Below are 230,686 nucleotides of genomic sequence, written 5' to 3' on the forward strand. Positions count from 1 at the left end.
GTATTCGGTCACTTCATCTTTGGAAAAATAATTAAACACTTCTACAGCATCTTCCTGTCTTAATTGTCTCAGCGTGATTCGTTCAGTTTCAAGGACTGGGAATGGTTTCATTAACGCTTCTCCTTCGACTGATCATCCTTCTTTCCTGTGAGAAATAAAATGATCTTCTTGTTATTTTTCAATGATAGATTCGATCCTGCCTTTGGCAATAGTCCTATTCGTCTTTAACGAAAACGTATTGCCGGGTTCCAGCAGATGATGAGGCACCTCTGTAGAGTCATGGAATAAATAATACAGCTCACCTTGAGCTTGTCTGAGTTCACTCGGTTTACAATGTAACTTCACGACGACACTCCAAAGTCCGAATCTCAAATCCTGATCTACATCAAAAACAACAGGGGTTGAAAAATCCTCTGTAATTAGCCCCTTCTGTCCTCCCTCGGCCTCGGTCAAAAAATACAAACTCACTCCTGCTATTTTTTTCACGCAGCACCACTTCCAATATGATTGATATAATTTGACGTATTAGAAGTCTTGATCGTTTTATCCGCAAATGGTGATGGTTCCGTTGTCCAAATCAGCGTATCGCTGTAATGTACGACATCAAACTCATATCCCCCACAACCGAATTCGGCCGAACACAGACAGATCAATGTCCGAAATCCCAGCCTAAATAGATTTCTTTAATCCCTTCGATCAGAAACTCCTGTAATAGATCATGAGTGGTTCTGGGGAAAGTATACTTTCTCAGTCTATGATCTGTCTGCATTAATGAACGTTTGATTTCATTTATGGACAGCCATTCTATTCCAATCTGCCCGATGTCGGCCTGCAAGTATTCTGGGGCCATATGTGAGTCAGGGATACATCTATAGATAAAATCTAAAGCGTGCACCTCTTTCATAATCAATGAATACTCATAATTTCTGGATATGTACTCTCTAATACACAACAGCTTACAATCTATCATTTTTAATCCTAGTTCTTCCAAGCACTCGCGTTGAAGAGACTGCTCTAGTGTTTCATCAGGCTCTTGAGCCCCACCGGGTAATACGTAATAAATTCCTGCATCCGGAAGACTTTTTTTAATAAAAAGCATCTTATCGTCTTCAACAATCCATGCTCTAACTGCATTTCTAATCACCTGGATGCACCTCACTCACGAGATTAATACTATAAATGATATTTCTTGGCTGGATTTCAAACTGTGTATTCCCTTATTTCTTGATATCTTCGTTCAAACTTCAATATAGACCTCCTGTTTTTCCTCTTCATCATTGCTTTTCCAAAATTCATACTGCTCCATTCCACGTTGAGTTTTCGCAAATTCCGAAGCAAATTAATTATACATACTTTTGTTAGTAATTCGCGCCGCTAGAATCAGGCAGCAGCATGTTTACTTGAAAATAAGCTCTTTCATATATTTCATGGATACATATATTAGATTTACACCTATGATTAAACATATAAAAATTAAAGCAATTAATATCCAATCCCATTTCATCAAAAAATAGTATAAATTTATCTCATTTTTATCATTTATTTTAATTGCAGCTGATTGCAGCGTGACAATATTCATTATTATAAATACACTATTTAACTTAATTACTCGATATAACGGCCATTTTGCCTTAGCAAACATCCTATTTTTTCTTTCCCACTTGTCGTGTACTCCTTCTTCTGTTAGTGCTTTACGGTAATGATCCCATCTAAAAGCCCCCATGCTGGCAACAAGCGCAGCGATTGAAAGAGAAGAAGTAATGTTAACTTGTACAAGATCTTTAATGAATTCCGGAAGATTCATTTCTCCTGAAATTTGGAGGTACAATAAGAGAACTATAATTAATATTGAAATAACTAGAAAACTATTTTCGAAAATATTACTCTTGATTTTAATTTTGTCGGATCTTTTCATAAGGCTTCCTCTTCTTGATGTATTTGAATTTCTAATTCGTTTTAGTTAATCTTGCTAATACCTCCTCAAGGTTATCCCATTCATAGACTAATTCATTAAGAACTTTCCCTCCAATTTTAACTTGAACTGATTCATATAAGTGAGCACCATAATGTTCATAAAAATAGCGTGTCTTGTTATCCTCTAGAACATTAACAAATATCCTCTGATAACCTAACGCATTCGAATGATGAAATATATGTTTAAGTAATTGCTTTCCCAGACCTATCCCTTGATAAGCTTTAAGTATGTAAATTGAAGTCAGATCAACTGCATCGGTTACCGTATTTGTCTCTCTTTTCCAACAATCTGCAAAACCAACAATCTTCCCTTCTGTGTTCTCAGCCAAAATCACAAAATCGTCTGTTTTACCAATATTTTCAATCCATAATTCTGTTCTTTGTTCATAGGATAGACTATTCAAGAATTTTTCTGGAATGATCTCATGGTATGTAGTTCTCCAACTGTCTACATGAACTTTTGCAATTCCTTCAGCGTCATTCATTACAGCTTCTCTAATCAGCAGCATCATCATCTCCTCATTTGTAGTTATACTTTCACTGCGGCAGTGACACTGCAGGAATACAAGATTATACGGATTCTTTCTCTTCTTGATGTGCTGCAGCCTATTATTCCCCATTTGTTTTATACCAAATCTGATATCTCTCCATGTTTGTTTCCGAATAATCGCTGGCGTTGGATGTCTTGAAATATCTGGCGTAGTAGGCATGTTCAATCGTTTCTTTATCCTCATCCGTATTAATATCAAGATAGATTTTGGAAATTTCCACATCCCATTTGACACTGCGAGCTATCTCATTGATGTTGTCTTCTGTTGAAAATGTCTTGATTTCCCCAAGAATCAATTCCAGTTCCTCTTTACTCGGTTCCTTGTTCATGTCTATTCTGTAAAAAAGGTTGGGACGAGTAAATGTACATTGGACCTTTTCGATCGACGAAGAAAGGGTCTTCAAGTTTTTTGTTAACTCTTTGGTCGAGTCTGTGTTAATACGTTGTGTGGTACTGCAGCCTGTTAACAGTAGAAGGAAGCATATCAATGTAACCAACCATCTAATCATTTTATACTCCGATTCGTGTGTTTTATGTCAGCCTTTATTTCTATCCTACTCTAATTTTCTAATGGAAAATGAGCAATAATATCTCCGTCTTCATTTGTTTTTCCTGTATCTATAAAACCAACGGCTTCGTATAATTTTTTTGCCACTACATTATCCTTTGTATATATTATTTTAGCCACTGATGCTTTTCCTTGTGGTTGACTTTTTAATATCTCAACAGCTGCTGTTAACGCTTGTTTTCCATATCCCTTTTTCTGATACCGTTTATCGATCATAAATCGATATATATCGTAAAAATAGTCGCCGCGAGCATCCCGTTCATAAGACATAGCAATAAAGCCGACCATTGCTTCCTCGTTATATATCGCATATAACATCGGAATAAAATCATTATTTGTTATTGCAACGTAGGCGCCGGCAATGGAATACATGTTGGCTGCGACGTATTTCCACTGTTCGTCTTCAAGATCAAGACGGATGCATTCATCGAAATTCTCATTCGTTATAGTTTTAAGTTGAATCATCACATAACTCTCCTTTGCCTGTATTTACGATCCAGGAGCATCTTTAATATAGCTGTAAAACTCATCTTTGCTTACTTGTGTTTCACTGTTCCGTGAAGGGACATGGGTTCCCAAATAATCTAATAATACTTCTAAGGCACCTTCAATATCGTTACTTGAGTTATGGATACGATATTCATTCGGCAGTTTGTTTCTCCGCCTTATGAGCGAATTCAATTGAATAGATTGTTCCCAATCCGAATAACTATTCCCATTATCCCTGTTCTCAATTCTTTCTCTAATCACTTCATCTTCGTCACAATAGAGAGTTAAAATAATATAGTTAAACCCTTCGAATTGAATAGGAATTTCCCGTATACGTGCGTCATCCAGATCAGTAATGATAATGTTCTTAAACCCATGCTGATTATAGTTCTTAACGACTAACATCAAATTTTCGAATGCTAACTGTTCTTCTTCTTTCTGAGTAATTTGTATGGAAGGGTTTAGAGAACGGAATTCAGGAATCCAACCAAATTCGAAATAAGGAGACGTTAGGTGCTCATGCAGTCTCTTAGACAATGTTGATTTACCAGTTCCTGCTGCGCCATGGAGGATAATGAAGTCTGTATTCATCGCTTTCACCTGCTGCTGATTTTTTATATACATGCTTATATACTAGATCACTACGTTGTTATTTGATTGCTTTGGTGAAACAATAGGATAACCTATCAAATCCTTTAGATTCATAAAATGTATGGGCTTTTGTTCGTTGAAACCCACAATTTAATATGATGTAAGAAAGACCGCTCTTTGAAGCTAAATTTTCTGCATAATGAAGCAGTTTAGACCCTACTCCTTGATGTTGATAATCTGCCTGAACAACAAGACCGTTAATTTGTAAATATCCGACTTCGTATTCCAATGCCATGATTTGTGCCATCGAAATGCAGCCAATGACTTTGTCATCCAATACGGCAACTGCTATTTTGTAGTTCTCACTTGAATTTATTCTCTGAATCCGTGCCGCTGCGTTATCAGGAGTCAGTGTCGGACTTCCTAAATCATGATTCCATAACCGAACTAAATCAGAATGATCCGTATCCTGTATTTCTCGAATTAAAATATCCATAAATGACCTCCACATATCATTTCCTAACTATACTCGCTGCTGTTCTTCCATCCATTTCTCAAGCGTCTCTTGGATTAAAAAACGATCTCTGGAAGAAATACTTTCAATTTCGTTCCAGTTCCCATCAACAAGCTGCAAACAATACTGTCCATTAATATCTGAATCGGGATACCATCCTAGATCAAAAAGCATCGTATCTTCTCTTTCAGGAATGTACCAACTCCCCTTCTTTATTTTCATTTTGCTGATCTGTAATAAGTCTTCTGTGAAAAATGTCCAGTTCTCAATGAAGCAGCTGCCATCTCCACTAAGAGCAGGTTCCACATCATAGAACTTGTTATAAGTTACCGCATAACCTGCTGGAATCTTAAGCTGCATTAGATTCAATTTTCTCACCTGCTTACTGTGTAAAATCTCGACGGGTACGAATTTGTTTCTTCAACAACATGATTTGTCCGACATGATATGCGTTATGTATACTTAGATTAGAAACGACTCCCCACCAAGGAGCATTAAAATATTCCGGGAGCTGTTTGGTAAGCTTGAACTCATCGGTTTCTTCCAAAACAACTCTCCAACTGCTAAACACATGTTCCAGTTTATTTAATGTTTCTTTCCATCCAAGCCCATTCAACTGATCTTGAGTCAAAGCAAATGTTTCATCATTGTTGATGGCGTTATTTAACATAAATTCTCCAGCCTTAAAACGTTCAAGCCACAGTTCATTCCAATAAATAAGATGATTCACTATGGACCATATGGTCTGTTTATTTTCGTCCTCCGTTAGTGCCTCTTCTAGAGTTACATCTTCCAGTATATCTGCAAGCGGAATAAACCAACTCTTATCGTTATAACATGCGGTTAATTGATCAATCAAAATGGATTTATAGGTCATCAGATCATCCTCATCTCTTCATTTTGTAGTGATTTTACCACCTTACTAACTCCCCTGAGTATGATTGCAGCTTTAATATATTCAGAATAACAACTCATACACTTCTTTGGAAAACCAAAACCAAACCATTCCTAATGCGATCATAATCAGTCCTATACTTTTTAATATTCTTTCTATTATCATTGGGATTTCCCTTTTTTCCAAATTATCCTCAAAGTCCCCATTCGACTTTAACCCTCTATATCGAATTTCCAGAAACCATTTATACAGCATATCCGGAAAACTAAAAACAATAATTCCCAATACAAATATCGGTATGGATAAATAACCAAATGTATGTTCCGTCCACTCGAAGTCTATTCCTTCAAAGTTTCCATTATACCCCATTCCTGCTGCCCTCTCTTTTTCCTTTAGCGCCATCTACCTACAAAATTCTATTTAGTATTTCCTCTACTTCTTCTATTAAATCACTTTGCAGCTCATCACTTGTTGGGTGGTCTCTTATTCTTTCTAGTTCTGGTTTAAGTAGTACTATAATATGATTTGGTAGTTTTCGCATTAATGAAGTTAATATCCAGTATTTCCATTCATCATCATCGGTCAGCAGTATAGTCCTTATATGCGGTATGAGATCTTCTTTAAAGTTCAATAAAATATTTTGTATTTCCAGTGCAATTGGCCAATTCATATCCTGCAGCCATGTTAGTAAATCATAGATTATCGGCTTCAACTCTTCGACTTTATAATTTTTTAGCATTTCGACTCTTTCAAAATCATTCTTATGTTCGGGAATTAAAGTTCGAATATCCATATCCATTCACCTATGTCTTTTATTCTTTGCAATTTTGCATAACGCCGTAATATTTACGAATGTCTTGATATGCTGCCATCAGATGTTCCAACTACTTGCGCTGCCTATAATTTTTTTTCGCTTTCAGTAAGCACTCTGTATACAAATTCGCTCTTCCCATCCGTATAAGACTGACGGTTTCCTCTATATTTAGCAGCCAGCTCTTTCTTGAGATTGCCATACTCGACTGCATATCCGGGATTCCTGATCAATGCATCTCTGAAGGATATATGTCTTACTAGTTCCTTACTCTCTTTATTACAAACATATAAATGATGTTCGGTTTTTGGTATTTCCAATATACTATAGGGTACATTTGCATCTTTTCTGGCAAAAGCTTCTCTATCTTCAACACCTAAATTCCCTTCATGAACGTATCCTAAACTTTCTAACCCCTGAATTACATCTGGAAGCAAGTCCATAGAATCAATGACTACATCTATATCTAAAATAGGTTTTGCCGCGAGTCCAGGTACAGCAGTACTCCCAACGTGTTCAATTCTAAGTACTAGATCCCCGAGTCTACGTTCTATGATGGATTTCAGGCCAAAAAACATTTCAGGCCATTTATTGTTGTAATCTTCAATAATTATTGTTTTATCACCCATCTTTGAGATCCCCCATCCATTAAAGTATTTACGAAGATTCCTTATAACGTTCCTTGATCCATGGAGGACACTTCCCTCAGCCCCTAAAAATTTTGGAGCCAGTTTCACTTTTATTTTTATACCTTATCGTTTTCTTGCCTTTATTACAAAAGTTAGAGGAAGCACTTTTGCTCTGTTTGCCATATCGCTGTTGTCATTCTTCGATTGTATAAGTTCTTGATCAGGTTCCTCAATCATAAACTCAATTACAAAACCCGCTTTTGCAAGCGCATTCACATAAGTGGACAGCATACGGTCTGCCAGCAGCAGCTCCCCTTCATCAACTGCTGCCGGAAACCATTCTTCGTTAAAGTAACTTTTATGAATTATATTATTTTATACGACACCAATTTCTTAGTACCTGTGTAATTCAAGTCTACATCCCTTTTCACCTTTGAACTTTCCCTCTTCAAAAACAAAGTCTTTTACTTTTTTAAATCCGTTCTTCTCCAGAACCTTTAACGAGCCTGTATTGCTCACCAAGCAGGCACTTCTGAGAACATGGAGATCTAATTCACTAAATGCAAATGCCGCTGCCTTTTGGGCTGCGGCTGTACCTATGCCCCGGTTCCAAAAAGGAACGGCAATCCAGTAATCCAATTCTGCTGTTCTCTCTTCTAGGTCCACAGCGTTTAAAGACATAACACCCGCGAATCGGTCATCAACTAAAATACTAAATACATAAGATATTCCCTGTTCACGCCTGCCAATGACCATTTTTGCCCATGATTCTCCTGCCCCATCTGGATAAGGATACGGAACGTTACTTGTCTCTGAAATTAGAGGGTTACCTGCATACTCCTGTACAAATGCAGCATCGCTAGGTAATACAAATCGAAGCATAACCTCCATAAGATTAATCTCCTTTGTTATTTAACTTCTTTTAGACTTAAGATAATCAATAGCGTGCCAATGATCATTAAAAACAAATACTTTTTGACCTTCGAATTTTTCCATTTTACATTCATCGCTCTCAATAACATCTGCGATCTGAATGACGAACTCGTTCATATTATTTGCTATTACTAACTTTTCGTTTTCATCTCTTCCGAAATTAATAATTTGACCAACCTCACCCTGTTCATCCGGGTCCAGATCAATTCCAATGTAATTCCCGCCATGATCCTCTGCAATAGGTATCCATAACGGATTGTAACACTGACATTTAATTTTCTTCGGATCAATGGACGTGCATTGTGCATTCAAGTTCAGAACATCTGATTTTGAAAGAGAAGAAAGTAAATCGTTTTGCAGCTTCCACTGTTCATAAACTTTTCCAATAGTAAGAAATTTCATTCCTAATATAGATCCTGCTATAAACTTATCGTTATCTCCGTTACATATAGAATAGAGTTCTCTCAGATCCTCGGGCAGCTTGAACCCAAATTGTGCTTCGTATTGCTGCAGCTCGTTCTCCGAAACTCCTTTATTAAAATTTTTAGAGAATCCTTTGTATTTTTTCTCATAGTTAAGTATTAATCTATCCCAATTTCTTTTCATTTCACTCTTATTAAGCATTAATTAGCCCCCTTAGAAGGATCTTTTCTGCTTCCAGCGTTAACTCAATCCTTCTCTTACCGTTCTTAATAATTCTTCCATGTGGTCTGCGTGACATGCAATGAGATAAGGTTCTTCCTTCATGCCGTTAAAGGGATTTCCTTCAAAATCAATAACCAGTCCCCCCGCTTCCTTAACCATTAAGATTCCTGAATACAAGTCATCACCTTCAGAATTGTATAAAATAATCCCATCGATATCTCCTTTGGCCAACATGCACCATTGAACCGTCGGAGCCCATAATCTTAACATGCGCTTGAATCTAATATCAATGTGTTGTCTTAGTTTTACGGCTTTGGGGTCGTTTTGTACGGCGTGACCTTGAATCCAGCCGATATTTCCTTTGAAAATATTCGGACTGCTCTTCATTTGTATTCGTTGATGATTACAGCTTGTCCCTTCACCGATAACCGATACAAATAAACGTTCTGTTAGCGGTTCGTAGACCACTCCAAGAACAGGCTCTCTTCTGTACATCAAGGTAATGGATATCGAAAAAACAGGTAATCCAATTGCAAAATTATTTGTTCCATCTAAAGGATCAATCAACCATAACCAATCGTCCTTCATTCCAATTAGCCCTGCCTCTTCGCTGTGTATCTGATGATTTGGAAATGTTTTTTGTATTTGTTTAATAATGATTTCTTCACACATATGATCTACTTCAGTAACCACATCCCCAAATTCATCTTTAGATCTCAGTTCGAGAACGTTATCAAACTTCTCTTTACAGATGAGACCTGCTTCTTGAATAACATTTATCGCAATCTCTTTTGCAGCTTGAATAATTTCACGATCCATAACGCACCTCATATCGATTTTGATTTTATCTGATGATTTCATCATTATCCGAAGCTGTCTTTATTGTTCATCTTTTTAACTCTAGATTGTTCATATTGTAGTCTTCTCCCGAGAAATTTAATACTCCTGAAAATCCACTGAATTTCCATTCGCCGTTTTCGTCAGGTATGAAAATATACTCTCTGTTCCATGACTTTAACTTTTCGTCATCACCGACATACTCTTCTTTGATGGTTAGTGTAGTTTCATTGAAAAACTCGTTCTCATATTCGGTCTTGTGAACCACCGCTTTTGTTATCTTGATTCCTTCATGGAAGATGGTTGGGTATAGAATGTTTTTATTGATGTATATATCTGCATTAGGCTCAGCATCCATATTATTGATACATAATATCCCTAAAATATCCTGTGCGCGGTTTCCAAATTCTTTCGTAAAAGACTGTTCCATTTCTTTATACTCCGGTTTGGTTAGCTTTTCTCTCAATGCTGCGTCGACAATCATTTTTTCTTTTGCTTTTACCATTTCCACTGCAGTGTTTATGTCAAAATCAATCGTTTCTTCCGTTATCAATTTGGATTGTTGTGAGGATTGACAAGCTGCCAGGAGAAAAATGACTGTAATACAAATGAATAGTTTTACTTTTTTCATAATCAGATTTCCTCCTTTCATGACGGCGTGTTCAAATTATAATGTGCTTCATATCCGCATCGATATTGGAACAAGTTTTATTCTTGTGTCGGATCTGCTGTGCATCTCATGATTACGTACTATCACGCGAATTTAAGATGTTGGTAAATAAGGTTAGTCACATTATTCGAAATGTCGTCTACGTCCGTGGTCGAAAGATTATTTAAAACGATAATAGAAACCTGATCATCAAGGTATCTTGTTATTTTGTTTTTAAAGCCAACAATTCCACCTCCATGGAAGACAGTTTTACTGGGTCTGTTATGAATCAACTCCTCTTTTACAAACCAACCATAACCGTAACCAAATCCATAATCCGTGAACAGCCGCTGCATTCCGTCACTTGTAACTAACTTGTTAAACGACAACGCACGATCCCATTTATATAAATCTTCTGTGGTAGACAGCAGATCCCCCCCACCAGCTGCAATAGACATATCAATAAAGGCGGAATTTACAAACCTTTTTGTATTGTCCATCTCATAACCGGATGCTCTTTGTGAGATAATCTCCCTATAATTATCCGGCCTTGTACTATTCATTAATAATGGCGAAAATATATTCTTCGTTAGGAATTCTTCATAAGTCTGTCCTGTTACAACCTGAATCAGTTGAGCTAATAGCAAATAACCCGAATTGGAATATTTAAATTGAGTTCCTGGCTGAAAATCTAATGGAAGTTTCATGATTAATGCTGTGGTCAAATTTAGTGGATTAAATTCCTTCATTAATGTATTGAAGTCTTGAAGTTGAGTAATATTAGGTATTCCTGACGTGTGAGTTAACAGATGATGGATGGTTATATGCTCACCATAGATATAGTTCGGGAAAAATTTTGTTAATGTATCCCGCTCATTCAGAATCTTTTGCTCGATCAGCATCATTACAGCCATTGAGGTGAACTGCTTTGTTATTGAACCAATTCGGAATTTAGTCTCGGGGGTGCATTGAATGGAATGCTCTCTGTTCGCTAATCCGACTCCTGCGCTGAATATGATTTCGTTGTTCTTTGTTACCAAGACAGAACCACTGAACTCTTCCTTCTGGAACTTATTCTCCAAGTAGTCTTGTAATGTAGTTGATAGACGATCCAATAGATCACCACTTTCATATATTGTATGTATTTTTATTATGCTCCAGGCGGTTTCGTTCAGCGTTCCCGCAGCATGAGAGCGTTATCAACTGATGCCATTGTTTCTATTGCATGTCACTCCGTCTATTGTGTGCTGAAATGTTTAATATGTCTTTCGTCTGCTCTGTCTTGAAGCAGCTCTAGCAACCCATCTGGTACCAACTTTACTTTCGAATTCCCTTTAAAGTAATTTAGCGGTTTCCATACTGCTTTAAAGGGTTTGATTCCCTCTATTCCATCGATCTCTTTCATATCGTAAAGGGACTTATTCATAAGTTCAGCCTCATAAATAAAATCATTTTCGTGTCCGATTTGATTCTGGTAGTTAAATATATTTTCAATGATACCAATCAACTTAGGTTCTGAAATATCTGCATCAATTTCTTCTTTTACTTCACGAATGACGGTAGTTTTGCTGGGTTCTCCATATTCAACTGTTCCCCCAATAGGTCGATAATACGTTAGGTTGCCAGTCTTATCAAAAAACTCTTCTAACAGTATCTCCTCTCCTCTTCGGATAACACAAAGTGAAACGGTTCTAATCATTAATAATGTCCTCCTTACTTACGGAATGGCACCATGCACTATTTTATGTGGTACGGACCGAGGATGAATGTCCGATGCGTGAATATTATGTTTTCTTATGCGCACTTCTTTAAAATATCCCAATACATTCTTTAATTCTTCTCTTTCAAAAGGGCTTCCCATTCTTCTATTGACAATTTATTGGATATATGCTTCAAATTTTCAGGGACATATACAAAACACATTAATTCTAAACTATTTCCATCTGGATCATTGAAGTAGACCGAGGCATTGCCCTGATTAGGCCTAACAAATGGATCTATTGACCCTCTCTTCCCAAATGGAACAGGCTCTATTTCATTTGTTCGAAGCCATTTCACACTCTCTCGAAGATTTTCATAACTCACTCGAAATGCGATATGCCTTAATGATGGATGATAAGAAGTTTTATGCTCTTCACCCTGCCATAGTCCCAGCCAACTTTTTTCTTTTTCAATCCAGAAGAAAGCTGTATCTTCATCTCTCCAAGCCAGTTCTAGTCCTAACTTAGAGTAAAATTCAATGGATTGATGTAAATTACTCACGGGTAAATGTGCTTCATATAATCCTCGTATCATTTTTTTCTCCTTTCACTTTTGCCAGTTTCAGATAACGCCACTATAGTCATGTACCCGGAAGAGGTTGTCAGTCAAGCTGTCTCTATGGAATCTTGGTCAATACAATAGGCTTGGATGGCCTATCCCTTCTTAAGTCATCGGAATCAAAACCACCTTTGGCGGTCAACCATTGGGTAGGTTGTTACTTTCTCTTGACATCAAAGTATCGCATCTTTTACTATGGCCTCACCTCCTTTCGAAGGAAAACCACGCCTACTTAATATTGAATTGTGTCAATATTTTACCTTTATTTACATCTACGTACAAGCGTTCTTAAGTTTAAACGTTGATTTTAGAAATCTTCTTTAAAATAATTCTCGCAATTTCTTCTATTTCTTTATTATCTGTGTCAATATGTTCTTGAAATTTTATATCTTTAAATGTGATTACACCTGCGTTTGTGTGCTTCCGATACAATTATCAAATTTGTCCCCACGTTTCTCAATTCGTTTTTTGATTGTTTCTTCTGTCGCTAATAAGCAAAAATGAAAAGTATCTTGATCAATACTTCTAAATCCATTGACTATGTAATCAAAATTTTCAGACTTATATATCGTCATTGGAACAATGAGATGTTTCTTATACCTATTCATTAATTCTTGAGCTGTCTGCACAACAAGTATTCTCCATAGTTCTATATCCTGAAAATCATCCGTTCGTTCTTCTTCAAAGTAGATGTCTTCTGTTATCATTTTTCTCAACATATACCCAATTTCTTCAGGATCATAAATCATACTATTAGGTATTAGAGGCTGCAGGTGCTGAGAAGTCGAGGTCTTGCCGGATCCAAATGACCCATTAATCATAATAATCAAGTGATCACTCCTTCTGGCTTAGATTCATATTAGGAACTTAGCCGATAATGCTGATATATTCGCGAATTGAGATGCTTAAAGGAACGTAGAAATTAGTTATTGAATCTAAACACAACACAGATAAGGATATGAAATGACTCGAGAATGGCTTACTTTGTAGTGTCTGACTTCAATAGTGAGTACATAACTAAATCAACAACACCTTTGCCCTTCCAGATATGCCCTTCACGGACTATTCCTTCTTGAGTAAATTTATTGCGCTGTAACACATTTTGGGATTTTATGTTTTCTGGTAATACGAATGCCTGTATACGATTAACACCCACACGGTTGAACAGATAATCTGTCATAGCGTTAACGGTTATTGTGGCTATACCTTGACCCCAAAACTGTTCGTGAAGTCTGTAACCTATAGTTATCATGTTGACATCACTATGATAATCAAACATTTCGGCTACTCCAACGATACTTTCAGGCGAATCACTCTGGGAAATTCCAAGAAAAACCCCTTTGCGTTTATTGAAATCCCTCTCAAAGTGCCCAATCATGTTTTTTACCGTTTCCTTATTTTTTTTCAACATGACAGGAGAATGTTGAAAAAGATTTTCATTGCTGTATATTTCAAACAGACGGTCTAAATCTGTTTCGACAATTTTTCTCAATGTTACTTCTGATGTTTTAATATGAGGAAATTCTTCATATGGGCTTCTATTCACGAAACTCCTCTCCGATCCTATAAATTTTCACATCCTGCAGTATTGAAATCATATTTCTTTGCGTTTTTGTATTCATGACTCAGTGCATGCTTAATAATCGCAATGTGAATATTATCTCAGATGATACAATGCGGTTCCTGAGTAACCTAGAAGATTATGGTTGTTCTTTTATCGGTCCTCCAATGTATACTGTCTTTCCATTCCAATAATCCATTAAATGGTTCCACCATCGTTTTGATTCTGGTTTTAATAATCTTTCGAATTCACTGTATTTTATATTTTTGTCCGGTAACTGGTTCTGAAATGTTTCTAGAATGCCGACTGCAGCAAATTCTCTAACATATGCATCCCCATTCGTATGGAACTGTTCGATCACTTCAAATAAATCATCAAATTCATCCGTCTGTTTACTTTGATAACATTCAATGACATGTTTAACGAAGTCACCTATATCTACATAGATCAATCTCTCTTCTCCAAGTTCATAATTCTCATTGATATACTGCTCATATCTACTCTTATAGGAAGGGACCGCTGTTAATAATTTTTCTAGGATTTGTTCTTTTTCAATCATTATAGTATTCACCTTCCGATTCAATATCCTTGTTCAAGCATCATTGAATATACTAGGGCGTGTCTTGAACCTACTAAAGTGCATCTTTTACAGCCTATTTCGTCAGCCTCGGGCATAATTGCCCGAATTATTTAGGTTCTCATCTCTCTTATATATGGTGTAATTGAAAAACAATCTTCCAGATCGCTCTTATCTAGTGCCCAATAATGAATAGTATTGATATGTAATTCATAGTCTTGAAGTAGATTTTGTTTTATTCTATTCCATAGTTTGTTATTCTCTGTTTCAATTCCTTCGGAAAGGTAATCATCAAAAGAAGAAATAATAACGATCATCAGTGTGAATTTCTCATTTTTGTTTAATTGGTTATTCTCATAATATGTAATGAATTCATCTACTCTCGATGAATCAGCTGACGTATATTCCCAATCCTGCGAATATGGAGTCAGGGGCGGTAAGTTTAACTTCTTTATGAGACTTTCAATGGATTCTTTGTCAGCATACTTAGGAGCACTTTCCTTCATCTGTCCACACCTCACAACTATATGTTAATTACAGCAATTTCATCCAACCCGTTTTTAATATAACTTCTCTTTTTATTTTTTTCCGATTGCTCTTCAGATCCCTTTCTTCACCAGATATTGAGCAGCTATCAATTATCTTGTTCATATCTCATTGCTGAATCCTTAAGTGATCTATCTAGTGTTTTAGAATTCAATCCAAAGAATTGCGAATTGATCCCCTCAATTATAGGAGAATAGAAAGCAATCACATTCATTTCTTTGTTCTCAATATTTAAGCCCTTCGCTTTAAAAAACTTTTCTGAATACCTCTTATCCAATCTATAAGTGGAGTATTTTTCTCCATTCGTTTGCTCGCTCTCTTCAATAGTTACTCGGAAATGTTCTACAAATTCAATTCGATCCTTAATTAAAGTCCACTCGAAAAGGGTGATATCCTGACTATAAGGTGTCAAATAGGCATAACACCCTGTGCCGTCCGCATGAAATTCTAATTGTGTATCCTCAAAAGAATCATAGAAAAATATCTCAGATGACCATGATCCAACAAGATCATTAGCATGTAAAAAATGTATTGATTCACTCATATTTTGTACCTCATTTTATTTATTTCACCGATGCTGCTGACTTTTTATAGAACACGTTTCTTTTGCATTTCATTTAAGGCGTTCTCAAAATAGCTGTATACTTCATCTGCATTTCTCAAAAACTCTTCAACAGGTACATGACGACTATCCAAGTAACAAGCATACAGATATTCAACTAAAGCGGGGTCAATCTCGCAAAAGTTTAATATCGCATTTTTCATCTTAGTTATGTCGTCTTCCCATACCCCTGTATTTTCTATAATCAATGAGTATAATGCACGAAGTAATCTCTTCGAGTAACCTTTAGTATATCTAGTTTTCAGCGCGTCATCACTAGCATTAGAAAGTGATTGATGTACACGATCCACTTCCTCCTTGGTGTCTGTATTTAAGTCTAAGATGAATTCTGGAGAGATGATGATCGGGGGTACTTTTTCACCAATGTCCTCCCCATGTATGCAAACACAAATGATCTTAACCCAAAAACCCCAATCATTCGGTCTACTTAATACATCATCCATCGAGCAAATGATCGTATCCATCTTCGTGACAAATGGGTATTCTTCCAAAAGCTTATCTTTGATATTCGACAATTTTTCGTAATCAATATCTTCGGGATTCGTACATACAATCGTAAAGTCTGCATCTGACTTATAAGGTTGAGCCGTTCCTTTGGGAATTGAGCCACACATATAAATGCTATGAATCTTATCTTTGAATTCGTTCAGGATATGCTCCACGTACGTATCAACCAAATCCTTATATTCACTTTGTATGGTAATTTTCTTTATAACTTTTTCTAATATCATATAAATTCCTCCTAAACTTAAGAACTCTTTCGGCTAACGTTCCTGTATTCGCGACGTTCAAGCAGCTTAGGTCACGGTTGTTTCGTTATGAATTGGATCATTCCTGCACCATAACTTTCATTGGGTCTCTCCATGAATCCAAACCTCTTATAAAAATCCTCTTTGCCTTTTGCTGACATGAGTCCCACTGAACTTCCTGGCGGATAAGTACTTGTAATATACTCCATTAGTTCCGTCATTATTTTATGGCCTAACCCCATCCTCTGATAGGAAGGCAGCACGATAATGTCTTGTATGTAAAAAGTAAAACCACCGTCGCCTACGACTCTTCCATATCCTATGGTCTTCTCCTCAACCTCTACACAGATGGAGTATAACGTGTTCTTTAATCCCAGTTCAACGGCCTCTATATTTTCAGGGCTGCCCCAACCCACGATTTCCCTTAGGTTCATATAATCTTCTACACTAATTTGTTTGTTGACTATTTTTACTTCCACTGAAATCACCTACGTTAAATTTATGGTTAGATTCTCTACAATCCTTTACTGCACTTTAAATTCTTTGGATTCACTCGATAAGCTTAATTTCTTTTGTTTGCCATCATTATTCATCATAAATTCGACATGCGTTTTAACTTTGTAATTGCCTGGCTGGTGGATAACGAATTCATAATATCCCTTACTTCGTTGATCTTGTCCATTGTTTCTATATTCTTCACCTGGCCCAATCTCAACCTGATAGCCAATAGCGTGTTCTAACAGCACGGTTGCGTTTGGAAGGATTTTCTCGCCAGCTTCATTATAAATCTCATAACTGAACATGCCTGAACCATGAGATATCTCCACTGTACGCATTGATGAATTTTTCAAATACCCTACGATTTGAAATTTTTCGTTGACCTTAACATCTTCAATCTCATCTACGTCAACCTGAAAGATGGAGTCAGAAGGATCTTTTTCATTATTGGGCGAACAGGCAGACAAAATTAAAAGTATGATCAAGGTTATGATTTTCATATTTAATTTTATCATTTCAAATGCATAACCTCCGTTAAATCAGCTAAAATCCCTGCAGCTATTACCAATTCACCATAATACTTTGTGATAAGATTCCCTCGCTCACTTCCGAAATTTCTTTACAAACTTTTTAAAGTTGTATTAACGCTTCTCATTCCGCTTTATTAATAGCTTTTCCATTGTATTAAAAATTGCCTTGGTTAAAGTACCGCCGGTTCCCTTATACTCAATACCATCCTCATCAAAAACTATAAATTTAAATCCTGAACCAATGTTTTTTACAAGCCTCATCCCATAACCATTCACATGGATCCAGTCAAATATCTCGTCAATCGTAAATAATTTAACTCCTTGGTTATAGACTTCCTGTGGTGCCAGCAGTAATTCACTGCCTGTAATCTGCCCCCCATGAGACCATTCTTCATCCTTGTGACTGTAGAATTGGTAAGCATAAACCTCTCCTGTTTCATAGGGAGGTCTAAAACCTAATTCTTTGAGTCGTAATACATCTTCTTTCTCCAGGTATACCATCGTCCTCCTGCTAAAAGGTTTTATTTTTGAAATAGTCATTGCGAGGAACCTAGGCTCCAAGGGAGCCGCAGCTTGAATATGATGTTGATGATGTCAGATGTATGACTCTTCATGAATGACCTTCATAATTTTCTTAGGGATATTACCATTCTCATCGGGGTATCCCAAAGAGGCATTTACAAGTCTACATCCTTCAATGATGTAATCTTCTCTTCGATGAACATGCCCAGAACACCAGACTTTTTTATTTAGTTTGGACAACAGCTCTCTCCCGTTAAAATAATAAAAGCTATTGCTAATATCATTGATATCGCTAAGCGGAACTTTAGACCAATCGGGCGAAATATGAGTAACGATTACATCTGAACGATGAAGCACATTCTTAAGTTTTGTTAATTCTTCCGCATACATGGTTTCAACCAATCGTGGTAACCCTTCTATTAAGACAGAATCGTTAGATATTGATTTCCAATGATCATAGATTTTGTCCATGTCTAGATCCAACTGATTTATTCCATATTGAAAGTCGTACCATTTAAGTTTTTCAAGAAAAATCAAATTTTGTTTGTTGTAATGACCTAGATCCCCAGCTATCACTAATACTTCTGAAGGCTCATTAGGAAGAATTAAATCTATGAACTTATCTACTTTTTGATTGTGCTTCCTAAGATTACTTGAGTACTCCACCCAAAAATCTAAATGTATATCAGATATGAGATCGAACTGGATTATGGTTTTCACCTCTGTTGTGATATTTCATCTAATGTTTCTGGATTCATGAACTTGTGCAGAGAAGTTGATCAGACAGTAATAACATCCTGACTTTCCTCTGCTGACCAAGGCGCAGCCACCAAGTGAATACTTTGTTATGTAGTGCTGCCTGCTTAGATTTGCTTTCCAAATCTGTGTTTTAAATAGTACTTTATCCCCGCGCGATCCACATCTGAAAACTGTTTTTGATCTTCTATCATCAATCTATAGACTTCTTCAACAGCTTCCCATCTGATATTTGTAGTTTCATCTCCCGCTTCTAACAGATTGCCATCAGCCTTACATATAAAATACATACCCATAGAATCAACTGGACCCTTTATTGTTTGGTATACACAATAAGGTTCTAAACACTCAACCTCAAACTCGGGGTTAATCCCACGTGTATCTATACGCTTATGACTACCTTCCACCTCTATAACAGTTAAACCTGTTTCTTCAAATACTTCTCGTCTCAGACCATCGAATACGGATTCAAATTCTTCTAATCTTCCACCTGGTAATTCTAATGATTCCTCATTCTTTTTATTTCGGGTCTGTATGATTATTTCGGTATCATCGCTTCCTTTACGTTCGACAATTGCTCTTGCATTAACATAAAACATCAAGCATTCTCCTTTAATTTTTATGTGGTTTCCAATTGTCTGCAGCAGTTTCGCCTAACGTTCCTGTATCCAATAAACCTGGAAGGGTTATCTGCTGAATCCGTTTCCATATAAACATTCTGCAGACCAAGGGTCAGCTTTCTGGCCAGCTGTAGGAATGTTGTAAGTGAAGGAACCGACATCTACGAAATACTAATAGTTACTGCCCTTATTGTTCCATCCAATCTCTTCGTTACTTCTCACCAATCATAAAATACTGCTTGATCTGCTGGTTTTCCGAATTAAATGGTTGTCCTTCATAATCTACGAACCTCACATTCTTAAAACCTGCAGCCTCCATAATTTGGACATGACAATAACTGTTTACATTCTTCGCACCTAATCCTGTCTTATGAATCATCGTATCATTGGGTATATCAAATATTATCTCTTCGTGTTCCGAAACACATGTCGCTCTATTATACTCGTGGCGTACCAAGCGATAAACTCCATCGCGATATGTCCAAGTACGGCAGTCATTATGTCGTTCATCAGTATGGTATTTAAAATAATTCTCATTCCACATCTCATAGATAAAGATACCGGTCGGCTTTAAAGCATTGAACACTCGATTCGTAGATACTCCTGTTAATCCAACAGGATCAGTCCAAATCGCTATATCAAATTCCCTATCAAAACTTAATTCATTAAAATCACATACAACATAACTTGCCTTTTCAAAAGCTCTGTTGTAATCCTTTGAATATTCAATGAACGTATTTGAGATGTCTATGCCTGTAACCTCATAACCTGATTTCAACCATACTTGATGATACCTTGATATTCCACATGCAATATCCAGAATTTTGGTTGAATTCTCGGGAAATACCCTTTGCAGTTTTTCAGCCATGACGATCTGGATTTCAAGATCATCAAAACCCCAATTGATATATTCTTTGTCGTAATCTTGTTCACCGTATCTATTGAACTTTTCTTCTATAATTTTCATTTATCCCCCTCATTTCTTACGATTTACGCTTCTTTCGGATAACGTTTCTGTATTCAGGCCTCAGCGTATGCTGTCTCTTGCGGATCAAGGATCCAGTATGTATAAATGAATTGTTAGATTGAGTAGTATGCCTCTTCGAATTCGCTCCGCTATAAATGAATAAGCCATTGCTCAAGTATTCTTAATGGTTTCAGCGAGTCTTCATACATTTCACTAGTTATGGCAATAACCATACTCAAACTAGGTACTATACATATATATTGACCACCAAAACCCAAAGCAAATATCATTTCTGTCCCGCTTACTTCTATATTGTTCATATTAAGGTGTCTTACCCACCAATGGTAAGCATAATAACCAATAGATTCATAAGTTAAATAATAGGGTTGTGTAGATTTTTTCAACCAGTCTGATGAAACAATACGAGTGTTTTTCCATTTCCCTTGCTGCAAGTATAAAGTACCAATCTTTAACATATCGACAGTGGTCATTGTCAAGCCGTCTCCACCCCGGTTAATCCCTTTACTATCTTCGTACCAATGTACATTCGTGATACCAAGAGGTTTAAACAGATGGAGGTGTGCAAACTCTACAGCTGTCATTCCTGTAGTCTTCTGCAAGATCGCTGTTAACACATGTGAACAACCAGAATTGTAATTCATTTTTTCTCCTCTGTTATTTTCAAGATTTCGTTCAAAAACATACTGTATCATGTCTGAACTAAACAGCATTGGAGTGGAATAATTCCATTCACCGAATTCGGGCCATTCAAACCCCGCCGACATCGTAAGTAAATCTTCAATAGTGATGTCTCGTTTTCTAGGATCATCAAGGATATTCGTTAATTCCGGGAAAAAACTACACACTTGTTCTGCAATACTCTTTATGTATCCCTTATCAAGTGCAATGCCAATAAGTATGGATAAAATACTTTTAGTACACGAATTAATTTTTTGAGGATTGTTTTCTATTTTACGATTTTTATAGTATTCAAACACTAAACTGTCTTCCCTCATGATTAGACAGCTTTTGATCTTTGTCTTTTTTATCGCTCGTGCAAATTCATCAAGCGTCTTCGAATTCATTCTATCATCCTTATCTGCATATTATTTAATCTTACGTTCTCACGTTCCTGAACCCAAAAAAGGCTGTGTGCCGAAAGAAAGACCTCTCCGAAATCCATCCAGCCAGCAAGAGACCGAAAGGAGCCAGAGTATGAATACTATCTTAGAGAGCCCCCGCCCCCTTCACAATTAAATTCTTGTCCATGCTGCTCGGGTATATCCAATTCTCATACCTACTCTTTCCATATTCCGATGGCTTTGCGAGCCATATGAGCACTGACTAACAACGAGATTACAATTTTTGTAGGCATCCTGAATTCGTCTAAGTAATAAACTGGTTTGAAATCCTTTATTTCGATACTCCGGTAGTGTTGTCGCAAATGTTAATGAAGCAGCATTATCCTCGATATACATTACAGCTACTGCAGCTGGACGCCCCTGAGCCAACCCCAAATAATAGTGCCATCCCGGACGGGAGAACAGCACTCGGTTATTTGCAGCTACGTGATCTTTCCCATCAAGAGATAATCCTGTACCTAAACAATGAATTTCTGCATATGTTTCGAACTCATCTTCGTGCAGTTCACGAATTTCCAGGTTGTCATTATCGAACGAATCCTGATTTCTAGGTTCACAAAAAAGCGTTGTATGAAATCCTGATTGATAAAATCCTTTATTATGGAGTTTTTTCATTACTTCTTGATTTATCTTACCGGGGATGACTTGAATCTCAAAATTCCTTTCCCGCTCATTATAAAAGTCTAAGATATCTTCAATCGCATCTTCAGAGATTCTTCCCTTTACATTATTAAAAAGACCCCAAGGCATGGTTTTACTATAAAACGCCGTGCTCTCCCCGAATCGTTTAATCTCAATTCCTTCAGGGTTTCCTTCTCGTTCTCTGATTGCAGTCATTCGATCAACCATATAATTAATTTCAGATTTCTCTAGAATATCTGCTAGTTCCAAATTCAATATCATTAAATTTTATCCCCTTCCTTAAGTAGTATACAAATCACACTTTTCTTTATTAACTGCTCTTTAATTTCATTTACTTTTATTTTCATTCATTTATATATTCCAAAACTTTTGGAAAGTAATCTGCGATTGGTTTCGATGAATCTACTACTATATACTTCTCTCCTTCTGGTTTTTTACTGTTTTTTATAGTCCTATAAAATCCTTCTTCTGATGATGGTCCTTCGATTTGACTCAGAAGTCTTTCTCGATTTTTTAATCGATTTCGTATTATTTCAATGTCTTCTATATAACACTCCACATACTTATATCTCTTTTGGTATTTTCTCGCTAATTCAAGTCCGGTTTCTAATACATTACTGTACAAACAAGGACTATCCATAATGACACTGTGTCCATTCGATAAATAAAAATCCACCAACGACCAATCTACATCATAGGATAGCTGTCCTATTGCTCTGCTCTCCATCGTGTTTCCTTGTAATGATAACGATTTCATAATTGCTGTTTTAGAAATGTCATGATCGACAATCACAGCTCCAACTGCTTGGCTAATCTGTCTTGCCAATGTTGACTTTCCTGATCCCGGGAATCCTGACATCTGTAAAAAGAACATGCTTACACCTCCTATCTTCAAGGTATTGAATTTATATTTCTTTTGCCATTACGATGCTCGTTTCTTTATAACCTAGCTTTTCATATAAATTACGTGCTATTGGATTATGAGCAAAGACGTGAAGTTCTATACTCCTTATGCCAAATTCTCTACCCACTTTTTCTATCTCCTCCATCGCTTGCTTACCAAATCCACGTCCTCGGTAATCTTCCCTAATCTTTATATCGTAGATAACCCCCTTGTTATTTGGTTTTAATGCCAGCCAAATCATTCCAACCTCTTTGCCATCAGAACGAATTGTAAATAATTTGTTATTAGCTGTTTTCTCGTCGTCCGGCAAAAGTTGTGCGTATTGTTCTGCAGCCTTACTGACAGATTCCTGTTCACTCCAATTACCAGATTGAACGTTGCTTTCTGCATAGCTTTTAACTGCTGAATTTAGATACTCCTGGAATTCAGAAGAATTCATTAATTCTAATGTAATCATTTCTTTGTTCCCCCTCTTATAATATTTCGAAATATTTCGCAGTTCCATTGAAAATATCAATATCCTAGTTTACTTCGCAAGACTGCCCTTTAATTCAACAATGAATTTAAGTAGGTTTTGTTTAATAAAATCTTGCGCTGATTTCCTATAACATTCCTGTACCCACAACCCAGCGAATGCCAGACCCAAGGAGTTTGCCCGCTGCTTGAATATGTAGTTATACGGTGTTGGTACCTTCTTGATTACTCATAAGTACTATAAATTAAATTCATCTTTAATTAATCTTGCGACTTCATTTGCACCTAAATTTGTATTATTGATTCTCAGATAGTTCTCTCTAGTAATTTCTCCCTCTTTAGAATTGAGTCTATGTTTTTCCATCGTTTTGATTAAGTCCATTTTAGAATTTTCAATATTTCTTTTTGTTGGTTTTTGATCAAGTCTAAACTCCGTTGTATTTCGTTTTAATCTTTCTTCTATAGTTGACTCTAATTCAACAAAATATATTTCTGCTCCTTTTGTTTCAAACATGTTACATGTTTGCTCCACGAATTCCCAGTCCTCCTTAAGATCAAACCCCCAAACGTAAGTAAAAATAAGTCCGTACTGGCTGCTGCTTGCAAACGATTCAAAAAGTTCTCTCCTTACGATACTTGATAACCTCCAAGTTTCACTACCAAAACCAAAAAAGGGATGAAACAGCTCGATCGACATATGATTGTGAAACAATTTTAATTCCGTTATTTTCGTTAATTCATGACCAACCGTCATCTTTCCGACGGCCTGTGGGCCAAATATCATTATGAACTTAATAGTAATCGCCCCTGTTCGTCCCCGTCGTGTGACTGTTTATATAGAGTACACTTCGTATTCTTTTTCCATTTTGTAACCTAATTTTTCTGCAAGAGCAACTGACTCTAAATTGGCTGCGTCCCAGTTTGGGTGGATATTTCGGCTCAGGCACTCAAGAATCAATCTTGATGCGCAAGCTAGTGCCAAACCTTGGCGCCTGTACAAGGGATGTGTCCCAATTGTAACTTCAATTCCCCCTTCATGATAAGTATAAGAAGAAGCACCGACAATAATCTGATTATCCTTGAGGATAACAAGTCCAATTCCATGCTGCATAAATTCTTCTAAGGAAGAGAAGAAACAACAACAATCTGCCATAAAGGGATCCTGCAGTACCATTGGATAAATATGTTCATCTATGGGTACGATTTTGAAAGCAGTATCTATCATTTTTATGTTCTCTTCTAACTGTTCTAATTGGAAATTCGATTCTTTCTTAAAGGAATACCGATTAAACTTTTGGAATGAATCGGAGTAATGTTGAGATAAAAGGGATATCCAAGAAAACTCATTCGTAATTATGATTTTCCCCCTGCATTCTTCAAGAACAAACCGCAATGGAACATCTACTTCTTTCAAAGCTTCGACACTTCCAAGTAAGAATGCGAAATCTCCTGCAATAATCACGGAGTATGTGGGCTTCTTCTTATTATCAATCCATGTCCTTCCTATCTTCCCTTCTATATTTGCAAAAAGAACTGTATTACTTATACCGCTGCATAAAAAGCGAACAGTCTCGAGCTCATTCTTCGCTAATTCTAACACCAATTATCCCCCCAGATCTAAGTAAGCTGCACTTAAAAAATACTTTTAATTTCTATGAATATGTCTTTAAATATATTTGACTTTCCATTACCTCATGTATCCTTGTTGTTGATTCTACTGACATACTTTTGTGCATCGTCAATAATTTTCAATAATTGTTTCATAGCATTTTCTTTACGCTGCCATATACCCTTCCACCCTAGTACATCAAAAAATGTTACTGCTCCTTCGGCCATTGTATTCATGAACCCTCACTGGCTTAAACACGTAAGCGCGGGTCCGACGGACTTGGCAGTGCAGGGTTGTGCGGCTGTCATCACTTCCCCGAAATTCCTTTGCCGCACCGAGGGGCGGATGCCCGAATGTTGGGCCATCTTTGAGTTAACATAAATAAAGTCTGTCTCCAAATTCCTTCATCTGTGTTCCCATTCTCTGCAAGTCGAATCGGATTTGTAATGGAGTATCACCAAGCCATGCACCCACATGAATATGTGGATTTCTGGAATATCCATTGTTCCCAGCTTTCGCAACTACTTGACCAGTCGTAACGATGTCACCTTCTTTAACGCTTATATCCATTACATGGGCATAAGTAACAAGAACACCATCTTCTCTTTCAAATACTATAGAACTTGCCCTCCCCGGTGTTAAAGTCCCGGGATTATTAGTTATCGGATTTATAAATATAGATTTCACAACTCCATCAAATGGAGCTAGTACATCAGCCCCCCATGTATACCAATCCTCATTGAGCATACCGTCACCATCATACATTCGCATCCATCCATCTTTGAATCTGGTAATCATGCAATCTCTACCTAATGCATCACCTATGTACTGGTACTGCCCTTCAGGATGTTCAATTGTTAGAAATAAATGATTGAATACAGGATGTATAATCACTTCAGAGATATTCAAATCTTTCATCCTTTCTTCATTGATTTGCAAAAAACATTGCCTCAATTGTATATAACGTTCCTGTATTCACGACCCAGCGCATGCCGGGTGTCCGACGTATGTTGGACCAAGGGCGTATCCCCGCAGCGTGAATATTATTTTAGGTGATGTCCTGCTCTTATTTGAATCTTCTCTCATCAGGTCTCAGCTACAAATGTATGGGTCAAAATCAATCTCTGCCCCTAAATCGTAAATGAACTTTATGATGTCTTTATTTAGATACATGGCAGGCTTTAGATTGTTCTCAATATTAATCACAACCTCGAACTTACATTCAAGATTGTTCTGTTCAATTAACTTTACAACTTGATCTTTTTGATCCTGAATCAAAGCTTTAACCTTATCGATTTGATCATTAATATCCAAAGACTCTTCGTAATCAGTCGCTATTCCCCAACACGTTTCTTTACGAACTAGATCTCTTCGTATAGGATCACCTTTAAGCCAAGCTCTTGTAGGATTAATTAATAGTGTGTTTGTAATAATATTGGGGTCAAATTGATCTCCAAATATACTGAATTCGACTTTAACATTTGTTCTTTCCATCTTGAAATTCTCCTCAATTTGTATGTCCGGCAGGATTTCATCTAACGTTCCTGTATTCATGGACCCAGCTTATGATGGGTGTCCGGCGTCGGATCAAGGGCGTATGCCTGCAGCATGAGTATTACGTTATCGGATACTTCTGGCTTCTCTAATCCACTCTCATACTATTGTTGAATTCTGTTAATAATCTTGCTTTTATTCATCTTCAAACTCTTTATTATCCTGTTACATAACTATGTTTCTCCACTCTTCAAATGAATTATGGATCTGAAATCTTGGCCAATGAGGATTATTCTCTTCTCTCCTCTTCCAGGTCGAATGAACTTGCACATATTTGTCGGTTGATTTTAACGTTCCTGTATTCATGAAACCCAACGGGGTTCTCTGCTGAAATTCCTCTTCGAAATCCCCCCCCCCCCCCGCAGACCGAGGCTCCAACGGAGCCGATGCTTGAATATTATGTTATATGATGGAAATACTTCTTCGAGATTGCTTACTAACCTGTTCATTTTATAGCTTTTTTATTTTGATTCATCTTTTTCGATGTGTTATCATATTCTTAAATAAAGACCAAGTGCAGCGAACACTTGGTCAGTACAATTGGCTTGGATGGTCTATTCCCTTCTAAGTCTCAGGTAATAAAAACCCACCTTCGGCGGTCAACCTTTGGGTGGGTTTTTACTTTCTCTTGTTGTTATTGATGTAAGTTAAAAGTGCAAGAATGAATGTTCCGAATAACAGCATTAGAGTCATCGCATCTTTCACTTCCATGGTTTCACCTCCTTTCGAAGGGAAACCATACCCACCCAAGATTCAATTGTATCTATATTTTACCTGTTCTTACATCCCCGTACAAGTGTTCTTATCTACTTTCTTGTATTATTCCTTTATTCTATTATTCTATTTTCAGCCCATCATTTCTATCATATAACGTTCCTGTATTCATGAAACCCGAAGGGGTTCTCTGCCGAAATTCCTTTCCGAAATCCTTCTCACAGACCAAGGCTCCAAAGGAGCCGCTGCTTGAATATTATGTTAGCTGATGTAACTGACTCCTTGAATTACTTACATTATGAGTTTCTTTAAAATATTTATTTCATCTTTTAGACTTGTTTCTAATTTTTCAATCCATTCATTATTTGGATTTCTAATCTGTAACGGAAAGCTACTTTGATTCAAAATATAATATTTTAATTGAAGATAACTACTCATTGGGAAATCTTGAGCATACCATTGCTTTCTATATCCTAATATCCCATGATCCCTCAATAATGCCTCCATAAATTGTACAACTTCTGATATGAATTCATTTAGATTGCATTCCTCACTGAACTCTAATTTCCCTGGAATTGTCTTTATCCCCTCATCATATACCGTAATATTAATTTGTATTTTTTCTTTTGATTTCATTTCAATTTTCCAGTTATGAATAGCAGGCTCCGAATTCCAATCAAAGTAAACTATACTTTTAATTTCATCTTGAGGGGTACATTCAGGTAGTAATAATTCAACTGACCTTACTAAGTCAACTAATGGTTCTGAGAGATAGCTTGGGAAAATATATATTTCTGATTCTCCAATTTGTAGATAAACATCTGCCCAACCAATATTATTTAATGTATAAGTGAACTTCATTTTATCTCACCTTTTTAATGTTTCGGTTATATCAGCTAACGTTCCTGTATTCACGACTCGGCGTACGTCGAGTGTCCGGCGAATGCCCGACCCAGGACGAATGTCCGCAGCGTGAATATTATGTTAGGCGAATTCTAGTTGAATAGCTTAAAAAACTCTTTCAAAATTACAACTGAATATTTAAGTTTATCTACAAAGTTATTCGTATTAGATAATAGCTCTTCACCTTTTTTCAAACTCTCATTGTATTCTGTAAATAGATTTTTACTTTCTATCTTATCTTCATTACTAGGTTCACCTTCAGGATCTTTGGGTTCTAGCATGCTTACATCAGTTCTATCTTCTTGTTTTTCATTTTCTAATTCTGAAAATAAATCTGTATTTATATAATAATCTCTATAAAAATTATGGTTTATCACAGGAAGCTTCTCATACTCGTGAAATATATCTTTTTCTAAAAACTGAATAGCAGTTTTCACTTCTGCATCTACTCTTTCAGCAATTGTTGCAAGCTTTTCAAATCTGTTTTTCTTCGAAAGAAAAATCCTAAAACTAAAGAAATCAACTTGGTTATTACAATGTAAGAATGTTTCAAAGTTTAACGTCAAAAGTCTGTTCCTTAACTCTTCAGGCATACTATAAAACTCAGCTTTCAATTGAATTGAAAGTTCAAAGAGGGTGGGATGTGAAAATTTATATTCATGCTCTTCTCCAAACTCGCCCATCATATACTCGGTTAAAGCTTTAAAGTACTTATCATAAACTGATTGAAAAGAGTTAATGGCATTTATAGATTTGTTTGTCTCCATAATATCACTCCTTGATTTCACCTAACGTTCCTGTATTCACGAACCCCAACGGGGTTGTCTGCTGAAATTCCTCTTCGAAATCCTTCCAGCAGACCAAGGCTCCATCGGAGCCGCTGCTTGAATATTATGTTATTGGACGGTCTTGCCTTCTTCGAATCTACTGCACATTTCTCTTCAATGTTTCTTCATGTATGTGTTTTTTGTTCTTTCATGGTTCTCATTTTTTATGTCATTTCATTTTCACTGGTCTTCGTTCTCAATATGTCCTTGATCCTCAATCTCTTTTGATCTTTTGAATGTTACTTGACCTTTTTTTAATCCGATTTTTAAAATCGCTTTTGTCCTTCAATGTCATTTTATCTCTTCTTTGATCCTTTTTTGTTAATCGATTTTTGACCTTTCAATTCTTTCATCCGATCCATTCAAGGCTTTAATCCATTGCAAGTCTGTTCCAATAACGTTCCAGTATTCATGAACCCCAGAGGGGTTGTCTGCTGAAATCCCCATCGAAATGCATCCAGCAGACCAAGGCTCCAACGGAGCTGCAGACGTGAATATTATGTTATACGACGGAATTACATCTTGAAATTACCTTCACTATTGGTTTTCTTCAGGTACATATACAATTAAATTTGATAATCTGTAGTTAAATTTATCGCATAGCTGAATACAGTTTTCAGCTTTGTTGTTTCTATATTAGTTTTCCTATACAGCTGATTAATTTCAGTCCGACTCACAAATGACAAACTACTCAGTTTTAGCGTAGCTATTCCCATTTACTTCGTAAAGACCTGATAATGTATGCTCCCTTTGAACTCTGAGTTAGACGATGTTGAATTAAATTTATCTCCTAGATTTTAGTTCGATTTGTATCTCATGAGTCTTGAGTTTTCTCTTTCCACCATCAGTTTTTATATAAACTTCATCTTTGCCAGTAGAAAAAAAATATTCAGAAGAATATGGATAAACAGTAACTTCAACAATGTATTTATCCTCTAAAACTTTCATATCTTCATCATATACTTCAACTAATAAAATTGAATAAACTTGACTTGGTACAGGCGGAGATATTTGAGAGAGTTTATTTACCACATCTCTTCTTAATTTATCTCTTTCACTATATGCAAGCTTTACACCCATAACAGTCCTATCATCACTAATTCCCCATAAAACTTTACCGATTATGTTTCTTTTAATATTTAGGTAAGCTACAACATATTGATCTACAGTACTTAGAATCGAATCAATTGAATTTATTCCCTTAACCTCTTTAAATTCCATATCAATATTTTCTTCAAGCTTAATTTTTGAATTCATAACATATTGGACTATCTTATTTTTGGTGATAGGAGAATCCGATGATTGTATCCTGGTGGATAAAATAGAGTCCAAAAAATCATATTTAAATCCACATTTGTTTCTATCGCTGGGGTTTGTTACATGTAGTAATTCAATGGACTTTTTTTCCAATTTTAACGAATGTACATGATAACTACTCATAACTATAATTACTTGTATTTTTCTGGAGATTGAGTCTAATAAACTCATTAGGATTGAAAATGAATTAGAATCAAGATCGCCTCCAAATTCATCAATTAATATTATTTTTCTCTTATCCTCTAGAGCAATCGACAACTGTCCCAACAGTTCTAGAATATATCTCTCTCCTCCAGAATAAATTCGATATGCATTTTTTACTTTTGTTTTTTCAACTCGATTAATTATTTCTAAAAAAAAGTCGATTATATCACTTTCAAGTTTAAGCTGAAAAAGATGTTTTTTTATAATATCTATATCAAACTCCAACGAATTATTCTTATAACTTATAATTATTGGCTCATACTCAACAATATCAATATTTCTTAAATGAGATATTCTATTGCTTGAAAGACAACGTGTGAAATTCTCAAAATAGAATATACCATTTGAATAACTCCTTATCACTTCAATTTGACTATCAGATAACTTGAATTTCAATGAAATATGCATATTATCTATACCTGAAGTACTATTAACTCTAATCGATTCTCTTCCATAAAAAACAGCAGCGATAGCACCTAGTAATTGTGTCTTCCCGGATCCGTTTCTACCAACAATTACTGTAATATCTTTATTGAATTTCATTTCAAATGTTTCAAATGATCCAAAGTTATTTATCATTATCTTTTCTAGCATATGACCTCCAATATTAAATGTCGTCTATCGTTTCTGGATTCATAAACCTGTTAAGTTATCTGCTGAAATTCCTCTCGAAATCCTTCCTGCAGACCACGGCTCCACAAGGAGTCGTTGCTTGAATATTAGGAATCGCTTCTCGACACGGCTCTCACTACTTGTTTTCTTCTGGTACATATTCGATCAAATCAGACAACTTACAATTAAACGTATCACACAACTTGAATAGTGTTTCTAATTTTGTTGTTTCTATATTCGTCTCCCTATATAACTTGTTAATTGAGTTACGACTTAGACCTGATCTCGTCATCAATTCGGTTATATCATCTATTCTATGTTCTGCCATGAGTTCTCGTATATTGCACTTAATTACGTTCATCTTTTCCCCTCCATAGCTCTATCTTATCTTCCACATCCATAATCATCAACGAAAAGCGAAGTTTTAACTCTATAAAGTCAGATATTCACCTTGTAATTAACTTTATGAGGTTATATAATAACTTTGTAGAGTTAATTACAAGGAGGATAATTATATGGTTAATTCAATAGAATCGTTAACAGAACCACTAATAAGAATACGTTTAGAATTACTCTATACTGAGCTTGTGGAATGTCATACCGAATACAATCAGCTTTCTGCGGAGGCAGATCAATACTTTAAAACTCTTCGTGATGCTTTACCTGATCAACTTCAACATACGGTTTTTCTTTACGAAGATGCTCAAATTTCTCTTCAGTCCATCTTAGAAAGAAGTATCTACATACAAGGTTTCAAAGACGCGCTACAACTATTTAGTGAATTACAAAATTGTTGACCTAAACTATGCCCAATAACGTACTTCTTAAAAAATATCCAGGCATTATCCATAACTTCATTTTATTAAACAAATACCAAAATGATATTTTGGTATTTGTTTAATATCAATAATCTCCCCCTCCACCACCATGAGATACAATTCTTGATTCTCTCTGCGTTCTTGCTCCTCTATGCATATTGCTAGATGATACAGGTCTATAATTCATTTCTGATGGACTTGCAGGTTCTAATTGTAGTGTAGAATCGTAAAACTCTATATTTCTGGAAGAAAGTAATGAAAAAAAGTTGTCCGATGATATATAATTTGATCTACTTGTTAAAAAGCCTTTCTTGATTGCTTCGTAGGCAAATATCCAATGCTCTTGATAAAGATGCTCATGTGATAAATAATTATTCCACTCTGATATATTTAATCCAGTAGTTATCAAACCATTACTCCTCATATCAAGTGCTACAATTCTAGAGAAAGAATCTTCGATTGTTGATAGCTCTTTTGCGGCGGCTCTACTAATTTTAATGTTAAGAGATTTCGCGACCCATAGATTCCATGAAACTTCATATCCATGACTATATTTCGAGTGATAACCAATGTTGTTATCAATAGTCTTAGCGATTTTTTTATAATTCAAATTATAACCTTTATCTCTATATGCCAATAAAATTTCTATGACAGTAGGTATAACACTTGGTTCTGCAATCATAGAATTTAAAATGAGAGATTCAAACAATTCCCAATTATCCTTATGAACTAATACATTTTTTATTCTAGCCAATGAATATTTCAGAACATATTCATTAGGGTGTTTTTTGCTATACTCAAAAGCCTTCGAAAAAAAAGTAACCAAGTCTGTTTTCTGTCTTTTAATACTACTATGAAATTCATAATTACGAATTTCTGAGATCCAGTTAAACTCCAGTGGCTCTGGTAATGAATAAATCATCGTTTTTTCAGGATTTATTTCTAATTCGTATCTTTTTACTACTTTATGAATTTTAGTAAGTGCCTCTTCAGCCTCAGATAATGAATTAAAAAAGAAATAATAATCATCAATATAACGCAAACCAGTTACACCAAGTTCTTGATAAATCTCTTGATCCATAACAGATCCTATTAATTCAGAAATCACATAAGAAGAATCTGGACCAATCGGTATTCCAATTGTTTGTTGATCCTGAGTATTTCTCACATTAGTGTCCAGTACATTTCCAAAATGAGCCGGTCCTCTATTCCTCTTCGCAAAAGTCTTTCCATGACAGGCCCATGGAATTGAATGTGTATAGATTGTAGGATAGTATCTTGAAATATCTGTTTTTAATACAAATCTACTGTTAGATGATAGAATAGGTACTATTTGAGGAATCTCACTAAAACTATGTTGTCGATTAATTGCTCTTTGTAGATGTTTATTTACCATTGGCTTAGTAAGAGAATATCTCGACTTTTTAATCTCATTTTTTATTGTTGTCCAATTGTCAATTATAGTCTCAAACACTTTTATTTGATGAAAGGGGTTGGGAATACTTAAGGTTCTACGATGATGTTGAATCTTTGGAATACTATGTATACAACACTTACTACTATGTACCCTTTGTCCGTTAACTATTATTGACATTCCTGGAATTGATGAAGAAATACTATTTATTTGAGTTCCAAGCATTTTTGTTGTAAATCCTGGAACTAGTTCTGCTGGAAAGTATCCTTTTAGTATACAATTCTGTAAAGTAAGTCTTGCTTGTCTCGCCAACTTCATCATCTCCAATATAATTTATTTTTATATTTGTAGCTGTTACCTGCGTGATAAACAAGAATTACAAAATTCTCTAATCCATGTACTTATTTTGATTCATAATCTCTTTTGATTCTGTCGTATAACATCTAATTTATGTACTTCGTAAATACCACACATTCAACGTAATATATGAACTACGTATATGATAACCTATGGGGCGATATATGCGAAGAAAAATATGGTGAATAAGGGAGAAGTTTAAGGTGTTCAATCTCCCATGTCCATCCGATCCAGTGGACTCTGAATACGCTGAATATTTTTCGTGCTCACATGCGTATATCGCTGCGTTGTTTGTGCACTGGTATGACCAAGAAGCTCTTGAATATAGCGCAGGTCTGTTCCGTTTTCCAGCAAATGTGTAGCGAAAGAGTGCCGCAACGCATGAATGCTGCACTTTTTTACAATACCCGCTCGTTGTCTAGCTTCTTCAAAAACCTTTTGTACGCTGCGCTCCGTAAGATGTCGATCTGAAGATTGTCCTGGAAACAACCAACGATCGGTTTTATATTCAGCGATGTACCTCTGTACAATCTCCCAAGCAAGATGAGAGAGAAGAGTTCTCCGATCCTTTTGACCTTTTCCCTGCCTCACAATAATGGTTTGACGCTCAATATCCAAATCACTGTAGCGTAGACGAACGACTTCGCCTACACGAAGTCCAGCTGAGTACGTAAGATACAGAATCGTCTTATGCTTGAGGTTAGTCACAGCTTTCAACAATTGGGTGACTTCTGTTTCAGACATGACATTGGGCAGCTTCGTTTGCTTTTTGGGACGTATATACTGAATTTCAGCAGGATGATGGAGGACATGTTTACAATAGAATCGAATCGCACTGATCGTCTGATTTACACTGGAATGGGAGACTCCTCGCTCAAGTAAACTTAAACAATAGGTTTGGACATGAGACGCGCTGATCCCGTTGTTGATCTGAGGAAGACTGGCCATAAATCGTTCAACCTGATTACAGTATGCTTTCATCGTTTTACGACTGTATCCTCTTAACTTCAAAGCTTGCTGCAATTCTTCTCTCTTCCATTGTGTTTGCTCTCCACTTAACTTCCAGTTCCTTAAAAGCTCACTCTCTACCCACAACTCCGGGGAAATCTCTACATCTAGCGCATCAAAGTGCTGTGTAAACTCCTGAAGAGATGCGTCTGAGTAGGGAATGATCCAGCGTTTCGTATCAGTCTCCCACCTTCTCCCTGTCACCTGACGAATCCGCTGAATATGCACCGTATTATATGGAATTTGCACATATAATGTATCAGCAGAACCTTTGCTTAAAATGATGGCAGCTTCTGTTTTGTTGTTCATACGACATTCTCCTTCAGCTCCATTAATTATATGAGTTCTATTGAATTTGAAAAATAAAAAAAGGAAGATCGTCTTCATCCCTTAAGGGAATCCAATGATCTTCCGATGCTTTCGGAAATATGGTCGCTGCACCTACATGGCAGCGGCTTCTTCTCCCAGCGGCAGCGTGTAATACTGCGCCTGCTGGTCTTCGTGCTGCTGGTATACCACGACCAGCAGCGTCTGGCCTTTCGCGGCAAGCGGGCTGGCGCCAGCAAGCACACGCTCAAGCCGGAACGGAAGCACGTCCAGTACGGCGTGCTTCTGCAGTTCCTTTTCGCCGAGTCCCAGATCGGCGAAAGCCCGGGCACCCATGACCGTCTGTGCGGTCATGGCCGAGGTCATCGGCAGCGCACGCGAAGCGCTGCCATCCCCCATGTCCGCCGCTCCATCCGCGGCGGACCCTACTGCGTCGCGCGCTGCAGGCGGCGCAGCATCCCCGGCATGGCTGCCGATTACACCCGCCGCATCCGCGGCAGTGTGCTCTCCGGCAGCCGCCGAAGTTCCCGCAGCGGCCGCTGCACTCGCGCCGCTGCTTTCCAGCCACGCCGAGCCAGAGGCACCGGCGATACGCGGCAATCGAACGTCCTCTGGACGTTCGGCCAGCATTTTCATATAACCCGCCCACTGGTCTTTCTGGAGCGCATCGTCCCACCAGATTTTACGCGGCTTGTACTTGTGGCCGAGGAAATAATCCAGCTTCATCAGACCAAGCACAATATCCATATGCGGCGTATTGCGCGACTCCAGAAAGCTGTGCAGACGAGTAAACAAATCTTCAAGCTGGTGACCAATCTTCTGCCACCCCTGACCTTCCCAGTAATCGCCAAAGGCCTGAAAGAAATCAAACGGTGAATCAAACTCCTGCTCCATCAAATACTTCAGCGTATGGTCCATCCGGTGTGCATTCCAATATTTCTCCAGCACATCTTCGAGACGCTTCAGACGTACGATGTCGCTGAACGGCAGCACGTCACTGCCCAAAATCTCATACGGCGCGTGATCCATGTACGTATAGTTGTACTTTTCCGCATCCAGACGAAGTCCCGTACCGCGAAGCATTTTGAGAAATCCGAGCTCCGAGCTCTTCCGGTCCCAAAGCAAATACATCGTTAAACGTCTTGCGGAACGTATTGTAATCTTCCTCCGGCAAGCCTGCGATCAGATCCAAATGCTGATCGATCTTGCCGCTGGCTTTCACCTTGTTCACCGTACGGCTCAGCTTGGCAAAGTTCTGACGGCGTTTCACCAGTTCATTCGTCGGATCATTTGTGGACTGTACCCCGATTTCGAAACGGAACGTACCCGGCGGCGCGTTCTCTGCCAAATAGTCGAGCACCTCAGGACGCATAATGTCAGCCGTAATTTCAAACTGAAATACCGTTCCCTGATGATTCTCGATCAAAAATTTAAACATCTCCATCGCATAATCCCGTTTAATGTTAAACGTCCGGTCTACAAACTTAATCAGCTTCGCACCCTTCTCAATCAGGTACAGAATGTCCGACTTCGTTCGCTCGATATCGTAATACCGCACGCCGACCTCAATACTGGATAAACAGAACTGACAGCTAAACGGACAACCCCGGCTGGTCTCAAAATAAACAACCCGCTTCCCGAGATCCGGGATATCCTCTGCAAATCGATGCGGCGAAGGCAGATCATTCAAGTCCGCTTTCGGGCGTCCTGGCATGAGAATAACTTCTTCTCCTTTGCGATACGCCAGTCCATAGACAAAATGAAACTTCTTGCTGCCTTCAAGCTCCGTCAAAAGCTGGTGCAGCGTCTCTTCTCCTTCACCCATGACGATAAAATCGACATTGGGAATCCGGTTCATCCAATACTCGGTGTCGTAGGACACCTCCGGTCCGCCCAGCAAAATTTTCACGTCAGGCATAACCTTTTTCAAATTATCAATGACCTTAATCGTCTCTTCAATGTTCCAGATGTAACACGAAAACCCAATCACATCCGCCCCGCGCTGGTACAGATCCGACACAATATTCATGACCGGGTCTTTGATCGTATACTCCGCCAGCTCAATATCAAAATCCTTCTCACTGTACGCCTTCAAACACCGCAGCGCCAGCGAGGTATGGATGTACTTTGCATTCAAAGTCGATAAAATTACCTTCATGGTTCACAACCTTTGCCTGGACACCCAGACCATATATTTTTGGGAAAAGTAAAGCTCCACAGCCATCCCGCTCCGGATGCTGTTCAGACAAACCTCTACGCAAGTCCGAGCCTTATCTATGGCCCCACTTGCACAAAACCACATGTATAAATCCACATCGACAACCGCACAAGTACACGCGCATCACGCACTAACACACGCGCAGGACCTATTAATAAGATTTATAAACAAGATCTTTCAACTAGTCCGTATGCTAAATCGTCCGCAGCTCATAAACAAATCCCTAATTTGTCTTTCAAAGAGTGGACACCTCTTTTAAAAACACACACACTCTCCGCCCGACTAAAAACAAGATCTATTAACCAGTCCCTATGCTATAACCGTCCATGCATCATAAACAAATCCCCATTTTGTCTTTCAAAGAGTGGACACTTCTTTTAAAAATACATACACTCCCCAACCGACTTAAAACGCAATATATAGACTAAATTACATCAAATCAACTATATATTGTGCCAAAACCCGTTATCCGTTTTTCAAGTCCATGTCCATCCTTTAAAAGACATTTTCGCCTATTTCGTCTACTGTGCAGAGACACATTTCATGAAATACATATCCTAATTTTCGATTACGTTTCTTTTCTGATCTTGGCTCTGATTCTGTTACTGATTCTAATTCTAGCTGCGCCTCTTGTTGTGATCCTTCTTCTAATTGTGCTTCCGATTCTACATCTGCTTCTATCTATATAAGTTAAAAAAGGATGTACACAATCCACTCCGATATGCTCATCAATTCAGGCACATTAGTCAAATATCACCCAGCCGCCATGCTAGTGCAAGTCTGCCACCCTCTACTGCGAGCGCTAACGATCAGGAGAAACCTTATTCCGGCACATTCGGGCTTTGGAAAATTCTAACGATTCACAGAGACGCTATTCTGCTGAAATCAGCTTGATCAGGCTCATTTTTCAGGATTTTGTGTGGAATAAGCTTCCTGGAGATCGTTAGATTTCAAATGTCCCCGATTCGGGGCAAATAAGCTCCTGGGGAATCGTTAGCGTTCCATCTTCTACTTGAGCAGCCTGCCGAGGCTGGCATTCCTGCCTCATTACAGGGCACTTTGACGATCATTGACCGTTAATCAGCATAACGTCGCTTCTTTAGTTCAATTTAAATAGTTTCTGTATCTGCATCTGTCCATATCTCTGTCTGTGTCTAATGACTAGCTCCTAAACTTTAGTCTAATCTCTAATATCTAATATCTAGGTTTTAGGTTCTAGTCTTTAAAGGTAGTCTTTAGGCCCCAGTCACTGATCATAGATCAGATATCACTTTCCATTAACCCCATGACTTATCTCATACCACATATCACTCATACTCATAAAAAGCATCATCGTCCGTGTCCACTTCTTCGCCCGATTGTTTCTGGAAGAATTCCAGGAACGGCAGTCCGTACTTCCGGTACTTGACCTCACCGACCCCTTTGATACTCAGCATGTCACGTTCCGTCTTCGGACATACCACACTCATCTCACGCAGCGTAGCATCATTGAAGATGATGTAGGATGGCACATGTTCTTTCGCGGCCAGATCACGGCGGATCAAGCGCAGCTGTTCGAACACGGTTTCATTCACTGCCGATGGCATCGCGTCACGTCCGCGGCGTCCGCCGTAGTTCGTACCCGAAGCTGTGGCTGCTGTTTTGCGTACGACACGCTGCATGACTTCGCGCTGGCCCTTCAGTACTTCCACCGCCAGCGGCTGCAAACGAACCACTGGATATTGCCCTTCGGACAACATCAGGTAGCCTTCGGATACCATCACGTTGATGATCTCGGCAATTTCCCGCTCTGTACGATTGCCCATGACGCCGTAAGTTGGCAGGGAATCAAAGCCGTAGTCCAGCACCTTTTTGGCACGGGAGCCTTTGAGCACCGAAGCCACGAGAGATACCCCGTAGCGTTCACGCATGCGGTGAATGCAGCTGAATATTTTTTGCGCATCAATGGTCATATCTACCAGTTCGCGATCATCCGTGCAGGAGCTGCAGATACCGCACGGCTTGTCTTCATGTACTTCACCGAAGTAATCCAGCTGTGCACTGCGCAGACAGCGTGTAGTGTAACAGTAATCGACCATCTGCTGCAGCTTGCGGTAATCGTTGGCTTTGCGGTCACCCTCCATCGGGTTCTGCTCGATCAGGAACTTTTGGGTGATGATGTCCTGCGCTCCAAACAGCAAAATGCACTGACTTGGCTCACCGTCCCGTCCCGCACGCCCGGCTTCCTGTACATATGCCTCCATGTTCTTCGGCATGCTGTAGTGCAGTACATAACGCACGTTGGACTTGTCGATCCCCATTCCAAAGGCATTGGTCGCTACCATAACGCGAATATCATCGTACAAAAACTGCTCCTGACTCTGGGCCCGTTCATCGTCCGTCATGCCTGCATGGTAGCGGCCCGCGGGCAAACCTGCCTGCATCAAACGCTGATGCAGATCGTCCACGTCCTTACGGGTCGCGGCGTATACAATACCCGGCTCGCTCGCATGCTCGCGTGCGTAGTTCAAGACAAAATCCTTTTTGCTCTCGCCGCGCAGCACGCTGAACGCGAGATTGTCCCGCCCAAGTCCGGTCACATACGTCTGCGGGTCCTGCAAACGCAGCAGCCGCAGAATATCGCCCATGACCTCGGGCGTCGCCGTTGCCGTAAAGGCCGCAACCACCGGCCGCTCCGGCAAACTGTCCACAAACGGCGCTACCGCCAGGTAGCTTGTCCGAAAATCATGGCCCCACTGTGACACACAGTGGGCCTCATCCACTGCCACGCACGAGATCGGCAGCTGCCCCATCTCATCGCGGAACCAATCCAGCTCCAGTCGCTCCGGCGCGACATAGAGCAGCTTCAGCTCACCGCGCTGCGCCGCGCGGATGCGCTCATTCACTTCTCTGCCGCTTAACGTACTGTTAATATAAGCGGCGGCAATGCCGGCGGTCGTCAGCGCATCGACCTGGTCTTTCATCAATGAAATTAACGGAGAAACCACAAGCGTCAGCCCCGGATATAACAGAGCCGGAATCTGGTAACAGATCGACTTCCCGCCCCCGGTTGGCATAATGCCCAGCGTATCCTCATATTCGAGCAGGCTGGATACAATCTTTTTTTGGCCCTCACGAAAGTCGGGGTAACCGTAATATTTTTGCAGGAGACCCTGCGCTTCTTCTAAAGTAGGTGCTTGCACACTCATGTAAAGACTCCTTACTTGTCACCGGTGCTGCTGCACCAGCTTGGTTCTATCCGATTCTGACATCCAAACGCAGGCATCGTCACCGCGTCCTCGACAACAAAATGGCGTTCTCATGACTTGTCCGTCAAGCAAAACGCCGCTCCCTTTAGTTTAACGGGCCAGCCCCAAATGAGCAACCGCGTTTTCCCGCAAATCGTTGGAAGGGCATACACTTAGACAAAAAAACAACCGTTCATCCAAAATAGGACAAACGGCTGCTTTCCGTTACTCTCCTGAGGCCGCACCTCTGGTATGCATGTGATAGTACAGCCCTTTTTGTGCCATCAGCTGCTCGTGTGTACCATCCTCGGCAATACGTCCCCGCTCCATCACTACAATGCGAGAACACTGCCGGGCAGTCTCCATTCGATGCGTAACCAGCAGCCCTGTTTTCCCCTCCATAAAACGGCGCAGCTCTTTCATCACGTACTGCTCTGTCCGATTATCGAGCGAGGATGTCGGTTCGTCCAGAACATAAACATCCGATGACCTCATCAACAACCGGGCTAAGGACAGCCGCTGCTTCTGCCCACCAGACAGGTTAGCCCCTTTTTCCTGCAGTATCGCATCGTACTGTCCCTCCTGAGCTTCAATAAACTCATGCAAACCTGCCCGTTGCGCTGCTCGCTTCATTTCATGCAGCGCAGCGTTCCTGCCCAGTCGGATATTCTCTCCAATCGTTCCTGTAAAAAAAGCAGGTGTCTGCGGCATATAGGTCACGCGGGATGGATGCCCCCCACCCATAATCTGCGATGTGTCCTCGTTTCCCAGCATTACACGGCCATCATCGGGTTCAATCAGCCCCGCACACACCTGACATAATGTAGATTTACCTGCTCCACTGGTGCCCATCAGCGCAACCAGTTCACCCGGTGCCAAGTGCAGCGTAATCCGATCCAGAATGGTTCGGCCGCTGCTCTCATCCATTACTGTAACCTGTTCGAGTATCAGGATGGGTAATTTGTTTTCCATAATTTCAGCGGACTGCGGGCTGTCTTGTTTGAGATCATCCGCCGCTGCACGCTGCCTCAGGTTAAACCAGGCCGAAATCCTTGCAAATGTGCCAACACTCGCCTGCATTTGACTCCACTGACCGGACAGGCCCAGCACAGGCCATACGACAAGTTCAAACAGCAGACTGCTGGCTACAACTACCCCCGGCGACAAGGCTCCTCTCGCAGCAGCTAAACCGATTACAAACAGCGCCGCCAGCTGGGCCAGACCAAACACGGCCATCGCCACGTTATCTGACATGCTTAGAGTCATCTGCAGCTTTGCCTGAACACGATTCAGTGATTGCTGCTGCGTGCGAAAACGTGTGAGAAACCATGGTGAAGCATTGTACGCCTGAATCACAGCAGCGCCTTCAGCATATTGTTGAATCTGCTGCTGCGACTCTCCTTCCATGGATTCCACTTCATCCGATAATCGTATGATACGCTGATCATATAATCTGGCCGTAAACCAGATCGCTGCCGCGCTCACAAGTGCAATCACTGCTGCCCATGCATCTGCACGGTAAAGGTACACCAGCGACAAGGCAATAATAAATATAACCGTAACCCCTTCTGCCAAAGCTTCCACCACTTCTGCACCATGCTTGGTATCTTCCTTGATTCGAAGCATGATATCTCCTGATTTCTGTCTCCGAACCCAAGCGTAGGGCATCTGATGTAACCGTTTGAGCAGATCCATCGACATATCTCTGTTCATGGATTCTTTGAGCCGTACCAGTACATATCGATGCATGGCGAGTAAAATGATAAACCCGATCAGAACCGCGATCCAAGTTACCGCCGCTGCATTCAGTTTCTCCTGTCCTCCATCCTGGATGGCATCAACGAAAAATCCCTGCACAAAGGCCAGTCCCCAATCAAACACGGCATCCGCTGCTATAAAAAGAAACATAACGACTACCGCCCATCTATACGGCTTCATGTAGCGGAAAATAACGGGCCATACCATTTTTAAAGAGGGTGCCTCTGCAGCCTTATCCCCTTCCTTCTCTTTCTCCTGAACCTCGTCCTGATGCTCTGCCCGATGTTTCTTCAGTTTCTCAGACGGACTCTTCTCTAGATTCCTATCTTCTTCCGCTTCTATTTCCTCTCGTCCCTTTATTTTCTCTAATTCCTCTACTTCGTCATGCGCCTTACTGTTGTCATACTCCATTATGCTTTTATTTCCTGTACTTTTCTGATGACTCTGGGCTTCTTCAGTCATTTCTGTACCCGGTCTGTCTTTCTCTTCACGTCGCATTTCTTTCCCCCACTCTAACTAACTCCAGCTCCAGCTCGAACTTTACTTTTACCCATACTTTTCCTCAAACTCCTGCTCCGCAATATAGTCCCGATATCCAACCCGGCGCTCCAGCAGCTCATCGTGAGTGCCGATATCAACAACCTTTCCGTCCTGCATATAAATCACCTGATCCGCACACTCAATTAGAGACAAGCGATGGGTAACTGCAATGATCGTCGTACCATGCTCCGCAGCTAACCCGGTAAATAACATATTCAGCTGCTGCTCGTGCCACGGGTCCTGTGAAGATGTCGGTTCATCAAGCAGTAAAATATCCGGTTTTCTTACAACCGCTCTCGCAAGACTGATCCGTTGGAGTTCTCCGCCGGACATGGACCCGCCTTGCGGCTGGAGCTCCGTCCCGTATCCATTATTCTGGCGCATGATCGCATCATGTGCATGAGTCATATGAGCGGCAAGCTGTACTTCCTCGCTGGATATCCCTTCAGCACCGAACACAATATTGTCTTCTACGGTTCCTGAGAAAATAAACGGCTGCTGCGGAACATACACTTGGTTGATATCTACGTTTAATCTCTGGGCCTGGAATTTGGAATCAGCCGATTCCGACATATTCCACTGGATTGAACCACCTTCAGGTGTGTATAATCCGCTAATGATGTTCAATAAGGTAGTCTTTCCGCATCCGCTAGGTCCCGTAATTACCGTGAGTTCACCTTTCACTGCAGCGAAGGAAATATCTGATAATACTTCTTCCTGCCCAGTATATTTGTAGGATACCTGCACTGCATGGACACCTTCGGTTTTAAACTTGTACTGCGGTGAGGCAGCAGCTGTTTTCTTTTTTTCCAGATCCAACATTTCGAATACACGAGCGGCATGAGAGGCCGATCCAATGACCTCGTTCCATAAACCCGACAGTGCTTCAATCGGACGTGTCAGCTGACTGCTTGCCACCAGAAAAGCAGCCAAACCGCCCACATCCATCTGTCCCTGCAGCACCTGCTTTCCGCCGATATACAGGATCAGGATCATGCCACCATAAGTAGAGACCCGTCCAGCCGCCTCCGATAGACGCTTCAGTACGGAAACCGACATCATACGTTTGAATACCTTGTCCATGCGTTTGCTGAATTGATGCTGCAGGTAACCCGAAAGCCCATAGCTGCGGATTTCTACAGGAGCTTGAATCATATCCGTAAGCAGTTCATCTCTTGACGCTTCATCTGCATGCAGCCGGTCATGTTCACGCTGCAGTCTTCTTCCAAGCCCTGCCGTCACTAGAGGATAGATTAACGTAAACGCAATGATGGCAAGGGAGAGCTGCAGGTTCACCCAACTGAAATAGGCAAAGGCCAGAACCAGTTGAATAATATTTTTGGCAAGCTCGATACCATGCCGATTGATCCCTTTCTGAGCCGCTGCCGCCGATGTCCACACTCTGGATGTGAGATCTCCTGTATGAACCTTCGCTAATTCCTGCGGGCTGGTGCTCCCAAGGGATTGCAGCAGTCTTGTTTGTAAAGACACGAGTGTCTTTTGCTGAAATAACGTCTCGGCCCATGTCGTGAATGCGGTCACAAAAATCCGAAGTACCACGATGGAAACACCGATGATAAGCCCTGAATAGATTAGTGAAAATTGGGACTCCGAAGCCCCTTTGACCAGTCTTCGAATGGATTCCAGATATCCTACCTCAACCAGCGAAGCGGCCAAGGCGGCCAAGAGCAGCACGATGATGAACATTCGATGCTTTCCGGTTAACGTCCATAATCGTTTCAGCATGGTTAAGGGGTTATACGTTTTTTGGTCTGTAATTCTTTGGGTGGCTAACATGAATGACTGCTCCAATCTTCTCATTAAATTGAGTACCTGGTTATGGTATCATCGTTTATAAGGAAAAAATGAACATTTCTTGCTGTACCCATTAAATCCGGACCAAACAAGGAGATTTTACATGCAACATGATCTGCTGCAGACATTAGACAGGCTGTTTGATTATATCGAAGATCATATTCACAAGAAGCTTACACTTGACCACCTCGCTTCAGTAACCCATATCTCCAAATTCCATCTGCACCGCATGTTCAAGCATGCCAGCGGTCAACTCCCTGGTGAATACATACGCTCTCGTAAATTGGCCCGCAGTCTGGAACAGCTGGTTGATCTGAACTGGAAGATTATCGATATTAGCGGGCATTACTCTTTTGAACATGAACAATCTTATATTCGTGCTTTTAAGCAGGCCTTTGGCATCACACCACTGCAGTATCGCAAACAGGGTGCTGGTGATTTGCAGTTTACGGCCCGTATGACCTCATCGATGATTACCATGCTCCCATTCGGATACATTTTCCAACCAGCCTATGTTCGGAAACCTGCAATGAAGCTCATTGGCCAGCAATCACAGATCCGTTACGAAGACAATGAGACATATTATGAAGCCAATTCGGCGGGCAACCATTTTTATGAAAAATACGTTCATCTCATTCCTAACGTGCTGCACCCCGACGTCTATATTGGACTTACGAATGAAATCAAGGATCACCACAGTACATATCAGCCATCCGTAGAAGTGACAAGCTTGGAACAAATCCCCGAGGGGCTGAGCGGTATTGAAATACCAGCCAATCAATATGCCGTGTTCAAATTTGTTTGTGACTTCCACCCGAGCCTGATCCATATTGACCACCTGGACAGCGTCTGGACATTTATTGACGAGTACTGGCAGAGTCATTCCGGATACGTCAAGAGTGATGCTTATTATTTTGAAAGAATAGACGGCAGTCTCGCGCAGGAGCATTACGGTGAGCTGGACATTTACATTCCGGCCAAACAAATTACACTTTAAGAAAGGTTTATTGTTATGGAAAAAGAGATCACTACGCGTTCGGCTTCATCGTCTGCAGGCAATTCACGTCAATCCTGGATACACAGACATCCGATCGCTTCGGTAATCATCATCCTGTTTGCCTTGTCCGCCGCAGCTTTGATTCTTTTCTTTACGCTTCGTCCCTATCTCTCCACGTTTGATCGTGCCGGTCAGGGCGATCTAAGCTCTTCGATGTCATCACCAAACGGTGAGCACACGGCAGAACTATACGGTGTTCCCTACGGCGGTGCTGCAGGCGGGGTTACGCTGTGGGTGGATGTGAAGAAAACAGGAGATACATCCCTTTCAGGCGCCAAAAGTATCTATCGCGCGGCATTCCACGGCAGCAACCACCTCGAATGGGAGAGTGAACACATGCTGCGCATCGAAAACAGGAACGAGTACAGCAATGAGACAATCACACTGAACATTAATGAGGAAATCTATGACGGGCGGGGCTGGGCCTGCAAAAGCCTGCTGACCAAAGACCAGTATGTACGCTGTCTCGCACCTGAAGGTGAAGGGGGAACAGCGGGAAAGGATGATTAATACCGCCTGCCTCTCGCCTCGGATAAGACTTTAGAAGTGGATGGGACTGAAGTGATTGGGATTGGTTGACTTGATTGGTTTGATTGGTTTGATTGGTTTCGTTTGGCTTGGATTAAGTCGAATTGAATCGGGGAGTCATTCCATTTGGTCGAAGCATTATAACTTGTTCAGACAAAAAGAAATACCCCGTTTACCGTTGCTCACGGTTGAACGGGGTATTTCTGCATCCGTCTCTCTCAAAGAGACCCTGATCTAATACGGCAGGGCAGCCTGTCATGAAAATAGGGCACGAATGTCCGCCACACTGTACAAAATTTTGGCCGTGCTGTACGGTTTTTTCTTTCTGATCACTGCTGCAAACGGATGTAAGCTATCCGACTGTTCCTCTTTATGACAGTGCTTTTCCTTCCTGTTAACCGCGTTAGAGACTTTGGACTCCTGCGTAAGAGACTTCGAGTTCCTGCATTAGAAGCTTCGAGTTCCGAGAAGAGGCTCACTCTTCCCTCTATCTCCTCATCCCTCTTTCTCCGCTTTTCTCCTATCTTACTGCGCTTTCCGCTGCTTGCGAATTACAGCTTCGAGCTTATCCCGATTGCCCAGCAAACCTGGATCCTTCGGCAGATATTCCCGGGCCTTCGTGTTATGCAGCAGAGCCTGCTCCCAGCTGCCGAGGTGAGCATAACAGAGTGAGAGCCGGGCATGCGGCAGCCAGGTCCGGCAGGCTGCCGGGACGGGCCGCAGACCCGGATCGCGACTGCTCACGTCCACCGCCTGCATATACCAATAGATGGCGGTGATTACCTCCTGCCGCTCATGGAAGCAGGAAGCAATTGCGCAGCAGAAATCGGCATGCGGCAGGTCGTACTGGAACGACTGCAGCAGTGCGCCCAGTTTGCGGCCCGGCTCGCCAAGCCGCTCATAACATTCCGCCAGCCTTGCGCAGGCAATGAGCCGGTCCTCGCGGTAACCGCTGGGCTGCTCCAGCAGCTTGGCGTAACCGCGTGCCGCAGCCGCATAGCGCTGGCGGTCATAACATTCGCCTGCATAGTAGAACAGCAGGCGTCCCTGGGCTATGCCCTCTTCGGCGATCCATTTGCGCAGAATGCGCACGTTTCGCGCCGAATGATTGACCGCCTCGCGGCGATGGGTAACGGCAATATCTGCCGTAATGATCTCGCCTTGCGGGAAGTGCAGCTGCTCGTGCAGCCGGCCCTGCCAGCGGCACCCGGCATCCCGCTTGACCAGGCGGAGCCGGCGGTCCGCTACCAGCGGACTGCCTTCCGGTCCCTCGGCCAGCGTATAGCCCATAATCACACCGGCCGTCTTTCCGCCGGACGGCAGCTGCTTCTTCAATACCTCCAGCTTTGCACGTTCCGAAGGCAGCAGCACATCATCTGCATCGAGCCATAGGATGTACTCCTGCGTGGCCCGGGCAAACGACTCGTTGCGCGCTGCGGCGAAGTCCTCATTCCACATATACGTATAGACCTGGTCGGTATACTTCGCAGCGATATCCATCGTTCGATCCGACGACCCCGTATCGACGATGATGATCTCATCTGCAATACCAGCCACCGAGTCAAGACAACGTGCAAGTTTGCGTTCTTCGTTTTTCACAATCATACACAAACTGATGGTGATCACGTTTCAAGCCCCTTCCTGTCGTACCCGTACTAATTCACGCTTCTGCATCACTTTAACTTTAACTTTAACTTTAACTTTACTTACTCGCCTACTTACTCATTCAGCACACAACTACTCATACACACTCTCTCTTACTCACTTACTACTCGCTCTGGTTTACTGACTGACTTATTCACTTACTCACTTACTCACTTACTCACTACTGGCTCACCTACTTACTCCACTTACGCCTGCTGCTGCGGCTAACGATTCCAGATGACGTTATTTTGTTCATTTCAAGCCTTTTGAAAATGTAACGATTCCGAGGAACGCTATTTTCGCGATTCGGGTGTAAATTCAAGGCATTTCGTCCGTTTTACGAGAAATAGCGTCGCTGGAGATCGTTACACTTCTCATCCTGCCTAAATAAACTAAATAAGGTTCCTGCAGATCGTTAGAGTCGTGCGGCGGAACTCACTGTCACAGCACACCGTCTATCTTTCCTCGTTCTCCTGACGGCGAAGGCGTTTCAACTGATCGACAGCACTGTCCAGTGCTTTTTTGCGCTGTTTCATGGACCGCAGATGCTGCTGCTCCACCTCGGTAAAATGCGTATGATCCAGCTTCATCCAGTCCAGTACCTGATTCAAGTCCGGCTTCATATGAAGCTGTGCTTTCTCTCGCTTACGCGCCGTACAACATAGATATTTATGATGCACTTCCAATTTCAGTACTTCAAAATACGGCATCAGACACATTGCCAAATTGCCCGCATAGAACGTCTGTTTATGATCATGGAATGGATGATAGCCATAGGGAACCGTCACAATCAGTGTGCCTTCCTCCTCCAGCAGGCGATGCAAATGCGTCAACAATGTCTCGGGATGTGCAAAATGCTCCAGCACTTCTCCCAGCAGGATTGTGTCAAACTTCGTTCTGGCCTTCCACTGCGTAATATCCAGCATGCGGAAATCCACATTGTTACGCACCGGCTTCGATTCTTTGGCCAGCTCCTGCTGCGCATAAGTGATACTGCCTTCCTCCAGATCGACCCCTGTCACGCGGAAGCCTTCCCTTCCCAGCAAAATGGACGTAATCCCCTGGCTGCATCCGACATCTAGAATACGTCTGCCCGTTGTCTCGCGGCACATCCAGTGCACGCGGGCTCTCGTCGCTTCGTGGGAATCCTCCGAATTGATCTCTCCATAGTAACGTTCGTTCACCCGGTCATGATTGGCCATAGTCATCTCCCGTTTTTCCGTGCGCATTTTCTCCGTCTGGATGAGCCCTGCGAGTCTGAGCGCGGTCACGGTTTTCGTTCGCTTTGTCATTCTCGTCATTTCGAACCGACGCAGTATCTTTGCGCGCTGCATCCGGTATTTTGCTCACTTCTCGCCGCGTTTGGCCTGCTGCCAGGTGTTTATCACCTTTTTCTTGATATTTATCATTTTTTACCGGATGTTCTTGTCTTACTTCTAGAAGTTCCTGCCCCGCTTCTAAACGTTTTCGATTTGCTTCTTTTCCTGTCGGCTGGCCCAGTACAACGATGTTTCCCCCGCGGCATGAAGCAGTCGCATTGCGTGTGTCAAAAATCAGCTGAGCATGATCCGCCATCTCCTGATAATTGAACGCAGAGTGGTCGGTTGTGATTATCACCAGATCAGCCCATGTCCACAATTCCGGCGAAGCGGTCCGAGATTGGAGCATCGTGCCGTCATCCTGCCGGAAGACCGGTACCATCGGGTCGGTGAAAACAACCTCGGCTCCCGCCTCGCGCAGCAGCCGGAATACGTCAAGCGCTGGCGATTCGCGCAGGTCGTCAATGTCTTTTTTGTACGCCATTCCCGCCAGTACAACGCGGGCGCCGCGAATAGAACGGCCGCGCTGCTCCAGCAGAGCTGCTGCACGCCGCACCACATGCTCCGGCATCTGCCTGTTGGTGGCATCTGCAAGCTGGATAAACTGCAGCTCCGATCCTTGACGGCTGGCCGCCCAGGACAGATAGATCGGATCAATCGGGATGCAGTGCCCGCCAATGCCTGGGCCGGGGTAGAACGGCATATAACCAAACGGCTTCGTTGCCGCTGCCTGAAGCACTTCCCAGATGTTAACACCCATCTGCTCACAGGCCGGGGTCAGTTCATTGACCAGCGCAATGTTTACGCTGCGAAACGTATTTTCGAACAGTTTAGCGGTCTCGGCTACAGTCGTTGAACTTACCGGAACCACTTCATTCAGAAACGAGCCGTAAAATTGTGCACCATAACTCAGACAGGCTGGAGTAGAGCCGCCAATGATTTTGGGGGTGTTTTTCACACCATAATGCACACTGCCCGGGTCCACGCGCTCAGGAGAGTAACAGACGTGGAAGTGCTCACCTGCTGTCCAGCCGCGTGCTTCCTCTACCGGCAGCTTCACATGTTCTTCCGTTGTACCCGGATACGTTGTGCTCTCCAGAATGACCAGGCAGCCTTCCTGAAGATGGGGAGTCATGGCGCCAACAGCTGATGATATATAGGATATATCCGGCTGGTGTGCATCCGTCAGCGGGGTTGGCACGCAGATCACGACCACATCTGCCTCAGCAGCTGCTTGGTAATCCGTACCTGCCGAGAACAGTTCTGCTTCGATCAGGGATTGAAGCACAGCATCTTCGATACCGATAATATAGGAACGGCCTGCACGAAGCTTGGCTGTTCTGTCCGCATCAATATCTATGCCGTGCACCCGATAACCGGCCTGTGCCATCTCGACCGCCATCGGCAGACCAACGTAGCCCAGACCAATGACCACAGCCTTGAGGGAGCGGTCATGAATGCGTGCTGCATGTCTCTCGTCTTTTTTCTGTCCTTGTTGTTCGGGATACGGGCTGTGTTCATTCATATCTTCCACCTCCAAACGTTCCGCCTCCCTTCCTTAGTTGATATAGCCTCCTGCCCGTAAAAACGCGGCGATAGCCGGTTTGTTCATCATTTCACTGTCCGAACGGTATTGGGCAAACTGCACACGCGGCAGATGATCATAATGCTTTGTCAATTCCTGGTCAGGATGCTCCGGCAAAATGACATAATACTGCGCATCGTACTGACGTGTACGCGGTGCTTCAAATGGCGAGATCAGCACTTCATGCAGTTTCTCCCCCGGCCGAATCCCTGTCACTTTGTAATCGCCAGACGGGCGGCCGGCCTGGTCCAGCATGACGGAAGCCAGATCGGTCATGCTGCAGGCTTTCATTTTCATCACAAAGGTCTCCCCGCCCACCGCTGCTTCCGCTGCTTTGAGCAGCAGGTGAATGGCCTCGGTACGTGTCAGGAAAAAGCGCGTCATGCCTTCATCTGTGATGGTCAGGTTTTTACCTTCATCAATCTGCCGCCGGAATAGAGGTACCACACTGCCGCTAGTACCCAGCACATTACCACCGCGGATACATACAAAACGCGTTTTCTCGCTCAGCCAGTTGGCACGAATCATCATTTTTTCGCCCAGTGCCTTGGTCATGCCGTACACGTTAATCGGATCAACCGCCTTGTCAGTAGAAACATCGATCACTTTCGGAATCTGCATACGAATGGCTGCACGAATAATATTTTGTGTTCCGATAACATTTGTTTTGAACGCCTCATCGGGCTGGTCTTCACAGACGGGAACATGCTTCAAGGCAGCCAGATGGAAGAGCACATCTACGCCTTTACACGCATCCTCCACCGCCCGGTAATCCCGAATATCTCCAATGATGAAACGCAGGCGCGGATCATGATTGAATTCCCGCTGCATCGCAATCTGTGCATATTCGTTCCGGGAAAGCAGGCGAATCTCCGCCGGGTTCTGCGCCAGCAGCACCTCAGTCAGCTTTTGGCCCCAGGAGCCTGTTCCTCCGGTGACCAGAATCGTTTGTCCTTGAATCATGGATGAATCCCCTCCTGTTTAGTTCATGAATTCGCGTAAAACCTGAGCCATCTCTTCTTGGGTGAGTCGATCTTTAGGCGGTACCTTTTTAACCGATGTGTTGCTGGAATGCACAATGTTCACGTAGTTCCGCGGCGCCAGCAGCTCATGCGGCAGATCGATCACATTGCCGTGCGTACCTCGGCCTGGAAGTTTGACACGGTATCCTGCGGCATATTCCGCCGTCTTGTAGAGATACACATAAAATTGCGGAGAGCGATGGAACGCCGGCGCCATCTCGTTGTTTACACTGTCCCAGAGATAGCCGTTCTGGTTAATCAAGGCCATCGTGCCAGGCTGCGGCTGCACATCGTAGAGCTGCTGTACGAATGTTTTATGATACAAATCGTCCGAATCCAGACGCGCAATATAGATGTCTTCAGCATCTTTGGCAAATTCCAGAATAGCTCTGACACTCTCAATGTGGGTTCCAAAACGAACATTGGATGGCAGCGGCTCCTGGCCCGCCAGTATCTCCTGCATTAACTCCCCGGATTCCTTCGAGAGCTTCACTACCGTAAGGAAATCCTGATTCGTCTGCGCCTTGAGACAGTGCAGTGTGAATGTGCGAAAAATCGTCATGCGGCGCTCCAGCCATTCACGTGTCAGACGCTGCGGGTCCAGCCCGTAATTATTAAAGTTAATTTCAATGACAACTTTCCTGGACATACCCTTCCTCCTCATAACGCTGTAAGCCGGTGTGGGCAAGTACAGACGTTTTCATAGTTTTTTAGCAGCCTCTGTCTACGAAACTCTTTTATTGCGCTGATCGCCTGCTCGTAGATTTCTTCACTGCCAGCACTATATAACGTATGAACTGCTTACCATTCCGGCACCGACATATGTACTGATTTTCCTATAAATAGATTGATATACATCCCAAGTTATCTTCTGCGGGTCGAACGCACAGATCACGGTTTCTCTCGCAACATAGAATAGAGGAGCTTGATTTTCAAAGGAGGCAGGTTTCGAATGAATTCGATTTATCTGGAAATGCAGGAAGTGCTGGACCAGCTCGAAACGGCTTTGCGGGAGCAGCGTCCCTTCTCACTGGTGCGTGTGGGGGATGGCGAGAATATCGTCATGTCACAAGAAACGGTGTGGCCGATGGAACAGGTGCTTCAGGAGCGCTGGGCGGTAAAAGCCAATCTTGGTCAAAAGGGGCTGCGGCTGCCCAATCTGAAGATGCGGGACGAAGTGGCCTCTTCATTGAAGCGTGCCACTATTGTCGGTGTCCTTCCACGCGGAGACAGCATGATCAAAGCTCCGGATTATCTCAAGCGGCCGCTGACCGATATGATATTTGCTCACTACGGCATCTCACCTGCGCTGACCTGTCATGCTTGTGTGAATCGTGAACTTGTGCAGGTGCCGCGGTTCTGGCAGATGCTTGCTGGCAAACGAGTGCTGCTCGTGACACGTGAGCTGGAAGAGTTACAGGCCGCACTAGTTAAGGAGCCTTACCATCTCAACCTTGTAAGCTCACTTCCGTTTGATAACTACGATCAGATGGATGAAACTTTGGAATGGATTCAAGCCCACAAAGATGATTTTGATGTGGCACTTTTCTCCTGCGGCGTTAACGCTGTCATTCTAGCCGAGCGAACAGCAGCACTTACAGGTAAAGTCGCCATCGATTTTGGTAAAGCCAACAACATGATTTTGAAAGGACGCCCCAACTAATCTGTATTCATCCACTTCCCTTTTCCCTCTAACCTGATCCGTTCTCATACGGGACGTGCACAGTACAGCTGTATATGATAATGCAAAACCCCCGCCTGCCGAGGTCGGGGGTTTTGCATATCACCTTAATTGAAACGAAACATGCTGAAGCATGAGCTGTGCGCTGGTCAGATCCAAAGATTGTTTGGCAAAACACGTCGGGTGGTTGTACAATTCTTCCACCCTCCGAGCTGTACCCGAAATCATGCATGCCTTTATTTGATTAGTTTGTCGCAGCAATGCCATAGAACATCTCCGGCCCAGTCCGCACGGCTGTAGACACACCCGAGATGAACGAAGTATATACACTTTCCAGCGCTGGTGGTGCGGCCAGATCCTGAGCTGTAAACGAATGGAACTCGGCACCACCATTCTGGCCGATTGTTCCTTGTGCACGATAGATGATGAAGAACGGATCGTACAGAAAACCGCGTACAATCTCTACAGTAAACGTATCGCCGAGTTCTCCTGTTACACCCACCGTACCGTTCAAGGTAATGATCGGATTAATGACCCCCTGTGTTTGAAGACCAATTGCGCCGAAGGCTTCAGGGGATTCGGATAAGGGAAGCCCTGGCGCTCCTACGTATCCCGAGTTCTCCGAGGTTCTCATATCGAGAAACACGCCCATGAAAGTAACACCTCCAATGCTGTGGGATAACATATTCTATGAAACTGAAAACTCTTCGGATTGGATGGGCTGCAGATTTGAGGAACCTATTTTTAATTCCGTGCGGTTAATGGTATATTGAACTGCATAACGAATTGAACGGATCGTATGCACACAAAGGGTACAGGCTGTTCAGAAGGAGATAGTTATCTATGAATAAACGCAAACGCTCAACGGGCAGTACATCTGCCAAAGGAAAATCATACGGAGGTTCCTCCCAGCCGCGATCCGGCCGCTCCAATGCTTCCTCATCAAAACCTTCTTCCCCTCGCTCGGGGAATGCTGCCAAACAAGCTTCCGCCTCCCATTCGCCTGCGGGTGTTACCAAAAGCGGTGGTAAAGCGGCCAAGCCGGCCGCGGCATCCAAGCGTCCAGGTAGTGCACATTATCGCAAATCCGAACCGCCACGCCAGTACAAAGTAACGGAGCCGGATGAACTGCTGCATTTCCTGCTGAAACATCTGAAGTCAGGACGTAATGCCGTTAAATCCATTTTGGGACGTGGGCAAGTATCCGTGGATGAGAAAGTCGTGACCAAGTTTAACGAGCCGCTGACGCCTGGACAGACTGTGTTCATCAGCAAAGAAGGTGCTGTCGCCGCTCCTTCCCTGACGGGCATTAACATTTTGCATGAAGACGACGATATCATTGTCATTCGCAAGGAAGCCGGCCTGCTGTCTATCGCAGCTGACAAGAGTGATGATCTGACCGCTTATCGCCAGCTGATGGCACATGTCCGTCGTACGAATCCGCTAAACCGGATTTTCGTTGTGCATCGTCTGGACCGGGATACATCCGGTGTGATGATGTTTGCCAAAAGCGAAGAGGTGCAGCAGCAGCTGCAGGACAACTGGAAAGAAAACGTACAGGATCGTGTTTATGTCGCACTAGTTGAGGGCGCCGTAGCTCAAGAAGAAGGCACCATCTCCTCCTGGCTCAAGGAAACCAAAACGCTGAAGATGTACTCCAGTCCTCGTCCGAACGATGGACAGCATGCCATTACTCACTATAAACGTCTGAAGTCGAATCGAGAATTCTCCCTGCTTGAAGTTCGTCTGGAAACGGGCCGCAAAAATCAGATTCGTGTGCATATGGAGGACCTTGGTCATCCGATTGCCGGGGACCGCAAATACGGTGCACGCACGAGAGATCTTGGACGTCTGGGGCTGCATGCACGTGTGCTGTCCTTTATTCATCCGACAACCGGCAAGTTAATGACGTTTGAGACGGATATTCCGAAGCCATTCCTGTATCCGTTCCGCGGAGAGACTGCACCTGAACAATAAGGAGCTCATATGAAGACGGACAGATGCTGCGTGACATCGTTCATACCGTCCGTCTGAAAGGAGGGCATCACGCTGCAAAACCTGTTCATCACCGGGTACCGTGCCCATGAACTGCAGATTTTTGGACAGAAGCACGAAGGCATTCCCTTCATTAAGAAAGCCATCTCTTCCCGCCTTACTCCGCTTGTGGAAGATGGACTCGAATGGGTGCTCACCCCCGGACAATACGGTGTGGACCTATGGGCATGCGAGGTAGTGCTTGAACTGAAACAGAACTATCCGCATCTGAAGCTGTCGATTATCACTGCCTTTCAGAATCCCGAGGAACAGTGGAAAGAAGACAAGCAGGAATACTACCGTTCCATTCTGTCCGGAGTGGATTATTATGGCGCCATCAGCAAACAGCCGTATATCGGACCGTGGCAGTTCACTGCCCGGGATGACCTGCTGCTTCGTAAAAGCGATGGTCTGCTGCTTGTCTATGACGAAGATGCCGGGGAAGGCAGTCCGCGTTTCGTGAAGGAAAAGGCAGTCAAAAAACAGCAGCAGGAGCATTACCCCATCATCACCGTAACCTCGGAAGACATTCAGTCTGTCGCAGAGGAAGAACGCATGAATGATTACGGCTATGATGAAGGCCTGCCCTTTTAACGTTGGATGCCGTGCAGCTGATGCTGTGCGGCATTTTTTCAGCCACATGCCGGATTATGTGACCTGATGAGAAACCTGATTATGACGAATGATGAGCACCTTTTGGGTTTCGGATTACGCAATTTCATGTTTTTTTTCGGGCAAGGTTGGGTATAAGTAGTATTAAAACTGCGATTTTTATGTCGTATGGGACAAAGGGGAACTGCAACCATGACTTTAACGCCAGAGCAGCGCATTCAGCTGCACGGGTTCAACAACCTCACCAAGTCGCTCAGTTTCAATATGTACGATATCTGCTACACCAAGACCAAAGAAGAACGTGAAGCTTACATTGAATATATCGATGAACAATATAACGCAGATCGGCTGACGCATATTTTGAAAAATGTGTCGGACATCATCGGAGCCCACGTCCTGAATGTCGCGCAGCAGGATTACGTGCCGCAGGGCGCCAGTGTAACGATGCTGGTATCCGAAGGTCCGATCGTCGAGATTCCCGAAGAATCCTTCGATGAATCGCCCGGCCCCCTGCCCGATAATGTCGTGATGCAGCTGGATAAAAGCCATATCACCGTGCACACCTATCCCGAATTTCACCCCAGCGAAGGCATCAGCACCTTCCGTGCAGATATCGATGTGTCAACCTGTGGCGAGATTTCACCGCTTAAAGCGCTGCATTACCTGATTCATTCTTTCGATACGGACATTATGATTATGGATTATCGGGTGCGTGGTTTTACGAGGGATACGAGCGGACGCAAGCTGTTTATTGATCACGAGATCAGCTCTATCCAGAACTATATCCCGGACGAGATCAAAAGTGGGTTCGACATGATTGACGTGAACGTATATCAGGAGAACATTTTCCACACCAAATGCAAGCTGAAGGAATTCGATCTGGATAATTATTTGTTCGGATACACCAAGGACAAGCTGAGCAAGGCCGAACAGCAGGAGATTACCGAGTGGCTGAAGCTGGAGATGGACGAAATTTATTACGGCAAAAATATTAACCGCTCTCCTGAATCGAATTGAAGAGAACTTACCAACGACAAAGACGAGTAATGAGGATAATCGGCTTCTTGAATCGGAGTCAGATCGATCATGTGCTTGTCTTTTTTTTGTATGAGAGGCGATGCTTGAATTTGTTCGTTACCTTGACAGTGTGTGGGCAAATTTCTTAAAATAGAGATAACTGCATTTCGATTGCGGTGAAGGAGGATCTCAGCATGATCGAAACCAATACTTCCAAACGGAATGAATCTCTTTTGCAAGCATTGAACGCGCGGCATCAGGCCATCACCAACAACATCGCTAACGCAGATACGCCGAATTACAAGAACACTACCGTTGAGTTTCAGGATGAGCTGCGGCGTATTATCGAGAATGGCAAAACAGGACAGCTTAGAATGCAGCGGACACACGAGAAACATTTCCCCGTGACCAATCCTAACGCATCCATTGTACAGTACCGAGTCATGCAGAACAATGAAACAGCCATGAACAATAACAACAACAACGTGGATATTGACCGGGAGATGGCCATGCTTTCCGAGAACCAACTGCTGTACAATTACATGGCGGATCGGGTTAGCGGACATTATAAAAAAATGAAGAATTTATTGAATAACTTAAAATAATTAGGAAGCAGCAGCCCTCGCGGCTGTTTTTTTGTGCAAAAATCTTTTCTGAATTTCATAAATATCTCGGACGCCAATCTCTTATTCTCGAAAACAAACAATTTAACGGGTATGTTCGGTATTCCTATCGGCTGTAGTATAATGGGATGAACGAAGGATGTTATATCAACCAAAAGAGGTGCGGCATGACTCGTCAATATAATGCTTTTCAAGGCTCCAAGGTCAAACTCACGGCACCCTGCCCTGAAGATCGCATGCAGATCGCATATTTCACGGATAACTATGAATACTTGCGTAACATGGATACAGATATTGCGACCCCACAAACATCGGATGAAGTCGGAACCTCGTCGGTTCGGAACGGTCAGGATTTCGAGTTTGCACTGCGCACTCTCGACGACAACCGATTTATCGGATTTGTAGCCATTTATCGGATTGAATGGAATAACCGCTCTGCACAGCTGGCCATTGGTATCGGTAATGAAAGTGATCGCGGCAGGGGTTACGGCAGTGACGCGCTTGCCTTGATTTTGCGATACGCATTCCATGAATTGAACCTGAATCGGATTGCTCTGGACGTGATTGAATACAACGAAGCCGCTAGACGGGCGTACTTGAAGGTTGGCTTCCGTGAAGAAGGACGCCATCGGGCTGCTGTACTGCGGGACGGCACACAATACGATCTGATCTCCATGAGCATTCTGGCAGCGGATTGGTCCGCCCAGACCGGACACCCGATTGCATTTCAGCCAGTACCTGCTTCTCTCGTCAGCTCCGATCCCCATCAATACCTGCTTTCCGGCAGTTACAATGAGTCAGCAGAAGCTGCCGAGGGCAGCAGTTCTACAGATGCTGCTCCACGAATCGGGGTAGGTGCGGTGATCCTCAACGAACACAGCGAGGTACTGCTTGTTTGGCGTAATCGTGCACCAGAGCAGCATACCTGGAGCATTCCCGGCGGAAAAGTAGATGCGTACGAAACACTGGAAAAGGCTGTGATCCGCGAGATTAAGGAAGAAGTTAATCTGGATATCATCATCGATGGGCTGCTCTGCACTGCGGAGACGATTCGTCCCGAGCTTCAGGAGCACTGGATATCTGTGCTCTACTCCACCAAAGTCCTTGGCGGAACAGCATGTAACCTGGAAGCAGGCGGAGCCATTGGTCAGATTGGCTGGTTCCCGCTGCATAAACTGCCCACTCCCCTTGCCCATTTTGCCATTCCGGCATTAGAAGCCGCGAAGCAGCGTCTCGCTGCAAAACATCTTGGCGAAGATCCGCAATGAACAAAGGGTCTGAACATAAAACGACGCAAAGATCCGTGCCGTTCATCCTGCATGAGTCCAGATCGCAGTTTGATTGGAAAGGACAAGGAGCTCTGTCTCTGAAAACGTTTCGTCATGGAACAACACTGTACGAAGCGGGTCACGGACATTTTACAGTCGGTCAGGAGCGATACCTGCTGCTGAATGCCAGTCAGGAATATCAGCTCCATATCGACTCTCCTGTACCCGTTGAATCTTTCTGTGTCTTCTTCCCTCCGGGATTCGTCGAAGAGGTTAACCGCAGTGTCAGCAGCAATGATCTGAATCTGCTGCATGAGCCTTATGCCTCGTCCACTCCCCTGACATTGGATTGGGTTGAACGCACATATCCTATGGGAGATCACCTGGGTACTGCGATTGAAAGGCTGCGTTCCTCCTATATTTCTCCATTAACAGATCCTTGGGAGCTGGAGGAACAGCTTCATCAGCTTGCACTGCATATGCTCGTTTTACGTCATGAAATCAGGTCCGAAATGCATGCCCTTGATGCGGCGAAATCTTCAACAAGAGAAGAGTTATATCGCAGAGTCTATATTGGACATGAATATATGGCTGCTTACTATGACCAAGCCATAACGCTGACAGAGACTGCCTCGGCGGCACATCTGTCTGTAAATCATTTTCTTCGAAGCTATAAAAAGCTGTTTGGCATTTCGCCGCATCAATTTCTGACAGAACGACGACTGCAAGCCGCGAGGAAGCTGTTAGTGGACACCGACCTGCCTGTCACCGATATCTGTTTAAGCGTCGGCTTCGAGAGTCCAGGCTCATTCAGCTCGCTGTTCACCAAAAGGTTTCATCTCCCTCCTTCTCTGTACCGGAAAAAAGGTGATTTTGAAGAAGCGCTGCCGAATTGAATGGCCTATAATTGCAATATCTCAGCAGGCATCATAACCATTCACAGGACGAGAAAGAGGAGGTTTTGTACAGATGAACGAAGCGAAGCATTATACAGAACAGGTGAATCAGCTGTTTCAAGCTGCACAAGATGGCGAGGCGGCAGGACTGAAGTCTCTGCTTGAGGCGCATCCGGAACTGGCGAATACGGAAAATCAGGACGGCTTAACTCCTCTGGGATATGCCGCACATTATGGACAAGCAGCGAGTGTGCAGCTGTTACTTGAGCATGGAGCAGATGTAAATGCCATCTCCCACTCCCTCATTTCCTTCATTCCCAGCAATACCGCTCTGCACGCCGCACTGGCTGGAGAACGTTCAGTCCAAGTCATCCGTCTACTGCTGGAACATGGCGCATCCACAAATATCGCTGATAGTGATGGACAGCATGCGCTTCATACCGCAGCCTTTCATACGGATCAGACAGCCATTATTGAACTGCTCCTCGAATATGGAGCCGATGCCGAAGCATTAAGCACTTCAGGTGAAACGGCACTGGACATTGCACGGCAGCGAGGCAATGCATCTGCAGCAGCGCGCCTGCAGCAGGCGGTGGAGACGCTCCGCAAATAGAATGGATTCGAGATACGGCCACGAAGGATAAAGGATACACTTATAACCGTCAGACTCTCATGGAGCAGCATGCTTCTAGGAGGTTTGACGGTTATTCGCTGTATAATGCAGAGGAACTTTCTCCAAGCAGCATGAATAATTTTTTTTGAATACAAGAACCGTTTGACCGCTTTCCCTGTCTAATATGAAACAACATCAACAAAGGAGGAGCCTTGTGACCCCTACCGAACTTACGCGCGCTGCACAAAAGGGGGATGCTGCAGCTTTTGCAGCCTTAATGGAAATGCATCAGAGCCGCCTGTACCGGATCGCCTATGCGTATCTGCATAATGAGGGCGATGCTCTGGAAGCGATACAGGAAGCAACCTACCGGGCATACCGCAAACTCAAAAAACTGAAAGAACCCTCTTACTTCAGTACGTGGTTGATCCGCATTCTTCTAAATTACTGTGCAGACGAGCGGAAACGCATAATCCGGTTCAGCCCGGTCACGGAAATCCAGGAATCCGGCCGCTGGGATCGTCCCGAGGACCCGGATCTGGCTGCTGCAGTAGCAGCACTGGAACCGGAATATAAACAAATCATCATTCTAAGTTACTTCGAAGGTTTCTCGCTGACCGAAGTGGCTGATATTCTGGAAATCCCGGCAGGTACGGTAAAATCACGGCTGCACCGCGCCCTTGGAAAGCTCCGGGATCAACTTGAACCGAAAGGAGAACAATCATCATGACCAACGAACATCACCCGTTTGAAGCATTGGAAGAACGTCTGCAGGCTCGGAAGACCGAATATGATGCAATGAGCGTACCGGACGCTGCGGCATCGCGCGCTGTTCGGGCCGGAATCGAGCAAGCTTCCCGTAAACGAAAATCCAGACTGCGCTGGCTTACCAGTTCTATCTCGGCAGCTGCCATCATTTTGTTATTTACTGGCTGTATTCGCGTGTCTCCTGCATTTGCGTCCTTTGTGGAGCAGCTGCCTGGCATGGAAGGTGTCGTCAGTCTGATCCGGCAGGATAAAGGACTCATGATGGCTATTGATCAGTCCCTGCTGCAGAAGGTCGGCATCACCGACGAGCATGATGGGGGCTCTGTAACCGTGGAAGGCATTATTACAGACGAGTCACGAATGGTTATTTTTTATAAGATAAAGAATATGAAAGATACGGAAAAATTCGACTATGACATCGACTTGCTTGATGAAAATGGTAAACATCTTCCGGTTGCCTTTAGTTACTCTTCACCCAAACCTGTATCGGAATCGGAAAGTCCTACCTATGAGGATATTATTGACGTATCATTCAATGAATCTTTACCGCCAGATCAACTGACCGTTGTCTTTAAAAATCGTCTGGAGAAAACAAATAATACGTGGAAAATCACTTTTCCAGTAGATCACACTCTCACCAAAAACATGAAAAAGGTCATCCCCGTTAACCAAACCATCACTCTTGACGGGCAGCGATTTACTGTTGAACAGGCCACTTTATACCCGACAAGGCTTGTGCTGGATATCCAGTATGATGCAAACAATAGCAAAAAGATTTTTGGCATCCGTGATCTGCAGCTGGTCGATGAACAAGGCCGAGCTTGGCGAACGGACGGAGCTTCCATTGGGGGTTACGGGACTTCTGTATTTTTTGAGAGCATGTATTTCTCGATACCTAAGAAACTGACCCTGCAAGCATCTGGACTTTCAGCACTGGATAAGGATAAACTGATGATTAAAGTTGATCCATCTTCTAATAAAATCGAAGGCGGACCGCAAGAATTAACCCTTCTAGACTACAAGACCAAAGGTAAGGATACCATTATGCATTTTTCCGCTGCTGATGCCGAAAATGCGACCTCAGGGCTCTCCTTCACTAATATCAAGGACAGTACCGGAAAAGATTTTGATATGAAAGAATCCGGTTGGAGTCCTTCCGGTGAACACGGCACAGCCGAAGCATGGGTTACCATTTCTAATGGGACAGCAGCAAAAGGAAAACTGAGCATGGAGATTTACTCTTACCCTGTTCAAAGCCGTTCTCCTTTCTCTTTAGAAATACCCGTAAACAAGTAATGCAGTCGCACTTTAAATGAAAGGTGTGTTATGAATGAACCAGCGTTCCATCCGTTACCCAAAGCCACTCGTGAAGGGCGATACCATCGGACTAACCGCACCTTCCAGTGGTGTAAGCCCGTCCATGCATCACTATCTGGAGCACAGCAAAAATCATGTGGAGCGCCTTGGTTTCAAGGTTAAGGAAGGCTCTTCACTGCGCAGCAATTCCAAATGTGTGAGTGCTCCCAAAGAAATTCGCGCCGCAGAACTGAATGCGTTTATGCTTGATCCGGGAATTCAGGCTGTCATTCCTCCATGGGGAGGACAGTTTCTAATGGACATACTGCCCCTGCTGGACTGGGATGCGCTGAAAAAGTCACCTCCCAAATGGATTTTGGGTTACTCGGATACCAGTACGTTCCTGTTTGCTTATACGTTAATAACCGGATCAGCTTCAGCCCACGGCACTAACTTCATAGATCTTCGATTAAGTGAACAGGATTCCGTTACATCCCGCTGGTTGGATGTACTGCAGACCAGTGCTGGAGAAGAAGCTGCACAGATCTCCTCCACACATTATCAATCCGAATGGAATATGGAGCTGCCCGGCTTTAATCTGGATACGCCATCCCGCTGGAAGCAGCTTGGAGCTGCCGAAGATACAGATGCCCCGGTCCGTTTTGCCGGACGATTACTTGGAGGCTGTATGGACACGATCAGCTGCCTGATCGGCACTCCGTTTGCACCGGTAGAAACCTATTTGCAGCAGTACTGCACTGACGAAGGAACGATCTGGTATCTGGAAAGCTGCGAGATGGACGCAAGTGATATCTATCGCCGCCTGTGGCAGATGAGACAAGCCGGATGGTTTGCCGGTACGAATGGTTTCCTGTTTGGGCGACCTGACGGTTATTCCGACACAGATGATTTTACGTTTACCGATGCCCTGTCTTCCGCACTTGGTGATCTGAATGTGCCTATTTTATATGATGTAGATCTGGGTCATATTCCACCTCAGATGACTTTTGTAAATGGCGCACTGGGTCAGGTTAGCTGCGAAAGCGGCCGTGGAGCGCTCAAGATGACCTATGTGTAATCACCTTTTGTAGGCGAATGCATATCTTGAAGTAAGAACGATTTTACTTTGAGGAAGGATTGAGCATCATGTCTGAATCACCATCCACAACATCCGCCCGTGTTGTATATCAGGCCAATCAACCCCTGCTGCAATCCGTGCAGCGTGTACGGGATATGCTTCATCATACCGTTCGGCAGCATGTCGGCAAAAAAGTACAAGTTCAGAACATCGACGGTCAGGTCTGGGAAGGTGTCATTATCAGCGCAGATCGCGGAATTCTGTACCTCCAGGTGACACCGATGCATGGTTATCCTGAACCACGTGCCTTGTTTGGTCCAACGATTCTGCCGTTAGTGCTGTATGAACTGCTTGTCATCACGCTGTTGATGTAAGCTGCAGGCTTCGCCTCTGTCCTTTCGGATTGGGCGAAGCTTTTTTAAATCCCATCCCAAGCTTCACCTGTGACTGCACGCAGCTCACTCCTTGCGGAAAGCCCTTATACCAACGTGTCCCGTGATTATTTGTCGGCGTATGAAATATGATACAATGGTGTCGATGCTGCGCCTTATCACATATGAAACGGAGCCTGATCCGGTTGGAATACATACGTCACGATACACCATCTCCAGTTGAACCCGAACCGGAGATGAATAATAAAGGTCAGCGTGCTGCTGAAACATCGGAGCAATCCCGTGTGATCGCCATCTGTCTGCTCGCTGGCAAAATCATGCTTCAAAGTGGCGGCGAAACCTACCGCGTCGAAGATACGATGAAACGTATGGCAGCTGCGCTGGGTCTGCCTCATTCCCACAGCTATGTTGTGCCCACAGGCATCTTTTTCTCGGTGGATGCTACCGAGCCCGCCAAGCTGATTCGAATCTCCGAACGCACAACAGATCTGGACAAAGTGTCTGAGGTTAATGCCGTCTCGCGCCGTATTGGAGAAGGCCAGCTGACCGTTCAGGAAGCGCACGAACTGCTGCTTGAGATTGAACGAAAACCTTCCGGTTATTCGTACGCTGTTCAGCTGGCCGCGGCCGCGATCTCCAGCGCCTGCTTTACTATTATGTTTGGTGGAGGCTGGGGTGATTTTCTCCCGGCATTGATCTGCGGCGGATGCGGTTATGCAGCGGTCATTCTCTTTCACCGCTGGGTACGTGTCAAATTTTTTGCGGAGCTTACCGCTTCCTTTGTCATCGGTATCCTTGCTTTTTTCCTGGTATATGTGGGGGCAGGATTTGAGCGGGACAAAATTATTATCGGCTCTGTGATGCCGCTGGTGCCGGGGCTGCTGATTACGAATGCCGTACGCGACTTGATGGCCGGACATCTCGTATCCGGCTTATCCAAGGGTGCCGAAGCTTTTCTGACTGCCTTTGCCATTGGCACGGGCATTGCAGTTGTATTTTCACTTTTTATGTAAGACGGAGGGTTGCAGAATAATGCTCCATTTTATTGGACAAGCCTTGACCAGCTTTATCGCGTCAGCTGCGTTTGGCATTATTTTTAATGCCCCAAGACGAATGCTGCTTCACGGTGGATTTGTCGGTATGATCGGCTGGATCATCTATATCGTGCTTGAATATGCAGCAGATGCCGTTCCGGCCACATTGGCGGCCACGATCGCGGTGGGTGTGATCAGTCAGCTGTTTTCCCGCATGTTTCGCGCACCTGTTATTATTTTCAGCGTGGCAGGTATCATTCCACTCGTACCGGGAGGACTTGCATATAATGCGATGCGCAGCTTTGTACAAAACAACTACAGTGCAGCCATGGAGATGGCCGCCAAAGCGCTCATGTTATCCGGTGCCATCGCTGTAGGACTTGTACTGTCGGAGGTATTAAACCAGATGATCCGCAGCTTATCCCGCTCAACCCGCGTCAAATCAGCTCCAAAATGAAACAAGCTTTCGAGAGCGTTGATCTTCTTGCAAAAAAAGCCCATTGTCTCCAAGCTGGAATGCTGCCAAGCACAGCTCTTGTAGACAATGGGTTTTTCATTTTATTTTGCATCCATTCAAACACATGTCTTCCTCATTACTTGATAAACGTATTTTTTACACGAACCGACTTGAGGAGATACGGAATAAAAATACAGCATGTCAGCAGAGAGCGAACGATGAGGTTAAACGCAGGTGTCGCATCCAGCACATGTTCATCTCTTCCCACTTCGCTTTGAGCGATGAGAACCCAAGTCATCACACCGATGATCACATTCACGATGTACTGCATAATCATAAACCGCGTGAACAGCCGCTTACGTCTATATAACAGAACAAGATTCACAATAACAATCGCCAGCAGCAGGATACTGCTGATAAAACCAAACCATAGCAGAGGACGAATGACCTCCGTATACAACTGTGGATCAACTCCGCGAATTGTTTCCCATCGTGCCGGGTCCATAATAACCGTAACACTTGTGATATCCGAGAGTAAAAAAATCAATGAAGCCCAAAGACTAATTTGTATCAAAATTAACCATCCACCCAAACCAGAGATACCCGGAAGTTCAGGCCGCCCCCCTCTTTGGGCTGAAGACAGCTCTGCCTCTCTATCCAACTTGTCATCTCGACTATGCATAAATTCCTCCTTATACGATATGAAGCATCTATTATAACTTAACATCTGTGTGCTGTGGTATAAAAAGGAGAAATAGCCGCTGATCAGCAAATTCTATGAAATTATTTTTATTATCGCTTTGCTCGTTTCATTACCGCCGCGAACAACTCCGCAGCAGTACCACTCCCCGTCTTCAAGTAATGTTCAGCATCCGTATGATCAAAACCCATCCACACAACACTTGTCCATTCCCGCGTATAACCGGCAAACCAGATATCCCGGTTCGCTCCTTTGGGAGCATTCGGAATCGCTGCCTGTGTTGTGCCTGTTTTACCAGCCACTTTATTCTGAGGCAGCTGGGCACGTTTGCCGGTCCCTTGGCTGACAACAAGCTGCAGCATCTGTGTCATCTCTTGTGCTGTTCGCTTCGTTATCACCTGTTTCTGTTCAGCACGATGCCTATATATCAAGCTGCCCTGCGCATCTGTGATTTCACGTATGAAATGTGCCTGATTGTACCTGCCTTCATTGGCAAAAACGGCATAGGCCTGCGCCAGTTTCATTGGCGAAACTCCCTGATGCAGGCCCCCAAGGGCTGTGGACAGGTTCATATCTTCATCACTTAATTCAATCCCTAACTGCTGAGCAAATGCTTTTGCCTGTTTTAATCCCGTTTCATGGAGCAGCCATACCGCCGGAGCATTGATGGACTGCTGCAGCGCCTGGGACAAAGTGACCGAGCCTCTATACCGCCCTCCCACATTGCCAGGCTGATAACTGCCGTAACGTTTGGGCTGGTCGGGCAGCATACTTTCCGGTTGAAATCGTCCTGATTCTAAAGCAGGCCCGTAAGCAATGATCGGTTTGAACACCGACCCTGGCTGCCTTGCATCCATCAGAGCCCGATTCATATCTCCCTTCACAGGATTCCGTCCGCCCATTACCGCCTTCACTTCGCCGTTATGCTGATCAAGGATAACCATACTGCCCTGAACCTGCTGATCCTCCCGATCATCCGGGAACCAAACAGACTCGGCAAATGTTTCTTCAATCGCTCGCTGAGCACCTGCATTTAACCCCGTTTGGATCGTCCAGCCAGCGGAGCGAATCTCGGCCTCACTTTTACCTGTAAGAAGGGAGGCTTCCTGTATTACAGCATCTACTGCCGATGCGTAATCGGGCCCATCGGGACGAGCCGATGTTTGGGCAGATGACAAGTTCCCCTTCTCAGCAAGAGGAGGTCTATACTCAACGGCAGCAGCCTCCTGCATCTGTTTGCTCGTAATCATCCCCTGTTCGTGCATCAGCGACAGGACTACACTGCGCCGTTCTGTGGAGAGAGCCTCGTCATCCACCGGATTGTAAATGGAAGGCCCTTTAGGAATTCCAGCAAGCGTAGCGATCTGCCACAGCTTCAGCTGATTCAGATCCTCCACCCCAAAGTAACGCCAGGCTGCCGCTTTGACTCCGTACTGCTGCCGTCCCATGTAAATATGATTCAGGTACATTTCCAGAATCTCGTCTTTGGAATATTTCTTTTCCATCTCCATTGCAATGGATAACTCATTGAATTTACGAGTGATGGTCTTACTGCCATTCAGGTACAGATTTCTGGCCAGCTGCTGTGTGATCGAACTGCCGCCTTGGCTCCAGTCCATATGGATCATGTTCTGCACTCCTGCCCTGCCAACACCAATAAGGTCAAGTCCGGCATGACGGTAGAAACGGCGATCCTCCACAGCCAAAAAAGCTTTTTTCAACATGTCCGGCATTTCATGCAGGCCTGCATACTCGGAATATCCTCGGTTCGGTGTAACCGTCCTCACAATTTCGCGGCCGGCTACATCCACAATTAATGTAGACGCAACCCGCTGCACGGCTTCCGGTTGATTCCGAATGACACTTTTGCCATACGAAAACAAATAGATATACATAATCACTAGCAGAACGGATGCAATGACAGCGACATCATAGAGTCGGTACATGGCGCGTTTTATTTTCAACCTCAACATTGCACTTCCTCTGACTTACCCTTGATCGAAGAGGTAACCTTATCTGCTTTTCTCTCGGATACCCCCAGCGCATGCTGGAGCAGGGCGGTCTGTTCATATGCTGCTCTCGCCCAGTGGCGCACTTCGGCGTCATGCCTGCCGGGTCCTTTCAGCAGCTCTTCCAAAGCTGACTGCACACCATATAGCGTTAGTTCAATCGGTAAGTCAATGCGTTCACTCCTGCTATGAGCCGGGGCATCCGTTATGTCTTCCACATCATGCTTTTGCAAACGAGATAAATGAACCGCTCTCCCTTCCCGATCCGTGCGAGCTGCAATAGCGTTAATCTGGTCACTTAGCTGCCGAAGCTCACCACTGCTCAAAACGCAAATGGGAGAAAGGCTCTGACCACTTGCAACCTCATGGGTTCCCCGAACAAGTTGTTGAAGATCCTCGGCTATTTTCTGAGAGCGAATCCAGAAAAACAAAACAAACAAACCTCCACCTGCAGCTAAAAGAAACGGCTTCTTCCCTATATGGTTGACGCACCAGTGTACCATCGCTGTAACCCAAACGACTTCATGAAACATCAGACGATAAGCCAAGCTCATGATCTGATAGACAACAAAAAGAAGCACCGTGCTGAGAACCGCACTTGCTCCGCAAATGTATATGTATTTCATTCTAACTGTGTTAAACCTTAAACTCATCATCGGTATCCTCCTCAACCTGCTGACAAAGTGATAGAGGTAGCATACCGAATAGTTCTTAAAGAAGCATTGTTAACTTCTTATCAAATTCTTAATTTATGCCTATGCTGGATGTGAAACAATCATTCTTCAAGAGCAGTAGGAGCAGGAGGAAGGATCATCGGAAAACGGGTAACAAAATCCGTTCGCCCGTTCTCGCTGTATGCAGCGATCCTGCCTTGATGCAGCTCAATCATCGATTTGGCAATTGCTAAACCAAGCCCTGTACCTCCGGTATCGCGGGAACGTGATTTATCCACACGATAGAAGCGCTCAAACAGATGCGGCAAATCCTGGGCCGGGATCGGATCTCCATAATTGCTAATACGTACAACAGCCTCTTCATCCTCAAACGTAAGGCCAATCTCCATGACTTTACCCTTTGCACCATAACGGATAGCGTTGCTGAACAGGTTCTCGTAAGCTCGGACCAGCTCTCCCGCTGCAGCCTGAATCCATAGAGGCTTCTCACGTCCAACAATTCTATAAGTCATACCTGCATCTTCAAGCATCGGAGCAAATTCTTCGGCGAGCTGCATCAGGAACGGGTTCAGATTCAGCGGCGTTAATGATAATGGCAAGCCTCCACCACTCACTCGCGTATACTCAAACAAATCATCAATGAGTTTGCGGAGGGTCAAAGACTTCTCATAGGCGATGCTGACGTAATAACGCATTTCCAGTTCATCCTGATATCGATCCTTTTCAATGTATTCCAGAAATCCAAGAATGGAGGTTAGTGGTGTTCTTAGATCATGCGATATCCCGGTAATCAAATCATTCTTGGCAGCAACCGCACTGCGCTCTTCCTGAAGCGATCGCTGCAGCTTCTCGGCCATCTGATTGATGCTCGCAGCCACGACTCCGAACTCATCCGCGGTTTTCACTTCAATGCGATGTGACAATTCGCCTTTGGCTACTTCCTGAATACCCGCCGTGATCTCGTCCAGCACAACCATCACTTTGCGAGTGAACAGGAAAAAAAACAGCACAAAACAGATAATTCCTACAGCAATCATCAGAGGGACAGAGCCAATGTGATTCACGAGCCAGCGGACCGCTTGTCCCGGAATAGTATAGTTTGGATAGGGCTGGTTGGCCAGAATTGTCTCGCCGAGCTTGCCTGAGCCATACAAAATCACCGCAGTCAAAACGCCGCTTAACAGAAATGCATAAATAAACTTCCACCGGACCGTATTAATCAGTTTCGAATTCATGGTAGAGACTCCCTGCTTATTTCATTCAATCCGCTATACTATTATCTTACATCGGTTTGATCATCTTGTACCCGACACCCCATACCGTCTGAATAAATTTGGGATGTTTACTATCCTGCTCAATCTTCTCACGAAGTTTGCGAATATGCACCATGACCGTATTGTTCGACTCCATGAAATCTTCTTTCCACACTTGGCGGTAGATCTGCTCCATACTCAGGACCGATCCTTGATGACGAGCCAGCAGCTCCAGTACAGCGAATTCGCGAGGAGTCAGATGAATCTTTTCGTTATCTACCCACACTTCATGTGTATCGGTATTAATAACCAGATCATCAATTACCCATTCATGCTCCTTGCTCTCTCTGCTTTCGTTAAACGTGTGGTACCTTCGAAGCTGGGACTTGGCCCGTGCTACTAATTCAAGCGGATTGAATGGCTTGGTTACATAATCATCGGCGCCAATGCTCAGTCCCGTTATTTTGTCAATGTCCGTACTTTTTGCGGACAGCATAATAATCGGCATTTTCTGCTGCTCACGTATTTTCATACAAGCTTCAATTCCGTCCATATTCGGCATCATTACGTCAAGAATGATGAGGTCAATCTTCTCCGTCTTAAGCAGCTGCAGCGCCTGCATCCCGTCATTCGCTGTAACAATTCGATATCCTTCATTAGCAAAATAAATCTCCATCAATTTAATAATGTCCTGCTCATCATCAACAAGCAGTATCGATGCTGGTTGTGCCACGGCTTATTTCCTTTCTTCTTCACAAGTACTGCATGGGCTTAAACATCCACTCCTGCAGCAATCTTATCTGTTCACAGTATACCATCTTGGGATCACACTGCGAAAATCATCATGATCTTCACGCACACGTTCAATCTTCGTCATCATCTGATCCGTCTCGTCCGGCTTCACATTCTGAATCCACACTACAGAGGATACCAGTGCCATAGCCGTGTATAGCGAATACAAGTTCCAGAATTCTTCATCCGGATCATGTCCTTCAAAATAACCCTGTACCTGTCCAATCGAATAAGGAACACTGATCTCTGTGGCAAACAAACCCAGCTTCAGGAACTCATGTACAGGGTCCCCTTGATCTGCACGGTTGAAATCAATCACCCCGGACAATTCTCCCTGATTCACTACCAGATTAGCCGGATGGAAATCATCATGCTGAAAACAATCCGGCCGGCCTTTCATCCACTCCAAATGATCGTCAATAAAATCCAGAATATACTGGTCATTTGCCATAACGACGGGGCATGCCTGGTATCGCTCCACATAACGCTGATGTTTCGTACTCTTGCGGGTGTACCAGGACTCATCCTGCTTCTGTACAGGCAGCTGGTGAATGCGTTTCAACTCCCTACCGGCTTTCATGCCAATATCCCACTGCTGCTGTTCACTCATTAGAGGCAGTACCTCAGAGGCATCTTCCCCTTCCAGATAGCTCAGGATCATATACCCGTTGTTATCGTCCAATCTGCCAATGCCAAGTGGGATTTGACACAGAACTCCCATCTGTCTCAGTTGTTCCAATACTTGAATTTCTTGCCGTTTGGACTCCATTTCAGTGTAAGAATAGATTCGCAGCAGGACATTTCCTTGATCTGGCAGCATAATCTTGAACTTGTGGTCCTTAGAATACCCTTTGGATATCCGTTGAATCTGTACCGCTCCTCGAAGTTCAGGAATCTCTCTCACCCGCTCGATCATTCCGCTCTCGCTTGCAAATGAATTCTGATTATATATATTCCCTTCCAACTTTATCCCTCCGTTGTTAGATGTATACGACGAGTCAGCGAAATTTAAAAGAATACACAGGCGCTGCCCAATCGTATGCCGTTCGATACACCTTATATATAATGTATGTATTATATGTATTATTTGGTTTGCATCAACATGTTTACATCAACACATTAGCTATACAAACATCACCGTTTTGGGTTCTCTGCCTGTCAGTGTTAACATCGTATACAGCTGACCTCTGTGATGATACATATGTCCCATCATCTCAAGCAGCCACTCCAAGCGGCTGTAAGAAGCGCCCCAGTAGGATTTCGTTACATGAAGCAGTTCTTCCGTTGTAAACTGCAGGTATCGCTGATACAGAAAGTTCCGGTTCTCGATGAGTGCCTGCTTAATCTGGTTCAAGGAGCACACGCGGTTCTCTTGATAAAAGAAAGCCATCTCTTCTTCCGATGCACCTTCGGATATGTACAAATCTGCGCGGCAGATCAATGCCAGGTGCCCGAGCAGCTCTCCGACAGATCGTTTCCCCTCAATCGGGGTCAGCTCCAAATCTTCCTCACTTAATTGATTGCAAATATCGACCAAAGATGCAACCGCCGTATCAATATGTTTGAATGCCGACTGAATCAATATAACCACTTCCTTTTCATTCCATTATACAGAACATATGATCCCTTTTCAAGCTAATAACTCCTCAAACTATATAAACATATGGGCAGCTCCATTTAACACAAACGCATAAAAAAAGTCCCTCCTCCCTCTTATAGACGGGACTTGGGCCAATTTGTTACAGCTTTTGAATATTTTTTGCCTAATTTATGGAATGAAGTTCTAATAGGAATAACAATAAATATGGCAATTAACTTGAATAAACCAGGCAGCACGTGTGTTCAAATTGCTCAGCTTCCAGATCAGCACCTCGAATGAAAAATTGCAGTTCACCGCAATCCAGCCACTGAAAACCGATGGCATCGTGTGTATCTATTTTTAAAAGCAGCAGCGTGTCGGACAGCTCTTCCCATGCGCGCTCTTCATCTCCACTATATTGGGCCGTCAGCTTCTTCACACATTCCTGCACATCCCCGCTGTACTCCTCACCCAGCTCAATATAACTTAATGCTTGATGTTCAGCATCGGGGTGCTGCCCTTCCGGGTAACCAAACATGCCTCCCCAGTTGAGCGGGCTGGGATGATTCCAATCCGATTCGAATTCCAGATAGCGGTCAAACAGACTTCCTTCATGAGCAGCCCCTCCTTCACTTTCTGCCGCTGCATCAAGTTCGTTCAACGCCGCGGCGTCTATATATGCATATGTAGGAACCTCAAGGTTAGGTAGAACCGTAACCGCATGAGCTGTCGTGGGTTCTCCGCCCAGTGCAGTAACTCCGTCAGGCTCGCGTTTTACAAGGTTATGTGAAGAGGGTTCATAGATCACTCGATGTTCAATCGGATAAGCAGCATCCACTCCGCCAACGAAAAAGTACAGCATGCCCCGCTCCGGCAGCGTCCCGCGCCCGTCATTGGGCGTATAAGGAGACAAGTCCACCATATTCAGCTGGGCCAGAAAAGTCATCGGCACCCCATCCTTTGTCAGAGGCCAGTCCAGTTCTTCCGGCAGATCAGGATGTCCGCCGACACGCGAATTGCCTGTTCTGCGATATTCATCGGTCGTGGATACATCCAGGCGAATACCCCAGCGTCCAGCATCCAGCACCAGATCGGCAGCAGCTCCGAGACCGTATTCTTCTTCGAGGGTTTTACGCGCTTTTCTAGTCAGACGTTCACATTGTTCCGGCTTAATCATATAGATCCTCCCTTTTTGACGTTACACCTATGCTGAGACTTATTCACGTTCACACCTGTATATTCTTCCGCCTTGTCTTTTTTCCCTGCTTGCTGTGTAAAAAAGAGGCTGACATTCGTCAGCCTTCATCTCTTCTTATCCTATTTATAATCGATTTGAATCAGAGGACTTCTGTTGATATGCAATCATATGCTCCTCACCATCCAGAAATTCATGCGACTGGTGCGCAGCCATCACCCCATGATAACTGATATCCAGACCGAGGTCTTCTTCCTCTTCGGTTGAGCGCACAGGAACCATCCTGCCAATAAGCTTCAGTCCAAACCAGGTCATCGCGAACCCCCAGATGACTAATGCCGTCAGACCCAGCACCTGAACGCCAAGCAGCTTCCAGCCGCCGCCCATGAATAAACCTCCGTCTGTGGCAAACAATCCTACAGCGATGGTACCCCACATCCCCGAAACGGCATGAACCGGGAAAGCGCCTACCGGATCATCAATTCGCATACGATCCAGCCAGTTGGCTGCCGCCATCATCAGCAGACCGGATACTGCCCCGATGAATATGGCTGCCAGATCACCTACAAATGCACAGCCTGCCGTGATGCCTACCAGTCCCGCAAGTGAACCGTTAATCACGGAAGGGGCATCGGAACGATTAAAGCGGAACAAGGTGTACAGAAGCGTCGCTGCACCGCCAGATGCCGCTGATAACATCGTCACGATAGCGATGTGACCGATTCTGACATCTGTGGCACTCAATGTGCTGCCCGCGTTAAATCCAAACCAGCCGAACCACAGCAGGAAAGCACCTACCGACGCCAGCGGCAGATTGCTCGGCAGTGCAATCGCACTTACACCAAGCGGCGTGTACTTCCCTTTACGCGGCCCGATAATAATGGCTGCCGCGAGTGCAGAGAAACCGCCCAGCGCGTGGATGACTGCCGAGCCAGCAAAATCCTGCATGCCCAGCTGGCCGAGCCATCCGCCACCCCATGCCCAGTGTCCGCCAATCGGATAGATGATCGCCGTCATCAGGATGATATAGAGCAAATATGCACGAAAATTGATCCGCTCCGCTACCGCACCGGACACAATAGATATAACTGCAATCGTAAATGCAGCCTGGAACAGCCAGAATGTCTCTAAGGATACCGGCACGTCCAGATGAGAAAGATCACCATGAAGGAAAAATCCGGTTACTCCTATAAAGCCACCTGCATCCGACCCGTACATCAAGCCAAAACCGATGGCATAAAACAATAACGTACCTATAGTAATATCAGCAAACACCTTCATAATGATATTCACACTGTTTTTATAACGTACAAATCCGGCCTCCAGCAGGGCAAATCCGCCCTCCATCAACAAAATCATCGCTGCGCTGAGTACAACCCAGACGGTGTCGATTCCGGAGCTTAATGTTTCCAAAGTCATGCCTGTACATCCTCCGTTTCACTTAGCTGCCTGATTTCGCGAATCGTTTCAGGGGAAAGCACAATCTCTTCCTGCTGGTTATGATCAGCAATTTGTATATGTTCTATAATCAGATCGAGATCACGGATGCGCCTGCGAATCTGCTCCATTTTGCGGAATCGCTCCTTCACCTGCACCATATATTCCACCGCTTGGTGATGGGAAGCCGGACGCCCGGCAAACCATTTGCGAACAGGCGATAGCGACTGATATGCAACTTCCTCGGCTCGTCGTTTTTGTTCAAACTGTTCTATCTTTTGTTTGAGCATTTCGATCTCGTTTTCTTTTTTGACCTTCAACCGTTCGATAAGGTACAATAGATCGGACGATGATATTTGCAATGCTGTATGGTGATACACCTCGTCGATTACTAACATATCATGTCAGGACTCCTTACATATCAAGTGACTTGTTACCGATTATAGTTTGCCGGGGTGCACCCGTCAATCTTTTTTTCGTTTCCTATAGGTTTCTATATGACGCGATATACGATTATGCATACCTCATGAGCGGGTATGTTTTCTTATCCCGCACAAAACTTCTTCTAACAAGGATAATAATATCTGACATTCGCAATTACTCGTTTTATGTTCTATGCTGGTTGAACAAGGCCTCATATGTTCCATTGGACATACACAAACTAGAATAAAGCTAAATATAAACCTGCAGAGAGGATGTTAACAATGTTTGAACGTAATGATGAGATACGAAATCAAATCTGGGAAACCGTTTCGGGACTCGATGAGGAGCAGTTGAACCGAAAACCTTCCCCGGAACAATGGAGTATCATGCAGGTGCTGCGGCACTTGAATCTGATGGAAAATGTGATCACCAAGCAAGCTCGCCTTGCCCTGGAAAAAGAGCAGCAGGTTTCCACCGAAAAAAAACCTTATGAACTGTCTCTGGACCGCAGCAGATCCGTGGAAGCTCCTCCTCATGTGCAGCCCCCGGCTGAGCCGGAGACACTTGCGGAAATTCGCAGCGATCTCGCTGTGTCCCACCAAGCACTGGAACAGTTCGCACGTGAGCATGATGTTGCCCTGTTACAAAGCAAATCGTTCCCTCACCCGGCGTTTGGTGAGATGGACCTTGCGCAATGGATTGATTTTACCAGCTATCACGAGGAACGCCATCTAGCACAGATTCGCGAGATCAAGCAGCAACTGGGACTGTGAATGGGTTCTTCCGGTTTGTAGAATAAGCAAAAAACCTCCGTATTCCACCTTAGTGGGTACGGAGGTTTATCTTTATTTAGAACTGCGCTTCTTTCATGCGGTGATCTGCTCCAATTTTTTTGCCCAAAATGACAAGGTCCCGGTTCACCCCATCCAGCACAGCTACCTCGGGATAGAACCCCCACTGTTCGAAACCGTGCTTGCGGAGCAGCCCCAGGCTCGGTTCGTTATGACCAAATACAAATCCAAGAATTGTCGTAATCCCCAGCGCGGGACAAGCCTCGAAAACCGTCTGCAGCAGCAGCCCGCCGGCCCCAATTCCACGACACTGCCGGTCAACGTATACACTGACTTCCACTGTCCCATTATACGCAGGACGTCCGTAGAACGAACTCAGACTGGCCCACGCCACAACCTGCCCGTTCTGCTTCATCACCCACAGAGGGCGACGATCCGGTGTATGCTCATGGAACCATGGCAGGCGCTGCTCCACCGTCACCGGTTCCAAATCTGCCGTTACCATCCGGCTTTCAATCGTCGAATTATAAATCTCAACAATCCTCGGCAAGTCTTCCAGACGTGCGTAATCGATCTGCACCTTTTCCAACGCCATCCCAATTCCTCCATTAACCTCTATAAGTTGAACTAAAGATTTCACACATTCCACTCCGATGACAAGGCTGTAATTATAGAGGCTATTATAATGGAAAACGGAAGCTGGAGTACAGCATGTAGAATATCCCGACATCCATACAACAAATTATTCTGTACAATGATACCGCATTGCCCTGCTTACTCAGGCAATCCCTGAACCGTATTTCCGCGTATCAACTCCTGACTCTGATCAGCCCAGCGAATATGAAGTGATTGTGATGTGAACAGATCCGGTCCATTCGATACCTGAAAGTGCAGGTGAGCTTCGCTGGAGTTGCCCGAATTACCCAGATCACCAATCCGATCACCCTGCTTGACCTTATCTCCCTTTTTCACCGCCACACTGCCTTTTTTGATATGTGCAGTAATGCTGTATTCCTTATTGCCATGGTCAATCACCACATAGTTCCCTGCCGCTTCATCCGGATTCATAACCCCCGGCACGTTATCCTCAATGTCGTTCTTTATATCAACAACCGTCCCGTCTGCAGCAGCATAGAGCGGTTCACCGAACGCATAATAGTTCGCATTGACCTTCGGGTCTCCCTGGTAACTTGCTCCGTCTTTCGTCCGAACGATGTCCAGGGCATAACGCTGCATTGCATGCTCATAATGGTAGTTCGCCATAACATTCTGACCTCCCCAGAAGACAAACATATCTCCCTTCATCGGAAAATGGAACTCCGTTTGGGTCAGCTTGCTGTCTGTATCGGGATGCGCCTCCAGTGGAACAACGCTCAGACCAGCAATCTGTTGATCTTTTGTATAATAGACGCGAATGCCCTTGGCCCCTGTATCATCCGTCCATGCATATTCGGTTAAACCGTTCATCTCGGCACGATAGGCCTGCTTCCACGACTTCACTCCTTTCAAGAAGCTGTCTGCAGTCGACTTCAAATTCTCCAAGGACACAGCCTGTTTCATTTCAGGAGTAAACTGATTATAGACTGCTTCCTTGGAACCGTTCGTCAAAGTATCAATAAGACGCTCTGGTGATACTTTCTCCTGATCCGCCGACCCAGTTTCCTGTCCATTGCTCGAAGTGTCACGGTTATCCTTTTGTCCAGATCCCTGCTCTGCAGCCCGCTTTTCATTCTGCTCTGCTTCGGTTGACGTAATTTTGTTACTCGTGCAGGCAGACAATATTGTTAACGCTGCCAGTGTTAGTACGAGCAATTTCCATCCACTGCTCCTTTTTTCGTATCTCCTGCCGTTTTCTTTACCTGGTTTTTCGTTTGAACGATTCAAATGCAGCACCCTCTCTGTTTATCTTTACTTCCTTACGTTAAATCTACATCATGAGTCTTATGCTTCGTCTAACCCTTCCTTACATCCAGATAAACTTGTCGCGGTTCCTCAAGTTTCATAATTAAGGTTCTGTTAAGGCAGCATGCCTCCCAAGGGAGCCCAACAATGATATGATGAGCAATATATTTAAAAAGGTACCGCAAGGAGGTAAGTGGTGCACATGGATCATGTCTCACTGCTGCTTGTTGATGATGAACAAGCGATTCTGCATATGCTCAAAACCGTGCTGCTTAAAGAACAATTTCTCGATATCGACACCGTTACGACAGGTGAGGAAGCCCTCGAAGCATGCAGCAATAAAACGTATCACTGCATCGTGCTCGACATTATGCTTCCGGGTAAAAGCGGCTTGGAAATCTGCCCTTTTCTAAGGCAGGTTACAGACGCACCCATTCTGTTTCTGACTGCCAAAACTACAGATTACGATAAGCTTACCGGATTTGCCGTCGGTGGCGATGACTATGTAGTCAAACCGTTCAACCCACTGGAGGTGGTCGCCCGTATTAAATCACTGCTGAACCGATATCTCCCTTCCAAAACAACGACAATGCAGTTAAATACCTGTGAACACGTAAAAACGTCATCACTGCATACTGCGCAAGGAATATATGATTTCGGCAGATTTCAGGTGTCTGAGCTGGCTGGGGAGCTCCGTGTTGAAGGACAGGCCGTAACTTGTCCGGCACTGGTGTTTCAACTGCTGCTCTTTTTCTGCAAACACCCTAACCGGATCTTTACCAAATCGGAGCTGTATGAACGAGTGTGGGGCTCGGAAGCAATCAGTGACGACAACACGGTTATGGTGCATATTCATCGCATACGGGAGCGCATAGAAGCCGATCCTTCCAATCCGGTATTTCTCGTCAATGTGCGAGGCTTGGGATATAAACTGATTCCGCCCGGCAGCGTGCCGCAGATATGAGTATTCGCCGCAAATTATTGACCCGCTTCATCGGCATGCTCACCGGTACCGTCATTCTGATTATTCTGCTGGGGTCCATGGCTGCCTTCTGGGTACTGCATAAAATCAATGAAGTCGAATTGATAGATGACTTTGCAAACAATGGATTGGATCAGCTCATCAATACTGCCGAGATTATGCCGGATAACACGATACGATATGATCCCGATCTATTGAAACAGGTCGATAAAAATCAGGGCTGGCTGCAGGTTCTGGATGAAAAAGGGCATGTCATTGATGATTATCACGTCCCGTCCGATGTACCGAACCACTATAAACCAGGTGAACTGATAGCCTACTGGCAGGCCGATAAACCTTTTCCCTATCAGCTCGCCATGCTGATCCGGGAGAAGGACGGGAAACATTTTACGTTGTTATACGGAGAACGGAACGCGGCCAAGTCATTCCTTGACGAGGTCCGTCCAAAGATTACGTACGCCGGTGGTAAACTGACTGTAAAACCAGCTGAACAGGATGCTTTTCGTAAAACAGATGCCTATATCCAGGTATTGGACCCTTACGGAAAGGAAATAACCTCCTATAATAAACCGGCTGTGGGCGTGCCCGGTCAGTACACCGTTCAGGATCTTGTTCTGCAGGTCCGTTATCCTAACCGTTCGGGGATATCCGTGGCCACGTGGTACGATCTGCAAAATGAAACGACCTGGATGCTGAGTGTGCCGGTTGATCCAACCGCTGTCGAAAAGGACAATCCTTATGCCTTCATTCTTGAACCGGCACTGGTCGTCTTGATTTTGTCCATCATCGTGCTTCTGGTGCTGCTGGCTCTATGGTACGCGAATCGCTTTGGCTCCCCAATGCTGCATATGCTCCAGTGGCTGCAGCGTCTGGAACAGGGAAATTACGAGGAACCGACAGGGGCTCTTGGTCTTCCTCGAAGTCAGCGCCGCAATGGAAAATGGAAGCGTAAATATCAGGTGTATGGTGAAGTGCTTCATTCGATGCAGGCTTTGTCCCAAACACTCAAGCAGGATGAAGAGCAGCGGAAACAGACGGATTCACTGCGTGAGGAATGGATTGCGGGCATTACCCATGATCTCAAAACCCCCCTTTCCTCTATCCAGGGATATGCGCATATGCTGGAAGCCGACAAGTACAGCTGGACAGCAGAGGAAGTCCGGGAATTCGCAGGCATCATGGTTGACAAATCCATGTATATGGACAGGCTTGTAAATGATCTGGCCATGACCTATCGATTGAGAAGTGGAGGTTATCAGCCTGAAGTGGAGCGAACTGACGTAAATACGCTTCTCCGTGATCTCGTGCATCGGGCAGAGCGGAACCCTGCGTTTGGCGAAGGCCGTATCGTATTCCAACCCGCTGATACACCTGTATACGGGATGGTGCATATCCCTTCTTTTGAACGAATCATCGATAATCTTGCGGCTAATGCCCTGCTTCATAATCCGCCTGAATCGATACTCACGGTTCGTGTCCATGCGGGTAAACAGGAGGGTGACTTCACTATTGAGTTTGCCGATAATGGCCAAGGCATGAGCCCGGAAACGGTGTGGAAGCTGTTCGAACGTTATTATCGAGGTACGGACACGGGAACGAGTGACGTTGGATCAGGACTCGGGATGGCCGTAACGAAAGGGTTAATTGAGGCCATGAACGGCCGGATTGAAGTATTATCCACACCTGGGGAAGGGACGACGATTCGATTGATATGGATGCAGCACTCCAAAGAAACGAGCTGACCTGCATTGAAACATTCCGCTTGACCTTTCCATTTCCAGTCTATATAATCGACTCTCAAGTAACACCTGTTCCAACGATTGAATTAAATTGGCACATTACGGGAACAGCTGATCTGAATTGACCTATGTCATTCCGTTCGCTGTACCCATTCATATTTGGCGTTGACCAGAGACATGGCTTTGATTGCGTGCTGCCCAGAGAGAGAAGGGATTGGTGAAACCTTCTTCAGCGAACGGACCGAAGTTACCCCTCTGCAGCCGTGGCCTCGAACCTCCGACGCTGTACAGACAATGCACAGATTATACAACCGATGATCTCACAGCATATCTGCCAGTTCGGTCAGTAGAGTTCACCGCCTGATCCCCGATAACGGATTCCAATGAGGGTTATGATGGTTCCTGTTTGCGGCGGCTGGCCGAAATCGGAATGCAGCATAACCAAATTAGGGTGGAACCACGAGCCAAGCGCACTCGTCCCTTTTCCGGGACGGGTGTTTTTTGCGCTTCCATCACAAACACATTGGAGAGTGGTTCACATGAGTCAAGAGAACAAACACGGGCAGAAAAGTAACAATTCATCTTTGGGCGAGAAACGATCTGCAGCATCTGAATCTTCGATTGAAGTTCGTCTGCAGGGCGGAGCTGTACGCTCGTATAACGCAGGGATCACCGTTGGCGAAGCTGCCTCATCGATCAGCACAAGTCTGGGCAAACAGGCCGTCGGTGGTATCGTGAATGGCCGGAATGTCGACCTGAGCGAGAAACTGGAGCAGGATTGCGAATTGATCATCGTTACGCTGGACAGCGAGGAAGGTCTGCATAGGTATCGCCACAGCACAGCTCATGTGCTGGCTCAGGCACTGAAACGTTTGTACGGTGCAGACCATGTAAAGCTGGGGATTGGACCTGTCATTGAGGACGGATTTTACTATGATGTCGACCTGGATCAATCCCTTTCCATCAGTGACCTCGCAGCGATCGAGCGGGAAATGAACAAGATCATTCAGGAGAATATTCCTATCTGCCGTAAACTCGTCAGCCGTGAGCAGGCGCTTGGTCTCTTTGAAGCGGTTCAAGATCCTTACAAGCTTGAGCTTATCCATGATCTGCCTGAAGATGCTGAACTTTCGATCTATGAGCAGGGTGAGTTTTTCGACTTGTGCCGAGGTCCACACCTTCCTTCGACTGGCCGGATCAAAGCGTTTAAACTGCTGCAGGTTGCCGGCGCATACTGGCGCGGGAATTCAGACAATAAAATGATGCAGCGTATCTACGGCACAGCTTTTGCAAATAAAGCCCAGTTGGATGAACATCTACACATGCTCGAAGAAGCGAAAAAACGGGATCACCGCAAGCTTGGCAAAGAGCTGGAGCTGTTCATGTTCTCTGAAGAAGCCCCCGGCATGCCCTTCTATCTGCCTAAAGGCATGACTGTCCGGACAGAGCTGGAGCAGTTTTCACGGGAGCTGCAGCTGCAGGAGGGATATCAGGAGGTTCGCACTCCGCTGATGATGAACAACCGTCTATGGGAACAATCGGGTCACTGGGAGCATTACAAAGACAACATGTATTTTGCGGACGTGGACGATGCCACTTTTGCCTTAAAGCCGATGAACTGCCCGGGTCACATGCTGATTTTCAAAAATACACTGCATTCCTATCGCGAATTACCCATTCGCATGATGGAATTCGGCCAGGTGCACCGGCATGAATTTTCAGGTGCCCTGAATGGCATGATGCGCGTACGGACGTTCTGTCAGGATGATGCCCACCTCTATGTGATGCCTGAACAGATCGAAGACGAGATCAATCAGGCAATCTCTCTGATTGGACGGATGTACGACATCTTTGGGTTCGAGTATAAAATCGAGCTGTCCACACGCCCGGAAGATTCCATGGGTTCGGAAGAATTATGGGATCAGGCAGAGCAGGCACTGCGCAGTGTGCTGGATGCCCGCGGTGTGGAGTATCATGTTAACGAGGGAGACGGCGCCTTTTACGGACCGAAGATTGACTTCCATATCCTCGATGCACTGAAGCGCAGCTGGCAGTGCGGAACAATCCAGCTTGATTTTCAAATGCCCGAAAAATTCGATCTCACATACATTGGTGAAGACAGCCTGAAACACCGTCCGGTCGTTATTCATAGAGCAATCTACGGCTCAATCGACCGCTTTATCGGCATTTTGACTGAGCATTATGCAGGTGCGTTTCCGCTCTGGCTCGCTCCGGTGCAGGTGAAACTGCTTCCGGTTTCGGATCATTATGCAGACTATGCACTTCAGGTACAGAGCCAGCTGCGGGCAGCCGGCATACGGGTGGAAACAGATCTTCGCAGCGAGAAGCTAGGCTACAAGATTCGTGAAGCCCAGATGGAGAAAGTGCCCTATTCACTTGTACTTGGTGAACAAGAGAAAAATGCCTTGTCTGCCTCTGTCCGAATGTACGGTCAGGGAGATCAAGGCATGCAGCGGATTGATGATTTTATTGAAATCGTTCGGCAGGCTGTGAAGAGTAAAATTTGAGAAAGGCAGCATGGATGAAAATAGCACTTTGTTACGGGACATATGTTAGATGTCTAACATGTCGTTGGCTTACAAGCGATTCATAGACTCTAAGCTATTTCGAAAGGTTCTAACACGCTCGGATTTCTAACAAGTTATAATCTTTCGTCAGGCTGCAGACCAACCTGTTCTTCGCTCCATGTCCATAAACGCTCGGCTGCCTCATCATCCAGGGCATGGTCTTTCAGCCGCTGCTCCTTCTGCTGGTAGAAGTAACGCCCGGTCACTCCGGTGACATCTGGACTTGCTGCCAAGTATATCGCTGTCCGGGCCCCCTCTTCCGGTGTCAGGAAAAACGGGAGCTTGGCTGCAAGCGCCATGATTCGCGTACCAAATCCGGTACTGCGATCCACCCCGATGCTCGTCCCTACCGCACCCGGATGTAAGCAATTGACCGTAACGGAAGTACCGGCGAGTTTACGGGCAAGGGCCCGGGTGAAAAATACGTTTGCCAGTTTGGACTGGGCATAACTTTTGATTGGATTGTATCCTTTACGCAAATGCGGATCATCAAAATGAATTTTCCCGACCTTGTATGCTCCTGACGATACATTGACAATGCGCCCTTGTTTGGCAGTTTTCAGCGATTCAATCAGAAGCAGTGTGAGCAAAAAGTGTCCCAGATGGTTAATGCCAATGCTCTGCTCGAAACCATCTGACGTTTCTTTGCGCTTAACCATCACCACGCCAGCATTATTCACCAGTACGTCCAGATGATCATACCGTTCGCGAAAATGACGTGCAAACTGGCGAATGCTGTCCAGCGATCCGAGATCACACAGCATCAGCTCAATATGGGAAGAGCGCGACTCCCGCAGCGCCTGCTGAAGCGCCTCTTGTCCTCTCTTTTCGCTGCGGCAGGCCATAATGACGTGATAACCCTGCCTTGCAAGTTCAATGGTCGTGGCCAGCCCCATACCTGAGTTGGCTCCCGTAACGATTGCTGTCTGAATGGCCATGAAGTCCTTCCCTTCTGAACCGGAGGTTCTTTGAATTATTTTGACCGAAAGCGCGTGCGGCATTTTGTTCCAGATTATGAGATAATGAAGTGATCATCTGTATCTTCTGATTCAATCGTGTTCCATTCACATCTCGGTACCCATGGGAGGACAAGTCGTATGCTGACCCAAGAGGATTTCAAACACGTGAGAAAGCTTGCCAAGCTTGAGATTAAACTGCTCGAACAGGAATATCGCGATATTCTGAACCATGTCGATTCCTCTATGTACGAAGAATACGAATGGCTGGATGAAGAGCATGCCAATGAACTGACTCGCAAACGCAAAAACCGGAGATACGCTTCGCTAACCTTGGAGTTATGCTCTATTATGGAACAGATGCTGCTGCAGCTTTACAAACGTGCGTATCAGAAAAAGTTTAATTCGACCCAACTCATGAAAACTCCTGCCTACCGGGCACGTTCGAACATGGAGATCCTTGAAGCGGAGCTGGACAAGAAGCATATTACTTTGAAAACGGGCAGGGAACTTTGCAGCACCGCGCTTCATCAGGCTTTCCAGACCCGGAACAAACTGATCCACGAAAACTTCTCGTTCATCGCCATTGTTAAAGACGGCAGTAATGAGGAAGAGACATTTGAAACAATCCTGCATGCGGTGAAAAAATATAGAAAACATCTGACCTATGAGAGTTCAGAGTAAATAATGCATTTCACATGATGTCGAGTTCTTTAAATGAATGCAGAGCGCAGAGTACACGCTGCTTGTACTCACTGATTGAAAAATACAACCACTGCAAGGAGGTGCCCGGATACTCATCCGGATAATTATGAACCAACCTATATCATCCATCACGGTGTTGAACCTTCACATTCCAACGCCAACAGGCAGCAGCCCTATTCATCCGGTCCTGCTTCGTGATGAAGACGGGTACACGCTGGTAGACACAGGTATGATCGGTCAATTTGCCGAGCTTCAATCCGCACTCAAGCAGCTGGACGTAACGCTGGCCGATATCAAACGTGTTATTCTCACCCACCAGGATATTGACCATATCGGTAATCTTGGTGCACTGCTGGATGCGATTCCAGGTCTTGAAGTCTGGGCTCATGCAGCTGAAATCCCCTATCTGACTGGCGCACAACCTTTGATCAAATTCACACCAGAACGCCGGGCCCTGCTCCCCGCCCCTGTGCTGGATTTGGCAGATCAACTGCTCATGCAGCTGCCAGAAATCAACATCAGCAGAATACTCGCGGACAGAGACATCCTCCCGCTCCAGGGCGGTACACAAGTCATCCATACACCAGGACATACGCCTGGTCACCTATGCCTGTATTTTGGCGAGCAGCAGTTCCTGCTTGCCGCCGACGAGCTGCGCATCGTTGAGGATCAACTGGTCGGCCCGGCACCGCCCGCAACACCAGACATGCCCGAAGCACTGCGCAGTTTGAATAAACTGACAAGCTTGAACGTGAGTAAAGTGCTCTGCTACCATGGGGGAGAATATACGCAGGACCCCGAAAAACGCATTGCCGAGCTAGCTGCGAACCCGAAAGCTTGAGCGTTGCATCCTGTAGGGAAAGCACGTGCATGCGGAACGCTTGCGTGCTCCAGTAATCAAGAAAGCTGTCCTGCGTCGAAACATTGGCGAGGACAGCTTTTTTTGAGTGTCAACGTAGGGCGGCGCTGTGCGTAAGTACAGCGATACCGAAGGCACGTCGGAAGCAGGCGGCCTATGGCATTGTATGTCAGACGGCTGCATTGGAGACAGCAGTGTCTTAGAAGCGATGCTTCGGAGGCAGTCACGTCCGAGGCAGCAGCATCCTGCATCGACGCTTCGGTAACTGCCACATCTGGGGGTCTGCTGGATTCAGCTTGGTGAAATCTTAACGATCTCAAGAAGCCTTATTCGGCCTGATCTGACGTCTTTTATTTTCTAACGATCCCCAGACACCTTAATTACTCGAATTACTAATGATTTAGCTCTATTATGCGCATTTTGGATGAAATAGCGTTTCTGGAAATCGTTAGGTTTTCCGAAAGCCGATAAACCTCGAAATAAGGTTCCCTGAAATCGTTAGAATAATAAGGGGCCAGTTACCCTGTCCCAGAAGTGTACGCCCAGCCTTTCTACTCATCCCATACTACTTACTCCACTCTACTTCATGTACTTTTCTACATTTCACTTCATTTTCAGCATTCCATTCGGTCGCCTTCTTCTGTTCCTACTCCAGCCCCTACTCTTGCCCTCCCCTGTAATCCTTCAGACTACGTAACGCCTACTTCTTACTCCCGCGCTTGATCTATCCTTCGGGGGTAAGCACAATCAGCTGATCATCCCCGTCACGCGGTGATCCTCGGCCATCACGATTGTTGGTCAGCACATACAGCTTACCGTTCTCACCAGTGCTTACATTGCGAATACGCCCCCACTCATCTTCGAAAAAAGGGACAACCTGCTCGACCTGAGTACCGTCTTCAGACAAAATAACCCGCAGCAGCTGCTCCCCTCTCAAATTCGCAGCCACCAATGATCCGGCCCATGGTCCTTCTGTGATAAAGGCCGCACCCGAAGGAGCCCAAGTTTCATTACCGCTATGCGCAAGCGGAGCCTGATACCTGCCGTTATCATCGTCGTCGCCCTCTACTTCGGGCCAGCCGTAATTCTTGCCGGCAATAATCCGGTTAATCTCGTCATGATTGCGCTGACCATGCTCGGTCGCATAGAGATACCCGTTATCCGGGTTCCATGCCAGCCCTTGCGCGTTTCGATGTCCCAAGCTGTATACAGGGGAATTCGGCCAAGGGTTATCTGAAGGGATCGACCCGTCGAGACCTATCCGCAGTATTTTTCCACCAAGGCTATCCGGGTTCTGTGCCAGTTCCGGCTCATATCGCTCACCTGTAGTGATGTACAGCAGCTGATCCGGCCCGATTTTGATTCGTCCGCCGTTGTGGTTCACCCCGCCCGGGATGTTGGTCAACAGTTCTTTGTCGATTTTGGCTTTCCCGTCATTGACCTTCAGGCGCAGCACCCGATTTGCAATATCCTGCCCGTCACGATAGGAATGGTACACGTACAAATAGCCATTGCTCTCAAAGTCTGGATCAGCCGTAAGTCCCAGCAGCCCACCTTCTCCCTCTTCATTAAAGGGGGCTTCGAATTCCAGCAGCGGCTCAGCCTCCAGCTTGCCATCGGTAATCACTCGAATAGCTCCGGGACGTTCTGTAACGAACATCTGCCCGTCCTGAGCTGTCACCATCTCCCACGGCGCATTCAGTCCTTCCACCAGCACAGAAGCCCGATACGGAATAACCGCATTTCCCTGCTCCTCATTCTCTCCAGCTTCTGCTTCATTAGAACCTCCATTTGCGGTCTTTCCCTGACCAGCCCCCTCTCCTTGAGAAGACGTCTGCGGCTCGGATGCGGGACTGCCTGGCGCACAAGATGCGGTTAACAAAACCATGCTGAGCAAAGACGCATACAGCGGTACAGTTAATCGATTATTCATAATAGATCGAACTCCCCTTTCGGTCTGATTTCACTTCTTTGCGGCTTTGGTTTACGAATACTCTGTAGATGCGGTTACCCGGTGCTTTTTGAGGAGCTTGCGGCAGGGGGATATCAGCTGCTCTCTATAGTTCATATATGTCTCAACTATTTATGTGTATATATCATGTCTAAACTGTATTCACCACCTACATCCTATGCTGTTAAGCGGTTTCGCACTGTATTACCCCTGCCGTTCTTTACTCAAACGGTAAAAAACGTCTTTTCAGGTTCTTTGCATACGGCCGCCAGTTTAGAATTCCTTCAACATCTTCTATAATAGATAGAGCAAACGTTATATTATTAAGATAACATGATGTATTCAAAGCGAGTACATATTGAAAGGTGGACATATACACTCATGAACCAAACTCCTTTATCCAGACTGGAAGCTGATTTGTCCAAACAAGGGCTCGATGCTGTGCTGATCACCGACCCAAAACATATCTATTACCTGACCGGATATGCGAGCAATCCGCATGAACGTTTTATGGGTTTGATGCTTGCACGCGGCGAAGATCCTTTGCTGATTGTACCTGCCCTGGACGCTGATGCGGCAGCAGCCGCTTCTTCCGTACCTAACATTGCAGCACATACCGACACAGATAACCCTTATGATTTGTTTGATCGCTATCAGGGACGTCTGGGCCGGGTCGGCTTGGAAAAAGAATATGTCACCGTCTCCCGCTTTGAGCAGCTCAGCTCCGCACTTGGCGGTGCAAAATTTGAAGATGTCGGTCCTTCGCTGCGTGCACTGCGCGTCAACAAAACACCGGATGAAGTCGCTCGCATCCGCCACGCCATCGGTCTCATTGAAGAGACGCTGCGTCAAGGTCTAACACATGTACGTGCAGGTGTTACGGAGATTGAACTGGTTGCCGAGATGGAGTATCAGATGAAAAAACTCGGAGCAGACGGCCCCTCCTTTGACACGATGGTACTGACCGGACCGAAAACCGGACTGCCGCACGGCACTCCTGGGGACCGCAAACTGCAGCATGGGGATCTGCTCATGTTTGATATGGGTGTGTACGCAGGGGGATATGCGTCCGATATTACGCGTACCTTTGCATTTGGAGATATTTCATCAGAACTGCGCACCATCTATAACACCGTGCTGGCGGCGAACGAAGCGGCCATTCAAGTCGTTAAACCCGGCATGACCTGTGCATCTGTGGACCATGCGGCGCGGCAGGTGACGATAGATGCCGGATACGGGGAGCGGTTTATGCACCGTGTTGGTCATGGACTCGGCATTGATGTGCACGAATATCCTTCTCTGCACGGGGAGAACATGGATCTGCTTCAAGCTGGAACAGTGTTTACCATTGAGCCGGGGATCTATACCGCATCTGGTGGCGTGCGTATTGAAGATGATGTGCTTGTAACAGAATCCGGTGTCGAAGTGCTCACGACATATCCAAAAGAACTGCAAATCCTGACGGACTAACGCTTACGCCGCCAGGTGAGGCAGCGCGCGGCGAACGCTAAAAATCCCGCAAGCCATGACAGCATGGCTTGCGGGATTTTTAATTAACTGCTGCATGTATCCTGCGTCGTTCTGTGCATATGCAGCGTGCGTGCTCCTGTTGCTGCAGCTCAGATGGCACACCACACCAGGCAGGTCGTCTGCCGAACTCATTTGGTATGCAGTAGATGCCGATGCTCCAGCTCTTCACACTGCCCCAGCCCTATACGTCACATCATCTCATTTCATGCGTAATATCCTGCCAGTCCTCCAGCTGCGGCAGCAGCTGCTTCCCCAGTAATCCAGAAACCATTGAATGACCCTTGTCGTATCTGCTGTCTTATAGCTGTAGTGCCGGAAACCGCTTTCCCCTTCCTGCAAACGGATTTCTGCGACCATCTGTCCCGGTTCATCGAGCGCGGCCGCCTGCATATACATACTTCCCTCCACCAGCTCCGAGGGTTCCAGTACCACATATTCCTGCAATTCTAGATTCGTGAGCAAATCCACGAATACCGAGGCATTAATGCTCTCATTCTTATAGGTTGTGCCATTGCTTTCCAGTGTATAACGCAGTGCAGTATACATGCGCAGTCCCCCTTTTAGGTTGCAAAAAATGATTATTCATCGTTACCAGGAAATATATTCTATATAAATTATCCCCCTGCAGACTCCAAAATGCAAATGGGTTCACAGGGGGATTTCAATATCATTCTATTCTATTATGCCTCATCCTTGAACTTGAAGCTGCGCGCAGCATACAGGAACGGTGTCCCAACCGCAGTCAGCACAAATTTGATCAAATATGTTGTCAGGAAAATCTCCAGCCACACGTCCCATGGATAGATGAACACAAAGGCAACCGTGCAGAATACCAGAGTATCCACAAAAGAACTGATGATCGAGCTTCCGTTTGTCCGAATCCACAGCTGATTACGTCCGGGTGCTATTTTGCGCAGCCAGCTGAACAAACGCACATCCAGAAACTGACTGATAAAATACGCAGATAAACTACCCAGCGCAAGACGCGGCAGCAGACCAAACAATTTTTTCATCGATTCCTGAGCAAAATCTGTCGGTGCCGGATCAAATAAAAGCACCATCTGCATCAGAATGGTTGTCATAATCAATGTGAAAAAACCGAACCAGACGGCCTTCCGCGCTTCCCCCGCCCCATACTTTTCGTTGAGAAGGTCGCTCGTCAGATACATGCTGACATACATCGTGTTGCCCAGCGTCAGGACGATGCCCATAATATCTATCGTTTTGGTTACCTGAATGTTGGCGATCACCGTAGCCACACCGATCCAGGCATACAGACCTTTTTTGCCGAACAAGCGGTAACACAAGAGGAAAAATCCGTACGTCACAAGAACAAATACCGCTCCAAAACCCAAATTAAACATGAATACATACACTGCCTTCCTAGTTTTGATTACGCGGGATGGTTACGAACCGCGGTTTGGCGCAGGGCCAAAACATGAATACTCTATCATATTTCAGACCTCTTGAACAGAACTAATTCCCTCCAGTTTAGAAAAAAAGACCTCCACCGCCCATGCATGCCATGCACGCCCCGGTATAACTTCACACCAAAAAGCCGCCCTTCGAAGTTCTCCGAAGGACGGCTTTTGGAACATGTACTGGCGCAGGCAACTTCATGCCTGAACCGTTTGAACAGCTGATCCGGCTTAGGCGTGAGCGGCAGAATCCAGTTCACGGCTCTGATCGTTAAACGTATCACGATCATTTTCTTTCAAAATCTTGCTGGTCAGCAGTCCAGATGTCATCGAGCCGTTCACATTAAGTGCGGTCCGGCCCATGTCGATCAGCGGCTCAACGGAAATGAGCAGTCCCACCAAAGCCACGGGCAGATTCATCGTGGACAATACGATCAGGGAGGCGAAGGTTGCACCGCCGCCGACGCCAGCCACACCAAACGAACTGATCATGACCACGAGGATCAACGTTACGATAAAGTCCAAGCTCAGCGGGTCGATACCGACCGTAGGAGCAATCATCACCGCCAGCATGGCCGGATACACTCCGGCGCAGCCGTTTTGACCAATGGTAGCCCCAAAGCTTGCAGCCAAGTTTGCAATCCCGTCGGAGACACCCAGTTTCTTCGTCTGTGTCTCTACGTTCAGCGGAATCGCTGCAGCACTTGAACGGGAAGTAAAGGCAAATACCAGTGTAGGCAGCACCTTTTTCAAGTACGTCACCGGATTAAAACCGGATAGGGTAATGATGATCAGGTGAATGATAAACATCACGATAAGAGCGACGTAAGACGCAATAACGAATTTAATGAGTTTCAAAATCTCTTCCGCATTGGTTGTCGCCGCTACCTTCGTAATCAGTGCCAGAATTCCGTAAGGTGTAAGCCTGAGCACAAGCGTAACAATTCGCATCACAACGGCGTACACGGCATTCACCATACCGCGGAACGTTTCCGCCTGCTGTGGTTTTTTACGATCCAGACCCAGAACGGCCACTCCGATAAAGGCTGAGAAAATAACGACAGCGAGTGTAGATGTACGGCGTTCCCCGGTCATATCCGCAAATGGATTGGAAGGAATAAACTCCAGTACCTGCTGTGGAATCGTTTGATCTTTCACGTCAGCCAAACGTTCCTCCACCTTCTGAATCTGGGCGTTCTCCCGATCTCCCCCTTGAATTTCAATGGAAGTCAGGTTGAAGCCGAGGCTTGTAACAATGCTGACTCCGGCAGCGATTGCCGTCGTAATCAACAGAATGGCAATAATGGAAAAACTCATTTTTCCGAGATTTTGCTTGCCCTTCAGATTCATGATCGCCGAGATAATCGACACCATGATGAGTGGAATCACGACCATTTGCAGCAAACGAACATATCCTGAACCGACCAGATTAAACCAATCGACTGATTTTGCAATGACGTCCGAACCCGAAGTATAAATAAGCTGCAGTACAACACCGTACACAACCCCCATACCCAGACCCGCGAATACGCGTTTTGTAAACGAGATGTGCTTCTTCTGCATCCAGTAGAGAACACCGAGCAGTGCCAGCATGACCACTACATTCACAATGATTAGAAATGTATTCATTACTTTGTATCCTCCTCAGACATGTATAACCGGCTTGAACCGATTTTTCTATTTATATGCTGCCTCCAAGTGCGGCAATGAACAATATACCACATATCAAACTATTCTGGTAGGTATTAATTGATATTATGTAATATGCATGTTAACCTTTCAACATTTATGAAAATATTTATGCAGTTTTATGAAAATTTTTCTATTCAACCCGCGGTTAATTTTGTAAAATAGGTATATCCGCTTATTCAAAGGTTTGTTAAAGATAAAAATTAGGTCTTTCTTCGTTAGTAAATAGGCCATAAGAGAACAGAATAAGGGACCGTGTTCATGAAGATGACGTGAAAGGATGATTGTATGTTTCGCAAACGAACCGTTGCCGGTAAAATCAGGGGCACACTGTTCCTTGTGCTGCTGGTTGCTTCTCTGTTGTTCAGTATCAGTTTTTATGCAGTATCTATGAATATTATTCAAAGTTATGTGCTGCCTCAGTTCGACAAAGTTCTGAGTACATCCATTCAGGATATTTACAAAAATACATCCTCTTCCAAAATTTTGCAGGTCCAAAGCGGTGGAGCAGGCTCCGATGGAGCTGCCATGACCGTAGGATCTTACCTGACCGAAAAATCCAAAGAGCACAGCCTCGACGCCGCATATGTCATTGCTTTGCAGGATGGCAAGGCGAGTATCGTTGTGGCTAACACCACCTCGAGCTTAAAAGCAGGTGATCCGATGGACGTTGAACCAGCCATGACTGAAGCAAGCGAGAAAAAACAAGCGGTAATCAGTCCGGTTTTCTCTGATTCATTCGGTGTACATAAAGCCGCATTTATGCCGATTGCCGGAAGCAATATGCTCATGGCTGTCAGCATGGATGCCAAATTCATTCAGGATAAAATTGCCCAAATTTTCTGGCTGTGCCTGGGCATCACAGCATTGGTGTTTGTACTTGGCTGGCTCATTTCTACGAGTATGATCAGAAGAGTCACGAAACCGATCGTAAAACTTGTAGAACACAGCAAGCGAATCTCTCAAGGCGATCTGACAGCTGAGCTCCAGATAAAGGGCAGGGATGAAATCGCCCAGCTGGCCGTAAGCTTCCAGACGATGACCCAAAATCTCAAGGGAATGATCAGCCATGCCCTGTCGACCTCTAATGAGGTCGTTAACGGCTCCAACGATTTGCTTGAACGTGTACAGTCCATGTCTGGCATGGTGCAGCACTCAAGCCAGGCTGCAGAAGAAGCTGGAAAAGGCAGTGTCAGCATTGAATCCAGTGCTTCGGAGAATGCAAGAGCTATGGAAGAGATCACCCAAGGCATCATGCATATTGCCTCTTCTGCAGCAGAAGTTTCCGAGCAGATCAGTGAAGCCGCAACCGAAGCCGTTAACGGTAATCAGCTCGCACAGAACGCAGTTGACCAGATGGAACGTGTTGGACAAACTGCCAGTGAATCACTGCGTTACATTGAGACGATGAACGAACGTTCCGTAGCGATCGGCACCATTGTAAATTCTATTTTTGAAATTACAAAACAGATTAATATGCTGTCGCTTAATGCTTCTATTGAAGCCGCACGTGCCGGTGAACACGGGCGCGGATTCGCAGTTGTGGCCGGTGAGGTCCGCAAGCTGGCGGAACAGTCCAAGACGGCGACAGAAGAAATTGCGGATTATCTCGGTACGATTCGAGAAGACGCCGAACGCTCCGTCAGTGCAATGAATCGGGTAACCCAGGAGATTGGCTCAGGAACATCGGTCGTACAGCAGGCTGGTTCAGCGTTCCAGCAGCTGAATGAACTGATTCAGAACGTTAATCTCACGATTCAGACTGTCTCTTCATCTACACAGCAGGTATCTGCGGGTGCAGAAGAAGTCAGCGCGTCGGTTGAAGAAACGGCACAGATTACGTCCAAGTCCCGTGAAAGCATGCAGCAGATTGCCGCTACCGCAGAACTGCAGCTGGACGAAATGGGCTCCCATACCAACACTGTGCGCCATCTGCATGAACAAGCTGTTGAACTGCAGACAGCCATGAAAAAATTTAAAATCAGCTAAATTGCTGGTTATAAGCACCAATCAAATTCAGCTCAATCGATATATAAACACAACGACGAACAAATATCCTTAACCCCTCATTCATCAGATTAAACAATTAAAAAAGATGGATTCAGAAACACCCCCATAACCGCTGCATTCGTTCAAGATTGAACGCGCTCCGGTCATGGGGGTGCTTTTTTAGATTAATATATATCACACCACACTTGCTCTATCACTATACTGCTGCAATCATTACCTTAGTCCACTTGGTCTGGCTGCTTCATGCCCATGATCTCATACACTCTCTTCATGTCCAGTGACGAACGAAGCGAAGCAGCAACCCGATCAAATTCCATGTCTTTGCGCGCCTGAGCACTGTACGTCTCCTCCAGCGGTGCAAGCCCTTTGGCTTCACGTAAACCGTTCAGCCAGGAACGGCGGAATTGATCGCTCTCAAACAAGCCGTGCAGATACGTTCCCCACACTTTGCCGTCTGCTGTGCCCCAGCCCTCTAGAAAAGTTTGTCCACCCGCGTGGGATATCTCAAACAAGGCTGTAACCTGTTCCGGTTCACGGCATTCCGTCACACCCATATGAATTTCGTATCCGTTAACAGGTACGGATAATCCCCCGTCCAGCTTCCCTTTATATAACCGGATAGGATGATTGGAGTGTACATAACCGGAGGCCCTGACCGTATGTTTATGCTGAAGAAAGGTTGTTGATAACGGCAGCCTGCCCAGGCCTACCGCTTCCTGAGCCTGATCAGCCTCGACAGCGTAGGGATCAGTCAAATGCTCGCCCAGCATCTGATATCCGCCGCATATGCCCACAAGCTGCACATGCTGGCGTTCTGCCTGATAAGCAATCGCTTGTTCCAATCCGGATTCCCGCACGAAATTCAGGTCGCCGATGGTATCCTTCGTGCCTGGTAAAATAACAACATCCGGGCTGCCCAGTTCCTCCGGCGAGGTTACGTAGCGCACATTTACGTCCGGTTCACGGGATAGCGCATCGAAATCCGTAAAATTGGAGATGCGCGGGTAACGGATTACCGCGATATCCAGTTCGCTCTGTTCCCTTTTGCCATGACGCAGGGAGTCCAGCACTACCGAATCCTCTGCCTCGATCTGAATATCTCTTATGTATGGCAGCACACCCAGGACAGGAATGCCCGTCCGCTCTTCAAGCCAGTCCAGACCCGGCTGCAGCAGAGATAGGTCTCCTCTGAACTTGTTGATAATAAATCCCTTAACACGCGCCGCTTCATGGGGTTCCAATAGTTCCAGCGTACCTACGATGGAAGCAAATACACCCCCGCGGTCAATGTCAGAGATCAGAATAACCGGTGCATCGGCCCAGCCTGCCAGATTCATGTTGACGATGTCCCTATCCTTCAGATTAATCTCGGCCGGACTGCCTGCTCCCTCCATTAGTATGATGTCATATGTATCACGCAAACGGTTCAAGGCATCCATGACCGTCTGCTTTGCTTCAGGCAGGAAGTGCTGACGATAATCCGAAGCACTCATCTGGGCAAAAGGTACGCCATGCACCACAATCTGTGAATGCATATCCCGTACGGGTTTGATTAAGATTGGATTCATATCGGTTGTTGCTTCTATACCGCAGGCTTCAGCCTGCGCCCCCTGCGCCCGGCCGATCTCCTTGCCGTCTTCGGTGACATAGGAATTCAGGGCCATGTTCTGTGATTTGAACGGGGCAGGTTGAAATCCATCCTGCTTGAAAATCCGGCAAAGCGCCGTTGTGATTACACTTTTACCAACATCGGAAGCCGTTCCCTGCAGCATAAGTACAGCTGCTGGTTGTTTCCCCTGATCTTTCACGCCTGCTCCCCCTGTCTTTCGTGCGATTAACCTGCTGCATAACAAGAATGCTTAATGAATCACAACTAGAGCCAGAAGAGTCCTTGAAGTACGCTTAACACCGTCAACAGGGCAGCTTCCAGCAGTTCATTCATCGCACCATATGTATCTCCGGTGAGGCCTCCGAGCCTTGCACTAATTCGTACCGCCACGAAACGCCCGATGTAATAACACGCCACAGGCACTAGAATCACCGATGTTACGGGATACAGCCACCATGGCAGTGATCCAAACCCGCTGATCGCAGCATCGGCAATAGCCGTATCGGGCTTGAACATCCATACGGCAGCAATCGTCAAGACCCCTGCAATCAGCGAAAGTCCGGCAGCAGCGCTTCGTGCACGCTGCACTTCTCTCCGCTCGCCAAGCCCTTTGAACAGAACGGCCAGTCCGTCATCCCCGCGTGCATTGGGCCAAGCCGACATGGCATAAACCATGAACCATCGGCTCCAAATCATGGGCAGCAGCAGCAGTGCGCCGTAATACCAGCTGCCGCGCGCAATAAAGTCCGCGATCAATGCGGCCTTCATCATAAGCAGCAGCACACAGGCAATGACACCCATAGCGCCAACCCGGCTGTCCTTCATAATCTCCAGCATTCGCTCACGGCTTCGATAACTGAGCAGCCCGTCTGCCGTATCCATCCATCCGTCAAGATGCAGTCCCCCGGTAAGCCAGACCCACACCGTTAAGGCGAGAACGGCTGCCGGGAAGGCGGGAAGAAGCAAACCGCTCAGCGCCGCTGCAAGCCAGACGCATAGACCGATTGCAGCGCCCACCAGCGGGTAGTACACTACACTTTCGCGCAGCAGCGGTGGTGCAAAATCAAGCTGCATTTTCACAGGAAAACGTGAGAGAAATTGAAAAGCGGCAGCGGCGGCATATTGCTGCTGCGGAACATCTGAGCGTCCTGTGCCTTCCTTCATAAGCGATACTCCTTGCTCTTTAATTCGATTGCGATGCCCACCGTTACAAGAAATACTTCACGGCAGATTGCCGCAATTCGCTGATTAAGTACACCTGCCAAATCACGATAAACCCGGCCCAATTTGTATTCTGGCACAATCCCGTCACCCACTTCATTGGTAACCAGCACAAGCAGACCTGGATACGTTCGAATCGCTTCAACCAGCGCATCCAGATGACCCTGCAGCACATGGCTATCGTCCTGCTCGTGTGCTAACAGAATATTCGTCAGCCATAGTGTCAGACAGTCCACCAGTATCGTAGGTGCAGAAGTACCGGTATGTCCTTCACCCATGCGGTTAATGAGCGCAGGCAGGGCCAGCGGCTCCTCCATCGTACGCCAGAGATAACCGGAGTCTTCACGCTGCTGCTGATGCATAGCAATACGTTCACGCATTTCGTCATCATACGCCTGAGCTGTTGCTACATACCATGCCTCTGAGGAACGCTGCATGCAGAGACGCTCGGCAAACGAACTTTTACCGCTGCGGGCCCCTCCTGTGACCAATACACTCATCGGGAGCCATCTCCCAGCACGGATGACGCCGATGAAACAGCCGGATCGGCAGCAGCTGCTGAAGCCTGATTTGCTCCATCCGAAACCCCTGCGCTGGTGAAGGTAGCCATCTCATTCAGAAGAAGGCATGCGGCATCAATCAGATGCAGGCTGAGCACGCCGCCAGTTCCCTCTCCAAGACGCATGTCCAGGTCCAGCATCGGTTTCAGTTCCAGTTCACGCAGCAGTGCCGCATGCCCATTCTCATGTGAAGTGTGCGACGCGATCATGTATGCCGTGCTCAGAGGAGCAAGCTGTCTCGCAATCAGCGCTGCAGCCGTAGAGATGAAACCATCCACTACAACCGGACAGCGGTGTGCCGCTGATGCAAGAATAACGCCGGTAAGTCCGGCAATCTCCAATCCGCCCACTTTACAGAGTACATCCAATGCATCATCAGGATTTGGTGTGTTTATGCTCAGAGCCTGACTTATAACGGCAGCTTTGCGCAGCACTCCCGCATCATCCAACCCTGTCCCTCTCCCTACAGCAGCAGCGGGTTCAGTCCCTGTGAGCGCACTCATCACTGCAGCGCTCGCAGTGGTATTGCCAATTCCCATCTCTCCAGTCACAAACAGCTGTGTGCCTTTTGCCACCTCTTCCGCAACCACATCCACGCCTGCAAGAATGGCCTGAATCGCCTCATCCCGGGTCATTGCTGCCTCTTGGGCCATATTGGCAGTGCCTTTACGAATTTTGCGAGAGAGCAGGTCTGCGTGTTCAAGGTCAGCATTTACACCAATATCGACACAGATGACTTCTGCTCTGGCGTGACGTGCAAGCACATTAACGGCAGCGCCTCCCGCCAGAAAGTTCATGACCATCTGAGGAGTAACTTCGGCTGGAAAAGCACTTATCCCTTCTGCCACCACACCGTGATCCGCAGCCATCACGACAACCGCTCTGCGATCAAAGCGCGGACGCACACTGCCTGTCATACCCGCCAGTCGAATGACAAGGTCCTCCAGTTTGCCAAGACTGCCTGGCGGTTTCGTCAGCACATCTACATGAGCAGACGTTTCCGCTGCAATGTTTTGGTCAGGAGGTGCAATTTTGTTCAATAGCTGTCCCAACACCTGTTCATTCTTCATACAACGAGCACTTCCTTTTTTAAAATAGAGGTTCTCCTGCCTTATTTAAAGCGTATCCCGCCGCAGCAGCAGTTGAGGTACGGCATGATCCGGATGGGACACCATCGCAGGTTTAACGCGAAAAATCTCTTCTATCTGCTCCCCCGTCATCAAGCTTCGAGGAGCACCCATCCCTGCTATTTCGCCTTCTCTCAAAGCCAGAATCTGATCGCAGAACAAGGCAGCCAGATTTAGATCATGCAGTACGGCAGCAATGGTAATACAGCTCTTCTGCCGCCATGCAGCTAATAACTCCATGAATTGTAATTGATATTTGATGTCCAGAAATGTGGTGGGTTCGTCCAGCAGCAGCAGACGCGGCTCTTGTGCCATAACCTTGGCCAGCGCTACCCGCTGCCTCTGCCCACCGCTTAGGGAATCCAGCGGCCGCTCCGCTAGTTCCATCAGTCCCAGTTCTTCAAGCACCCGGTCCACAACTCGGGCCCCATCTGCCGATTCCCTGCCCAGCCAGTTCTGGTAGGGGTATCGCCCCATCTCTACGACATCACGCACAGAATAGGAAATTGCCGGCAGACCATCCTGCTGCAGAACCGCGATCATACGTGACAGATCCTTGCGGCTGTACGAAGTGATATCTTGGCCGTCAATACGGATCTGACCTTCACTTAGCGATTCCGTTCCAGCTATAAGCTGGAGCAGTGTCGACTTTCCGCTTCCGTTCGGGCCGACAACTCCCCACCATTCTCCTTCTTTAATCTGCCAGTCTACATCATGTAAGGCCCGATGATCACCGTACTTTTTGCCAGCACCTGTAACCGATACCCATGTTTTTGTTTTACCGACAGTCTTTCCGTTATCCCCGGTTAAAGCACGCTGTGCATTACTGCTTAAATCCGATTGAGACAACAACCCCGGAGACGGTTGTTGGCCTTGTTGATTGTGCTTCCACCCTTTACTCACGGGACCATCCCCTTCCGCAGCTTCTTGTTCCGGTGCAGCAGATAAGCGAAGAACGGAGCACCTACAAAAGCCGTCACGACACCCAACGGTATCTCGGTTGGTGCCAGCAGAGAGCGGGCAATCGTGTCCGCCCATACCATAAAGATCGCACCGCCAATTGCAGATAGCGGCACCAGCAGTCGGTAGTCCGGCCCTACCAGCAGCCGAAGCATATGCGGAATGACCAGTCCAACGAAGCCAATGACGCCGGAGACGGAGACTGCCCCGGCTGTGAGCAGCGTACCCACAGCAAGTACAGACAGCTTGAGTCTGTCCACGCCAACCCCGATATGTGCCGCCTGACGTTCACCCAGCGCCAGTACATTTAGGGAACGTGCACGGCTCCACAGAAAGATCAGACCCAGCAGGAAATACGGGAAAAGGATGGCCGTATACGACCACCCGCGCAGTGCCAGACTTCCCATCGTCCAGTATATAATTTCATTGATTGTCTGCTTGGACATGGTCGACAGGAAGGAAACGACCGCACCCAGAAAGCTCTGCATAACAACACCTGCCAGAATCAGGCTGTGTGTCGGTATTTTGCGTCCTTCACGAGCCAGCGTCATGACGAACCACAGCGTCATGGCCCCGGTCAGAAAAGCAACCAGCGGCAGCGTCCAGATTCCGATCAGGGCATACTGCAGTCCGAAGAAAATCAGGAAAGCCGCCCCCACCGAAGCTCCTGAGGATACCCCTAGTGTAAAAGGATCTGCCAGCGGATTGCGCAGCACTCCTTGAAAGCCCGCGCCTGCAATGGCCAGCGAAGCTCCAACGAGCACCGCAAGCAGCACACGTGGAAAGCGCACCTTCCAGATAATCTGTTCGGCAGCCCTGCTCCAATCAGGTGTGATCCAGTCGCCCACCCACGGCATTTTGTGAATGAGAATACCGGCAATGTCCCGGATGGGCAGCGCCACCGAACCAATGCCCGTGCAGATGAGCACGGTAAGCATCAGCAGCCCTATACCTATCGTTCCGTACAGGATCAGCTTTTTGCTCATTTGAACAGATCAGGATAGATCGCTTTGGCTACTTCTTTTAATCCTTGAGTTACACGTGGGCCCGGACGGCTCAGCAAGTTGGCATCCAATCCGACCACATTATTGTTTTTTACGGCTGTGATTTGATCCCAGCCGCTGCGCGATTTGATAATCTGATCCAGCGTTTTGGAGTTTTCGTCAATTACATCGTTTGCGTATAGAATAACATCCGGATTAGCGGCGATTACATTTTCCTCGTTAATCTGATACCAGCTCTCTTTGTCCGCAGCAATATTGGTGCCTCCAGCTGTCGTGATCAGTTCATCCATGAACTCACCTTTACCTACGGTCCAGCCTGGAGAGAACTCAACATATACTTTCTTTTTCTCTTCCGGCTTCACGGCTTTGACCGCTTCTGTTACGTTCGTTACATCCTGCTTCATCTGTGTGATCAGTTTCTGAGCCTGCTCCTGATGATCTGTAATTTTACCAAACGTTTCGATATTGTTCATTACATCGTCGATGGATTTAGGATCGGTTTTGAAAATGGTGATCCCCAAATCACGCAGCTTTTTCACTGCATCTTCACTCAACGAAATACCTCCGAATACGATATCCGCATCAGCGGCAATAACCGACTCTTCATTGGGTTTGTTAATCCCGCCCATTTTCGCTTTTGCTTTCGCCGCTTCCGGGTAGTCATCGTAATCCGATACCCCTATAATCTGCTCGTCCAGGCCAAGCGCAAACAATGACTCCGTTTCAGCCGGAGATACCGAGACAATTTTGGATGGTGCCTTTTCAAAAGTAAAAGACTCACCTGTTGCATCGGTAACCGTCAGCGGATATTGTGTTTTCAGATCGGTTTGCGTTTGTTCCTGTGACTGCTCTTGTGCAGGCTGCTGTGTGCTGCCCGCTCCTTCTTTGGTTGCTGCATTACCGCATCCGGCGAGCGCCAGTGCCAGCATCGCTGCGCTCAACAGTGACGTGAGTGCTTTCCAGTTCTTAATCATTAATTTAAACTCCCCTTCTCTATCTGTACTATTGTTGTTACATAATACCTCAATCTTAATGCTCTACCCCATCTTGGTGTGTTCCGATGAAACGAAAATGAAGATGTGTACACGTTTAACGGAGAGTGCAGAACCAATTTGGAGAAACGAAGTGCTCGCCTGCAGCTTTCTGTAAGAAAGCTGCATCGAAAGCATACGCCTATCACCGGATTTTTCCCTTTGAATAAGGGAATCAAAAAAATCTAGGGATAATAACAATCGGAAAATGGTACTGCACTCGGAGTGGCCCCGTGTAACATACTATTTTTCATCACATCGTGTACAACAAGAAAAATCCCTAATCCTCACATAAGGATCAGGGATGACGTCTCGCATATGGCAGTCTGTATATGTGCAGCAGGAAGCGCTCACGCACAGAATGGCCCGAAACGTTGTCCTTTCCTCGAAGGAACACCGGCTTGTACGTCCAGGGCTGGTAATCTGACTTACAGGATGGCTCCTGTTTCACAGTGGCGGGACCGTGCTGGATTTACACCAGCTTCCCCATTTACCCTTGTGCACATCATGACTTGTCTTTGCTCATCATGAACATCTGCTTCACACGCGGGACCCTTGGTCGTTAATGATGGTTAATCCATGTGACCGATAGATGCAGTTAGCTCCGCACGAATCACATCAGCTCAGGCCTTGCAGCCTATCACACCAATATGCTCGTACCGAGTCACACTTCTGTTGTGATTATAGGGTATATTGCACCGCCTTACAAGCCGATAGACGGAAAATTCACACGGCTGCCAAGCCAGCGGTTCCCCTGCTTTTCAATGTATACCTGAATCGCCTGTCCCGGGATCACATGTGTATCCCAGAATCCAACACCTTCAATAAGACGGGACAGCATGTAACGGATGACTCCGCCATGTGTCACAATCAATGTTCTATGTGAAGTCCGGCCTGACCAGATATGTTCATGCAGAAAAGAATCTATTCGTCCCGCGAATGACGGCCATGCTTCCCCTTCAGGCGGCGCAACCTCCTGCGGTTGATCGATCCAGCGCCGGTAGAGCGGATTATGCTGCAGCTGCTCGTAGGTCAAACCTTCCCATTGTCCAAAATCATTCTCGCGCAGGCGCGCATCCAACTTTGCCTGTGCAGCAGCCTGAGGCGCGGTGTACGCCAAGGTCTGACGACAGCGAAGAAGGTCACTGCAGTATACGGCGTCCCATGTAAGATTGCGGCACTGCCGGCTTAGCAGAGCCAGCTCTTCTTGAGCACCCGGCAGCAGACCAATGTCGGTATGCCCCAGGTATCTTTTTTCCACATTCCACTGGGTTGTTCCATGACGGATCAGTACAATGCTCCGCTTTGACGAAGACTGTTTTGATCCAAACTGTTCTAACTCACCGTGCTGCGATCCATTCTGTTCTGATTCACTAGAGTCTGGATCACTTTGCTCCTGCCCTTCTTTAATTACCACAATAGCGCACCTCCTATTAACCACACACCCATGGTTGCTAAGAAACAAAGGCCCACAAAAGCGCCAGCTGACCAAAACATTAGCCTTGTCGTTCGTACAATATCTTCGGCCTCCATCGGCCGCGCAGCCTCGCCCATATAAGCACGAAACGAGGCAATACCGTGATACACGTTATGTCCGCCCAGCCGAATGCCAAGTGCTCCGGCCACTGCCGATTCGGGAAAACCGCTATTGGGACTGGGATGCAGCCTCGCATCACGGGCAACCATGCGTGCTGCACCTCGGGCATCCAGCCTGAGCACCCGTGCGCCTACAATTAACAGTGCGGCGGTTACGCGCGCAGGAATCCAGTTTGCCCAATCATCCAGACGGGCAGAGGCCCAGCCAAGATGCAGATATTTTTCGTTTTTATAACCAACCATGGAGTCCAGCGTATTGACAGCCCGGTAAGCCATAGCCAGCGGAGCGCCGCCAATGAGCGCATAGAACAGAGGGGACACGATGGCATCAACAATATTTTCCGCGACCGTCTCCACCGTTCCCCGGACCACCTCGGGCTCGTCCAGATGTGCGGTATCACGTCCAACAATCATGCTCAGGGAACGCCGTGCGGCAGGCCAATCCTGCTGTTTCAGATGACGATATACTTCCATTCCTGCGTCTCTTAAACCTTTGGAAGCAATCGTGGTGGCGATCAGAACGATTTCGGCTGCAGCCGCTAAAAGGGGATGAATCTTACCAAGCAGCAGCAAAAGACCCCAGGTGACGGCAAAAGAACCACCTGCAATCAAGATCGGGAACAAGATTCCGGCTTTTTTCAGACCTGCATCTGTGTTCACACGTAATCGAATTACACGCTCCAGAGCCGAGATGGCTTTCCCCATACCGATAACCGGATGCGGAATCCAGCGCGGGTCTCCAATGCATCGGTCTAGTATATACGCCAGAATGATAACCCAAGCCCCCCCCATGCCAATCCAGAACGAGGAAGCCCATAGATGTTCCAATTCCAATGTCATTGCCGTCCTACCCTCTCTTTCCACTGCAGTCCAGCCTGAAGACTTTCGGTCACTGTGTCATACACCAGTCTGCCGATGACCGCCCCCAAAGCCGTTGCTGTACCCGCGTAAGTGTGAAGCGGCTGGATATCGTCCCCGTTCTGACGAACAGCAAGCACAATGGCATCCGTTGTTGTACCTGTGGCAGGCAGTCCGTTCTCCGAATCGGCAATGCCTGCATCCGCAAGCGCTCGAGCTTTGGCCTCCACTGCCGTCTGAACCGCATTGACCATTGCTCCCGAAGTCATCCGGCCGTTGAACCAGAGCATGATATTAATTGTGCCAGGGATATATGGAGCTCTGTTTTGGGTTTGCCCATGGATATCAAAAACAGTTCTCTCCGAACCTGCACGTGCAGCATTCGATACTCCGGCAGTTGTACAGCACAGCAGCCCGAATTCCGAACTTGTAAATTCCTGAATGGAGGTATGCTCCAGCCTAACAGCTGTTAATAATCCGGCACATTGATCGGCCTGTTCCTGCCATTCACGCAGCGCCTGAGCGATATCACGGGGTGGATCATCACAGCGGTAGTGTTTGTCCACATAAATGTTAAAGACGCGATTCAATTCAAGCATCCCGCCGCCATATACTGCGCTGGACAGTGCAGAAGCAGAATGCGGAATCTGTGCTTTGATATGCCGTTCATGCGCAGAGATGTGCAGCCCAGGCCAGGAAGAGGATACATAGACGTTCTCGCCTATTTTTCCATGTGTAAAATAGTTATAAAACGGGAGTGTCATGACCGCTTTCCTCCCTTTCCTTTTTCGGAATGCTGCTTATGGCTCTGCTGACCTGCCTGATCAGAAGATGCCAGACACGCGTCCTGATCCTTGCTCCGCTCAAGCACACTTCCCAACACGTCAAGCAGTCTGTCATTGGCCTGGGCACCTTTGACCGCGAAGCGTACATGTCCTGCACCAAGCCCCGGATACATGGCACAGCTGCGAATCAAAATGCCTCGCTTCCCCAATGCTTCCTGGATGGAAGCCGCCGTCCATGGTTCTGGCACACGCGCCAGAATAAAATTTGCCTCACCCGGCGTTACGCTGCACCCATACATCTCCAGCGATGTAATTAATCGTGCCCGTTCACGCGTAATATGCGATATCGTTTCCTGTTCAAAACGTTCGCCGCTGCGCAGGCAGGCTTCTCCTGCAATTAATGCCAGTCCATTCACACTCCAAGTCACCTGTTTCTCCGTCATCGCCTGTATGTATGCTGCACTCCCCAAGGCATATCCGAGTCGCAGTCCGGGAATAGCGTAGAACTTGGTCATGGAGCGGATAATAATCACATTCGGGTATTTATCCAGATGCGGAGCAAGAGACTGCCGCCGGGAAACTGGAATAAAATCAATAAAGGCTTCGTCAATAACGAGTACCGTATCCTTCTCTTCAGCTTTGCGGGCAAGTCTGTGAAGCACTTCCACCGGATACTGCACACCGTTTGGATTGTTCGGCTGTCCAAGGAAAAGCAGGTCTACCTTCTCCATCAACTGTTCGATATCTTCGGTTCTCGCCTGCCAATTCAATTCTTCCCGGCCTGCTGCATGGATGACCTCCGCACCGAATTGCCGCGCCAAAGTGCTGTACTCCGAAAAGCCCGGTTCCACCGTTCCTACTCTGCGTGGAGCAAGTGCCAGCAGAATCAGAGCCATGCTTTCGGCAGCTCCATTGGCTACGGAAATCTGCTTCTTCGTTACCCCCAAACGCTCACTCAACAGTGCTTTGAATGCCCGATGGCCCGGATCAGGATAACGAAGCACGGAGTGCAGACCTTGCTGCAGTGCTTCGAGCACCTCTCTAGGCGGTCCTAGCGGGTTAATATTGGCGCTGTAATCGAGGAAATCTGCCGCACTGCCTCCAAATCGCGAAGCAGCCGTCTCCACATCTCCGCCATGTCCGAATACTTCGATATAACCGGTCATTCTTCCGTCATCCTCTCTGTCTGTTCTTTTTATTATGGATGGCACATGAGGGACGGGTCAATGCTGTATTACTTTTCAATATCATATACCTGGAAAGGGAGGCTTCAAAATAAAGGGCATCACGTGTTTTCTTTGTGTCCCAACGACAATTCGTTTACAATAGAAGAGGAATTTCAGGAACTTCGGTTTTCTGATTCATGGATACAAGCATCACTACATAAGGGGCTTCGCGCCTCTCACATACATTAATGGAGGAATGACCATGCTGTTTGTAGACAACCAGGGCATTACAGATCCTTCTGTAAACCTCGCGATTGAGGAATACATTCTGAAGCATCTGCCGATGGAGGATGACAGCTACCTGCTGTTTTACATCAACCGTCCGTCCATCATCATTGGCAAGCACCAAAATACGATTGAAGAAATTAATATCGAATACGTTCAGGATAACGGTGTGCAGGTGGTACGCCGTCTTTCCGGGGGCGGCGCAGTGTATCACGATCTGGGCAACCTGAACTTCAGTTTCATCACTGCGGATGACGGTCAATCCTTCCATAACTTCCGCAAGTTCACCCAGCCTGTGGTTGAAGCGCTGCACGAACTTGGCGTCAATGCCGAGTTGACCGGACGCAATGATCTGCAAGTCGGCGAAAAGAAAATTTCGGGCAACGCCCAATTTGCTACCCGCGGACGCATGTTCAGTCACGGCACGCTGATGTTTGATCTGAATCTGGAGCATGTTCAGGCATCCTTGAACGTCAATCCCGAGAAATTCAAATCCAAGAGCACCAAGTCGGTACGCAGCCGGGTTGCCAACATTCGTGATCTGATTGACACCAATCTGACGATTGAAGAGTTCCGTGATGAGCTGCTGCGTCATATTTTCCGCATGGAGCCGCAGGACGTTCCTCAGTACAAGCTGACCGAGAAGGACTGGGACAAAATCAAGGAAATCTCGGCCGAGCGTTATAACAACTGGGACTGGAACTACGGTCTGTCACCAGAAAGCAATGTGAAGCACACCCGCAAATTCCCGGTCGGCATCATTGATCTGCGCATGAACATCAAGGATGGACGCATCGAAGATATTAAAATTTTCGGCGATTTCTTCGGTGTTGGTGATGTGGCAGATATCGAGGACATGCTGCGCGGCAAGCGTTACGATGAGACTGAAGTGCGTTCAGCACTGGAAGGTCTGAATGTGAAGCATTACTTTGGCAACCTGGAGCTGGAAGACTTTATCGGCCTTGTTTTCCTGGAAGAATAACAAAGAAAATATGACATTTAGATGGGTATAGATGGTTTGAACGAATTTTCGATTACACATTTAACGGAAAAGGCAGAACTATTCGTTTACACAATAACGGAGAAGACAGAAAAAAACCGGAGAAGCAAAGCGTTCGCCTGAAAGCTTTCTGCAAGAAAGCTGCATCGGAAGCATACGCTTATCACCGGATTTTCCCCTTTAACAAAAGGGAATCAAAAAATCGGGGGATAACAGCGATCGGAAGGTTATTCTGTCTTCGGAGTGACCGCGTAAATCACCGGTGGTTCAACTTTTAAGTTCTAATAAAAATCCGGTGATGATTAGAGCGATCATAAGATGAATCTACATTTGGAGTGACTCGTGTAATCTATTTATTTCGTTCAATGATATAGAAGCAGATAAAAAAAGGAGAGAAACATCACATGACTTACAAACTCATTGCCATCGACATCGATGACACTCTGATTAACGACAACAAGGAAGTTACACCGGCTACACAAACAGCTCTGGAACAAGCGGTAGCCCATGGAGTTGTTGTTACCCTTGCTACAGGACGCGCTTATGCCTCCGCGCAGGCACTTGCACGTCAAACCAAGCTGAACGTACCGATCATTACGTATCAGGGCGCTTTGGTGAAAAACCTGCTTGATGAAAAAGTGCTTTATGAGCGCTATGTACCGCAGGAGGCTTCCCGCAAACTGTTTGACTACTGTCTGGAGAAAAATCTGCACCTGCAAACGTACATCGACGACAAGCTGTATGCTCGTGAAGAAAACCAGAAACTGCTTGACTATGCCAAGCTGAACGGCACGCAATATTACATCGAGTCTGACTTCATCAAAGTCATCGAACAACCAACACCTAAACTGCTGATCATCGACGAGCCGGACTATCTGGATCAAGTGGCTGTAGAGCTTCGTGAGCTGCTTGGACCAGAAGTGCACATTACCAAATCCAAGCCGTACTTCCTCGAAATTATGCATAAGGAAGGTACGAAAGGCCACGCCCTGACGTTCCTGGCTGAGCATTTCGGTCACGAGCTTAGCGAGTGCATTGCCATCGGTGACTCCTGGAACGATCATGAGATGCTGGAAGTGGCGGGTCTTGGTGTAGCGATGGGTAACGCCATCCCTGCGCTGAAAGATCTGGCAGACTACATTACGGCGAGCAACAACGAAGACGGCGTCAAAGAGGTTATCGAGAAATTTGTACTGAACGCAGAGTAAACAATACGCTGTGAATCAAAAAAACAGCCCGGATACCACGATCAATTGTGGTTCCGGGTTTTGTTTGTAGTTTTATTTTTTATTTTTGGCCAGCAATACTGCGGTTAAAAAAGAAATCTGTAACGACACAGTAATAGCAACCGAAACCATAATATTCGTTGAATCGGATATATGAACGAAAAATAAAACAAGAATGAATACCAGGATAGAAAGAATCACACTGGCTAAGAAATTCAGGAAAACTTTTTTCATCATTTCACACGACTCCTCAAAGTAACAACTCTTACTATCATACTATAGAGGAGATTCTCCCGGTATATTCTAGGAGCCTTGCACAATCACCTTCGTACGTTTCCCTTTCTTCAACCAGCTGCTCACCTTATCATTCATAGCCAGCAGGCCAGAGATCACCAGCACTACACCAACCCAGGTAATCCAGCTGACATGCTCTCCGTAAACAACTGCCCCAAGCCCAACCGCGATCGGTGGAGAGATGTACAGCCACGTTGCCGGGAACAATGGATTTGTGCGCGACATGATCCAGTAGAACAGACTGTGCCCGACCATCGAACCGATTACGGTCAGATATATCACAGATGATACCGCAGGCAGTACATCGAGTGCCGACATGTTCCACGACTCCGTCAACGCTGACAGGATAAATAACAACACGCCGCCATACATCATCTGCACCGCATTAATCGCAACAGGACTCATCGAACTGAATTGATGAATGACTTTTTTGGAATAAAGCGTACCTGCCGAATAACATACTTCCCCTATCAACACAGCGATGCATCCCCACAAAAATAAAGACCCTGCTCCCAGCGATACGCCTGGCAAAACAACAAGCACAACGCCTGTAAAACCAATCAGGCAGCCAACAAGCATGCGAGCCGATGTTTTCTGCCGCAGTAGCGCTGTCTGCATGAGCATAATCATCAGCGGGCCTGTAGCCGATAGGATGGCACCCACGCCAGAGCTGACATGCTGTTCAGCCCAATATAACGTGGCAAACGTGCCGAAGGTCAGACCTGCTCCGGTAATCAGCATTTCTTTGCGCCACAACAAGGACATTTTCACATGCCCCTTCATCCTCATCCATGTAAACATCAATGCTCCTGCTATCACAAACCGCAGTCCCGCTGAGAGGAAAGGCGGCATGCCTGCCTCAACTCCAACCTTAATCGCCAGAAACGTTGTCCCGAAAACAAGACACATTACGGTAAATGCAATCCCCACCATGTTAACCACTCCTTTATCTGTTCTCCATCATAGCTCATGGTCTATAGAACAGAATGAACAAAACAGAACAGTTCCTCCGCTTTAGCTGTTACAATGGAGTTCAAAAGGAGCGTGAATCGGGTGGGCAAAACGTTAATGATGACAGATAACAGCATGAAACGGTACGAGCAGGTCATCCATTATCTCATTGTGCGGATCGAGGCAGGTGAATGGGCTGAAGAGGAAAAACTGCCTTCGGTGCGAAGCCTGTCCGAACTGCTCGGCGTACATCGGCTTACAGTATTCAAAGCGTATCAAGAGTTAAAGCAGCGCGGCATTGTTTATGTCAAAGATAAATCCGGTTATTATGTCAGTCCTGCCAAACCAATAGCGGATGCAGATCAGGCCGATGACCCGTCCGTATCTGCCTGGCTTCATTGGGATACGCTGGATCGCGTCCAATCGCTGGAAGCTGAGTATCAGTTCTCCAAATCCTTGATCGACCCTTCCCTGCTGCCCAACCGATATTGGGGGGAGCTGATGCGTGACTTGCTGGATCAGTATCCTCGCCTGCTGGGCACCTATTCGACGATCCAAGGTGATCTGGAGCTGCGCAGCAGTCTCGCAGATCACCTGACGACGAAGGAACGTTTCTATCTCTCGGCTGATGAGGTGCTGATTACTTCCGGTGCGCAGCAGGCGATTGATGTCATCGCTCGTGCACTGGTCAAGCCTGGGGATCGGGTGTTGATTGAGCGGCCGACTTATGGCCCTGCCATGGAAATTTTTCGTAAACAAGGGGCAAAGCTTGTCTTTACCGATATCCACCCGGAGGGTTACGATCTGGAGCAGATTGAGCATCTGATGAAAACGGAGAAACCTCGCCTCTTTTATATGACACCGACGTTTCAAAATCCAACGGGACTCAGCATTTCTGTGGAGCAGCGCAAACTGCTGCCGGAAATGGCTGAACAATATGGCTGTTATCTGGTGGAGGATGACAGCACCTATGATATTTATTTTAAAGAGAAACCTCCCGCACCCATTTTCACTTACGATACTTCCGGGCATACGTTGTACATCCGCAGCTACAGCAAATACGTAGTTCCCGGGTTGCGAATCGCAGCCATTATGTGCCGTCCACACCTCATGGCAGGGCTGCAGGCGATCAAGGCTTTGACCGACAACGGATCACCGCTGCTGAATCAGAAGCTGTTTCTTCGTTACTTTCAATCGGAACGCATGCAGCAGCATCTGTCCAAATTACGAACTGCGATTCAGCTTCGAATGGAAGTGATGGAGCAGTGTCTGCTGGAAACGAACTGGACTTGGACACGTCCCGAAGGTGGTTTGAACATCTGGGCCGAGCTGCCAGAAGGGATTGATACAGGCAGACTGCTGCACCAAAGCATGGAGAAGTCCGTTGCTTTCGTGCCAGGAACCGTATTTGATCCTTCCCACGATTCGGGGAGCCGCAAAATCCGTCTCTCCTTCTCCTATGCGCGGGAACAGCAGATTCGGGAAGGCATGCACAGATTAATCACAATAGCGGAGAAAAAGTAAAAACGAATAGGCAGCAGCTCCGAGCGCTGATAAAGGCGCGGAGTGCTGGCAATGCCGCGGAGTTCTGATAAAGGCGCAGAGCACTGCCAGAGGCTCGAACAAGATTTCGGGAACCGCAGGCTCGGAAAGCGAAGCAGTACCATTTCCCTGATTGCTGGCTGCTGGACCTAATGGTTTGGAGCGCTAACGATCACCAGAAACCTTATTCAGGCGTTTTTCTCCATCTGAGAAGTCTAACGATTCTCAGTGACGCTATTTTAACCAAACAGTGCGATTTACGCTCATTTTTTGTCCAAAATGCTGAAATAGCGTCTCCTGGAATCGTTACATTTTCAAATCGCTTGAAATGCATCAAATAGAGTCTTCTGGAATCGTTAGCGGTTAAAAACCCGCAGGAACATCAAGTCCACGAGTTCATGAGTCCATGCATCCATGAATCCGATCTGCCTATAGATCCTTTCTCTCGAACAGGCGGATCGTAACCATATACGATAAGAAAAACATTCCTATAACAGCAGTGGAAATCCCTATAATGACCGGTGCTGTAATCAGCCCTTCTTTACCAACCACCTTGAAAATAAATGCAGCAGGCTGAGCCAGAATAACCAGACAGACCAAAAAAATAATATTGATGATCATTGCCCCTTTTTTGCTAAGTGCATAGAAAAGCGGCATGTAAACGGACACCAGCACAAGTACTATACCCATCGAAATGAGGATGTCCAATGGGGAATGATTGGGTTTGTTCAGTTCAGGATAATTCAAATTAATCAGCTTGTGAATTCCGTAGGAAACAAGAACTCCGCACAGGGCAGTGAGAATGGAAGACAGAAATTTGGCCTGCACGATCTGTTTGCGGCTGACCGGAAGCGTGACTAGAAAGTTATGGTTGTGGTTGGTGATGTCAATCATCGTAATAAGCACAGTTGAACCAAAAGCCGTATATATCCCAACGATATACATGGACCATTCCATCTGCGGGATAAAAGCCCAACTGAAAACAACAATATACACAGCAAGAATCCACAAAGCACCTCTCAGCGCGATAAAGTCTTTGCGAAGCAGATTAAGCATGCTTACTTCCCCCTTTTACTGTAAAATAAATGAGGTCTTCCAAAGCGGGTCTATGCAAAAGAGCCTCGTTACCAAACAAGCGCTGTGCTTCTGCTTTGTTATCCGACAATGCCTCAAAGCCAATCGATGTTTCACGAATGCCAACGAATTGACGCCGGGTATCGGCATCCAGCAGCTCCAGATCTCCTTTGACAATAGTGTAGCGTTCCAGCACATCGTCTTTGGTTTCATTGAAAATGAGCCTGCCCCGGTTGACAAACGCGATATAGTCCGAGATACGCTCTAGATCTGTCGTAATGTGTGTCGAGAAAATGATTGATTTGGTCTCGTCCTGAATGATGCCAGCCAGCAGATCAAGCAGCTCCCTCCGAAAAACCGGATCAAGCCCGGATGTCGGTTCATCCATGACAAGCAGATCAGCATTATGTGACAAAGCTGCCGCAAGCGAAAATTTGATCTTCATTCCTTTGGATAAATCCCTAATTTTCTTTTTCGGGGACAATTCGAACTGCTCCAAATAACTCTTGAACAAGGCATGATCCCAGCGGCTGTAAAATGGAGCAACCAGACGTGCCATCTCCCGAATCGTCAGATGCTCATAATAGAAGCATTCATCGGACACAATACCGAGCCGCTGTTTGACAAACGCATCACTGCTGACTCTATCACTCCCCAGGGTCCGTAAAGTTCCCTGATCGGGATGAATGAGTCCCGTAATCATTTTAATCAACGTGCTCTTTCCAGCCCCGTTCGGACCGATAAGTCCTGTGATATATCCCTGCTTCACATCCATCGATATATTATCCACCTTGAATAAAGGGTAGGCTTTTGAAACATTACGCAATTCTATAGCATTCATCTGTTTATTCCTCCTCCAGTAACAAAGTAAGATGATGGATCAAATCCTGCGATTTAATGCCCAGTTCCCTGCTCTCCTGAATGACTTCAAGCATCTTGGCTTCCAATTGTTTCATTCGCCTCTCCCGGATAAATTCCTGATTTGCTCCGGATACGAAGCTTCCCTTGCCAACAACGGAATCAATCAGCTGCTCTTTCTCCAGCTCTTCGTATACACGTTTCGTTGTAATAACGCTGACTTGCAAATCCTTCGCAAGCTGACGGATCGAAGGCAGACTATCTCCTGCTGCAAGTTTTCCGTTCAAAATATGCTGACGGATCTGGGATAAAATCTGGATATAGATGGGGTCGCTTGATGCATTGGATATCCGTATATTCACGTTCATTCACCTCACTGCCGCTGTATGATATAATCAACCAGGCATAGTGTATATATATAATATATACACTATGCCTGGTTGAAGTCAACGCTCTTATTTAACATTTTTACCCGACCTCACAAAAAAAGAGATGACAGTCTCCTGTCATCCCTGAAAACCGGCTGCGTATCCTCACGCACCTGTAATAACCTTATCCACCAGACCATATTCTACTGCTTCAGCCGCAGTGAGGAAGTAATCCCGGTCGGAGTCTTTTTCAATTCGCTCAAGCGGCTGACCTGTGTGGTCTGCAAGCAGCTGATTCAAGCGCTGACGGTGCTGTATAATGCGATTGGCATGAATGAGCATGTCTGATGCCTGACCACGTGTGCCGCCATGCGGCTGATGAATCATAATTTCACTGTTTGGCAGTGCCATTCGTTTCCCCTTGGTACCTCCTACCAGCAGTATGGTGCCGAAACTTGCCGCCATGCCTGTACAGATCGTCGAAACATCCGGCCGCACAAACTGCATCGTATCATAGATCGAGAACCCCGCCGTTACGGATCCCCCGGGACTATTAATGTACATTTGAATATCCTTATCCGGGTCCTCTGCGCTCAAAAACAACAATTGGGCTACGATCGCATTGGCCATCTGATCCTCAATCTCGCCCGACACCATAATGATCCGGTCTTTCAGCAAGCGTGAATAAATATCATAACTCCGCTCACCACGAGCGGTCTGTTCTACCACATAAGGTACTACGTTCATCTATGTCGCCTCCTTGTTATCAGGCAGCCATGTGTACCGAATATCCTTCTCTGTACGACATCCACTTCTTACGAGAAGAAGCATATCCGTATGTCACCGGCTGCACGGATGGAGACGGCAAAGTGTGCTGCAGGATCGTACCCGCTACAGCCATCGGATCATCGGTCCGATTCAGGCACAGGTCAATAAGGCCAGCGGTATCCCCGCGGCGGAAAGCCATCAGATAGCTGCGAAGCTGCTCTTGTTCCAGATGAACAAGCCCTTCGATCGCACTCTTTTCTAACGATGCATCCTTTCCCTCCTGCTCCAGCTCATGCCTCACCTTGCTTATGCCAGTACGGGCACGATTTAATGCTGCTTTTACAGCACCTTCCGTTGTGCCGAGCATCCCTGCAGTCTCTGCCGCCGTATAACCCATCATTTCACGTAATATATATATCACCCGCTGCCATGCGGGCAGTGCGCTGACCAGAAGCTGCACCGCAGACTCCAGCTCTTCAAACGACTCTTCCTCCGCATACCGAGATACGACAGGTTTCAGTCCGTCGAGCAGGGAGCGCAGCTTCTCCTGCTTGCGAATACTGTCAATCCACGTATTGCGTGCCGTACGAATCAGGTATGCCTCCCAGTTGAACTCTCCCGTTCTTCCCGAAGCCTGAACCGCGGCAGACGATAACACCTTGAGACAGGTTTCCTGAACCAGGTCCTCTGTCTCCGTCACCGATTTGGTTAGTGATAAGCCGTACGCATACAGCGAATCCATCAGGTCAGGCAGTATTTGATGCAGGGTCGTGAGCGCCGAGTCTGACAAACTTACCGCCGCAGCATTTCCTTTAACCTCAATATCCTGCGTTTGATCAGCTGCACGGGTTAGAGTCGCTCGATATACTTTATTGCCTTGAAACGTTTCTGCAGTTTTACTTGCTGCGTTCGCTTCATGGCCTCCAGCCGATCTATTTTCGCATGCCGAGCTGTCTCTGCTGCACTCATTTACTTCATCTACTGTATACTCGCTATGCGTGCTGCTCCATTCAAAAAGCATTCTGTTGACTTGATGATCTGCGGACTTCACAAAGGCCATCTTGGGGGCCCCCCTTTGCTGGTTCCTAATTGATGCTATATAAGTTAAACGAACGATTTTACACAGCCCACTCCGATGACAGAATACCCTGAAGAGCAGCTGCTATCCCCTGATTTGTTCAACTTATATAATTTTTAGATGTTCATTATGTAAACGAAGAACCTCCTCTAAAGGATACGCTCTTCTTATAAATTTTTTCTAACGCAGCTTCACCGTCATACCTGCACGTGCTGTTGTAATGCTTTGATCCAGTCCATAGTCCTTCCTTACATCTACATCATGTGACATATGTGTAAAAAAGGTGCGCCCCGGCTGCAGCTCTCGCAAAAGCTCCTGAGCCTCCTGCATATCATACACCGAACGCGTCGAGAACTCCGCCAATTCATGCACAAAGCTCGTGCCCAGTACTAACATATCCAATCCATAGAGCAGCTGCTTCTCATCTTCTTTCAAATCGATAGCATCCGAACAGTATGCCCACGCATACCCCTCACGATCCAGTCGATAAGCATACGAAAATCCGTTATGTCCATGACACACTTTCCAAGAGCGAATCTTCCATCCGCCGAGTTCAATTCCGTTATCCGTTTCGTGAAAATCCATATGACGAACGAGCCAAGGAAACTGTCCCTGAATCGTGACGATCACCTCACGCGGTGCATACAGCTTCCCCTTCACTCCTAACCAGCGGCACGCATCCGCCCACTCCGGCAGACCACCGATATGATCAAAATGCGCATGCGTAATCAGCAGCGTATGCACCATCCTCATTCCCAGATCTTCCATCTGAGAACGCCAGTCTGGTCCGCAGTCGATCATAAATACCTCATCATCTTGCCGATCTCGAACGCCACTCCCCCCGTGAATCAGGACAGATGAACGTTTCCGTCGATTATCACCCGTCAGCCTGGCCTCCGTACATATCTCGCAATCGCAATACACACGTGGAACGCCCATCGAATCTCCTGTGCCCAAAAATGTGAGCTGATTCATTCCGCATTCCCCTCCCGATCCCTGAAGCCGATTCAGCTCAGTCCAAATATTCTATGTAAATTTTAATCTCCTACCTCCGTTTTTGCAAAAAAAAGACTCCCCCGTCCCGGCTCATCACCGCCTTTCGGGAAAGTCTCTCGTCTGACCTGAACACCTCCAGGTCAGATATGATCTTGCCTGATGCACCCGCTCACACCAGCGCGCGCAGCTTCAAAGTCAGTTCCCGTCCTGCAGGAACTTCTTTGGAATCCGTAATAACCCAGTTCCAAGCCAGACGCTTCTCCAGCACCTCTGCCTGTGCTGCAGTCAGCTGCAAACCGGTGACGATACCTTCACCCACCGTAAAATCCTTCTCTGCTTGCAGATTAAATGCTTTCTCCAGCCAAATGCCGAGTCCGCCGCGGGTATTAAATGTGATTCGATACCCGTTCCGCAGCGCCCCTTCCAGATCTTCACCATGCTCATCCGCATAGGAGAAAAATGTATCATACCGATAGTGCTCTTCTGATACGGCATCAAATGCTGCCGCGTCTTTAGCTTGAATGGCCTTTAGAATATCCGCTTCCGGCATGCCCTTGCCCCGAGCCTGCTCCAGTCGAATTGCGGTACTTTGGGATAATTTGATCTCTGTACTCATTCCTGTCACGCCTTTCTCCAATTACGATTATGCCATGATGTGCATTAAGTATACTTCCTATTATACCCTTTTCGCAGTAAAAAACCTCCATCTCGCCATACCGCAAAATGAAGGCTCATATTCCTATATTAGCTGAGCTAATATCCCTTACACAGAACACCCCGATGACAGATTAACCTGGAGAGCAGCGGTTACAGCCCCGCCAGCACCTGATACCAGACTCCCCGTTTGGAGTAGAGTGTCTTACGCACCTCATCCCATCCGCCCAGATAGTTGATATCGAACAGACCTGCTGGTGTCGGAAAGGCATCTTTGGTCTCAGCGAACACATCGGGATCGACAGAACGAAAGCCGTGCTTAGCAAAAATGCGCTGCGCTTCGGGTGTTCGCAGATAAGCGATAAACGCTTCTGCCAGCTCCCGATTCCCATGTTTGTCCGCGTATTTGTCTACCACCACTGCGGGATTTTCGATCAGAATCGTATTTTTCGGCACCACAATGTCATAATCTACCCCTTTTGCAATCCGGGCAAGCAGTTCATTTTCATACGTTACGATGACGTCACCTACACCATACTCAAATGCAGCCATGGAAGAACGGCCGCTCTTATCGAGAGATTCGACGTTCTGGTGTACCTGTTCCAGAAATGCCTTGGCTGCGGCAGGGTCTTTCCTGCCCTCTTTCTCCTCCGACAGCTTCAATCCCGCACCGTAGATGGCATTAATATCCCACTGTGCGCCGCCGGATGTTTTCGGGTTAGGATATAATACCTTAACACCCGGTCTGGTTAAGTCCTCGAAATCCTTGATGCCCTTCGGATTGTCCGCTCTTGTACCCAAAACAACAATTGAACGGGTAATCATGCCCGCATTCGGGGTCTGTTTCCAATCCACAGTGACCAGCTTGGCCTTCACCAGCTTATCAATATCACTTTCCATCGCAAGCAGAGCTACATCCGCTTCAAACCCGCCAACAATCGCTCTGGCCTGTGTTCCTGAAGCCTCATAAGACTCTTGGAAGTTAATCGTCTGCCCCGTCTTTGCCTCCCACTCCTTCTGGAACCTCGGCAGCAGTTCACCTACCGCATCTTTGGCCACACTATACGCACCAATGACCAGTGTTTGGGAAGAATCGCCGGTCGTAACCGAGGCCGGGTCCGCCTGCTTGCTGCTGCATCCGGCAGTCACACAGACGAGCACAAGCATCAGGATCATGTATAAAGGGATCGTTTTCTTTTTAATTTTGCTCGTCTGCATGGCTGCTCCTTCTTTCGTTTCTGCTTTTTCCTTATATAGAATAGGCTCTAGATCATGACCGGCATCGGATCTTCCTTCAGCCGATTCTCCACAACCCAGCTCTCTGAATCGTTAAACAGATAAGCCCGGTGCACAAGCACACGAATCGTTTGACCAATTTCCAGCGTCGTCTTCTCCAGAGAACGATAGGTAATGAGCTTGTGGCCCTCCACCTCTACTTCAACCATCCATTCACTGCCGCGGAAATGAAGATGCTTCACGATCCCTTTTTCCGTAGCAGAGAGCATGGTAAATTCGTTTTTCAATCCGATCTCGATGTACTCCGGTCTGATCAGCGCACGTGTACTGCCACCCTGCACCGCATGTTCAAAGCCTTTCAGCTGAGAAGCATCCTCCACCACCGTAGACTCACCAATAAAGGTCGCTACAAATGGAGTCTGTGGATTTTTGTATATATCCCAAGGGGTTCCCTTCTGCTCTAGGCGACCTTGGCTGATAATCATAATCTCGTCTGCTACTTCAATCGCTTCATCCTGATCATGCGTAACAAAGATGGACGTAATGCCTACACGTTCGATCAGCTCACGCAGCCATGAACGCAGTTCCTGACGAATCTTCGCGTCAATGGCGGCAAATGGTTCATCCAGCAGCAGCAGCTGCGGCTCAGGCGCAAGCGCTCTGGCAAAGGCTACACGCTGGCGCTGGCCGCCTGATAGTTGGTGCGGATAACGCTGTTCAAAACCTTTCAGCCCGGTCAGTTCAACCAGTTCCATCACGCGGTCACGAATCTGGGCTTTGGGTGTTTTTTTTACCTTGAGACCAAACGCAATATTATCAAATACGCTCATATGTTTGAACAGCGCATAGTTTTGAAACACAAACCCGATGCCCCGCTCCTGCGGTGGCAGATGATTTACGACCTTTCCGTGGAAACGGATTTCGCCCGAGCCCGGGCTTTCCAATCCTGCGAGCATACGCAGAATCGACGTTTTCCCGCCCCCACTGGGTCCAAGCAGACCGATCAGATGACCTTTGGCAATATCGAATGAGACATCTTTTACCGCATGAAAATCACCGAAATGTTTGTTCAGATCACGGACTTCTACATGCATCTCAATGCACTTCCTTTCGCTTCTTGGCCCATTCCATCAGGAGCAGCAGTCCCACGGAGAAGGTTACCAGCACCAATGCCACACCGTTCGCTGCCGACACATTGAAGTTTTCTACGTCTTGATATACCAGTGTTGTTGCCGTCTGCGTTTTATTCATAATGTTACCCGATACAACCAATACGGCTCCGAATTCTCCCAGTGAGCGCGCGACCGTCAGTACCAGACCATAGACCACCGCCCAGCGGATGGAAGGCCACGTTACACTCCAGAACGTTCTCCAGCCATAGGCTCCGAGTGTAGAAGCCGCCTCTTCCTGCTGCGAACCCAGCTCCTGCAGGACAGGCATGACCTCCCTCACCATCAGCGGGAATGTAACGAATAACGTGGCAATGACCATGCCCGGGAAAGCATAGACCACATTAAATCCGATACCTTCAAAAAAACCTCCCATGATGCTGTTTGGTCCGAGCAGCAGTACGATCATCAAACCACCAATAACCGGCGATACCGCATAAGGCAGGTCCACAATGCTGTTCAGCAGTCCCTTCACCCGGTCACTCAGCCAGCCCGCACGAACCAGATAGATCGCCATCATGATGCCAAACAGCGTATTCAGAAGCGTAACCGCCAGAACGACCAGCCCTGTCATCATTAGGGCGTGCAGCGCCTCAGGACGCATAATGCCTTCCACAAAGCCTCCTGCGCCGTCCTCAAATGCTCCAATCAGAATACGACCGAGCGGAATAATGAGCAGCAGCGTAAACACTACAAACGTCAGTCCGATTAACCATTTCCTCATCGTTTTCTCCCCCGCATCTGTACCAGATTAATCAGCCAGAGGATCAGGAAGGAGAGTGTCAGCAGCAGTACGGATACCGCCGCCGCCCCGGTCGGGTTATCACTTTCAATCTCACCGTAGATAAAGACAGAAGCGGTCAGCGTTCTGCCCGGAATATTGCCTGCAACAAGTACCACAGCTCCGAATTCAGCAAGTGCCCTGGAAAATGCGAGCATCCCGCCGCTGATCATTCCTGGAGCCATAGAAGGCAGAATAACCTGCATGAAGGTACGAGCTCTGGAAGCTCCCATCGTGTACGATGCTTCTTCTTCGGAAGGATCAATTTCCTCAAGCAGAGGCTGGACGGCCCGAATGACAAAAGGAAACGTGACAAAGGTCATCGCGATGATAATGGCAGGCTGATGAAATACAATCTCGAAGCCCATCGATGCAGCCAGTTTCCCGACAGCACTCACGGGACCAAGCAGCAGCATAATCATCAGACCGCCAACGGCTGTTGGCAGTGCAAAAGGAAGATCAACCAGACTGTTGAGAAATGATCTGCCAAAGAAGCGATATCTCGTTAACACCCAAGCAATCATCGTACCCAGAATTACATTAATGAGCGCCGCCACTACAGCTAGACGGACCGTTAACAGTACTGCCTTCCATGCGATCGGGTCCATGATACTCTCGGCGAAATTGCTCCATCCTTCGGAGAAGGAATTGACGTACACCCCAATAATCGGAAGCACAATAAGTACGATAAAATATAACAATACGGTACTGCGAAATCCCCAAGTCCATCCTTTATGACGAAGAACGGTGTTCATTGCTGTGTTCCCTCCCAGCCTCCGGCTTCGGCTCCGGTCGGCAGTCTACCTGACATCATACGACATTTTCCTAAGTTGGATAAGTTTACTTTATTATTATTCCCATTAGTCTACTTGGTTTTTTTGCTTATCTGATACTTTACCAGTTTACAGTGCTGATCGTCAATGCTTTTATTCGAACTATTTTATGTGCTGATCAAAAAGCCAGATGCATATCAGCAGGCGTATTCGCTGCATTCGATTCATCGAAAATCGGTTCAATCCAGTTAAACATTTGTCTGTCCTCTTCTTTCATTTGACCTGTTTATGCATGCCTGTAATTCACCCGGATTTGTTTCGTTTAATGAAGTTAAGTTACAATCTATAGAGTTAAAGCCGGGAAGCTATTACAACGCCAAGGAGTGAGTAAAGATGTTATTTAAACAAAGCCTGTCCACCTCAGCCAGAGACGAAATGAAAGAAATTACACGGGATGTCAAACAAGTTGTGCTGAGCAGCGGCGTGCAAAACGGTACCGTGCTCATCTACTGTCCCCATACGACAGCCGGAATTGCCATTAATGAAAATGCAGACCCTGATGTAAAACATGATGTATTGTTACGCCTGGACGAGGTCTACCCTTGGGAGCATCCTGAGTATCGTCATGCCGAAGGCAATACAGCTTCTCATCTCAAGTCGATTACCAGCGGCCCCTCACAGACTGTCATCATTCATGAAGGCAGACTGCTGCTGGGACGATGGCAGGGTATTTATTTCTGCGAGTTCGATGGACCGCGTGAACGGGAGTATTTTATCAAGATTATGCAGGGTTAGATGGGATTTAGATAAAACTTCCAAAAAAATGAAAACACAAACAGGCGATCCACCCTGTAACGGGGTTTGGAATCGCCTGTCTTCGTCTTCTGCGTGTAAAGTGAATAACTTTCGCAAGATAACGTTATAAAGAATTAATGTTATGACAAATCACCGCCCTGAAGTGTAGGGGCGCAAGCGAAAGCGGCAGTTACTGCACGCCAGGCTGCTGGCCCAAGTTACGGCACAACACTTTAACATGAGACAGCGCAGAGGATTCGATCTCCGCGAACGTTAAACGGTCTTGAATATAATACGATATGAATCCGTGCATAGCCAGAAACAAAGTGCGCGGCACATGCTGTATATCCTCTTCGGCACAGCCTTCTTCTTTCATGTACTGGCGGATAATTGACGCAAACAGTTCGAAACACCTTCCCTGCTCGGTACGGCAATAGGACAACAATTCCTCGTCCCGAATCATAAACATAATCTCATATTGATACGGGTTCTCCAGACCAAACCGAATAAACTCCATCAAAATATGCTCGACCTTGCTCACGCCGCCTGCAACCGGCCTGACCATAGCCTGCAGCAGCAGATGCCCCAAGTGGTTGAAGTCCTCTACCACAATTGCATAGAACAGCTCTGCTTTTTCCTTGAAATGATAATACAGCGACCCATGACTATAGCCCAGATGCTGGCCGATGCTTCGCATCGATATGGCACGGTATCCTTTGGTAATAAAAAGATGCCTCGCCGCCTCCAGTATCCGCTCCCTCGACAACTCCTGTTCGACTGCTCTTCTAGCCATATATTTTATTCCCCTTCAATAAAATAAAGCCGCTGTCCCTCCGTGATCCGGGATTGCCCTTGCGTCAAATCCGTGATCCAGGCAATAAATGCCTCGGTTTCACTATCCGGCGGAAGACAAGTTAACGTAACCTTATCGGTGAAAGCCGTTTCACCTGTACGCACTTCCCGGCTTCTTAACTCGTTTTCCACTTTCCCAAGCCATGTATAATCCAGCTCTACAAATACTTCACGATGCAGCAGCTTGGTAATGGCTTCTCCTGCTTCAATGGCTGCCACAGCTCCATCCGTATATGCACGGATAAGTCCGCCTGCCCCAAGCATGATTCCCCCAAAGTAACGTGTGACTACAATCGCTACATTCTTTAATTGCTGATTCTTGATCACTTCAAGAATGGGTTTACCCGCGGTACCGCTTGGTTCCCCGTCATCCGACTGCTTCTGAATCTCATCCCGCTCGCCAATCATATACGCAGAGCAGTTATGTGTCGCATTCCAATGTTTTTTCTTGATATCATCAATAAAAGCAATCGCTTCCTGCTCGGTTGTGACCGGCATAATATGACCGATAAAGCGTGACTTTTTGATCACGATCTCCAGCTGTCCCGATCCCCGAACCGTACGGTAACGTTCCATCATGTTTAATCCAACTTTCTGTACATCTTCTGACGCCAACCTTCGTTGTTTCCTTATTTTCCTGAAGCTCAACTATCCGTAAATCATCCATTTTACAAGAAAGCAGTTCCCCGCGTGAAGCGGATGAACTGCCCTGGTTAATGACATCCGGGAAACGAAATCCTGCACAGCAACGATTCCCGGATGGACTTAACAATCTTTATTTAACTATATGAGCAGAGCGTTGAATTATTCGGAAAGTCTCGCTTCAAGCGCTGCTTTCTCTTCTTCAAAGCCTGGTTTGCCCAGCAGTGCAAACATGTTTTTCTTGTATGCTTCCACGCCCGGCTGGTCAAATGGATTCACACCCAGCAGATATCCGCTGATGCCGCATGCTTTTTCAAAGAAGTATACCAGATATCCGAACGAATATGGAGTCATATCTGGAATGTTCACAATCAGATTTGGAACTTGGCCATCGGTATGTGCGAGGAGCGTTCCTTGGAATGCTTTTTTGTTAACAAAATCCATCGTTTTGCCTTCCAGGAAGTTCAGGCCATCCAGATCGTCTGCATCTGCTTCAATGGAGATATGCTCCGATACTTCAGCAACTTGAATAACGGTTTCGAAGATGTTCCGGCTGCCTTCCTGAATGAATTGACCCATAGAGTGCAGGTCTGTGGAGAAATCCACGGATGCAGGATAGATACCTTTGTAATCTTTACCTTCACTTTCACCAAAGAGCTGTTTCCACCACTCGGATACAAAGTGCAGGGACGGCTCGTAGTTTACAAGGATTTCTGTGCCTTTGCCTTTGCGATAAAGTGCGTTACGAACCGCAGCGTATTGATAAGCTTCGTTCTCAGCAACATTCGGGTTGCTGTACTCTTTGGAAGCGTCAGCCGCGCCCTGCATCATCTCTTCGATGTTAATGCCTGCTGTTGCGATTGGCAGCAAACCTACAGCTGTAAGTACGGAATAACGTCCGCCAACATCATCCGGAATGATGAACGATTCATAACCTTCTTCATTCGCCAGTTTTTTGAGTGCTCCGCGCTCTTTGTCTGTTGTTGCATAGATGCGTTTGCGAGCTTCCTCTTTACCGTATTTTTTCTCCAGAGCTGCACGGAAAATACGGAATGCAATAGCCGGTTCCGTTGTTGTACCGGATTTGGAGATGACATTTACGGAGAAGTCTTTTCCTTCTACCAGATCAAGCAAATGTGTTACGTACGTGGAGCTGATGTTGTTACCTGCAAAATAGATCTCAGGTGTTTTGCGTTTGTCTTTTGGCAAATTGTTGTAGAAGGAGTGTGTCAGCATTTCGATTGCGGCGCGTGCACCCAGGTAAGATCCGCCGATACCAATAACGATCAGCACTTCGGAATCGCTTTGGATTTTGGCAGCCGCTTTTTGAATGCGGGCAAATTCTTCTTTATCGTACGCTGTTGGCAGGTCGATCCATCCCAGATAGTCGGAACCTGTTCCTGTACCGTTGTGAAGCTGCTCGTGAGCCAAACGGATTGGTTCAGCGAAATAATCTACTTCGTGCTGATTCACAAATTGCAATGCTGTGCTATAGTCAAATGTCACTTTTTTTGCCATGATCTCAAAAACCTCCTGATATCGGTATAATATTTCCGGTTTCGATACTAAACAACTTAGCCTAAGGATACTTCAAATCCACCGGGCTGACAAGCTCGCAGCACGAACTTCGTCGTTAACAGTCAAGAAGCAAAAAGGGCAAACCGAATCCGCAGGGCCGCGGTTCAGGTTCCCCTTCTTGTGTTATTCCGCCGGGTACGAGCAGACGTAGTCGGTAACGCTGCGTATCTCCAGTTTGAATTTGGATTCGGCAGGCACGTGGAATGTCGCTTGGCCTTGAATCTCCTGCCACTCTTCTTTACCAGGAAGCAGTACTCTCAGGTCTCCAGATAGAATCTCCATGATTTCACGGGAGTCCGTACCGAATTCATAACTCCCTGGAAGCATGATGCCCAGCGTCACTTTGCTGCCATCTCCCAAAATAACTGTTCTGCTGGTTACCTGACCATCATAATAAATGTTGGCCTCTTTCACTACACTGACTTGATCAAATTGTGACATGCGTACCCGCTCCCCTGAAGTTAATGAAAACAATAGGCAATACAGCTTAGGGCGACATGCTGCCCTAATACTGCGGAAATAACAACTGTCATGAGCCTGAACCGCCGTAAGCCGTTCCGCCCATGACAGCATCTGTAAAGCTATACCTTATATGAACTCTTGAAGCACAGCTTTTACAGCAGTGCTTTTACGCGGCTAACTACGTTATCCACAGTAAAGCCATACTCCTGGATTACACGGTCGCCAGGCGCGGAAGCACCAAATGTGCTGATTCCGAGAATGTCGCCTTGATCTCCAACATATTTTTCCCAGCCCATCGGGTGAGCCATTTCGATCGCAAGACGAGCTTTAACATCCGGAAGAAGAACGGACTCTTTGTAAGCTTTGTCTTGTTTCTCGAACAGATCCCAGCTTGGCATGCTGATAACGCGAACTTGAATGCCCTGCTCAGCAAGTGCTGCTTGAGCTTTAACAGCCAGCTGCACTTCAGAACCTGTAGCAATGATTTGTGCTGCCGGTTTGCCGTCTTTGGCATCGGACACCACGTAAGCACCACGTTTTACGTTCTCACGCGCACCTTCTACCGTCCCTTCAAGGATCGGCAAGTTTTGACGAGTCAGCACTAAGGCAACCGGGTTGCTCTTGTTCTCAAGCGCGTAAGCCCAAGCTGCTGAAGTCTCGTTACCGTCAGCCGGACGAATTACCGTCAGATTCGGGATGATGCGCAGGGATGCCAATTGCTCGATTGGTTCGTGCGTAGGTCCATCTTCACCAACAGCGATACTGTCGTGAGTCAGGACATACGTCACTGGCAGGCTCATCAGGGCAGCCAGACGAACAGCTGGGCGCAGGTAGTCGGTAAATACGAAGAACGTACCGCCGAATACTTTCACACCGCTGTGCAGCGCCATACCGTTCATCGCTCCAGCCATACCAAACTCACGGATACCGAAGTAGATGTTACGTCCGGCGTAGTCTTCTGGAGAGAAGTTGGTCAGGTTGTTCAAGTGAGTCATTGTGGAGCTTTCCAGGTCAGCTGAACCACCTGTCAAATGAGGCACGTTGTGCGCCAGACCGTTCAATGCGTTACCGGATGCTACACGCGTAGACAACGCTTTGTCCGCTGCTGCATATTTAGGCAGATCACGATCCCAGCCCTCTGGAAGGTCGCCGTTAATTGCTGTTTCGAACTGAGCAGCCAGTTCAGGGTATGCTTTTTTGTACTCAGCAAACTGCTCGTCCCAAGCTTTGTTTGCAGCGATACCTTTTTCTTTTACTTGAGCAAAGTGATCGCGTACTTCAGCCGGTACGTGGAAGTTTTCTTCGTATACCCATTTATAATATTCTTTGGTCAGTTTAGCTTCTTCTGCACCTAGTGGAGATCCGTGAGTACCGCCGTGGCCGCCTTTACCTTGTTTGTTCGGGCTGCCGTAACCAATAACGGTTTTCACTTCGATCAATGTAGGACGCGATGTGTCCGCTTGACCTTCTTTGATTGCTTTTTCAATTGCAGGCAGATCGTTACCGTCTTCAACGCGCAGCACCTGCCAGCCATATGCGTCAAAGCGTTTTGCAATGCTTTCGGAAGAAGACAGATCCAGTTTGCCATCCAGCGTAATGTCGTTGGAATCAAACAGCATGATCAGTTTGCCAAGGCCCAGACGTCCAGCCAGGGAAGCAGATTCATGGGATACGCCTTCCATCAGGTCTCCATCACCGCAGATTGCATATGTGTAGTGATCAACAACGTTGAATTGATCTTTGTTGTAAGTTGCGCCCAGCTGAGCTTCAGCCATCGCCATACCAACTGCCATTGCAATACCTTGCCCCAGTGGTCCGGTAGTTGCATCAACACCAGCTGTATGTCCGAATTCCGGGTGACCCGGAGTTTTGCTTCCCCATTGACGGAATTGCTTCAATTCTTCCATCGGAAGATCGTAGCCGCTCAGGTGCAGCAAGCTGTACAGAAGCATGGAGCCATGTCCTGCGGACAGCACAAAGCGGTCCCGGTTAATCCAAGTCGGGTGGTCCGGGTTATGAGTCATCGTTTTTGCAAAAAGCTGGTACCCCATTGGAGCAGAGCCCATCGGCATACCCGGGTGTCCGGAGTTTGCCTTCTCAATTGCATCAATCGCCAAAGTACGTACGGTTGTAATCGACAGGTTGTCGATTGTAGTGTTCTCGTCCTTTTGAATCGCTTCGTTCTTGTCAGTCATGGTTTGTCCTCCTCATGTCTTTAGATAAGTCGGGTGCGCAAGCGAGTCCCTCTCATCATACAAGCAAACCGCATAAACAATAAGTGAATCCGCTTGAATGTTTCATTTTGACTTATTCACTTTTGTATTGTATCACTTGGCGTGAAGCTTTTCCATAACCTTCTTTTAGAAAGTTACGGAAAATTGTGCTGATTCCTGGGTGAACCTTGCTAATCCATCGGATGAAGTATAACCTTTAACTCAAAATCCATACCCTTTGCAGCAGGAAAAGCGAAATTTGTACGTGATCCCCACTGCTCGATTCAGAAACAATGCAGGTGGTTTATTTTCAAATAGAATGAAACGCTCAGGGCTTCTTTACGGCTTCTTTCGATTTATAACAGTAAATCAGCCACAGCATACTTTTAACGTTTATTCCCAGGGAGGGCCCCTATTATGTCAGATACAGCGCAGCACCCGTCGAATGCATCAAAATCATCATTACCCTGGTTATCCGGGATCGTAACCGGATTCGTCAGCGGATTTGTTCTGGGCTTCTTTCTCAAAGCTGTACAGGCATTAACCGGTGAAAACGTGTATACCCTGCTGCTTAATATTGATTTTATGCCGGGTCTTCCTCCCCGCCTGCCGGAATGGATCGAATTCGCCCTGCACCTTGCTGTTTCTGCTGCCATCGGTGTTTTTTATATGTGGTGGATTAAACGTTCCGGCCACCCCATCTGCCGGGGAATCATACTCGGTGGCGTTTCCTCCCTTCTGTACATTCCCTTGTCGCCGTTATCTCCGCGTGTTCCAGACCTGAATGACATGGGGGCCATCCTATACTGGGCAGCTGGTCATCTGCTGTTTGGTGCAGTGCTTGGTCTGTGCGGAAAATATGTGCAGGCCAAAAAGCGGCATCCGGTTCATCAGTGAACCAGCGCCGCTTTTTGGGCTTGATTGTTTATCATTCTCTTGCGAGGTTACGGATCAACCTTGCACAGTATTAAAGCGTCAATTTAAAACACAACCGTTTTATTTTCATGAACAAGTACACGGTCCTCTACATGCCATTTCACAGCACGTGCAAGAACAACACGCTCAATGGTACGTCCAATCCGTTTCAATTCCGTCACGTCATCCCCATGGCTTACACGCTGCACGTCCTGCTCGATAATTGGACCTCCATCCAGCTCTTCGGTTACATAATGCGCCGTTGCCCCAATGATCTTCACACCGCGGTTATAGGCCTGAGCGTACGGTTTACCGCCGACAAAAGCAGGCAGGAACGAATGATGAATATTGATAATACGGTTGCGATAATGTTCAATGAACATCGGAGAAATGATCTGCATATAACGTGCGAGAATAATCACATCAACATCACTGCCGATCACTTCAAGCTGACGCTGCTCCGCTTCTTTTTTCGTATCCGCCGTAACCGGAATATGATGGTACGGGATACCAAACGACTCCACATAATCCTTCATGTCCAGATGGTTGCTGACGACAAGCGCAATATCGGCATCCAGATCACCAGCCTGCCACTGCCACAGCAGCTCTACCAGACAGTGATCCTCTTTCGATACAAAGATAGCCAGTCTTTTTTTGCGGCTGACCGCCGAAAGCGACCATTCCATTTTGAATCGCGCTGCGACTTCAGCAAAGTCTGCTTCGAGCTCTGCCAGATTGCTCTCCAGCTGCGGAAGATCAAATTCGATCCGCATAAAGAACATGCCGCCTGCCGGGTCCATTGTATATTGGTCAGACTGTACAATGTTAGCACCGTGCTGGTGCAAAAAGTGCGATACCGCTGCAACAATTCCCGGGCCATCCGGACAGGAAATGAGCATACGTGCTCGATTGGCACGATTCAGATCTTCAGGTCGTTTTTGTTTAGCATGAATCTCCATCAGGTTAATCTTCCTCCTTCAATTTAGGCCAACCAGACTTGCAAGGTATATCAAGCCGGGCCTGCAGGGGTTACCCTGCAAGCCAAGCAATCAAACGGTGATTAATTTGTTCTTCATTCAGATTAGGGAACAGCTCCGCTTCAATGACCATGTCATACAAGCGTTCCAGCGGTTCACGCGGATCGGCTTTTTTGGCTTTGGCATCATTTTTGAGCAGTGTCCATACATCAAGCACATAAGCACGGGAATCCAGTTCCTTCCCTTTGAAGAAGTGCTGCAGCTGTTCCACCTCGTTCAGGAACTCCTGACCGAATCGGCCTTCTACATCCCCACGCAGCAGCGCAATTTCGATTTCATACATTGGACGCTGGGTTTTGGCATCCTTACCAATCCAAGGCGTCTCCAGAATGAATGGACGATCGCTTAATTTTTCATGATTTACAATGCGATTAATCGCTTCGAAACCGATCCAGCCAGAACCAATCGGTGTGTGACGGTCTTTGCGCGCACCTGCAGCGTTTTTACTGTCGTTAATATGCATGACGGCAATACGTTCAAGCCCGACTGTACGATCAAACTGATCCAGTACACCGTCCAGATCATTGACGATATCATAACCCGCATCATGAATGTGACATGTATCCATACACACAGTCAGACGCTCGTTATGTGTTACCTTCTCTATGATCTGTGCAATTTCTTCAAAACTGCGTCCCATTTCGGTCCCTTTACCTGCCATCGTTTCCAGCGCAATGTTCACATCTGTTTCCTGAATGCCATCCAGCACTTCATTTAACCCCTGCGCAATGCGCTCAATACCGTAATGTGCATCCTTGTCCGTAAATGCACCCGGATGCAGCACAATGTTTTTCACACCAATGGCATGTGTACGGCGAATTTCCTCCTGAAGGAAATCCACAGCCAGTCTGTAGGTGCTGTCCTTGTAAGAACCCAGATTAATGATGTAAGGCGCGTGGACGACAATTTCCTCGAATCCGCCTGCCTGCATGGCCAGCTTGCCTTCCTCGATAAACATCGATTCAATAGGCTTGCGGCGTGTATTCTGCGGTGCACCCGTATATATCATAAACGAAGTGGATCCGTACGAGGACGCTTCCTTCGCTGCACTCAATAATCCCTTGTCCGAAAAGGACACGTGGGAGCCAATTTTCAGCATCATTTATCCCCCTTTTTCTGAATTATCCCTTATCATAACGCGATTATCGAAATAAATCTAGAAATGAGCTATAATTCGGATGAGAGGCTTTTTTTGGCAGCTGATTGCCAAACATGGGACGGCATTTTCAGGATGCCGTAAAAATCAATAAACCGAGGTGACTCCGTAATGATTTCTAATGCCTACACCCAGCTTTTAACGAACAGTTCTCCCAGCAACTGGTTTATGAATACGATCGCTTTCTGGACCTTTGTGCTGCTTGGCAGCATGTGTATAGGTGGATTTTTTATGATGCGTAAATTCCTTAAGGTACTCCCTAAGGCCGATGGAAAGTCAAAACTGGATTGGCAGAACTATTGGGTGGAGACGAGCCGTCATCTGTGGACAGATGAAGCCAAGGCTTTCCTCGATCAGCTTGTTGAGCCTGTGCCGGGCCCTTTTCGCGACATTGCCAAACATTCCATTGCTGCCGAGATCGGGAAAATTGCAGTGGAGGATAATGCATCTGAAGTCTCCAGAGATCACTGCATTAAGGGGTATATCATTGCAACACCCAAGCGGGATAACAAATTCCTGGTGAAGTTCCTGGAGAAAAACAAAATCGACTACACTCCCTATCGCCACTTGATGAAATAATCATTCGATGTATTATACAGTATGAACTGGTTGGGAAATAAAACAGTCCAGCTTCGTTAGAAGGGCCACCATTTTGGTTAAATTAAACACATATTAGCTCCGCCTGGTAAGCCTTCTTCGCACATTCAACTTACCCTGCGGGGCTTTTTGACCCATTAGAGAGGATGTTCAATATGAAAATTGCCATTTGCGGAGGAACCGGATTTGTAGGGGGCGCTCTTGTCGATTACTGGCTGCAGGCCGGACATCATGTGAAAGTAATCACTCGTAAACTGCCTGACATGCATAATCCGAGTAAAAACCTTACATATATATCCTGGGAGCAGCTTGAAGAAATGCCGCATGAATTGGAAGGTTTTGATGCGCTGGTGAATCTTGCGGGTGAAACCCTGAATCAGCGCTGGACTACCAAAGCCAAGCTGGAGATTGTCGAATCCAGGGTTACAACAGTGGCGCGGGTTGCCCGGCTGGTGGAAACGCTGAAGCAAAAGCCCGAGGTGGTAGTTCAGGCATCAGCCATGGCGATCTACGGAACTTCCCCTGATGAAACCTTTGATGAGAGCAGTCCGCAAAAATCCATGAATTTCCCTTCCCGGGTTTCGGAACAATGGGAGATTGCCGCTGATGCCATTCAGGATGTAAGACTGGTCAAAATCCGTGTCAGTCTCGTTTTGGGTCATAAAAAAGGCGCATTCCCGTTAATGAAGCTTCCATACATGCTGGGATTCGGCGGTAAAATCGGCAGCGGCAAGCAGTGGACCAGCTGGATTCACATTATGGATATCGTCCGATTAATCGACTTTACCATTCATAACAAAGAAATCTCGGGTCCGGTAAACGCCTCTTCGCCCAATCCGGTAACCAATGATGAATTCGGTCGTACAGTAGGCAAAGTTTATCATCGTCCACACTGGTTCCCTGTACCCGGCTTCCTGATCAAGGCAGTCGTTGGTGAATTGTCGGTTGTCCTGCTTCAAGGGCAGCGCGTTATTCCTCAAAAAGCGCTGGACCACGGCTTTCAATTCACCTTTCCTACGTTGACTCAAGCGCTGGAAGACCTGAAACATCGCGGCTTGTCTGATTAAGCGACTGCACCATCGTGCCATTTTCAATGCCTTCACACCCACACCATTAACAGTGTGAGCGGCACAATACAGTTCATCCTGCTGCCCGATAAATGTAGACTGAATCAGCCAGGATGAACGTATCCCCATCCGTCAATGGATATTCTTTATAAGGTGCCAGCAGTTCGCCCTGAAGCATTGTTCCATTGACTGAGCCCAGATCTTTGATGACATAACCGGACTGGCTTTGGCTCAATTCCACATGAGCTCGGGACACACCTGTCGAGCTGTCTACACACTGAACCATATCTGATGCTCTCCCAATGACAAAGGATGCTCCCTTCACCTCTACACGTTCGCTCCGTTCTCCTTTTTTTAAAGTTCGTTCCAAATAATACTTTGGCTCATGAGCACGTTCATCCTCCAAACCCTTTGCAGCCAGCTGCTGCAGGTTGACTGTTGCTTCTGCAGCAGGACCTGTGTGATCCAGATCAGAAGTCATAACACTCTCCCCACCCTTTTTGCGGGTATGCATTGGATCAGCCCCCTCCTCGCGAGTTGTATTCAATGGCTTTAAGTTTCTAATACCACGGCTGCCAAAATGAGAAGGGGCTGAATCCTTGTATACGGAGCTAACTGTCAAAGACTCCTCGAAATTTTCAATGGTCTTACTCTTGCCTTCTTTAGACTTGCTGTCAGCAGCATTCCAACGCCAGCTCTCCTGATACATTTCCTCGTCAGCTTCAGTCTGCTTATCTCTTTTCCCACCCAAGACCGGTATAGAAAATAATTTATGAACGCCGGATTCATTACGATTACGCGGCCTGCCCGTCCTTTTCCATATCCAGCTCGCCACTGCAATCAGCCCCAGACTTAGCGATACGGACAGAATCAGTTCGTTCTGGCCTGGCTGTTCCATGTAGATGAATCGCCATATTAATGCGATGGCAACCATGCAGCCGAGCCAGACATATGTTGTATGGGAAGAACCGGATGCCGAAATATTTTCTTCTTCATTGCCACCATTTTCCTGCTCCGTATAAACAAACGTAGGGGGCTTTTCCTGTGCAGAGTTTTGTATCAGATTTGCATATCCGGGGCTGCCCAATAAAGATTGTCCCGCTGTTCTCTTTTGTAAAAAGGTATTCGCACGAAGGTCCGTCTCGTCGATCTCGGAATCCAGCTTGATCAATGGTTGACGCTGATTATACTGCAGCTGTTCCGGAACAGCTGTATTTAACTTCAAGCTGACTTCACCTCTCGTTTTCAAATGATCCCCGGCTCCTGAATATACTGCGTTTCCGGCAGATAGCTCCAGCAAAAGTTCATGCAGCTGCTTAATATCCCACTGCTCGTCATTACAAAGCTGCAGCAGACGTTGTATGCCCTCCCCCTGCAGTTCCTGAACATAGGCCATAAGCCTTGTCACCATATTACGGAATAATTGCGGAGTAAGATCCTCCTGCCGTTCATCCATCATGGGCACATAAACCAAACCAAGTTCTCCCTGCTCCATCGTCCCCTGAATGAAAATGTATTCCTCATGCATCCATACATTCCGCGATTCCAGCATGTACGGTCTGCACTCCACAAGAGCATCGACCAATTGGTATAAAAGGTGGTACAGTACCTGCAGACGGATCCGGCCCGACTTTAACGTCTGTGACAGCATCTTGTAACCGGAAATGTCATACTGCAGCGTTACATTCTGATCGATCTCCCTTATGTATAAAGGCAGCATACGAGGAATTGGATTCGAGGATAACATACCAAGCTGTACCCTGCTGAGTTCATCCATACGAAGCCCGTTCACTTTTTCCAAAGTCATAAATGTCCCGCCATTACGTACGAAGTCTCTCGTTAATCCATACATATTTGTTCTCTCCGTTTCTATGTGAACGAGTAATTCAATTAGAACCTCTTTCTGCAAGCCCATAGACAGTTTAAGAAGCCATATAGATCCATGAGCTGACGAATCCAGGCAGCACAGCCAGCATAAAAGGAAACTTTAGTGATTTTTCTTGACTTACGAGTTTAAGAGAACCCATTTTGAAGAAACGGATCAGATTCCATGCCACTGCCCGTATTCGCTTAGCAGCATCTCTGCGAAACAAGAGAATGACTAGTCCGATCACGCCAGCGTACAAGACTGAATACATCATCACATGCAGGCCAAATGTAAATCCAGTCCACGCACCAATCCCCCCGAACAATTTCACATCTCCCGCCCCAACCGCACCGACTGCATACATTAGGAACACCATGCCGAAACCGGCAGCGAATCCGCCTAATGAGAACAGCATGCCTTCCCACCCTCCCCATACAAGATGGGCTGTCACACCCGCACCCGTCACTGGCAGGGTCAACCGATTCGGAATTTTCATAGAGCGTACATCGGTCACGAATGCCGCCAGAAGATATACACCACAGGCCATATAAAACCATCCCACCTATATCATCTCTCCTTATTTTCTGGATGCTGCAGTAAACGAATCTTCCGTCTGAGCACCTTCCGCTGTCTCCACAACAAAAATCCATGACCCTTCCGTTGTTCGCGTACCGACAAACCAGGTCCACTCTATGATTCCCTGTTCATCAGCAACCGCCCAGCCGATGTGCTTCGCGGTACTCTCACCTGACTTGTAAAAAATCGTGAGATTCGCCGAAGCTCCCGGTTCTACCTGAACCTTAATCGATGCATAGTTGCCTATAAAAGCCGGGTCCGGCTTGGACAAAATGACTGCAGCCCTCGGGCTGCTGCCACTCCCGTCCTCACCGCCTGTTCCCTCGCCTGTGTCACCAATCCATATCCGTTCTGCCGCAGCAGCCTGAATCCGCAGAGCTTTCCCGAGAAAAGGAACCTTCACAGGCAGCTCGTAACTCAGCTCAAGTCTGAAATAAGGATTCGTTCTACTCTTCAGGTTGGGAACGGATACTCCGTTAACATGAGTCCGCTCTAAATCCAGCAGCGCCGATTCAACAAATGGCTGCAGCAGCGGCTTGACAACAGGATCAAGCACCGTCTCCACTGCTGAGGATTTAATGTTTTGCAGCGGCTCTTCTCCACTTTTCGCTGCCGCTCGTACCCAGTCACTTAACGGTTCTGGTAATAAAGAGGCGTAATCGTCCGCCCATTCCGTCAGAGATAGCTTGGGCCACTTCCATGCCTGCTCTGAACTCTCGCCTCCGGCAGCATCAGAAGGAGCAAATACAAGCGAGACCGGATATACTTTAGTTGACAGCTGTTTTACGGTTTCCCCTGCTGCACTTTGCAGAGCAGTTGAGATTAATGTCATCTGAACGATGAAGATCAGAAACAGAATAAAGAATAGGAAAACAGGCAGAACCAGCGAAGCCTCCAGCACCATGCTGCCCTGCTCTTTTTTAGCTTCCAACATCTGTTCTCGCATCAGCTTCAAGCGTTCCGCTCTACTGATTCGCAAGATTCGATGCTGTATCCGCACACTTGTCCTTTCATCCTCAACCTGAATTTGTTTATCTACCCTGCCTGCAATCAAATCTCTCCACCTGTTCAATAGGAATAATCCGCCTTCCGTTCAATGAACAACCGTCCATCCTCTACTTGATCCGCACTGCCCATGGCAGCACCTATACTTCGTACAACTCCGGGCAGGAACCACAGCTTGATGCTGCTCCGGATCTGCCCGGAAGCATACGTCTGCTTCTCATCCGGATTCACACCCGTATTCAACCGAATCAATGCCAGCATACGTGACATTTTACGTTCATTACTGCTGTGCATGAGCAGGAATAGTCGAAGATGATCCCTATACGTCAGCTCCACTTTAATATATTTGGATAACTCGACACTGCCGTCTTTAGCCAGTTTGACCATATCTTCTACAGCATGCGTAATTCCATATAGTATTGCCGCAGACAGCACAAGAAGCGGATTCCCCAGCTTACTGTTCTCAACTAAACCTTCGGCTGTACGAATGGCCAGACGTATGCCGAAAACCTCCGCATATGCAGCCGCGATGTTACCTGAAGGATTGTGAAAGCCATAAATGATATATTCCAGCTCCTGATTCTCCAGCTTAAACACATCATTAGCATCTCCACTGCCTTCGGTCCAAGAGAACAACTGACCAAAATCCATCGAGTTAAAGTAGGCGAGTGCATACTCATTCTGAAATAACTCATCTCCAAGATCATCCAGCAGCCCAGACATTCCGCCAAACAGATGATCCATCCCCCTCATAGCCTGACCTCCGGAATCGTAAGGATCACTCGCAACGTCAGCCGTTTCCACATTTCCTTTACTCTTCTCATTCAGCTCCAAATTGTCCTCATAGAATTGTTCCAGCTGCTTGAAGGCCTGCTTCGAACCGGAATTCCCTTTTTCAATTCGGGTAAGTATTCGCTTGACTGCTCTCAATTCCCCTTTGGACTGCTTGTCATTCTCTTTGCGCTGCGCATCCGATCCACGCCCGTTCTCAAGCTCCTGCTTACTTTGCGCAATGAGATTGGAAGGACCTTTTCTCCCGAAGGAATCCATGTATTGTTCCACAGTCTGACCAGCCCGTATAACAGCAGGTTTAATCGGAACCCCACTCCTATGTATTACATCACGAAGCTGTGCGTTTAGTTCAATACTGTCTTTTCGCATGTCAGAAAATGATTCATTTTGCGAATGGACACGGGAACTTAAACGATCAAACAAAACATCCTCCCTCACAAGCTCCGAAGCAAGTGAACGTGTACTTTTGACTTCACTGCCGGAACCGGTAGATGGAGCACTCGTTCCAGGCAGAGCAGCGCTTCCCACGTGCTCATAATCGGCATTCTCGGAACGACTTTCTCCTTCTGCAATGACTCGTTTCATCTCTTCATTTATTTGCCGTGCCTCTTCAATCTTGGCCTGTGCTTCCACAAGCTTGGTCTGATGGGTCTGAAGTGCTGGCTGCAGCAGCATGCTGATCTCTGTCACTACATGATTTACTCCTGTCCGGTAACGCCCCAATTCCAATATGTACTGCTGTTCGTTAAAAGGCAGCCCCTCATCTGCCTGCTTCTTGCTTAAGTAATCGGCATAACGTGCCGCAGTTTCTGCTGCGGTATCCGGGGTTTCTTCAAGCATTTCGTCATAGATCATCTGGGCAGGGGATTTCATAATCAAGACGGGGAGCCTCTTGACCTTCTCTGCAGACGCTGCCTGATTGGATATCGCTTCATCCAGCAGTTTCTCGCGTTTGTCATAGAGCTTTTGTAATTTCTTCAGCAGGTCTACCGTATGTGCCGCTTCTTTCATCTCATCCGAGATTGGCTTGAATCGATTAATCACTTCAATCACAAAGTCAACCGGAGCCCTATACTTCATGTCCTCCTGAATCTGACGATTAAAAATATGATACCTGCCCAGTTCACGCTCCATACGTAGTGATGTCGTATCCCATTGAATATCCAGAATCGGGAACCCATCTTTTACAGATGAAGGTTTTACACTATCATTCAATACCTTAGCCATAATCGCATCTCCGCTGCTGTCGCCATACGCAAACAAACCATACTCCCGAAGTGATGTATCATAAGCTGACATAACCGATCTCATTGCAGCATGTGCCATCCGCTCGGCCTGTACCTTGAAAGCTGCCATTCGTGCATAATCAATAAAGATCGCCACAAACATATACACTCCAGCCAAAATTAAGATTATAAACAGCGTGACAGCACCTGATTCACCATCTCTTTTTCGAAACAGCGCCTCCCTCCTCCTCTACTATTTTTTGCTTTTGCCAAAATACTGTATAACTTGTCCCGCTTCTGCAGATAAAGCCGCTGCCTTCCCGCCTTTACCTTTGAACTTCGCACCGTAATACCTTGCCAAATCGACCATTCGAATGAATTCGACTGGTTCCACAACTGCGGATGAGCCCTGTGTGAGCACACCGCTGCCTGAATTGAATAAAAATGAGGGCAGAGGCAGAAATATGACCTGCTCAAGCCTGGTTGTGACCTTCCGCTGGATCAATGTATTTTGATACATCATTGTGCCTTTCATGGCTGAAGGCATATGACTGGAGGCTTGAATTAACTTTTTTTCTGAAAGATTACCGTCTTCATATCCAGGTACAGGAACACTAATCTCATTATCCGCTCCTGCCCACCCAAACAATGCACCCAATAGCCGATCGTCTGTTATCCGCCAGTACAAAGGATCATGTTCTCCGGCAGTATACTCCCCAGTCAGTGCTTGTTTGCGGCTGTTATCCCAGCTGTAGGCTGCTCGTTCAGACGCTGCATAGGCGTGCTGGTTCAAAAATGTTTTTTGATACATATACATGGTAAAAAAAAGCAGCAGCACCAGAATAAACAGCAGGATCGGAAAGACCAGGGAAGCTTCAACGGTGAAGCTCCCTTCTTCCTTCCTGAGCTTATTTACCCGGGAAAAATTCATTGCTTTTTGTATCCACTTTGGAAAGCAGACTTGTAATCAATCGTGTAATCTGGTCTTTAAAGATGAGCGCAATAATGATAATTACACCGATGATCAGAATCAGTTCCAGCGTACCCAGACCCTCTTCGTCTTTCCACAATGCGGCTGTCTTGTTCTTCATCACTTCGATCGTGCTGCTTCTCGGTACAAACATCCCAATCCCTCCTACATATTCATCATCATAAAAGCAGGCGCACCGATCATGACCACAATTGTAAAAAAGATCAATACCATCGGAAACACCAGTTTGGAAGAAGCCTTCTCTCCCTTGGCCCGGCTGACCGCCTTGCGTTTCTCCCACAAAACATGTGACAGATCCCGCAGCGCCAATACAAAGTCACCTCCCCCACGCCTTAAATTCAGCAGCACGGTCGTTGTAAAAATCGTCACTTCCTGTACACCACAGCGGCGGCTGAACTGCTCGAAGGACTGCTGGAACGAATAACCGTTATTCCAATCCTCTGCTGCCCTTCGCAGCTCGTTATACAATGGATGTTCCCGTTCGCCCTGGTTGTTCACACAATGAACGATCGCACGCTGCACCGTTTCTCCCGCTCCAACCAGAAGCACAATCCGATTAAGCAGTTCAGGCAGCTCTAAGAGGATATCCTGGTCCCTTCGCTTTACTTTGGTGTCAAGATCTTTATACATTGCAAAGGGTACAGCCATTCCAAGAACAAATCCCCCGACTAATCCTCCTGTACCTACTTCCCCGACAAGTGCAAGCAGGCACCCTGCCAGCATCAGCAGCCATGAGTAGGTCAGCATCTCGGCACAATAGAGCAGCGTTTTCTCACCGCTATGCTGCACGCCGTGCATCTTCTGGATCGCATGCTGCATTCGGAACATGAGCACAGGTAGTCTGCGGCTCATCTCCAACTTGTCCATGATGAACAGAAACGGGCCATGCATTTTTTTAAAACGTATCCCTTCCATATGCAGCTTTCGCAAATGTCTATAGGTTTGCCCCCGGGTTCGATCAAGCATGATCCACCCCGTTCCGAGCACGCCTCCAATGATGAGGGACAGCAGCATCCTTTCATCTCCTCACACTTTGATATCCATAATGCGATGAATCCACAAGTAACAGCAGACCAGAACAGCAAGTGCACCTGTAGAGATGAGATATCCAAGCCCGCTGTATAGCGGCTTCATGAAATCACCCGCCGTCCAGTTGAGAAATAGCAGAAAGATAAACGGTGCTGCAAACATCACCTTGGATTCAAATCTTTTCTGGGCCACGGCGACCATAATATCCTGCTGTATATCCAGCTTCTCTCCTATCACTGCAGAGGTACGGCGGACCACTTCCACCAGATCACCCCCCGTTCGTTTGCAGGTAATAAACACGTCTGCAAAATTGGTGATATCTTCAATCTGTGCACGATCCGAAAAATCCTGGAGCGCCTCTTCAATCGGCTGTCCGTATTCCATCCGTGTCCGCAATATGGTGAATTCCCGAATCAAATCCGTATCTGCTTCCGGATTCAACATTCGCAGGTCTTCAACCGATTCCTTAAACCCGTTCTCTACTGATTTTCCGGCCGCCAGCGCGGAAGACAGTGCATAAAGGGCTTGTTTGAAATGCAGACTAAGCGTCATTCTTCTCCGTTCAAGAAGCACCTTTGTCCAAAACCTCGGTACCCATATACACCCTGCAGCCAGAACAGCTCCTGCAAGCCAGTGATGATAAAAAAGCAAACCAACACCAAAGAACAATAGACCGCTGACCAGCATGCACACCAGACGCTGTTTGGAACCAAGTGCATATACGGTATAATCCGTCAAAACCTGCCTCCCTCGCTCCACACTGCACCTCCTCCCCATGATGTCGTTTCGTAAGCGAGATACGGATAACACTATCAACGACTTCAGCCAACGATTTTTCACTCAATACTGTTGTTATAAGATTTCAATTTCATTTTCTTCAACCTCTTGTTCGTTCTGCTGCTTATTATACTGCTCATTCACCTGCGACTCTCGCCCGGCGATTTGTTCCAGATATCCATCAAGCCATTGTCCAAGTCCAGCCATCCGAACTTTATCCACGTTCATTAGTCTCCCCGTTCCGATTAGTCCACCGATAATGCGCCCTTCCCGCTCCTCGTCTTCTTGAAAACGAAACAAAGGGTTCAGCACCACTTCCCCATGCTGCATACCAATCACTTCACTGATTTCCGTCACTCGCCTTGATCGGTCACGAAGGCGGGAAAGATGTACAAAAATATCGATAGCTGAGCCGATCTGCTGCCTCACAACGGTAATTGGAAGTTCCGCACCACTGAGTACCATCGTTTCAAGTCTGCTCATCATGTCCTGGATCGTATTGGCGTGCCCCGTTGACAAGCTTCCATCATGGCCAGTATTCATCGCCTGCAGCATATCCAGTGCCTCAGATCCCCTCACTTCTCCAATAATAATCCGGTTCGGACGCATCCGCAGGGAAGTTCTGATCAAATCCCGGATAGAAATTTGTCCTTTCCCCTCCGTGTTGGCGTTTCGGGTTTCCAACGAGACAAGGTTAGGGACCGTCACAATCTGCAGCTCTGCCGAATCCTCAATCGTAATAATCCGTTCATCAACAGGTATGAATTGGGCTAGAGCATTCAGAAAGGTCGTTTTCCCTGACCCTGTTCCACCTCCGATAAAAATGTTATACCTGCTCCGTACTAACTGTTGCAACAACACGGCAGCTTCCTGGTGCAGAGCCCCTTTCTCAATCAGTTCCGACATGCTCATCGGTTCGTGCGGGAATTTCCGGATTGTCATGGTTGGACCTTTAAGCGCAATGGGCGGCAGGACAATGTTGACCCGCGAACCATCCTTCATGCGCGCATCGACAATAGGAGAAGATTCATTAACAATTCGGTTCACCTGAGATACGACCATCTGTATAATATCCTCCAGCCGTTCTCTGGACTCAAACTGCTGCGGAATCCGCCTGACTTCCCCTTCCTTCTCTACAAAAATTTCCTGATGACTGTTGATCATAATCTCTGTAATATCGGGGTCATCAACCAGAGGCTGCAGCATATCCAGTCCGCGAAAAGAATCAAATAATCGCTGTATCAAAGCATGACGTTCACCCGAAGTCATATCTTTTAGATTCGGATCACCAAGGACCTTCTTCTCGATTCCCTGCCACAGTTCCTCATCGCCAGCCGATGAAGTCAGATCCAGTGATGCACGTATTTCCCTGCGCATGGCTTGAAATTGCTGTTCGCGCTCTCTGATATGCCCGAAACGTGAATGTTCTGTCATAGAACCCACGATCCCTGTTGAGGAGTCTGCCCTGTCTGCCGCCGCTCTTCTCCCTCAGCTCGAAACAGCAGTGCACACAATTTCTTCACTTCACGCTGAAAGATGGGCGAACTCAGCATAACCTCCGCCTGATTGAGCTGCTTCCAGGAAGGAATATAAGGCAGGACTGCATCCACTTGCAGATCAGCCCTTGGTAAAGGATTAAGCACCTGCTCACGATGTTTATTGATTACGAAATACGTACGTTCCAGCATACCTGCCAGCATATCCGGATGGGTTCGTTCAGCATGCTGCAGCCACTGCCCCCATCGGTGCATTGCAGCAATATCATCCTCAATCAGCCAGACGAAGGAATCCGCCGCTTCCATTATGCCTTCACTTCGTCCATTCCAGCCCGAATCTCCGTCCACAATGACTACTTCATAATGTCCACAATCACTCAGGTATCGGATAAGACTCACAGTGTCGGCCTTAGACATCTGCAGCATTTCACTCCGGTTTGCTAACGGCCAGAATATATCCGACTTTAACGCCTCATGTGAAATAACATATTCACCCGGCCCTTTGATTTCCCCACCTTTCCCTGGTGTCGAACTGTGCTCCGGCTCAGGATGTTTCTTCTGAACCTGTCCGTTCGCCATCTCCCTTTTATGAGCCTTTAGTTCGTATAACAGCCGTGATAATCCCGTCTCCGCTTCCCCATGAGGCTGACTGCCCTGCCCCAGTCCGCTCTCCAAAAAAGGAAGCGAACTGTCCAGCGTCTCCAGATTAAGATACAGCACTGCATACCCCGCGAGTCCAAGCTGCTTCGCCATATGCAGGGCTGCGGCTGTTTTACCACTGCCACCTGATGCCGATAATAAACCAACTGTTAACGTCTCTTGACCCGGACGCCGATTTCGCTTGGTCCGCGGCTGCCGGCAGGCGTTCCTGACAGCTTCCAGCAGAACAGGTAGCGGCTGATACTTCATGAGCCGATTTATCTCGCTTCCTTCTTCACTCCCCTCACTAAGCATGAGCCATGGCACGCCTGATTCCCTCCCTCCATTCATCAGCCACGGGTTCAAAAACTCCGGCTCAGCAATGATCACATCAGGCACTTCGCGTTCAGTCTGTTTATCCATATAACTTCTGAAGGCATCCCACTGGGAAAAAGCAGTGAATCGCATGTGGAAGCTTGATGAATGGCCCTGTATATAATCAAGCCAGGCACGAATATAATCTTTATCCCTTGACACCAGTACCGCTTTAAGTACGATCACCTTCTCATTCCCTCCTTGCAAAGAAGCACAAAAAAGCACCGTCCATTACCTGCGTAAAGCTGCAGGATATGGACGGTGCTTCCGTCACGTGCTGTGAATTTATACATAATATAACATACAATTTCTGGACGAGCAAGATATTTATTCTATCCTGCTTATCTAGGAACCATATGGTGCACCAAACTCGATAATATTTCGATCAGGATCGAGAATAAAAATCTGGGCAAATCCAGCCACACTATCAGGTCTGGCCTCATAATCAATGCCCTGCTGCTCCAGCCAGGCAATCGTCTCCGAATAACTGACCACCCATAGTGCAAAGTGTCCGTCTGTCGTATCAATTCCTGCTTCCCGCAAGGTGTGACCATCTGGATGCTGCAGCAGATGAAGCTGCTGACTGCCGATGGCGTACCACGTACCCGTTGAACGAAAAGGTGGACGTTTAATCTCCTGCATACCTAACAAGCCGGAATAAAATTTTTTAGCCTTCTCCAAATCTCGAACAGCCAGACTTACGTGATGAATATGTGCATATCTAATCATCTCAGCGTCCCCTTCCCAGTATGACAATGATGCATAACCTTACACAGCGATGCGGAGCCCCGTGCTTATCATGCTGATTATGTCCATAGTTATAAATAAATCACATATGCCTATACTATACCATTTTGACAGGAGGCAAAAACCAAAAAACACCCTTGACCCTCATTCGGCTACCTGCAGGGTATACCGAAGTCAGATTCAAAGGTGTTTTGTTAGGCTGTCACTTACTTCGCGCTGTCCAGCGCCTCTTGAGGGATCTTGATTTCCGCTACCTTGTCATGGTTGGAGAATGAAGTGTCCATTTTCATGTCCATCGTCATTTTCTGATTGTTTTGCTCCATTTCCATCATCATTTCTACATCGATCTTCTCCATAAGAGACGTCTCTTTGTTAATCAAATATTTCATTTTCATGCTCTTAATATTCATTTGATCAAGCATAGCCTTCATTTGAGCATCTGAACCGTTTTGTTCCATAACGGATTTAGCCAATTCCTTGACATTGTCACCAGACACATCTGCGTTCAGGACATAGTTGTCGCCCTCTTCGGTGATCTTAACGTCTTCTTTTACTTTTTTGAATTGGTCCAGCTCTTTTTCCGGATTCATGCTAGCTTTCAATTGTTCGATGAGTGCCTTCGTTTGATCTTCTGGAATGGCTACCCACTGGTCACCTACTTGGGAGTAAATTTTGTCTGAAGTAATATACTGTTTTACATTTTGCTTCTGTCCAGACATATCCAGTTCCATCTCTTGATAGATCATCATCGGATCTTTAATGATATCCATTTTCAAAGACGTTTTCACCTGCTGATCCTGAGACTGCTCACCTGCATCCAGTTTGATCTTCTGATCGATGTTGGCTTCAGTCGTGAAGCTTTTCAGTGCTTTCGTTGCTTCACCTGTTTTGGCAAGCAATTCATCCAGTGTTGGAACAGCCGCAGTCTGCTCCGCCGTTTTACCGCTCTCGTTTGTTGTCGTTTCGTTTCCTGCTGATGGCGCTGCAGATTTATCTGTATCGTTCCCGCATGCTGCCAAGCTTACTGTTAGTAATGCCCCAATAATCATTGTCGTCCACTTCTTCAAGTTGTTATCCTCCCAATAATGTAAAAATAATTTGACTTATACTATTACCCAATAATTTCCGACATTAAACATCTTACAGGCAATTTCTTTCTTATGGAAGATTATCCTGAAAAACTGCTACTTATATACTTATAGAAATCGGTCTTTAGTCTCAGGTGTAGGCAGCATACATGCTTCTTCTTTCCCGAACCAGCGATATCGATTGCGTGCAACCCAGTTATACACCGCATTACGAATGAATTTGGGCACGATAATAAACATATAGAGCAGCGGATAGGGAAACTTTAAACCTTTAGCCAGCCTTAGCGCCGCAGTTGAACGTGTGTAGTATTTTCCATCTTCAATCAAGACAAACGTATCCATGCTGTCTGTCTTCAGGCCGCCCTTCTCCAGCAGTCCCTTCGCCACCTCAGACTGAAGTGAAGCAAAGTGATATTTCCCCTCCGGGTCACGCTTGATAATCCATTTTGTTAATCCCTGGCAGAAGCTGCATACGCCGTCGACAAGAACAATCGGGTGTCCCTCGTGCTTATCCTTATGAGCTGCTGTCATCGTATAGTGGCCTCCTATTATGGTGCTGTGACAATACTTACCCACTTTGAGCCAACATTTCTCGCCGAATCTGAACTTTATGTCATGCTTTCCGTACCAAAATAGAAAAAAAGCGCAGGCTCATTGCCTACGCTCATATCTGTCCAACAATTACTCAGCCAGTGCTTTTTCCATCCACTCGTCGTCCACCATCTGTTGGTGCAGGTCACCTGACCATTGATCCATACATTTGCAGATGAAATCTTTACGACATACAGGGCAGGGTGTTTTCTGCAGACGGCTGATCGCAGTCATTTTCCAATCCGGAGACTTGGAGTAGAATACACGGCACTGTGTACCATCCACGAGTTTCATCGTAAATTCGTACAATCCGTCTTTTTCGTTTTTGCTGGCTACTTGCAGTTGTGCAATACTTGGTCTATAAGACATGGATATCACCCTGTGAATTCAAATTTGGTTCATGCTGATGACACTGACATTTTTCAGTACTAAGTCATATTAAAGAAATTTCAGGTCAATGTCAACTTACCAATGCCTATCCGCCAAAGAGAATATCCAGAATCGTACCAACCTGTCCCTGTTTTTTACCTTTCAGCACATCCGGGTTAAAGACCTCTACATAACCGCAGGACGTACAGCTTACAAACAAATAATGGTTATGCTGAATATCAAATACTTTGCTGAGTCCCGCGCCTGACATGGAAACTTCTTTGATGCTGCAATCCGTCCCCCGGCATTTGGTGCATACAAATTTTCTCTCAATCATCTCTTCAATACTCATCGCCGTTCCCCCTTATGGAATATGTGGCATGAATGTCTGTACTGTTATGTAAAAGAGTACGCGCTAAGGTCAGGATATTCCTCCCTTCATGTTTAGATATGGAAAACAAAACCCTGCTGAATCGCCAGCAGGGCTTCGTGTTTGAACATGGGGTATCGCTGCATACCCTGCTCTCTATTTCACCAGTGACTCCGGCATAAAGAGCTCGGGTCCGTCTATTTATTAAACTACGTTCAGTACAACGTCGATATTGCCGCGTGTTGCTTTGGAGTAAGGGCAGAAGTCATGAGCCTTGCGGGCCAGATCCTCAGCCTGGCTGTGATCTACGCCCGGCATACTTACATCGAGACGTACTGCCAGTCTAAATCCATCATCTGCAGGATCTTTACCGATGGAGACGTTGCTGGTTACAACGACGTTTTCCAATTTCACTCCTGCTTTGCGGGCTACATTAGCCAAAGCACTTTCGTAACAAGCACCGTATCCGGCTGCAAAAAGCTGCTCAGGGTTGGTTCCTTCTCCTCCGGCTCCACCCAGCTCTTTCGGCATTTTCAGATCATGCTGCAGTACCCCGTCCGAAGAAGCTACCGAACCTGTACGTCCACCTTTTACCGTTGCTGTAGCTGTATATAAAGCTTCCATCAGAAATCTCTCCTTTGCTGCTGTAATTTTAACTGCCTACAATTCATTTTAAACTTCTGGCCCGATTTGAAACGCCAGATTGTCCTCTTTATCAGCATTTACAATTGACTCCATTTCATGCACTCCCTATGTGAGGCTGTTTTTTTCGGCATCATGGGTAAGATATTATAAGATATATTTTGGTATGACTCTTTTTTTGTCCAAGCACATAAAAGTTGCACTAGACAAAAATTATTGTAGGTGTACAATGTAAATGTGAACATAAAATTTTAGATATATCGCTGTCGTTTTTTCCTTTATTGTTAAGCCTATCTTTTTATAGGAAGTATACACTGTAGTATTCGTGCCAGAGCACATACAAAAATTGATCAATCCTCGGCTGCAGGCCGATCACATCTTATTGTAAAGTCAGGTGATCCAAGTATGAGTCATAAAAATCCATTTAATTCTCCAGCCAGCGAAACTGCATCTGCAGCATCAATGGCCCCTTCACTGGGTGAAGCACACAGTTCCATGAAAGTCCCTAAGAATGCAGCATGGTGGAAAAAATTTCTTGCTTTTGTTGGTCCGGGTTATCTCGTAGCTGTCGGTTATATGGACCCTGGGAACTGGGCCACTGATATCGCAGGCGGCTCCCAATTCGGATATACCTTACTATCCGTCATTCTTATTTCAAACATGATGGCCGTAGTGCTTCAGTCCCTCGCAGGCAAACTGGGTATTGCGACCGGGCGGGATTTGGCTCAAGCCTGTCGCGAACGTTTTAGCCCCCCTGTTGTCATGATGTTATGGATTCTATGTGAGCTGGCGATTGCTGCTACCGATCTGGCTGAAGTCATCGGCTCGGCAATTGCTCTCAAGCTTCTATTTAATATCCCTATGCTGTACGGGGTGATCATTACCGCTGTGGACGTGCTTCTCATTCTGGTACTGCAGAACAAAGGCTTCCGTGCACTGGAGACACTCGTCATTGTGCTGATGGCGACCATTGCGCTCTGTTTTGGCATCGACCTGTTTTTGGCAAAACCCGATATGGGCGGTGTTCTTCACGGATTTGTACCCAGCACCGAGATTTTGCAAAACCCGGCCATGCTGTATATTGCGATTGGCATCATCGGCGCTACCGTCATGCCCCATAATCTGTATCTGCACTCTTCCATTGTACAGACCCGCCAGATTGAGCAGACCACTCAGGGCAAAAGAGAAGCCATTCGCTATACTACGCTGGATTCAACCATTGCTTTAACACTCGCACTGTTCATCAACGCCGCCATTCTGATCGTATCTGCGGCTGTATTTCACAGTGCAGGCATGACACAGGTCGCCGAGATTTCAGATGCCTATCATCTGCTGACACCACTGCTCGGCACAACGATTGCCAGTATCCTGTTCGGCGTTGCTTTGCTCGCATCCGGTCAAAACTCCACCCTTACAGGCACACTGGCGGGCCAAATCGTCATGGAAGGTTTCCTGAATATCCGTATCCCGGCATGGCTGCGCAGACTGGTCACCCGTCTGATCGCAATTATCCCAGCTGTCATCGTCACCGCAATTGCGGGTGAACACGGCACAGAAGAACTGCTGATCTTAAGTCAGGTCGTTCTATCTCTGCAATTGCCTTTTGCTGTCATTCCACTTGTCATGTTTACAAGCGACAAAAAAAGCATGGGACCTTTTGTCAACAAACTTTGGCTCAAAATCGTTTCCTGGATCATTGCTGCCATCATCGTTGTGCTGAATGTATATCTCATTATCCAGACCATCATGCTGTTCTAACCTATATAAGGCGAACGCTTCGCTTTTCAGGTTGTTCCTTTCAATCAACGTTTCTGTGTAAAAAGGATTTAGGCTTATATCATTCCAAAATAAAAAAAGGCTGATGTGCCGCAGTACACGGGCGCATCAGCCTTTTGGTGTCTTTGCTTTGTTAAGCCACCCAGACACCTATACCTCGAATCCGATCTCATCGACCAGATCGTTATATAGGTTTACTTGCATCGTCATCAGGTATGAGCAGGGGCAGCAGTTCGTCCAGTGATTCAACAGTCCAGTCCGCCCGCTCATCTTCCGACGTTTCGGGCTGAAACCTTCCGTATCCCTGTAAAATACGGATGGTATGCAGGCCCAGGCTGCGTGCTGGTATGATATCATTATCGATTCGGTCTCCGACCATCACCGCTTCTTCTGGAGCACATCCAGCTTGTTTCAGCGCAACCGCATACAGCTCCGGGTCCGGCTTGGACACGCCTTCTTCCGCTGAACAGGCCAGAACATCGACATACTTCCGAAGTCCGTAACTCTCCAGCCGAGTCTCAGTTCCAGGACTCTGATTGGCTATGATGCCAATACGATAGTAATGTGAGAGCCGTTCCAGCACCTTGGCCGCCGAAGGGAAGGGCCGCTCCAGTTCTTTGCGGAATTTCAGCTTGTCCTGAATCTGCTTGCGGTGATCTTCATCATGAATATATGTACGTATTGCAGCTTTCATTGGCCACTGTTCATAATTACGATAACAGGATGCAAACAGCTCTCGTACCGCTTCAATTTTCACTGGATAGCCATAAGCACAAGCTTCACGAACGAATTGACCGATGATATCGTCTACCGGCTCCCATTCATCCACCAGCGTATCCCCCACATCAAAAAACAACCACTTCAATCCGGCAATATCCGGCACGCCGATTCCTCCTCATAAGCCGCAGGTCACCCCTAGCTTGCATACTGTATCCATAAAAAAAGAAGACCCACGACAAGCATGAGTCTCCTCAAATTCCGTTAGTCTATAGCTGCAATTATAGCAGGCGTCTTACATCGAATCAATCTCAATCATAAGCTGCTGACTTCAGCTTCCTGTTTGCTGCAGCTGTTGAGAAGGAAACCGACTTCTCCGTTCAATGAATACACGATTTTGTCAGCCCCCATCCCCCGATAAATCCCTTTAGGATGGCTCTGCTCTGTGATCACACACAGGGACTTGGATGTCCATGACCGGCAAATCTGCAGATAACGGCAGGTCAAGTTCAGACTATTTTCAAAAATAAATACATTCCCTACACTGCCCTGCGGCAAAAACCATTTTTCAGCCGCTGCCGTATTCATGCGGATCACATGTTCTACGCCAATCTGGCGAAGTTTGCGCTCCTCACCAGCACTATTCGTCAGAACGGCAAAAGGCATTTTTTTGTACATCAGCAATTTCACAAATTTACGTCCAGCTTCATTCGGAGCCGTCACCAAAATCATCTCTTTATCCATTGTTCGTTCCTCCCTTGGCGTGAAAAGACAACAAAAAAGAAGCGTGGGGGACCAAGGCCTCCGAAACGCTTCTTAAATAATCCATGACGAAAACGCCATGAACCAGCGTGCGGTTTGCTGCCTCTCCCTTTAACGCTTACGAGGTTAGCTGACGGATTCGGGCGCGAGAGTCGCCCTATTTCCGGCTGTCACCGGAAAATTCACCCCATGGATGTCTGCTGCTGTAATACAGCCCATCCTGTTGGTTCCCCCGTTTTCCACCCTTAATGAATGGAAACTCAGCGATTAAAACATCGTTCGTACATCTTGAATAAAGAACCGATCGATATTATCGTTTGTTTCGTTTTTCAGGTATAAATTTATTAAAATTCAAATTACGCTATGAATCATACACCTGTGCCATGATGATGTAAAGTGCGGCCAGATCACTGAATCGTCAGATTTCCGGCAATAATCTTCAATAATAACGCTTACAATGAGGTTATACGCTATCCAACTCTTCCAAGCTGTCTAATTCTCTGCCGCACAAAAATGGATCATCACATTTCACAACGATTTCAATCTTACGTCGATCTTACACACCAAGGATGGTCATAACAACGCAGAAGCCAAATAAGTTTTGCATTACTTAATTGCATAAAATATAATGAATGTATCTAGAACAAGATGATGGAGGCGATCCCTATGTCAGTTTATGATTACAAAGTAAACACCCTTCGCGGACAAGAGATTGAGATGTCCGAGTATCGCGGCAAAGTGTTGTTAATAGTAAATACAGCAAGTCAGTGTGGTCTCACACCTCAATTCAAGGGCCTGCAGGAGCTGCAGGATAAATTCCAGGATGCTCCGTTTGAAGTGCTTGGGTTCCCAAGCAATCAGTTTGCGCAGGAGAAAGGTTCCTCCGATGATATTGCCGAGTTCTGTCAGATGAATTACGGTGTCAGCTTCCCTATGTTTGAAAAAATTGACGTCAATGGCTCCAGCGCCCATCCACTTTTCCAACATATTACCAAAGAAGCACCCGGCCTGCTCGGCTCGAAAGCAATCAAATGGAACTTCACCAAATTCCTGGTTGACCAGAACGGGAAAGTAGTGAAACGATATGCTCCGCAGACGATACCAGACAAAATTCAAGAGGATATTGAGGCTTTGTTGAAATAAACTATATTTTATAAAATGAAAAAGCGATCCGAAACCAAAGAGCCAAGGCTCAGGCTTCAGGATGGCTTTTTTTCGCTGTACCCGCTTCAACTAGTTCAGAACGTTCCATTGAGCTGCGGAACTTCAGTTCTGATCAAAGAAAAGAAGCTTTCCATTATGGAAAGCTTCTCAGGTATCTCTTCATATAATGCGGTCGAGAGGACTCGAACCTCCACGGGCATACGCCCACTACCCCCTCAAGATAGCGTGTCTGCCATTCCACCACGACCGCATGTCGTAAATTATCGGCAACAGAATTGATTATACCGGAATCTTATTTAAAAGTAAAGCAATTATCTAGATTTTCTTGTGCAGCCTGAATATAACACTTCTTTTTATACAACTCAGCTTCCTTTCTCCTTTCATTTTTCATTTAACTGCTCAAATTCCATCTAACTGCGCAAATTTTTGTCATAACTCTGAAGTAAGCACATAACATTAATCTGATTGCGAAAAAGAGGCCACACGAAGACGGAGTAAATCCATCCGTTTTCGAAATAGGAACTTTAGAAGAATCAAATTATTTTATCACAAATAAGCTTGTGTAAGTTTATATAACACAAAATACTTACCAGGCCTATACAAACGTCTTTTTTTCTGTTAACTATTGACAAAACACCGATTATTATGTGAAAATATATATCATATAATTCGGATTTACACACAAATTTTCAAAAAAACCTTTATCAAGTTAGGAAAATTTACACAACTGTACACAGGAGGCGAAAGATCTTGAATCGTGGGAATAAGCTTCTCGATTACGCGAAACTGCTTGATCCCTCTGTGCAGGTTGGAGGGTTCTCCCATCTCTTCGGCATGAACACCCATATCAAGGAAGGCTCCATACGTACTGCCGAGGATATCGAATCGTTCATGCGATGCCAGCTTCACCCTAGTCTTGTGCGTCTTGAAGGCATGGCGATCAAAGGCATCTACACCGCAACAGATCATAAGGACACCTGGCGTGTCGCTTTGATCGACAAACTGGTCCATGTACAGCGCACACCCGCTGAACTTCGAGAACAAGCATCAGCTATAGGCAAACGTTTAATCAAACTCTCGCGCGCCCTGCATCCGTGGATTGACTTCAGCCCGCTTGAACAGATCTTCGCAAAATACAATTCCGTTGGCTGCCTCCCTACCGTTCACGCCTGGATTAACCACCACCTTGACATCCCCGTCGAAGAGGCGGTTCTCGGTTACCTGCATTCAGCCATGTATGCTTGTATATCCGAAGCCTCCAAAGTTATCCCTCTAACTGAAGAAGTCACCAAGGAACTGCTGGGTCGTCTGACCACAGACCTAGAGAAGGAATGGACGACCGTGAGCACCTCTTCTCCAGATGGACATATGCCCCCCGCATCCCTGTCTATGAAGCCCTTGTTCCCCAACTTTCACATGCTCGGGGCAGGCCTCCATGCTTACAGAGCATAACTCTCCCCGTTCCACCCTTCTATAAAAATGCATACAAAAAAACACGCCGCAATCCCCTTGCTGGCGTGTTTTTCACTTTTTTGCAAGCTTATAAAAACGTATTTACGTCATATTAATTCAAAAAATACACTTATTTCCGTATTTTTTAATTGTTAGATGACGCAAATACGTATATAATGGAAATCACAGCTCGCATTTCTATATATCTTACACCAATACAAGCTTGCTGAATACTATAATCCATTCAGGAGTGAACCCTTTTGAACAAGAAAAAACCAGTCACTCCGTTCGGATGGGCTATCAAACGACGCCTAACCGAACTGCAGGTCGATCAGAAAACCTTTTGCGAACAGCATGGCATTCCACCCTATCGTCTGTCCAACCTTATCCACGGCACACGCAAAGCAACCAGATTCAGGCATTTGGTCGCTGATATTTTGGACATCCCCGAGGAGCTGCGATAACCATTTTCATCAAAGGAGGATTTCTCTCGTGAGATATGTGACATCAGACCTCGAAAGCTTGTCTTTCCAATCGACCAACCATCAGCTGATTATCGTTGATCAGCATTGGATGATTAGGAGCTGCAACCGAGCCTGGGAACGCGGGTTTCATAGACCTTTTTCGCACACAGCCCGCTGTCACAGGCATTACCTGCATTTGATGGAAGCCTGGGCGGCGCAGCAGAAAGATATTCTTCCGGCTACCACATTTGCACAAGATCTGAGACACAACGTCGTTCCGTTTAAGCAAACCCATACATACGACATCTCTGTGACCACCCCATATAATGAAGAGAGATGGTTTCGTGTAGAGCTCACTCCACTGCATGATGGACCCGCAATGGATACTGCCCTGGCTCTCGTAGCTCACACCGACATTACCGAACAGAAAAAAACAGAGCTTCAGCTAAGGCAAGCCCTGACTGAAGCACGTACATTATTCGGCCTATTGCCCATTTGCGCCGTCTGTAAACATATTAAAGACGAATCGGAGGAATGGAGCTCCGTCGAACATTATTTGGAGAAACACACCTCTGCCGAGTTCACACATGATATCTGCCCTGAATGCATCCGCCGGCTGTATCCGAAATACTCCAACGTACTCGACCAGCCTCATTAAACCTGCACAGCATAGGTCACACCTCCGTACATTCAACACCATTACAGCATGCGCACATTGGAGTCAGGCACGAAACAAACACGGATAGCCCGGACTGCATTATACAGACAGATGATATTCAAACTGCGATATATCCAGCTCATGCGGTGCTCCCTGCAGAGCCATAACCCCTCTGTCCATCACATAAATATAATCCGCGGCACTGCGCACAAAATCAATACTCTGCTCCACCAACAAAATTGAAATATCGCCCTGCATTTTCAGTTTGAGTATTACCTGTCTGATATCCTCAACGATGGAGGGCTGAATACCTTCCGTCGGCTCATCCAGCAGCAGCAGGCCAGGACGGGACGCAAGCGCACGAGCAATGGCAAGCTCGCTCGCTGCCCACCACTCAAGTCACCGCCTTGACGTCCATACATGGAAGCAAGTACCGGAAACAGATCCAACACATCCTCAGGGAACGATTGATTCCCGGAAGCATTCCTTTCCAGTCCAAGCAGCAGGTTCTCTTTCACCGTAAGCTGGGGGAAAATCTCCCTCCCTTGCGGCACATATCCTATTCCCGCCTTTGCCCGTTTAGCCGATTCGAGCGAAGCTAGTTCCTGATGGTTCCATTGAATACTGCCTTTACGCGTCCGAATCAGCCCCATCAAGGTTTTCATCAGCGTCGTTTTCCCCACGCCATTCCTTCCCATCAGACACGTCACTTGACCAGACTGCACTTCCAGATCCACACCACGCAGCACCCGGCTCTCCCCGTACCCTGACTCAACGTTCTGCAGCGTCAGCATTTGCCTTCCCCCTTTGGCCCAAATATACCTCAGCTACCCTTGGATCAGCCTGCACTTCAGCCATCGTGCCTTCCTTGAGCAGCTGTCCTTCGTGCATCACCGTCACCTTCGCTGCAAACTCCCTTACAAACTCCATGTCATGCTCCACAACAACGACCGAACGTTCGGCCGCAATATCCTGCAGCAGTCGTCCCGTCTTATAGGTTTCCTCATCCGTCATACCTGCGGCCGGTTCATCAAGCAGCAGCACCTGCGGCTCCTGAAGCAGCAGCATTCCGATCTCCAGCCACTGCTTCTCTCCATGAGACAGCGCACCTGCCCGCTCGTTGATTCGATCCTGCAGGCCCGTCTGAAGCATGACACGCTCGATTACCTCCCCCCTTTTGCCACGTCTATGGATTCCGATCGTTCGAAGGGGAGAACGCTTCGTCTCCGCCGCCAGCGTCAGATTCTCTTCCACCGTCAGGCTGGGGAATACGGAAGGCGCCTGAAACTTGCGACCCACTCCTTTACGAACAATCTGATGTTCTCTCAGCCTCGTCAGTTCCGTTCCGTCCACCAGCTTTACCGAACCGGATACCGGTTTGGTTTTGCCGCAAATCACATCCAGCATCGTCGTTTTCCCGGCACCATTAGGTCCGATCAAGAAATGCAGATCACGTTCAAACAGCTTCAGATTCATGCCTTTAACTGCAGTAAAACCACCAAAGGTCACCGTGACCTCCTCAGCGGCCAGTATCACCTGAGGCTCCAAAGATTTTCCGTTTTTTCGAAGCAGTCTGGACATGCGAACTCTCCCCTCTCCGACGTACCATATGGACGACATTTCGGTATACACCCACAATGCCATTCGGCATGAACAAAACAACGGTGACAAAAAGCCCACCAACCACGAACAGCCACCCCTCCGGATAAGCCTCACTTATCCCCGTTTTAGCCGCATTCAACATGACAGTACCAATGACCGCGCCAATCAGGGTCCCGCGTCCCCCCAAGGCAACCCACAGCACCATCTCAATGGAAGGTACGATGCCCATCATGGATGGCGAGATAATGCCCACCTGCAGCACAAACAGCATGCCTGCTATTCCCGCAAGTGCACCCGACAAGGCAAAGGCAAGCGTTTTATAACCTGCGGGGTCAAACCCCAGAAATCGAACCCGATTTTCTCCATCACGCGCAGCTTCAAGCACCTGCCCAAAACGGCTGTTCACTATCCGGCGGCAGAACACATATGCGAGCACCAGAACAATAAGAGTGATATAGTACAGCACAATCGTGGTGCCCGCTGCATGAAGCTTAAACCCAAAAATCGTCTGGTAACCCGTTATCCCGTTTGTACCGCCCGTCCATTCCTGTTTGCCTACAAATAACGTCACCGTAATAAGAACAAGAGCTTGAGTCAGGATGGTAAAATACACCCCGGTAATTCGATTACGAAACGTGAACCACGCCAGCACAAAAGCAAGCATAGCGGGAATGGCAATGCCAAGGAAAATCGCTGCCGGGAATGAACGGAACGGCTCCCAGAACCACGGCAATCCACTGAGACCACTCCAGCCCATGAAATCCGGGATCGCTCCACCAGCTTGAAGCTTCAGATACATCGCCATAGCATAGCCGCCAAGACCAAAAAACACCCCGTGTCCAAGACTAAGCACGCCCCCGTATCCCCAGATCAGGTCAAGTCCAATTGCCAGAATGGCCAGCGCCAGAAACTTAGCTAACAAGCTGAGGCGAAATTCTGTAGAGACCAGTGGTGCAAGGCACATCAAAATCAGCACAATCGCCCAGATCACCCTCGTTTTCAAACTTCCCGCTCTAAGTAATGCCGGCATGGTCGAACCCCCTTCTCTTCTTCTGGTTAATCCAAGCTTCGCGTGCGAATAGCAACCAAGCCTCGAGGCTTCCATTGCAAAAATGCGACGATGCATACAAACACAAGCACTTTGCCGATTGATGCCGAAGTATATGTTTCGAAAAGCGTATTAAACATGCCGATGCCAAGTGCACCGCACACTGTACCCACTAATTTCCCCACTCCTCCAAGCACAACAACCATAAAGGCATCCACAATGTAGTATGTGCCCAGCGAAGGGCCAATCGGCCCGATCAGCGTTAAAGCACAGCCCGCAATGCCTGCAATACCTGAACCAATCGCAAACGTCATGCCATCCACCCGGCGCGTGGAGATCCCCAGACAGCCGGCCATGTTCCGATTCTGCATCACCGCCCTCATCCGTCTGCCGGAAGCCGTGCGATAGATGTAGAGGTACATGCACATCAGTACTGCGGCTACAAGCGCAAGGATAAACACTCGCTTATACGGAAAAATAATCCCCTCCGAAATCATCCATCCTCCATTCAGCCAGACAGGGCTGGATACACCCACATTTGGGGCCCCAAATATAGTGCGAGCCAACTGCTGCAGCATCATACCTACTCCCCAGGTGGCGAGCAAACTGTCCAGCGGCCTGCCATACAGATGCCTGATCAAAACCACTTCCAGCAGCCACCCGATCAAAGCGGCTGTACCAAATGCAAGAGGCAGCGCAGCCGCAAAATACATATCGAACCAGGACGCCGGAGCATATGACATAAACAGGTTTTGCGTCACATAAGTCGCATATGCGCCAATCATAATCAATTCGCCATGTGCCATATTGATAACATTCATCAAACCAAATGTGACCGCGAGTCCCAGAGCAATCAACAGCAGAATCGAGCTTATGCTGAGACCGTTGAATATTTGTAGAATAAACATCTCCACTGCAGACCCTCCCTTTGTCATTTTTTCGAATCAACGCTTTACTGTAATGGTGTGCAGGGGTGTACTATCTGCTCCCTTTCACCTCTAAGTCATGCATCCAGCCTTTCTCACACCCACCTACACCACTATTTATCACTCAGAGCAGCTCCCCACTCATATGTTTTCAAATATGGATCAGGCTTCACAGGCGAACCCGAATTCCATAATTCCTTGAATTGACCATCTTCCTGCACTTCACCGATACGCACCGTTTTGTAAATATGCTGATTTTCTCCATCCACCGTGACTTTGCCTTCCGGCGCATCCAGCTCAAGCCCTTTGGCAGCTTCCTTCACTTTCTCAACATCCGTTGATCCTGCCTTCTCTACAGCTGCTTTCCACAGGTAAACAGCCACATACCCAGCCTCAATCGGATCAGCCGTAACTCGGTCCGAACCATATTTCTCTTTATATTTCGCAACAAAATTGTTATTCTCAGGTGTTTCTGTTGTCTGGTAATAGTTCCACGAAGCAAGATGCCCCTTAAGCACGTCTGCTCCGATTCCGCGAATCTCTTCTTCAGCCACACTTACAGACAGCGTTGTAAGCTCATCTGAAGTGATCCCTGCATCCTTCAACTGCTTGAAGAAAGCAGCATTGCTATCCCCGTTTAACGTGTTATAGACGATATCCGGTTTGGCCGCTTTGATTTTACTGATGATTGTACTGTAGTCGGTATGTCCCAGCGGTGTATATTCCTCTCCCACAACTTCGCCACCCTCTGCTGCAAGCTGTGCTTTAATCACCTGATTCGCCGTCCTTGGGAAAACATAATCCGAACCGAGCAAATAAAACGTCCTGCCCCGGTTCTCCAGCAGCCAAGTTACCGACGGAACAATCTGCTGATTGGTCGCTGCACCGGTATAGAAAATATTAGGGGAGGATTCCAAACCTTCATACTGCACAGGGTAAAATAACAGACCCTTGTTTTGCTCAAACACCGGAAGCATCGCTTTTCTACTGGCTGAAGTCCATCCGCCAAATACAGCAGCCACCTTATCCTGCTGCAGCAGTTTCCCTGCCTTCTCGGCAAAAGTAGGCCAATCCGAGGCACCATCTTCAATGACCGGTTCAATGGGTTTGCCCAGAACACCACCCGCAGCGTTAATCTCTTCAATCGCGAGCATCTCTGCATCTTTGACCGAGACTTCACTAATGGCCATCGTACCGCTCAGGGAGTGAAGAATGCCAACCTTGATCGTTTCACCAGCCGCAGCTGCATTCCCCGCACCCTCAGAACCTTTAGCTCCAGGCGGAACAGTACCTTCCACACATGCGGTTACCATCAGACATACACCGAGAAGCATACCCCATAATCGAAACGACCTCTTTTTCAATAGCCAACACTCCCTCTTTATCGTCTATTGACGAACATTAAGGCAAAACATAATTAAAATGTTCGTTGAACCAAATTATGGAGTCAAGTGCTTTAAATGTCAATATACCTTACATAACTTTATCTTGAATATCTAAAACCTATACATACTTCTCTTGAAATCTAAAATAAATTGACTTATAGTCAATTTTTATGTAAGTATATATAACATAAATATGAATTATTTCTGCCTTCAGCACCTTCCTACGCAAAAAAAACCTCCATACTGTTTCCGAAGGGTCGGAACAGAAGAGGTTTTCATCTGCCTTATTTAAAGTAGGATCTCTGACAGTCTTCATAGGGCACCAACAAACAGGGAATTCCTGCTACCGTTCTTGTTGATCCGCATTCTTGTCACCACCATCATCACTGGGTTCAGATGGATAACGATATGCGCTGCCTTCTTTGCTTTCTTTCAATTTACGATAACGAGTGAACTCAATATATTCACTGATAAAAGCCTGTTCCGCAGCCGACAATTCACTTTCCTGGCAATCCAATTGCCGCAGCACGTTAAAAAAATAATCCTCCCGCTTTTCCCGCACAATCGCTTCTTTCGATAAACGCCCAATCATAAGCCAGTCCAGACTCACATCGAAAAACGAAGCAATTTCAATCAATTTATTCGTGCTTGGGATGGATTTCCCCCGCTTCCAGTCACCCAGATTACCTGTGCTGATCTTCAGCTGTTCACAGAATGCTTTCTTTGTCATTCCTTTTTCGGCAATCAGGTGTTCGATTCGCTCATAGATCGACTGCATGTATGAACCGCCTTCCAACCGTAATAATCAACTCATATGTCATATGATAGAATTATAGCATAATCTACACGTCAATAAATCTATCGGAAAATCTCCACTTTTCCCAGCGTATGAAGTGCAGATCGTCTCATGTTCACCTCTGGCCCACTCATGCTGCAGCGCAAAAAAAACTCCGCTCTGTCATCGGAGGAATTCACTACAAATAGGGATCAATACCGTTATCCACAACCCAAACTATAAAACACATTACACGCTCTGCTGTTTCTCACCCTGTCTTATGGAGACATGAACAGAAGCGATGAATACGATCAGCTCTTGTTCCGTTCTGAATTATTCTGTTCTAACTCGTTCTCTTCACCCTGTTCGGATGGATAGCGAAAGCTGCCCTCTTTACTTTCCTTGAATCTGCGATAACGAGTGAACTCAATATATTCACTGATAAAAGACTGTTCTTCAGCCGACAATTCGTTTTCCTGGCAATCCAATTGCCGCAGCACGTCAAAAAAATAATCCTCCCGCTTTTCCCGCACAATCGCTTCTTTCGATAAACGCCCGATCATAAGCCAGTCCAGACTCACATCGAAAAACGAAGCAATTTCAATCAATTTGTTCGTGCTCGGGATGGATTTACCACGCTTCCAGTCACCCAGATTACCTGTGCTGATCTTCAGCTGTTCACAGAATGCTTTCTTTGTCATTCCTTTTTCGGCAATCAGGTGTTCAATTCGCTCATAGATTGACTGCATGCAGGAACCGCCTTCCATCCATAATAATCAACTCATATGTCATATGATAGAATTATAGCATAATATTCCTGAATGCTCAGCCTTTAAAATCCAGAACTCCCCAAGAGAAACCAACTCAGAACAGTCATATCTCAAGCCGAGCCGCGTGCTGTAATGATCAGCAGCTTCAAGACCGGAATCAAACCTTGCGTACTAAACCAGCCACGCTCCATCCTAACCGACGCCTACCTTGTATATAACTTCAACATAAAAAGAAGTATTTAAATTAAATGCTCCGCTCTGGCACCCATAACATCCAAAGATCCATACGTATAAAAAAAATGAACATTCACAATTAATCATGAATGTCCATTTGCCGTTACTGCTGTGATGCGGTCGAGAGGACTCGAACCTCCACGGGTATACACCCACTACCCCCTCAAGATAGCGTGTCTGCCATTCCACCACGACCGCATATTAAATTGTAAATGGTGAGCCATGAAGGACTCGAACCTTCGACACCCTGATTAAAAGTCAGGTGCTCTACCAACTGAGCTAATGGCTCCTAATGTAACTCCACCTGATGTTATGCCATGCTTCATATTGATGTTACAGAGCAGTGACTTTTGAAGAAACTCTTATAAAAAGCGAATCTATACATAGTGAAGAAATAGGTATTGCTATGACCCGTAGGGGATTCGAACCCCTGTTACCTCCGTGAAAGGGAGGTGTCTTAACCCCTTGACCAACGGGCCTTGTAAACAAGTTGTCTTTCTTGGCGACAAGAATGAGTATACCATAGGAAAATAAAATAGTGCAACACTTTTTTTATTTCTTTTTTATATTTCATTTTTTATGTTCCCATCTTTCTCATTTTATCAATCTAAATCACCTTGTCATTATCCTGGCTTAGATCCAGCCTACACCGGCTTATTCCCCTCCTTTTACGATGTTCACTTTAATTCCAAAATCATAACCATGTTATCCACATCCTCTGATTCTGTAAATTAAAGATTAAAAAACTTAAGAAAACTTATTTGCACTTACAATATTGCAGATTGCATTATGATTCCTTATAATTAAATGATAGTACAGCGCACGGTCATCCATAATAAAGGGAGGCTTTACGTTTGTTTCAAGAAGAACGCATGCAGCTCATTATAGAGCACCTACGCAAGCATAATCGCATTTCGGCTGAAGAGATCGTGTCTTTATTCGATGTCTCGCGAGATACTGCACGCAGGGATCTGATTAAACTTGAAGAGCAGGAGGCCATCATTCGCACACGCGGCGGTGCTATTCTCCCCTCTCCACCACAAGAGTTCAAGACTTACCAAGACCGGCTCAAACATATTACTGAGGAAAAACGAGCCATAGGCAAATTGGCCGCTGCTCTCGTCCGTTCAGGTGAAACGATAATTTTGGATTCCTCCACGACAGTACAGAGCTGCGCAGAGAATCTGAACGGGAAATCCTGCACCGTCATTACCAATTCGTTATATTCTGCTGAACTGTTATCCAATCATACTGCAGTCCAGATTCGACTGCTCGGGGGCAAGCTGGATAAAGAGCAGCGTTATGTCTATGGAACACCTGTTATCGAGACACTGTCTCACTACTATGCAGATAAAGCCTTTATTGGGATCGGCGGCCTCACGATGGATGGATTCAGTGCATCCGAAGAGGAAGGCAAGATCAAACATCAAATGATGAAGTCTGCCAAAAGTGTAATTGTACTTGCCGACCATTCCAAGATGGGCAAGCGATACGGTTTTCGTTTTGCAGACTGGTCACTCGTTAATGTGTTAATTACAGATCAATGGCCGGCTCAGGAGTGGCTGGATTTTTTGAAGGAACAAAAGGTTGAAATTCTGATTCCCGAACCAATACAAGACAAGGAGTTGTAAGAATATGAAATTGTTTGCTACCGATCTAGACGGAACATTGTTGAACCGAGACAGTCAGATCAGCCGGGAGAATGCGGAAGCTATTCAGAAGGCTCAAACGTCTGGAATGAAAGTAACGATTGCGACTGGACGTGTATATTCAGATGTTGTGGAGATCAGCCGCCAAGGTGGAATCAAAACCCCGATTATTGGCTCAAACGGCGCCACCATTCATGACGAGAACGGAGAACGGTTATTCCACCTTCCATTCGAACGCGAGACGGCTGCTTCTGTCATGAAGTGGCTGGAAGATCAGCATATTTACTATGAAGCTTCGACTCAGATGGGCATCTATGCCCCAATCAGCAGTCATGAAACCATGCTCGCGGAGTTGGAACGCGTACTTGGCTCAAGACCCGGGGAAGATGTAGAGCGTATGATCCGTTCGATCAAGAAACACTACAGCAAAAAAGATTATCACCGCGTGACCAGCCATCTTGAAATTCCAGCCGATGCCTTCATCTATAACATTATGGCCTTCTCGATGAATCCCGACAAACTCCAACGGGGACGTGAATACTTCTCCTCCAGAACCGATGTCGCGATGGTTGTATCCTTCGAGCATAACTTCGAGATGCAGCACCCGGATGTCTCCAAAGGGAACGCACTCGCCAAACTGGCAGCACATTTCAATATTGCGATGAAAGACACCGCAGCGATCGGAGATAACTTTAATGACGTTTCCATGCTGCAAATGGCAGGGCTGGGTATCGCCATGGGTAATGCCGAACCTGAAATCCGCGCCCTGGCCAAAACGATAACACTTACGAATACGGAGCATGGCGTTGCTCATGCGATTCACAGCTTGCTGGAAGGCAAACCTATCGCTCCTGCGCAGGCCGAAACTACCGTCACCGAAGGGCTGTAAAAAGCCAATATAACGAAAACAAGCACAGTCTCTTCTACCGAGTCTGTGCTTGTTTTGCATACTGAACGAGTTGAACAGTATAATCCTCCATTGGATTCCTCTAACGCTCGGTCCGAAAATTTTCACCCCGTCTTTCCCCAAGTCCGTAATAATGCCGGAAATTATAAATTAACGGATGCCACCGCTCAGGATCAATCCTGTTGATCCCCGAGATCAGACGAGTATGGGCATGTACTTTTATGGCTTTCGCTTCTACAATCGCCATAAACGGGGTATGTTCCGGAATGCGTATATGCTGTACTGCAGCTTCGATCTGAAGCGGACATTCCGTGATTCTATCGGGTGCTGCGAGAACTGAACTTTGGGGCGTTAATCCAGCTGCGGCGAATTTATCACGGCAGAACGTGTAACCCATCTGTTTCTTAGCTTCCGGCACGGGAGAACTGCCCGTTGTCCGTCCTAGTGCCTCAACGTTCTCCCACAGCGAGACATCCGGCAGGTTAATAACACATTCGGAATGACGAAGGAGGTTTTCATAAGCTTTGCCCTGTGCGCCTACACCCAGCACGAGACAATCACCCAGCGCCCAGGATGATGATAGCGGAGAAAGATTCGTGGACCCGTCTTGATTTAATGTGCTGAGGATAATGACGGGTGTACCGTAGTATAAAATACTTGGATTAATCGTTTCGTGTTCATTCGCCTGTGCCCATTCCGAAGTTCGTTTTGACTTGTTCTGCTGCTGTATATGGTTATTCATCTACATCGCCCCTGTTCCGATATTGAATTCCAAACCATTGTAATACATCATTAGTTCAGCTATCATCGAAGTATGAATGCATATCCGAATATCACTGTTATCGCTTCACTTATTGCCGACACAAGCCGCTCTATATTTCTCTCCTCCCTGCTGGATGGACGAGCGTTACCTGCAGGAGAGCTTGCCTATATGGCAGGGGTCAGTCCACAGACAGCAAGTAATCATCTCGCTAAACTCGTGGATGGCGGGCTGCTGCAGGTTGAACAGCAAGGTCGCCATCGCTATTACCGTCTTGCAAACCGGGACATTGCCGATCTGATTGAGAAAATGGCCGCCATTGCTCCACCGGTACAGATTCGCTCATTAAAACAATCCAATCAACTGCAGCAGTTAAGCTATGCTCGTACCTGTTACGATCACCTGGCCGGAAAACTCGGAACTTCCCTCTGTGAAGCGCTGCTCAGAAAAGGGTATCTGGTTGAACCGAAAGAAACCCATAATAAAGATTTTATAATGACAGAGAAAGGGAAGCAGTGGTTTGCCGAATTTGGTATTCAGTGTCAGTTAAAACCAGGGTCACGCCGAGCCGTTGCTCGTAAATGTCTGGATTGGAGCGAACGCCGTCACCACCTTTCCGGTTTGCTTGGTGAACAGTTTGTTCAGCGATTCCTTGCACTGGACTGGATTCGGCAAAAACCGGGTCATCGCTCTATCGAAATAACTGTTGCCGGAAAGGCAGGTTTATACGAAGTGTTGGATATTTCCATCTGAATGGAGTCCGCGCTGAAAAATCAAAAAACCCTCCATATAAAGATGATGAATTCATCCTTGTATGGAGGGTTTAACTGTGTTATTAGAAACGCAAAGAGAGGGATACTCTCACTTCATTATGGACTGCGATGGATCGTTATGGAAGCTTACGCTCCGACGAACCTTTAGGATTCTCATCCCTGGCATTGAAGTATTCTCAGAACGGAGAGAGAGGGATTCGAACCCTCGCACCGCTTACGCAGTCTAACCCCTTAGCAGAGGGTCCCCTTATAGCCACTTGGGTATCTCTCCAAGAAATGGCTCCCCGAACAGGACTCGAACCTGTGACAACTCGATTAACAGTCGAGTGCTCTACCAACTGAGCTATCAGGGAAAATTAACTTGAATAACATTAATTTATCATGATTAATAATTCAAGTCAACCTGCCTTTTATCACTTTCTACGACCGGACGTTTCGTATTTACCTTAGATGCTTTGAAGCGTCAATTTCCCCGAACATCGCCCACAGCGATAACGCTTTGGATCTATTTTCCGTTTACGCAGATACTCCATCCCGCAGCCCTTACATATCAGCTTGTACCGATACGGAAGCGGCTTCCTGCCTTTGTCCCCGGGAAGAGACTGACAGAACCTTGAGCCGCCTACCTTCTGCAAAAGTGCCTTGAATTCCGGGTCCCGATGCTGATATCCCCGTCCTCGAATATGCAGATGATAGTGGCACAGTTCATGTTTTATAATTTTCTCAACCTCATCCTTCCCGTACACTTCCAGCTGATGCGGATTAATTTCAATCCGATGGCTTTTGAGCATATACCGCCCGCCCGTTGTCGTTAAACGACGGTTAAATATCGCTTCATGGGTAAACGGAACTCCGAAATGCTCCAGTGAAACCTGCTCGATCCATTGCTGCAGTTCCTTGTTTTCCATCATTCTCCTCTCTCTCCACCCGCGCAGGTTCGCTATTTTTTGCCGTACAATACTTGAATTTTAACCGTTTCGTAGGCTACACTGTCAAGTAGAATGTATGAGGGGAGATTACTACTCGTTATGCCTACAATGCGCTATGTCATCCTGCAGCAGGAGCAGCAATTGCAGTTTGTGGAAATGCCTGCGGACTATGCTTATCAACTCAGTGCGCTCAATCTGCGTCTGCACAAAGAAATCGATAAACTTACGGCAGCAGATGTACCTGTTCTACCCTGGGCTGTTGCCGAATGCGACCGTCTCGATCTGCTGAACGAAAACTTGTCCATAATCGGCGGCCTTGATTATATCAACGCCCTTGAAGAGCGTTTCGCCGCGCTGCGTGAAAGTAATTATCCGCTGATATCCCTGCTCACCGAAATCCGGGCGCTGCAGGCTCAGTTGGAACAGTGGTATGAAGAAGAGATGGAGTCACTCTGATCCATAGAAACTTACTTCAGTTGAACTTGGTGAATCTCTGCTTGATTCACTTTTCCCAGCAGTATTGTACTTATTCTCCTTAAGATCGGCCGGCTAAAATGTAGAAATTCAAATGAAGAAGCGCGCCACCCGCAAGCCGGGTGATGCGCTTTTTTTCTGACTTTACCCCTGTGAATGTGCCCCTTTAAGCTAACTTCAGGCTAACGATCATCCGTATGGATCTTATTCGCCCCACATTTCGCTCATTTCCATCCTAACGATCAGGAGAAACCTTATTTCGTAAACAATCCGGCCTCTTCTCTGGTTCCAGCTCATTTACACCAAAATAACATCACTAGAGATCGTTAGAATTTCAAAAGGTCGAAAATACAGTATTTAACGTCCTTGAGAATCGCCAGCACTTGGTCCGCCGCAATACGCCCTTAATTCAGACCAGCAGCTTTGGTTAGTCGCCAAAAGAACAGCATCCAATTCGCTCTGGTTCAGCATCCCCCGACCATTTTCGGTTGACTTTGAGTAATCTCGCACAGTCCAGGCTGCTGCAACATATGCTAACGTACAGATGAAATATGCAAAAGGAGGAGATTTCTTTGCCTCAATGGCTCTGCAACCAGCTCATGCGAGCGTTTCACAAAAAGGACAGCCGTCAGATCAAACTGCTGAACGAATGCTGGTACTTTTATCGCAACAAACCTTCCAACGGTTCATCGCGCAGTATAGAGAACGAAATTTAGGCCGTGTATAACGGAATGCAGACGGCCTTCTCCCGATTGGCCTTACTTACCCAAAAATCACCAGCGTACTGCAAACAACAATACTTAACAGCAAACAGCCTTCCCGATCCGGGAAGGCTGTACCCACAACTGCAGTTCTAACCATACAGCCTTACACGTACGAATCTGCACATGCAGGCGCTGACAGCAGCCTCTTTACAGATATATGCTCTACACAAGTCACTTTACAACAGTATGCTGTAACGCGCACATACTCTACACAAGTTACTTTGTACTGTACATAAGCACGCCCTGTCAAACCTAAGCTTCACATCTGGTCATGCAGTCGAGCTGATAATTAGTTAACAGAGGAAGGCTTTTTCATCGTCAGGCCGACACGGCCTTTCTTGGTATCTACATTCATCACCCATACGGTCACATTATCACCAACGGAGACAACATCCATCGGATGTTTGACATACCCGTTACTCAGTTGGGAAATGTGGACAAGCCCGTCACTCTTGATCCCGATGTCCACAAAGGCACCGAAGTCAATAACGTTACGAACCGTACCCTGCAGTTCCATTCCTTCCACCAGATCTTCAATCTTGAGTACATCTGTGCGGAAAATAGGCAGCGGCATCTCTTCGCGCGGGTCACGCCCTGGACGCTGCAAGCTGTCCAGAATGTCGCGCAGTGTCGGCACACCCACATCCAGTTTCACAGCCAGCTGCTCTGTCTGCTGCTCAGACAGAAGGACAGCCAGTTCTTTGCTTCCAAGCTTGTCCAGTTCAACCTGAAGTTCCTTGAACAGCTTATCTACAACCTTATACGATTCAGGGTGAATTGGCGTACGATCCAGCGGATTCTCGCCCTCGGAGATGCGCATAAAACCTACGCATTGTTCATACGTTTTGGCCCCCAGGCGAGGCACCTTCTGCAGCTGACGGCGATTCGTGAAACGCCCATTTTCTTCGCGATATTTAACGATGTTCTTGGCAATGGTGGCATTAACGCCGGCTACATAAGATAACAAGGAAGGCGAAGCCGTATTGACATCCACACCAACATGGTTAACTGCTGATTCCACGACAGCCTTCAGACTCTCTTCCAGTACCTTTTGCGATACGTCATGCTGATATTGGCCGACGCCAATCGCCTTGGGATCAATTTTAACAAGTTCAGCCAGCGGGTCCTGTACCCGGCGAGCTATGGAAGCCGCACTTCGCTCGGCGACATCCAGATCCGGAAACTCTTCCTGAGCAAGCTTGGATGCAGAGTACACACTCGCACCGGCCTCGTTAACAATCAGGTAGACCAGACTCTCGTCTCCATTCTCCTGAATAATTTCGGCTACAAACTGTTCTGTTTCACGTGAACCCGTTCCGTTACCGATAACGATCAATCCGATATCGTACTGCTTGATCATCCGGTGGAATACTTCAGCCGCTTCACGTTTCTTGTTATGTGGAGGTGTCGGGTAAGTTACAGCGACTTCGAGCAGCTTGCCTGTATCGTCGACAACGGCCAGTTTACAGCCTGTACGGTAGGCTGGATCGACACCCAGTACCCGTTTGCCATGAATCGGCGGCTGTAACAGCAGGTTGCGCAGATTCGCAGAGAATACCGAAATCGCCTGAGTTTCCCCTTTTTCCGTCAACTCGGCACGCACTTCACGTTCAATGGACGGGGCAATCAGTCGTTTGTACGCATCTTCAACGACAGAACGCAGAATCTCCTGCACTACAGAAGCGCCTCGAATAATCTGCCCTTCCATATGGCGGTGAGCAGGCTCGGCTTGAACGTCCAGTCCGACCTTGAGAATGCCTTCGCGTTCTCCGCGGTTAATCGCAAGAATACGGTGCGGCGGCATTTTTTTGGCCAACTCACGATAACTGTAATAATTCTCGTACACTGACTCCTGCTCGGTATCCTTGGCTTCTGAAGTCAGCATGCCGTGATCCAGTGTATATCTGCGAATCCAGGCACGAATGGCTGCATCATCAGCAATATTTTCAGCCAGAATATCCTTGGCACCCTGCAGGGCTGACTCTGCATCCTCTACTCCCAGTTCTGCATTAATGTAACGTGCAGCCTCCTGAAGTGCATCCCCCTGTTTCGGCTGTTCCCAGATCCATGCAGCAAGCGGCTCCAGACCTTTCTCCTTGGCCGCACTGGCACGCGTCTTCCGTTTCTGACGATAAGGACGATACAAGTCCTCGACTTCCTGCAGTTTAACCGCCTGGGTAATGGATTTTTCCAGCTCTTTCGTCAGCTTGCCCTGTTCCTCTATAATACGGATAACTTCCAGCTTGCGATCTTCCAGATTGCGCAAATACACAAGACGCTCTTCAATCTGGCGCAGCTGGTTCTCATCCAGTTCTCCAGTCATTTCTTTACGGTAGCGGGCGATAAATGGAATCGTATTGCCTTCGTCCAGAAGCTCCGATGTGGTGCGAATCTGCTTCAAGGACAGTGACAGTTCCTTGGCTACCTGTTTGATGATTCGTTCTTGGCGTTCCGCCTTTAATGTTTCTTCATTGGGTTCCAGAACCGTTTCCTGTTCAGACAAATAAATCCCTCTTTCCTTCCTGAATTGTTCGTGATACTCATTTCAGGGCAGCTGTGCTGCATAATAACAGTATGGTCGATCATCCGAAGTTGATCACTAGCTTTTCGAGCTTTCATAACACTCCACTCTATATTATCACAAAATCACGTTGAAATTTCTATCATTCCTCTGTCATGCTTGCCGCTTGCGTTATTGCACTCCTAAACATCCTTCCCCGTTGGACGAAAAAAAAGACCGAGAACGTCATCATGACATCCTCGCTCTTCTTCATCATACAAATTTAATCCAATTCCTCTAAATAAGTTGAATGTTTCTTTTACACGTTAACGGAGAGGACAGAATAAACCTGGAAAAGCGAAGCATTTGCCTAAAAGCTTTCTGCGAGGAAGCCGCATCGGAAGCATACACTTATCACCGGATTTTCCCCTTTGGAAAAGGGAATCAAAAAATCTGGGGATAACAGCGAATGGAAGGTTATTCTGTCATCGGAGTGGATGGTGTAAAATCCTTAGTTCAACTTATTTACACCCGCTCAAACCGGAACATTTCGCTCAGATAGTCTCCGGACTCGCTGCCTACAGCAATCCCGCCGTACATCAGGGCATCACCTGTAAACGTCTCTGAACCGCCTTTCAGACGATAATCCGCATTGGGATCAAGCCCCTTCAGCTTCAGGCGCTGAAGCGGTGCGTTCGGTTCAGAGAGTACACGGAAGTAAAATACAATCACTTCACTGCCATCTGGCGCAGTGAACATCCATGCCGTCTCGTTGCCCTCGAATGGACTGAGCAGACGGCGGAATGTACCGTACTGCACGGTGCTCCGAATTTCCTTGTACAGCTCGACCTGTGCTTTTACAATCGCATTCTCTTCGTCTGTGAACTTGGTCAGATCCAGCTCATATCCGAAGTTGCCCGACATGGCAACATGGCCGCGGATCTCCAGAGAAGTAATACGGTTCACCTGGTGGTTAGGTACAGCCGAAATATGTGAACCCATTGAACTTACAGGGTACACAAGACTGGTACCATATTGAATACGCAAACGGGAAATCGCATCCGTGTTATCGCTGGTCCATGCCTGAGGCATGTAATACAGCATCCCCGGGTCAAAACGTCCGCCACCACCCGAGCAGCTTTCGAACAAAATATGTGGGAAGGAGGTAACGATGCGCTCCATCACTTCGTATAGTCCAAGCATATAGCGGTGCGCCGTTTCTCGCTGTCTGTCAGCCGGGAGCAGCGCAGAACCAACCTCTGTCATGTTTCGGTTCATATCCCACTTCACGTAAGTAATTGGTGCCGAGCTCAGAACATCAGACAGCATACGAACGATCTCATCACGTACATCCTGACGGGAGAAGTCCAGCACAAGCTGCTGTCTTCCTTCCGTTCGGCGGCGATCCGGTACATGCAGACACCAGTCTGAATGTGCACGATACAGTTCACTATCCGGGGAGATCATCTCCGGTTCGAACCATAATCCAAACTGCATGTCCAGACCTGTGACACGGTTAGCCAAGTCATCCAGTCCCTGCGGCAGTTTGTTTTTGTCCACAATCCAGTCACCCAGAGATGAATTGTCACTATCCCGATGACCGAACCAGCCGTCATCCAGCACAAACAATTCAATGCCCAGCTTCTGCCCGGCGCGAGCAATCTGCTCAATCTTGTCCGCGTTAAAGCCGAAATACGTCGCTTCCCAGTTGTTAACCAGCACAGGACGCTCCGCATTGCGGAATTGTCCGCGCGCCAGACGTTCACGGTACAGCTCATGGTAAGATTGAGACATGCCATCCAGACCTGCATCTGAGTAGACCATAACCGTCTCAGGTGTCTGGAATGACTCCTGCGGCTCCAGCTTCCAGCTGAATTCAAACGGATTGATACCTACCGATACACGCGTCGTATAGAATTGATCCACTTCAGCCTGTGCAGTAAAGCTGCCGCTATATACCAGACTGAATCCATACACTTCTCCTTGATCTTCATCCGTTCCTGGTGTCATGAGCGCAATAAATGGATTCTGCTGATGACTGCTGGAGCCGCGGCGGCTCTCGATGCCCTGCAATCCGGAAGCGAGTGGACGGCGAACGATGTCACGTTCACGTGTCCAGGCACCTGACAGCTGCAGCAGCTCGTAATCCGCATGCGGCAGATCTACTGAAGAGCTGAGGGCACGCAGCACATTTACAACGTTAGCGCTCTCATTAATGATCCGCATGGACCGTGTGATTGCATTAAAAGCTGCAAACGCGGTATAGGTAAGCTCGATTTTTACGCCGGATACCTTATCCTGCATTTCGATCACTAACGTGTCCGCTTCATCCTCGGATTCTACGTACGTTGCCGGGAGGCCAGCTAATCCTTCTTTCCCTTTGACCAATCGATGGCCTATATACGTAAACTCGGATACCGTTGAGCCATTCTCCAGTTCCAGCTGAATGGCGGGGTTGCGGAAATCACTCGTACCATAGACCGGAAGTTCCACTGGCAGAGTGTCGAAAGAGATCGTTCGATCCTCAGGCACCGGATTCGGGCTGAAAGATGCTCTTTCGGTCCGAACATGAAGCCAGCTCAGGTCGGTATCACGCAGTTTTTTGCCATAATACAAATGCACCAAATATCCCGAAGGCAGCACTTGAAACACATAACTCGCCTCGCGGGTCTGTAAATGAAACTGAAGTTTCTCTTGATTGATGTAAATGCTCATATGTCTCCTCCATCTATCTATATAGGTCTAGCGGGTAAACGGTTTCTCAGGTTTCATTATAGCGAAAAGATCAACATTGTTCTACGCTTTCACCAAGTCTTAATCAAAAGAGCGCACAATACCTTCAAAGGTATCGCACGCTCTCCTGATTACATTCTGAAATTGTGTGTTCCTTACAGGAACGACCGTTGTCAACGAACAGGCAGATAAACACAAACTTGCTGTTCCTGCTGCCTTAAAAATCGATTAAGCCCAGGCTGATCTGCAAGGCTTCGTTGACCAGTTTCATGGTCTCCTCATCCAAATGGGTAATCTTGTCTGTCAGCCTCTGCTTATCAATCGTCCGAATCTGTTCGAGCAAAATCACCGAGTCCCTGTCAAAGCCGTGCGCAGCCGCATCAATCTCGACATGCGTCGGCAGCTTTGCCTTCTGAATCTGGGCGGTAATGGCCGCCACAATACAGGTTGGACTGAACCGGTTGCCGATATCGTTCTGAATCACCAGAACCGGCCTGACTCCACCTTGCTCGGAACCGACAACGGGAGAAAGATCCGCAAAAAAAACGTCACCACGTTTTACGATCACTGTCTACACCCCGCTAACTAAGCGGTCCAGAGTGCTGTCCGCATCTTCCTCCGCGTGAAAGGCTTCGGATGCCATGGTCAGATTGATTTTCGCCATCTCCATGTACCCTCGCTGCATCGATTCACGGATATAACGTTTCTTCCGCTCCGTCAAGTACAGCTTCATCGCCTGCCTAATCAATTCGCTGCGGTTGGAATTCTCCAGCGCTACGATGCCATCCACTTCCTGCAAAAGATAATCAGGCAAACTGATCATAATCCGCTTGGTGTTCTGCAAGTTGGCCACCTTTCTTCCACCCCCACAAACCTTTCGCCATTGTGAACCAGTATTACGCTTTTCCAGAACTTTTATACAAAGGAATATATATGCCCCGCGTATATCAAGTATGCTGTACTCCATTATAAACACGGGAAACATTATTCGTACAGACCAAACATCGCATTTCAGGATTTAAATCCGAATATCGTACATATTTCGCGATGCGGCGACAGTTTTCCTTCTGTTCTGAAAAAAAGTTTACTGGAAGTCGTGTCCAAATTACGAATCAAGTTGTCAAAAGGGGATTGATCCTGGCGACTACCGTTCCTCCACGGGTATAAATCCGTGGAATACGATGTGCCATCATGCAGATCACTTCGTAGTCAATCGTACCTAACTGGTCTGCCACCTCTCTAGCGGTAATCACACCACCAGACTGATGGCCGATGAGAACAACCTCTTCGCCGGCTTGAATTTCTTCCGCCTCTTGTGCGAAAGATTGCAGCGACACCATACACTGGTCCATACAGATCGTGCCAACGACAGGGACGCGGCGGCCGCGCACAAGCACTTGTGCTTTACCTGTCAGCATTCTTGAGAAGCCGTCTGCATAACCGATAGGTAAGGTCGCTATTCGTTCATTTTCCTGCGTAAAATAGCGGGTTCCATAACTGACTCCCCAATGAGGAGGCAGTGTTTTCACAAGAACCGCTTCGGTCTTCAGTGTCAATACCGGGAGCAGCTTCACCACCTGATGATTCACCTCTGCAGAAGGATACAGTCCGTACAGGCTGATACCCACACGCACCATATCATAGGATAATTCAGGTGTATCAATGGCAGCGGCACTGTTCGCCGTATGTATAATCGGGATGACACATCCCTGATCCCGGAGTGCCTCAACAGCACTCTGGAACCGTCGATACTGCTCAAGTGTGTAGGTCTTGTCTCGTTCATCTGCTTTGGCATAATGCGTAAACATGCCTTCAAGCATCACCTGATCAAGCGAGGACACCTCTTGTATAAAATCAATGGCCTCCTTGCCGGGAAGCAGACCCAGTCTTCCCATACCGCTGTCAATTTTGATGTGAACTTTTAGCGGGTTCGCATAGGTGCCTGGCTTCACCTGTTTGATCGCCTCAAGCACTTCTCTGCTGAACAAGGTAATAGTCACATCGTGCTGCCATGCTGCAGCGACTCCTTCAGGCGGCGTATATCCCAATACCAGAATTGGACTTGTAATACCGTGCAGACGAAGTTCAAGAGCTTCATCAAGAAACGCTACACTTAAATAATCCACACCCAGTCGTTCCAGTTCTCTGGCAGTCTCCACTGCACCGTGCCCGTAGGCGTTAGCCTTGACGCAGGCGAGGAATCTCGTACCTTGAGGCAGTGCCTTACGAAAAGCGGTCACGTTGCTTCGCAGATGGTCCAGATTAATCTCCGCCTGAGTCGGCCTATATTGTCCTTGCACGTTAAGTCACCTTCTCCAATCTTCTTAATCCGGCTTATGTCAGACTCCATCGTAATGCTACAGCATGTCACTGTCAAATGAACGAAAGTTTTGCTTCTCAGATCTTATGCCGCAGGAGTCTGCAGTGTACCATAATCATGCACAGAAGAAGGACACTAAGCGATATTATTCCAGTAATACCTGCTTGCCCGGCGAATGGATATACCTGCTTACATCGACTTATTACCCGGTTCCCTCCGCATAGAAGCGTTTTTTGCTTTTTTGGAATGAACTTGGCATGATCTTCTGTACGATAAAATAAACAAAGCACCGGAGAAACGATATCTCCGATGCTCTATAGCATTCCTTACAACAAGACTGCTATGCGCTCCTATTCTATTTGCCTGACTCTTCCTGCATCGAAGTCGCAATACGTACCATTTCATTCTCAGGCAGATCGGCACTCGTAATTCGATACTCTACGCCGTCAGAAGTCCAAGTCAGTGTCTGGAGAGCATCTCCACTGATCATACCTGCTGTGAATCCAAGATCGACTAGTCGGGAAGGCGCTAGAGATACCGCACGATCCTGAGGCCTTGCTTCATAAATGGTGTAATTGTACGTTCCTTCATAACGGAGCAGGACGGAATAATCCCCGGCTTCCTCCAAAATCTGATCATCCTTCAACTTCACACCTTCCGGTGCATATGTCGGCTGAATGACACCAAAGCTTCCGGATTCTTTCGGTTCCGCGGAGGTCGGTTCTTCGCTGCCCGGCTCACCAGCAGCTCCTTCTGAACCAGACGTTCCTTCTGTTCCTTGCTGCTGTGCGCCCTCACTTACACCTGACTGCCCGTCACTTACAGCTCCGTCCGTCCCTGCAGCATTCGGAGTATTGGCCGATGATTGTTCGCCCGCATCATCCGTTTTCTCGGCTGGTGCTGCACCTGCGTCGGTCCCCGCCTTATTCCCCTCTTCTGCCGCAGCTGTCATGTTACGCTGCATATCAAAGGCATCTTTTCCAAAATCGGCACCGAACTTGAAGCTGTCAAACTTCACATCCACAACCACGTTGGCATTGGAATCCGATACCTCCACTTGTTTAGGAGCGTAATCACTTTTGTTCAGCCAGATTTTCTGTCTGACCAGCGCATGTGTATTGTAGTTGGCAGCAACATCGAACACATAGCTTTCTTTTTCATCCGCAAATTGACGGGTTGTATCCCCCGTAATGCTTCGAATCAACGTTTCATATAGGTAAACCTGACCCTGATTATCCGGCCAGTCGCTCTGGAAGCGGAAGCTTTTATTCTGACTCGGAGTAAGCACAAAAACCCCTTCATCATTACGAAGTACAATTTGCGTTACATCTTTTTTGGCATTGGTCAGTGCGATGCGATAATACGAAGGCTTCTGATGCCATACCTCAACCTTATACTGCTGCGGTGTTTCTCCGGTATGCAGCGTCATGACGCCTGCTCCTTGGTAACTTTCCATCTCTCCAACGACTTCGTTCAGATCTTTGACCACTGCAGCCGCATCCTTCTTCCCGCAGGCGGCAAGTAAGGCCGATAAGACCAATACCATGGCAAGCATCCATGATATTCGGCGCATGACATCATCCCCTTTAGCACATGTTTTCACTTCAGGATTGTGCGTACAGCAGAACCCCTACTTGATTAGTACATGTTTATGAGGGACTTGTTCGATATATGCGGACTAGTTTGACAAGCATTGATTGAAACTGTGAGAACATAAGGCAGCGAAGCAAATCTAAGGCGAATCCGTCTCGAGGAGGATGAAAATATATTCCACAAAAGGGATAATGAATGCAGCTGCATACCTGCCGAGTTCATCGGCCGTGCGCATCATAAATTTTATTTTTATCTGTTCGATGAATGGGGACTAAATCGACTTCGTTCTTTACTGAAATATCAATTTATAGTTAGGGAGAGATGGATATGACAACCACAAATACGACTGCCGATGCAGCGGCATCACTTCAGACCAAACTGCTTGGATTGGATCAATTCATGACCGGACAGCTCGAACAATGGAAAGGTGTAGGTGCAGCCGTCGCAGTCGTTCACAAGGATCAGGTCATCTGGAGTAAAGGATACGGCTATCGTGATCTGGAAGCGGGATTGGAGGTCACACCGGACACTTTGTTCGCGATCGGTTCCAGTACCAAATCGTTCACGGCTGCCGCGGCGGCTCAACTTGTCGATGAAGGGCTCCTTGATTGGGATACTCCGGTTAAAACTTACCTGCCTGATTTTCAAATGTACGATCCGGTTGCAACCGAACGCCTTACCATCCGGGATATGTTATGCCACCGTTCAGGTCTGCCAAGACATGAGATGGTTTGGTACAATTCTCCGCGTTCGAGAGAAGAGCTGCTGCTCAGCCTGCGTTATCTTGAACCGAATCGGGACTTCCGCAGCAAATGGCAGTATCAAAACCTGATGTACATGGCCGCCGGTTATCTGATTGGTCACCTCAAAGGAACCTCATGGGAGCAGGTTGTTCAGGAACGTTTGTTGAACCCGCTCGGAATGAACTCCAGTCTGTTTTCGGTGAAGGAGATGCAGCAGCTGTCCAACTACGCCAAACCATACATGGATCACGAGGGAGTGCACACGCAGATCCCTTTTCGCACCATCGATGCCATTGGTCCCGCCGGCTGCATCAACAGCTGCTTGACAGATATGACAGCTTGGCTTCAGTTTCAACTGCAGCAGGGCGTGTGGAAGGAGAACAGTCTCATTTCCAAAGAACAAATGGCCGAAATGCATATTCCACAGATGGCCTCTGATTCTCCGTTCCACAGCAAAGAGCTGCCTGTAAGTACATACGGGCTTGGGTGGATGATTGAACCTTACCGCGGACACGCCATGATCCATCACGGCGGAGCTATTGACGGTTTTGCTTCCCAGGTGGCCTTCCTGCCGGATGAACAGATTGGAATCGTTGTGCTCAGCAATACCAACGGAAGTGTCATTCCGTATACTACTGCCTTTTACATTATGGACTGCCTGCTGGGAATGGAGCCTGTTGACTGGACCTCAACCTTTTTGGGACTCATGGGACAAGTAGAGCTTACAGAAGAAGAAAAACCAAAACCTGAGGCTTCTCCCTCTGTTCAGCCCCTTGATTGTCCTGTCTCCGTATACACAGGAACTTACAACCATCCCGGATATGGAGAGATCCTTGTACATGAGACGGATGAAGGTTTGCAGATGAGATTAAATAACCTCGATATGCCACTGCAGTATAAGGGCAGTCACTCGTTCTCCGTCACATTGTCCCATTTTGGTTGGAGCCTGGATTGTACATTTGAGGTAAACGAGGGTCTGCCTGCTGCTTCGGTGTGTGTCCCTTTTGTACTCGAACCGAAAGCCCGGCCAATCCTATTCACCAGACTGCAGGACTAAAAAATTCTACAGTCGTTGTAAAGGAGATATGTCTCGTTGTGGAAGATTATCATTGTCTACCACAACGGGATATACACCGGATAACTCGTCTCTGTCTCCGAGGATTCTTCTGCGGTCAACGATCCTGACTTTCTTCGTATCCAAAGCTGCCGCAGATCGGGTAACCCATAACCCGCAATTTTATAATTACGCAGAGAAGCATCATGGGCATGTTCTTCTTTGAAAGAGTATACTGGCAAAATCAATGCTTCTTCGATCAGCCGATCCTCCAGTTGAATTAATCTTTCCATCCGCAGAGCTGGTTCCCGGATCATGACGATATGCTCGCATTCATGCGCAAGTTCTGCTCTCCAGTAGTCATTCATTGCAAGCAGGAATAATGTATTGCCGAATGTATACATCGTGATCAAACTCCGCATCACATGCTCATCAAATACTTCTCCCGTGTAGATGATCTCATAAGGCTGCAGTTCATGATGATAGACCGCATGAACAGGATCACCGGGAACAATGGTTACATTTAATCCAATCGCTGCACAGCGCTCAGCAAACCATGCCATATCGGACTCCATCTGCTCCCCTTCCTCCACCCAGACCCGTAAATGCTCTCCTTGGTAAGAGCTTTGTTCCAGCAGCGCCGCTGCCTGTTCAAGTACAGACCTGCCCGATTCCGTTTGAACCGCATCCCTCTCAACAGAAGGAGCTATCGTTCGAACCTCTCGCATTGGACCACGAATCAAACTTTCAGCTTTCTTGATGTGAGGACTGGCGGACGCTGCAGTTAACTCATCCGACTGGAGAAGCAGCCTAACCGCTTGACGGAAATAAAGATCTTGATGCGGGCCGTCCTTTTGCATATTAAACGTCATAAATACACCTCCCTGAATCTCATGCTCGACAGCACGAGGTGTATCCTCTGGGAACAGACGCTGCTTAATTGCGTTTTCAGGCCAGTCAGAGTGCGGCAGCTGCCATACTTCAACCCGGTCAATATAGGCGCGTCCCCGGAAGTAAGAGGGGAATGCCTCCAGTACTAACAGATTAGCGTCATGACGTGTAATGCGATACGGTCCTGTTCCAATCGGACGAAGCGGCTCCATCTGTACATCCCTGGGTATAATCGAAGCATACAGACTGCTCAGCAGATCAGGGAACATGAAGTTGGGTTGACACAGTACAAAGTGCACCGTCAGGCTGTCCACTGCCTCAATGGATTGGATGGAGGCAAACATGGCTCTGCTGGGGTTCGCCGGATCTTCAATAATGCGATCAAAGGAAAATTTGACATCTGATGCGTCCATAACGCGACCATGATGGAAAAGGATGCCTTTGTTCAGATGAAACGTCCACCGTCTTCCTTCCCGGTCACTCTCCCACGCTACAGCGAGACTTGGCTCGCACTGCTGTCGCTCCGCATTATACCGAACCAAACGGTCGAAAACTTCAGTAATGATAAAACCTTCTCCCCACATCGCCGTCTGCGTGGGGTCCAGCGTCTTGAAAGGCGTGTTCTGTGGAATCCGCAGCGTATCCGTTCTGCCTTCCATCCCCTCATTAGAGCGCAAACCGAATAGATGCTGCAGATTATGGACCAGCTGCTCTCTGATTAAGGGAGGCAGGGACGAGGCCATTTCGTAGGCATCTTCCATTCTGTTGGCATACAGAAGCTGGTCAAAACGTTCCGAAGCAGCCGCGGCCGCTGGTTTGCAAAAGACAAGTACCGACTTTTTGCCTCGTCCACGCTGCGGGCTCCAACTCACCCAACCGTTCTCTTTGAATTTGTTCATAATCAGATTCATGTTGCGCATCGTACAGCACAAATGCCCTGCAAGTTCGCCGATGGTAATATGCAGTTCCTGATCGTCCTGTATATGCTGAAACTTCAACCGCAGCTGCATGTAATGTTCCGAGATATCCATATGCCGCCCTTCACTCCCAACCCGTTCAATATTAGAGTTCATAAAATACGAAATACATGCGATTATGTATACAGTTTTTCTTCAGGTTTTCTTCCATTATACTCGGTAACATCAACTTGAACACTGGAAGGAAGAAGATGAAAGCTATGAAATTTACCGATCTGCATCCGAATATCAAGATTCGAATCGTGACTGATTTTTTTACCGATTTGACGCAAAAAACAATTCTTCCCTTTATGGCGATTTATCTGAGTTTGCAGATTGGTGCCGAATGGGCAGGGCTGCCTGCTGACCGTTAATATTATTGCTTCCATGTTAGCCGGACTTGGCGCAGGATATTGGTCCGATCGAATCGGTCGTAAAAAACTGATGATCCTCGCTCAAAGTCTGCAGGTATTTTCCCTCTTCTGGCTGGCAGCTGCCAACTCACCCTGGATGAATTCCGTGACATTGACATGTCTCATGTTTCTTCTCAGCAGCATCAGTTCAGGAATAACGGCCCCGATTGCAGGTGCCATGATTGTGGATGTAAGCAGTGAACAGGAACGTCATTACATCTATGGACTGCAGTACTGGACAACCAACGCAGCCATCACTTTCGGTGCCCTGCTGGGTGGGCTTTTATTCGAATCCTTTCGTTTTCTGCTGTTCAGCCTGGTCTGTATGGAAAGTATCGCAACTTTGCTGATTCTGATTTTTTTTATTCATGAAACAATGGAGAACAGACATGATACAGTCCTCCCCCAAAACGCACTAAACACCTACAAAAGTATTGTCTACGACAAACGCTTCATGGTGTTTTTTACAGCAACCGTTCTTGCCGTGTCCCTAGAATTTCAGTTGGATAAATACATTGCAGTGCGGTTAAAAAATGAATTCGCCGGAGAGCTGCTGGGCTTCCATATATCAGGTCTTCACATGTTCAGCTTAGTCATGATCATCAATACCGTGCTGGTTGTCTTAATCGCGATTCCCTTCGGTAAATGCATCAGCCGCCTTAGTTCCAGAACGATTATAACAACAGGAATGATGCTCTATACAGCAGGATTTGTCGTCCTGGCTTTCAGTAACTGGGCATGGCTGCTTATCACTTCTGCTGTGCTGCTGACGATTGGGGAACTTATGTATGCACCTGTGCGTCAGGTTCTCCTGGCCGGGATCATTCCTGATTCAAATCGTGCTGCTTATCTGGCTGCCGATGGACTCAGCTATAATATCGCTGCTCTGCTGGGAAGTATCGGCTTGACCGTGGGTGCTCTCCTCCCTTCATACGTAATGGCTGGTTTATACCTGACCACCGGATTGGGTGCCCTTTACTTTTTTCGAATCTTGCTTCGAGCCAGGGCCTCACGGCAGCAGAACCACTCCTATGCAGATGCCTCATAAGCCGTATAAAACCTGTGGCAAAACATGAATCTCAAGAGCCCTTCGAGGCTCTTTTTTTCTCCTATTGAACTCGAAGTACAAGTTTGAAAAGTAAATAATCATTATCATTTTGTATATTATTGTTTACATTTTGAAAATAATCATGTACATTATATCCATGGAGGTGAGTACGTGGAAGAATTGCACAATCATGTTCGGGAGCTGCGTGCCAGAGACCGTTTATCCCAGGCTGAGCTGGCCAAACTCATCGGTGCATCCCGTCAAACGATCGCTCTGATTGAACGCGGAGATTATTCTCCTTCGGTCGTTCTGGCACTGAAAATTGCCCATGTGTTCGGCGAATCTGTTGAAAAAATATTTGAATTGAAAGGTGGAGATGAAAATGAACCAAACCGCTAATACCTCATCGAAAAAGAAACGCATGCGTCTTCCGCTTTATGCCGCTGGCGGAGCTGTTGTCGGATTTCTGACCTCAGCTATGGTCACCAAAATCCCCTCTGATCTCAACTGGACCCTGTCCGTTTATTATGATTACGATCTGCTGTTTGCCCTCACTGCGCTTGTCGTGCTGGTTACGATGATCTGGAACAGCATCAGCCTAGCTCGTACACCATCTGTTCGTCCCGAGGAGGAAGATGACATGGATTCCATGGGTGACAACCATTCACTGGTTTCCCCCGCCGAGCGTTCACTGGGGAGTGCCATGATGCTCAGCACGTTCAGTGTCATTGCTTCGTTTGCCTGGGTCGCGCTTGCCCTTTCATTATATATGTCCAACAGGAAATTCCCCTTGTCCTCGTCTCCGGACCTGTATATGCTTGGAAACCTTGTAGTCTCATTTATTGCTGTGATCATCGTTGTTATACTGCAGACCCTGACCATTAAACGTTACAATCTGTATTTCCCTGACCGTGCACTCGACCTGAATTCCCGCAGCATGAAAAAAGATCACTTTGAAAAGCTGGATGAAGGAGAAAAATGGATTGTTTATCGTGCAGCGTATCGTTCCTTTCAGATGATGAATCTGCTTCTTGGCATAGGAATGGCGGCCATGGTGCTGTATTCCGTATTATTTACCTTTGCCCCATTCCCCATCGTACTGCTGTCCATCATCTGGATTATCAACCTGGGCGTTTATTTTCGTGAAACCTATCGCAATCAGAAACAGTAATACAAGTGAGCTTCCTGCTTTGGTAAAAATGACTAAAGGAGTGATTACGTGCATTTGTTCAATTCAAATTCTCGCTTCAAATGGACAGCCGTTACCAGCGCATGTCTGGCGGTTGTCCTGTCTTTAAGTCTCTGGGTTCCTCAGGTTCAGGCGCAGTCCGCTGCAGCAGCTGGCGATTCAAAGCCTCCAGCTGCGCTGAATGCAGAGTCTGCCGCTGCATTTCTGGATGAATTCTTCGCATCATCTGAAACCAAACCTCATTACGTTGGCGCTTCCGTTATCGTTGTAAAGGACGGTCAGATTCTCGCTGAAAAAGGATACGGCTATGCCGATCTGGACAAAAAGACACCTGTCGATCCGAAAAATACAGCGTTTCGTGTCGCCTCCGTCTCCAAAACCTTTACAGCAGCTGCTGTAATGCAGCTTGCGGAGCAGGGCAAAGTTGATTTGAAAGCTGATTTTCAGACTTATGTAAAAGGCCTTGAATTCGAAAATCCGTTCGGCACTCCGGTAACCGTGGAAAACCTGCTGACACATACCACGGGATTTGAAATTCGTGATCCGCAGTTAGAAGATATTCACACCGATCCGGGCAAGCACATATCGATGGAAGATTACGCAATGAAGCACATGCCTCCTGTTGTGCGAAAGCCTGGGAGCGCATACATGTACGATAACTTCTCGTTTCTGCTGCTCGGCATGATTGTGGAAAACGTCAGCGGTGAGCCATTTGAATCTTATATGCAGGAGCATATCTTCAAGCCTCTTGGCATGAATAACAGCAGTTTTATGCTGAACGAAAAGTTCAAGTCTCAGCTCGCTACCGGCTACGATACCGTACATAAGCCGGTTGATCTATATATGCTCGAACCGACACCCATGCCGCAAGGCGGGATGCTGTCGACAGCGGATGACATCGGTAAGTTTATGATTGCCTTTCTGAATGACGGCAAAAAGGATGATCATCAGATTTTGAAAGCCGCAACCGTGAAAAGCATGGAACAATATCGTTCTTCCATTCACCCGCTGCTGCCGGATACCGCTTACGGATTTGAAGCACCATTTCAGCTTCCTGGGGCAGGAAGCAGTTCCAAAGTAATTACCAAAGCAGGCGACCTGTCAGGTTACAGCTCTTATCTATTTTTTATTCCTGAGCAGAACACAGGTGTCTTCCTGACCTATAATCAGAATGGAGCTCTCCGCAGCCTGCTCTACTCGGCCTTTATTCAGCATTTCTATCCGCAGTATGCTAAACCCGTACAATTCAAGGAGTACACACCACAATCTGCGGAAGAGCTCAGACGCTTCAACGGTTTGTATGCCGACCTTCGGATCAGCACAATCATCAGCAAGCTTCAAGCTGGCGGTGAAACGTCCAGTCAATTAAGCATTAGTGATCCGTTTCTGGGCGAACGTAAGCTGATTCAAGTGGAGGACAATCTGTTCAAAGATGAATTAACAGGACAGTTTACAGCCTTCAAATCATACGAAGATGGAACGACCTACATGAGGGAACCTTACCTCAATCCTTTCGGGTATGCTAAAAAAGGGCAAAAAGCTGCCGGCTTCCGGGATGTTCCGAACAACAGTCCTTATGCTCAAGCAATCCATGGTTTGCAATCTCTGGGATACTTGGAGAATGAAGCTAACCAGTCTTTCAAACCCAAAACAACAGTAACCCGAGCTGAATTTATTGAGAATATCCTTAAATTAAGCGGGCTTAAACCGAGCAAGACCACACCACCTGCAGATACTGACTGGGCAGGCCATGCCGCAGCCGGCTATATTCAGCTTGGTTATGAAATGGGCATGATTACAGGTGCAGATGAGAAACAGTTCAAACCGGATCAAGCTATAGTTCGGCAGGAAGCAGCTGCGATGATGTGGCGAGCTTTGCAGCTGCAGTATCCAAGCGAACTGTTTAAGGACGTCAAACTTGCAGGTAGTACCGATACCTGGGCTGTGCCTGCGGTGCAAATGATGGTGAAGCTCGGCATCTATGGCCCTGAGGTTAAAATCCAGGAGGATGGTGCTGTGGACTTCCTTTCACGCAAACCACTGATTCGCCAGGAACAGGCTGCCATCATGTATGCATTAATCACGCAGCCAACAGACCGTATCGTCGCTGAATTGAGAGCTGAACAGCAGCAGGAGCCGCAACCTTCAGCGGAGGAGTCATCCGAAGAAGCTGGTACGCCAGAGAGCAAGCCAGAGGTTACCCCGCCGATTCCAACAACAGAGAGCACTCCTGCCGCAGCATCCGTCCAATAAAAATGCAGTAACAGTAAACAACCAAAAGGCTTGTTCGAAAGGGAATCCCCTTCACGAACAAGCCTTTTGGTTATGCAATTAACGAAGATACATGATTATTTCCGTTACGTTGATCAAACTTCGCCGCGGTAGTCTGAGCATATTCCTCAAAATAATCTGCGAGCTTGAGCAGATCTCCCGGATCTCCCTCATACGGGAAGGAAGCTGGCAGACGCAGGCGATACCCTTCTGAGTCTTTTTCTTCAGTCCAGCGCCGCAATAATGAAGCTGCCTTCGCATAATACATCATTTTGGCATACACGTCTTCATGATCGGCTCCGAGCACCAGTGTTTCTTCGAGAATATCGATCCCTTTAGCCGGATTCGTAAGCGTGAGATACTCCATCTGCTCGGAAAAACTCTGCACAAAATCGTTCTCACCTTTGATCAAACGATATCCTTTAACCTGATGTTTATCTGCCTCATCCTTCCGTCCCAGACGATACAGCGGCATCAGAACTTCGGACAAGGTCAGGTGTGGGATCTCCGCACAGCTCATGCGTCCTTTGAGAATCGGCTGCGCCACTTCCAGCACCTTCTCGTCGTCTCCTTTTAACATAAAGTAACGCATAATCTCATCCTGCTCACACGCCTCGCAGTCACTCATGAAGTCGCGGTCTAACGTTCTGAACTTGTCATAGCTGCGTCCCGCTTCCTCCAGCTCTCCGAAATCCATAAAAATACGGAAACGGTAGTACCAGTAAGAACGCTCGCTGTACCCATAAGACTTAAACCTTGCACCGAAATCCTCCAGCAGCTCCATGATCTTTTCACGTGAGATTTCCGGAAAATCAGGCATTTTGCCAAGAATCCATTTATAAGACCACAATAACGTTTCTTCATCATAAAGCTCTGGCTGCTGATCAAACTTGCCCAGCTGCCAAGAGAAAGCAATCAAAGCTTTCATCGGATACCCACAGAAGGTAGCTGCATCCACAATCTCTGAGCGTGCTTCGTACGCCTCTTCGACCATACCATTGACATCGGCTACTCTCGCTGCTTCCTCCAATAGACCAAGCTTCGCCGCGCCATTAGGCAGCTGGTAGGCCTCTTCCATCAAATCTTCAAAATCCATCTCTGTCTTCATCAGGCATCTCCCTCATGATTCGTATTTGCGCTTAGACCCCAATCAATAAACCGTACAATGCCCTGGTTCAACACTTCAAGCTCCTGTTTATTCATTGCATAATGCCCCATCATCAGTGCGTTAACATACAACATCTCGATGGCAATCGGTGTCATCTGATTATCCGGTGAAGTCAGTACCCGTTTAATAATGGGATTGTTCACATTCAGATACAGCGTTGAATACCCTGCCGAATTAATGCCCGCTGACAATGAACCGAGAACAGAGGAGAATAAGTCTGTACTCTCTTCGCTGGCTTTTTCCAGTGCACGCAGTGTAGATGATTCCTGCGAAAGGGTAAACAGCACCGGCAGGTCGGCTGGCTTGAATCCCTTCACCTCAGCCCGGCAGCGGAAACGCTGCAGCGCCGAATCTGCCAGACGCAATGCATCATAATATTGGTTGCGCTCAGCTGGTGCAATATCTGTGAACGTCATCGATACTTCATCCGGCTCAAGCCGCTCGGTCTGTACATTGTTCATAATGACAGGCAGCATCGCCATCAGTTCCTTATCGTAGATATAACCTGCGTTCACGACCAGCATGGACTGTGCTGAGGCCACATGGTGAATCTGGCGGTATTCATCAATGGAGCCCGTGTAATACAGCGTCTCTCCTTCATCAATCAGTTCACCCAGTTCCCGATGTCCCCGTGTTGTCTCAAAGGGCAGCCAGCGGTGAATCATCGCGTAGAACTCCTGATCTTGTACAGCCAGTGCCTTCATCGAGAGGGCATGCAGACGAATCAGTTTCTGCAGACGTTCGGTCTGCTGTTCAGCCATCTCGGCCAGTCCCATCCGCAGGGCGTCTCCAAGTTCGGAGCGCACTTCTTCCAGCTTTTCATTCTCATAAAAATGCTCTCTTGAAGCTGTCGGTCCGACTCGTCGGTCCAGATCAGACATTTTACAAAGAAGGCCCATTCTGGCAAAATGTTCTCGGCTTTCTCCGAAATCAGCATGCGCTTCAGATACACCCGGTGAGAACGTTTGGCGTTCAAATTCACGGCATGCGGCAGCACGTAAGCAATGCCTCCCGTGCGTCCCGATGCTGTTGTCAGCGGGATAAAGTCCTGGAACTTCTCTCCAAGCAGACGTTCACCAAAGGCAAGTACTTCCGCGCGGCAGGAACGGGCAAGCTCCGGACGTGTAAGCCAGATGGGAGAATCGCTGTTTACAACCGACTGCCCCCCGTCATGAATCAACGTAACCGGATAAGGCAGCAGCGCACCATAATAAAATAAAGCCTCCTTCACATAATCGGCTTCAAAGTAGTGTGCTGCTTCAGGCATACAGCGCAGATATACTCTCGTTCCGGGAGACAACTGCGTGTCCAGCTGTCTGATCGTATATGTACCATCCGGTTTTCCGCGCCACTCCATCGAAGGGCCGCCCTTCACAGATTGAGTCAGCATGACGATCTCATGACTAACCATAAAACAGCTCAGCAGACCGATACCGAAACGCCCAATAAACGATGTCTCTCCATCGAGCAGCGCCTGCTGACCACGCTTCGAGGATTGCCCAATCATCGCCAGGAATTCGTGGATATCTGCCTCGGTCAGTCCGACTCCATTGTCCTCGACCATCATCGTCAATTGATCTCCGGTACCTGTCAGCTCAATACGTGCTTCTCCCTGATATCCGGGTTCCACTTCCTTGCGTGCCGTGATCGCATCCGTTGCATTCTGCATAAGCTCACGCAGAAATACTTTCGGACTGCTGTATAGATGATTCGATAAAATCTGAATCATTCCGCTCAGGTTCACCTGAAAGCGATATTCGTTTGGTGTACTCATAAATCACTTCACCTTTCCTTTGGGTCCAAACACAACACTTAGAGCAGCTCAGTTCTACTGCATCCACACTGATAAACGAATGTGTTAGACGAACTCATTATGTATATAAGGGCCTATACTCTATTACTCCATTATCGATAGCAATGAAACGGCCATGATATCCTTCTTTTCTAGAATAACTCGTATAGCTCGTCAAAAAAACAAACCTTAGACCCGATTTGGTGAAATTTCCCGGGGAATTATGCACCAGAATTTCGGGACTATCGGAGCAAAAGTATATTTCTTTAGTCTTACATTGAACGATCTGACGATGCTGTACGTATAATCATCAAATTCAGAACGGACGGTGATTATAGATGATTGAAGTACGGAACATAACCAAGCAATTCGAGAAACAGCAAGCGCTGCAGGATGTCAGCTTCACCATTCAGCAGGGCAGCATTACCGGACTTATTGGTCCTAACGGCTCGGGTAAAACGACCCTCATTCGCATCATGAACGGAGTGCTGGGCGCAAACCACGGGCAGGTTACCATCCAAGGTATGGATACTTCGATAGAAACAGAAAAGGTGCTGGCGATCTGCGGTACACTGACTGAACAAAGCGGCTTGTACGAAAATATGAGCGGGCGGGATAATCTGCTATTTTTTGCGGATGCCTTTGGGCTAAAACGTGCAGCTGAACGCATTGATGAACTGGTACAGCTGCTTGAAGTTCAGGAGTACCAGCACCGTAAAGTCGGCACCTACAGCACAGGGATGAAGAAACGTTTAGGTCTTGCACGAGTGCTGCTGCACCGTCCTTCTATTCTGTTTCTCGATGAGCCAACCAATGGTCTTGATCCTGATGGAATCCAGATGGTGCTTCGTATCATTCGTCAGTTAAATACCGAGCTGAACTTGACGATTCTCATCTCCTCACACGTGCTTACTCAGCTTTCCGCCGTGTGTGATCATTATATTTTTATGGAAAAGGGCCGTGTTGTTGAGAAAGGGACAGAACAGGAGATTATTCATCGATATCAATCCGCACCGCGGCTAGAGGTCGAAGCAGATATGCCAAACGGGTGGAAGACCGGAATATATTCGCCTGAGACGGTTACAGCGCATACAGCAATCTACCAACTCTCGTCTCGTGAGCACATTCCGCTGCTGCTTCGACAGCTGACCGAGCATGGTCAAGTTTATCAGGCACGTATTGAAGGCAATGATCTGGAAAGCATCTATTTTGCGATAAGGGAGGCGAATGCACATGAATAATCGACAAGCCATACGTGCACTCATTCGTAAAGACATCCGTTCTGTCACATCCAGCGTGCAGCTGTGGCTGCCAATGCTGATTGTGCCATTGATTATTGGCATTATCATGCCTTCTGCTCTGATCTGGGCAGCATCCAGAATGAATCTGGATTCGATAAGCAATTTAAATGTCATTCTCGAAACGTTAGACAAGGTGATCCAAGGCGGACAGATGCCATCCCTTGCTTCCATGGCCACAGATAATCAACGCCTTGTCTATTATCTGGGATTGTATATGTTCGCCCCCTTGTTTCTCATCATTCCAGTGATGGCTTCCAGCATACTCACCGCGAACAGCTTCGCCGGCGAAAAAGAGCGTAAGACACTGGAAGCATTACTGTTTACACCAATGAGTATGAGCACACTGTTTAAAGGTAAAGTACTGGCTGCTCTCATTCCGTCACTATTGTTATCCTGGGTGACATTCATCATCTATGGCATCATTGCCAACGTCCTGATGTACCCAATCTTCGGCACACTGATGTTTCCGAACTGGAACTGGATCATTCTGATCCTTTGGGTGGTCCCTACATGCAGTTTAGCCGTTATTCTCCTCAATGTGCTGATCTCGGCTAAAGTAAGAGGATTTCAGGAAGCGTACCAGCTTGGTGGTCTTGTTGTCCTGCCCCTGATTGCCCTGATTGCTGGTCAGGCCACCGGCATGTTAATGATTGGGCCATGGATGCTGCTTGGCACCGGAGCCGTGCTGCTGTTCATAAGCTGGGTTCTGCTTCGCCTCGTAACGATCTGGAATCGCCGTCAGCAGCTCGCGGAGAGTCAGATCTGAGGGGCTTCTATGATAACCACAACATATAAAAGAGGAATCCTACGTGGATTCCTCTTTTATATGTTACGTGCTGAGTGGAATTATAATAATAAAGATTTGCTGCACTGCAGAATAGACATAATCAACCTTGAGCTGCAAGGTACATTCATATCCTGCCTCTTTACTTTCATTTCCGTATAAGAAACGACAAATAAAAAGACACTCGTCTGAGCGTCCATATACTATTCAAATTCGCTGTATGTATCCCATGGAGGATGACTTCACAGCCCTTTAGCTGCCGATAGTCATCCTTTTTTATATTCTCTTTTTCTTTCGAAACTATTTTTCAAAAACACCTTCCATTTGAGAATGATAATTGTTATCATTAAGAAAATAAGACAAAAGGATGGTCCGTATGAATGAATCGTTTCACGCATTAACCGAAACCTCTTCTCTGCCGCTGCTCTCTTCAATGTGCCTTGTACGCCGCGGGAGCAATTTTCGTCTACAAGGCATGACGGTAAACCGGCCCATACTTTGTCTTATTTTACAAGGCAAAGGCCTGTTGGCTCTGAACGACATTGTATATGAGGCACAAGCAGGAGAATTGTTCATGATCGAACCGGGTACCCCGGTTGACGCTTTGCCGAACTCAGAAACTACTGAATTTCTAATGGTTAGTATGGAATATATGAGTATGAAGCGAGAACGAGGCCAATGGAAAATGACGCCATCTCCTTCTCTTCCTCCGGGCTGGCAGTCGGGCAAATTGCGAATCCGGCATGAAGAACAAGCGGCATTACGAATGACCAAACTGCATGAATCGTATCGAGCCGGACAGTCAGACCATTTTGTCAGCATACATACCCAGCTGCACGAACTGCTGCAGTTTCTGTTAGAGAATCGGCTGGAAGCCAATCTTGAAAAGGTGGACCCCGCTTTGGAGCGCAGCATTATGTATATGAATCGTTTCATGCGTGAAGGCATCAGCATGGATCAACTTGCCAAAATCGCCGGACTTACACCAAGTTCGTATTCCCGAAGCTTCAAAAAAGCAAAAGGCATGTCACCTACCGATTATTTGAATCTTCTGCGGATCGAAGAAGCCAAAAAGCAGCTGTCCGAGGAGAATTGTGTTCTCAAAGACGTTGCCGCATCCGTAGGTTATGGTAATGAATATTATTTTAGCCGTAAATTCAAGCAAATGCTCGGCATTGCGCCAAGTATATATATGAAGAAGTATCGTTTACGTGCAGCTGCAGTTTCCAGCACCGGCTTTGATGAACATTTACGCTTCCTAGGGCTCCGGCCTATCGGATCACTGGACTTAACAAATCATTCGACAGATGCAGCAGACGATGAGCATGTATTAACGAACAAGCTTGATCAGCTTCGCCGGGCTAAGCCAGATTTAATCATAGGAGATCGCTCCTGCAAGCCGTATTACGATCGCCTGAAAAGCATTGCCCCCACCGTCATCGTCGAAGAGACGGACGACTGGAACGAAACTCATCTCCGCCTGGCAGAGCTTATCGGACGTGAGAAAGAAGCGAGGTCGCATATCAAGAAACTTGCATTTCAGCATCTGGAAACCAAGCGTTTACCTGCATCCAGTCGGAATCAGGAGCCGAATCGGTTCGCTTGGTCAAACCATACCAATACTCTACGTGCCGAAATACAGGTCAGCGGCTCCAAACTGCGAGTACCTGCAAAACCGATGCAAAAGATAAACCCGGAGCCGACTGCATTACCTTCTTCTATCCGTACGAAACGGACCATTTTCAGTGCCATTGGACAATGAAGTAAAGGGACCCTTCCTGCCGGAACGGGTCCTTGATTTTGATCCTATAATTGTTCTTTCATTTCTTCTCTAATCTCTTCTTTTGGAACAAGCTTGTAAATCTCTTCATCTTCCATCGTATCAATCAGCCTGTCGAGCCACCGATAATACGCCTCCGCCTGCAGTATTTTACGCTTGTCCTCATGCAGCACACGCAGCATGTCCGCATCAACCTGTTCATCAAGCTCATTGATTATCCGGTTCATCTCATCAACGGACTTACGAAGAATCTGAAGATTACTCTCCACCGCTTTTCTCCATTTAATGACGAAATAATCGGTAAATGTCTGGTGCCAGTCATACTCCACTTCATATAGATCTTTCCTAGAACCTTTATTCCACACCTTATTTACCATTTTAAGATCCAGCAGTGTTCGCACTCCAGTGCTCATGCTTGTTTTGCTCATTTCCATCTCCCGGCCCATATCATCAAGGGTCATCGGTTTGTCTGCGAAAAATAGCAATCCGTATAAATGTCCCGTGGACAACGTTACGCCGTATAGATCCATATTCCGTCCGATGGCTTCTATAACACGTTTACGGATCTTCATCACGGCAGCCTGCTGATCTTCTTGCAAATGGTCCAAGCTCATGCTTGCAACCTCCATTCTAAGCATTCCAGTCTTGGCAAAAAAATATCAGCATGTTCAAGCTCTGCTTACATTGGAAAGCATGCAGCTGGATATCCTATAGGTCAGGAAAACATCTCACACCCAATAACTAATATTGGGAACTTTACCATGCTTCATTTTGCCTACGATGATCTTTTAACCAAAAAAATAAGCTTTAATTCAGCTCATTTTCTATTGTAGGAAAAGCGATAATAAAAGTAAAGCTGCCTAATTAGCCAGAATAAGGAGATAGACAGAGTATACGAGAGGAAAACTTTATACAGTTTTTACTGTACAAACATTATGTACTGTTTATTCGGTTGATATACTGGTTAACTACTGTTAGAATACAAACCGTTACCCAGAAAGACGGGAAGCGAAGCAAAAATTACCGGATTTCGTGGCTGGGCGCACAAGTGTATGGGCTTGTGACTGCTGAAAGCCGTTCGAAGTGCACAACACATCAGAAGGGGTGAAAACATGACCATACTTGAAGTGAAAAACGTAAGTAAACTGTTTGGCCCCCAAACCGAGCAGGGTCTTGAACTGCTGGAACAGGGTTGGGGGAAAGAAAAGTTGGCCAAAGAAAAACAGATAACGGTTGGTGTCAATCGGGTCAACATGGAAATACAAGAAGGTGAAATCTTCGTTATTATGGGCCTGTCCGGTAGTGGTAAATCTACACTGGTTCGCATGTTCAATCGTTTGATTGAGCCGACATCTGGAGAAATTTTGGTCCATGGCAAGGATTTGCGCAAAATGAACAAAGAACAACTGCGTGAAGTGCGCCGTAAAACGATCAGCATGGTATTTCAGAAGTTTGCATTGTTTCCGCACAGAACGGTTCTTGATAATGTGGAATACGGCTTGGAGATTCAGAAGGTAGATAAAGAAGTACGCCGGGAGAAAGCGAAAACCTCGTTGGAACTGGTTGGCCTTAAAGGCTGGGAAGACAAAATGCCGGATGAGCTGAGCGGCGGGATGCAGCAGCGTGTCGGCCTCGCTCGTGCACTTGCGAATGACCCGGAAGTACTGCTGATGGACGAAGCTTTCAGTGCGCTTGATCCATTGATTCGTCGTGATATGCAGGATGAGTTGATTGAGCTTCAGGATAAGATGAAAAAGACCATTATTTTCATTACCCATGACTTGGACGAAGCGCTGCGCATTGGCGACCGGATTGCTCTTATGAAAGACGGCGCCGTTGTGCAGATCGGTACACCTGAGGAAATTATGATTCAACCGGCCAACTCATACGTGGCCCGCTTCGTCGAAGACGTGGACTTGTCCAAGGTCCTCACAGCATCACACGTTATGCGCCGACCTGAAACGATCACAACCGATCGCGGCCCTCGTGTCGCTCTCGAATTAATGCGTGAGCGCGGTATATCGAACCTGTTTGTCATTGACCGCTCCAAGAAACTGCTGGGTGTCATTACAGCAGAAGACGCAACCCGTGCAATGCGCGAAAATAAAGTATTAAATGACATTCTGATCACGGATGGGCCGACGGTATCGCCTGAGACCCTGATTCATGAATTGTTCGAGATTGTAAGTTCAGCGCATGTGCCGCTCGCTGTTGTAAGCGAAACTGGCCGTCTGCAAGGTGTTATCGTTCGCGGTGCCCTGCTCGGTGCACTAAGCGGTGAAGTTGCAGAAAAGGAGGACGCTCTGAATGATTCCCAAAATACCACTAGCATCGTGGATTGAATCCATCGTTGACTGGATGAGCTCCTCGCTCTCCGGATTGTTTAAAGTAATCTCTGTTGTTATTCAGGAAGTGGTTGGATTTTTCTCGGGGCTGTTCATGCTGCCTCACCCACTCCTGTTTATTGCCATACTAGGTGTGCTGGCATTCCTGGTAGGCAGATTGCCGCTTACCTTGTTTACCGTTATCGGGTTCCTGCTCGTAGATAACCTGGGCTACTGGTCCCAATCCATGGACACGCTTGGCCTCGTTATTACGTCAGGATTAATATCGATTCTTGTGGGTGTGCCTGTCGGTATCTGGCTTGCATACAGTAAAACAGCCGCACGGATTATCACGCCACTGCTGGACTTCATGCAGACGATGCCAGCATTCGTTTATCTGCTGCCAGCCGTTACGTTCTTTAGTCTCGGCGTTGTTCCCGGCGTTATCGCATCGGTAATCTTTGCCATTCCGCCAACCATTCGTCTGACTCACCTGGGAATCAAACAGGTTTCTGGTGAGCTGGTTGAAGCGGCGGATGCATTCGGATCAACTTCTGCACAGAAATTATTCAAGGTACAGCTTCCACTCGCGCTGCCTACCGTGATGTCCGGTATTAACCAGACCATCATGCTGTCCCTTTCTATGGTAGTTATCGCTTCCATGATCGGTGCACAGGGTATCGGAGCGGAAGTATATCGTGCGGTAACGCAGCTGCAGATTGGTAAAGGTTTTGAAGCCGGTCTGGCCGTAGTTGTACTTGCGATTGTACTTGACCGCTTTACGCAAAACCTGTTCATGCCAGGACGCAAAAAGACTTCCCGAGTTTCGGCGAAACAAAAGGCATGGATTACTGCTGCAGCGACACTGGTCGTATTAATCGCTGGATTCTCACAATACTTTACAGGCAGCACTAGCTCTGCTGGTGGCAGCAGCGGAGCAGCCAATGCTGTAGGTAAGGAAGTAAACTATCAAATTATTGGTATCGATCCAGGTGCCGGTATTATGAAGTCTGCAGCCAAAGCCATTGAAGATTACAAATTGTCTGACTGGAATCTGATCGAAGGTTCTGGTGCCGCTATGACCGCAACACTCGATAAAGCCATGAAAAACGAACAACCCATTATTATAACGGGATGGACACCTCACTGGATGTTCAATAAGTACGATCTTAAATATTTGGAAGACCCGAAAAAATCTTTTGGTGATTCCGAAGAAATTCATACCATTGCCCGTAAAGGTCTGAAGGAAGATCATCCGGTCGCTTACGAATTCCTGAAGCGTTTCAAATGGACTTCGGATGAAATGGGCGAGATGATGATTGCTATTCAGGATGGCACTTCCCCTGAACAAGCAGCTAAAGACTATGCCGAGAAGCATGCGGATCAGATCAATGAATGGACGAAAGATCTGACACCGGTTAACGGTGATACGTTCAAACTGAGCTATGTGGCATGGGATTCCGAGATTGCCAGTACGAATTTATTGAAATATGTGATGGAGAGCAAACTAGGATACAAAGTCAATGCGCTTCAGGTTGAAGCAGGACCAATGTGGACTGGTGTCGCTTCGGGTGACGTTGATGCTTCTCCGGCTGCATGGCTGCCGCTAACACACGCGGACTACTGGGATCGTTACAAAGATCAGGTTGAAGATCTCGGAGCCAACATGACAGGTGTGCGTACAGGTCTGGTTGTTCCAAAATACATGACAGACGTAAACTCGATTGAAGATTTGGAAACAGGGGCTTCCGCTTCCAGTTCTTCTTCCTCACCTGCGGCTAATGCGAACGTGGGAAATGAAGTTAATCACCAAATTATCGGCATCGATCCAGGTGCCGGTATCATGAAATCCACCGCCAGTGCCATTGAAAAATATGGTCTGGCAAACTGGAATCTGGTAGAAGGGTCCGGTGCAGCCATGACGGCTGCGCTGGACAAAGCTTACAAAAATGAAGAACCCATTATTATTACAGGCTGGACTCCGCACTGGATGTTTAACCAGTATGATCTGAAATATCTGGAAGACCCTGATAAGGTATATGGTGATGCAGAAGAGATACACACCATCGCTCGTAAAGGTCTGAAGGAAGATCATCCGACTGCTTATGAATTCCTGTCCCGTTTCAAGTGGACTTCAGATGAGATGGGCGAAATGATGATTGCTATTCAGGGCGGTACTTCCCCTGAACAAGCTGCCAAAGACTATGCGGAGAAACATGCGGACCAGATTAATGAATGGACCAAAGGTTTGAAGCCAGTCAACGGAGACACATTCCGTCTTGGTTATGTGGCTTGGGACTCGGAGATTGCGAGTACAAATCTCTTGAAATACGTAATGGAGAACAATCTGGGTTACAAAGTAAACGCACTGCAAGTGGAAGCCGGACCGATGTGGACTGGTGTTGCATCAGGAGACGTTGATGCTTCTCCGGCTGCATGGCTGCCGCTGACACATGCGGATTACTGGTCTAAATATAAAGATCAGTTGGATGATTTGGGACCTAATATGACTGGCGTGAAAACCGGCCTTGTCGTTCCTGCTTACATGGATGTTAAATCTATAGCTGATCTGAAGGATAATTAATCAGAAGTCAGAACAGTTTTACACTCATCATAAGATAAGTCATTATAACTGCTCTCATACTGTTATCATTGAATTTTTTCCTTTAACCCCCTTTCTCTACTACGGAGAAAGGGGATTTTGTCTAGATTAAACCAAAGAGACGAAGAGGCTTTGGCTGCCATCTTCGTCTCTTTGATTGTATATTTCGATTACACGGTCAAGAAGTGCATGCAGCTCCCGCACGCGCGCTCTGTATCAAAGCTTCTCTGATTCAAAACCCAACTGCAGATTCAGCTCATTTATTCCCTGCACCAAGAAATCCTTCTTTGAAAATATTTAATACATATTCCAACGTGGTCGGGTCGCTATACGTCACCGATTTGGTATCCAATTCGATCACATGTTTGTTCTGAACGGCCGGGATTTTACCCCAAATCCCCGATTTCATAATTTCGTTATCGCGGGCCATATCCCTACTTACCACAACGAAGTCACCCATGTATTCCGGAAGAACTTCAAGTGACAAGGAGTGATAACCTTCTTTTAACGTATCATTTTTCACTTTTTCCGGCATATTCAGCTTCATGGCTTGATACAGTACTTCTGTTCCGCGTGCCCAGTGATCTCCCATAGCGAAAACATCTTTATCAGCAATTTCAATCGTAGAAACTGTTACCTTATCACCATATTTGGCTTTGATCTCGTTACCAATTTCTTCTGCTCTTTTGGTGAAGTCATCCATCCACGCCTGCGCTTCGGACTCTTTGTTTAACACCTTGCCAATCTCCAGCTGCTGCTGCAGATAATCGAGTTTCCCCCAAGTGTATACAATGGTTGGAGCAATTTTGGACAGCTGCTCCAAATTTTTCATGTGCGAACCTGCAATGATCAGATCCGGATTAAGAGCCGAAACACTCTCGGGGTCTTCCTCGCTTACAATCGCGACATCCTTTAATTTATCCTTGAACAGTGGGTTTTCCGCCGTCCATTTATCCACGCCCACTGGTGTTACATCCATAGAAAGCACATTTGGACCGTTCGTTAGAGCAACGATGCGCTGCGGTTTGGCGGGAATCTCAACTGGCCCTGTTTCGGATGGATACGTGATTGTATCTGCCGTATTTGCTGATTCACCGCTTGTCCCTTCTTCTGCAGTTGTCTCTTGTTTGCCATTGTCTGATGTACCGTTTGCAGCTCCGTTACCACATGCGCTGGCAATGATCGTAAACATCATCAGTACAATGAGTGGCAGAATCCATTTCTTTTTCATCTGTATATTCTCTCCTAATCGTTAATGATAATCATTATCAATTTAATGAACGAGTTGATTATAAGATATGAGCCGATAGCATGTCAATCATTTATCCAGCGTCTTATATTTGTCCCCTTGAATTTTCGGGATAATAGTTTACATAAAAAGGGATACGTCTTCATGACAAAAAAACAGCTTGCAGAACAATTTCTGCAAGCTGTTTTTTTTGGATATAACAATCTATCCTTCCATACGGTTAACTCTGTCATCGCCATATTTACACCTGCGGCTCTACCCTATTGGAAATGTGTGCGACCAAGAGAGATATGGTGTCTGGCCTGCTGTTTTATAGATTCATTACTTCTTCACGGTACTGTTATATTGATTGATTTTCTCTGTAATCTGCTTCGCAGCTGCATCCAGTGCCTCCTGCGGTGCTCCTTGTCCATTCAACACGGTTTCAACAGCACCTTCGACAATTTGTCTTGCTTCTGGAAAAACACCCATAATGGCCCCGGATGTTGCTGTCGAATCAGCTGAAGCGTGCAGTTGGTCGACTGCTGTCTGGAACTGCGGATATTTCGCCATATTATCCTTTAATACCTGCTCGTCGTAAGCTGCTGTCGTAATCGGGAAGTATCCTGTCGCTACGCTCCAGTTAGCCTGTACCTCAGGTGTCGCCAGGTACTTAATGAATTCCCATGCAGCCTGCTGCTGCGCTTCCGACTTGTTGTTCATAATGTACAAGCTTGCGCCACCGACTACAACTCCGCCTTTGGCACCTTCAGGACGGGGCAGAAAACCTGTCCCCAGCTCGAACTTACCACCTGAGCCTTCGACAATTTTACGCAGTCCTGCAGTGGAATCCAGCGTCATGCCAATCTGCTGTGCTGTAAAAGCTGCGGTGGTATCATCTGTGCTGCGTCCCAGATTCGAGAGGGTCTTCTCATCGATCATCTTTTTCCACCACGTTAATGTTTTCACGCCAGCTTCAGAATTGAGCAGAGATTCCGTGGCCGTCTCACTTCTGCCGTTTCCATTGTTAACATAATCTGCATTCTGGTTGGCAAAAAACTGTTCTATAAACCAGCCGTAAATCGCCATTGATGCACCTGGTTTACCGTCCTTCGATAATGCTTTCGCTGCTTTCTCAAACTCTTCGTAGGTCTTTGGCGGACTCTCCGGATCAAGACCCGCAGCCTTGAACATATCTTTGTTATAGTACAAAATCGGGTTTGACGTGTTAAAAGGCATCGCGTTCAATTTGCCATCAATCGTATAGTATCGAATAATGTTCGGCTCCAGTTGGGACAGGTCAAACTTATCCTTGTCAATGAACTGCTGCACCGGTGTAATCATACCGGAGTCGATCATAAACTTGCTTCCAATCTCATAGACCTGGATCAGATCCGGGCCGCTGTCTGAACCGATCGATGCTTTAAGCTTATTCAAGCTCTCGTCATATTTCCCCTGATAGATTGCTTTAACCTGAATGTCCGGATGGCCTGCATTAAAATCGGAAGCGAGCTGATTAATCGCCTTCTCGCCTGCACCAGACATGGAGTGCCACCAGATCAATTGAACAGGTTCTGCTGCTGCAGCTTCAGCTTGAGCTCCACTTCCCGGGCTGCTTGTTTCTGCTTTCGTGCCGCAGGCAGATATAATAAGCATCAGCGCGACCAGCATTAGTGCAAAGGTTCCTCTTTTTTCATGTCGCTCTCCTTTTATATGGCTCGTGTTAAAAAAGATTCTTGTAAACTGCAAAGTGACCGTTACGGATATGAATCATTCTTACGATCGCTGTTGTCACCAAATTTAATTGAACTATTTTTAGTTGTGTAAATTCTAGAGACAAAGGCGAGCGCTTCGCTTCTTCAGAATTGATTCTTCTCCTCCACTACTCTTGCTGTTTCACAAAAACTTTGTTAAGAGGCGCGCCTCATTTTATTCGCTCCTGGCAGTTCATGCGTAACCTGCAAGCTCGGCCAGACATGTTAACGCAGATTGCTGCAAGTTATTTATCTATCTTTCATCCCTTAAGCGCACCTGCAGCCATGCCGCGTACCAGCTGTTTCAGTCCAAAGATCAGGAGCAGCAGGGATGGCACAATCACCATCGCCGTTCCGGCAAACACCAGATTCCACGCCGTCGATTCCTGGAACTCCAACATGGAGATGCCGATTTGAGCTGTCCTCATCTCAGGGGTATTGGTGACGAGCAGCGGCCACAGATATGAATTGTACATACTCAGGAATGAATAGATGGCTAACGTGCCAAGGGCTGGACGGGACAGTGGGAGCACATGTGAGATGAAATAACGAATGTGTCCACAGCCGTCGATTTTCGCTGCTTCGAACAGCTCCTTGGGAAGCTGCATAAAGAACTGCCGGAGCAGAAATGTACCGAATGCCGTTGCGAGAAACGGCACCGTCAGTCCCGGATAGCTGTCCAGCCAGCCCCAACTGCGAATCGTCAGGTAGTTAGGGATCATGGTGACTTCCCACGGAATCATCATGGTGGCAACAAACATGCTGAAGATAATGTTTTTGCCTCTGAACTGCATCTTGGCAAAAGCATAGGCAGCCATACTGGCTGTACTTAATTGACCGATCGTGGTCAAGCCCGCTACCAGAAAAGTGTTACCGATGAACCGTCCAATCGGTACAATGTCGAATACCTCCGCGAAATTGGACAAATCAACGGCAGTCGGGATAATATGCGGTGGATAAGCACTGGCATCCTCAGGAGTCATCACGGCCATGAAAAAGGTGTACATCACCGGGTATAACACCAGTGCAGCGCAGATCGTCAGCAGCATATAGAGCAGGGTCTGGGTCCATTTTGCACTCATTGGTAATGTACTTTCCTTTCTACCCATTTAAACTGAAGCAGGGTCAGCAGCATAATGACTGCAAACAGAATTAAAGCTTGTGCACTGCCTGTCCCAAAGGGGAAGTTAACAAAAGCTTCCTGATAGATGGAATACACAAACACATTGGTGCTGTCCATTGGGCCGCCCCGAGTCAGAATGTTGATCTGACCGAAGGATTGAAACGCTCCAATGATGGATACAACCGTCACAAAGAACAGGGTTGGCGACAGCAGCGGCATGGAGATTTTGCGAAACGTCAAGAGTGCACCTGCCCCATCCATCCTGGCACTTTCATAGATTTCATCCGGAATCCCCTGCAATCCGCTGGATAGAATGATGTAGTTGAAACCGAGATTCATCCAGATCGTCATGATGGAGATGGAAATCAGTGCCCAATCGGGACTGATTAACCAAGGAATGGGATCAATCCCTGCTCTGCCAAGCAGATAATTGAGCATGCCAAGCGTCGGATGGAATAGAAATTTCCAGATGACCGCCGACGAGCCAACCGATAACACGACAGGCAGCGAGAATACAAATTGGAACACACGCATCCCCCTGAAGCGGTTGTGGGTCAGAGCAGCTAGGATAAGAGCCCCGAATATACCCGTTGGTACGGTGAACAGGACAAATAATAATTCACTTTCATGCCCTGCATAAACAGCCCTGACTGAAATACCGCTTTGAAGTTTTCCAGCCCTACGTAAGCTGCAATCTGTCCTGTCGGATCGGTAGAATGCAGACTCAGATACACCGATTTGAACATGGGGTAAAACAAAAACACAGCAAACAAAAGCAGTGATGGTGCCAGAAAACCATAGGCCAGCAGGTTCTCCCTCACACGCTGCAGCCGAAGTGAGGCTGTTCGTTGTTCACGTGTACTTGAGGTTATACGCCGTTTGACGGCGGGCAGGCTGAACTGGTTATCAAGATCACTCATCTGACGTTTTTCCTCCTAAAATACATTTCTTGATTTACACTTCTCATTTAGCTTTTCAATTTTCGATTGAGTGTACAAGCTTCGCGATGGACTCAGCTCGGCACCACATGATCTAGTCTAAATTTTCAATGTCACAGCCAAATGAAATGTTCATCAAAATCAAGTTAATCCTCACCAAGTTGTTTTACACAAAACAGCATGGATCAGCTAGAGGGTACTGCGCTTTACAAATATACAAAAAACCGCAAGGAACCTCCTCTCCTGGAGAATTCCCTGCGGTAATATGTGTAAATACTATATTAAATATTAACGTTACAATGATAAACCTCATTTTACATTATACTTCCATTTTCAAAATGCAGATCATTAAGTTCGATACTTCATCAACTTCATTCAGCATCTCGCCCATCTGGTATTTCCGCTGCCTTCTTCAATTATCGATTGAGATGATACGGTACAGTGGTAACAATCACATCTTTATAATTAATCAGATAGGCACGGATCATAAAGCTGGTCTGGTTATGAAGTACATTTTGCCACCAGTGCTTCGTAATGAATTGCGGAATTAGTATGGTGATATGATCGGTCTCAGCTGTTTTCCACTCTACGGTATCAATGAATTTCTTCAGCGGCCCCATAATGCTGCGGTACCTTGATTTGATTACGACCAGACGCACGCCGGGATTCCATTCCTCCCACTTCTGTTCCATCTTGCGAATGGCCTCATCATCAAAGCCAATGTACAGCGCCACTACATGATCCGACATCGTCTGTGCGTAACTGATCGTATTCATGACGACCCGAGTAATGCCTGCCACCGGAATAACAATGGTGTTGCCTTTCTTGGCCGGTTTATCCACTTGAATATCGATACGCAGTTCGTCTGCAATGTTGCAATAATGGCTGCGAATGCGCATGAACACATAGACTACAAGCGGCAGGAAGATAAAGATAACCCATGTCTGCGTGAACTTGGTAAAAATAAAAATCAGCGTAATCGACAACGTGGTCAGCATACCGATCGTATTCACCAGAAGCTTTGTTCTCCACCCGGACGGCTTGATTTTGATCCAACGAATCATCATGCCCAGTTGGGACAGGGTGAACGGAATGAACACCCCAACCGCATAGAGCGGAATCAGGCTGCCGGTATCTCCTTTGAAACCTACCACCAGCAATGCAGACATCACACTGAGAAAAATAATGCCGTTCGAGAAGCCCAGACGGTCTCCTCGCACCATAAACATATGCGGCATATATTTATCTTTTGCCATCATGAAAGACAACAGCGGAAAGGCCGAGTATGCTGTATTGGCGGCCAGGAACAAGATCAAAGCCGTTACACCTTGGATGATAAAATACATCCACCCTCTGCCAAACGTCGCTTCGGCAATCTGGGAAATGACCGTTGCTTTCGGATCAGGCTTGATGCCGTACCCAAAGGCTAGCAGCGTGATGCCAATAAACATTGCTCCGAGGATACATCCCATGAGCAGCAAGGTTCCAGCGGCATTTTTCTCCGCAGGCTGCTTGAAGTTCGGGATTGCGTTACTTACCGCCTCTACCCCGGTCAGAGCCGAGCACCCAGAACTGAACGCTTTGAGCAGCAGGAAGATGCTGACATGTGACAGACTTGTTCCGAACTCTGGAGCCGCAGCATGCATTCCGCCAGCCAGAAACTTGATACCGCCCGAAATAATGAGAATGGCAATGGAGAAGATAAACAGATAAATGGGGATCGCCAGCACCGAAGCTGACTCCGTAACCCCCCGCAAATTCATAACCGTCAGAAACACAATCATAATAAGCGCAATAATGACACTATAGTCATGCAGTACAGGAAAAGCGGATGTGATCGCATCCGTGCCTGCGGACGAACTCACAGCCACCGTCAGGATATAATCGACCAGCAGTGAACCTCCGGCAATCAGACTCGGTGTGGTACCCAGGTTATCCTTAGCTACGATGTATGCGCCGCCCCCTGTAGGATAAGCAAATATCGTCTGGCGATACGAAAAAATTAAAATGACGAGCAATCCCAGCACGGCGATGGAAATCGGAACCGAGTACCACAGGGCGGCGAATCCGGCCGCAACCAGCACAAGCAAAATCTGTTCCGTACCGTAGGCCACGGATGACAAAGCATCGGAGGACAGAATGGCGAGCGCCTTCCATTTCCCCAATTTTTCTGCATCCAATTCAGCCGACTTCATTGGCTTGCCGATTAAGATTCTCTTCATTTTGCCAAGCATGATCATAACTTCCTTCCATCTCTCATCTGTAAGCTTATTTTCATCTCATCTGTAAAGCAATGTATGTTTTTATCTGTGAAGCATAGTTATTATGCAAAATCGCAGAGCCATTGACAATATGTCATTTCACCCGAAAATCGCCAGCGCGTGATAATGCATGCTGCGATTCAATATTCGATAACAAAGCCATTCTTACTGAACAAATTGAACGTTTTTGAACCAAAACGACGATTGTTTGCCTGAAAAAAAGAAAAAGACCTTCGATTCAGAGAATCGAAGGCTGCTGCTGTTCAATTATTTCGTTAGTTTGATATGACACCATTGTCATATTCGGATTGCTGCAAGTTAACTTTCAATGATACCGGGACGAGGCGTTACGCCGAATTGCTGCGCAAGTGCACGCAGCTGCTCATCCGTGATCCGCTGGCGGATGTCATGGCCTGCAACAAGCATGTATACTTGGGCGGCCTTCTCAATCGTTTCAATCAGTCCAAACGCTTCGTCGATCGTTGTGCCTGTTCCAAATATGCCATGCTGCGGCCAGATGACTGCGTGGTATTCCTTCATTTTCTCCGCGGTTGCGCGGCCGATCTCATTCGACCCAGGCATCATCCATGGGATAATGCCAACGCCATCTGGAAAGACCACCACACACTCGGTGCACATCTGCCAAAGAGTCTTCGTGAACTTGGCCTCATGCAGCTCATGAATGAAGGTCATCGCAAGTACATGTGTCGCATGGTTGTGCATCACAACCCGGTGATTCGGGTCTATTTTCAAACGTTCCATATGGCTCATAAAATGGGTTGGCAGTTCACTTGTCGGATTCGCTCCGCCATTCAGTCCCCACAGCACCTCCAGCTCCTGTCCATCTGACGATACACGAAGCACGCCCAGATTGCCCTCCGGGTCTGCCAGCACGTTTTTGAAATATTTGCCCGAAGCCGTAACGATAAAGTACTGACCTGCCAGCTCCTGCACGGAAAAGGCAGGTGTAATGGTCCGAATGACCCGATGAATATCGATGTACGGGGCAACCTCCTCTTCGCTCAGCAGATAACTGACATTGCCGCCGTTGCGCTCATCCCAGCCATTCTTCCACATATGCTGCGTAATCTCTGCCATCTCGCGTACAAATGGAATATCGAACCCGGCAGGGTGCTGTCTTTCGGTACGAAGGGTCACGTTCATCATTATCCTCTCCTATGTTCAACTATAAATGGTCTGTCACGATCAAAGTAAGTTCCTTTTTTCACATTTATTATACCTTTGTTTGTGTTTGAAAGTCAATGATTTATGCTTAAAATAACTTTTGTAATATTTTATTTATGTTTGTTTTTCTTTGTTATAAATCGTAACATAATAATAAGATAGAAATAAAACAAAAAAACACCCCGCCGTCGCCCGGCAGGGTCAGTCACACATCTATTTAACACGAGAAGGGGTTTACAAGAGTTATCTTATCCCTTTTACCTTAAAAGAAGCTGAAAGCAAAATAAATACAGCATAAAATAACAGGGGATCATCCCGCATAATATGAAACTCGTTCAATGACATGGCGTATGGCGCTGCCTCTAACTAGATTCCGGCATATTCATTTGGATAACGCCACATGAGGGATGTATTCAGCAGACTTCATTATTTTTTTGCAAACGATAGAATGGCTGCACCATATCTGATGCCTCATCCCGCCGATCATCCGCATGCTCAAACCCCAGCCTCTTTAGAATGTGATACGCCGCTTCATTATCAGGATGATGCACTGCAACCAGAGAGGATGCTTCTAGCTTGTCAAAAGCATAGTGAACAACGGCCTGTGCCGCTTCCTGTGCATATCCTTGTCCCCAGTGATCCCGGGTCAGCAGGAAACCAAGCTCATAGATATTTTCTTCCGGTGCATAAGGATAAAGACCACAGCAGCCGACAAATACGCCAGAATCTTTTTGAAAAAGAGCCCAGTACTGCACTCCCTCCTGCTTCTCGCGCTGAATCTCCTGCGTTAACCTCGCTTCCACTTCCTCTTCACTCAGCACATCGCTGCCGCTGATCCACTTGGTCACCTCATGATCACCCCAGAGCGCAAATGCGAGTGCCTGATCCCCTTCGTCCCATGTCGTAAATACAAGTCGTTCTGTTTCCATTAATTTTGTTCGCTTGCGGTTCATTCGATCAACCTCCCGAATCCGAGGCACGCTCTCAACGTGCGGTCTATACTATGTAATTAATCGTACCGGGTTCGGGATAAACAATTATAGTTTTTTCGCAAGCTTTTCGAATTGCTGGATATAAGGTTTAATCTCTTTTTCTATACTTAAGATAAAGGAACGAAACGCTTTGGGATCATACTCATCCCCGACACCAACATTTTTATGTACTTTTCCTTTTTGATACTTAAAAGTGAAGAAATAACCTTCTTTAAGCCCTTTCAAAATTTCTCCTGCCTCACCCATAATTTGAAGTTTTATTTTTGCATCTTGATAAGCAAAATAATACGGAGGGTCAGACTCCCCCTTGCGCACATCATACCCGGCAATCCACTGATCTTTAGAAAAGGTCCCTGTTTGCACTCGTGACTCCAGCATTGTTCCAGTCAGACTAATCTCGTTGACACGCAGTTCCCCCTTGCCTTCTTTTTGATCGCTTTTCCAGGTTCCTTCATACTGTGTTTCTGAGATTCGGTCTGTTTCTCGCGTTATCATCTTATAAACTCCCTGTCCTGAACGTTTGCCCTCCATCCAGCTTCCATTGTAAGTTTTGGATTTCCCCCATGTCATTGTTCCTTCCCCGTGAGGTTTTCCGTTTTTGGTCTCTCCGTAATATACTGCTCCGTTACTGTAATTTAATGATTGTCTTTCTGCTTGAGCTAACATGGGCGCTGATAACAGCACGGTTAAACCTAGGCTTGCTCCTAGGATGTAACAGAACATTTTTTTGATCATCCTTATCTTCCCTTCTTTTTCCTGCAGACTACACTGCTTAAAATAGTAAATCAACACACCTTAGTATATTATCACTATAAATCCAGATCACACCAGCAAAAAAAGACCCCTGCCGAACATGTCCGACAGAGGCCCTTAAGTTTCTACCACACCGAATTACGACAAAGCAACTTCAATCGTACCGGAAGCAGCACCTCCCTGGTTCGCCAGCAAAGCGAAGACCAGCACCTGACTTGCGGTAATGCTCAAACTGCTGTTCACCGGAACAACATAAGTGACAACCGGAGCATTGACACGAGTGATGACGAGAGATACCGGAAACGGTCCATTGTTGTTCACCGTAACACTTGCATTGGTGCCGCCAGACAGGTTTTCATAGTAGGATTTACCCACACCTGCTGGAAGATTGTAGAATTGTAATGGTAAAAGGATGGCCATCAAAATCACCTCCTTTTTGCTTTGATACGGTATTCTATGTTTGAAATCTAGTAAAGCCACGGTGAATCGACCGTGGTAGAACGTACATTTATAGCTGACATGCAAGTTTAATAGATACTGCATATTCGCAAAAAACAAAACAAGCCCCGCCGGATGATCCGGCGGAGCTGTTTGTTCAAGAATAAATTAAGCATACAGCATAAAGAAGTTTAATTCATGCCCCTGCTGTTTGAGATAATTGTAGAGCTGTGAGCGATGGTGGAACACATGTGTCAGCGTTTCGATCTGCCACTGCACCTGCAGATGTCCATGCTCTGCATAGAAAGCTTGGGTAGAGCGGTTCAGAAAGTCCTCTTCGCTGAGACTTGTGATATACGCTTTATATGCCTCAAAGTTACTCCATAATGTCCCTTCTAATTGCTCAATATCCTGGTTTCCCGATAGGCTGTTCTCCACTTGACTTACTTCAGCTTCACCTTTTTCCTGCATAATGACAAGATCCGAAGCGGTAATCTGGATAAAATGATGCACCAGTTCAACGAGTGAGCGCATATTGTCCTGCGGACGATATGCCCAGTCCTCCTCACGTATAAGCCGAATTAACGAAGCGCCTGTACGCACGCCAGTCTCCAGCTCCGTTAACAGATGATCCCGAATTTGCAATGTTCCATTCATGATTCATTACTCCTTTGTAATAAGTCTATGGTTCATAGTATAACGGAGGATACTGCCGCATCATTGTACTTTTCGGACAACATCTGTTGATGCTCCTGAACAGCAGCCAGCGGCGTATCGCCATAAAACTTGCGGAACTGCCTGATCAGATGTGCCTGATCATAGAAACCATAGGTCTGAGCAAGAGCTGCTCCGTCAGCAGTATGCCCATTCCGGATTCCGTGCAGTACCTGATGGAAACGAACAATTTCACTGAATCGCTTGGGGCTGATGCCCACCTGCTCGGTCATTTTACGATGAAGCTGGCGTTCGCTGACCGCTTCCCGCAGCGCAATTTCCTGTATACTCATGGTGCCTTTTTCCTTGAAGATGCGGTGCAAAACGCTGCGAAGCAAATCCTGATCGGCTTGATTAGGAGCCCAGCTGCTGGATGCAATCATACGCCGGAGATAATGCTCCATCACCTGCACGCGCTCTGCGAAATTCATTGTTTCCTGCATCTGTATCCGCAGCTCGTCCCACCCGATCGGCCAGCAATCCTCCAGCGGTATACGTTGATCCGTGAACAAATCCAGAGATTGGCCGTGCAGGAAAGGTGCTCCTCCGGGAAAAAAACGCACACCAAATGTATAAGCTCCCGCCAGCGGCGCTGTCTGCGATAACGGAAAAGCAAATGGCTGCATGTAATTGCCGCAATAACTGTACGCATGTCGATCCTTCTCCGGATTATAATCGATCAGGATGTCGGTACAGCCATCCGGCAGCACACGGGCAGAAGTCGCAGACTTCAGCATGATATCCCTCACCTTGATATCCATTGTCACCGCGTCTTGTCCATCGCCTTCTGCATGTTTACGGCTCCCAGACTCCCAGTAACAGGCGACATAGGGCTTAAGTACAGGCGACGGATCGCATTCGATATAGTATGTACGCGGATCAAGTCCATTCAGTTGTACGGGACGATACAACGAGTGCAGAAGAGTATCCATTCATTTCCCTGCCTTTCCCTTCCTCATTCAAATGGAACAAATCTGACCCGATCTCTGGGTTCACGTTATGTATCATTATGGTCAGTCTTCTCTCTCATCATATCATGATGATCTTTAATCAGGGTAAAAAAAGTGCCCTGCTCGGAGGATAATCCGAACAGGGCCAGTCACACATCTATTTAACACGAGAAGGGGTTTACAAGAGTAATCTTAATCCCCCAACCTTAAGAGAAACTGAAATTCTGATGAAGAACAGATCAAAAAATGAGCAGGGTAACGTTCGCTCCGGTTTAGCTTAAACCGTGCAGCTTCCGAAATCGTTCCGGACTCATGCCGGTATGCCGTTTGAACATGCTGCAGAAATAACTTGCATTCTCATACCCAACCCGGTCTGCAACTTCATAGATTCGCAGTGCCCGTTCACTGAACATCAGCTGTTTACTGCGGTTGATTCGCTCTTGATTGATATAAAATACAGGTCTGACATGCAGGGCCTTTTGGAACAACCGGCACAGATATTGAGGAGATACAACGGCAACGTTGGCCAGTTCCTTCAGCGATAGCGGCCGATCCAGATGTTCTGTAATATAGCGCAGCACCGGTTTTAGACGCTCCATCTCATCGTTGTCATTGTCCGAAACAATCAGCAGCGGTTTCAAATCAAGAAGCAGGGCGTACAGATGTTTGGAGCTATCCCGATCCTCGGCTGCATCCATCGTATCCCCCGTGCCCTCTCCCCTCACAAGCATCTGCTCCAAGGCAGACAGCAGCTCGGGATTTCTAAGTTTATACACGCCTGAACTGGTAATCCCCGCATAGGCCAGCAGCTGACTGGCTTCCCTGCCCTGAAAGGATACCCACGCCAGCTCCCAGCGATCCGTCATTGGCATATACCGGTGCGGAATGTCAGGGTAGGTGATGAATACTTCCCCCGGACCAACGGTATATTCTTCTTCATCCTCTATAATCAGCCTGCCCTGCCCCTGAATGACCTGATGGATCTGATAATCGGGGAAACCTTCCGGGCGCTCCGTTTCGAATTGGTGTTCCCAGTAACCGACGGTCGTCATATAGATCGGCAGACGTGCGGCTTCATCTGTTTTGCCAAAAAAGATTCGTGTATTCATCCGGCACACCACGCTCTCCAGCCTTAGTTTCATATTGTGATATACATGGGCAATATCCTTTATTCTCTAAGTGCCTGATCAATTCTATACTGTGAATATATTATAACATGATCAAAGGAGCTGCTGTTATGCGAAAGAAACTCGTGCACACCCCTCCGGCTAACGGATATCCGGAATGGAACAACAATCCCGAGACGTTTCAGGTGAATCGTCTGCCAGCGCATGCCAATATGGTAGCGTTCCCATCTATAGAAGAGGCCTTGTCTAATGAGTTCACCTCTTCTCCATGGTACAGGTCTCTGAATGGATCATGGAAGTTCAACTTTGCGGAAACGCCGGAACAGCGGATTACTTCTTTTTATGAAACGGACTATAATGCCAGCGGCTGGGATGAAATTAGCGTGCCATCCAACTGGCAGCTTCAGGGTTATGATTACCCTCATTACACCAACATGACGTATCCATGGGTAGAGCGTGAGCCTGAGTTAAAGCCACCTTTTGCACCGGCAACCTACAACCCTGTAGGTTCATATATTCGCACATTCACGGTACCTGCGGACTGGAAGGAACGTCCTGTCCTGCTGCACTTTGAGGGTGTTGAATCAGCTTTCTATGTTTGGGTGAATGGAGAGCTTGTGGGCTACAGTGAAGATACCTTCACACCTGCGGAATTTGATATCACGGCATACCTGACAGAAGGCGAGAACAAGCTCGCGGTTGAAGTTTACCGCTGGTGTGATGCAAGCTGGCTGGAGAATCAGGATTTCTGGCGGCTTAGCGGTATTTTCCGCGGCGTATATCTGCACTCGCCTTCACCGGTTCAGATCGCTGATTTCTTCGTTCGTACAGAACTCGATGATGCTTTGCAGAATGCAGAACTTCAGTTGGATGTGCAACTGTACAATCATAATGCTGGACAGCAAGTGGAAGGCTTGACGGTTCAAGCGCAGCTCTATGATGCGGAGCAGCAGCTTGTTCTGGATCAGCCGCTGGCGGCAGAGGTTTCTTTTACCAATGAAGAAGAAGTAACGTTACACCTCTCTGCTCCAGTTGCGAACCCGCTCTTGTGGAGTGCCGAAACGCCTAACCTGTACACACTGGTGCTGTCCATTCAGAATACATCGGGCGAAACGGTAGAGGCTGTTCGCACCCGTGTCGGCTTCCGCAGATTTGAGATCAAGGACGGCTTGATGAAAATTAACGGCAAACGCATCGTATTCAAAGGTGTCAACCGCCATGAATTCTCGCCTGATTCAGGACGGGCCATCGGACGTGAAGATATGATTCGCGACATTGAGCTGATGAAAGCCTACAATATTAACGCTGTACGAACGTCCCACTATCCGAACCAGACGCTTTGGTATGAGCTTTGTGACGAATATGGACTCTACGTTATTGACGAGACGAATCTGGAGACACATGGTACCTGGTACTACGGGCAAAAAGAAATGAATGACGACAACATCCCGGCAAGCAAACCGGAATGGCGCAGCAATGTTATCGATCGCTGTAATTCGATGTTCCAGCGGGATAAAAACCATCCGTCCATCATCATCTGGTCACTCGGGAATGAATCGTTTGGCGGCGATAACTTTATTGCCATGTATGACTATTTGAAACAAGCTGATCCGACAAGACTCGTTCATTATGAAGGCACCTATCACTACCGCCCTTCCGATTCAGCCAGTGATATTGAGTCTACGATGTATATCAGTCCGAATGATATCGAGCAGTACGCACGTATGAAGGGTGATAAAAAACCTTATATCATCTGCGAGTACAGTCATGCCATGGGGAACTCCTGCGGCGGCCTGCATTTGTACTGGGAAATGTTCGATAAATACGAGATTCTACAAGGGGCATTCATCTGGGACTGGGTGGATCAATCGATCCGTACCAAGACAGCAGACGGTGTGGAATATCTCGCATACGGCGGAGATTTTGGTGAATCACCGCATGACGGCAACTTCTGCGGCAACGGACTGATTTTGGCAGATAAAACCGTTACACCTAAGCTCGAAGAAGTGAAAAAATGTTATCAGAACGTTCGCATGCAGGCACTCAATCTGCAAACCGGGCTGATTCGCATCACGAATCATTTCCTGTTCACCGATCTGAATGAATATGCACTGGCCTGGACGTTATCCCATAACGGTGTACCTGTAGAAAAAGGCCACCTGGATATTGCTGCTCAGCCTGGCGAATCTGTCGATGTTCGCATTCCTTATACCTCATCCTCTGATCTGTACACGGAAGCTGTGCTTACTGTATCTTTGGTAACCAAGAAAGCTGCCAAATGGGCAGATGCAGGGCATGAGATTGGTTGGGAGCAGTTTGTCGTATCTCCTCGTCTGCGTGCAATTCAGCAACCTGTTGCGGGAGCAAGTGACGCGCTTCAAGTGGAGGAACTGCAAGATGGCGGATTGAAAGTGAATGCGGATGAAGTTTCCGTAAGCTTTAGCTCGGTTACTGGCGCACTTACTTCCTATCAGATTAACTCTCAGGAGCAGCTGCTGTCCCCTGCTCGTGCGAACTTCTGGCGTGCAATGACAGATAACGATCTGGGTAACAAACTGAATGAACGCGCCGCGTTCTGGCGGGATGCTCATGTGACGAACAGAATGATTCGTTTCGAACATCATACGGATGTGCAGGGCTGTCATGTGGTAACGGACTATACATGGGATGCCAGTCCGGGAACTACGCTGTCTATCACGTATCACATTAAACCAAATGGCGAGCTTGAGATCAGTCAAACCCTCGTTCCCGGTGCAGGTCTGCCTGAGCTGCCTGAATTCGGCATGCTGTTTGAATTAACAGATCGTCTGGACTCCATCTCCTGGTACGGCAGAGGGCCGCATGACAACTATGTTGACCGTCTGACCAGTGCACGCCTGGGCTATTACACCGGAACCGTTCGTGATCAGTTCGTGCCATACCTGAAACCGCAGGAATGCGGTAACAAAACGGATGTGCGATATGCAGCAATCACATCTGCTGTGGGTGGTGATGGTGAGAAGGGCAATGATGGCTCTGACGGGAATGCTGGAAGGGCTGCAAACGACGGAAATGCTGATAATGCTGTGCATGGCAGCAGCGGTCTGTATTTTGAAGCCAATGCTCCGTTTGAAATCAATGCACTTCCGTGGTCACCAGAAGAACTGGAAGCAGGTGACCACGTCTACAAATTGCCAGTAAGCTCACACACCATCGCCCGCATCAACTACATGCAGATGGGTGTAGGCGGTGACGACAGCTGGAGTGCCCGTACGCATCCAGAGTATACGCTGCAGGCCAATCGTCCGTATCACTTCACATTTACAGTGAAGCCTGTATAAATGGATAGGGTATGAAGACATGTTGTAACATGAAGGCTTTTCTTCATTCCCATACTTCTCTCATCTATCAAAAAAATCCCTGCTGGTATGATGCTGGCAGGGATTTTTTCAGCTCGCTTGTACTGTGTCACTGAAGCAATGATCATAAATTCTCATGACGTGTTATGATATATGTCAATGCCGATCCGTTAGAAGGCTCCGCAATATTTTACTTTTATGTGACCATGAAATGATGGGGTGAAGTTATGAAGCTGCTGTACACCGCTTTGTTCATTTTGGGATCGATTGCTTTCTTTCGTCTGCTCCTATTTTTTGTTTTGTCCACGCGCAAACATAAGCAGATACGGGTGAAATGGGTCATCTTTGGGGCGGTGAGTTTGGTATGTAGTATTATCGGCCTGATTGGAATGATGACGGTTCCTTCTTCCAATGCTTCGCAATCCGGGGAAAACGAAATGAAGCTGAATGGATCAGGCACCACAGTTAAAGCCAAAGATGCATTTCCTTCAACATATCCCGATCCGTCTAGTTCAGTGCGGCCAGACCAATCTTCTGCGGAGAACTCTGAGCAGCCCACCTCGGCGCAGCCGGGTTCGTCTTCATCCGAGCAGCTGCATAACTCCAGCCTCGGCATGACTGCAGATGAGTTCAAAAACAGGTTTAACAGCGCAGTGGGCAAATACCGATTGAATGGCTTAAACATCTCTCGTTTGAATACAACCACCTCTGCCGATAACAGCACCACACCTTTTGAATATGTCTTCAACGATAACTTACGCCTGGCTGGTGTGCTGGATAAAGCAGGAGAAATTCACAAAGTCACTTTGTTCCATACGGGAAACACCGGTGAACCTACGGGTGGATTACAGTTAGTTGCCATTGCCGTGCTAATTCTTACAACGAATGAAGACTACACATACAATGATGCCCAAGATGTCATGCAGGAGATGGGACTGCTAACCCGAGACGTGAACCAAGCTGAATTCAAAGGTGCAGCCGTACGCGGTGGATTTGAATATGAGTTTGTTATTCCGGATCTCGAACATTCTGTTTTCGAAATTGCAGCCGCCAATTGATCCATACGGACTCTCGTGTTCACGTCATATACTCCATGCGCTTTGCCTTAAGCGCTAACGATTCTGAGAAACCTTATTTAAGATGAGAACACCTACTCCACATTTTAACGATTCCTAGTAACGCTATTTATTAAAAAAACACTGTTTTCGCAAAGAAATCAACCTAATGTCAGAGATAACGTCTCTGGGAATCGTTACATTTTAATTCGACTTTAAAAGCGCCAAATAGCGTCTATGGAGTTCGTTAGCGCTTAGCTGCACATTAGAGAAGTTATCTGGTGTACTCGTCTATATCCTCCATCGCAGAATCATGCCTTCTTTTGTGCAGCTCTTCATGCTGGTATACATCGTTTTTCAACTTGGCCAGAAATCCCCACCCGGTAAAAAACATCAAAAGCACGGCAATCAACGCATAAGCAAACGTAAATAGGTTCATATAAAAATTCACAAATATTGCAGCCAGCATCAGTCCCACAATCCATAATACCCACTTTGTACTTTTTCTCATCGCTGTCCCTCCTCACTAAGTTGTAATCATTTACTCTAACATACTCTTGTATCCTCGTACATACGCTCAAAAAGTGACACAGTTTCGCTGAAAAAATCCTCTAAATATACTTGTTGACGAGCACATAGTGCCCATCAAGCAATTAATATAAAATTGCCCGAATATAGACAAAAGTTAGATTTTGGATATATCCATGTTCATATGATTAAGAAACTTATTGGAGCGGTTACTACTATTGAGGAAAATAAGAAATTAAATAAGCCAGTTTTAAAGAGAAGCTCCCAATGAATTCAGGTTGGCTGATAATCAGAACTTTGAGAATAACATAAATTAAGGAGCTTCGTAATCCAAGCTCCTTTTACAATTTTTCATATACTAAACCAAGGCAGGAAAACTATATTCTTAATACTATAAATAAAGAATCTCCTCTGGCCTTCGGGATAATATTTTTTCGTCATACAGACTATCTATTTCCCGCAAAAAATCTGTTACGTTAGAATATCCTTTTTCGTAAACCATTTCTAACACTTCTTCAGCTACCCTTAAACCATGAACCAATACAATCGGGTAACCGTCGTCAATAATTTCCCTTTGAACTGCTTCAGAAAAGTAACTTGTTGTCACATATACTCCTACCCAACCTCTTTTTAATCTTGCTACAGTACGAGCAATGTGATTCCCCCCCGTAGGGGTATCAAATTTCTCACATTTTGCCTGGCCTAATACAACGAGTTTTGTTTTCGAAAAACCGGAACCTATGTCAAGCCTTCCTACAAAATCAGAACCTCCATCTGAGGAGGAAGGAGTAATCCACCCTTCCATGTACGATCCTTTTTCGGAGCCTAATATTTTTTGTGCAACTTGAGAGGCAAGCCCTTCAAAACGTGCTTTTCTACTACCATCATAAAAATTATATATTTCATTTATTGCCTTCTCTTCGCGAGAACCTCTACCTGGTTTCTGATTTTGAGGTTTTGTTGTTAGTATTTTTGAAACTCTCCTTCTATATTTTTCAACCGAAGGCAAACCCTCTCTAATCCATTTTTCCCACGATTCTGGTGCGTACCGTAGAGTATCCTTTATCGACATGGCGGGATCTCTACGTGCATTTATCCAGTCCCACATAAATTCTTCTCCCTCTGTTTTCATACTAAAAACAACAAAATCAAAAACATAGTTCGTGAAATATTCATCTTTTTTTATATCATATTGTGTTATTCTTTCTGCACGTTCAACCATTCCGAAACCCTGAAACATCACATTTCCCTTTACCTTACCCTTATATGAAACTCTCTTGAAAAATACAATAGGAGTTGCATGTAATCTGATTGATTTATCCAGTGAATTCTGTACATCAAAAGCTGCTAGTAAACTTTTATTCCCTCTTGATACTTCAGGATTTTGTCCAGTTTTTTTATTATCTCCATAGTATCTTATATGCCCATTATCCGGATCAAAAAAGTCTTGCCACGGAGTGTCTGTGGAACCAATTTTATGAGGGCTACTCGATATTAATATTACTGGTGTTCTATTTCCATCGATGGCGTTAACATCCGCAGGTTTATTAATTCCTGATTCTAAAAGGAGTTTTTTGGCACCTGGTTTATGTGTTAAGTGAAAAAAGCTTGGAAGACCGTCAATAATATCCTTAGATTGGTCGTATGGTCTTCTGTATGCGAGAACTTCGTTGATTTTCATATAAATACTCATCCTTTAATAATTAATAAAAAAATACACCCTTAAAAACTTTTTAAGGATGTGTTATTTTACATTAAATATTGTTTAGGTTAAATAGAATGTTATTCTCATCTTCTGGAAACCTAAATAAAGGAATCCAAAAATCCACTCCATCCCAGCCTTCTTTAACACCTCTATTTCTTACAAAAATAGCCAATGGTTTTTTGCTATCTACTTCACTCACTATCCGCTGCATGCTTGGGGAGAGTACAGATCCAATTTCTTTACTCCCTCTACTTTTAGAAAGGCCGATGTTGGTATCAATATTGTATAGCATGTTGATTGAATTAGATCGATTGGCCTTGTACCAGCTTAAATACTCTACAATTACTTTAGTACGCCATCCACCGGTAACTAATAATGGTATTTTATTAAAAATATCAATTACAGTATCAACTTCAATTTCTACTGGTTCAAAAGGTTCTGTAATATCCAATACTTTCTCATTTACATAACTAGTCACCTCTTCAATTACTCCACTATGAAATTCCGGGACCTTAGGAAACCTTAACTGTCCAGGCTTATAAGCCCCTACCGAATTTGGAATAACATTTGGTCTTGAGGGACTAAGATTATCTCTGTTTAAATATAATGTGCTTTCTATATTATGATTTTTGATTATATCTCGCTGGACTGCATCGTGCTCGCATATTTCTTCAAATAAGTCCGCGATATCCTCAGGAATAAACACTCTAGTTACAGTTAAATCTTTGGAACGGTAACCACACATTCTGGCATGCTGCATTAACGTATCGACCTGTGGTCTTGCAACAACCCTTCCATAATAAGTAACTAGCAGACGAGGAATTGTTAAACCACGTCCAAGCTTGTTTCCACCAATAATGAAATTGTACTTTTTATTTAATTTGATGTTACTTTGAGACTCAGGTGCTGCGTTAAGTACTATAACATCATGACTATTTATATTATCACTTAAAACCTTTAACACGTCTGGAAATACGGGTATCTTTGGGTGCGTATCTTCTAAATCAGCATAAGCTGCTAAAAGATAATGCATGATAAAATCCCTTTTCTCTGATTCCTCCGGTCTCTTTAATGCTTTATATAAATCCGCAACAAATTTTTTTGTTAGTTTCTTTATCCTGGTGTGGATCAGTTGATATGGACTAATATGGCAGAGAAAAGTGAATTTTTGTTCACGTCTCGGTTCTGTATTTTCAAGCAGCCGGACGGATGCTCCAATTACAAAGTTAGATAAGGCACTCATTAACCCATCAGGAATACTAGTTATATCTTCATCATCTGATTCCATTCTAGCAAGCTCTTTTATTTCCTCTTTTTCTACATTCCTAATATGTTCCTTTGCATTTTCCTGAAAAAAGGTATGAATTCCTGTATAGCCTCTGCCTGCGTCAACTATTTCTATAAATTCTGGATAGAACCCTGTATCCTCTTTGTTTTGAAGAATTATTGCTTGAGGGGTTGCTGTTACTTGTAAATAAAGCTGCGTTGAAACCATATCGCGTAGATCTAAAAGTTGCTGATTTATCGCACTTGGATCTTCACCCTCAATGCGCTGATTAGTATTTAGACCTATCGCGTCTGCCTCATCGTCAGCAATTAGAGCTGATATATCGGTTAAATCTTGATTTGATAAAAATGTAATTAACTTTTCAAGATCTGCAGTGTCCTTTTTACAAATTAATACAATTCCATCAGTTTCCAACACAGTTTTTAAGTATTCTGGGTCCTCTTCGCTAATTTCATCCATTTTCCTTACTAACATGCCTGATAGTGCTGAATCCGATCTATCAAAAGTTTGGTCTTGTAGAGAGTTGTTTCTATCAGTTAATACGACAAATAGCTTATAGCCATTATCAGCGGCTAAAGCAACTGTCATATTAATTATATTAGTTTTTCCACTTTGGATTAAACCATAAAGCAATCCTAAAATCTTTTCACTGCTATTTACTTCAGGGATTCTTTCCAATATATTTACAGATGTTTGTAACACATTTGATGCTGCTGCCTCCCCAATCTCGGCACTTAACTCTGAAAGAAAATTAGATACACGCTCACCATCTTGAATTATCTCTCTCAATCCTATTTCCTCCTCTTATAAATCAGTCATCGAACTTAAAAATAAAATCTTGCTCCTCAGCTTCATCTCTGAATCTTTTTTTTAGGTTTTGAATTTCTTGTTCTAAGGTAGCTGCAATTTGTTTTGCCTGCTCAACTGTATATTCGTAGTTGTTTTTGTTAGCCAAGTTACCGATAAGCCTTATTTTTTTCACACATTCTGTTACTCGTTTCTCAGCTAATCTTTTAAAGTTGTCAGCTTTTGAACTCATTGCTTAAACCTCTTTTCTAATATCATATCATAATAATACATTCACCATCATTGATCGTCAATAATATTCAAATATATTTAATACATTTTAAAAATAAAAACTTCATTCTCATTTATTATATAAAATAATTGTATCTTCTTGAGTAACTACAGCCGAATGAAAGTTACATGGCAAATAACTCAAAAGTTTTTTTGTAGTTACAGTGATACTGACAATCTATTTCTACCGCTGATAACATCCTGTCCTTATCATCCCCTCATTGCTTCATCACAGAAATATGAGAAGCATGTCAACTGATAGATAATTTAATTCTCAGTAAACGCATCTAGAATGTTACTAAGGTCAAATAATAATGTCTAAGTATCCTAAGATAAATTGCTAACCGATGAGCTTATATAAAAACAAGAGAACTGAGATTCCATAGTCCACAAGTTAGCAATCTCTTTTCCTTAGAAGCTATTGGACTGCTTGAAAATTACCAACGATTGAACAGTAAAGAACAGTAAAAAAACAAAGACAAAATTGAGAAAGTATTAGCTGAAGTGCACCCCTTAGAATAGACATTGGAAAAAACCCTGGGTTTAACCGATGAAATTCTAGGGGGTGTATTTTTTATGGCGATTAAGGGACAAAAGTTTAAAACGTATTCGGAGACGTTGAAAAATGAGGCTATTCGTCTGCACACGGTTGAGGGCTGGACTTATCGAAAGATTAATGAGCATCTGGGAATTCATGACCCAGGACGAATGAAGCGCTGGATGAGAAAATATCGGGAACAAGGTGAGTTTGGACTGATGGATCAGCGAGGGCGACGTAAAGAATACTTGGACCAAGACCGTTATGTCCAAAAACTGAAGCGGGAGAATGCGTTGCTAAAAAAGTGCTTGGTCATCTGGAAGGAGGAAGCAAACAAGAAAGATTTCAGATCATAGAAAAAGTAGCGGCATACGGGGATATCCAGAAACTTTGTGATGTATGTGGCGTGTCACGGAGTGGATTTTATGCCTACATAAAACGTAAACGATTTGACCGCGATACAAAGGCGATGAACCAAGTACTTCAAACCTATCAACGATATGAAGGGAAATATGGTTATCGACAACTCCAGTTATTCCTTTGGCAAGATCAGAGGATTTGGATGAACCACAAAAAGGTGCTCCGCCTGATGCAAATGCTCGGTATTCAATCCAGGATTCGTCGTAAACGACGCTCCAGTGGCCCGTATGCACCTGCGCAGCGAGTAGCAGAGAACTGCCTGAAGCGAGACTTCAGTGCAGAAAAACCGAATCAGAAATGGGTAACGGACATTACCCAGTATCGTGTGGGAGAGCGCTGGATATATCTTTCAGCTATAAAGGATCTGTTTAATAACGAAATTATGGCCTACGAAATAGGCGAACGCAACGATAATGAACTGGTGCTCCGCACATTCAGTAAAGCGTTTGCGAAGCAAAAAGACGTGACCGGACTCGTCGTTCACAGCGACCAGGGTTTCCAGTACACGTCTCACGCTTACCACGACATGCTGCCAAAGGTTGGCGCCCGAATCAGCATGTCTCGCCGAGGAAATTGTTATGACAATGCCTCGATGGAGAGTTTCTTCTCGCATCTCAAAACGGAAGGACTCTATCCTTATCATATCCGAACGCTTAACGAAGCACAAAGCAAAATCGAAAAATATATCCGTTTTTATAATCGAAAACGGCCACAACGGAAACTGAAAAAACTGACACCGGTAGAGTACCGACGCCAGTTTACAGCCTAGGGTCTTTTTATAATGTCTACTAAATGGGGTCTTGACCACAATGCCAACAGTGTCTTTTTACCGATGCTTTCGGACTCGCTTAATATTACCACAGTTCCCCTCTTTGTTCAGATCAATCTGAGACAACGAACCCGTCAAAGTTTTCAGGACCTACACGAAAAGAAGGTGCCCGACCAGCACTTACAAATGCACTGTACGTCAATTGTGATGAGAGGGGTGGGTTGAAATCGTTTGCTGAGAATGTGATAACTTGTGGTGACCGAGGGTTAAAGTCATACGTAGCTGTCGCAGAATAAACAATTGGGTCAGTTGCTAACGTACCTCGTACAACAGTAATGGTGAACATACCCGCGATAATACCGTTAAATGGGATTTCTATAGTAACCGTTCCTTTTAACAGAACTCTGAGATTATCACCTGCCCCATCTGTTAACAAACCGATTTGACCAAATAACTGAGGGACAGGATTTGAAAATCCAATAGAGATTGAGTTTGCCAAGCTTGCATTCTGTGATGACCTTGCATCAAGGAGTCTCGTCATTTTAAATATAATCTCTCCTATCGTTTGGGAAAGGATAATATATTCGCAGTCTATTGGACTGCTTGGACATTCATCTACACAGCAAAAAAAGCCCCGTCCAGATATATAACTGGCGGGGCCTTTCAAATAGGGATGGGAGAGTTAACAGAGCTATGTAATAGCTCCGTTTTGTTGTGTGCTGACCATTTATTGGATGAATCAATTTTAAGTTTATCCTGAGAAATGCTAATTATACTTTTGCTTCAATCTTCTTCAACCGCTCGTCCATGTCAACCACATTTCCGTTAACTCCTTAGATTAGCTTCAGGAAATTTTTCCTGAGCCGGTTCATCACGGCTACAGACTCTTCACGGGTGATCAAACTTCTGCTTAATTGCTTCTATGCCCTTTTATCTTCTTCCCACACCTTTGGATATGACTTGGGGTGAGTGTATTGGACTTCTTTCGGAAGAGTTCAGAGTTCCCAATAAATTGGCTGCCAATCGTGCAGAACACATTTCCTCCAGGCTTCACGAAGAATATCATACCACCGTGATGATGTTGAAATGATGAAAGGCAAAATTCAAGTTGCTGTCTCTTTATTCCGTTCTTCTCAATCAAAGAGCCCTTCCAAAGAAACACTCCGCCTTCTTCAACAACTGAAAAAACAGATTAATGCATCTTAAGGAGCTGATAGTATATGGCATCTTACACGAAAATTAAAAAATAATAAGCAAGGCTATAAGTGGATTTGTACATTGGAAGGACCTCCTGACCCCGTTACGGGTAAGAGAAAGCAGATACCACGGCGAGGTGACACGCAAAAGGAAGCTTTAGCACGTGCTCAAAAGGTTCTTGATGATCTCACAAACCACGGGATAGACTCTAAGAAAAATAAAAATCTACCTTTTAAAAAAGTAGCTGCTGATTGGCTAAAAACATATTCGAAAGGTGAAGTAAAAGAAAGTACGGTTAGGGTCAGAAGTAAAGAAATCAAACTTCTTGAGAAATATTTACTTGAGATTAATATTGATAAAATTTCTCACAAACAGCATCAAAACATTATTAACGATTTGGATGATCAAGGATATGCAAGAACGACCATCGAAGGTGTTCATGTTACTGCCAACATGATTATGAAGTATGCAATTAAACATAAAATGAGATTGGATAATCCTTGCACTGGTACTATTATTCCAGTGAAAAAATTAACTGTAGAGGAGATTGAAAATACATCATTAGAGGACGGTTATCTGGAGAAAGACGAAATAAACGAATTCTTACACGCAGTGTTTCTCCATGGTATGGCAATGGATTTAGAACGCTTCTATTTACTTGCTTTTTCAGGGATGAGATCGGGGGAGCTTTGCGCCCTGAAGTGGACAGACATTAATTTTGAAACAAATGAAATAAGAGTTACCAAGACTTTGTATAACGAAAATAATAACATGAAGATGTACAAACTTACTCCCCCAAAAACTGAAGGATCAATCCGTACATTTCAGGTAGACCAGGTTGTAATGGACTTACTAAAAAATCATTACGAGAAGCAAAAACAAGCCATTATTGAAATAAAAAAAATGCTGCCTGATTATCATAACGGAAATTTTGTATTTTGTCGGACTAACGGCTACCCCTTTATACAAAAAAACGTACTTAACAGAATGAACAGAATACTAAAACACACATCAATAAAAAAAGAGGCTACCCCACACATCTTCAGACATACACATATCAGTATGCTATCAGAAGCAGGAGTTGATTTGAAGACGATCATGAAGCGAGTTGGGCACGATGACCCAGAAACTACGTTAAAGATCTATACTCATGTAACTGAAAAAATGAAGAAAGATGCCAACGATAAAATCAGATCTCATTTTGCAGACATTTTAGATTTCAGATTTGAAAAACAAGCAACTTTGCAGGAAATGTGATTTTTTCGTGATTTAATAACAAAAGGCTCCCTCTCGGGAGCCTTTAAAATAGCGGTATTACAGGCTTTCAGCAGCCTAACTTACATCATGCCGCCCATACCGCCCATGCCGCCCATGTCAGGAGCGCCAGCAGCGCCTGCAGGTTCTGGCTTGTCAGCGATAACCGCTTCAGTAGTCAGGAACATTGCTGCTACGGAAGCAGCGTTTTGCAGTGCATAACGCGTTACTTTCGCAGGGTCAACGATACCTGCTTCGATCATGTTAACCCACTCGCCAGTCGCAGCGTTGAAGCCTACGCCAACTTGCTCTTTTTTCAGACGTTCCACGATGACGGAACCTTCTTCACCAGCGTTAGCCGCGATTGTGCGGATTGGCGCTTCCAGAGCTTTCAGGACAATGTTTACACCTGTCTGCTCGTCACCGGACAAAGCTACACCAGCAACAGCATGATATACGTTCAGAAGCGCAGTACCACCACCGGATACGATACCTTCTTCAACCGCAGCGCGAGTTGCGTTCAGGGCATCTTCGATACGCAGTTTGCGTTCTTTCAATTCAGTTTCAGTAGCCGCACCGACCTTGATTACTGCTACGCCGCCGGACAATTTAGCCAGACGCTCTTGCAGTTTCTCTTTGTCGAACTCGGAAGTTGTTTCTTCCAATTGTGTACGGATTTGGCTAACACGTGCATCGATATCGGATTTGTTACCAGCACCGTCAACGATGATTGTGTTTTCTTTTGTTACACGGATTTGGCGAGCTGTACCCAGTTGTTCCACAACAGCGGATTTCAGGTCCAGACCCAGTTCTTCCGTAATCAATTGGCCACCAGTAAGAGCTGCGATATCCTGCAGCATTGCTTTACGACGGTCACCGAATCCTGGCGCTTTAACAGCTACAGCATTGAATGTACCACGCAATTTGTTCACAACCAGCATAGCCAGTGCTTCGCCTTCGATATCTTCAGCGATCAATACCAGCGGTTTACCTTGTTGAACGATTTTCTCAAGCAGTGGCAGGATGTCCTGCGTGCTGGAGATTTTTTTGTCTGTGATCAAGATGTACGGATTGTCCAAAACAGCTTCCATTTTGTCCGTGTCTGTGATCATGTAAGGAGAGATGTATCCGCGGTCGAACTGCATACCTTCAACCACTTCAAGCTCAGTAGCGAATCCACGGGATTCTTCTACAGTGATAACGCCGTCTTTACCTACTTTTTCCATAGCTTCAGCGATCAGTTCGCCTACTTCTTCGTCAGCTGCAGAGATTGCTGCAACTTGTGCGATGGATTGTTTGGTTTCAACCGGTTTGGAGATGGATTGCAATTCAGCAACCGCAGCTTTAACCGCTTTGTCGATCCCTTTACGGATACCGATTGGGCTAGCGCCTGCAGTTACGTTTTTCAAACCTTCAGTGATGAGGGCTTGAGCAAGTACTGTTGCAGTTGTTGTACCGTCACCGGCAACATCGTTAGTTTTCGTTGCTACTTCTTTAACCAGCTGTGCACCCATGTTCTCGAATGCATCTTCCAGTTCGATTTCTTTTGCAATCGTTACACCGTCATTCGTGATGAGCGGGCTTCCGAATTTTTTCTCCAGAACCACGTTGCGGCCTTTTGGTCCGAGGGTTACTTTCACTGCGTTAGCCAATGCATCCACACCACGAAGCATGGAGCGACGAGCGTCTTCACTGAATTTAATGTCTTTAGCCATTTAAGAAAACCTCCCTGATATATTGTGTAAAATGGTACTGCTATATGGTTCGGTTAACCGATTAAATTTGAAATTAGTCGAGAATCGCGTGAATGTCGCTCTCTTTCATAATCAAATATTCTTTACCTTCGAATTTGATTTCTGTACCGGCATATTTGGAGAAAATAACGCGGTCTCCTTCTTTCACTTCCAGAGCTACACGTACGCCGTCTTTCAATGCGCCCGCACCAACTGCAATGATTTTACCCTCTTGCGGTTTTTCTTTGGCGGAGTCCGGAAGTACGATCCCGAAAGAAGTCGTTTGCTCTTGCTCCAGTGGTTCTACCAATACGCGTTCACCTAAAGGTCTGATCATGAAAAATAGCCTCCTTTTGAAATTATATAGCCTTGCATTTGTAGGCTGCAGCCATATGTATTAGCACTCGACTGTGTTTAGTGCTAACAACCAACTTTATGATACTCAACTTGAAGCATGATTTCAAGTCTTTTTGATGAATTTTTGCGAGAATTTACGTTGAATTTACACCAACAGATTCCAATCATGCCTGATACAGCTGGATGAATGTGACATTCATACGCTTTTTATTTTACGTGATTCGCTCGCCCACATGCAAACTGCAGCCCGAATCCCCTTCTCCATTGTATCCATTGACCGGCATAATATGCCTGCATGTCCACTTCTACTCTCATTTTGATCTGAACCAAAAGACCCGGAGCAGCACATAACGTCTTCTCCGGGCCTTCAACCGAGTGAATTCTTCATTCACCCGTACCTTGATATTTTTTTCTCAAGCTGCTGAATATCCTTAAGCACCATGAAGATGAATCCGGTGCCTCTAGCCTCTATAGATATAACAGACCATGATTGTTCCAGCGCCTCCAGCAGATTATGATGCTGATGCAGAGGAGAAACAAACGACTGTATTTCAAACTCCCGCACTATTCTATCCTACATGCTGGTTATCATCTGCCCGAATATAACGGGCTTCAATCTCCTGGTCAGCCGCAAGCTGCTTGCGATATACCATTCCTGATAAAAACACGCTGATCTCATATAACAGCAGCAGCGGAATCATGACAAGCAGGTCGGATATTAAATCCGGCGGCGTAATAACCACCGCGATAAAGATGAGTACAAAGTAGGCCACTCTGCGCATTTTGCGCAGACGAATCGGATTCAGAATCCGAAGCCCTGTCAGGAACATAATGAGCAGAGGCAGCTCAAACAGCAGTGACACCGGCAGCACAATGCCAAATAGAAAACTGAAGTACTGCTTCATGCCGTAGGTTTCGACAAGCCCCATTTTTTCCGTAATCATTGTTGTAAACGCAAGTGCCATCGGAAAGACAACATAATATGAGAACGCTACACCGACCAGGAACAGCAGAAATACATAAGGCACATATCTCAAGGATGCCTTACGCTCCTGAGGCCGCAGACCCGGGCTTACAAACTTCCAGATCTGATAGACTGTAAAAGGCAGTGTAATAATTATCGAGAAAAGTCCGGCTATCTTCATATAGATGCCTATACCGTCCCAGAAAGAGAAGGCATGCAGTACGAAACCTTTGGCCGACTCCGCCTTGGTCAGATAACGATATACCGGGTCTGCCACAAAGAACCCTGCGATGAGTCCCAGAATAAATATGCTCAATACATAGATCAGCCGCTTACGCAGCTCACTCAGATGTTCCGAAAGCGTCATTTCTTCATTCTGCTGCGTCATGCCTGCCTCCCCTGGAATTCAGCTTAAAATACAAAACCCTTCCGGCAGGAAGGGATGTCTCTTTCAATGCCATAACATTATTCCGGCAGGCGTTTATCCACAGGTTTGTCAGCAGTTGTCGTCTCTACTGCCACCGGTTTTGCTTTTTCCTGCTCTTTACGGCTCGAAGCATCATCGTCCGAAATAATATCGCGCGCGCCTTCCTTAAACTCCCGGAATGTACGTCCGACGGCCCGTCCCAATTCCGGCAGCTTATTAGGTCCAAACAACAGCAATGCAATGACGGCCAGCAAAATAAATCCTGTTGGTCCAATCGAACTTAACATTGATCTTCCTCCTTGTTTCAAGCGTTCAACATGCGCATATCCGAAGTCATGTTCACAGTTGTCTGAGTGCATTTGGATTTATGCCCATCATACCACAGATGTAACCACTTACATACCCGTAAAATGTTATAACAGCACATATTTTCTCTCAGCCGAATCTTAGAGGACAGGGCCTTTTAACAAAGGAAAGGTTTATCCTTTATGGGATCTACACCATTCTAGTTCATCCACGAGCACATCTTCAGCTTACTGGTTGAATTGGCCGGTTACCATCAGGAGCGCCTCTGGAAGCTGATCCATGATGGCTGCCAGATGCTCATGTACGCCTTTTGGTGTACCCGGCAGATTCACGATCAATGTACGCCCGCGAATACCGCATACTCCGCGGAATAACATCGCTGAACGGTTTTTGCTCATCACACTGAATCTCATGGCTTCCGCCATTCCGGGAACTTCCCGTTCAATGACACGCCTTGTCGCCTCAGGCGTAATATCCCGAATTGCCAGTTCCGTGCCTCCTGTCGTCAATACGAGGTCAGCATGAAAATAATCGGTCATCTCGATCAAAGCTGCAATAATCTCATCGGGTTCGTCAGGAACGATCCGATACTCCACGATCTGACCACCCAGTTCTTCTTCTACCAGTTCCCGTATGACTTGCGCACTCGTATCCTCTCGTTCTCCACGGGCCCCTTTGTCACTGGCTGTCAGGATTGCTGTTCTCCACACCATAAAGATCACCCTTCTCCTCTATGAAAATAAATATCCGTTACCGGTTATAATCACCGTTTTTACCGCCGCTTTTGGACTGCAGCATCGTTGGACCGATGATCATATCCTTTTGCATTGCCTTGCACATGTCATAGACCGTCAGTGCCGCCGCCGAAGCGGCCGTGAGCGCCTCCATCTCGACACCTGTCTTGCCCTCTGTCTTGACTGTTACTTCAATATGAAGCTCATCCACTCCGTTATCATGAAAACGAATATCCACACCATTCAGTGCAAGCGGATGACACATGGGAATCCAGTCGGACGTTTTCTTCGCTCCCTGGATGCCCGCAACTTGAGCAACCGCGAGCACATCCCCTTTGCCAATACGACCTTGGCGGATCGCTTCCAGTGTCTCCGGGTTCATCGTTACTTTGGTTACAGCCGAAGCGGTACGCACCGTAACATCCTTACCTGAAATATCCACCATTCGAGCCCGCCCCTGCTCGTTAAAATGAGTCAGCTTCCCGCTGGAAGCATGATCACGGTTTATTTCCGAGTTCAATCACATCACAACCCTTTTATTCGATATGTAATATACCTTCGGGTGTTATCAACAGATCCAGCCGCAGATCAAGCGGGTCCATCGGAATATCGGGCACCAGCTGCCCAGGCATTACCAGAGCTGCCATAAGAGGTCTTTTGCCTTGTTCCGCACACTGCTTCTCCAGACACTCCGCAAATCGGTCATAATAACCGCCGCCGTATCCAATACGCCCTCCCTGGAGGTCATAACCCAGTCCCGGTACAAGCACAAGATCCAGTTCCGGCCAGTCCTCGGGATGCAGTACGTCACAAGAGCCCTTAGGTTCAGGTATGCCCCATATGCCCGGTTCAATATCCTGAGTCCCCGTCACTTTACGCAGTTCCATGCGGGGCGGATCAGCGAGCACTTTAGGCGCAAGCATAACATCCCCCTGTTTCCATCCCTCTTCAAAAAGAAAAACGGTAGAGGCCTCACTGCCGTAGGACAGATAGCTGAAAATAACCAGCGGTTCACGCCGCTGCCTGTTTTTGCTCAGCCGCAGGCAGTCCAGTTCACGCTTCAATCCGCCATTCATCTGAATGAGAGCTTGCTGACGCATCTGTTCGTCCAGCCGTTCGCGCAGCTGTCTGAGCCGGGATCGAAGCTGCTTCTTCTGTTCCGCATGATCCTGCATAATGCCGCCAAACCTCCTGTTGATCTGGAAGGTAAAAAAGAATTCATTCCACTGCATTTATATGTTAAGACAAGATGTCATCTGGATGATCAGGTTCAAATGATTCATTTTCTGCAAAATCGTCATGTAATAACATGTCTTCTTTCAGTTTATCATTGATTGAACAAAAAGACTACAAGCCGGGGCTGTTCCCAATCGGTGCATTTGCTCTGTATTTCATGTAAACTGAAAGGTAAGTGTTTAATACAAGAACTCGACCTATGGAGGAACTTCATTCTATGCTGCTGCAAGTATCCGGAATTATTAAACGTTTTGGTGTCGATCCGATCCTGGACGGCGTGAACTTACAAATATTAGAACGTGAGCGTATCGGCCTGGTTGGTGTTAATGGTGCAGGTAAATCAACACTGCTCAAAATTATAGCTGGCGAGATGTCCTATGACGGCGGACAAATCTTCAAATCCAAAGAAACAACGCTCGGTTACCTCGCACAGAACAGCGGCCTGCAGTCCGACCGCAGCATCTGGGAAGAGATGATGCATGTCTTCTCACATCTCACCCAAACCGAAGCAGAACTCAGACAGATGGAACATGATATTGCCGATCCTGCCCTGATGGAGGATGAGAAACAGTATGCCGACCTGCTGGAACGTTATGCAAGACGCTCGGACTGGTTCAAGGATCATGGCGGCTACGAGATGGAAACGCGCATTCGCAGTGTCCTGCACGGAATGGGCTTCGGTGAATTTTCACCCGATACCCCGATCGGTACACTCAGCGGCGGACAGAAGACCAGACTCGCATTAGCTCGCATTCTGCTGCAAGCTCCCGACCTGCTCATGCTGGACGAGCCGACAAACTATCTGGACATTGCCACACTGACGTGGCTTGAGGATTACCTGAGAGGTTACTCAGGCGCCCTGCTGGTTGTATCGCATGACCGGTACTTCCTGGACAGGCTTGTCACAACGATCGTCGAAATCGAGCGTCATCGCTCCAAGAAATATACAGGGAATTACAGCCGTTATATGGAACTGAAGGCTGCCGAATATGAAAGTCAGATGAAGCAGTACGAGAAACAGCAGGGCGAGATCGCAAAGATGGAAGACTTTGTGCAAAAAAATATCGTGCGCGCTTCGACTACGAAGCGTGCACAGAGCCGCCGCAAAGCGCTGGAGAAGATGGATCGTCTCGACAAACC

Annotated in this window: 222 protein-coding genes, 6 tRNA genes, 6 pseudogenes and 2 riboswitches (2 of these 236 cut by a window edge); of the genes and pseudogenes, 61 read left to right on the forward strand and 173 right to left on the reverse strand. The window is 46.2% G+C overall.

All coding sequences use genetic code 11. The annotated features are described in order from the left end of the window. The 47 genes from ABXS70_RS18450 to ABXS70_RS18680 all read right to left on the reverse strand — a co-directional run. Positions 1 to 111: the 5' portion of a GNAT family protein gene (locus tag ABXS70_RS18450; protein ID WP_366289833.1), read on the reverse strand. The gene continues 438 nt to the left of window position 1, outside the view; the window shows 111 of its 549 coding nt (coding positions 1–111); the start codon lies at positions 109 to 111; the stop codon falls past the left edge of the window. A gap of 60 nt (positions 112 to 171) precedes the next feature. Further along, a complete protein-coding gene (locus tag ABXS70_RS18455; RefSeq protein ID WP_366289836.1) occupies positions 172 to 486 on the reverse strand; it encodes a hypothetical protein in 315 nt (104 codons plus the stop codon). Between the two features lie 163 nt (positions 487 to 649). After that, entirely contained in the window at positions 650 to 1,144 is a 495-nt protein-coding gene (locus tag ABXS70_RS18460; RefSeq protein ID WP_366289839.1) for an NUDIX domain-containing protein, read from the reverse strand. Between the two features lie 252 nt (positions 1,145 to 1,396). After that, on the reverse strand, positions 1,397 to 1,915 hold the full coding sequence (locus tag ABXS70_RS18465; RefSeq protein ID WP_342554862.1) for a hypothetical protein: 519 nt from the start codon (positions 1,913 to 1,915) through the stop codon (positions 1,397 to 1,399). Positions 1,916 to 1,946: 31 nt separating this feature from the next. Further along, positions 1,947 to 2,480: a GNAT family N-acetyltransferase gene (locus ABXS70_RS18470; protein ID WP_366296680.1), complete on the reverse strand. Its 534-nt coding sequence runs from the start codon at positions 2,478 to 2,480 to the stop codon at positions 1,947 to 1,949. A gap of 103 nt (positions 2,481 to 2,583) precedes the next feature. After that, positions 2,584 to 2,853, reverse strand: coding sequence for a hypothetical protein (locus ABXS70_RS18475; RefSeq protein ID WP_366289842.1), 270 nt, complete (start codon positions 2,851 to 2,853; stop codon positions 2,584 to 2,586). 230 nt (positions 2,854 to 3,083) lie between these two features. Beyond that, positions 3,084 to 3,557: a GNAT family N-acetyltransferase gene (locus tag ABXS70_RS18480; protein WP_366289845.1), complete on the reverse strand. Its 474-nt coding sequence runs from the start codon at positions 3,555 to 3,557 to the stop codon at positions 3,084 to 3,086. A gap of 24 nt (positions 3,558 to 3,581) precedes the next feature. Then, positions 3,582 to 4,172, reverse strand: a complete 591-nt coding sequence (locus ABXS70_RS18485; protein WP_366289848.1) for an AAA family ATPase — start codon at positions 4,170 to 4,172, stop codon at positions 3,582 to 3,584. A gap of 58 nt (positions 4,173 to 4,230) precedes the next feature. Beyond that, entirely contained in the window at positions 4,231 to 4,668 is a 438-nt protein-coding gene (locus tag ABXS70_RS18490) for a GNAT family N-acetyltransferase (RefSeq protein WP_342554859.1), read from the reverse strand. 27 nt (positions 4,669 to 4,695) lie between these two features. Continuing rightward, a complete protein-coding gene (locus tag ABXS70_RS18495; protein ID WP_366296682.1) occupies positions 4,696 to 5,046 on the reverse strand; it encodes a hypothetical protein in 351 nt (116 codons plus the stop codon). A 22-nt stretch (positions 5,047 to 5,068) separates the two neighbouring features. Beyond that, complete coding sequence (locus ABXS70_RS18500; protein WP_366289851.1) at positions 5,069 to 5,563, reverse strand: DinB family protein; 495 nt, start codon at positions 5,561 to 5,563, stop codon at positions 5,069 to 5,071. A gap of 81 nt (positions 5,564 to 5,644) precedes the next feature. Then, the gene (locus ABXS70_RS18505; protein WP_366289854.1) at positions 5,645 to 5,983 is read right to left on the reverse strand and encodes a hypothetical protein; all 339 of its coding nucleotides are present in this window, start codon (positions 5,981 to 5,983) and stop codon (positions 5,645 to 5,647) included. 4 nt (positions 5,984 to 5,987) lie between these two features. Next, a complete protein-coding gene (locus ABXS70_RS18510) occupies positions 5,988 to 6,374 on the reverse strand; it encodes a DUF5071 domain-containing protein (protein WP_366289857.1) in 387 nt (128 codons plus the stop codon). Positions 6,375 to 6,478: 104 nt separating this feature from the next. Next, entirely contained in the window at positions 6,479 to 7,129 is a 651-nt protein-coding gene (locus tag ABXS70_RS18515) for a GrpB family protein (RefSeq protein ID WP_366289860.1), read from the reverse strand. A 285-nt stretch (positions 7,130 to 7,414) separates the two neighbouring features. Beyond that, positions 7,415 to 7,912, reverse strand: a complete 498-nt coding sequence (locus ABXS70_RS18520; RefSeq protein WP_366289863.1) for a GNAT family N-acetyltransferase — start codon at positions 7,910 to 7,912, stop codon at positions 7,415 to 7,417. Between the two features lie 21 nt (positions 7,913 to 7,933). Continuing rightward, entirely contained in the window at positions 7,934 to 8,578 is a 645-nt protein-coding gene (locus ABXS70_RS18525; protein ID WP_366289866.1) for an SMI1/KNR4 family protein, read from the reverse strand. Positions 8,579 to 8,617: 39 nt separating this feature from the next. Continuing rightward, positions 8,618 to 9,418, reverse strand: a complete 801-nt coding sequence (locus tag ABXS70_RS18530) for an inositol monophosphatase family protein (RefSeq protein ID WP_366289869.1) — start codon at positions 9,416 to 9,418, stop codon at positions 8,618 to 8,620. A gap of 67 nt (positions 9,419 to 9,485) precedes the next feature. Then, entirely contained in the window at positions 9,486 to 10,067 is a 582-nt protein-coding gene (locus ABXS70_RS18535) for a hypothetical protein (RefSeq protein WP_342554850.1), read from the reverse strand. Between the two features lie 122 nt (positions 10,068 to 10,189). Next, complete coding sequence (locus ABXS70_RS18540) at positions 10,190 to 11,200, reverse strand: serine hydrolase domain-containing protein (protein ID WP_342554849.1); 1,011 nt, start codon at positions 11,198 to 11,200, stop codon at positions 10,190 to 10,192. A gap of 122 nt (positions 11,201 to 11,322) precedes the next feature. Next, positions 11,323 to 11,784 carry an NUDIX domain-containing protein gene (locus tag ABXS70_RS18545; protein ID WP_342554848.1) on the reverse strand — a complete coding sequence of 154 codons (462 nt, stop codon included), beginning with the start codon at positions 11,782 to 11,784 and terminating at the stop codon, positions 11,323 to 11,325. A 131-nt stretch (positions 11,785 to 11,915) separates the two neighbouring features. Then, positions 11,916 to 12,380, reverse strand: a complete 465-nt coding sequence (locus tag ABXS70_RS18550) for a VOC family protein (protein WP_342554847.1) — start codon at positions 12,378 to 12,380, stop codon at positions 11,916 to 11,918. Positions 12,381 to 12,805: 425 nt separating this feature from the next. Then, on the reverse strand, positions 12,806 to 13,225 hold the full coding sequence (locus tag ABXS70_RS18555; RefSeq protein WP_342556277.1) for an AAA family ATPase: 420 nt from the start codon (positions 13,223 to 13,225) through the stop codon (positions 12,806 to 12,808). A 158-nt stretch (positions 13,226 to 13,383) separates the two neighbouring features. Beyond that, positions 13,384 to 13,950: a GNAT family protein gene (locus tag ABXS70_RS18560; RefSeq protein ID WP_366289874.1), complete on the reverse strand. Its 567-nt coding sequence runs from the start codon at positions 13,948 to 13,950 to the stop codon at positions 13,384 to 13,386. Positions 13,951 to 14,104: 154 nt separating this feature from the next. Next, a complete protein-coding gene (locus ABXS70_RS18565) occupies positions 14,105 to 14,524 on the reverse strand; it encodes a hypothetical protein (RefSeq protein WP_342554845.1) in 420 nt (139 codons plus the stop codon). Positions 14,525 to 14,655: 131 nt separating this feature from the next. Continuing rightward, positions 14,656 to 15,048 (reverse strand): hypothetical protein, encoded by a 393-nt coding sequence (locus ABXS70_RS18570; RefSeq protein WP_366289878.1) that lies wholly within the window; start codon positions 15,046 to 15,048, stop codon positions 14,656 to 14,658. A gap of 128 nt (positions 15,049 to 15,176) precedes the next feature. Continuing rightward, positions 15,177 to 15,632, reverse strand: a complete 456-nt coding sequence (locus ABXS70_RS18575; protein ID WP_366289881.1) for a hypothetical protein — start codon at positions 15,630 to 15,632, stop codon at positions 15,177 to 15,179. A 44-nt stretch (positions 15,633 to 15,676) separates the two neighbouring features. Continuing rightward, the gene (locus tag ABXS70_RS18580) at positions 15,677 to 16,441 is read right to left on the reverse strand and encodes a nucleotidyltransferase domain-containing protein (RefSeq protein ID WP_366289884.1); all 765 of its coding nucleotides are present in this window, start codon (positions 16,439 to 16,441) and stop codon (positions 15,677 to 15,679) included. A 71-nt stretch (positions 16,442 to 16,512) separates the two neighbouring features. Then, positions 16,513 to 16,938, reverse strand: a complete 426-nt coding sequence (locus ABXS70_RS18585; protein ID WP_366289887.1) for a GNAT family N-acetyltransferase — start codon at positions 16,936 to 16,938, stop codon at positions 16,513 to 16,515. Between the two features lie 45 nt (positions 16,939 to 16,983). Further along, entirely contained in the window at positions 16,984 to 17,472 is a 489-nt protein-coding gene (locus tag ABXS70_RS18590; RefSeq protein ID WP_366289890.1) for a hypothetical protein, read from the reverse strand. A gap of 126 nt (positions 17,473 to 17,598) precedes the next feature. After that, positions 17,599 to 17,988 carry a hypothetical protein gene (locus ABXS70_RS18595; RefSeq protein ID WP_366289893.1) on the reverse strand — a complete coding sequence of 130 codons (390 nt, stop codon included), beginning with the start codon at positions 17,986 to 17,988 and terminating at the stop codon, positions 17,599 to 17,601. A 93-nt stretch (positions 17,989 to 18,081) separates the two neighbouring features. Next, complete coding sequence (locus ABXS70_RS18600; RefSeq protein WP_366289896.1) at positions 18,082 to 18,729, reverse strand: hypothetical protein; 648 nt, start codon at positions 18,727 to 18,729, stop codon at positions 18,082 to 18,084. A 143-nt stretch (positions 18,730 to 18,872) separates the two neighbouring features. Next, the gene (locus ABXS70_RS18605) at positions 18,873 to 19,364 is read right to left on the reverse strand and encodes an NUDIX domain-containing protein (RefSeq protein ID WP_366289898.1); all 492 of its coding nucleotides are present in this window, start codon (positions 19,362 to 19,364) and stop codon (positions 18,873 to 18,875) included. A gap of 232 nt (positions 19,365 to 19,596) precedes the next feature. Further along, the gene (locus ABXS70_RS18610) at positions 19,597 to 20,352 is read right to left on the reverse strand and encodes a class I SAM-dependent methyltransferase (protein WP_366289900.1); all 756 of its coding nucleotides are present in this window, start codon (positions 20,350 to 20,352) and stop codon (positions 19,597 to 19,599) included. Between the two features lie 149 nt (positions 20,353 to 20,501). Beyond that, entirely contained in the window at positions 20,502 to 21,437 is a 936-nt protein-coding gene (locus tag ABXS70_RS18615) for a serine hydrolase (protein ID WP_366289903.1), read from the reverse strand. Between the two features lie 168 nt (positions 21,438 to 21,605). Continuing rightward, complete coding sequence (locus ABXS70_RS18620) at positions 21,606 to 22,397, reverse strand: GNAT family N-acetyltransferase (RefSeq protein WP_366289906.1); 792 nt, start codon at positions 22,395 to 22,397, stop codon at positions 21,606 to 21,608. A gap of 82 nt (positions 22,398 to 22,479) precedes the next feature. After that, positions 22,480 to 23,010 (reverse strand): AAA family ATPase, encoded by a 531-nt coding sequence (locus ABXS70_RS18625; protein WP_366289909.1) that lies wholly within the window; start codon positions 23,008 to 23,010, stop codon positions 22,480 to 22,482. A 31-nt stretch (positions 23,011 to 23,041) separates the two neighbouring features. After that, complete coding sequence (locus ABXS70_RS18630) at positions 23,042 to 23,497, reverse strand: GNAT family N-acetyltransferase (protein ID WP_366289912.1); 456 nt, start codon at positions 23,495 to 23,497, stop codon at positions 23,042 to 23,044. 255 nt (positions 23,498 to 23,752) lie between these two features. Next, complete coding sequence (locus tag ABXS70_RS18635) at positions 23,753 to 24,310, reverse strand: shikimate kinase (protein WP_366296684.1); 558 nt, start codon at positions 24,308 to 24,310, stop codon at positions 23,753 to 23,755. Between the two features lie 36 nt (positions 24,311 to 24,346). Continuing rightward, positions 24,347 to 25,114, reverse strand: coding sequence for a GNAT family N-acetyltransferase (locus tag ABXS70_RS18640; RefSeq protein WP_366289915.1), 768 nt, complete (start codon positions 25,112 to 25,114; stop codon positions 24,347 to 24,349). A 92-nt stretch (positions 25,115 to 25,206) separates the two neighbouring features. Then, positions 25,207 to 25,359, reverse strand: a complete 153-nt coding sequence (locus tag ABXS70_RS18645) for a hypothetical protein (protein WP_366289917.1) — start codon at positions 25,357 to 25,359, stop codon at positions 25,207 to 25,209. A gap of 136 nt (positions 25,360 to 25,495) precedes the next feature. Beyond that, entirely contained in the window at positions 25,496 to 26,062 is a 567-nt protein-coding gene (locus ABXS70_RS18650; RefSeq protein WP_366289920.1) for a M23 family metallopeptidase, read from the reverse strand. A gap of 153 nt (positions 26,063 to 26,215) precedes the next feature. Next, positions 26,216 to 26,617: a DUF4279 domain-containing protein gene (locus ABXS70_RS18655; protein WP_366289923.1), complete on the reverse strand. Its 402-nt coding sequence runs from the start codon at positions 26,615 to 26,617 to the stop codon at positions 26,216 to 26,218. A gap of 678 nt (positions 26,618 to 27,295) precedes the next feature. Then, positions 27,296 to 27,388: a putative holin-like toxin gene (locus ABXS70_RS18660; protein ID WP_007431380.1), complete on the reverse strand. Its 93-nt coding sequence runs from the start codon at positions 27,386 to 27,388 to the stop codon at positions 27,296 to 27,298. 294 nt (positions 27,389 to 27,682) lie between these two features. Further along, the gene (locus tag ABXS70_RS18665; RefSeq protein ID WP_366289926.1) at positions 27,683 to 28,252 is read right to left on the reverse strand and encodes a hypothetical protein; all 570 of its coding nucleotides are present in this window, start codon (positions 28,250 to 28,252) and stop codon (positions 27,683 to 27,685) included. A gap of 134 nt (positions 28,253 to 28,386) precedes the next feature. Continuing rightward, positions 28,387 to 29,061 (reverse strand): hypothetical protein, encoded by a 675-nt coding sequence (locus tag ABXS70_RS18670; protein WP_342554823.1) that lies wholly within the window; start codon positions 29,059 to 29,061, stop codon positions 28,387 to 28,389. A gap of 843 nt (positions 29,062 to 29,904) precedes the next feature. Further along, a complete protein-coding gene (locus tag ABXS70_RS18675) occupies positions 29,905 to 31,236 on the reverse strand; it encodes an AAA family ATPase (RefSeq protein ID WP_366289929.1) in 1,332 nt (443 codons plus the stop codon). Positions 31,237 to 31,390: 154 nt separating this feature from the next. Continuing rightward, positions 31,391 to 31,615 (reverse strand): helix-turn-helix transcriptional regulator, encoded by a 225-nt coding sequence (locus ABXS70_RS18680; RefSeq protein ID WP_366289932.1) that lies wholly within the window; start codon positions 31,613 to 31,615, stop codon positions 31,391 to 31,393. A gap of 154 nt (positions 31,616 to 31,769) precedes the next feature. Here ABXS70_RS18680 and ABXS70_RS18685 point away from each other — a divergent pair, with 154 nt between their 5' ends. After that, positions 31,770 to 32,051 (forward strand): DUF6809 family protein, encoded by a 282-nt coding sequence (locus tag ABXS70_RS18685; protein ID WP_366289935.1) that lies wholly within the window; start codon positions 31,770 to 31,772, stop codon positions 32,049 to 32,051. A 106-nt stretch (positions 32,052 to 32,157) separates the two neighbouring features. Here ABXS70_RS18685 and ABXS70_RS18690 read toward each other — a convergent pair whose 3' ends face one another. The 6 genes and pseudogenes from ABXS70_RS18690 to ABXS70_RS18715 form a co-directional block, all read right to left on the reverse strand. After that, positions 32,158 to 33,798, reverse strand: a complete 1,641-nt coding sequence (locus ABXS70_RS18690) for an RNA-directed DNA polymerase (RefSeq protein WP_366289938.1) — start codon at positions 33,796 to 33,798, stop codon at positions 32,158 to 32,160. 252 nt (positions 33,799 to 34,050) lie between these two features. Next, complete coding sequence (locus ABXS70_RS18695) at positions 34,051 to 35,160, reverse strand: tyrosine-type recombinase/integrase (protein ID WP_366289941.1); 1,110 nt, start codon at positions 35,158 to 35,160, stop codon at positions 34,051 to 34,053. A gap of 132 nt (positions 35,161 to 35,292) precedes the next feature. Then, positions 35,293 to 37,336: pseudogene (locus ABXS70_RS18700) on the reverse strand (B12-binding domain-containing radical SAM protein). A gap of 1,367 nt (positions 37,337 to 38,703) precedes the next feature. Next, on the reverse strand, positions 38,704 to 40,584 hold the full coding sequence (gene recQ / locus ABXS70_RS18705; RefSeq protein WP_342554816.1) for a DNA helicase RecQ: 1,881 nt from the start codon (positions 40,582 to 40,584) through the stop codon (positions 38,704 to 38,706). A gap of 264 nt (positions 40,585 to 40,848) precedes the next feature. After that, the gene (locus ABXS70_RS18710) at positions 40,849 to 42,879 is read right to left on the reverse strand and encodes an ATP-binding cassette domain-containing protein (RefSeq protein ID WP_366289945.1); all 2,031 of its coding nucleotides are present in this window, start codon (positions 42,877 to 42,879) and stop codon (positions 40,849 to 40,851) included. A gap of 48 nt (positions 42,880 to 42,927) precedes the next feature. Further along, positions 42,928 to 44,718 carry an ABC transporter ATP-binding protein gene (locus ABXS70_RS18715; RefSeq protein WP_342554814.1) on the reverse strand — a complete coding sequence of 597 codons (1,791 nt, stop codon included), beginning with the start codon at positions 44,716 to 44,718 and terminating at the stop codon, positions 42,928 to 42,930. 121 nt (positions 44,719 to 44,839) lie between these two features. On the opposite strand from ABXS70_RS18715, the gene ABXS70_RS18720 reads away from it, so the two are divergent. Both ABXS70_RS18720 and ABXS70_RS18725 read left to right on the forward strand, forming a co-directional pair. Further along, the gene (locus ABXS70_RS18720; RefSeq protein ID WP_342554813.1) at positions 44,840 to 45,733 is read left to right on the forward strand and encodes a helix-turn-helix domain-containing protein; all 894 of its coding nucleotides are present in this window, start codon (positions 44,840 to 44,842) and stop codon (positions 45,731 to 45,733) included. A gap of 15 nt (positions 45,734 to 45,748) precedes the next feature. Then, the gene (locus ABXS70_RS18725; RefSeq protein ID WP_342554812.1) at positions 45,749 to 46,303 is read left to right on the forward strand and encodes a DUF5412 family protein; all 555 of its coding nucleotides are present in this window, start codon (positions 45,749 to 45,751) and stop codon (positions 46,301 to 46,303) included. Between the two features lie 543 nt (positions 46,304 to 46,846). On the opposite strand, the gene ABXS70_RS18730 is transcribed toward ABXS70_RS18725, so the two are convergent. From ABXS70_RS18730 to ABXS70_RS18750, 5 genes are all read right to left on the reverse strand, one after another. Continuing rightward, positions 46,847 to 47,947, reverse strand: a complete 1,101-nt coding sequence (locus tag ABXS70_RS18730) for a glycosyltransferase family 2 protein (protein WP_342554811.1) — start codon at positions 47,945 to 47,947, stop codon at positions 46,847 to 46,849. Positions 47,948 to 48,420: 473 nt separating this feature from the next. Beyond that, a complete protein-coding gene (locus ABXS70_RS18735) occupies positions 48,421 to 49,167 on the reverse strand; it encodes a methyltransferase domain-containing protein (RefSeq protein WP_342554810.1) in 747 nt (248 codons plus the stop codon). Continuing rightward, positions 49,154 to 50,809 carry a nucleotide sugar dehydrogenase gene (locus ABXS70_RS18740; RefSeq protein WP_342554809.1) on the reverse strand — a complete coding sequence of 552 codons (1,656 nt, stop codon included), beginning with the start codon at positions 50,807 to 50,809 and terminating at the stop codon, positions 49,154 to 49,156. Before ABXS70_RS18740 ends, ABXS70_RS18735 begins: the two co-directional genes overlap by 14 nt. 33 nt (positions 50,810 to 50,842) lie before the next feature. Next, positions 50,843 to 51,832, reverse strand: a complete 990-nt coding sequence (locus ABXS70_RS18745) for an SDR family NAD(P)-dependent oxidoreductase (protein WP_342554808.1) — start codon at positions 51,830 to 51,832, stop codon at positions 50,843 to 50,845. An 18-nt stretch (positions 51,833 to 51,850) separates the two neighbouring features. Further along, a complete protein-coding gene (locus ABXS70_RS18750) occupies positions 51,851 to 52,540 on the reverse strand; it encodes a glycosyltransferase (RefSeq protein WP_342554807.1) in 690 nt (229 codons plus the stop codon). A 303-nt stretch (positions 52,541 to 52,843) separates the two neighbouring features. Between ABXS70_RS18750 and ABXS70_RS18755 the strand changes: the two genes are divergently transcribed. Beyond that, the gene (locus ABXS70_RS18755) at positions 52,844 to 53,554 is read left to right on the forward strand and encodes a GT-D fold domain-containing glycosyltransferase (RefSeq protein ID WP_366289953.1); all 711 of its coding nucleotides are present in this window, start codon (positions 52,844 to 52,846) and stop codon (positions 53,552 to 53,554) included. Positions 53,555 to 53,816: 262 nt separating this feature from the next. Here ABXS70_RS18755 and ABXS70_RS18760 read toward each other — a convergent pair whose 3' ends face one another. Next, a complete protein-coding gene (locus tag ABXS70_RS18760; protein WP_342554805.1) occupies positions 53,817 to 54,224 on the reverse strand; it encodes a hypothetical protein in 408 nt (135 codons plus the stop codon). A 191-nt stretch (positions 54,225 to 54,415) separates the two neighbouring features. Here ABXS70_RS18760 and ABXS70_RS18765 point away from each other — a divergent pair, with 191 nt between their 5' ends. The 14 genes and pseudogenes from ABXS70_RS18765 to ABXS70_RS18830 all read left to right on the forward strand — a co-directional run bounded on the left by ABXS70_RS18765 (position 54,416) and on the right by ABXS70_RS18830 (position 65,660). Beyond that, positions 54,416 to 55,549, forward strand: a complete 1,134-nt coding sequence (locus tag ABXS70_RS18765) for an RluA family pseudouridine synthase (RefSeq protein ID WP_366289957.1) — start codon at positions 54,416 to 54,418, stop codon at positions 55,547 to 55,549. A 72-nt stretch (positions 55,550 to 55,621) separates the two neighbouring features. Next, positions 55,622 to 56,200 carry a DUF1273 domain-containing protein gene (locus tag ABXS70_RS18770; RefSeq protein ID WP_366296686.1) on the forward strand — a complete coding sequence of 193 codons (579 nt, stop codon included), beginning with the start codon at positions 55,622 to 55,624 and terminating at the stop codon, positions 56,198 to 56,200. 210 nt (positions 56,201 to 56,410) lie between these two features. Next, complete coding sequence (gene speD, locus ABXS70_RS18775; RefSeq protein WP_342554803.1) at positions 56,411 to 57,235, forward strand: adenosylmethionine decarboxylase; 825 nt, start codon at positions 56,411 to 56,413, stop codon at positions 57,233 to 57,235. 194 nt (positions 57,236 to 57,429) lie between these two features. Further along, complete coding sequence (flgB, locus tag ABXS70_RS18780; protein WP_342554802.1) at positions 57,430 to 57,840, forward strand: flagellar basal body rod protein FlgB; 411 nt, start codon at positions 57,430 to 57,432, stop codon at positions 57,838 to 57,840. A 185-nt stretch (positions 57,841 to 58,025) separates the two neighbouring features. Beyond that, positions 58,026 to 58,511, forward strand: a pseudogene (locus ABXS70_RS18785) (GNAT family protein); the annotation flags it as partial. Between the two features lie 192 nt (positions 58,512 to 58,703). Next, on the forward strand, positions 58,704 to 59,126 hold the full coding sequence (locus ABXS70_RS18790; RefSeq protein WP_342556274.1) for an NUDIX domain-containing protein: 423 nt from the start codon (positions 58,704 to 58,706) through the stop codon (positions 59,124 to 59,126). Beyond that, positions 59,123 to 60,022: a helix-turn-helix transcriptional regulator gene (locus ABXS70_RS18795; protein ID WP_342554801.1), complete on the forward strand. Its 900-nt coding sequence runs from the start codon at positions 59,123 to 59,125 to the stop codon at positions 60,020 to 60,022. The genes ABXS70_RS18790 and ABXS70_RS18795 overlap by 4 nt, the downstream gene beginning before the upstream one ends. Positions 60,023 to 60,095: 73 nt before the next feature. After that, a complete protein-coding gene (locus tag ABXS70_RS18800) occupies positions 60,096 to 60,635 on the forward strand; it encodes an ankyrin repeat domain-containing protein (protein WP_366289962.1) in 540 nt (179 codons plus the stop codon). Between the two features lie 214 nt (positions 60,636 to 60,849). Then, positions 60,850 to 61,365, forward strand: a complete 516-nt coding sequence (locus ABXS70_RS18805) for a sigma-70 family RNA polymerase sigma factor (protein ID WP_342554799.1) — start codon at positions 60,850 to 60,852, stop codon at positions 61,363 to 61,365. Then, positions 61,362 to 62,699, forward strand: coding sequence for a DUF4179 domain-containing protein (locus tag ABXS70_RS18810; RefSeq protein WP_366289965.1), 1,338 nt, complete (start codon positions 61,362 to 61,364; stop codon positions 62,697 to 62,699). The genes ABXS70_RS18805 and ABXS70_RS18810 overlap by 4 nt, the downstream gene beginning before the upstream one ends. Before the next feature lie 34 nt (positions 62,700 to 62,733). Further along, positions 62,734 to 63,777: a S66 peptidase family protein gene (locus ABXS70_RS18815; RefSeq protein WP_366289968.1), complete on the forward strand. Its 1,044-nt coding sequence runs from the start codon at positions 62,734 to 62,736 to the stop codon at positions 63,775 to 63,777. A gap of 68 nt (positions 63,778 to 63,845) precedes the next feature. After that, on the forward strand, positions 63,846 to 64,151 hold the full coding sequence (locus ABXS70_RS18820) for a hypothetical protein (protein ID WP_366289971.1): 306 nt from the start codon (positions 63,846 to 63,848) through the stop codon (positions 64,149 to 64,151). Positions 64,152 to 64,405: 254 nt separating this feature from the next. After that, the gene (locus tag ABXS70_RS18825) at positions 64,406 to 65,182 is read left to right on the forward strand and encodes a threonine/serine exporter family protein (RefSeq protein ID WP_342556273.1); all 777 of its coding nucleotides are present in this window, start codon (positions 64,406 to 64,408) and stop codon (positions 65,180 to 65,182) included. Positions 65,183 to 65,201: 19 nt separating this feature from the next. Beyond that, positions 65,202 to 65,660 carry a threonine/serine exporter family protein gene (locus tag ABXS70_RS18830; RefSeq protein ID WP_342554795.1) on the forward strand — a complete coding sequence of 153 codons (459 nt, stop codon included), beginning with the start codon at positions 65,202 to 65,204 and terminating at the stop codon, positions 65,658 to 65,660. A gap of 136 nt (positions 65,661 to 65,796) precedes the next feature. Here the strand turns inward: ABXS70_RS18830 and ABXS70_RS18835 are convergent, their stop codons facing one another. The 10 genes from ABXS70_RS18835 to ABXS70_RS18880 form a co-directional block, all read right to left on the reverse strand. After that, the gene (locus ABXS70_RS18835; protein ID WP_366289974.1) at positions 65,797 to 66,342 is read right to left on the reverse strand and encodes a DUF2569 domain-containing protein; all 546 of its coding nucleotides are present in this window, start codon (positions 66,340 to 66,342) and stop codon (positions 65,797 to 65,799) included. A 110-nt stretch (positions 66,343 to 66,452) separates the two neighbouring features. Beyond that, the gene (locus ABXS70_RS18840) at positions 66,453 to 68,333 is read right to left on the reverse strand and encodes a PBP1A family penicillin-binding protein (protein WP_366289977.1); all 1,881 of its coding nucleotides are present in this window, start codon (positions 68,331 to 68,333) and stop codon (positions 66,453 to 66,455) included. Continuing rightward, entirely contained in the window at positions 68,327 to 69,025 is a 699-nt protein-coding gene (locus tag ABXS70_RS18845) for a hypothetical protein (protein WP_366289980.1), read from the reverse strand. The genes ABXS70_RS18840 and ABXS70_RS18845 overlap by 7 nt, the downstream gene beginning before the upstream one ends. A 119-nt stretch (positions 69,026 to 69,144) precedes the next feature. After that, positions 69,145 to 70,278 (reverse strand): HAMP domain-containing sensor histidine kinase, encoded by a 1,134-nt coding sequence (locus ABXS70_RS18850; RefSeq protein ID WP_366289983.1) that lies wholly within the window; start codon positions 70,276 to 70,278, stop codon positions 69,145 to 69,147. 46 nt (positions 70,279 to 70,324) lie between these two features. Further along, a complete protein-coding gene (locus ABXS70_RS18855) occupies positions 70,325 to 71,029 on the reverse strand; it encodes a response regulator transcription factor (RefSeq protein WP_342554790.1) in 705 nt (234 codons plus the stop codon). Positions 71,030 to 71,092: 63 nt separating this feature from the next. Then, positions 71,093 to 72,052, reverse strand: coding sequence for an aminoglycoside phosphotransferase family protein (locus ABXS70_RS18860; protein WP_366289986.1), 960 nt, complete (start codon positions 72,050 to 72,052; stop codon positions 71,093 to 71,095). 159 nt (positions 72,053 to 72,211) lie between these two features. Next, the gene (locus ABXS70_RS18865) at positions 72,212 to 72,670 is read right to left on the reverse strand and encodes a DinB family protein (RefSeq protein ID WP_366289989.1); all 459 of its coding nucleotides are present in this window, start codon (positions 72,668 to 72,670) and stop codon (positions 72,212 to 72,214) included. 229 nt (positions 72,671 to 72,899) lie between these two features. Continuing rightward, a complete protein-coding gene (locus tag ABXS70_RS18870; RefSeq protein WP_342554787.1) occupies positions 72,900 to 73,844 on the reverse strand; it encodes a YwqG family protein in 945 nt (314 codons plus the stop codon). 144 nt (positions 73,845 to 73,988) lie between these two features. After that, entirely contained in the window at positions 73,989 to 75,281 is a 1,293-nt protein-coding gene (locus ABXS70_RS18875; protein ID WP_342554786.1) for an ammonium transporter, read from the reverse strand. Then, on the reverse strand, positions 75,278 to 75,697 hold the full coding sequence (locus ABXS70_RS18880) for a hypothetical protein (RefSeq protein WP_366289993.1): 420 nt from the start codon (positions 75,695 to 75,697) through the stop codon (positions 75,278 to 75,280). Before ABXS70_RS18880 ends, ABXS70_RS18875 begins: the two co-directional genes overlap by 4 nt. Before the next feature lie 306 nt (positions 75,698 to 76,003). Here ABXS70_RS18880 and ABXS70_RS18885 point away from each other — a divergent pair, with 306 nt between their 5' ends. Next, positions 76,004 to 76,495, forward strand: a complete 492-nt coding sequence (locus ABXS70_RS18885) for a DinB family protein (protein WP_366289996.1) — start codon at positions 76,004 to 76,006, stop codon at positions 76,493 to 76,495. Positions 76,496 to 76,571: 76 nt separating this feature from the next. Here ABXS70_RS18885 and ABXS70_RS18890 read toward each other — a convergent pair whose 3' ends face one another. Beyond that, positions 76,572 to 77,108, reverse strand: coding sequence for an N-acetyltransferase family protein (locus ABXS70_RS18890; protein WP_342554783.1), 537 nt, complete (start codon positions 77,106 to 77,108; stop codon positions 76,572 to 76,574). Positions 77,109 to 77,287: 179 nt separating this feature from the next. Continuing rightward, a complete protein-coding gene (locus ABXS70_RS18895; protein WP_366289999.1) occupies positions 77,288 to 78,397 on the reverse strand; it encodes a peptidoglycan DD-metalloendopeptidase family protein in 1,110 nt (369 codons plus the stop codon). Positions 78,398 to 78,617: 220 nt separating this feature from the next. On the opposite strand from ABXS70_RS18895, the gene ABXS70_RS18900 reads away from it, so the two are divergent. From ABXS70_RS18900 to thrS, 3 genes are all read left to right on the forward strand, one after another. After that, on the forward strand, positions 78,618 to 79,379 hold the full coding sequence (locus ABXS70_RS18900) for a response regulator transcription factor (protein WP_342554781.1): 762 nt from the start codon (positions 78,618 to 78,620) through the stop codon (positions 79,377 to 79,379). After that, positions 79,376 to 81,139, forward strand: coding sequence for a HAMP domain-containing sensor histidine kinase (locus ABXS70_RS18905; protein WP_342554780.1), 1,764 nt, complete (start codon positions 79,376 to 79,378; stop codon positions 81,137 to 81,139). Before ABXS70_RS18900 ends, ABXS70_RS18905 begins: the two co-directional genes overlap by 4 nt. A gap of 536 nt (positions 81,140 to 81,675) precedes the next feature. Further along, positions 81,676 to 83,664, forward strand: a complete 1,989-nt coding sequence (gene thrS / locus ABXS70_RS18910; RefSeq protein WP_342554779.1) for a threonine--tRNA ligase — start codon at positions 81,676 to 81,678, stop codon at positions 83,662 to 83,664. 134 nt (positions 83,665 to 83,798) lie between these two features. Here the strand turns inward: thrS and ABXS70_RS18915 are convergent, their stop codons facing one another. Continuing rightward, on the reverse strand, positions 83,799 to 84,662 hold the full coding sequence (locus tag ABXS70_RS18915; RefSeq protein ID WP_342554778.1) for an SDR family oxidoreductase: 864 nt from the start codon (positions 84,660 to 84,662) through the stop codon (positions 83,799 to 83,801). 159 nt (positions 84,663 to 84,821) lie between these two features. On the opposite strand from ABXS70_RS18915, the gene ABXS70_RS18920 reads away from it, so the two are divergent. The 3 genes from ABXS70_RS18920 (at position 84,822) to ABXS70_RS18930 (ending at position 86,547) form a co-directional block, all read left to right on the forward strand. After that, entirely contained in the window at positions 84,822 to 85,364 is a 543-nt protein-coding gene (locus ABXS70_RS18920) for a hypothetical protein (RefSeq protein ID WP_342554777.1), read from the forward strand. Positions 85,365 to 85,491: 127 nt separating this feature from the next. After that, entirely contained in the window at positions 85,492 to 86,226 is a 735-nt protein-coding gene (locus ABXS70_RS18925) for an MBL fold metallo-hydrolase (RefSeq protein WP_366290005.1), read from the forward strand. A 174-nt stretch (positions 86,227 to 86,400) separates the two neighbouring features. Beyond that, positions 86,401 to 86,547: a hypothetical protein gene (locus ABXS70_RS18930; RefSeq protein WP_366290008.1), complete on the forward strand. Its 147-nt coding sequence runs from the start codon at positions 86,401 to 86,403 to the stop codon at positions 86,545 to 86,547. A gap of 421 nt (positions 86,548 to 86,968) precedes the next feature. Here the strand turns inward: ABXS70_RS18930 and ABXS70_RS18935 are convergent, their stop codons facing one another. After that, positions 86,969 to 88,177 (reverse strand): PQQ-dependent sugar dehydrogenase, encoded by a 1,209-nt coding sequence (locus tag ABXS70_RS18935; protein ID WP_342554774.1) that lies wholly within the window; start codon positions 88,175 to 88,177, stop codon positions 86,969 to 86,971. A 399-nt stretch (positions 88,178 to 88,576) separates the two neighbouring features. Here ABXS70_RS18935 and ABXS70_RS18940 point away from each other — a divergent pair, with 399 nt between their 5' ends. Then, entirely contained in the window at positions 88,577 to 89,665 is a 1,089-nt protein-coding gene (locus tag ABXS70_RS18940; protein ID WP_342554773.1) for a Xaa-Pro peptidase family protein, read from the forward strand. A 258-nt stretch (positions 89,666 to 89,923) separates the two neighbouring features. Here the strand turns inward: ABXS70_RS18940 and ABXS70_RS18945 are convergent, their stop codons facing one another. The 3 genes from ABXS70_RS18945 to ABXS70_RS18955 form a co-directional block, all read right to left on the reverse strand. Continuing rightward, positions 89,924 to 90,271, reverse strand: a complete 348-nt coding sequence (locus tag ABXS70_RS18945; protein ID WP_366290012.1) for a hypothetical protein — start codon at positions 90,269 to 90,271, stop codon at positions 89,924 to 89,926. Positions 90,272 to 90,405: 134 nt separating this feature from the next. Next, positions 90,406 to 91,089: a queuosine precursor transporter gene (locus tag ABXS70_RS18950; protein ID WP_342554771.1), complete on the reverse strand. Its 684-nt coding sequence runs from the start codon at positions 91,087 to 91,089 to the stop codon at positions 90,406 to 90,408. Positions 91,090 to 91,374: 285 nt separating this feature from the next. Continuing rightward, on the reverse strand, positions 91,375 to 92,772 hold the full coding sequence (locus ABXS70_RS18955) for an L-cystine transporter (RefSeq protein ID WP_342554770.1): 1,398 nt from the start codon (positions 92,770 to 92,772) through the stop codon (positions 91,375 to 91,377). A gap of 348 nt (positions 92,773 to 93,120) precedes the next feature. Between ABXS70_RS18955 and ABXS70_RS18960 the strand changes: the two genes are divergently transcribed. Further along, positions 93,121 to 94,821, forward strand: a complete 1,701-nt coding sequence (locus ABXS70_RS18960) for a methyl-accepting chemotaxis protein (RefSeq protein ID WP_342554769.1) — start codon at positions 93,121 to 93,123, stop codon at positions 94,819 to 94,821. Between the two features lie 239 nt (positions 94,822 to 95,060). Here the strand turns inward: ABXS70_RS18960 and ABXS70_RS18965 are convergent, their stop codons facing one another. From ABXS70_RS18965 to cobD, 11 genes are all read right to left on the reverse strand, one after another. Beyond that, positions 95,061 to 96,614 (reverse strand): cobyric acid synthase, encoded by a 1,554-nt coding sequence (locus ABXS70_RS18965; protein WP_366296689.1) that lies wholly within the window; start codon positions 96,612 to 96,614, stop codon positions 95,061 to 95,063. A 101-nt stretch (positions 96,615 to 96,715) separates the two neighbouring features. Beyond that, a complete protein-coding gene (gene cobS, locus ABXS70_RS18970) occupies positions 96,716 to 97,615 on the reverse strand; it encodes an adenosylcobinamide-GDP ribazoletransferase (protein ID WP_342554768.1) in 900 nt (299 codons plus the stop codon). Then, complete coding sequence (gene cobU, locus ABXS70_RS18975; RefSeq protein ID WP_342554767.1) at positions 97,612 to 98,172, reverse strand: bifunctional adenosylcobinamide kinase/adenosylcobinamide-phosphate guanylyltransferase; 561 nt, start codon at positions 98,170 to 98,172, stop codon at positions 97,612 to 97,614. Before cobU ends, cobS begins: the two co-directional genes overlap by 4 nt. Continuing rightward, complete coding sequence (gene cobT / locus ABXS70_RS18980) at positions 98,169 to 99,302, reverse strand: nicotinate-nucleotide--dimethylbenzimidazole phosphoribosyltransferase (RefSeq protein ID WP_342554766.1); 1,134 nt, start codon at positions 99,300 to 99,302, stop codon at positions 98,169 to 98,171. Before cobT ends, cobU begins: the two co-directional genes overlap by 4 nt. Positions 99,303 to 99,347: 45 nt before the next feature. Continuing rightward, the gene (locus tag ABXS70_RS18985; protein WP_342554765.1) at positions 99,348 to 100,262 is read right to left on the reverse strand and encodes an ABC transporter ATP-binding protein; all 915 of its coding nucleotides are present in this window, start codon (positions 100,260 to 100,262) and stop codon (positions 99,348 to 99,350) included. After that, positions 100,259 to 101,305 carry an iron ABC transporter permease gene (locus ABXS70_RS18990; protein ID WP_342554764.1) on the reverse strand — a complete coding sequence of 349 codons (1,047 nt, stop codon included), beginning with the start codon at positions 101,303 to 101,305 and terminating at the stop codon, positions 100,259 to 100,261. The genes ABXS70_RS18985 and ABXS70_RS18990 overlap by 4 nt, the downstream gene beginning before the upstream one ends. After that, positions 101,302 to 102,297 carry an ABC transporter substrate-binding protein gene (locus tag ABXS70_RS18995; protein ID WP_342554763.1) on the reverse strand — a complete coding sequence of 332 codons (996 nt, stop codon included), beginning with the start codon at positions 102,295 to 102,297 and terminating at the stop codon, positions 101,302 to 101,304. The genes ABXS70_RS18990 and ABXS70_RS18995 overlap by 4 nt, the downstream gene beginning before the upstream one ends. A gap of 452 nt (positions 102,298 to 102,749) precedes the next feature. Further along, positions 102,750 to 102,879, reverse strand: a riboswitch (cobalamin riboswitch). Positions 102,880 to 103,057: 178 nt separating this feature from the next. Continuing rightward, positions 103,058 to 103,771, reverse strand: a complete 714-nt coding sequence (locus ABXS70_RS19000; RefSeq protein ID WP_342554762.1) for a histidine phosphatase family protein — start codon at positions 103,769 to 103,771, stop codon at positions 103,058 to 103,060. Then, on the reverse strand, positions 103,765 to 104,742 hold the full coding sequence (gene cbiB / locus ABXS70_RS19005) for an adenosylcobinamide-phosphate synthase CbiB (RefSeq protein ID WP_342556271.1): 978 nt from the start codon (positions 104,740 to 104,742) through the stop codon (positions 103,765 to 103,767). Before cbiB ends, ABXS70_RS19000 begins: the two co-directional genes overlap by 7 nt. A 44-nt stretch (positions 104,743 to 104,786) precedes the next feature. Then, positions 104,787 to 105,572, reverse strand: a complete 786-nt coding sequence (locus ABXS70_RS19010; protein ID WP_366290021.1) for an adenosylcobinamide amidohydrolase — start codon at positions 105,570 to 105,572, stop codon at positions 104,787 to 104,789. Beyond that, positions 105,569 to 106,759: a threonine-phosphate decarboxylase CobD gene (cobD, locus tag ABXS70_RS19015; RefSeq protein ID WP_342554760.1), complete on the reverse strand. Its 1,191-nt coding sequence runs from the start codon at positions 106,757 to 106,759 to the stop codon at positions 105,569 to 105,571. Before cobD ends, ABXS70_RS19010 begins: the two co-directional genes overlap by 4 nt. A 262-nt stretch (positions 106,760 to 107,021) precedes the next feature. Between cobD and ABXS70_RS19020 the strand changes: the two genes are divergently transcribed. Together ABXS70_RS19020 and ABXS70_RS19025 are read left to right on the forward strand one after the other, a co-directional pair. Beyond that, complete coding sequence (locus ABXS70_RS19020) at positions 107,022 to 108,026, forward strand: lipoate--protein ligase (RefSeq protein ID WP_342554759.1); 1,005 nt, start codon at positions 107,022 to 107,024, stop codon at positions 108,024 to 108,026. Positions 108,027 to 108,448: 422 nt separating this feature from the next. Further along, on the forward strand, positions 108,449 to 109,252 hold the full coding sequence (locus ABXS70_RS19025) for a Cof-type HAD-IIB family hydrolase (RefSeq protein ID WP_342554758.1): 804 nt from the start codon (positions 108,449 to 108,451) through the stop codon (positions 109,250 to 109,252). 72 nt (positions 109,253 to 109,324) lie between these two features. On the opposite strand, the gene ABXS70_RS19030 is transcribed toward ABXS70_RS19025, so the two are convergent. Then, the gene (locus tag ABXS70_RS19030) at positions 109,325 to 109,507 is read right to left on the reverse strand and encodes a hypothetical protein (protein WP_342554757.1); all 183 of its coding nucleotides are present in this window, start codon (positions 109,505 to 109,507) and stop codon (positions 109,325 to 109,327) included. 66 nt (positions 109,508 to 109,573) lie between these two features. Continuing rightward, on the reverse strand, positions 109,574 to 110,497 hold the full coding sequence (locus tag ABXS70_RS19035) for an EamA family transporter (RefSeq protein ID WP_342554756.1): 924 nt from the start codon (positions 110,495 to 110,497) through the stop codon (positions 109,574 to 109,576). Between the two features lie 135 nt (positions 110,498 to 110,632). Between ABXS70_RS19035 and ABXS70_RS19040 the strand changes: the two genes are divergently transcribed. Then, positions 110,633 to 112,039, forward strand: a complete 1,407-nt coding sequence (locus ABXS70_RS19040; protein ID WP_366296691.1) for a PLP-dependent aminotransferase family protein — start codon at positions 110,633 to 110,635, stop codon at positions 112,037 to 112,039. A gap of 447 nt (positions 112,040 to 112,486) precedes the next feature. Here ABXS70_RS19040 and ABXS70_RS19045 read toward each other — a convergent pair whose 3' ends face one another. From ABXS70_RS19045 to cysT, 11 genes are all read right to left on the reverse strand, one after another. Next, positions 112,487 to 113,113, reverse strand: a complete 627-nt coding sequence (locus ABXS70_RS19045) for an ABC-2 transporter permease (RefSeq protein WP_342554755.1) — start codon at positions 113,111 to 113,113, stop codon at positions 112,487 to 112,489. Then, positions 113,106 to 113,972, reverse strand: a complete 867-nt coding sequence (locus ABXS70_RS19050; RefSeq protein WP_342554754.1) for an ABC transporter ATP-binding protein — start codon at positions 113,970 to 113,972, stop codon at positions 113,106 to 113,108. Before ABXS70_RS19050 ends, ABXS70_RS19045 begins: the two co-directional genes overlap by 8 nt. A gap of 4 nt (positions 113,973 to 113,976) precedes the next feature. Next, a complete protein-coding gene (locus ABXS70_RS19055) occupies positions 113,977 to 114,351 on the reverse strand; it encodes a GntR family transcriptional regulator (RefSeq protein WP_342554753.1) in 375 nt (124 codons plus the stop codon). Positions 114,352 to 114,522: 171 nt separating this feature from the next. Next, a complete protein-coding gene (gene clpP, locus ABXS70_RS19060; protein WP_342554752.1) occupies positions 114,523 to 115,104 on the reverse strand; it encodes an ATP-dependent Clp endopeptidase proteolytic subunit ClpP in 582 nt (193 codons plus the stop codon). Positions 115,105 to 115,123: 19 nt separating this feature from the next. Further along, positions 115,124 to 116,185 carry an RNA polymerase sigma factor gene (locus ABXS70_RS19065; protein ID WP_366290029.1) on the reverse strand — a complete coding sequence of 354 codons (1,062 nt, stop codon included), beginning with the start codon at positions 116,183 to 116,185 and terminating at the stop codon, positions 115,124 to 115,126. A 198-nt stretch (positions 116,186 to 116,383) separates the two neighbouring features. After that, the gene (locus ABXS70_RS19070; protein ID WP_366290032.1) at positions 116,384 to 117,178 is read right to left on the reverse strand and encodes an MBL fold metallo-hydrolase; all 795 of its coding nucleotides are present in this window, start codon (positions 117,176 to 117,178) and stop codon (positions 116,384 to 116,386) included. Between the two features lie 190 nt (positions 117,179 to 117,368). After that, complete coding sequence (locus ABXS70_RS19075) at positions 117,369 to 117,815, reverse strand: hypothetical protein (protein WP_342554749.1); 447 nt, start codon at positions 117,813 to 117,815, stop codon at positions 117,369 to 117,371. Between the two features lie 191 nt (positions 117,816 to 118,006). Beyond that, a complete protein-coding gene (locus ABXS70_RS19080; RefSeq protein ID WP_342554748.1) occupies positions 118,007 to 119,071 on the reverse strand; it encodes a sulfate ABC transporter substrate-binding protein in 1,065 nt (354 codons plus the stop codon). Between the two features lie 47 nt (positions 119,072 to 119,118). Continuing rightward, the gene (gene cysA, locus ABXS70_RS19085) at positions 119,119 to 120,183 is read right to left on the reverse strand and encodes a sulfate ABC transporter ATP-binding protein (RefSeq protein WP_342554747.1); all 1,065 of its coding nucleotides are present in this window, start codon (positions 120,181 to 120,183) and stop codon (positions 119,119 to 119,121) included. Between the two features lies 1 nt (position 120,184). Continuing rightward, on the reverse strand, positions 120,185 to 120,982 hold the full coding sequence (locus ABXS70_RS19090) for a sulfate ABC transporter permease subunit (protein ID WP_342554746.1): 798 nt from the start codon (positions 120,980 to 120,982) through the stop codon (positions 120,185 to 120,187). Then, positions 120,979 to 121,794, reverse strand: coding sequence for a sulfate ABC transporter permease subunit CysT (gene cysT / locus ABXS70_RS19095; RefSeq protein WP_342554745.1), 816 nt, complete (start codon positions 121,792 to 121,794; stop codon positions 120,979 to 120,981). The genes ABXS70_RS19090 and cysT overlap by 4 nt, the downstream gene beginning before the upstream one ends. A gap of 411 nt (positions 121,795 to 122,205) precedes the next feature. Here cysT and ABXS70_RS19100 point away from each other — a divergent pair, with 411 nt between their 5' ends. Next, positions 122,206 to 122,607, forward strand: a complete 402-nt coding sequence (locus tag ABXS70_RS19100) for a secondary thiamine-phosphate synthase enzyme YjbQ (RefSeq protein ID WP_366290038.1) — start codon at positions 122,206 to 122,208, stop codon at positions 122,605 to 122,607. A gap of 190 nt (positions 122,608 to 122,797) precedes the next feature. Here the strand turns inward: ABXS70_RS19100 and ABXS70_RS19105 are convergent, their stop codons facing one another. The 5 genes from ABXS70_RS19105 to tkt form a co-directional block, all read right to left on the reverse strand. Further along, positions 122,798 to 123,400: a TetR/AcrR family transcriptional regulator gene (locus tag ABXS70_RS19105; RefSeq protein WP_342554743.1), complete on the reverse strand. Its 603-nt coding sequence runs from the start codon at positions 123,398 to 123,400 to the stop codon at positions 122,798 to 122,800. A gap of 5 nt (positions 123,401 to 123,405) precedes the next feature. Then, positions 123,406 to 124,038 carry a YigZ family protein gene (locus tag ABXS70_RS19110; RefSeq protein WP_342556269.1) on the reverse strand — a complete coding sequence of 211 codons (633 nt, stop codon included), beginning with the start codon at positions 124,036 to 124,038 and terminating at the stop codon, positions 123,406 to 123,408. A gap of 225 nt (positions 124,039 to 124,263) precedes the next feature. Beyond that, positions 124,264 to 125,619: a glucose-6-phosphate isomerase gene (locus tag ABXS70_RS19115; RefSeq protein ID WP_090918059.1), complete on the reverse strand. Its 1,356-nt coding sequence runs from the start codon at positions 125,617 to 125,619 to the stop codon at positions 124,264 to 124,266. A gap of 183 nt (positions 125,620 to 125,802) precedes the next feature. Then, positions 125,803 to 126,120, reverse strand: a complete 318-nt coding sequence (locus tag ABXS70_RS19120) for a pyrimidine/purine nucleoside phosphorylase (RefSeq protein WP_342554742.1) — start codon at positions 126,118 to 126,120, stop codon at positions 125,803 to 125,805. A 173-nt stretch (positions 126,121 to 126,293) separates the two neighbouring features. Next, positions 126,294 to 128,336 (reverse strand): transketolase, encoded by a 2,043-nt coding sequence (gene tkt / locus ABXS70_RS19125; RefSeq protein ID WP_366290043.1) that lies wholly within the window; start codon positions 128,334 to 128,336, stop codon positions 126,294 to 126,296. Between the two features lie 435 nt (positions 128,337 to 128,771). On the opposite strand from tkt, the gene ABXS70_RS19130 reads away from it, so the two are divergent. Next, the gene (locus ABXS70_RS19130) at positions 128,772 to 129,251 is read left to right on the forward strand and encodes a hypothetical protein (RefSeq protein ID WP_342554740.1); all 480 of its coding nucleotides are present in this window, start codon (positions 128,772 to 128,774) and stop codon (positions 129,249 to 129,251) included. An 83-nt stretch (positions 129,252 to 129,334) separates the two neighbouring features. Here the strand turns inward: ABXS70_RS19130 and purU are convergent, their stop codons facing one another. After that, the gene (gene purU, locus ABXS70_RS19135) at positions 129,335 to 130,228 is read right to left on the reverse strand and encodes a formyltetrahydrofolate deformylase (RefSeq protein WP_342554739.1); all 894 of its coding nucleotides are present in this window, start codon (positions 130,226 to 130,228) and stop codon (positions 129,335 to 129,337) included. Positions 130,229 to 130,298: 70 nt separating this feature from the next. Then, positions 130,299 to 131,405, reverse strand: coding sequence for a deoxyribonuclease IV (locus ABXS70_RS19140; RefSeq protein ID WP_342556268.1), 1,107 nt, complete (start codon positions 131,403 to 131,405; stop codon positions 130,299 to 130,301). Between the two features lie 168 nt (positions 131,406 to 131,573). Here ABXS70_RS19140 and ABXS70_RS19145 point away from each other — a divergent pair, with 168 nt between their 5' ends. Together ABXS70_RS19145 and ABXS70_RS19150 are read left to right on the forward strand one after the other, a co-directional pair. Continuing rightward, entirely contained in the window at positions 131,574 to 132,041 is a 468-nt protein-coding gene (locus ABXS70_RS19145) for a DUF2621 domain-containing protein (protein ID WP_342554738.1), read from the forward strand. 173 nt (positions 132,042 to 132,214) lie between these two features. After that, the gene (locus tag ABXS70_RS19150; protein ID WP_342554737.1) at positions 132,215 to 133,126 is read left to right on the forward strand and encodes a TIGR01777 family oxidoreductase; all 912 of its coding nucleotides are present in this window, start codon (positions 132,215 to 132,217) and stop codon (positions 133,124 to 133,126) included. 73 nt (positions 133,127 to 133,199) lie between these two features. Here the strand turns inward: ABXS70_RS19150 and ABXS70_RS19155 are convergent, their stop codons facing one another. The 16 genes from ABXS70_RS19155 to ABXS70_RS19230 all read right to left on the reverse strand — a co-directional run bounded on the left by ABXS70_RS19155 (position 133,200) and on the right by ABXS70_RS19230 (position 147,688). Continuing rightward, entirely contained in the window at positions 133,200 to 134,978 is a 1,779-nt protein-coding gene (locus ABXS70_RS19155; protein WP_342554736.1) for a DUF6382 domain-containing protein, read from the reverse strand. Positions 134,979 to 135,048: 70 nt separating this feature from the next. After that, positions 135,049 to 135,555 (reverse strand): A24 family peptidase, encoded by a 507-nt coding sequence (locus ABXS70_RS19160; RefSeq protein ID WP_342554735.1) that lies wholly within the window; start codon positions 135,553 to 135,555, stop codon positions 135,049 to 135,051. A gap of 15 nt (positions 135,556 to 135,570) precedes the next feature. Further along, entirely contained in the window at positions 135,571 to 136,641 is a 1,071-nt protein-coding gene (locus ABXS70_RS19165) for a pilus assembly protein (protein ID WP_342554734.1), read from the reverse strand. Further along, positions 136,638 to 138,749, reverse strand: coding sequence for a hypothetical protein (locus ABXS70_RS19170; RefSeq protein WP_342554733.1), 2,112 nt, complete (start codon positions 138,747 to 138,749; stop codon positions 136,638 to 136,640). Before ABXS70_RS19170 ends, ABXS70_RS19165 begins: the two co-directional genes overlap by 4 nt. 96 nt (positions 138,750 to 138,845) lie before the next feature. Next, on the reverse strand, positions 138,846 to 139,523 hold the full coding sequence (locus ABXS70_RS19175) for a TadE/TadG family type IV pilus assembly protein (RefSeq protein WP_342554732.1): 678 nt from the start codon (positions 139,521 to 139,523) through the stop codon (positions 138,846 to 138,848). Beyond that, positions 139,501 to 139,683: a Flp1 family type IVb pilin gene (locus ABXS70_RS19180; RefSeq protein WP_342556267.1), complete on the reverse strand. Its 183-nt coding sequence runs from the start codon at positions 139,681 to 139,683 to the stop codon at positions 139,501 to 139,503. The genes ABXS70_RS19175 and ABXS70_RS19180 overlap by 23 nt, the downstream gene beginning before the upstream one ends. Before the next feature lie 44 nt (positions 139,684 to 139,727). Beyond that, a complete protein-coding gene (locus ABXS70_RS19185; RefSeq protein ID WP_342554731.1) occupies positions 139,728 to 140,597 on the reverse strand; it encodes a type II secretion system F family protein in 870 nt (289 codons plus the stop codon). Between the two features lie 12 nt (positions 140,598 to 140,609). Further along, positions 140,610 to 141,371, reverse strand: coding sequence for a type II secretion system F family protein (locus ABXS70_RS19190; RefSeq protein WP_366290053.1), 762 nt, complete (start codon positions 141,369 to 141,371; stop codon positions 140,610 to 140,612). 93 nt (positions 141,372 to 141,464) lie between these two features. Then, complete coding sequence (locus ABXS70_RS19195; RefSeq protein ID WP_342554729.1) at positions 141,465 to 142,823, reverse strand: ATPase, T2SS/T4P/T4SS family; 1,359 nt, start codon at positions 142,821 to 142,823, stop codon at positions 141,465 to 141,467. Continuing rightward, positions 142,820 to 144,085: a hypothetical protein gene (locus ABXS70_RS19200; RefSeq protein WP_342554728.1), complete on the reverse strand. Its 1,266-nt coding sequence runs from the start codon at positions 144,083 to 144,085 to the stop codon at positions 142,820 to 142,822. The genes ABXS70_RS19195 and ABXS70_RS19200 overlap by 4 nt, the downstream gene beginning before the upstream one ends. Before the next feature lie 159 nt (positions 144,086 to 144,244). Beyond that, positions 144,245 to 144,628, reverse strand: coding sequence for a VOC family protein (locus ABXS70_RS19205; protein ID WP_342554727.1), 384 nt, complete (start codon positions 144,626 to 144,628; stop codon positions 144,245 to 144,247). A 224-nt stretch (positions 144,629 to 144,852) separates the two neighbouring features. After that, the gene (locus ABXS70_RS19210) at positions 144,853 to 145,713 is read right to left on the reverse strand and encodes a DUF6612 family protein (RefSeq protein ID WP_342554726.1); all 861 of its coding nucleotides are present in this window, start codon (positions 145,711 to 145,713) and stop codon (positions 144,853 to 144,855) included. A 129-nt stretch (positions 145,714 to 145,842) separates the two neighbouring features. Continuing rightward, the gene (locus ABXS70_RS19215) at positions 145,843 to 146,265 is read right to left on the reverse strand and encodes a thiol-disulfide oxidoreductase DCC family protein (protein WP_342554725.1); all 423 of its coding nucleotides are present in this window, start codon (positions 146,263 to 146,265) and stop codon (positions 145,843 to 145,845) included. A 150-nt stretch (positions 146,266 to 146,415) separates the two neighbouring features. Further along, positions 146,416 to 146,694, reverse strand: a complete 279-nt coding sequence (locus tag ABXS70_RS19220) for a hypothetical protein (RefSeq protein ID WP_342554724.1) — start codon at positions 146,692 to 146,694, stop codon at positions 146,416 to 146,418. 106 nt (positions 146,695 to 146,800) lie between these two features. Continuing rightward, entirely contained in the window at positions 146,801 to 147,046 is a 246-nt protein-coding gene (locus ABXS70_RS19225; protein ID WP_342554723.1) for a zinc ribbon domain-containing protein, read from the reverse strand. 222 nt (positions 147,047 to 147,268) lie between these two features. Continuing rightward, the gene (locus ABXS70_RS19230; RefSeq protein ID WP_342554722.1) at positions 147,269 to 147,688 is read right to left on the reverse strand and encodes an organic hydroperoxide resistance protein; all 420 of its coding nucleotides are present in this window, start codon (positions 147,686 to 147,688) and stop codon (positions 147,269 to 147,271) included. Positions 147,689 to 148,168: 480 nt separating this feature from the next. Between ABXS70_RS19230 and ABXS70_RS19235 the strand changes: the two genes are divergently transcribed. After that, complete coding sequence (locus ABXS70_RS19235) at positions 148,169 to 149,464, forward strand: Nramp family divalent metal transporter (protein ID WP_342556266.1); 1,296 nt, start codon at positions 148,169 to 148,171, stop codon at positions 149,462 to 149,464. Positions 149,465 to 149,666: 202 nt separating this feature from the next. Here the strand turns inward: ABXS70_RS19235 and ABXS70_RS19240 are convergent, their stop codons facing one another. Together ABXS70_RS19240 and ABXS70_RS19245 are read right to left on the reverse strand one after the other, a co-directional pair. Next, on the reverse strand, positions 149,667 to 150,365 hold the full coding sequence (locus ABXS70_RS19240; protein ID WP_342554721.1) for an HAD family hydrolase: 699 nt from the start codon (positions 150,363 to 150,365) through the stop codon (positions 149,667 to 149,669). A 149-nt stretch (positions 150,366 to 150,514) separates the two neighbouring features. After that, entirely contained in the window at positions 150,515 to 150,943 is a 429-nt protein-coding gene (locus ABXS70_RS19245; protein ID WP_342554720.1) for a hypothetical protein, read from the reverse strand. Between the two features lie 118 nt (positions 150,944 to 151,061). Next, positions 151,062 to 151,237: riboswitch (cyclic di-AMP (ydaO/yuaA leader) on the reverse strand. A gap of 390 nt (positions 151,238 to 151,627) precedes the next feature. Here ABXS70_RS19245 and ABXS70_RS19250 point away from each other — a divergent pair. Further along, positions 151,628 to 152,104, forward strand: a complete 477-nt coding sequence (locus ABXS70_RS19250) for a glutathione peroxidase (RefSeq protein WP_342554719.1) — start codon at positions 151,628 to 151,630, stop codon at positions 152,102 to 152,104. A gap of 188 nt (positions 152,105 to 152,292) precedes the next feature. On the opposite strand, the gene ABXS70_RS19255 is transcribed toward ABXS70_RS19250, so the two are convergent. After that, positions 152,293 to 152,375, reverse strand: a tRNA-Leu gene (locus ABXS70_RS19255). Between the two features lie 500 nt (positions 152,376 to 152,875). Between ABXS70_RS19255 and ABXS70_RS19260 the strand changes: the two genes are divergently transcribed. The 3 genes from ABXS70_RS19260 (at position 152,876) to ABXS70_RS19270 (ending at position 154,699) form a co-directional block, all read left to right on the forward strand. Further along, positions 152,876 to 153,577 (forward strand): urease accessory UreF family protein, encoded by a 702-nt coding sequence (locus ABXS70_RS19260; RefSeq protein ID WP_342554718.1) that lies wholly within the window; start codon positions 152,876 to 152,878, stop codon positions 153,575 to 153,577. Positions 153,578 to 153,837: 260 nt separating this feature from the next. Then, entirely contained in the window at positions 153,838 to 154,041 is a 204-nt protein-coding gene (locus ABXS70_RS19265) for an XRE family transcriptional regulator (RefSeq protein WP_342554717.1), read from the forward strand. Positions 154,042 to 154,069: 28 nt separating this feature from the next. Further along, complete coding sequence (locus tag ABXS70_RS19270; protein WP_366290063.1) at positions 154,070 to 154,699, forward strand: hypothetical protein; 630 nt, start codon at positions 154,070 to 154,072, stop codon at positions 154,697 to 154,699. Positions 154,700 to 154,798: 99 nt separating this feature from the next. On the opposite strand, the pseudogene urtE reads toward ABXS70_RS19270, so the two are convergent. From urtE to ABXS70_RS19320, 10 genes and pseudogenes are all read right to left on the reverse strand, one after another. Then, positions 154,799 to 155,493 (reverse strand): annotated as a pseudogene (urtE, locus tag ABXS70_RS19275) (urea ABC transporter ATP-binding subunit UrtE). Beyond that, on the reverse strand, positions 155,471 to 156,280 hold the full coding sequence (gene urtD, locus ABXS70_RS19280; RefSeq protein WP_366290065.1) for an urea ABC transporter ATP-binding protein UrtD: 810 nt from the start codon (positions 156,278 to 156,280) through the stop codon (positions 155,471 to 155,473). The pseudogene urtE and the gene urtD overlap by 23 nt, the downstream one beginning before the upstream one ends. After that, a complete protein-coding gene (urtC, locus tag ABXS70_RS19285) occupies positions 156,219 to 157,265 on the reverse strand; it encodes an urea ABC transporter permease subunit UrtC (RefSeq protein ID WP_366296694.1) in 1,047 nt (348 codons plus the stop codon). The genes urtD and urtC overlap by 62 nt, the downstream gene beginning before the upstream one ends. Before the next feature lie 92 nt (positions 157,266 to 157,357). Next, positions 157,358 to 158,263 carry an urea ABC transporter permease subunit UrtB gene (gene urtB, locus ABXS70_RS19290; protein WP_342554713.1) on the reverse strand — a complete coding sequence of 302 codons (906 nt, stop codon included), beginning with the start codon at positions 158,261 to 158,263 and terminating at the stop codon, positions 157,358 to 157,360. A gap of 125 nt (positions 158,264 to 158,388) precedes the next feature. Next, positions 158,389 to 159,639 carry an urea ABC transporter substrate-binding protein gene (gene urtA / locus ABXS70_RS19295; protein ID WP_366290068.1) on the reverse strand — a complete coding sequence of 417 codons (1,251 nt, stop codon included), beginning with the start codon at positions 159,637 to 159,639 and terminating at the stop codon, positions 158,389 to 158,391. Positions 159,640 to 160,003: 364 nt separating this feature from the next. Continuing rightward, positions 160,004 to 160,438: a helix-turn-helix transcriptional regulator gene (locus ABXS70_RS19300; RefSeq protein WP_342554711.1), complete on the reverse strand. Its 435-nt coding sequence runs from the start codon at positions 160,436 to 160,438 to the stop codon at positions 160,004 to 160,006. Between the two features lie 308 nt (positions 160,439 to 160,746). Continuing rightward, complete coding sequence (locus ABXS70_RS19305; RefSeq protein WP_342554710.1) at positions 160,747 to 161,184, reverse strand: helix-turn-helix domain-containing protein; 438 nt, start codon at positions 161,182 to 161,184, stop codon at positions 160,747 to 160,749. Between the two features lie 370 nt (positions 161,185 to 161,554). Then, positions 161,555 to 161,637: transfer RNA gene (locus ABXS70_RS19310), tRNA-Leu, on the reverse strand. 15 nt (positions 161,638 to 161,652) lie between these two features. After that, positions 161,653 to 161,728, reverse strand: a tRNA-Lys gene (locus ABXS70_RS19315). Between the two features lie 118 nt (positions 161,729 to 161,846). Next, positions 161,847 to 161,918, reverse strand: a tRNA-Glu gene (locus ABXS70_RS19320). A gap of 375 nt (positions 161,919 to 162,293) precedes the next feature. On the opposite strand from ABXS70_RS19320, the gene ABXS70_RS19325 reads away from it, so the two are divergent. Both ABXS70_RS19325 and ABXS70_RS19330 read left to right on the forward strand, forming a co-directional pair. Further along, complete coding sequence (locus ABXS70_RS19325) at positions 162,294 to 163,070, forward strand: DeoR/GlpR family DNA-binding transcription regulator (protein ID WP_366290072.1); 777 nt, start codon at positions 162,294 to 162,296, stop codon at positions 163,068 to 163,070. A 4-nt stretch (positions 163,071 to 163,074) separates the two neighbouring features. After that, complete coding sequence (locus ABXS70_RS19330) at positions 163,075 to 163,977, forward strand: Cof-type HAD-IIB family hydrolase (RefSeq protein ID WP_366290075.1); 903 nt, start codon at positions 163,075 to 163,077, stop codon at positions 163,975 to 163,977. 100 nt (positions 163,978 to 164,077) lie between these two features. Here ABXS70_RS19330 and ABXS70_RS19335 read toward each other — a convergent pair whose 3' ends face one another. Then, positions 164,078 to 164,737, reverse strand: coding sequence for a flavin reductase family protein (locus tag ABXS70_RS19335; RefSeq protein ID WP_366290078.1), 660 nt, complete (start codon positions 164,735 to 164,737; stop codon positions 164,078 to 164,080). 72 nt (positions 164,738 to 164,809) lie between these two features. On the opposite strand from ABXS70_RS19335, the gene ABXS70_RS19340 reads away from it, so the two are divergent. After that, complete coding sequence (locus ABXS70_RS19340) at positions 164,810 to 165,508, forward strand: helix-turn-helix transcriptional regulator (protein WP_366290081.1); 699 nt, start codon at positions 164,810 to 164,812, stop codon at positions 165,506 to 165,508. Between the two features lie 202 nt (positions 165,509 to 165,710). Here the strand turns inward: ABXS70_RS19340 and ABXS70_RS19345 are convergent. The 3 genes from ABXS70_RS19345 to ABXS70_RS19355 form a co-directional block, all read right to left on the reverse strand. After that, positions 165,711 to 165,799, reverse strand: a tRNA-Ser gene (locus ABXS70_RS19345). Between the two features lie 6 nt (positions 165,800 to 165,805). Next, positions 165,806 to 165,881 (reverse strand) — tRNA-Asn (locus tag ABXS70_RS19350). A gap of 93 nt (positions 165,882 to 165,974) precedes the next feature. Next, positions 165,975 to 166,436 carry a SprT family protein gene (locus ABXS70_RS19355; RefSeq protein WP_342556264.1) on the reverse strand — a complete coding sequence of 154 codons (462 nt, stop codon included), beginning with the start codon at positions 166,434 to 166,436 and terminating at the stop codon, positions 165,975 to 165,977. Between the two features lie 120 nt (positions 166,437 to 166,556). Here ABXS70_RS19355 and ABXS70_RS19360 point away from each other — a divergent pair, with 120 nt between their 5' ends. Then, positions 166,557 to 166,913 (forward strand): hydrolase/acyltransferase, encoded by a 357-nt coding sequence (locus tag ABXS70_RS19360; RefSeq protein WP_342554705.1) that lies wholly within the window; start codon positions 166,557 to 166,559, stop codon positions 166,911 to 166,913. 590 nt (positions 166,914 to 167,503) lie between these two features. Further along, positions 167,504 to 167,647, forward strand: a complete 144-nt coding sequence (gene cmpA, locus ABXS70_RS19365) for a cortex morphogenetic protein CmpA (RefSeq protein ID WP_342554704.1) — start codon at positions 167,504 to 167,506, stop codon at positions 167,645 to 167,647. A 337-nt stretch (positions 167,648 to 167,984) separates the two neighbouring features. Here cmpA and ABXS70_RS19370 read toward each other — a convergent pair whose 3' ends face one another. The 6 genes from ABXS70_RS19370 to ABXS70_RS19395 all read right to left on the reverse strand — a co-directional run bounded on the left by ABXS70_RS19370 (position 167,985) and on the right by ABXS70_RS19395 (position 176,821). Next, positions 167,985 to 170,198: a Tex family protein gene (locus ABXS70_RS19370; protein WP_366290085.1), complete on the reverse strand. Its 2,214-nt coding sequence runs from the start codon at positions 170,196 to 170,198 to the stop codon at positions 167,985 to 167,987. A gap of 522 nt (positions 170,199 to 170,720) precedes the next feature. Next, positions 170,721 to 172,910: an alpha-galactosidase gene (locus tag ABXS70_RS19375; RefSeq protein WP_366290088.1), complete on the reverse strand. Its 2,190-nt coding sequence runs from the start codon at positions 172,908 to 172,910 to the stop codon at positions 170,721 to 170,723. A 235-nt stretch (positions 172,911 to 173,145) separates the two neighbouring features. Beyond that, complete coding sequence (locus ABXS70_RS19380; RefSeq protein WP_024630714.1) at positions 173,146 to 173,496, reverse strand: type II toxin-antitoxin system PemK/MazF family toxin; 351 nt, start codon at positions 173,494 to 173,496, stop codon at positions 173,146 to 173,148. A 3-nt stretch (positions 173,497 to 173,499) separates the two neighbouring features. Then, positions 173,500 to 173,781 carry a ribbon-helix-helix protein, CopG family gene (locus ABXS70_RS19385; protein WP_024630715.1) on the reverse strand — a complete coding sequence of 94 codons (282 nt, stop codon included), beginning with the start codon at positions 173,779 to 173,781 and terminating at the stop codon, positions 173,500 to 173,502. Positions 173,782 to 174,040: 259 nt separating this feature from the next. Further along, complete coding sequence (gene alr / locus ABXS70_RS19390) at positions 174,041 to 175,228, reverse strand: alanine racemase (RefSeq protein ID WP_366290092.1); 1,188 nt, start codon at positions 175,226 to 175,228, stop codon at positions 174,041 to 174,043. A gap of 375 nt (positions 175,229 to 175,603) precedes the next feature. Then, on the reverse strand, positions 175,604 to 176,821 hold the full coding sequence (locus ABXS70_RS19395; protein ID WP_366290095.1) for a DUF4367 domain-containing protein: 1,218 nt from the start codon (positions 176,819 to 176,821) through the stop codon (positions 175,604 to 175,606). A gap of 347 nt (positions 176,822 to 177,168) precedes the next feature. Here ABXS70_RS19395 and ABXS70_RS19400 point away from each other — a divergent pair, with 347 nt between their 5' ends. Continuing rightward, the gene (locus ABXS70_RS19400; protein ID WP_366290098.1) at positions 177,169 to 178,641 is read left to right on the forward strand and encodes a serine hydrolase; all 1,473 of its coding nucleotides are present in this window, start codon (positions 177,169 to 177,171) and stop codon (positions 178,639 to 178,641) included. A gap of 56 nt (positions 178,642 to 178,697) precedes the next feature. Here ABXS70_RS19400 and ABXS70_RS19405 read toward each other — a convergent pair whose 3' ends face one another. Further along, positions 178,698 to 180,560 (reverse strand): ABC transporter substrate-binding protein, encoded by a 1,863-nt coding sequence (locus ABXS70_RS19405; protein WP_366290101.1) that lies wholly within the window; start codon positions 180,558 to 180,560, stop codon positions 178,698 to 178,700. A gap of 137 nt (positions 180,561 to 180,697) precedes the next feature. On the opposite strand from ABXS70_RS19405, the gene ABXS70_RS19410 reads away from it, so the two are divergent. From ABXS70_RS19410 to ABXS70_RS19430, 5 genes are all read left to right on the forward strand, one after another. Further along, entirely contained in the window at positions 180,698 to 180,859 is a 162-nt protein-coding gene (locus ABXS70_RS19410; RefSeq protein WP_366290104.1) for a hypothetical protein, read from the forward strand. Beyond that, positions 180,825 to 181,946 (forward strand): MFS transporter, encoded by a 1,122-nt coding sequence (locus ABXS70_RS19415; RefSeq protein WP_366290107.1) that lies wholly within the window; start codon positions 180,825 to 180,827, stop codon positions 181,944 to 181,946. Before ABXS70_RS19410 ends, ABXS70_RS19415 begins: the two co-directional genes overlap by 35 nt. Positions 181,947 to 182,117: 171 nt before the next feature. Beyond that, positions 182,118 to 182,345, forward strand: coding sequence for a helix-turn-helix transcriptional regulator (locus ABXS70_RS19420; protein WP_342554696.1), 228 nt, complete (start codon positions 182,118 to 182,120; stop codon positions 182,343 to 182,345). Next, positions 182,329 to 183,117: a DUF3169 family protein gene (locus ABXS70_RS19425; RefSeq protein WP_342554695.1), complete on the forward strand. Its 789-nt coding sequence runs from the start codon at positions 182,329 to 182,331 to the stop codon at positions 183,115 to 183,117. Before ABXS70_RS19420 ends, ABXS70_RS19425 begins: the two co-directional genes overlap by 17 nt. A gap of 54 nt (positions 183,118 to 183,171) precedes the next feature. Continuing rightward, complete coding sequence (locus ABXS70_RS19430) at positions 183,172 to 185,388, forward strand: serine hydrolase (RefSeq protein ID WP_366290111.1); 2,217 nt, start codon at positions 183,172 to 183,174, stop codon at positions 185,386 to 185,388. Between the two features lie 70 nt (positions 185,389 to 185,458). Here the strand turns inward: ABXS70_RS19430 and ABXS70_RS19435 are convergent, their stop codons facing one another. Next, positions 185,459 to 186,514 (reverse strand): hypothetical protein, encoded by a 1,056-nt coding sequence (locus tag ABXS70_RS19435; RefSeq protein WP_342554693.1) that lies wholly within the window; start codon positions 186,512 to 186,514, stop codon positions 185,459 to 185,461. Next, positions 186,514 to 188,348: pseudogene (locus ABXS70_RS19440) on the reverse strand (HSP90 family protein). The gene ABXS70_RS19435 and the pseudogene ABXS70_RS19440 overlap by 1 nt, the downstream one beginning before the upstream one ends. Before the next feature lie 356 nt (positions 188,349 to 188,704). Between ABXS70_RS19440 and ABXS70_RS19445 the strand changes: the two are divergent. The 3 genes from ABXS70_RS19445 to ABXS70_RS19455 all read left to right on the forward strand — a co-directional run bounded on the left by ABXS70_RS19445 (position 188,705) and on the right by ABXS70_RS19455 (position 192,213). Continuing rightward, positions 188,705 to 189,607 (forward strand): ABC transporter ATP-binding protein, encoded by a 903-nt coding sequence (locus tag ABXS70_RS19445; protein ID WP_366290114.1) that lies wholly within the window; start codon positions 188,705 to 188,707, stop codon positions 189,605 to 189,607. Next, positions 189,600 to 190,433 carry an ABC transporter permease subunit gene (locus ABXS70_RS19450; protein WP_342554690.1) on the forward strand — a complete coding sequence of 278 codons (834 nt, stop codon included), beginning with the start codon at positions 189,600 to 189,602 and terminating at the stop codon, positions 190,431 to 190,433. Before ABXS70_RS19445 ends, ABXS70_RS19450 begins: the two co-directional genes overlap by 8 nt. A 394-nt stretch (positions 190,434 to 190,827) precedes the next feature. Beyond that, a complete protein-coding gene (locus ABXS70_RS19455) occupies positions 190,828 to 192,213 on the forward strand; it encodes a helix-turn-helix domain-containing protein (protein ID WP_366290117.1) in 1,386 nt (461 codons plus the stop codon). Positions 192,214 to 192,257: 44 nt separating this feature from the next. Here ABXS70_RS19455 and ABXS70_RS19460 read toward each other — a convergent pair whose 3' ends face one another. Further along, on the reverse strand, positions 192,258 to 192,845 hold the full coding sequence (locus tag ABXS70_RS19460) for a GbsR/MarR family transcriptional regulator (protein ID WP_342554688.1): 588 nt from the start codon (positions 192,843 to 192,845) through the stop codon (positions 192,258 to 192,260). 498 nt (positions 192,846 to 193,343) lie between these two features. Here ABXS70_RS19460 and ABXS70_RS19465 point away from each other — a divergent pair, with 498 nt between their 5' ends. Continuing rightward, positions 193,344 to 194,573, forward strand: coding sequence for a glycine betaine/L-proline ABC transporter ATP-binding protein (locus ABXS70_RS19465; protein WP_342554687.1), 1,230 nt, complete (start codon positions 193,344 to 193,346; stop codon positions 194,571 to 194,573). Further along, positions 194,539 to 197,139, forward strand: coding sequence for a glycine betaine ABC transporter substrate-binding protein (locus ABXS70_RS19470; RefSeq protein ID WP_342554686.1), 2,601 nt, complete (start codon positions 194,539 to 194,541; stop codon positions 197,137 to 197,139). The genes ABXS70_RS19465 and ABXS70_RS19470 overlap by 35 nt, the downstream gene beginning before the upstream one ends. A 274-nt stretch (positions 197,140 to 197,413) precedes the next feature. Here ABXS70_RS19470 and ABXS70_RS19475 read toward each other — a convergent pair whose 3' ends face one another. The 12 genes and pseudogenes from ABXS70_RS19475 to ABXS70_RS19530 all read right to left on the reverse strand — a co-directional run bounded on the left by ABXS70_RS19475 (position 197,414) and on the right by ABXS70_RS19530 (position 210,602). Beyond that, positions 197,414 to 198,388: an ABC transporter substrate-binding protein gene (locus tag ABXS70_RS19475; RefSeq protein WP_342554685.1), complete on the reverse strand. Its 975-nt coding sequence runs from the start codon at positions 198,386 to 198,388 to the stop codon at positions 197,414 to 197,416. Between the two features lie 339 nt (positions 198,389 to 198,727). Further along, positions 198,728 to 200,056, reverse strand: a complete 1,329-nt coding sequence (locus tag ABXS70_RS19480) for an ABC transporter substrate-binding protein (RefSeq protein WP_342554684.1) — start codon at positions 200,054 to 200,056, stop codon at positions 198,728 to 198,730. A 343-nt stretch (positions 200,057 to 200,399) separates the two neighbouring features. Then, the gene (locus tag ABXS70_RS19485; RefSeq protein ID WP_342554683.1) at positions 200,400 to 201,221 is read right to left on the reverse strand and encodes a carbohydrate ABC transporter permease; all 822 of its coding nucleotides are present in this window, start codon (positions 201,219 to 201,221) and stop codon (positions 200,400 to 200,402) included. Beyond that, positions 201,218 to 202,182, reverse strand: a pseudogene (locus ABXS70_RS19490) (sugar ABC transporter permease). Before ABXS70_RS19490 ends, ABXS70_RS19485 begins: the two are co-directional and overlap by 4 nt. 434 nt (positions 202,183 to 202,616) lie before the next feature. Beyond that, on the reverse strand, positions 202,617 to 204,434 hold the full coding sequence (locus tag ABXS70_RS19495; RefSeq protein WP_342554682.1) for an APC family permease: 1,818 nt from the start codon (positions 204,432 to 204,434) through the stop codon (positions 202,617 to 202,619). A gap of 345 nt (positions 204,435 to 204,779) precedes the next feature. Beyond that, positions 204,780 to 205,625: a rhamnulose-1-phosphate aldolase gene (rhaD, locus tag ABXS70_RS19500; RefSeq protein WP_342556263.1), complete on the reverse strand. Its 846-nt coding sequence runs from the start codon at positions 205,623 to 205,625 to the stop codon at positions 204,780 to 204,782. A gap of 434 nt (positions 205,626 to 206,059) precedes the next feature. Then, positions 206,060 to 206,599: a GNAT family N-acetyltransferase gene (locus tag ABXS70_RS19505; RefSeq protein ID WP_342554681.1), complete on the reverse strand. Its 540-nt coding sequence runs from the start codon at positions 206,597 to 206,599 to the stop codon at positions 206,060 to 206,062. A gap of 84 nt (positions 206,600 to 206,683) precedes the next feature. Further along, a complete protein-coding gene (locus ABXS70_RS19510) occupies positions 206,684 to 207,373 on the reverse strand; it encodes a hypothetical protein (protein WP_342554680.1) in 690 nt (229 codons plus the stop codon). A gap of 156 nt (positions 207,374 to 207,529) precedes the next feature. Beyond that, a complete protein-coding gene (locus ABXS70_RS19515) occupies positions 207,530 to 207,811 on the reverse strand; it encodes a hypothetical protein (protein ID WP_342554679.1) in 282 nt (93 codons plus the stop codon). Between the two features lie 186 nt (positions 207,812 to 207,997). After that, on the reverse strand, positions 207,998 to 208,486 hold the full coding sequence (locus tag ABXS70_RS19520; RefSeq protein ID WP_342554678.1) for a DinB family protein: 489 nt from the start codon (positions 208,484 to 208,486) through the stop codon (positions 207,998 to 208,000). A 32-nt stretch (positions 208,487 to 208,518) separates the two neighbouring features. Continuing rightward, positions 208,519 to 209,475 (reverse strand): helix-turn-helix domain-containing protein, encoded by a 957-nt coding sequence (locus tag ABXS70_RS19525; protein WP_342554677.1) that lies wholly within the window; start codon positions 209,473 to 209,475, stop codon positions 208,519 to 208,521. 290 nt (positions 209,476 to 209,765) lie between these two features. Then, positions 209,766 to 210,602 (reverse strand): AraC family transcriptional regulator, encoded by an 837-nt coding sequence (locus ABXS70_RS19530; protein ID WP_342554676.1) that lies wholly within the window; start codon positions 210,600 to 210,602, stop codon positions 209,766 to 209,768. A gap of 128 nt (positions 210,603 to 210,730) precedes the next feature. On the opposite strand from ABXS70_RS19530, the gene ABXS70_RS19535 reads away from it, so the two are divergent. Beyond that, entirely contained in the window at positions 210,731 to 213,940 is a 3,210-nt protein-coding gene (locus tag ABXS70_RS19535) for a glycoside hydrolase family 2 TIM barrel-domain containing protein (protein WP_366290127.1), read from the forward strand. Positions 213,941 to 214,185: 245 nt separating this feature from the next. Continuing rightward, positions 214,186 to 215,016, forward strand: coding sequence for a hypothetical protein (locus ABXS70_RS19540; protein WP_366290130.1), 831 nt, complete (start codon positions 214,186 to 214,188; stop codon positions 215,014 to 215,016). A gap of 271 nt (positions 215,017 to 215,287) precedes the next feature. Here ABXS70_RS19540 and ABXS70_RS19545 read toward each other — a convergent pair whose 3' ends face one another. From ABXS70_RS19545 to ABXS70_RS19560, 4 genes are all read right to left on the reverse strand, one after another. After that, positions 215,288 to 215,524, reverse strand: a complete 237-nt coding sequence (locus tag ABXS70_RS19545; RefSeq protein ID WP_342554673.1) for a hypothetical protein — start codon at positions 215,522 to 215,524, stop codon at positions 215,288 to 215,290. A gap of 408 nt (positions 215,525 to 215,932) precedes the next feature. Further along, positions 215,933 to 217,222, reverse strand: coding sequence for a restriction endonuclease (locus tag ABXS70_RS19550; protein ID WP_366290133.1), 1,290 nt, complete (start codon positions 217,220 to 217,222; stop codon positions 215,933 to 215,935). Between the two features lie 73 nt (positions 217,223 to 217,295). After that, complete coding sequence (locus ABXS70_RS19555) at positions 217,296 to 219,323, reverse strand: Z1 domain-containing protein (RefSeq protein WP_366290136.1); 2,028 nt, start codon at positions 219,321 to 219,323, stop codon at positions 217,296 to 217,298. 22 nt (positions 219,324 to 219,345) lie between these two features. Continuing rightward, positions 219,346 to 219,573 carry a hypothetical protein gene (locus tag ABXS70_RS19560; protein WP_366290139.1) on the reverse strand — a complete coding sequence of 76 codons (228 nt, stop codon included), beginning with the start codon at positions 219,571 to 219,573 and terminating at the stop codon, positions 219,346 to 219,348. Between the two features lie 614 nt (positions 219,574 to 220,187). Here ABXS70_RS19560 and ABXS70_RS19565 point away from each other — a divergent pair. The 3 genes from ABXS70_RS19565 to ABXS70_RS19575 all read left to right on the forward strand — a co-directional run bounded on the left by ABXS70_RS19565 (position 220,188) and on the right by ABXS70_RS19575 (position 223,792). Then, a complete protein-coding gene (locus tag ABXS70_RS19565) occupies positions 220,188 to 220,505 on the forward strand; it encodes a transposase (RefSeq protein ID WP_342553461.1) in 318 nt (105 codons plus the stop codon). Continuing rightward, a complete protein-coding gene (locus ABXS70_RS19570) occupies positions 220,454 to 221,338 on the forward strand; it encodes an IS3 family transposase (RefSeq protein WP_366290143.1) in 885 nt (294 codons plus the stop codon). Before ABXS70_RS19565 ends, ABXS70_RS19570 begins: the two co-directional genes overlap by 52 nt. 1,278 nt (positions 221,339 to 222,616) lie before the next feature. Next, a complete protein-coding gene (locus tag ABXS70_RS19575) occupies positions 222,617 to 223,792 on the forward strand; it encodes a site-specific integrase (protein ID WP_366290146.1) in 1,176 nt (391 codons plus the stop codon). 80 nt (positions 223,793 to 223,872) lie between these two features. Here the strand turns inward: ABXS70_RS19575 and groL are convergent, their stop codons facing one another. The 7 genes from groL to ABXS70_RS19610 form a co-directional block, all read right to left on the reverse strand. Continuing rightward, a complete protein-coding gene (gene groL / locus ABXS70_RS19580; RefSeq protein ID WP_342554672.1) occupies positions 223,873 to 225,504 on the reverse strand; it encodes a chaperonin GroEL in 1,632 nt (543 codons plus the stop codon). A gap of 73 nt (positions 225,505 to 225,577) precedes the next feature. Next, positions 225,578 to 225,859 (reverse strand): co-chaperone GroES, encoded by a 282-nt coding sequence (groES, locus tag ABXS70_RS19585; protein ID WP_090918205.1) that lies wholly within the window; start codon positions 225,857 to 225,859, stop codon positions 225,578 to 225,580. A gap of 589 nt (positions 225,860 to 226,448) precedes the next feature. Next, complete coding sequence (gene tatC / locus ABXS70_RS19590; protein WP_342554671.1) at positions 226,449 to 227,231, reverse strand: twin-arginine translocase subunit TatC; 783 nt, start codon at positions 227,229 to 227,231, stop codon at positions 226,449 to 226,451. A 77-nt stretch (positions 227,232 to 227,308) separates the two neighbouring features. Next, positions 227,309 to 227,557, reverse strand: coding sequence for a twin-arginine translocase TatA/TatE family subunit (gene tatA / locus ABXS70_RS19595; RefSeq protein ID WP_342554670.1), 249 nt, complete (start codon positions 227,555 to 227,557; stop codon positions 227,309 to 227,311). 246 nt (positions 227,558 to 227,803) lie between these two features. After that, on the reverse strand, positions 227,804 to 228,289 hold the full coding sequence (locus ABXS70_RS19600) for a MogA/MoaB family molybdenum cofactor biosynthesis protein (RefSeq protein WP_342554669.1): 486 nt from the start codon (positions 228,287 to 228,289) through the stop codon (positions 227,804 to 227,806). Between the two features lie 37 nt (positions 228,290 to 228,326). After that, a complete protein-coding gene (moaC, locus tag ABXS70_RS19605) occupies positions 228,327 to 228,830 on the reverse strand; it encodes a cyclic pyranopterin monophosphate synthase MoaC (RefSeq protein ID WP_342554668.1) in 504 nt (167 codons plus the stop codon). Between the two features lie 16 nt (positions 228,831 to 228,846). Continuing rightward, positions 228,847 to 229,485: a 5-formyltetrahydrofolate cyclo-ligase gene (locus tag ABXS70_RS19610; protein ID WP_342554667.1), complete on the reverse strand. Its 639-nt coding sequence runs from the start codon at positions 229,483 to 229,485 to the stop codon at positions 228,847 to 228,849. A gap of 278 nt (positions 229,486 to 229,763) precedes the next feature. Here ABXS70_RS19610 and ABXS70_RS19615 point away from each other — a divergent pair. Beyond that, positions 229,764 to 230,686: pseudogene (locus ABXS70_RS19615) on the forward strand (ABC-F family ATP-binding cassette domain-containing protein); it runs 1,040 nt beyond the window's last position.

The sequence above is a fragment of the Paenibacillus sp. AN1007 genome (assembly GCF_040702995.1).
GTDB lineage: Bacteria > Bacillota > Bacilli > Paenibacillales > Paenibacillaceae > Paenibacillus.

Bases quoted from the DNA above. Each gene is read 5' to 3' on its own strand.
- ABXS70_RS18990 (WP_342554764.1), bottom strand. From the start codon at position 101,305: ATGAGCAAAAAGCTGATCCTGTACGGAACGATAGGTATAGGGCTGCTG.
- ABXS70_RS19140 (WP_342556268.1), bottom strand. From the start codon at position 131,405: ATGCTGAAAATTGGCTCCCACGTGTCCTTTTCGGACAAGGGATTATTG.
- urtC (WP_366296694.1), bottom strand. From the start codon at position 157,265: ATGTGCCTTGCACCACTGGTCTCTACAGAATTTCGCCTCAGCTTGTTA.
- ABXS70_RS19395 (WP_366290095.1), bottom strand. From the start codon at position 176,821: ATGCGCCGAATATCATGGATGCTTGCCATGGTATTGGTCTTATCGGCC.
- ABXS70_RS19180 (WP_342556267.1), bottom strand. From the start codon at position 139,683: ATGAAGAACAAGACAGCCGCATTGTGGAAAGACGAAGAGGGTCTGGGT.
- ABXS70_RS18480 (WP_366289845.1), bottom strand. From the start codon at position 3,557: ATGATTCAACTTAAAACTATAACGAATGAGAATTTCGATGAATGCATC.
- ABXS70_RS18620 (WP_366289906.1), bottom strand. From the start codon at position 22,397: ATGATATTGAATTTGGAACTAGCAGATATTCTAGAGAAATCTGAAATT.
- ABXS70_RS18715 (WP_342554814.1), bottom strand. From the start codon at position 44,718: ATGTTAGCCACCCAAAGAATTACAGACCAAAAAACGTATAACCCCTTA.
- ABXS70_RS18735 (WP_342554810.1), bottom strand. From the start codon at position 49,167: ATGGCCAATCATGACCGGGTGAACGAACGTTACTATGGAGAGATCAAT.
- ABXS70_RS19520 (WP_342554678.1), bottom strand. From the start codon at position 208,486: ATGAATGGAACATTGCAAATTCGGGATCATCTGTTAACGGAGCTGGAG.
- ABXS70_RS18795 (WP_342554801.1), top strand. From the start codon at position 59,123: ATGAACAAAGGGTCTGAACATAAAACGACGCAAAGATCCGTGCCGTTC.
- ABXS70_RS18945 (WP_366290012.1), bottom strand. From the start codon at position 90,271: ATGTATACTGCACTGCGTTATACACTGGAAAGCAATGGCACAACCTAT.
- ABXS70_RS19400 (WP_366290098.1), top strand. From the start codon at position 177,169: ATGACAACCACAAATACGACTGCCGATGCAGCGGCATCACTTCAGACC.
- ABXS70_RS19455 (WP_366290117.1), top strand. From the start codon at position 190,828: ATGAATGAATCGTTTCACGCATTAACCGAAACCTCTTCTCTGCCGCTG.
- ABXS70_RS19020 (WP_342554759.1), top strand. From the start codon at position 107,022: ATGCTGTTTGTAGACAACCAGGGCATTACAGATCCTTCTGTAAACCTC.
- cysT (WP_342554745.1), bottom strand. From the start codon at position 121,794: ATGAACACCGTTCTTCGTCATAAAGGATGGACTTGGGGATTTCGCAGT.
- ABXS70_RS18995 (WP_342554763.1), bottom strand. From the start codon at position 102,297: ATGATTAAGAACTGGAAAGCACTCACGTCACTGTTGAGCGCAGCGATG.
- ABXS70_RS19485 (WP_342554683.1), bottom strand. From the start codon at position 201,221: ATGAGTGCAAAATGGACCCAGACCCTGCTCTATATGCTGCTGACGATC.
- ABXS70_RS18570 (WP_366289878.1), bottom strand. From the start codon at position 15,048: ATGAAGGAAAGTGCTCCTAAGTATGCTGACAAAGAATCCATTGAAAGT.
- ABXS70_RS19405 (WP_366290101.1), bottom strand. From the start codon at position 180,560: ATGGATATCTCGGAACATTACATGCAGCTGCGGTTGAAGTTTCAGCAT.
- ABXS70_RS18685 (WP_366289935.1), top strand. From the start codon at position 31,770: ATGGTTAATTCAATAGAATCGTTAACAGAACCACTAATAAGAATACGT.
- ABXS70_RS18915 (WP_342554778.1), bottom strand. From the start codon at position 84,662: ATGGCCATTCAGACAGCAATCGTTACGGGAGCCAACTCAGGTATGGGG.
- purU (WP_342554739.1), bottom strand. From the start codon at position 130,228: ATGGAGATTCATGCTAAACAAAAACGACCTGAAGATCTGAATCGTGCC.
- ABXS70_RS19245 (WP_342554720.1), bottom strand. From the start codon at position 150,943: ATGGATAAAGAGATGATTTTGGTGACGGCTCCGAATGAAGCTGGACGT.
- ABXS70_RS18850 (WP_366289983.1), bottom strand. From the start codon at position 70,278: ATGAATTCGAAACTGATTAATACGGTCCGGTGGAAGTTTATTTATGCA.
- ABXS70_RS18655 (WP_366289923.1), bottom strand. From the start codon at position 26,617: ATGGAAAGAACAAATGTTAAAGTCGAATTCAGTATATTTGGAGATCAA.
- ABXS70_RS18840 (WP_366289977.1), bottom strand. From the start codon at position 68,333: ATGTTGAGGTTGAAAATAAAACGCGCCATGTACCGACTCTATGATGTC.
- ABXS70_RS19600 (WP_342554669.1), bottom strand. From the start codon at position 228,289: ATGGTGTGGAGAACAGCAATCCTGACAGCCAGTGACAAAGGGGCCCGT.
- ABXS70_RS19065 (WP_366290029.1), bottom strand. From the start codon at position 116,185: ATGGCCTTTGTGAAGTCCGCAGATCATCAAGTCAACAGAATGCTTTTT.
- ABXS70_RS18535 (WP_342554850.1), bottom strand. From the start codon at position 10,067: ATGAAAAAAGTAAAACTATTCATTTGTATTACAGTCATTTTTCTCCTG.
- ABXS70_RS18605 (WP_366289898.1), bottom strand. From the start codon at position 19,364: ATGTTTTATGTTAATGCAAGAGCAATTGTCGAACGTAAAGGAAGCGAT.
- groES (WP_090918205.1), bottom strand. From the start codon at position 225,859: ATGATCAGACCTTTAGGTGAACGCGTATTGGTAGAACCACTGGAGCAA.
- ABXS70_RS18825 (WP_342556273.1), top strand. From the start codon at position 64,406: ATGAATAATAAAGGTCAGCGTGCTGCTGAAACATCGGAGCAATCCCGT.
- ABXS70_RS19445 (WP_366290114.1), top strand. From the start codon at position 188,705: ATGATTGAAGTACGGAACATAACCAAGCAATTCGAGAAACAGCAAGCG.
- cobS (WP_342554768.1), bottom strand. From the start codon at position 97,615: ATGAAGGAAGGCACAGGACGCTCAGATGTTCCGCAGCAGCAATATGCC.
- ABXS70_RS19355 (WP_342556264.1), bottom strand. From the start codon at position 166,436: ATGGAAAACAAGGAACTGCAGCAATGGATCGAGCAGGTTTCACTGGAG.
- ABXS70_RS18675 (WP_366289929.1), bottom strand. From the start codon at position 31,236: ATGCTAGAAAAGATAATGATAAATAACTTTGGATCATTTGAAACATTT.
- ABXS70_RS18485 (WP_366289848.1), bottom strand. From the start codon at position 4,172: ATGAATACAGACTTCATTATCCTCCATGGCGCAGCAGGAACTGGTAAA.
- ABXS70_RS19335 (WP_366290078.1), bottom strand. From the start codon at position 164,737: ATGAATAACCATATACAGCAGCAGAACAAGTCAAAACGAACTTCGGAA.
- ABXS70_RS19090 (WP_342554746.1), bottom strand. From the start codon at position 120,982: ATGAGGAAATGGTTAATCGGACTGACGTTTGTAGTGTTTACGCTGCTG.
- ABXS70_RS19565 (WP_342553461.1), top strand. From the start codon at position 220,188: ATGGCGATTAAGGGACAAAAGTTTAAAACGTATTCGGAGACGTTGAAA.
- ABXS70_RS18660 (WP_007431380.1), bottom strand. From the start codon at position 27,388: ATGGAAGTGAAAGATGCGATGACTCTAATGCTGTTATTCGGAACATTC.
- ABXS70_RS18710 (WP_366289945.1), bottom strand. From the start codon at position 42,879: ATGCGACGTGAAGAGAAAGACAGACCGGGTACAGAAATGACTGAAGAA.
- ABXS70_RS19435 (WP_342554693.1), bottom strand. From the start codon at position 186,514: ATGAAGACAGAGATGGATTTTGAAGATTTGATGGAAGAGGCCTACCAG.
- ABXS70_RS19225 (WP_342554723.1), bottom strand. From the start codon at position 147,046: ATGAGTATTGAAGAGATGATTGAGAGAAAATTTGTATGCACCAAATGC.
- ABXS70_RS18545 (WP_342554848.1), bottom strand. From the start codon at position 11,784: ATGATTAGAACCGTTTCACTTTGTGTTATCCGAAGAGGAGAGGAGATA.
- ABXS70_RS19150 (WP_342554737.1), top strand. From the start codon at position 132,215: ATGAAAATTGCCATTTGCGGAGGAACCGGATTTGTAGGGGGCGCTCTT.
- ABXS70_RS18595 (WP_366289893.1), bottom strand. From the start codon at position 17,988: ATGGTATACCTGGAGAAAGAAGATGTATTACGACTCAAAGAATTAGGT.
- ABXS70_RS18810 (WP_366289965.1), top strand. From the start codon at position 61,362: ATGACCAACGAACATCACCCGTTTGAAGCATTGGAAGAACGTCTGCAG.
- ABXS70_RS18500 (WP_366289851.1), bottom strand. From the start codon at position 5,563: ATGACCTATAAATCCATTTTGATTGATCAATTAACCGCATGTTATAAC.
- ABXS70_RS19340 (WP_366290081.1), top strand. From the start codon at position 164,810: ATGAATGCATATCCGAATATCACTGTTATCGCTTCACTTATTGCCGAC.
- ABXS70_RS18465 (WP_342554862.1), bottom strand. From the start codon at position 1,915: ATGAAAAGATCCGACAAAATTAAAATCAAGAGTAATATTTTCGAAAAT.
- tkt (WP_366290043.1), bottom strand. From the start codon at position 128,336: ATGACTGACAAGAACGAAGCGATTCAAAAGGACGAGAACACTACAATC.
- ABXS70_RS18490 (WP_342554859.1), bottom strand. From the start codon at position 4,668: ATGGATATTTTAATTCGAGAAATACAGGATACGGATCATTCTGATTTA.
- ABXS70_RS19610 (WP_342554667.1), bottom strand. From the start codon at position 229,485: ATGCAGGATCATGCGGAACAGAAGAAGCAGCTTCGATCCCGGCTCAGA.
- ABXS70_RS19030 (WP_342554757.1), bottom strand. From the start codon at position 109,507: ATGATGAAAAAAGTTTTCCTGAATTTCTTAGCCAGTGTGATTCTTTCT.
- ABXS70_RS19235 (WP_342556266.1), top strand. From the start codon at position 148,169: ATGGCCCCTTCACTGGGTGAAGCACACAGTTCCATGAAAGTCCCTAAG.
- ABXS70_RS19185 (WP_342554731.1), bottom strand. From the start codon at position 140,597: ATGCTGCTGTCCCTCATCATTGGAGGCGTGCTCGGAACGGGGTGGATC.
- groL (WP_342554672.1), bottom strand. From the start codon at position 225,504: ATGGCTAAAGACATTAAATTCAGTGAAGACGCTCGTCGCTCCATGCTT.
- ABXS70_RS18950 (WP_342554771.1), bottom strand. From the start codon at position 91,089: ATGTTTAATTTGGGTTTTGGAGCGGTATTTGTTCTTGTGACGTACGGA.
- ABXS70_RS19120 (WP_342554742.1), bottom strand. From the start codon at position 126,120: ATGTCACAATTTGATCAAGTCAGTGTAGTGAAAGAGGCCAACATTTAT.
- ABXS70_RS18835 (WP_366289974.1), bottom strand. From the start codon at position 66,342: ATGCATAGTCGAGATGACAAGTTGGATAGAGAGGCAGAGCTGTCTTCA.
- ABXS70_RS19155 (WP_342554736.1), bottom strand. From the start codon at position 134,978: ATGTATGGATTAACGAGAGACTTCGTACGTAATGGCGGGACATTTATG.
- recQ (WP_342554816.1), bottom strand. From the start codon at position 40,584: ATGAGTGTGCAAGCACCTACTTTAGAAGAAGCGCAGGGTCTCCTGCAA.
- ABXS70_RS18505 (WP_366289854.1), bottom strand. From the start codon at position 5,983: ATGGCGCTAAAGGAAAAAGAGAGGGCAGCAGGAATGGGGTATAATGGA.
- cbiB (WP_342556271.1), bottom strand. From the start codon at position 104,742: ATGGGGGGGGCTTGGGTTATCATTCTGGCGTATATACTAGACCGATGC.
- ABXS70_RS19360 (WP_342554705.1), top strand. From the start codon at position 166,557: ATGCCTACAATGCGCTATGTCATCCTGCAGCAGGAGCAGCAATTGCAG.
- ABXS70_RS19195 (WP_342554729.1), bottom strand. From the start codon at position 142,823: ATGACAGAACATTCACGTTTCGGGCATATCAGAGAGCGCGAACAGCAA.
- ABXS70_RS18875 (WP_342554786.1), bottom strand. From the start codon at position 75,281: ATGACTTTGGAAACATTAAGCTCCGGAATCGACACCGTCTGGGTTGTA.
- ABXS70_RS19510 (WP_342554680.1), bottom strand. From the start codon at position 207,373: ATGATCAAAAAAATGTTCTGTTACATCCTAGGAGCAAGCCTAGGTTTA.
- ABXS70_RS18575 (WP_366289881.1), bottom strand. From the start codon at position 15,632: ATGAGTGAATCAATACATTTTTTACATGCTAATGATCTTGTTGGATCA.
- ABXS70_RS19250 (WP_342554719.1), top strand. From the start codon at position 151,628: ATGTCAGTTTATGATTACAAAGTAAACACCCTTCGCGGACAAGAGATT.
- ABXS70_RS19540 (WP_366290130.1), top strand. From the start codon at position 214,186: ATGAAGCTGCTGTACACCGCTTTGTTCATTTTGGGATCGATTGCTTTC.
- ABXS70_RS18845 (WP_366289980.1), bottom strand. From the start codon at position 69,025: ATGATGAGTTTAAGGTTTAACACAGTTAGAATGAAATACATATACATT.
- ABXS70_RS19530 (WP_342554676.1), bottom strand. From the start codon at position 210,602: ATGAATACACGAATCTTTTTTGGCAAAACAGATGAAGCCGCACGTCTG.
- ABXS70_RS18680 (WP_366289932.1), bottom strand. From the start codon at position 31,615: ATGAACGTAATTAAGTGCAATATACGAGAACTCATGGCAGAACATAGA.
- ABXS70_RS19475 (WP_342554685.1), bottom strand. From the start codon at position 198,388: ATGAAAAAGAAATGGATTCTGCCACTCATTGTACTGATGATGTTTACG.
- ABXS70_RS19050 (WP_342554754.1), bottom strand. From the start codon at position 113,972: ATGAATGCTATAGAATTGCGTAATGTTTCAAAAGCCTACCCTTTATTC.
- ABXS70_RS18550 (WP_342554847.1), bottom strand. From the start codon at position 12,380: ATGATACGAGGATTATATGAAGCACATTTACCCGTGAGTAATTTACAT.
- ABXS70_RS18720 (WP_342554813.1), top strand. From the start codon at position 44,840: ATGCAACATGATCTGCTGCAGACATTAGACAGGCTGTTTGATTATATC.
- ABXS70_RS18580 (WP_366289884.1), bottom strand. From the start codon at position 16,441: ATGATATTAGAAAAAGTTATAAAGAAAATTACCATACAAAGTGAATAT.
- ABXS70_RS18870 (WP_342554787.1), bottom strand. From the start codon at position 73,844: ATGATTAAGCCGGAACAATGTGAACGTCTGACTAGAAAAGCGCGTAAA.
- ABXS70_RS18925 (WP_366290005.1), top strand. From the start codon at position 85,492: ATGAACCAACCTATATCATCCATCACGGTGTTGAACCTTCACATTCCA.
- tatA (WP_342554670.1), bottom strand. From the start codon at position 227,557: ATGTTAAGTTCGATTGGACCAACAGGATTTATTTTGCTGGCCGTCATT.
- ABXS70_RS18830 (WP_342554795.1), top strand. From the start codon at position 65,202: ATGCTCCATTTTATTGGACAAGCCTTGACCAGCTTTATCGCGTCAGCT.
- thrS (WP_342554779.1), top strand. From the start codon at position 81,676: ATGAGTCAAGAGAACAAACACGGGCAGAAAAGTAACAATTCATCTTTG.
- ABXS70_RS19075 (WP_342554749.1), bottom strand. From the start codon at position 117,815: ATGAGTACAGAGATCAAATTATCCCAAAGTACCGCAATTCGACTGGAG.
- ABXS70_RS18800 (WP_366289962.1), top strand. From the start codon at position 60,096: ATGAACGAAGCGAAGCATTATACAGAACAGGTGAATCAGCTGTTTCAA.
- ABXS70_RS19220 (WP_342554724.1), bottom strand. From the start codon at position 146,694: ATGTCTTATAGACCAAGTATTGCACAACTGCAAGTAGCCAGCAAAAAC.
- ABXS70_RS18530 (WP_366289869.1), bottom strand. From the start codon at position 9,418: ATGGATCGTGAAATTATTCAAGCTGCAAAAGAGATTGCGATAAATGTT.
- ABXS70_RS19105 (WP_342554743.1), bottom strand. From the start codon at position 123,400: ATGGCTAGAAGAGCAGTCGAACAGGAGTTGTCGAGGGAGCGGATACTG.
- rhaD (WP_342556263.1), bottom strand. From the start codon at position 205,625: ATGAACGTGACCCTTCGTACCGAAAGACAGCACCCTGCCGGGTTCGAT.
- ABXS70_RS18940 (WP_342554773.1), top strand. From the start codon at position 88,577: ATGAACCAAACTCCTTTATCCAGACTGGAAGCTGATTTGTCCAAACAA.
- ABXS70_RS19010 (WP_366290021.1), bottom strand. From the start codon at position 105,572: ATGACACTCCCGTTTTATAACTATTTTACACATGGAAAAATAGGCGAG.
- ABXS70_RS18520 (WP_366289863.1), bottom strand. From the start codon at position 7,912: ATGGAGGTTATGCTTCGATTTGTATTACCTAGCGATGCTGCATTTGTA.
- ABXS70_RS19425 (WP_342554695.1), top strand. From the start codon at position 182,329: ATGAACCAAACCGCTAATACCTCATCGAAAAAGAAACGCATGCGTCTT.
- ABXS70_RS19080 (WP_342554748.1), bottom strand. From the start codon at position 119,071: ATGCAGACGAGCAAAATTAAAAAGAAAACGATCCCTTTATACATGATC.
- ABXS70_RS18745 (WP_342554808.1), bottom strand. From the start codon at position 51,832: ATGATTCAAGGACAAACGATTCTGGTCACCGGAGGAACAGGCTCCTGG.
- ABXS70_RS18930 (WP_366290008.1), top strand. From the start codon at position 86,401: ATGGCATTGTATGTCAGACGGCTGCATTGGAGACAGCAGTGTCTTAGA.
- ABXS70_RS18960 (WP_342554769.1), top strand. From the start codon at position 93,121: ATGTTTCGCAAACGAACCGTTGCCGGTAAAATCAGGGGCACACTGTTC.
- ABXS70_RS18510 (WP_366289857.1), bottom strand. From the start codon at position 6,374: ATGGATATTCGAACTTTAATTCCCGAACATAAGAATGATTTTGAAAGA.
- ABXS70_RS19205 (WP_342554727.1), bottom strand. From the start codon at position 144,628: ATGATTAGATATGCACATATTCATCACGTAAGTCTGGCTGTTCGAGAT.
- ABXS70_RS18695 (WP_366289941.1), bottom strand. From the start codon at position 35,160: ATGAACAACAAAACAGAAGCTGCCATCATTTTAAGCAAAGGTTCTGCT.
- ABXS70_RS18765 (WP_366289957.1), top strand. From the start codon at position 54,416: ATGAATAAACGCAAACGCTCAACGGGCAGTACATCTGCCAAAGGAAAA.
- ABXS70_RS19040 (WP_366296691.1), top strand. From the start codon at position 110,633: ATGATGACAGATAACAGCATGAAACGGTACGAGCAGGTCATCCATTAT.
- ABXS70_RS18760 (WP_342554805.1), bottom strand. From the start codon at position 54,224: ATGGGCGTGTTTCTCGATATGAGAACCTCGGAGAACTCGGGATACGTA.
- ABXS70_RS18475 (WP_366289842.1), bottom strand. From the start codon at position 2,853: ATGAACAAGGAACCGAGTAAAGAGGAACTGGAATTGATTCTTGGGGAA.
- ABXS70_RS19215 (WP_342554725.1), bottom strand. From the start codon at position 146,265: ATGACAGCAGCTCATAAGGATAAGCACGAGGGACACCCGATTGTTCTT.
- speD (WP_342554803.1), top strand. From the start codon at position 56,411: ATGACTTTAACGCCAGAGCAGCGCATTCAGCTGCACGGGTTCAACAAC.
- ABXS70_RS18665 (WP_366289926.1), bottom strand. From the start codon at position 28,252: ATGAAGTTCACTTATACATTAAATAATATTGGTTGGGCAGATGTTTAT.
- ABXS70_RS19495 (WP_342554682.1), bottom strand. From the start codon at position 204,434: ATGCTTGGCAAAATGAAGAGAATCTTAATCGGCAAGCCAATGAAGTCG.
- ABXS70_RS19305 (WP_342554710.1), bottom strand. From the start codon at position 161,184: ATGCAGTCAATCTATGAGCGAATTGAACACCTGATTGCCGAAAAAGGA.
- ABXS70_RS18645 (WP_366289917.1), bottom strand. From the start codon at position 25,359: ATGAATACAATGGCCGAAGGAGCAGTAACATTTTTTGATGTACTAGGG.
- ABXS70_RS19545 (WP_342554673.1), bottom strand. From the start codon at position 215,524: ATGAGAAAAAGTACAAAGTGGGTATTATGGATTGTGGGACTGATGCTG.
- cobD (WP_342554760.1), bottom strand. From the start codon at position 106,759: ATGACCGGTTATATCGAAGTATTCGGACATGGCGGAGATGTGGAGACG.
- ABXS70_RS18615 (WP_366289903.1), bottom strand. From the start codon at position 21,437: ATGAATTCGAAGACGCTTGATGAATTTGCACGAGCGATAAAAAAGACA.
- ABXS70_RS18590 (WP_366289890.1), bottom strand. From the start codon at position 17,472: ATGATAAAATTAAATATGAAAATCATAACCTTGATCATACTTTTAATT.
- ABXS70_RS19115 (WP_090918059.1), bottom strand. From the start codon at position 125,619: ATGGCAAAAAAAGTGACATTTGACTATAGCACAGCATTGCAATTTGTG.
- tatC (WP_342554671.1), bottom strand. From the start codon at position 227,231: ATGACGCAGCAGAATGAAGAAATGACGCTTTCGGAACATCTGAGTGAG.
- ABXS70_RS19560 (WP_366290139.1), bottom strand. From the start codon at position 219,573: ATGAGTTCAAAAGCTGACAACTTTAAAAGATTAGCTGAGAAACGAGTA.
- flgB (WP_342554802.1), top strand. From the start codon at position 57,430: ATGATCGAAACCAATACTTCCAAACGGAATGAATCTCTTTTGCAAGCA.
- ABXS70_RS19300 (WP_342554711.1), bottom strand. From the start codon at position 160,438: ATGCAGTCGATCTATGAGCGAATCGAACACCTGATTGCCGAAAAAGGA.
- ABXS70_RS18565 (WP_342554845.1), bottom strand. From the start codon at position 14,524: ATGATTGAAAAAGAACAAATCCTAGAAAAATTATTAACAGCGGTCCCT.
- ABXS70_RS19035 (WP_342554756.1), bottom strand. From the start codon at position 110,497: ATGGTGGGGATTGCATTTACCGTAATGTGTCTTGTTTTCGGGACAACG.
- ABXS70_RS18755 (WP_366289953.1), top strand. From the start codon at position 52,844: ATGAATTCGATTTATCTGGAAATGCAGGAAGTGCTGGACCAGCTCGAA.
- ABXS70_RS19330 (WP_366290075.1), top strand. From the start codon at position 163,075: ATGAAATTGTTTGCTACCGATCTAGACGGAACATTGTTGAACCGAGAC.
- ABXS70_RS18935 (WP_342554774.1), bottom strand. From the start codon at position 88,177: ATGAATAATCGATTAACTGTACCGCTGTATGCGTCTTTGCTCAGCATG.
- ABXS70_RS19470 (WP_342554686.1), top strand. From the start codon at position 194,539: ATGATTCCCAAAATACCACTAGCATCGTGGATTGAATCCATCGTTGAC.
- ABXS70_RS19535 (WP_366290127.1), top strand. From the start codon at position 210,731: ATGCGAAAGAAACTCGTGCACACCCCTCCGGCTAACGGATATCCGGAA.
- ABXS70_RS18495 (WP_366296682.1), bottom strand. From the start codon at position 5,046: ATGCAGCTTAAGATTCCAGCAGGTTATGCGGTAACTTATAACAAGTTC.
- ABXS70_RS18905 (WP_342554780.1), top strand. From the start codon at position 79,376: ATGAGTATTCGCCGCAAATTATTGACCCGCTTCATCGGCATGCTCACC.
- ABXS70_RS19070 (WP_366290032.1), bottom strand. From the start codon at position 117,178: ATGAATCAGCTCACATTTTTGGGCACAGGAGATTCGATGGGCGTTCCA.
- ABXS70_RS19410 (WP_366290104.1), top strand. From the start codon at position 180,698: ATGAAAGCTATGAAATTTACCGATCTGCATCCGAATATCAAGATTCGA.
- ABXS70_RS18920 (WP_342554777.1), top strand. From the start codon at position 84,822: ATGCTGACCCAAGAGGATTTCAAACACGTGAGAAAGCTTGCCAAGCTT.
- ABXS70_RS18625 (WP_366289909.1), bottom strand. From the start codon at position 23,010: ATGTTCTTTTTACAGATGTCAGGATTCCCGGGATCAGGAAAGTCAACA.
- ABXS70_RS19375 (WP_366290088.1), bottom strand. From the start codon at position 172,910: ATGAGCATTTACATCAATCAAGAGAAACTTCAGTTTCATTTACAGACC.
- ABXS70_RS18885 (WP_366289996.1), top strand. From the start codon at position 76,004: ATGTTTGAACGTAATGATGAGATACGAAATCAAATCTGGGAAACCGTT.
- ABXS70_RS19525 (WP_342554677.1), bottom strand. From the start codon at position 209,475: ATGGATACTCTTCTGCACTCGTTGTATCGTCCCGTACAACTGAATGGA.
- cobU (WP_342554767.1), bottom strand. From the start codon at position 98,172: ATGAGTGTATTGGTCACAGGAGGGGCCCGCAGCGGTAAAAGTTCGTTT.
- ABXS70_RS18900 (WP_342554781.1), top strand. From the start codon at position 78,618: ATGGATCATGTCTCACTGCTGCTTGTTGATGATGAACAAGCGATTCTG.
- ABXS70_RS18670 (WP_342554823.1), bottom strand. From the start codon at position 29,061: ATGGAGACAAACAAATCTATAAATGCCATTAACTCTTTTCAATCAGTT.
- cobT (WP_342554766.1), bottom strand. From the start codon at position 99,302: ATGAAGAATGAACAGGTGTTGGGACAGCTATTGAACAAAATTGCACCT.
- ABXS70_RS19515 (WP_342554679.1), bottom strand. From the start codon at position 207,811: ATGGCCATCCTTTTACCATTACAATTCTACAATCTTCCAGCAGGTGTG.
- urtD (WP_366290065.1), bottom strand. From the start codon at position 156,280: ATGTCCAGACTGCTTCGAAAAAACGGAAAATCTTTGGAGCCTCAGGTG.
- ABXS70_RS18555 (WP_342556277.1), bottom strand. From the start codon at position 13,225: ATGATTAATGGGTCATTTGGATCCGGCAAGACCTCGACTTCTCAGCAC.
- ABXS70_RS18750 (WP_342554807.1), bottom strand. From the start codon at position 52,540: ATGTCCAGGAAAGTTGTCATTGAAATTAACTTTAATAATTACGGGCTG.
- ABXS70_RS19450 (WP_342554690.1), top strand. From the start codon at position 189,600: ATGAATAATCGACAAGCCATACGTGCACTCATTCGTAAAGACATCCGT.
- ABXS70_RS18725 (WP_342554812.1), top strand. From the start codon at position 45,749: ATGGAAAAAGAGATCACTACGCGTTCGGCTTCATCGTCTGCAGGCAAT.
- ABXS70_RS18890 (WP_342554783.1), bottom strand. From the start codon at position 77,108: ATGGCGTTGGAAAAGGTGCAGATCGATTACGCACGTCTGGAAGACTTG.
- ABXS70_RS19110 (WP_342556269.1), bottom strand. From the start codon at position 124,038: ATGATGGAACGTTACCGTACGGTTCGGGGATCGGGACAGCTGGAGATC.
- ABXS70_RS19505 (WP_342554681.1), bottom strand. From the start codon at position 206,599: ATGAACCGCAAGCGAACAAAATTAATGGAAACAGAACGACTTGTATTT.
- ABXS70_RS19175 (WP_342554732.1), bottom strand. From the start codon at position 139,523: ATGAATTTTTCCCGGGTAAATAAGCTCAGGAAGGAAGAAGGGAGCTTC.
- ABXS70_RS18525 (WP_366289866.1), bottom strand. From the start codon at position 8,578: ATGCTTAATAAGAGTGAAATGAAAAGAAATTGGGATAGATTAATACTT.
- ABXS70_RS18630 (WP_366289912.1), bottom strand. From the start codon at position 23,497: ATGATTACATTAGAATTAATGAATTCTTCTGAATTCCAGGAGTATCTA.
- ABXS70_RS19480 (WP_342554684.1), bottom strand. From the start codon at position 200,056: ATGCTGGTCGCGCTGATGCTTATTATATCTGCCTGCGGCACGAAAGCA.
- ABXS70_RS19465 (WP_342554687.1), top strand. From the start codon at position 193,344: ATGACCATACTTGAAGTGAAAAACGTAAGTAAACTGTTTGGCCCCCAA.
- ABXS70_RS18820 (WP_366289971.1), top strand. From the start codon at position 63,846: ATGTCTGAATCACCATCCACAACATCCGCCCGTGTTGTATATCAGGCC.
- ABXS70_RS19025 (WP_342554758.1), top strand. From the start codon at position 108,449: ATGACTTACAAACTCATTGCCATCGACATCGATGACACTCTGATTAAC.
- cysA (WP_342554747.1), bottom strand. From the start codon at position 120,183: ATGCATGTAGAAGTCCGTGATCTGAACAAACATTTCGGTGATTTTCAT.
- ABXS70_RS18955 (WP_342554770.1), bottom strand. From the start codon at position 92,772: ATGAATACATTTCTAATCATTGTGAATGTAGTGGTCATGCTGGCACTG.
- clpP (WP_342554752.1), bottom strand. From the start codon at position 115,104: ATGAACGTAGTACCTTATGTGGTAGAACAGACCGCTCGTGGTGAGCGG.
- ABXS70_RS19100 (WP_366290038.1), top strand. From the start codon at position 122,206: ATGTTATTTAAACAAAGCCTGTCCACCTCAGCCAGAGACGAAATGAAA.
- ABXS70_RS19045 (WP_342554755.1), bottom strand. From the start codon at position 113,113: ATGCTTAATCTGCTTCGCAAAGACTTTATCGCGCTGAGAGGTGCTTTG.
- ABXS70_RS19460 (WP_342554688.1), bottom strand. From the start codon at position 192,845: ATGAGCTTGGACCATTTGCAAGAAGATCAGCAGGCTGCCGTGATGAAG.
- ABXS70_RS18740 (WP_342554809.1), bottom strand. From the start codon at position 50,809: ATGAATGAACACAGCCCGTATCCCGAACAACAAGGACAGAAAAAAGAC.
- ABXS70_RS19230 (WP_342554722.1), bottom strand. From the start codon at position 147,688: ATGGAAGCTTTATATACAGCTACAGCAACGGTAAAAGGTGGACGTACA.
- ABXS70_RS18610 (WP_366289900.1), bottom strand. From the start codon at position 20,352: ATGAAAATTATAGAAGAAAAGTTCAATAGATACGGTGAACAAGATTAC.
- ABXS70_RS18880 (WP_366289993.1), bottom strand. From the start codon at position 75,697: ATGTTAGTAATCGACGAGGTGTATCACCATACAGCATTGCAAATATCA.
- ABXS70_RS18965 (WP_366296689.1), bottom strand. From the start codon at position 96,614: ATGCTGCAGGGAACGGCTTCCGATGTTGGTAAAAGTGTAATCACAACG.
- ABXS70_RS18815 (WP_366289968.1), top strand. From the start codon at position 62,734: ATGAACCAGCGTTCCATCCGTTACCCAAAGCCACTCGTGAAGGGCGAT.
- ABXS70_RS19130 (WP_342554740.1), top strand. From the start codon at position 128,772: ATGTCAGATACAGCGCAGCACCCGTCGAATGCATCAAAATCATCATTA.
- ABXS70_RS19550 (WP_366290133.1), bottom strand. From the start codon at position 217,222: ATGAAAATCAACGAAGTTCTCGCATACAGAAGACCATACGACCAATCT.
- ABXS70_RS19145 (WP_342554738.1), top strand. From the start codon at position 131,574: ATGATTTCTAATGCCTACACCCAGCTTTTAACGAACAGTTCTCCCAGC.